The sequence below is a fragment of the Sinorhizobium chiapasense genome (assembly GCF_045277575.1).
Lineage (GTDB): Bacteria > Pseudomonadota > Alphaproteobacteria > Rhizobiales > Rhizobiaceae > Ensifer > Ensifer chiapasense_A.
The window spans coordinates 1258453-1487243 of sequence record NZ_CP144206.1; the positions used below are offsets into that span (position 1 = coordinate 1258453).

Here is a 228791-nt window from a genome sequence, read left to right on the forward strand (position 1 = left end):
CAAGCATCTCGCCCCGCCAGTCGTCGAGTTCGGCTATCCTGGCATCGATCCGTTCGGAGGAGGACGCTTCTCCGTCCGCGGTCTCAGTCTTTATCGCCCTCGTCGTCTTCTTCATCCCATCATCTCCTCTCCGCTGCCACACGTTGCACGCAGGGTTCGTTTGCGCAACACCAATGGCTTTCCGCTCACATGCGTTCGCCGGGCAATCGGCTCGCTTGTTTTACCCAATCGCTGAATTGAGCCTCGTCAATCTCGTCCTTCTCGTGGATATGGAAATAGCGCGCATTCGCGGTCTTGGATTCGACCGGCGGCGGCGGGCTCAGGGACGCGCCATTGTAAAACGCGACCTTGATGTATTTGGCAAAGCAGTGAATGCCGAGGAACCAACCGTTGCCCTCCATCCCATAGAGCGGCGAATTCCACTTCACCGCCTTTTGCGCTTCCGGGACGGCACGCATGATGAGTTGGTCTAGACGACGCCCGACCGCACTCTTCCAGCCCGGCATGGCGGCAATATAAGCTTGGACTGGTGCATCGCCGTAGCCCTTGGCGATCTGAGGATTACCGCCTGAAAGCAATTTCGGCTGGTCTGCGGCCGCCTGTCCCCTCTCCTCTTTTTCGCCTTTGCCTTTGGCTGACACGCTCGCCCGCGCAGCGTTTCCCTTTGCGGGCCGCTTCGATGTAGCCTCGGCGGGCCCGGACTTGGCTGTCTTGGTCATGGCTCCATCCTATCGAACAGGTCTTCGGGGTGGCAGGCGCGACACTACCACAGCTTGTCGTCCTCGCGATATCGCGACCCATCATCCGTGGAGCCGGCGCCTCGGCTCCGAGGTTTCGATTCGCCCCATTTCCGGTGGGTCCACCTCTGCGAACAGAGCCAGCCAGACTGAGTGCGACGCCATTTCCCTCGCCGGCGGGGCCAAGAGCCTAAGATTTCGTAAACGCCACACCTCGAAAAGCGCATTCAGGGCTTGATGTCAGCTAAATGTCAGCTTTCTATGGTGCCTTAGGGTCACTGGCACCCGTGGAGGCGGGTCGCCGGTTGCGCACTGGGAGGAAGTCACCAATCCGGTCAAGCGACAAGGGTCGAAAGAACCCGTCGCCGTCTCCCCGTTCGCACACAGCAACAACGTGCGCGGTGAAAACGCGCCTCACGGAGGACTGACCTTGAAACACTTTTTCCTCGCAACGATTCTCGCCGGCGCCATGTCGCTGCCGGCATTCGCCGCTGACTACACCATCATCGCACCGGCAAACCCGGGCGGTGGCTGGGACCAGACGGCACGCTCGCTTCAAACCGTCATGCAGCAGGAAGGCATCTCCAGCAATGTTCAGGTTCAGAACGTGCCGGGCGCTGGCGGCACCATCGGTCTCGCCCAGTTCGCAAGCCAGCAGAAGGGCAATCCTAACGCTCTGATCGTCGGCGGCTACGTCATGGTTGGCGCGATCCTGACCAACAAGTCTCCGGTTACCCTCAAGGACGTCACGCCGATCGCGCGCTTGACCGGCGAATACGAAGCGGTCGTCGTTCCGGCTGCTTCCGACATCAAGACGATGGCCGACCTCGTCGCAGCCCTGAAGAAGGACCCGGGCTCGGTGTCCTGGGCCGGCGGCTCGGCGGGCGGTACCGACCACATTGCCGTTGGCTTGATCGCCAAGGCAGCCGGCGTCGACCCGACCAAGATCAACTACATCGCCTACTCTGGCGGCGGTGAGGCCCTCGCAGCCATCCTCGGCAGCCAGGTAACGGCCGGCGTTTCCGGCTATGGCGAGTTCGAGTCACAGGTCAAGGCCGGCACGCTTCGCCTCCTCGCCGTAACGAGCGGCGAGCGCCTGCCGGGCGTTGACGCACCCACGCTGAAGGAATCCGGCCTCGACGTCGTCGTCGAGAACTGGCGCATGGTTGCCGCCGCTCCTGGCCTGTCTGACGAGCAGAAGGCTGCTGTAACGGCCGATATCGAGAAGCTCGCGAAGTCTGCCGGCTGGCAGGAAGTCCTGAAGACCAAGGGCTGGCAGGACAGCTACCTCGCCGGTGACGCCTTCAACGCCCAGCTCGACAAGGACGTTGCTGCCACCGAAGGTGTTCTCAAGGACATTGGACTGGTGAAATGACCAAGGGGCATCACCCTTCGACCGCAACGCGTCGCCCGGATCGGGCGGCGCTTTTCATCGCGGTGGTCCTCGCCGCTATCGCTGGACTCATTTTCTGGGATGTGTCGCGCCTCGCAGGCGCTGCCGGTTATTCCCAGGTCGGACCGACAACGGTCCCCTATGCGATCGCCTGCTGTCTTCTCGCTCTCGCGATCTGGACGGGCTTCGAAGCGTTTCGCGGCGACTTCCCGGAGCGCGAACACCAGGAGATTGCTCCCGTCATATGGATCGTTGGCGGCCTTGCCGCCCAGATGCTCTTGCTGAATGTCGCGGGCTTCTCGATCGCCACCGGCATTCTGTTCGCGCTGACCGCACGAGGCTTTGGCAAACGGAAGCTCTGGCTCTCCATCCCGGTCGGCATTGCAATCTGTTATGTCGTGTGGGTGATTTTCGCCAAGCTCCTGCAACTGTCGCTGCCCGCGGGGCCGCTTGAACGCCTGTTCTTCTAAGAGGGCCGACGACCATGGCTACTTTTGACTTCCTGCTGCAGGGATTGCTGGTTGCTGCGCAGCCAATGAACCTGCTCTATGCGCTGATCGGCGTGACACTCGGAACCGCCGTCGGCGTTCTGCCGGGCATCGGCCCGGCGCTGACCGTGGCTCTCCTGCTGCCCGTTACCTATCGGCTCGACCCTGGCGGTTCGCTGATCATGTTCGCCGGCATCTATTATGGCGGCATGTATGGCGGTTCGACCACATCGATCCTCTTGAACACGCCCGGCGAAAGCGCCTCGATCGTCACTGCGCTCGAGGGCAACAAGATGGCCCGAGCCGGACGCGGCGGCCCGGCGCTGGCGACAGCAGCGATCGGGTCCTTCGTCGCCGGCCTCATTGCCACGCTCGGCCTTGCCTTCATCGCGCCGTATATCGTCAAGCTGGCCCTGGTCTTTGGTCCGCGCGAGTATTTCGCGCTGATGGTGCTCGCCTTCGTCACCGTCTCATCGGCCTTCGGCGATTCTACCCTTCGCGGTCTGACGTCGCTGTTTGTTGGCCTGGCACTTTCTGTGGTCGGCATCGACCAGCTGACCGGCCAGACGCGCCTCTCCTTCGGCGTTCCGGAACTGCTTGACGGCATCGAAGTCACGACGCTCGCCGTTGCCATGTTCGCCATCGGCGAAACGCTCTTCATCGCTGCCCAAGGCGACAAGGGTCCCGACAAGGTCGAGGCCGTGCGCGGCTCGGTCTGGATGAATGCCACCGACTGGGCACGGTCCTGGAAGCCCTGGCTTCGTGGCACCTTTATCGGCTTCCCGATCGGCGCGATGCCAGCTGGCGGCGCCGAGATCGGCACCTTCCTCTCCTACGCTGCAGAAAAGCGCCTGACGAAGCATCCGGAAGAGTTCGGCAATGGCGCGATCGAGGGCGTTGCGGGTCCGGAAGCCGCCAATAATGCGTCCGCCGCCGGAACGCTCGTACCGCTGCTGACGCTCGGCCTACCGACGACTGCAACGGCGGCCATCATGCTCGCCGGCTTCCAGCAATACGGCCTGCAGCCAGGTCCGCTACTGTTTGCAACCAATCCGCAGCTCGTCTGGGGCCTGATCGCCAGCTTGCTCATCGCCAACTTCATGCTGCTGGTTCTGAACCTGCCGCTGATCGGTCTCTGGGTAAAGCTGCTGACGATCCCGAAGCCGTGGCTCTATGCCGGCATCCTGTTGTTTGCGACGCTAGGCACCATCGGCGCCAACCCGTCGGTCTATGAACTCGGCATGCTGCTCGCCTTCGGCCTGCTCGGCTACGCCATGCGCGTCTTCGGCTATCCGATCGCTCCCGTCGTCGTCGGCCTGATCCTTGGGCCGCTTGCCGAGCAGCAGCTTCGCCGGGCGCTCGCGATCAGCCAGGGTGACTTCAGCGTGCTGTTCACCTCACCGATCGCCGCTGTGCTCCTGGTCATCGCCGCTGCCGCGCTGATCGTACCGCTGATCCTCAGGGCACGTGGTCGTGGCGAGGTACTCTCGCAACTGGCAGCCAACGAGGACTGAGCCATCTCAAAGCAATTCCGGGTAGAGACTCCTCTCGGTATTGCTCCCAAACAGCGCCTCCTCCCAAGGCCTATCGGCAGGCCCGGTCGGTTTGACTACCGACCGGGCCTGCTTCCTTTGCATGGCTGGCGTGTTCGATTGTGCATTGCAAAAAGACCAGCCAGACCCCATCTTTTGCTCATCGGAAAGAAAACGAAAGCGAGCAAGAAGATGGCTACCACAACTTACCACAAGGGTTTCATCGGCCGTGCGTTCGCAGTTCTCGGCGCTGCCAGCGCTGTCGCCGCCGCTGTCGAAGGTCACCGCCGTCCGAAGGCAAGCGACCTGCGCATCCTCGGCATCGACCCGGTAAACTTCCCGGACACGCGCCGCGGCTAACCAATTCCAGTGCCTCGAGGGGCGCCTTATCCTCCCAAGGATCAAACGGCTCGGGATCAGGCGATCGCCGGGCCGTTGCTATATCGGAAAAGCGCGTCCCTATCTATCGAGCTTCGACGAACGCCTTCAACACGCTGGCGGCGGACGCAGGACATCACGACGTAGAGCTACGTCGCCTTATTTCTTCGCGCGATAGATCAATACCGGTATCGTCGAATGAGCCAGGACCTTGGCAGCTACGCTGCCGAGCATCAGGCTTCCAACGCCACCGCGACCATGCGAAGCCATGATGATGAGATCGGCATCTTTCTGTGTCGCCTGGTCGATGATTGCGCGGTAGACCTCGTGGCTGCTGACCTGCTCCGTCTGGCATGCCACGCCTTCCTCCTCTGCCTTGCGCGCCAGAGCCGCCAGCATTTCCGCGGCATGCTTGCTGGCCAGCGCCTCATATTCGTCGCGCGTGCCCGACAACTGCTCGGGATCGACCGAAAAGAGATGGTATGGTTCCGTAACGGCAAGGATGGTCACTTTTGCGCTGGCCTCCTTCGCAAAGGTTATGCCTGCATCGACCGCGATTGTTGCCAGGGGTGAACCGTCGGTGGGTATAAGAATGTTGCGAAACATGGAATCCTCCCTCTTCCGATTTCCGGAAAGAGCCTAGCACCGCCGGCGGCTAATTCCTTGATCCCGATCAACGTTCCGGACTTCAGCACCGAGACGCCGACTACACCCTGAGGGGTGCGTTGCCATCCACCGGATAAAGCAGCCCGCGATCGCAAGATCGCCAAGCCGGTTTGCATTTTGGCGAAGCCGCCTAGCGGCCTTTTCCGAAGAGGAAGAAATCCCGCAGTCGCCGGCGCAGGATATAAGACCAAGGCACGTCTGCCTCGATCGCCTCGTAGCCGGCCCGTGTCAGCGAGAATTCGACGCGGCCGTCGTCCACTGCTCTTCGCGTAATGTATTGCATGTTCAGGGCGCGAAAAACCGCCGGATGCAGTTCCGGTGGCCAGTAGATTTCGTCTGCCGGCACCCGATAGGCACCAGCGTTATAGAGCTCCTCAAGCACATTCCTTAAATCACTGGCCAGCATTGAATGTTTATCCGGCGCAGCACGCGGTTTGGCAATGCGGAACCGTTCTTGAACATCTGTCCGTCAGTGGGCTCTGAAATAGATCTCGGTCACGCGAAACTTCCCATCGATGCGCTTGCATTGTACGACGACGTCAATTGCAATTTTCAGGAGTTCGCGGATGTCAGTGCGCTCCAAGTGCTGACCGCCCTCCGATTCCTTTACGAGAAGCGTCAACTGTTCAAACGCCAGTTTCGCGGAGTCAGCGTGCACGGTCGTGATCGAACCGGGATGCCCAGAGTTTACGTTGCGGATGTAATAAAAAGCCGTCCCATCGCGCAGTTCCTGCAGAAGGATTCGATCGGGCCGCATGCGCAGACAGGATTCCAGGAGTTCCTTCGCACCGACTCGCGCAAGCCCTTGGCCTCCCTTGGAATAGAACAGCCGCACATGGTTCGGCTGATGTATCATGAGTTCCGGCGTGTCTTCGATCGAGATGACCCGCTCATCATCCGGAATATGGCGAATGAGTGCCTTGGAGAGCGTGGTCTTCCCCGACCCCGTCGCCCCTGAGATAACGATATTCTTTCGGCCTAGCACCGCCTCGCGGAGGAACTCGGCCCACGCGCCCCTTTGATGCAGATCGATCAGTTTCCGGTCCGTCGCACCGGCCACGTGACTGCGGGGCGTCATATCAGCGAACAGGCCAGCCTTATCCAGGTCATCGAGCGTGAATGTGACCAATGATGGCTTTCGGATGGTGATGCTGACCGTGTTCCGAGTGGTGGCAGGCGGGATGACGATCTGGATTCGCTCATCCCCCGGCAGTGTCGCCGACAGGATCGGCCGCGTTTCATCGATGGATTGATGGGAAAAACTGGCCACGGCCCGGGCAAGACGCATCAGCTTTTCGAAGGATAGCTCCGGCAGATCATGGGTCCGCCATCCATCGGAGCGTTCCGTCAGCACCTGCCCAGGCCTATTGACGATCACTTCGTAGAGCGAGGGGTCGTCAAGGTACGGCATGAACGGAGACAGCAGTTCACGAACGACCGCAGCGTCAGGCCCTTCCATCATCGCCCCTATTCTATTTCGTGACGAGCATCGACCGCGGGCTGAAATCCCCCAACACGGCCCGGTCCAGGACCTTGTTCCTCGGCTCGCTCACCCGCAATCGATAGACACCGGAAAAGTCGAGATCGCGCGCCACGAAGATCGAGACGAGTTCACCCTGATGTTTGTTGAGCGTTGGCGGAATGTTGATCGATTGCTCGACGGCGATTGCCGCTGCCTGCTGACCCGCGCTCGTCGTGTTCTGCGCGTCGACGTCGCTATCCTGAAGGCGGCTGCTGGCATAGCTTGTGGCGTCGCCTACAATCGAAAGGAGGAGCGCACTTCCGAACCGCTCCCACCAGTGAGTGTCGACGTAGCCATCCACGCCGGCCCGGCCGAGCGCATCCGTTGCCGGCGAGGCCAATGTGACGATGACGCCGTTCGGGGTTTTCGCACGATTCCAGAGCACGAAGAGGCGCTTCTGTCCTCGTTGAACGGCGCCCCGATATTCGCCGACGACTTGCGTGCCTTTCTCCATCAGCACGACACGGCCATTGTCCGAGAGGACATCCCGGTTGATCACACAGCTTGTGAAGCCGGGCTGATCAGATGCCATGGCAGTTTCCAGCACGCACGGGATTGACGATCCCATTGCAACTATGAAGTTCCGATTGCCGAGTGTGCCGGCGCGCGAGCCTTCAAGCCTGGTCGGCCGTAGCAACCCGTTGAACCGCTGTTCATCGGCATTGGCCGCATTCTGGTCGATCATGTTTCCATCGAGCGGCAGGAAATTGCTGTCCGTCGACATGGCGGGACCCGCGGTCTCACGGTGCGATGTCGTGTTCTTCTGTCCACCGCTGAAGGCCATGACCGGAGCCCGGCGCGCCGAGTCGAGCAGCGGATCTTCGTCCTCCACCACGTCAGGCGCGAGAGGGGTCGGCAGCTTCACTTCCGGCACGGCTTGGGCCGGCTCCACCTTTTCCGTGACCGGCTCGAAGTTTGCCGTTTGCCGGATGACAACCCGCTCGGACCTGTTTGTGTCCGTCGGAGTGTGCTCGCCGCTCATCGACCACAGGGCGAAGGCGATAAAGGTAACAACGGCCAGCGCAACCGCGCCGCGCCTCAAGACGGGATGGTTGTCGATCCTCCCGCCGGAAACCGTTTCGGCGCGTTCCCCCGGTATCCGGCTTTCATCTTCCTGAACCATGACAGCTTCCTATCGCGTCACGTCGGCGTCGGTTCGAACGATGCGCTCGACCGACGGCGAGGTCGTGTTGGTGTCCGGGTTGATACCTGCCCGATCGTAGGCCTCATTGAAGACACAGAGCACGTCCCGCCCCCTCCGCAGGATGAACTTCCGGCCAATCGCATGGACCAGGACAAGATTGCTATCTACGGATTTCGGCACCAGGCTTTCACTGCCGTCTGAGTTCTCGATGTAGATCGCGGGCATTTCCTGATTGCCGACGAAGGCAAACGTCGTGACCTTGCCATTGTCGTAGACCGAGTGCGGCTCCAGCGCCTGGGAACCTTGCGCCGAGTAGCGCCAATTTCGCGGACCATAGGCCTCATGAATGGCCAACACGTTGTCGGCCTCCTTGGCCTGCGCCGCGATCGCCTGCGCCGCCGCGGCCTGGCGCCGCCGTTCGACTTCGTCGCCGGGATAGCGGTACTTGACGTAGAAGTAGGTGTTCTGGCCGACCTCCACCGCGCCATCTCGCACTGTCAGTTCCATTTGGTAGCTTCGAGTCGAGCCGTCGCGCCGTGTGGTGACGACAGAGAGATTGGTGACTGGCTGATTTTCCCGCGGTTTGAGAAACAGGATGTTGCCGGCCGGCGCGACCTCCCAAGCAACGCTGTTGCCAAGCGCGACATGAGCGATCTCCTCGTCGGCCGCGAACTCGACCTGCACCGAGGACCGCAGAGAGCCGATAATCCGGGTGATGTTGTACGGCTGGTAGTCGACGAAACGGACACGGCTGTCCTGCGACGCGCCGCGCGGGATTTCGAGGGCGAGCGCCGTGGCGGCGGAGGTCGTAAGGAGGAGGGTGGCGATGAAGATAGTCCGCATCAGTTGATGGCCTCAGGATCGGCTCGGTATTCGCCGACGGCAAAACCGAGAGGATTCACCAGCCGATCCGTCGATGACATCGGCGCGTTTGCATAGGAGAAGGTGAGCGTCGCGACCCAATGGGTTGTCCGGACTTCTTCCCCGCGGGTGATCGCGCGCATGTAGCGGACAGATACGACATGCGGATTGATCAGCGAGATCGAGGCGATGCTGATGCGTGCGGTGGCGCCGCGCCCGTAGGTGTTCTGTGGCGACTCCGGATTGCTGCCGCGATAGAGCGCCGAGAACCGGGCCTGTTCCGGCTGTGTAGACAGCAAGGCGACTGTGCGGAAGTTCTCCTCCGCTTCACTCCAGACATAGCCTTCGCGGGCGCGGACGTATTTCGCGGCGAAGTATTTGGTCACGGCCTCGTCATAAGTGCCGGCGGTCGAAGTCAGCGCCGAGACGACATCGACGATGCCCGTCGAATTGTCGACCCGGACAACAAACGGTTCCACCGTCTTGAGTGGCGTCAAGCCGGCGACGGCAAATATGGAAGCGCCCGCAACGATGCCGGCCACGATCGCCACGGACCAGGCGATGCGTGCCGAGCGCTCGACCTGGATCATGCGATCCTGATCGAAGCGCCGCGCCTTGTCGAAGTAGGCCCTGAGTTCGTCCCTTGGAACCATGGCATCAGCCCTCGCAAGAAGGATAGGAGGCGTCGATGCCGAGATGGGCGAAGGCGGGAGGTTCCCTACCCTCTTCGACATAAGCTGTGGCGACTGACTGAGAGGTCGCCGATCCCGCATCGGACTGTTTCTGTTTGAGGCTGCTATTGTCCTCCCACTGCCACATCGAGCGATTGAGGGGGCGGCGCGAATAGCCATCGCATTTCGGGAGCGGATATGTCAGCGACGCACAGCCGCTTAAGGCGACCGCCATGCAGAGCAGCGGAAATGTTCTGGTCATTCCTGAAGAGCCTTTTTCTTGTTCGTGCGAAAAGCGTCACGATCCGGAGCCTTTCGAGCTGAAGGTTCGACCAATGGCGCGGACACCGCGTCCGGCCGCACGGCCGGTATGGGACGCCGCCCAGGCGAGCGTGCTTTCGTGGGCATCGCGTGCAGCGCCGTAGCCGTAGGTCAACGACGCGCCGCCGGCGGCAAGCGCTGAAGCGATGGTCGGCAGCTGATAGAAGACATAGAGAGCAGCGAGGCAGATGGCGCAGAGCGCGGTTGGACGCATCAGCACGTCGCTGTATCCTTCGATCGCCGTGAAGGTGGTGTCGATGCAAGTGATCAGCAGAGAACCGACGGCGACGACGAGGACCTGGAGGATCACGAAGTTCGCAAGCTGTCCGATCCAGGCCTCGGCGAAGCGTCGGGTCGCCTGGAACATGGCCAGCGCCACGAAGATCGGCCCGATTGCGAGCACGATGGCGAGCGCCAGCCGGGCATAGAGCGATACGATATAGCCAATCGCCGCGACGACGAAGCTCGCGCCAATGACCATCATGCCGCCGATGCCTGTCACGACATCGACCGGCCAAGAGGCGCGAGCCCAGATTTCCTTGGCACACGCGTGTCCCTTGTCGAGCAGGCTGTCGAAGGTTGATGCACTTGGTGCTGCGCCGGCGTTCAACGCCTGCGAAATCTCACGCGGCAATCCCTCGAAGAAGATGTCGGTGACGTAGGTCTGGTATTCGTCGGCGTCCCTCACCAGCATCACGATGATGGCGAGCTTGATCGCCCGAAATGCGAAGTCGAGGATCGGTTCCTGGACCGAGCCGCGGAGCACGAGATAGCCGTAAAGCACGACATAGAGCGTAATCGCTGCCGTCAGGGGGCCCGAAATCCACTCTGAGATGTTCGAGGTCCCGTCGGAGACGAAGGTCTCCAGCGGAGCCTTGAACTGCTCGTCGACGAAGGCAAAGACCTGATACATGCCTCAATCTCCAAGTACCTTTCACATCCGTTTAAGACGGGCCTTGAAGTCTGCGGCAGCGGCGTTTTGGCAGTTCGGGGTATTGCCTAATTCACCAGGGTTGTTGCGACACGTCGCGATGATTTCGGACAGCAGGCCCTCGTCGGCGATGAGTTCGTCGACAGTGTAGGTTCGCTCAGCTTGCTCGGAGCAGTTGACCAACAGAACAGCGAGAAGAACGACATGCCTCTTCATTGCAGTGCCGCCCCCATTGCGTCGAGGCGCCGGCGCCAGTCTTCCGCCTTGCGCTGCTCGTCAATCTGGGCCTGAGCCTGTTGGACCATTCGGAGGGCCTCCATGCGCAGTATATCGGTCTGGAGGAAAGCTGTTTCCGCCTGAAGTCTGGCCTGAAGGTCGGCAATGTCCTTGGCATCACTCGCCGTCGAAATCTTCTCGCGCAGTTGGTCAATGCCATCGACGCGCTTGGCCGCGGCATCGTAGATATGCTGCGCCAGGCTCATCTGCCCGGCATTCTTGTTCTGAATGCGCGAAAGCTCCTGCGCGTAGAAGTCATCTGCGCTGGTCCGATAGGTCGAATTCCCCTCAAGGAACTTTGAGGCCGTATCGCCGAATACGCCCGTGCCGCTTCCCTTAAACAGCCCCTCGATGACGTTAAAGTCCCCGGGCAGCGCCTTGCGGATGGCAGGATCGTTCAAGACGCCGGCAACATCCGCCATGTCGGTGATCTTGTTGAGCGAGCCGTAGAGCTGCTGCGCCTGCTCGATCTGCTGGTTGAGCGCGTCGAGCTGGGCTTTCAGCTGGGCGATACTCTCGAGGTGGTTGGCGATCGCAGTCCGGTCGATCACGGGGATTCCCTGCCCGGCCGCCGTGCCGGCGGAGAGAATGAGCGCGGCCGCTATTGCCGCGCCGTGATTTCGATAGGAAGCCATTAGCTCAAACTCCTTCTTTGCTGAAAAATCGGAAGCCAATCCGCGAGCCGGTCACCGACTTCTGTGCGGATGGCATCGGCGAGTTCGACATTCGCAGTGCGGCCGGAGAGGATGGCAAGTTCGTCGTCGAAACCGCCGAGGTCCAGTTCGGCGACGACGCTATTGTGCCCTTGCTTCAATATGAATCGGCGGCTCTCGACGGAGAGCTCGCGTGCAATGAGTTCATACTCCCGCTCGGTGAGCTTGAAGCCGTCGACATAATCGGCGTGGTTACCGCGGGAATTCGGTAGGAAGATCTGCGTCGGGCATTGTTCGATGATCGTATGAGCGATCGGCGATACGATCGCATCGCGCGGGCTCTGCGTAGCAAAGAGCATAAGGCCGTTCTGCTTGCGGATCGTCTTCAGCTTGTTCTGTGCGAGATCGCGAAACCCTTCGTCCTGGAGCGCCTTCCAGAACTCATCGATAACGATGATGATGCGCCTGCCATCGATCAGCTGCTCGACCCGGTGGAAGAGGTAGGCCATTAGGGGCGTGCGAATTTCTTCATTGTCGAGGAAATCGGTCATGTCATAGCCGACGAACTTGCCGCCGAAGCCGATGTCCTCAATGATGTTATCGAAGACCCAGCCGAGCGGACCTCCCCGTTCCCACCGCCGCAGCCTCGCGGCAATCCCTTCGGGATCGGCGTTGTTGAGGAAGGTCCTGAGCGCGCCGATCGTCCGGCGCTCCACCGGCAAGTCGGCAAGGCCGTCGATGGCGGAGGCGATGTCGCGGAGTTCAGTCACAGTCAGTTCCCGTGTTGCCGAGCCGACAAGCCTGCCGATCCAGCGCGTGAGAAACACCTTGTTGTCCGGCGTCAGTTCAAGTGCCTTCAGGGGCGCGCATCCGGTCGGGGCACCATTCTTGAGCGGCAGATAGGTGCCGCCGGCGGCGCGCACGTAGAGATCAGCTCCCCTGTCCTTGTCGAAAAACACCACATGCGGGTCATGTTTCTCGAGCTGCGACAGCATGAAGTTCAAAAGCACGGTCTTGCCGGCACCGGACGGTCCGCAGACGAAAGTGTTACCGAGATCGCCATAATGGAAATTGAAGTAGTACGGTGACCCCGACGCCGTCTTGAAAAGGGCGACGGCAGGTCCCCATTCGTTGCCGTCCTTCCGACCGATCGGGTAGGAGTGGAATGGCGCGAGCGCCGCGAAGTTGCGGGACGTGATCGCGCCGGACCGGGCGCGATAGCGGAAATTGCCCGGCAACTGCGCCCACCAGGCAGCCTCAAGGCCGAGATCCTCACGCGCAACGACCGCACCACCACTCGTCAGACCGGCGCGTGCCTTGGCGAGATTGTCGATCAGTTCCTTCACCGACCGAGCAAAGACGGCAAGCGTCAGATGGTGTTCGCCAAGTACGAACCGGTTGGACTCCAGATCGTCCAGCGCTTCATCGATCTCCTCGATCTGCGAGAATGCCTTGTCGCCGCTGCTGACCATCTGGTTCTGCTTGCGGCCCATGATGACGCGGGCGTCCGCCTTCGATACGAAGGAGAAGGATTGCGCCTGGATAACTTCGAAAGGACTGGTGAGCACACTGTCGAGCATGCCGGTCCGAGTTCGGGCCGGATATTCCTTGAAACTCAGCATGCCGGCAAAGCGACTTTCAGCCTCGTGGCGAATCTCGATCGTCTCGCGGCCGAATATGACCCGGTCGGAGTAGATCACGGAGGCGATGCGACCCTCCGTCAGCGGAACCGGTTCCCGCCGGCCGCCGACGAGCTGGTGCAGCACCTCGCTCGGCTCCGAGAAGATCAGGCCCCTGTGCTCGTAAAGCGACAGCACGCGGGGATCGAAACGTTTCAACGCCGCCGTAACGTCGACGACCTTGTCTCGAAGCTGCTTGAGAGCCTCCTCATCCAATTCGACGCCCGTCCGACGGGACTGCAACAGACGCGACAAGAACGTCGCTGCCTTGTCGGCCGGGTCGCGTGCCGGAGACCAGTGGATCGTTAGATAAAGATCATTGCGGAACAGATCTTCGCCCACCATGCGCTCGCGATATTTGTCGTTGAGCGCGGCTGAAAATGCGGTCGCGAAAGTGCCCACGGGATAATCGCCGTCCCGGCGGCGAATGAGATGGGTCCACAAGGCGAGCCGCTCGTCGGCGATGTTCCGATAGAGGGTATTGAGGTCGCGATGGAGAGCGTTCAGGTCGAGGGCGTCCGCGGTCTCGAAAGATACGCCCTCTAATGCGATCATCACCATCAGTGCCCGGGAATCGAGCGCGATTGTCGACTCGTCGACGTGGCGGACGTAGGGGATGAAGGTCTCAGGACCGAGTTCGCGAGATCTGAGTGTGGCGAGGTTAGGCAAATCCGAGATCCCTTTCGTCGTAATTGCGCGCGAGCTTTAGGGGGCTAAGCGTCGCTCCGCCCCAATAGCCGCTGTTGCGGGACCGGCCGCGTGTCTCCACCCAAACCAGCAAGATGCGAAACATGTTGTGGTCGTGTTTGACGAGTGCGCGGAACAGCAGATGGAAGACGACGCCGACGAGCGCATAGGCGACCGAGCCTGCGACGATGTAGAGGATAGTCGTCAGCATGATATTCATGCCCATGGCTTCCATCGTCACGCCAGCGATCATCGCCGGCCGGGTGCAGGCGATGAACAGCGTGTCTTCCTCAAGGATCGGCCGCGAACTCGCCATGGTGTCAGCTTCCGACGATGGTGTTCACAAGTTCGGTAGCGCCGAAGATGCCGCCAATGCCAATGATCCAGAACCCTGCGCGCCTCAGATCCATGTAGCCGAACATCCAGGCTATGCAGATCACGATGACCGCGATGACGGCCAGAAGCTTGGCGATGTTGCCGGTCAGCATATCGACGATGTTCTGCAGCACGGTCTCGATGCCGGCGGCTTGCGCGAAGGCAGGTTCGACCATGGATGCCAGGATGGCCGCTGCCATGACGGCGGATGCGGCGATCGGGCGGATACGGGCACTGAAAGTCATTCACTCTCCTCCATTTGACTGTTCTGAAACACGAGGACGGAGGACCTCCGTCTCGATCTGAAAACGTCCCAGGACGGCACCGACACCGTGTGATCGGCCAAGGCCTCGTCCTTGCGTGCATCGCCGATCGCCTCGACAAGAGGCGCTTCGTTGAGCTCCCTCTCCCGTCCATCATCTTCGATCATGAGAGTCGTGATGGTTCTGGCGAGCCGGCTTTTTTCCTGGCGGACCTGCTCGTCGTACCTGACCATCGCGCCGACAGAGGGATCGTTCCGTCCGTAGTGGGAGTGCAGCATCACCTGTTCGGCCCGGCTCGGGTCCGCGCCCGCTTTCACCGCCAGCCGGTAATATCCGTCGAGAATGGTCGCCGTGGCCCGAAGGTTGAGGCATGGGTCGAAGGCATCTGAAATCGAAAGGTTGAGCTTGCGGAGTTCTTCCAGGCCGATGCCGCCAAGACCGAGCTGGATGTCCTGCCGGCCGGCTGCCATTGATGTGGCGATTGCGATCGCCTCCACCTTGGTCGTGGACTGCTCCGAGAGTGTTGCGCCGCTGTTGACCCGGATGGCGAAGGGTTCGAACCGGCTTTCAAGGCTGACGATGGCGGCGAGCGTCTCGGCTGCAATTGTGGGTGCGCACGTTTGCGCCAAATCGAGGAACGCAACAGGCATGCTCAGTACCACACTCGTTGCTTGCCAACACCGTCGATGGTCACGTCGATGTAGTGCGGTTGCGGGCGGATGTTCGGTCGCGTCGTCACATAGCGCTGGCACTGCGTACGGCCGTCTCTCCGCCGCCACGCTGCCGACGAGGTCATCCGATCATCGTTGGAGTAGCATTCAGCGTTCGAGACAGTCTGTGGCGTGGTCGAGATACAACTCGCTTCGAGCCCGTGGTCTCCATACCGCGTTGCCAGGCGATAACCGTCATTGCAGTAATAGGGGTCGTATCGAGGGCGCGAGGTCTGGAACCCAACGCCGCTGCACGTGGGAAAGGAGTGCCCTTTTGCAAGCGCGCGCCAGAGCTTGTGGATTGGCGGCCGGCACTCTGCATATTGTGTCGGACCGCTCGGATTGGAAAGGCACAGGATAACCTGGCAACCCCATTCAGCCGCTCGCGCTTTACTGTCGAAAACAAGATAGGATGGCGCTAGACTGGCTGCAGCGACAAATGCCCGTGCAAGAGACTTGTTCATGACCACCACCTTCACTGACGCGATTGTGTGCAATCCTAACAGGCGCGCAATTTCGCGACGCGTTTTACAATCATATATCTGACAGTATAAAGAATGACAAGCGCACTTAATGCCCATTGGCAGAGCCAGTTGTTTTCGGCTTACGCTCTGCAAGAAGTTTTCGACAAACCGGTTGAGGGAGAGACGCCGCAATCGCGTTTGAAGCAGGTCGGGATGATGACGGTGCTCTATATGATGCATCAGAACCACGAGAAGCTAACGCTTTCGAATATAAGCCAAATTACCGGGCTGACGCGCAATGCTGTGGCGGAATCGATCGATCCTCTCATCGAGCGGGGCATATTGACCGAAACGATTGTGAAGAACTCGATGGGACGAGGAACTGCGAGGCAGTTTGAGTTCAGCCCGGACGTTTTCGATCGCCTAAGGTTGAGCCCGGAGCAGCGAAAACCTGGAACGTAGTAAGTTTTTTGCAACACTAACAACGGCACACGGCGGCGGCGTTGAGCTAGTCAGGGCTGGCCTTGGCTTCTGAACACTCGAAAGGCGTGGCAACTTCGAGCAGTTTCTTGGCCGCCAAGAAGGCGTTAGCTTGGGGGGCCAAGAACTTCAATTCTGTCATCCAGATCTGCTTTTCTACGGCCGACGGGCGAATGCCTGTATCGCATTATTTACTTACGAAGGCAGATTCCCAAAGAGGTTAGCCTTTCACCTGGCGGTACGCCGCAGCCCTTCCAGTAGCGGTCGCAGCTTGTGCTTGCGCCGGTGCTGCTCGATGAGCCCATCAAGGTGCGCAAGCCACTGGCCGGACCGTCCGCAAACCTTATGCGCGCGTGCGGCAATCGCGAGCCACAGCGCGGCCGTCTCATAGCGGCTTGATCTTCCTTCAGACATAACCGGTTCGGCCATGCGGCATGCAAGGACAATCACCCAATCGGGGTGATCCGCCAATGCCCGTTCAGCAAGCCGAGCCAGCGCAGGGTCACGTGCACTGAAGAAACGCGTTTCCTGCAGGTTGATGCAAGCAACGGCTTCGGCGACTAAGTCCTCATCGAGCAGGATTTCGATCCGCTCATAGGCGTAAGGTGCCGCCATCAGCGCCGCAAGCAGCAATTCGCGCAATTTCGGCCAATCCGAGGGAGCAACGAGTTTCTTGGCCACGCGGAAATCTTCAAGTGCGAGGCTTTCTTCGAAGGCTACTTGCGTTGCCTTGAACATCATATCCCGGTTGCCCGCCTCATGTGCCTTCTCGCGCAGCCAGCGGGCCAGCATTGCCCTGCCTGTTCTGTCACGCCAATTTTCTTCACCTTCGCCGCGCCCATCTCGCGACAGCCCCCAGGCGGCAATGTCGATCGCAGTCTCCAGTTGGCCGACAGCAGCGACGGCCTCGGCCAGCCGTAAGAGATCACCATGTGTGGTTAGGCGCACATGGGCGAGCGCGACCGCCTCATTGACACGGCCCGTCTGCGCCAGCTTCACAGCATGGTCGCAATGGAACCCCGCCGCACGGGAAAGGTTGAGAAAATGCTCACCACGCCCCATGGCTTCGAGCGCGGCAAGTCGGGCCCGCGTCAGATCGTCATCGAGCGGATCACTGCCTCCCGCAAGCGGCCAGCTCTGCCCAAGCCCTGCGAGCGTCGCCTGAAGGCCTGGCTCGTCCCAGCCCTGCATGCAAGCTGCAATGGCAGTAGCAAAGGCATCGTCGGCGCCGAATTCTGCAAGTTCGCCCTCCCAGTCGGCCAATTCATCGGCGAGGTCATCACGCGCCTCCTGTGAGACACCATCCATGAGGGCGGCTTGAGCGATCAATTGATCAAGCCGGGGAAAGAACTCGTGCAGGGTTTCATCCCAATCGGCGTTTTCCGGGCAATATGCGGCCAGCCCCGAGGCCACGGGCTTCAAGATCGTCAATGCATGGACGCCGCGCCCTGCGGCAAGAAAGAGCTCAGCCTCGTCAATCAGTTGTTCGAGCGCCGCTTCATCGATACCCGCGGCCCGCTCGCCCCAACTGTGCCGATGCCGCCCCGAACCGGCCGAAGAGAAAAGCGCTTCGGCGCGACGACGAAACGGCACCGGATCGAGCAGCGTGCTTGCCTCGTCAGCCACCGAAACCGCGAATCTGGCATCGAGCCAAAGGGCAAAGCCCTCGTCTCTCCCGGCGCGTTCGAGCACAAGCGCCTCAAGCCGTTCACGCGAAATCGCCCGTAGAAGTTCCGCGCGCTTGTTCTCCGCCTGTTTCATCTGTACTCCTCAAAACTTCGACTTCAGATGCTTGGCGGCGATCCGCTTGGCTTCAAATCAGCTTTAGCTTCGTCGCCAGAGCCGTCGCCTGCGGAAGCGAGTAGGCATTGAGCTTCCTGCGCGCATTATTCATGTGGAAGTTGACGTTCCAGTAGCTCATGTTCTCGATGGCGGCGATTTCTCTCATGGACTTGCCCTCGGAGGCCCACTTGAGCATAAGCGCCTGTCTAGCGGTCAGGCCGATGCTCGGTTTTGCTGTAGGTTCAATGTTCGCTTGCTCAATCCGCACATGAAGCTGGGCGACCGCCATGGCGGCCGCTACCGGATCGATATCCCCTTTCAGTGAGAGGGAAGGCTTGTGCGAGGCCATTGTCAGCATTGCCATACGTCTGAACGCAGTCACGACCGGAATGGTGATGCCCGACCGAATGCCGAAACCGGCAGCATCCAGATAAAACTGCCGAACGCGCCTCGATCTGACAGCCCTTGAGTTTTCGGAAGACCAGGTGAACGCCTTCATCGTGGCCCTGGCGATCTGGATTACGGGATCGATCTCGTTGAAGCTCTTGGAGAAGTACCAATCCTGCCATTCGGGATGATAATTCGAAACGGCGAATGTTCCGATTGGTTGAAGATTAAGGTAGGCGTAATACTCGAAGCCGAGTTCTTCGGCGAGCTCGGTGAGCGCTTCGTTGAACATCTCCTTGGTGCGCGCCACGGCGGAAACATCGGTTAGCTTCTGAAACCAGCTCTTCACCTTCTCCTCCTTTTTTTGCCCTCTCGTCTTACTGAAACAATACTCGGCCCAGCGACATTCTGGACCTTTTGGGAAGCAGTCGGCGAGTTTGTGCTTGCCACAACTCGCCTTGAAGGTTCAAGGACCGTCGTCGCCAAACTCTGGCGGCCTACGTTGCCACCTACCTATCTACTCGCCATGCGCCGGCAGACGGCGCTTGGTTTTGTTTCTTCCCGAATGGTCGCCCACAGCTTTAAGCGATCTTGATGCCGCTGCCAGCGTGCGGGCAATTTCCACGATCTCTTCACGGTTCGCGGTAGGGTCCTCTTTATTCCAGGCAAGCCCCATGCCGATCGTGAAATCCACCCCCTCCACTTCCCGAAGGTGGAACGACTGATGGGGCAAATCCCTGGTCCATTCCGGCACGAAACCTACACCCATCCCGGCCGCGACCAGCGAAACCAAGGAGAGCGTGTCGTCGCAACTACAGGCAACCTGATCGAGAAGGCCAAATTTTCTGAACTGCTCGAAGAAGTACTTTTCCGTGTAAGATAGATTCGAGCGGGAAAAAGAGATGATCCGCTCCTGTTTCAGATCGTTCATTGTGACGGTTTCCGCCGTCTCAAGCCGGCTGCCAAGTGGCACCGCCAGAAGATATCGTTCGTTGGCGATGCTCTGCCAACGGAGCGATCCGATGTTTTCGACCGGCCGGATAAAGCCAAGGTTGATACGGCCCTTCTCCAGGTCGCGGATGATTGCATCCGTGGAACCGCTGCTCACGTGAATCTGAATATCGGGAAATCGCTTGCCGAGCTTGTTTAGAAAAAGCGGCAAGACACCGAAGGTCGCGGGATATATGGTTCCGATGGTGATCCGATCGACATTCTTGCCCGCAACGGCCCGGACGACAGCGGAACTGTTTTCGATCTCCCGCAGAACACTGACGCACCGCTCGTAAAAAACTTCTCCGGCTTTGGTTAGTTGAACACGACGCGTAGAGCGGATGAGAAGCTGCACGCCGAGCTCTTTTTCCAACGTTTGTATCTGCACGCTAAGGGCGGGCTGCGCCATGGAGAGCGTGGCCGCGGCGCGACCGAAATGCAACTCCTCGGCCAGGGTTGCAAAACATCTCATTTGACGGAGTTCCATTCGCCTGTCCTCTGCATCCGCGCAAGCCATTCTACAAGGACACAGATCATCCATTAATCGCCAGATTAGATCAATCTGTTATTTTTTAATAACATGAAACCCATGAATTCCTGCAGTAGACGGCGAATCGTCTTTGTCCTATCGGTTGCACATGAAAACGAGCCTCGAACACCTTCCCGAGAAGAAGCAGCGCGAGCTTGCCCGCGTTGTGGAGATCATTCACGAGGAGTTTGCCGATGCGCTCGAGGGTGGCTCGGCCGACTTCAAGAAGCGCGGGCGGATCCTGAAGATCATCCTCTTCGGCTCCTACGCCCGCGGCACCTTTGTTGACGAACCGCACACGATGAAGGGCTATCGCTCCGATTACGATATCCTCGTCATCGTCAATTCGAAGAAGCTCGCAGAACCGCAATACTGGGACAAGGCGACCGACCGTCTGATGTGGGACAAGGGCGTCTCAACGCCGGTGGGGCTGATCGCCCACGGTGCCCGGGAGGTGAACAACTTCCTTGCGGACGGACAATATTTCTTCGTCGATATCCTGCGCGAAGGCATCGTGCTCTACGAGCTCGACGACCGGCCTCTGGCCGAGCCGAAACGACTCTCCCCAGCTGATGCGTTTCGATTTGCCAAGGAGTATTTCGATGACCGGATACCTCACGCGAGGGTCTTCTTAAAGACCGCAACGTTCTGCGTCAGGGAACATGACCTCAAAGAAGCGGCTTTTCTACTGCACCAAGCGATCGAACAATCGTACGCGGCGGTTCTCTTGGTCCTCACCAACTACAGCCCGCCGTCGCACAACCTCAAATTTCTCCGCGGTCTCGCCGAGGATCGTGATCAGCGACTGGTCGAGGCCTGGCCACGGGACCAGCATCGCTTTACCGCCTGGTACAACATTCTCAACGAAGCCTATGTGAAGGCACGCTATTCGAAGCACTTCGAGGTCACCGAAGAAGCGCTCGCCTGGCTTCTCGAGCGAACTGAACATCTCCACCGGCTCGTCGAGATGATCTGTCAGGAGCGGCTGGCGGAATTGGAATTGGGTTCAGCCTAGCTTCCACATGCCTGCATCTCGACTCAGCATGCGTTGGAATAAGTATAGGGCGCGATCAACTTCGGGATCGTGCCACTCGAAGGCGCCCTTGACCATGCCCGAGACGTCCCTGCCGTCGGCGCCCCATTGTGCAGTGTCTATGTTGCCGCTCTTCAGGGCTTCGTCAGCGACGACGAGGTCTGATAGACGTCCTGTTTGCAGGATGCATCAATTAGCGATACGCCTGGTGCAATGGTTCTCTCGCTTGATGCAGGCGATCTCCGCCGTCGAGCATTCGGCAACACCGTTGACGACCGCGCAATGCGAGCATTGATCGGTGAATTCCACACAATCCGGATTGGCCTTGATGAAGTCCTGCAGGCTGGAATTCTCGGTCTGTCGCGGCTCGGGAACGGCATTCGCAACGGGAGTATCCGCCGCGTGAGCGGCGGTCATCCCCGCGATGGCAAACGCCAGGCAAAGCGCTTCACGAATGCTGGACTGCCTCATCCCCTGTTCCTCCTACCGCAAATCCGAACGCGGCATGAAACGGCTCTCCTCCGCAACGGCACATTGTTAGAGCGTGCCGTCACAACAGCCGCCGTGCAAGCGATCGCCCGCCGCCCTCACCCCAGTTCGTTGCGGATCGCCCGCATGAACACCCTGGCGCCGATGCCGATCAGCTCATCAGGAAAGTCATAGTCCGGATTATGCAACCGCGCATGGTTCTCGCCGGCGCCGAGGAAGAACATCGCCGCTGGCGCCACGCGTCCGAAGAGGCCGAAATCCTCCGACCCCTTCATCGGCAGCACGCCCTCGCCCTTGTCGTGGCTGACGCCCTCCTCGTCCATGGCCCGCTCAAGCGCAGTGACCGCGACTTCCGCATTGCTGCACTGGTGGAACACGTCCTCGTAGCCGATCGTCACCTTCAGCCCGGCAGCCTCCGCCTCCCTGGCAACCAGCGCCTCGGCGCGCGCAACAAGGTCGGCCATGCGTTCGTCGGTCAGTGTCCTGAGCGTCGCCCAGATCTCGGCATAGCCGGGGCTGATGCCGAAGGCAGCCTCGCCGAGCCGCGCATGCGTCACCGTGACAAGCGTATAGGTCTCGTCGAGCGGCCCGTTGTTGCCGAGCGCCGTCAGACCGGAAAGCAGCGCGGCAACAGCAAAGGTCGGCGCAATGCCATCCTCCGGCGTCGAGGCATGCGCCGTCTTGCCGGAAAGCGAAATCCGCATGCCGCGCGAGGCGCAGTTGACCGGTCCGCCGCGTAGCGCCGCATGGCCAAAGCTTAATCCCGGGAAATTGTGCAGCGAGAAGACCAGGTCCGGCCTGATGTCAGCAAATTTCGGGTCGGCAAGCACGGCCGCAGCACCCGCGCCGTTCTCCTCCGCCGGCTGGAACATCAGGATCGCGCGGCCCCTCACCGGGCGCTCGCGTCCAAGCGCTTTGGCCAGCGCCATCAGGATCGTCATGTGCCCGTCATGGCCACAGAGATGCCCCTTGCCCTTGATCTCCGAGCGATGCGCGATCTCGGAGATCTCCTCGATCGGCAGCCCGTCAAGCTCGGCCCGCACCATCACCGTCGGCCCCGGCTCTTGGCCCTGATAGATCGCCGCCACCCCATGCCCGCCAAGGCCTGTCATTACCGCATCCGGCTTCGTCTCGGCCAGAGCCTTGAGGATCGTTTGTGCCGTCTCCCGCTCCTCGCCCGAGACTTCCGGCCGCCGGTGCAGCTCGCGCCGAAAGGCCGTCAATGCCTCAAGTTCACGGTCGATCAGAAACATTCACGCCCCCAGGTTCTTTATCCGGATAGAAGCTCCAGTTTCCGGCTCCACTGCTCACGCGTCTGGACAACGCATGCTCTTGGCCCCTTCAAAAGTCTCCCAGACACGACCTTAGACCATCTCCGCTATTGAAAGAGAAGAGCGAAAGACGCCCTTGGACACAGCGACAGCGGATCGACTTCAGCACCATCTTCGCACTTGCTTTGCCGACTGGAACTTGTTCGCCGCAGTTGCAGTCAGGAAACTGGTTGCTCGAAACCGCGCTCAAAGTCGGTCTTCAAGTGAAGCCTCTAACTTGTTGTGGCGTTGAATGGACCTGTTAGGCAGTTTCGAACGCGATATGTCTCCCGCCAAACTGCATAGAACTTGTCGCGGAAGTTGCGTCATATCCGGTTGAATGGCGTACCACACCCAATTGCTGCAACCTCCAACTTCCCCTACATTGACCAAGTGGTAAAAAAGACGCACGCAAAACGCGCAATCAATCAGAGGGGAACTTAATGCAAAGCGATTCCTTCAATTTTGCCATTTCCAGAAGAACCCTGATCAAGACTGCCGGCGCCTCCGCCGTGGTGGCGGCCACGGGTCTGCCGAGCCGTCTGCTCGCTGCGGATCCGATAAAGGTCGCGGCCATCTACACCGTTCCGGTCGAGCAGCAGTGGGTCAGCCGTATCCACAAGGCGGCGAATGCAGCCAAGGAGCGCGGCGACATCGAATATGTCTATTCGGAAAATACCGCGAACAACGATTACGAGCGCGTCATGCGTGAGTATTGCGAGGCAGGTCACAAGTTGATCCTGGGCGAGGTCTTCGGCGTTGAGGATGCTGCCCGCGCCGTAGCCAAAGACTATCCGGATGTCGCCTTCCTGATGGGTTCGAGCTTCAAGCCCGATGCCGCCGTACCGAACTTCTCGGTTTTCGACAACTATATCCAAGACGCATCCTATCTGTCCGGCCTTGTCGCTGGCGCAATGACGAAGTCCAAGAACATCGGCATGGTGGGAGGTTATCCGATCCCGGAGGTCAACCGGCTGATGAACGCATTCATGACCGGCGTGAAGGAAGTGGCCCCGGACACCAAATTCCAGGTCGCCTTCATCGGCTCATGGTTCGATCCGCCCAAGGCCAAGGAGACCGCATTCGCCCAGATCGATGGGGGTGCGGACCTGCTGTATGCCGAACGTTTCGGTGTGTCCGACGCCGCCAAGGAGAAGAAGGTCTTGGCCATCGGCAATGTCATCGATACCCAGGCGGACTATCCGGACACCGTTGTCGCCTCCGCACTGTGGCATTTCGAACCGACGCTCGAAAAGGCGATCAGCGAAGTGAAGGCCGGCACTTTCAAGGCCGACGACTACGGCATCTATTCCTTCATGAAGAACGGCGGCTGTTCGCTGGCGCCTCTCGGCACCTTCGACAGCAAGGTTGCGGACGCCATCAAAGCTAAGGTCGCGGAAAAGGAAAAAATGATCAAGGACGGTTCGTTTACCGTCGAGATCAACGACGCCGAGCCGAAGTCGACCTAGCCCTCCTTCCTCGCGTTCATGGGAGAAGTGGTCTGCAGTGCCGGGCGAGGAATTACACTTCGCCAACAGCGACCATTCTCTCCTTGGACGGGAAAGGAAGCCCCCACAACTCCTCTTCCGGTCGCCGACGTGTCTAGCAAACCCGCCCTTCGTCTTTCCCGCATTAGCAAGCGCTTCGGCCCGCTCAGGGCGAACGACGCCATTTCCTTCGACCTCAAGCAGGGCGAAGTCATCGCGCTTCTCGGGGAGAATGGTGCCGGCAAGACGACTCTGATGAACATTCTCTTCGGCCACTACGTCGCCGACGAAGGAACCGTCGAGGCCTTTGGCAAGCCGCTTCCACCAGGAGATCCGCGCGCTGCCATTGATGCCGGCATCGGCATGGTCCACCAGCACTTCACCCTTGCTGACAACATGACGGTGCAGGAAAACATCGCGCTTGGCACGCAGCGCCTTTGGCGCCTACGGCTCGACCGGGCCGCAGCGCGGCGGCGCATCGAGCAATTGTCCGCTGATTTCGGCCTCGCCGTCGATCCCGCGGCTACCATCTCCCGCCTTTCGGTCGGCGAGCGCCAGCGCGTCGAGATCCTAAAAGCCCTTTATCGCGAAGCCCGCATCCTGATCCTGGACGAGCCGACGGCCGTTTTAACCCCCGCCGAGACTGAGGCATTGTTCCGGACGCTTAAGCTGCTCGTCGCCAAAGGCCTGTCGATCATCTTTATCTCTCATAAATTACACGAAGTGATGGCTGTCAGCGATCGTGTGCTGGTTCTGCGTTCCGGCCAGCTCGTCGGTGAGCGCGAAACAGGTTCGACCGATCGCAAAGAACTGGCAGCTCTTATGGTTGGCCAGGAGGTCCAGCCAACGAAGGTCAGCCCGCAGAAACGGGGAGCACCGCTGCTGGCACTCGAGCATGTCTCCGCAACGCCGTACAACGGGGCGGGCCTCGACAAGGTGTCGCTTACGCTCACAGCCGGAGAAATCACCGGGCTTGCCGGCGTTGCAGGCAATGGCCAGGCTGTCCTTGCTGCCCTCATCGCCGGCATACGGCGTCCAACCAGCGGCAGCATTTCCATTGCGGGGCAGGAAGTCGTCGACTGGTCGCCGCGCGCCGCGCTCGCCCATGGCGTGGCCCGCATTCCGGAAGACCGCCACGCTGTCGGCAGCATCGGCGACATGAGTGTGACGGAGAATGTCATCGCCGAACGCTACCGAAGCCCTCGGTTCAGCCGCATGGGCTTCCTGAATTGGAAAGCCGCCGGGCGCTTCGCCGAGAAACTCATTGCCGACTACGACGTCAAATGCCCTTCGCCCGAAGCGCGCATACGCCTACTCTCAGGCGGCAACATGCAGAAGCTCATCCTCGGCCGGGCCCTTGATGCCGACCCGGCGGTCATCCTAGCAAGTCAGCCAACACGCGGCCTCGATGTCGGCGCCGTCGCCTATGTTCACCGCATGCTGCTCTCAGCGCGAGATCGGGGCGCCGCGATATTGCTCATTTCGGAAGATCTCGAGGAAGTCCTGGCATTGTCCGACCGCATCTTCGTTATGTTCAAGGGGCGCCTTTCCACGTCCTCTGCAAGGGGCGAACGCAGCATTCGGGAACTGGGGGAACTGATGGCAGGCCACAGCGGGGAGCGCGGCGATCATGCGGCTTGAACCGAAACCCGCGCCGTCCTTGGCGATCACCTTACTGTTTCCGCTGGCGGCCATAGGCACCACGCTGGTTCTGACGTCGATACCGGTTCTCGCCGCCGGCGCTTCCCCACTGTCCGTCTTCTATCTTGTGGCGAAGGGGGCCGCCGGCTCACAGTTCGCCTTCCTGGAGACCTTGACCCGGGCGACGCCACTGATCTTCACGGGTTTGGCGATCGCCGTCGCCTTTCGGGCAAAACTCTGGAACATCGGCGCAGAAGCCCAACTCTACATCGGTGGCGTCGTCACCGTGGCGCTGGGAACCGGCGCACTGCCCCTGCCTTCGGTCGTTCTCATCCCGGTAATCATGGTCGCCGTCATGGCCGCAGGCGCATTGCTTCTGCTCGGCCCAGCCGTGCTGAAGACGCGTTTCGGCGTCGACGAGGTGGTCACCACGTTGCTGCTCAACTTCATCGTCCTGCTGTTCGTATCCATGCTCCTCGAAGGTATGCTCAAGGATCCGATGGGGCTCGGCTGGCCGCAATCGCAGAAGGTTATTGCCGAAGCGCAACTGCCGCGCCTCATCCAGGGCAAGCGGCTGCACTATGGCTTCGTCATCGCCCTTGCTTCGGCCGTCCTCATCTGGGTCGTTATGAAAAAGACGGTTCTCGGCTACGAGATGCGCGCCGTCGGCCTCAATCCCGAGGGCGCTCGTTTTGTTGGGATTCTGGTCGACCGCACTCTGATGAAGACGGCGTTGCTTTCGGGGGGATTGGCCGCTCTCGCGGGTTTTTCCGAAGTCTCTGGGCTCAAAGGCAACCTGACGCTCGACCTGTCGCCGGGCTACGGCTACACCGGCATCGTCGTCGCTATGCTGGCCATGCTGAATCCGCTCGGCGTCATCGCCTCTGCCATTTTCGTCGCCGGCATCTTCGTCGGCGCCGATGCCATGAGCCGAGCGGCCAAGGTACCGAGTTACATAGCCGACGTCATGGTCGCCACCTCGCTACTGACGATGGTTGTCGCGATCCTTCTGACGCGATTCCGGATCAGGTGGAGGTGACATGGACGCGCTCGAAATCCTCTTCACCGCCTCTTTCTGGGTTGCCGCAATCCGCATAGCATCCCCGCTGATCTTCGCGACCATGGGCGAGTTGATCTGCGAGCGCGCCGGCATTCTTAACCTCGGTATCGAGGGGATCATGACGGCAGGCGCCTTCGCCGGCTGGTTTACCGTATATTCTGGCGGCGATCTTTGGGCCGGCTTGCTGGTCGCTGCCCTTTTCGGCGCCATGTTCGGCCTGCTGCATGCTACGCTCACGATACCACTCGGCCTGTCGCAACACGTCGTCGGCATCGGTGTTACGCTGCTTGCCACGAGTCTTACTTATTTCATCTATCGTCTTGCGCTGCCCGAGGTGACGTCGCCGCCCAAAATCGAGCCGTTCCAGCCCCTGCCGATCCCGGGCCTGTCCCGCATTCCGGTCGTTGGCGAGGCACTGTTTACTCAGACGCCACTGACCTATCTTGCATTCATATCGGTCGCCGCCGTTGCCTGGATCCTCTATCGCACGCCCATCGGTCTCGCCGTTCGTGCCGCAGGCGAAAATCCGTCAGCGGTCGAAGCGCAGGGCATTTCGGTCACTGGCATTCGCATGGGCGCTGTCGTCGTTGGTAGCGCGCTGATGGCGGTCGGCGGCGCCTTTCTCACCACCTCGGCTTTCAACTCGTTCTTCTTCCAGATGATTAATGGACGCGGTTGGATTTGTATCGCACTGGTCGTCTTCGGCTCCTGGCGGCCAGGTAAGGCGCTGATCGGCGCCATCCTCTTCGCAGCCTTCGATGCCTATCAGGTTCGTCTGCAGCAAATATCCGGCGGCATCGTGCCCTATCAGGTTTTCCTGATGATGCCCTATGCGCTGTCGGTCCTGGCGCTGATCCTGGTCGCACGTCGTGCTGCATATCCCAGAGCTTTGATGATCCCGTACCAGAAAGGCGAAAGATGAGCTTCGACCTGATCATAAAAGGGGGCACGCTGCCCGATGGAAACGTCGCCGACGTCGGCATCAAGGGCGATAGGATCGCCGCGATCGAGCCGCGCATCGATGCGGAGGCTGGTCGTGTCGTCGATGCCTCGGGCGACCTCGTCAGTCAGCCCTTTGTCGATCCGCATTTCCATATGGATGCAACGCTGTCCTACGGCCTGCCACGTATCAATGCCTCGGGTACGCTGCTCGAAGGCATCGCGCTGTGGGGCGAACTCAAGCCGCTCCTAACCCACGCGGCCGTCAAGCAGCGGGCGTTGGCTTATTGCGACTGGGCGGTCTCGATGGGCCTCCTCGCCATCCGCACGCATGTCGATACCTGCGACGACCGCCTTCTTGCGGTGGAAGCGCTGCTGGAGGTTAAGAAGGAGATCGCGCCCTATATCGACCTCCAGCTTGTCGCCTTCCCGCAGGACGGGTTCTATCGCTCGCCGAATGCGCGCGAAAACACCATCCGCGCCCTCGACATGGGCGTCGATATCGTTGGTGGTATTCCGCATTTCGAGCGGACCATGTCCGACGGCACGCGTTCCGTTACCGAACTATGCGAGATCGCGGTCAAGCGCGGCCTGATGGTCGACCTGCATTGTGACGAGACCGACGACCCGTTGTCGCGCCATATCGAGCAGCTTGCCTATGAGACCCAGAGGCTCGGCCTGCAAGGCCGGGTGGCTGCCTCGCACCTTACATCGATGCATTCGATGGACAACTACTACGTCTCGAAGCTGCTGCCGCTGATTGCGGAAGCCGACATCTCAGTGATCCCCAATCCACTCATAAACATCATGCTGCAGGGACGCCACGACACCTACCCTAAGCGCCGTGGCCTCACGCGAGTGCCGGAAATGCTAAAGGCCGGCATCCGCACCGGCTGGGGTCAGGATTGCGTGCTCGATCCCTGGTATTCCCTCGGTACAGCCGATATGCTCGACGTTGCCTTCATGGGCTTGCACGTCGCCCAGATGTCCTCGCCCACAGACATGCGCACCTGCTTCGACATGGTCACCAAAATCAATGCCGAGATTATGGGCCTCGATCATCTCGGTCTGGCTGTGGGCAAATCCGCAAGCCTCGTCGTGCTCGATGCGGGCAACCCCATCGAGGCGGTGCGCCTGCGCGCCGAACGGGTTTGTGTCGTCGCGAAGGGCAAGGTTGTGGCCGAACGCGAAAAGCGCGATACGGCCCTGTCCATCAAGGGTCGCCCCGCGACCATCAACCGCCGCCACATCGTGCCACGGCATTCGCCAGCTTAGCGAATGCAACACGATTGATATGGTTTCGGTATCAATACCGGGAAATCAACATTCGAGATCGCAAGACTGGTGGGCGCAATGTCACCGAACCGACAACACCAACAAAAGGGATTGTCATGAGGTACACTGCGCTGTGCGCACCCGCGATCGTAACAATGGTTTTCGCTGCGAACGGCCACGCCGAAACGCTCATCGTCAACAGCTATGGCGGGCCGTACGAAACCATTATTCGGGACGGATCATTGAGCCTTTCGAGGCCAGGTTCGGGATCAAGGTAATCTACTACGCCGTCGGTTCGGCCTCAGCGCAGTTCAGCGCACCGCACGCCATCGCTGTGGCCGTATCGGCGTTGAGCCGGGTCCCGACTGGTTCGTGGATGACTGGCTCAATGACGAGATCGCCGGGCGGTTTCAAGACATACTATCCATGCCCCACCTCTAAGAGCCTGACCGAAAAAGAGTTGAGTGAAATCAGTCATTTGTGATTCTGTTTGTTTCCTTAGGACGAACGGAGACCACAATGGGTTGGACTGATTTCACCCGTCGGCAATATGCCCGACGCGCGAGTCGTTATGCAAGTGATCTGACGGACCGGGAATGGGGATTGATCTCGCCTTACCTACCTGGGCCAAGGCGTTTGGGCAGGCCACGTCGTACCGATCTTCGCGAGGTCGTGAATGCGCTGCTTTATATTGCTTCGACGGGTTGTCAGTGGCGAATGCTGCCAAAAGACTTTCCGCCGTTTACGACAGTTCAGGCCTATTTCTACGAATGGCGGGCAACGGGTTTATGGGGCCGGATCAACCATCGTCTTGTGATGGAGACGCACGAGCTGGAGAGCTGGAAGGTCGGCAAGCCTCACCGTCTGCTGGCGTGATCGACAGCCACAGCGTGAAAACCACGGAAAGCGGAGGAATTGCGGGCTATGATGCGGGCAAGAAGATCAAGGGGCGCAAGCGCCACATCATTGTCGACACGCTGGGGCTGATGGTCGGCCTGATGGTGCATGGCGCGGACATTCCGGACCGAGATGGGGCATCCGGCCTCCTGAAGTCAATCCGGTACCGCTGGCCCTGGCTCCGACATGTCTTCGCCGATGGCGGCTATGCGGGCGACAAGCTGAAGGGGAGATTGGCGAAGTTCGGCAGTGGACGATGGAAATCGTCAGGCGTTCCGACAAGGCTGAGGGCTTCACCGTGCTGCCGCGTCGCTGGGTGGTGGAACGGACCTTCGCCTGGCTCGGTCGTTGCCGTAGACTGGCCAAGGATTGGGAGAAAACGATCGCCTCCGCCGAGGCATGGATCACAATCGCCCACATCCGCATCCTCACGCGCCGGCTCGCAAGATACAGATATTGCTGAGGTCCTTTTGAGTCAGCCTCTTATGGGCTAATTCATACCCATACCGTTCCCATGGTCGTCGTTGTAGGGCACTGCTATGGTCGAGGTATGGGAGTCGACAAATGAATGTCACCCATAATCCCACCAGGAAATATCAGTAATGAAGGTGACGCCATTTTGTCGGCCTCCGGCCGCTCTCTGTAAAAGCTTAGCTTGAAGCTACTCGTAAAATCGCGCAGCGTGAAACATCCTAGCGATATCTCTCCACCCAGGTGTCTCTGGCGGCTCTAGCCCTCGATTTAGGTAGTATCCGTCCATATCGCCGACCCATGCACCGAATGCCTCAAGGAAATCCTCAAGGGTACTATTTTCCCAGTGCGCATGTCCTTCACTGAGTTCTTTTCTCATCTCTTCTAGGAATTCACAAAACTGCCGGCGGTTAGTCACCATTTCGCAATCGATTGTAGGCACTACTTCTTCTCCCTCATTCTAACCGAACGGCCCTCGTTCCGTGTGGTGAATTTTCCATTGCTCTCGCGTTGGATTTCCTTCTGTGTTGCCATCCTGGCCTTCATGTCCATCCCCGCTCGCCGAAACGCCTCTACTCGTCGGTTGTCCAAACTGTAAAGAACACCATCTTTCTCCACTAGCCGAACCGCAGGAATGTCCTTGGGTTCGACCGCTCCGGATTTCAGCGATTGTACCAAATCATCAATGCTTCCGCCCTCTTTGAAAGTAGCTTTGATGCTGTCTTGCGAGAAGCGAACCGTGTGTGGATCTATATAAAATTCAGCCATCTTCGCTGCTTTCGCAGCTCTGCTTGATGCAGCGGCGGCTCCAAGGAGTTTCATGCCTGCTGCTGCGGCGTCGTCGTATGGAACTGGCGTGGTGAACGTTAGATTGTCCACAGGACCGGAGTACGGTGCATAAACCTCGCCAGCGGCTAGCATCGGGTCAGCCACGAGATTTGCACCTGAATTAGCCCCCGAAAGGTCCGGACATGCTCCCCCACTTAGCTAAGTGGGTAGGAGATGGGGTGGTTGCCGTCCTCCCCTAACAGCACGGGAACTATGCCAGGATGATGCGGCGTAGAGCACCAGCGGAGAGGATGGCAAATGAAAGACATGATGATCGGCGTGGACTTGGCAAAAAGTGTTTTCCAGCTTCACGGAGCGACAATGACAGGGCACGTGAAATTCCGCAAGAAACTGGCGCGAGGGCAATTCTACCGGTTCATGGCGACCCAAGCGCCTGCACTTGTCGTTATGGAAGCCTGCGGCAGCGCGCATTACTGGTCGCGAGAACTTGTCAAACTGGGCCATCAAGTAAAGTTGATCGCGCCGCAATATGTGCGGCCGTTCGTGAAGCGGCAGAAAAACGATGCTGCTGATGCCGAGGCTATCGTTATTGCAGCTCGTCAGCCCGAAATGCGTTTCGTCTCACCCAAAACCGCGGACCAGCAAGCTCAGGCGATCCTGTTTCGAGCACGCGAGCGTATTGTCCACCAACGAACGGAGCTGATGAATGCTCTGCGCGCTATTCTCTACGAGTATGGGCAGGCTGTTCCGCTCGGGATTGGCCGCGTCAAGCGCATCGCAGTGATAGTTGAGGACGTTGATATCGACCTGCCTGAGCTTGTGCGAGATGAATGCCGTGATCTGCTAGCACAGATCAACGAGAAGACCGCACGGATCGAGGAAAAGACGAAGCGGCTTATCGAGCTGTCACGGCAGAGCGATAATGCAAGGCGGCTTCAGACCATGCCGGGCGTTGGGCCGATGATTGCAATGGCTGTTGAGGCCTTCGCGCCAGCGATGGAAAACTTCCAATGTGGGCGTAACTTTGCCGCTTGGCTTGGCCTTGTTCCCCGGCAGTTCTCATCTGGTGGAAAGGAACGGCTCGGGCGAGCTTCAAAAGCCGGACAGGCTGACATACGCAGGCTGCTGATAATCGGGGCGATGACCCGTATCAGGTGGGCGAGCCTCAAGCCACCTGTGAAGGGCTCATGGTTAGCGCGGATGCTGACAAGAAAGCCGCGGATGCTGGTAGCGATTGCACTGGCAAACAAGATGGCCCGAAGAATATGGGCAATGTTGATGAAGCAGGAGGATTATCGAAACCAGGCATTGGTTGTGGCCTGACAAGAACCGGCTGCGAGTAGCAGAGCCGGCGATGAGGTGTGAGAAGTCGACGACCTGAATGGGCGCATGATCGAACCGATCGGGATTGGGAAAACCAGAACATTACTCAGGGTCTATAGCCCGTGTAGGAGATTTGGACCCGATCCGCAGATCACCATACCGGCCAGCGGTCTTTCGAAGTGCCGCAATAAAAGGCCTGACAGAAGACCGCACTCGATCACACGTCAGAAGGGTTGGAAACTTCTTGCGCAACGGACGGCAACCACAGAAGTAATGTTGGTAATATGACTAGTAGCAACTTTAAGATGGAAGTCCTTTCGGGTCCGGAACGGCGACGGCGCTGGAGCACGGCGGAGAAGCTGGCCATCATTCAAGAGACCTACGAGGCGGATGCGACGGTGAGCGTCGTTGCCCGGCGGCACGGCATTCAGCCGAACCAGTTGTTCGCATGGCGCAAGCTGGCGTCTCAAGGGGCGCTGACGGCGACGGCCGCCGAGGAGGAGGTCGTTCCGGCTTCCGAATACCGGGCGCTTCAGGCCCAGGTGAAGGAGTTGCAGCGCCTGTTGGGCAAGAAGACGATGGAAGGCGAAATCCTCAAGGAAGCCCTCGAAATCGCCACCGGCCCAAAAAACGTATGGCCCGCCCCGTTTGCAAGAGGATTTTACGGTGTTCTGATCAGTCTGCGTCAACGTATACGGTCTCATGAGCAAGCTCATGGCCAAGATGGACATCCGCGCGTCCAGAGCCCCATAAACAGATCGGCAGTAAATGCCATTTTTTTGGCCGGGCTTTCTAAACGCCGTTCGACTGTCAGGCCATCTTCACGATCCTTCCTGCAAATCTCGTTGGGCTACGCGTGTTGTCACACGGCCTCGATCTCCATAGGTACGACCGGATAGTTGCGGTCGAAGGTTGCTTCTTTCCGTAAGGCGACCCAAACGACCCGCGCCAGTTTGTTGGCTAATGCCACCACTACGGCGTTGCGATGGACCCCTCGGCTTATCATGGCCTTCAGCCATCCTCCGAGGGGCGTATTGCTCTGGGACAACGCTGGCAGGGCCGCACGGGCACCGTGGATGAGCAGAGTGCGCAAATACGTGTTACCACGCTTGGATATGCCAAGCAGTCGGGGCTTGCCGCCGGTGCTGTACTGTCTGGGTACCAGTCCGAGCCAGGCCCCGAGATCACGCGCTTTGGCGAAGCTGCTCGCATTGCCCACCGCAGCGACCAGGGCCGTCGCATTAAGAACCCCAACTCCGGGGATGGAAGTCAGCCTGCGCATGGCGGCATCACCGCGTGCCAATTGGATAAACTCGGTATTCAAGGCTCCGATCTTAGCGTCGAGTTCCTTCCATTCCGCACGCAGATCGCCAACCAACTGATGCACGCGCGCAGACAATATCTCTACGCCTTGGGCAAGCATGCCGTCCACGCCGAGCTCGAGTTTCCGCCGCCCAGCCGGAAAGATAACTCCGCGTTCCAGCAGTATGCCGCGGAGTTGATTGATAAGGTTCGTTCGTTCGCCTACCAGGCGAGAACGCACGCGATGCAGCGTCTGGATGTCCAGTTGCTCGTGGCTCTTAAGGTCGACGAAACGCATGGTCGGCCGCGATGCAGCTTCGGCAATACCCTCAGCATCCCGGTCGTCATTTTTCTGGGCTTTGATATAGGGGCGCACATATTCCGGCGACATCAGTCGAACCTCGTGGCCCTGTGCCGCAAACAGGCGCCCCAGATGATGGGCGCCACAGCACGCTTCCATCGCGATTACACACGTCGGAAGCTTCGCCGCGTAATCAATCAGCGTCTGCCGACGCATCGTCCGACGAGCGACTACAGCGCCGGTTGCGTCGACACCAACTACACTGCAAGAATTCTTGCCCAGATCAATTCCAAGGATCACGATAGACATCGGCTCGTTCCTTTCTTTTGATGCCAGCATCATACTCGATGCGGGAGAAGGGGCGGGCCATTCCATAAACAGATGTTGCGTTCGCTCTCTCTTCCGAAGGACTTTTTGAAATGAAGACCGTCTGCGAGACTTTGGGTGTCGCCCGGTCGAATATCGCTGCCCGTGCCACAGGTTCCCCTTCCAGAGCCAGAGGACGCCCGCCACTCCCGGATCGGGAGCTGGTGGAAGATATCAAGGCCGTCATCGCCGACATGCCCACCTACGGCTATCGCCGGGTCCATGCCATCCTACGCAGGAATGCCCGAAAACAGGGCAAGTCATGGCCCAATGCCAAGCGCGTCTACCGGGTCATGAAGCTGCATCATCTACTGCTCGTGCGACATACCGGAGCCGTCGATGATCGTCTTCATGACGGCCAGGTCGCCGTCGCCCGCTCGAACACCAGATGGTGCTCCGATGGCTTCGAGATCGGCTGCGACAACAAGGAGAAGGTCCGAGTGGCCTTCGCTCTCGATTGCTGCGACCGGGAAGCAATCGCCCATATCGCCACCACGGAAGGCATCAAGAGCCAGGATGTGCAGGACCTCGTGATCACGGCTGTCGAGAACCGCTTTGGCCGCATCAACATGTTGCCGCAGCCTATCGAATGGCTCACCGACAACGGCTCCTGCTTCATCGCCAAGGACACCAAATCCTTGCTCCGCGACATCGGCATGGAGCCGTGCTCGACGCCGGTGCGCAGCCCGCAGTCGAAGGAGCAGACATCACGATGCACCTTGTTGGATTTGTTGAGCGTCAATTAACCGGGGTTGGCGGCTACCATAGCGGCCGCCGACGCCTTTTGCGAGTCTGACGTTGCCCGGTGGCTCATACAGGTAGCGGTGGTTGGTAGCGTAGCGATGGCGCTTGAGAACACCATTGCGTCCGAGTTGGTGTACGGTTGTGGCGCTTACGCCAAATCGGCGAGCCACTTCTTCGCCAGTTAGCATGCCGCTCTCGCGCAACCGTTCGAACCGGGTCTTCAGCCCATAGGCACGACGAACGAGCATGACTTTCTTCAAGGTAAAAGCCTCACCGCGCCAGTTACGATGCCCGAGTGCGTTGAGACGACTGGCAATCTGCTGATCGTTGTCGGTCTCCAGCAGTTCGTTGATCAGTGCCACAACCGCTTCCGGGGTCTTGCGGATCACGGCCATGGGTTGGGGACGAGCGACTGCCAGGCTTTGCGTGCGACCTCCGCGCCAGCGTATGTGCATGTTGATCTTCTCGTCGACCAGCAGTGTCACGTCTTCGATGAGGAGACCAAGCATGCGTTTACGCTCGACCGGGCTCGTGCGCTCGTTGTTCCAGATGCGCGGAAAATCTGCGGCCAGCGCTCGGATCCGTTCCTGCATAGCGCCGCCCAGCAATGACTGGTCTGTCTCGTTCTGCCGCTCGTGTTCGCGCTGAAGCGTATCGAGGTCGCGAAGCTTGCCATTCCAGTCCGCTTCGAGTGCGTCGGCAACCAAGCGGTTGTCGGGATCGACCTTCAGATAGCGGCGGCGTGCGAGTTCAGCCTCATACCGGGCGCGCTGTAACTGCTTGTCGCGCAGCGAGGCAGCTTGTTCGACACGTTGTGAGATCTCCTCCTGCACCGCAAGCGCGACCTCTATCGCCGTCGGTGCCATTGCTTCGAGCAGCAACGCGCTGACCGCTTCATCGATCGCTGGTCCTCTTGCCCATTGGCAAGCCTTGCCCGCGTGGCGCACGACGGCCTCGTTGCAGATGTAATAGGGACGAAGATTGCCTTCGAACTGTTCGTAATGGACCCGCATGCGGGCGCCGCAGCGACCACACAAAACTCTTCCTTGCAATAAGCCGTTGCCCTGGCGAGGCATACGACCCCGCAGGCCAGGAGAAAAACCGACTGCATTTTGTTGGAGACTTGTTTGATTGCGTTCGAACTCGTCCCACGAGATGTAGCCTTCATGGGCCTGCGGGATGAGCACCTGCCAGTCGGACCTCGGCATCTTCTGCTGTGCGGACTTAAGCTTGGCATTGTAGACCGTGCGTGTGCGTCCGTATGCGAAAGCACCAGCGTATCGTGGATTGTGCAAAATCTGGATCACGCGAGAATGGTCGATCTGGCTCCACAGCACGTCGCCCTTGCCGATGCCGCGACGGATACGACGGGGAAACAGGATCTTCTCGCTGCGCAGGCGGCGCACGACCGCACAGGCTGAGCCCACCTCCCGGAAGGTATCGAACAGCATGCGCACCGTGTCCTGGATCTGTCGATCCGGATCAAGCACCACGCGCATATCGGGCGTGTAGACCAGTCCGATCGGCAACGGCAACTCGAGCTCGCCACGACGCGCCTTGTTGAGAATGCCGCCTTGCAGTCGAGACTTCAGGATGTGGAGTTCGGCCTCACTCATCGTGCCCTTCAGGCCGAGCAGCATACGATCGTTGAACGACGCGGCGTCGTAAACGCCATCTTCGTCCATGATGAGCGTGCGCGACATGGCGGCCAGTTCCAGAAGGCGATGCCAATCCGCATTGTTGCGAGCCAGGCGAGATACTTCCAACCCCAGCACGATGCCTGCGTGTCCCATTGCGACCTCGCTCACCAAGCGCTGAAATCCATCGCGGTCCTGCGACTGTGCGCCGGAAAGGCCGAGGTCGTTGTCGATGACGTGGACGCGCTCAATCGGCCAACCCAGAGCCACCGCGCGGTCCCGTAATGCATATTGTCGCTTCGTGCTCTCGGTGTTCTCGAACACCTGACGAAGGGAGGATTGGCGAACGTAGAGAAAGGCATCGCGCCGCAGGTGATCGGCGCTAATCTTCATGGCATTATCAGTAGACATGGCTTCCTCCTGTCTCTGCTGCCAGCACCATATTGGCGAGCATGTGCACGAGCTGGCGATCGTGCGCGACCAGCGAAGTTGTCTTGAGCCGAGGCGTCGACTGCTGTCGCGCTATCGCGGATTGATGGGGTGCGATCAGCACTGCCAGGCCGCGCCACAGTCCGTGAAAGACGATGGCGCCCATGCGCCTCGCGCAAGCCGTGCCGCAAATAACATCGGCGCGGAGCGCTTCGTAAACATCCTTGCCGCTCTCCGACATGGCGATTGCGTGCGTCGGCTCTTCATCGTTTTTTTTTACGCGCCACCGCGCGTTCGATGCTGCGCGGATGGACGCTGATGCCCAGTCTCGCATGCACCAGGTCCGCCAGAGAACGGGCCTGCAGTTGGCCGTTCGCATCGAGGTGCTCCTCGACGAGACGCATGACCTCGCCAGTAAGCTTGTGGGCTGACTTTGGCCCGCGGGTGCGCGGCAAGAGGCCGGACATGCCATCGCGCTCGAACGCGGCCTCCGCTTGATAGTAGGTCTGCCGAGACAGCCCGAAAAGCGCGGCCGCATCGGCTTTGTTGGTGCCGTCTTCGCGGGCGTGCCGAAGCATCTCATACTTCACTTGCACGAGATCGAGCGGATCAAAGAAACCTGCTTCCCGGAACCAGGGGGCGCGGACGCCCTCGGGCTTGGGGTTCAGAGCGCCCATCTGGCGCAGGCGATCGGGCTTGCTTTCTTTGGTCACGGGAGCCTCCTTGTGTAATCTAAATTATGCCGCATACAGATCACACGTCAATTAAATTCTATCTCTATTATCACTGATATCCCAGTCATCACAGGCGAAATGCCCTTGATTGATGGCCGTTCGCATCGCGCGCGCGGCATAATTAGCCTTACATTCGCGGCGTAATTTACTTGACGCCTCTTCACTCTTCCTGACGGCTCTTAATGCGATCAATCAATGACGCCAGCGCCGACAGATCGTCTGGGCGGGAGAAGGACCGACCCGCAGCAACCTGACTGAACAGGTCAGCCTCATTGACATCGGTCCACGAGGCCGGCAGCGAACGCAACCGTCCCTGAGCGTCGTAGAACATGACGCGGTCTTCGCCCCAGTTCTGTTTGCGTGTCGACAGCACGAAGCGCTGGCCGCGCCACGGATGGAACGGGTGCGTGACCTCGAACTCTATGCGCGCTTGAGTGTCAGTACGAACTGCAGTCCGGGACTTGAAAGAACGGGATGGCGGAGGCCTTTGTCAAAACATTCAAGCGCGATTACGTCTCGGTAAACCCAACTCCGGATGCCGAAACCGTCATCGCACAACTGCCCTTCTGGTTCGATCATTACAACGATCTTCACCCGCATAAGGCATTAGGATATCAATCACCCCGCGAGTTCATCAGCTCGCAATCTCAAACCTGAGCACGTCCGGTCTTTTGGGGGCAACTCCAGCACCCGAGACGAAGACGTTGGCAGCTTGGTTAATCATTCCCAGAACGGTGTTATCTAACAGCGCGTAGCCGCTTTGAAGGTCAAGTGGCTGAATGTGCTGATACGTTCCCGTGTAGACGAGCCCCGCATTATGTCCGTTCGGATCACTGCTATTAACGGGATCGTTTCCGGCATAGGCATATCGGTTGGTGTCGACGCCAGGCTTTGTCGGGTCCCAGTCGTCAGGTGATATGAACCGTCCGAACTTTGGATCGTAGTAGCGTGCGTTGAGGTACTGCAGCCCGGTCTCGGGATCGAAGCGCTCGCCGATGTAACCCTTCTGCGTGCGCATCGCCGTGTTGGTCGGCTCGCCGTAGGCGGCATAGCCGTTCTGCTCGACGAGATTGCCGCTGCCATCCGTCACCTGCCGGACCGATGCGAGGTGATCGCGGTGCAGGAAGGTGGCGGTGGTGACGCCGGTCTGCGCGACCGAACTGATCTTCAGATCCGGATGCGGATAGCGTGTGTAGGTGTCCTGCCCCGGTTTTCGGTCGATCTCGACATTGGCATCGGGATAGAGCGTCGTCGCAAAGGCATTGCTTTTCTTCACGCGAGAGCCGGACGGACCGTAGACGAGTGCCGTCGTCGCGCCGCCCTGTGTGACGCTCGACAGCCGGTTGGCGCCGTCCCAGGCGAGCGCGCGGCCGCCGTCGCTGACCATGTTGCCGTTGGCGTCATAGCCGATGGTGGCGCTGCCGATGGCGGTCGGCGCGTGCGGACGCACGCCATTGGCCGCCGGGTAGATATAGGTGCCGACACGGCTGCGGGAGGTGAGATTGCCGTTGTCCGCATAGGTGAAGGTCTCGCCCAGCGAGCCGCCGGGGTTCTCCGCCTTGATCAGCCGGCCGCGGGGGTCGTAGTCGTAGACCCAGTTGTCGTTCGCAGTCGCCCCGGTGATTGTCTTGATCTTGCCGGTGAGATCGCGGGTGTACTGATTGTCCATCAGCACGATCGCACCCTTGGTGGTCGTCACCCGATCGAGCCAGCGTCGCTGCGGCGAATAAGTGAAGGTGGTGACGACGCCGTTGACGTAGCTGATCGACTTCGTCTGGCCGTCCGCCTCATAGCTCGTCGCAGCGATGTAGCCCGGGATCGTCGCCAAAAGGTCGGCGTCGTTGTAGCCGAAAGGTTGGGCCGCATTGCCGACCTGTAAGGGGGCGGGCCAGTAATCGATCGCCGCCGTCTTGTCCTGGCGCCCACGGGTTTCGACCGTTACGTGGGTGACCCCATCGATCGTCGTCGTCGTCCGAAGGTCGGAGCCGGCCCCACTATAGGTACGGCTGAAGACGCTGGTCGCCGCGCCATTCTCGGCCTTGGTCATCAGGCCGATATTGTGCGAGGGCGAAGTGAGCGCCTCGTCATAGGTGTTACGGGCCACGACCGTCGGCGTTGGTTCGCCCGGCTGCTGCACCTGCTGCAGCGTCAGCCGGCCCATCTGGTCGTAGGCGAGTGTCGTTACCGCACCGCGGGCATCCGTCTGGCGGATCAGCCGGTCGGCGCCGTCATAGGCATAGGACCAGTTGCCGAGGTTCGGATCATTGGCCGTCAGGCGGTTGCCGAGAAGATCGTAGCTGTAGGAGATCCGAGCGCCGCCGACGTCGGTGACGTTCAACAGCCGGCCGACCGGATCGCAAGAGCGCGCCTGATCCAGAATCCAGGTCGTGCCGTTATAGGACCATTGACCGATCACATTGCCGTAGGTGCTGGTGTAGGTGACCGTGTGTCGCCCCGCCTCGTCCAGCGAGTATTGGTGATAGAGGCCGACGTTGTCGGTGCCCCAAGGCGTTGCGACATAGGCCTGATACTGGTTCGTCCGCGCACTGCCATCCGGATTGACCGTGCGGACCACCCTGTCCTGCCAGTCATAGGAATTGACCGTCCATTGCGGCGCTTCACCGTAAAAGCGTGGAAACGCTGTTTGGGCGACGTTGCCGCGACCGTCGTAAGCCGTCTCCGTCATTCTGACGAGGCCGGTGCCCGGCTCTCCGGGCGACGTCGCCAGCCAGGGGCGACCGAGGCCGTCGAAGTAGGTCCGCTTGACACTCTCCCGAACACCCGATGACAACGGCTCGTAGGTTGCGATCGCCTGTTGGGTCGGATTGCCCTCGTTCTCATAGCGGGTGTTGACGTAGCGGCCGGAACCCGAGTGCGAGTAAGCGTAGGGGCGGCAGAAGGGATCGTAGCCCCAGCCCTCGGCGATGCCGTTCGGATCCGTCTTCGACCACGGCAAGCCGCAGACGAGATCATAGCCGGTGCTCGTCACGAAGCGGGTGTCGGCGGCATTGCCGCCGGTGGCGAAGTAGCGCGGGCCGCGTTCCGTGATTGGGAACATTCCATAGGTTGGATCGTAGTCCCATTCGGTGCGCGAACCGGCGCCGTCCACCGCCCAGATCCGGTTGCCACGGCTGTCATAGCCGTAGGTGCGCGCGATCGAGCCCCAAATACCGTCTGCATCACCGCGCTTGGTGTAGAGCCAATGCCGCGTCAGGTTGCCCTTGGTCGGCGGTATCTGCGCGTTGTTGGAGCCGTCGTATTCGAAGTCTTCCGACTTGACCTGCTTATTGTAGTCGAAGCCGCTCATCACCGCCTTCCACCGCGGCAGCGAAACGATATAGGCAGCCGTATTCGGCGCATAATTGTTGACGGTCCAGACCTCGTCACCGCTGACGTCGGTGCGGCCGAAGTCCTTCAGCTCGGTGACGTTGCCGAAGCCGTCGATCACCCGCTCGGTGCGTAGCGTGACAGTCGCGGTCTCGTTCAAAGTCGTATCGGTGGCAACGTTCTTGACCCAATAGGGCCTGCTCGTCGCGTTGACCTCGTAGCTTTCGACAACCGTCTTCGAGGCGGTGTTTTCGCCATTGCGCGACAGCGTGCGTTCCGGCAGGCCGTAGCTCGCGAGATCCTGGCGGTAGATCGTCTCGACCACCGGCCGCTGCGCCTCGCCATTGGCGGCTGGCTTCGTCATGGTGATCGTGCGGAAACCGAGGAACTTACGCGCCTTGGGATCATAGAGACCGCCGGCATAGGCGTAGTCGGTCTGCGCGACGCCGCCGCGGCCATCGTTGAGCGTCAGCTTCGTAACCGGATGCAGGACCTGCGGCAGGAAGGTGTTGGCAAAGCGCGTCGACGGTGTGTACTCGACCGCAAGCGTCCCGCCCGTCTCCAGCGTCACATTCCGCAGGAAGTTCGGATGCCGTTGTCGGCATAGGCGAAGGTCTCGTCGAGTGCATTGTTGCCGCCGTTGTCGGTCTTCACCAGACGGCCGCGCAGGTCGTAATCGTAAACCCAGTTGTCATTCGCAGTCAGCCCGGAGATCGTCTTGATCTTGCCGGTAAGATCGCGGGTGTACTGGTTGTTGAGCAACACGGTCGTGCCCTTGACCGTCTTCAGCCCGGTGAGCCAGCGCCGTTGCGGAGAGTAGGTGAGGGTTACCCGAACGGGGCGGTCATCAGCGTGTTCACGGATGCCAGCGGCAATCTCGTCGAGCAGACAGCCTATGCCGCCTTCGGTGAGCGCACCAACGCGGCGATGCGGACGCAGAAGGGCTACATCGGCGAGCGCTTCGATCCGGAAACCGGGCTGCAATACCTCAATGCCCGATATTACGATCCACGATTCGGACGGTTCGTTCCGGCGGAGGGCGTGGTTGAAGCCAGCGAAACGTCTGTCAGCCAAGAGTGCGGCGGCGAGGTCTCCGGCGCTGCGGAGTCGGACCGATGAGAATTGGATCCTTCAATCAATTCTGGGGCTCATCGACTACCCAGCAAGGAGATCTCCTTATGACTGCGCTCCGCTGCTTGCTGGCGCGGCTGCTCACCGTTTTGCTCGTGGCGAGCTTAGCGCTGAGCCCGCTACCCGGCGTGGCCAATGCCCGCTTCATCTCACCGGATACGCTTGATCCGACCATCGAAGGGGTGGGTGCCAACCGCTATGCCTATTCTGGCAATGATCCGATCAACAATAGCGATCCTAATGGGCATCTGTTCGATAACATCCGCGACTACTTTTCTTCGCCAAAGGAACGCGACGGACGGAACGCACGTGAGGCTGCAGGCTGGCAACAGGCCCTGGATGATAATGAGAAAAGCTTTCGCGCCGGTCGCCTGGGCGAGGCGCAGTATGAAACTAACAAGGCCGAGTTCGAAAAGGAAAGAGATCGGTATCTCTCACGTGTTGGTCGCACCGATGGTCGCATAGTAGTCGATGGTGTGTTGGAAGCTATAGGGCTTGGGGGTTTCGGACTCGGAGCTAGTGCAGCGAAGACAGCTGTAAAAGCCGGCGAAAGCGCGGTTGCGAAGAGCGTAGGCGAGCTCTTGTCACCAAATGGCAATTTTGTTGGTACTGTTGCGAGAGGCGCGACTCCGAACATTCGGACGGTATCTGCAAGTGAATTCGCGGAGCTGCAGAAAGGGCTTTTGAATGGAGCCAAGCCATCGGGCACTTACGCGGGCGGACGAGGTACGTGGTACGAATTGCCAGATGGTGGTCGTGTAGGCGTACGAGTATCAGATAAATCAGGGGTTACCTTAGATATTGATGTTTCAGGCTTCCCCAAAGGGTTTAAGGTTCATCAACAATGACTAGTGAGCCAGTTAACAAGTATTTTGGCACGCCCCTCAGTGAGTGGATTGAGAGGGTCCCCAATGAACTCGACATGGATGCGGTGGGACTTTGGCAGGTCGTAGAAACCGGAAGAGATGGCTTTGAACTAAGTGGAGTCGACTTGCGGGATTTTGTGCTCAAGTGCGTTCAAGCATTGCTTAAGAGCGGAGCGGTTCCGGTTTTTGCGAGTACCTCATCTGAAAAATTCTGGGAGAAACAACTGGGCTACAGCGATGATGCCGATTGTGCTGCCCGTGAAATTGTCGACGAGTGGACCGAGAGCGGAACTGATCCTGACCAGGATGGGCTCTGGTTTGCCAAGATTTGAATTAACTCAAAATGACATCCAAACGTTCCCGTGGGTCGCGATTAGGCGGCTCGCGAATATCTCCATAGCTGGTGTGGTCATGACACGCCCCTACTCTCGTGACCGAAGGGGAACGAGGAGACAAGTTGAATGGTACTCTTCGAAGCTCGTCTGAATTAGCCCCCGAAAGGGTCGGACATGCTCCCCCACTTAGCATTACAGTTGCATTTTAGTTTTCAGATGCGCTCGTCGCGCGGCCGCCTGATGGGCGCGTCTCCAGCATGACCATGCGATGACGTAGGCGGGGGTTATGCGACGCTGGGCGAGTCTGATGGCGATGCGCCGGACTTCCTGGATAGACCAGCGGATCAAATCCTGATGGTCGGCATCCGCAGTCTTTTTGGGGGCGCCACGTCATTGGCGCGGTATCGGATCACCGCCATCATGGCGAAGGCGAGCATGACCAGGGAGACGTGGCGATGCCAGCCATGCCATGACCGGGTTTCGTTGTGATCGAGTCCGAGCTCGTTCTTGGCGGTCTCGAAGCTGTCTTCGATCGCCCAGCGATGGCCTTCAACGGAAACGAGCGTCTGGATGCCAGTCCCGGCCGGGCACCATGTGGTGAAGAAGGCGAGATCACCGTCGCTGATATTGCGACGGATTAGTAGGCCACGGGTCCAAAGCCCCGATTTCGTCTCGTTATATTCGTCGGCATCGAGATCGGCGAGTTCGCAGTAGGCCCAGTCATGAAGCCGCGCGCCTTTGGTGCCCTCACCGGCGGAAAGACGTTGCCATGCACTTGGATCGAGATCACGGGCGATCTCCTGCGCTGTGCCGGCGACCGGAGGCTTACCCGACCAGGAGCCGAAATGGTGGTCCGATTTAACCCCAAGAACGTAGCCTTTGCAGGCTCGGCGGAGAGTCCCTTCGACGTCCCCGACGCCATACACCGCATCTGCGGCCACCCATGAAAACGGCACATCGGCTGCCAGCGCACGCCGTATCATATCGACAGCCAGGCCTGGCTTGGTAGCGAAGGCTGTAGCCTGAGGAACATGGGCTGCTGCGAGTCTTGCCGGATCGCCGGTCCAGCTCTTGGGCAAGTACAGGGCTCGATCGATAAAGGCATGACCGCGAGCGGACACATAGGCGGCGAACACACCGATCTGGCAGTTCGTTATCTTGCCAGCCGAACCTGTATATTGACGGGCAACACCGCACGATGTCTTGCCCTGCTTGAGGAAGCCCGTCTCGTCGATGACCAGGACCGCGTCATCCGTGGCGAGGTTTTCTACGACATACTCTCGCACGATGTCGCGAAGTGCGTCCGCATCCCAGCGCCCGCGCCCCAGAATGGCTTGTTGCCGCCACGGGCCGGGATCACCGGCCGCCTCAGCACGCATCCAACCAGTCTTCCGCCGCTCGTCACCCAGCAAACCGTCCAGGAAAAGGTTCGCAGAGGCTGCAACGCGCTCCTGCGTAAACAGTCCGCGCATACGAGCCTTCACGTCACGCAGCGATGATGCCCAAAGCTCAAGCGTCGTCTCGATCGATGCACCTGCCATCCATGACCTCCGAATCATGGAGACCCATAGATTCAGACCATAGATAAATATGCAACTGTAATGCTAGCTGTGAGCCTGTGATGCCGCGTGGGGAGGAAGCCTGACTAGAGGGTATCTTGTTCGGGTCTCCACTGTTTTGCGATACGCTCGATAAGTAGCGTATCGTTCCAGACACCCCTAATATCCAACTTTCGTTGCTCCGGTGTTAGATGGCCAACCCGAGTCTCGTTCTCTCCGTCCCAAAGCCACCAGTTATCGACGTTGCCCGTCGCAGGGTTCACCATGCCTGCCCTGAAGATTGGGAATGCTGCAAGCTCATTTGGGACACGAACTTTCCCAGTCACGGCTACACGCCCTTGTTTCACTGCTGCGCTAAGAGGAAAGAAACAAGAAAATAGCGGCTCTTGGTGAACCAACGCAGAAACTTGCTCCGGCCGATTTTGATGGATTCCGGGAAACACGCGAAGGAGCGCCCCATACATTTTTGACGAATGGGTAAACAGCGCATAGGCCCACCCGGATGGTGCGCCGATTTCGATCAAGTCTCCGATTTTAGGTGTCATATCTAAAACCCTCCGTATCCGGCATTCCGCAACAATTCCGCGCCGCGTCGCAGCGCGTCATGATATATTGGGTTCGTCGGCGAAATGCTATTGATTTTGTTAAGCAAACTGCCTCCGTCTTTCATCTTTCCGAAATGCTCGATCAAGGTTTGCTCTACGGTAAGGCTGGTGAAATTGGTGGTTATTGGACGCGCACGGCGCCTCAAGGACCATTGCAATCTGTCGTCGATAGTGCGCTGGATCAGAACTGGAAGAATACAGCGACAAACGTTGCGAGAATCCCAGTGCCAAGCGGCACACGTTTATTTGAGGCCGTCGCTGCGCCTCAACGGGGTTTCGTTGGCGGCGGAAACCAGATTTACATTAGAAACGTGGACCCGTCATGGTTGATAAAGTAGACAAGTGCCCATGGGAAAGCATCCATGATTTTCGCAGCCGGGCGGAGTTTGACCGTTTTGAACGTTGGATGCAGGACGAGATTCGGAATATGCGCGCTCGGGAAGTGACCGTTGGGTCATCATACGCAGGCACGACGCTTTCTGAAAAATGGTTTGTCCATACAGGTTCCGGCGAGGTGTGGAGACTTGTCTGGCCAGACCGGCCCTTCCGGGGTGTATTTGAACGGGTGTAATACGCTTCGTCGCGGGACGGCAGCGCAAAAGATGGCCGAGAATGCCGGAGGCCACCGCGTTGGTGTAGGTGTTGGGGATCGGATAGCTGGCCGATCCCAGCTCTTTTCATTGTTAGTCCCTTTCTGTCCCGCTGAGTCATTTGGCCGCACAGCACATCATCACAGAAGCGACGCGGCGGCCACCGTTCCATAGGAGATCACGCGTCTAATCGCTTGCTATAGCGCGACGATCAGGATGAGACGGCGTGATTGTCGCCGCGCAGCTTGCTGCACGCCAGAGATATGGATGTCCGCAACCATCTAGTTTGGCTCATAGAAACCACTGACGCGCAAGAAGGGAGCGAGCAACTGTGTCTGCTTCTCCCCGATTTCGGCGGTAGTTCCGATACACGCCGCGCAAACGCTTTTGAGCGCATAGCGCCGATCGGCTGTAATGCAAAGGGCAACATGGTGAGCGACGGCGGCCGATCGCTCGCCCGGGACGGCGCCAACCGGTTGTCGAGCGTCACGCAGGGTGGAGCAACGACCACGTTCATCTACGGTCCATCAGGCTCTCGGGTGAAGAAAAGCAACGCCTTTGCCACGACCCTCTATCCTGACGCCAATGTCGAGATCGACCGCAAGCCGGGGCAGGACACATACACACGCTAACCGCATCCGGATCTGAAGATCAGTTCGGTCGCGCAGACCGGCGTCACCAGCGCCACCTTCCTGCACCGCGATCACCTCGCATCGGTCAGGCAGGTGACGGACGGCAGCGGCAATCTCGTCGAGCAGAACGGCTATGCCGCCTATGGAGAGCCGACCAACACGGCGATGCGCACGCAGAAGGGTTACATCGGCGAGCGCTTCGATCCCGAAACCGGGCTGCAGTACCTCAACGCACGATATTACGATCCAAAGTTCGGACGGTTCATTTCCCCTGACGACTGGGACCCGACCCAGCCAGGTGTTGGCACCAATCGATATGCCTACGCTGGAAACGATCCCGTTAATAACAGCGACCCGAACGGGCATGCCTTTAGAGACTGGTTCAGCAAGGCCGAGACGCGAGACAGAACTAACCGAGAGAATGCGGAACACGCGGAACGTATGGCCGCTGAAGCCCGAAAAGACGGCGATCCGAATAACACTGCTGCTGAGTGGGACAGGTTCGCAAGTAAGTCCAGAGACACAATCGGTCGGTCCACCCTATCGCTTATTGCAGACGATCTTTTGTCGGTATTTGACAGTGCCGGACCGGTCGGGGTTGCCGAGGGTTTAGCAAAGAACACAGTAGCTGTAGCAATTCGACCGGCGGCCTAGGTCGCAACCTCACAGGGACGAAATATCGTTTACCAATCGGTTTCCATTGAGGGGAGGGTCGTCTATGTGGGCATTACAAACAACCTCGATCGGTGTGCAGCTCAACATCTTGGTTCGAGGGGGATCGCGATTGATCGGATTCCAGGTTTGCAGAACCTTATAGGTGTCCTGTCCCGGTTTACGGTCTATCTCGACATTGGCGTCGGGATAGAGCGTCGTCGCAAAGGCATTGCTTTTCTTCACGCGAGAGCCGGACGGACCGTAGACGAATGTGGTCGTCGCACCGCCCTGCGTGATGCCCGACAGCCGGTTGGCGCCGTCCCAGGCGAGCGCGCGGCCGCCGTCGCTGACCATGTTGCCGTTGGCGTCATAGCCGATGGTGGCGCCGCCGATGCGGTCGGCGCGTGCGGACGCACGCCATTGGGTGCCGGATAGACATAGGTGCCGACACGGCTGCGGGAGGTGAGATTGCCGTTTCCGCATACCGAACTATGCGAGATCGCGGTCAAGCGCGGCCTGATGGTCGACCTGCATTGTGACGAGACGGACCACCCGTTGTCGCGCCATATCGAGCAGCTTGCCTATGAGACCCAGAGGCCCGGCCTGCAAGGCCGGGTGGCTGCCTCGCACCTTACCTCGATGCATTCGATGGACAACTATTACGTCTCGAAGTTGCTGCCGCTGATTGCGGAAGCCGATATCTCAGTGATCCCCAATCCACTCATAAACATCATGCTTCCGGGGCGCACCTTACCTCGATGCATTCGATGGACAACTATTACGTCTCGAAGTTGCTGCCGCTGATTGCGGAAGCCGATATCTCAGTGATCCCCAATCCACTCATAAACATCATGCTTCCGGGGCGCCACGACACCTACCCTAAGCGCCGTGGCCTGACGCGAGTGCCCGAGATGCTGAAGGCCGGCATCCGCACCGGCTGGGGTCAGGATTGCGTACTCGATCCCTGGTATTCCCTCGGTACAGCCGATATGCTCGACGTCGCCTTCATGGGATTGCACGTCGCCCAGATGTCCTCGCCCACAGACATGCGCACCTGCTTCGACATGGTCACCAAGATCAATGCCGAGATTATGGGCCTCGATCATCTCGGTCTGGCTGTGGGCAAATCCCCAAGCCTCGTCGTACTCGATGCGGGCAACCCCATCGAGGCGGTGCGCCTGCGCGCCGAGCGGATTTGTGTCGTCGCGAAGGGCAAGGTCGTGGCCGAACGCGAAAAGCGCGATACGGCCCTGTCCATCAAGGGCCGCCCCGCGACCATCAACCGCCGCCACATCCTGCCACGGCAATCGTGAGTTACGAATAAAATTCGTCAGGCGAGCAGCCAAAGTAGCTACGCCAAGATCTCTTCCGCATTGGCCCAAAGGCCTCCAAGGGATCGCTCAACGATGTCGGCGGAGAATTTTGACTTCTCCCAGAGCGGGAAATAAGCTAAGATTCAACCTGCTCGATATGAGTGGCACCGTGTGTTTCCGGACGACGCGATCTTCGCTGTGAGACCGTCCGGCCACATTTCCCCCGCCGGACTCTCAAAGGAGAGTCGCCATGTCGAAGCCATTGAAGAATGTACTGGAACCGTCAAACGAGGCGGCTGCGCAACATGACGTCGCGGTGGCGGCGGCTGTGGAACTTGCAATGGAGTTTTACGGCTGCGACGCGGTGACCGCCGCGGCCAAGCGCGCGTTCGAGGCCAGGGACCTCAATCGCGAAAGCCATTACCGGTTCTGGCTTCATATTTTCAAATCCCTGAAATCCAATCCAAACCTGATCAACGAAATCTGCCAGCCGGGGTGACGGAGCGGCTGCCTGTGGCAGCGCGCATAAACCCAACGCTCGGATTCATAGAGCTTGAGGCACTCAAGACCGAATCCGATGCAAGCCGTCCGCCAGCTCAGCGAATGCAACACGATTGATATGATTTCCGTATCAATGCCGGCAAATCAATATTGGAGATCGCAAGACTGGCGGGCGCAATGTCACCGAACCGACAACACCAACAAAGGGGATCGTCATGAGGTACACTGCGCTGTGCGCGCCCGCGATCGTATCAATGGGTTTGGCTGCGAACGGCCACGCCGAAACGCTCATCGTCAACAGCTATGGCGGGCCGTACGAAACCATCATTCGGGAGCGCATCATTGAGCCTTTCGAGGCCAGGTTCGGGATCAAGGTAATCTACGACGCCGTCGGTTCGGCCTCCCAGGATTACGCCAAGATCAAGGCCACCAACGGCCGCCCTGGCTTCGATGTCGTCGTAATGACCGCTTCCCAATCGCTCGAAGGGTGCAAGGAGGGCCTGCTTGAGGAATTCTCACCAGAGGAGGTTCCCAATCTTGAGCATCTGTCATCGGTGATTGCCGGCGTTGCTGGTCCCTGCGGCGCGGTTCACGAAGTGCAGTATCTCTCGCTTCTTTACCGGACGGACAAGCTGGCAGAGCGTCCGAATTCCTGGAACGCGCTCTTGGATGATGGCCTCAAGGGCAAGATCATCCTGCCGACATTCCAAAACGTGATGGCCGCCTACCTGATGGAGATCTTCTCGGTCGCCCATGGTGGAGATCTGCTCGAGAACGTCGATCCCGGCTTTGCCGCCATGGCCAAGCTCGCCGGGCAGTCGATCGGCTTTGAGCAATCATCCTCGGTCATGGAAACGTACCTCAAAGGGGGCGACGTCTGGGCGATGCCCTTCTGGAACGGGCGCGCGCAGCTGCTCGTCGATAGCGGCTTGCCGGTCGACTATGTTCTGCCGAAGGAAGGTTCGATCCCCTTGGTCGCAACCCTGAACGTGCCGAAGCACGCGGCGAACCGAGACGCCGCTCTCAAGTTCGTCAACTTCTTTCTCGATAAATCCAGCCAGGAGGCATGGGTCACCGGCTACAAGGTCGGCAGCGGTAGGATCGACATCGAGGTGCCCGCCGATATCCGTGCCAAGCAGATCACCACCGAGGCGGATCTGAAGGCCCTTCTATTGCCCGATCTCGCTGCGGTCGCGACACGGCTCTCCGCCTGGGGCGAACGATGGGAACGTGATGTCGTCGCGGCGGCCAAGTGAGGTAGATCATGGCCGTCATAATTTGCTCCACTCCGACAAAGCCGCTGCGCGCTGTGGTCCCTGTCAAGGGACTTCTGCCGCTCATAGCCCCATCGCTCGTCCTGGTGCTCTTCTTCGCGATACCGATGGGCATGATGATCGGGATCAGCTTTCAAAGTCAAACGGAGGGCAGCCCGACACTTGCGAGCTATAGCCGCTTCTTCAGCAACGACCTGGTCCTTGCTGGCCTGGCCCGCACCGTCGTGATGTCCGGCCTCGTTGCGCTCTGCGTGACCGTCCTAGCCTATCCCCTCGCCTACTATCTGGCACGCGCCACGTCGCGCTGGCGAACGGTCATCTTCGCGCTTGCCATTGCGCCCGAATTGGCGGGGGTCGTGCTTCGCACCTATGGCTGGCTCATCATTCTCGAAGATCGCGGCTTCATCAATTCCGCGCTGATATGGACCGGATTGATCACGGAACCCTTGCCCTTGTCGAAGAACCTTTTCGGCGTCGTGGTTGGGCTTACTCACGTCATCCTGCCGTTTGGCGTGCTGTCGCTTCTGACGAGCCTCCAGGGTATCAACCCCAATCTGGAAAAATCTGCGCAAATTCTTGGCGCGTCACGTCTTGCTGTTATCCGGCACATCATCCTGCCGCTCTCCGTGCCGGGAATCGTAAGCTCTTTCTTGATTGGCTTCACCATGGCCGCAAGCGCATATGCAACCCCGGCCCTCCTTGGCGGCGCCGGCTTCAAAGTCATGGCCACAATGGTTTACGAGCAGGTGCTGTTCTATCTCGACTGGCCCTTCGCGGCGGTGATGGCGAACGTTCTGCTCATCCTGATGCTGGCCGCCGGCTTCATCGGATCCAGGCTGGAGTCGCGCCTCCACCAAAAACTTCACCTTTAATGTCGGGAGGCTCCAATGAACCGACTGCTCACATATCTGTTCAGGACGGCGCTTGCCGCCATTCTTGCCTTCATCACCCTTCCGCTGGTGGTCGTCGTCGCGGCCTCTTTCAGTCCAACTTCGGCCGTGACGTTCCTGCCAAGCGAATGGACCTTGCAATGGTACGCTGCGCTCTGGGACAGCCGTTGGCTCGATCCGTTTCTACTCAGCGTCGAACTTGCCGTCATCGTGTCGCTCGCAAGCGGACTGCTCGGCGTCCTTGGAGCCTACAGCGTCGCCTACGCAAAATGTCCGGGGCACACCGCCATCATGGCGTTCCTCTTGTCACCCATGTCGGTCCCGCAAATCGTCAAGGGCGTGGCAGTCGTCCTGTTTCTGTCCTCGATTGGACTTTACGATCTGCTCGGAACGCCCGGCCTTGTCATGGCTCACATCATCCTGACGTTGCCCTACGTCGTGCGCATGGCGGCCACCGCGATGTTCGGTTTCGACAAGCGGCTTGACCGCGCGGCACGCATACTGGGCGCCAGTGTCACGCAGAGGATCCGATATGTGCTGTTGCCGCTGATCCGCTCTGGCCTCTTCTCGGGGATGACTTTCGCCTTCATCATTTCCTTCAACAACATCCCGCTCTCCGTCTTCCTGGTCAGACCCGGCCAGACGACACTTCCGATTACCGTCATCAACCATCTCGAATACAGCCTGGATCCGGTGCTTGCGGCAGTGAACGTGGCGTCACTCCTCTTCATCCTTGGCGCAATCATCCTTTTCGAAAAGATCGGCGGCTTCTCCGCCCAATTTCACGGGGGTAGCAAATGACCACCATCGATATTGAACTCCTTTCCGTCAGCAAGCAGTTTGGTGCAAACCGCATCGTCGACGATATCAGCCTTGCCATCCCGAAGGGAAAATTCGTCAGCATTCTTGGCCCGTCCGGATGTGGCAAGACAACGACCCTGAACATGATCGCCGGATTTGAAGCGCCCTCGAGCGGACAAATCCGAATTCGCGGTCGCGATCAGGAAGGCGTCCCGCCGGAAGCCCGGAAAATCGGGCTGGTCTTCCAGAACTACGCACTCTTCCCGCATATGACGGTCGCCCAGAATGTCGGCTTTGGCCTAAAGATGCAGGGCCGGCCCCGCGAGCAAATCGCCGACGGTGTCTCACGAGCCTTGAAAAGTGTCCATCTCGAGGGCTTTGAGGATCGGTATCCGAAGGAACTGTCGGGGGGCCAACAGCAACGGGTCGCGGTCGCTCGGGCGATTGCGCCCTCACCGTCGGTGTTGCTTCTCGATGAGCCACTCTCAAACCTTGACCTCAAGCTCCGGGAAGCGATGCGCGTCGAGCTGAAAGAGATCCAGGAAGATCTCGGCATGACCTTCATCTATGTCACACATGACCAGGAAGAGGCGATGGCCATGTCCGACCGGATCATCGTCATGCAGGGCGGAGTGGTCGCGCAGGAAGGAGCGCCCGCGGACATCTACGGCCGCCCTAGAACCTCCTTCGTGGCGGATTTCATCGGCAAGTCCAATATCCTCCCGGCATCCGCAGAGTCCGGGGCCGATCGGAACCTGAAGGTATCCCTCGGCGCGGGAAAGGCGGTGCTCACCGCCGCGCGGGGAGAGGACGTCGCTCCTGACAATGTGCGCTTCTGCTGCATAAGACCGGAGGCCGTCAGGCTCGCAGATGCGGCAGGGGCTCTCGACGAGCCGGCAAACCGCCTGACAGGTACCGTCCAGAAGGTCGTCAATCTGGGCGCCTATATCGAGGCCTGGATGCTCGTCGATGGCGGGATCACCTTGAAGTCCATGATCCGCTCGACCCGCCTCGAGAAGCTCTCGGCAGGCTGCCGCGTAGACCTCGCCATCGCCCATTCCGCTGTTCAACTGCTGGAGCAATAGCGACATTTATTATCATCCATTATCAATGCGAAAGAATTGATATTGGAATATCGATTTATCACTCCGCTAAGCTCGACGTGATCCCGAACCCGGGATCTTCCCACACGGAGGCGAAAGATACACATGAAAACAAGAGTTTCGGCAATCCAGAATGACAGCAACGTCTGCGCAGACATCGTCGGTTTCGATTTCTCCGGCTACGACGACGCGGACATTGCGGCGGTTCGATCCTACTGGCTGCAATATGGCGTCATCCGCTTTCGGGCGACCGATATCACAGATCAGCAGCAGGTCGACTTCTCCCGCCACTTCGGGGATTTCGTCATCCATCCCAAGCAATTGCAGGAAGGCGGACACCCGATCCATCGCGAAATCCTGGTGATCAGCAATGTGATGAAGGACGGCAAGCCGAGTGGCGCGCTCGGCAACAGCGAAGCGACGTGGCACACCGACACATGGTTCTACGAGCGCCCACCTGCCGGCGCCATCCTCAGGGCGATCGAGGTTCCCCCTTCCGGCGGCGACACGTATTTTCTGTCAACCTACCAGGCTTTCGAAACGCTCCCCGAGGAGCTGCGCAGGGCCGTTGAGGGGCGGCAGATCTTCTTCCAGAATGTCTACGACAAGACGGGCAAATTGCGCCTCGGGAAAAGCGAACCGACGAGCACGGATTTTCGCGAGTGGAGCGGCGTCGTCCATCCGTTGGTCAGAACTCATAGCGAGACCGGCCGCAAAGCACTTTATCTTGGTGGGACGTCGGAAGGGTCGTGGATCGTCGGCATGCCGCTCGATGAAAGCAATGACCTGATCTCAAGGCTTTGGGAGCACACCACCAACACGGCTGAAGTCTTCGTCCAGAAATGGAGCGTGGGCGACATCGTGATGTGGGACAACCGTTGCACGATGCACCGGCGCGATTCATTCGACCCGAATAACATCCGGATTATGCATCGGACGACGACATCCGGCGAGCGCCCGGTCTGATTTGTGAACCATAGGGCAGATCGGAGTTTCGTCGATGACCCAGCCATACAAGATTAAGAAACAACCTGAAGCGATACTAGACACACTGCGAACACTGCTGGAGGATGTCGAAACCGCAACCATCGGCCACTTCGAATATCTTGGATTTGTTGGGGCAGAAATTGCGCCGGTCTTTCCGGCCAAGGCCATTGGAACGGCAGTCACGGTCGCCGCGCCCGGCCGCGATGGAGCCGTCATCTACACGGCAATCGATCTGCTCCGCCCGGGAGATGTTCTCGTCATCTCCCGGGTCGATCGGGACGACGTTGCCTGCGTCGGCGGCGGTGTCGTTGCTGCTGCCCGAGCGCGTGGCGCGGTCGCCATTATCGTCGATGGTCCTTGCACCGACATCGAGGAGATCCGCACCAGCCGCTTCCCGGTCTGGTGTCGCGGAGTCTCGTCCAAGACGACCAGCCGCCGGCACCAGATCGGTGGCGCGATCAATGTCCCGATCGCCTGCGGCGGGGCTGCCGTGCTGCCCGGGCATGCGGTCCTGGCAGATACGGAGGGTGTCTTCGTTGCCGATCCCTCCGATATGCGCCGCATCGCCGACGTCGCCCTCGAGCGCCAACAGCGTTCCCTAAAGCTCCGGCCCTACCTTGAGGCCGGCCATTCCATCTTCGAATTGGATCGGATCGTATAATGAAGATTTCCCTCGTCCAGATGAACTCCCAGCCCGATCGCGACAGCAATTTGCGCGCGGCCGAGAGCCTGATGCTGCAGGCAATCGCACGCGATACACCCGATCTCATCGTTCTTCCGGAACATTTCGACTGGTCCGGCGGGGCGGCGGCAGAGAAACTGGCGGCGGCTGATTATATGCCGGGCGGCGACGCCTATCGCATGTTGCAGGCGGTCGCCGCCCGGCAAAAGGTGTGGATCCACGGCGGTAGCTTGCTCGAAAGGGTCGATGGAAGTTCGAAGATCTACAACACAACGGTCGTCTTCGACCCAGAGGGTAACGAGGTCGGCCGCTACCGCAAAGTTCACCTGTTCGACATCGAGGCGCCAGATGGCAAGATCTACCGAGAATCCGCCACCGTTGCGCCTGGAGAGAGCCTGTTCGTTTATGAAGCCGGCGGTTTCAGGATCGGCTGTGCCATCTGCTACGACCTTCGCTTCCCCCGACTCTTTGATGCGCTCGCAGACGCCGGCGTCGATGTGGTCATTCTACCTGCGGCCTTCACGTTACAGACGGGAAAGGACCACTGGGAAGTGCTCTGCCGTGCACGCGCGATCGAGCAACAGGTCTATTTCGTCGCCTGTGGTCAGTGGGGAGGCTACACTGCAGCGGACGGAGATCGCCGTTTCACCTACGGCAACTCTCTCGTCTGCGACCCCTGGGGACAGGTCATAGCCCGCGCCGTCGATCAGGTCGGCGTGGTTTCCGCACACCTCGATCTCGACCGCGTGGCGGCGGTTCGCAAGCTCATTCCCGCCGCGTCGCACAAGGTTTCGTTTGTCGATCAGGCACGCGTCTACCGAGGTAGCAGCTGCGGTGAGCGCTGCAACTCTTCCTGCAGCCCGCCTGTGCAGACCTTCGGGGCACCAATTTCTTCTAGTAGCACGTAGACAACGCCCCCCTGAAAATGGACCTCCAATCTCCATCCTCGGGTAATCGGACACCAGATATGACCGCTTTTATCACGCAAACGCTCGGCAGCTATATCGCCGAGGAGGCACTCGCCCGTGTTCCCGGCGACGTCATCGACAAGACCAAGCTCTGCCTCCTGGACTCGCTTGGCTGCCTGTTCGGAGGGCGTCAGCTGCCGATGGCTGGCATGCTGGAGGTACTGCGGGCGGACGGCGAGGTCGCCCCCTCCTCCGGCACACCTGTCAGCGGCTGTGCCGCACCGGCGGCTGCCGCCTTCGTCAAGGCAACTTTGATCAATGCGCTCGACTTCGACGACATCTACGAGAAGGGCCACCCTGGAGCCACGGTGATTGCAGCAGCCTTATCGGTCGCTGAGCACACGAAGTGTTCGGGCACAGAATTACTCGAGGCCGTGATCACCGGCTATGAGGTGGGTTGCCGCGTTGGCATCTCGCTGGCTCACGTCCAGCCAAGAAAGGCGATTCACGGCCATGGGACTTGGCAGATATTCGGTGCAGCAGCCGCAGCCGCGAAACTCATGCGTCTCGACGCCGGGCGAGCGGCGCATGCAATCGCGATCGCCGCTGCGAATGCGCCAGTCGCGTCCGTCATGAAGACCGTCTACGGAGACACGCCATCGATGGCGAAGAACAACTTCGGCATGGCCGCGCAAATGGGTGTCCTGGCCGCGCGCCTTGCCGCTGCCGACTACGAGGGGCCTTTGGATGTCTTCGAGGGGGAGACAGGTTTCTGGCGGATGGCGGGCGCCGACGAGTGCCGTTTCGATCGATTGACCAACGGCTTGGGTGGCGCCTACGAAATTCTCCGGGTTGGCTTCAAGCCCTTCAGTTGCTGTCGGCTCATCCAAAGCAGTGTCCAAGCCAGCCGCGACGTCGTCCGGATGGCCAGCATTGATCCCGCCGACGGCTTGCATGCCAAGCTGGTCGTGACCGCACCTCCGATCGTATGCGAACCGCCATTTAGCGAAGCGCGTCCGCGGCACATGTGGGCAGCGCAGTTCAGCGCACCGCACGCTATCGCTATGGCCGTGTTCGGCGTTGAGCCGGGTCCCGACTGGTTCGTGGATGACTGGCTCAATGACGAGATCGCCGGGCGGTTCCAAGACAGTATCGAGCTGAGGCCACATACTATCCACGCCTCACCTCAAAGCGTTCACGCTGCAAGCGCTTACTTGCAGTTGCGCGACGGGCAGAGCTTCGAAAGGCACGTAGACGTTGCGGAGGGAGAGGCAAGTAACCCCATGCGGAAATCAGCTCTCGAGGCCAAGTTCCTGCGGCTTGCAAGCCCTGTCGTGGGAGACAGCGGTGCTTTCGAGGCCATTGATAACGTGTACGCGCTGGATAAAGCGGGATCGCTCCGGCCGCTTCTCCGTTTATTGGTCAGCTGATACCGGCATATTCCGGCATGCTAAGCCTGCAACCGCAAATCAGCACTGTGGGGACGGAGTTCCCCACCGCCCTTCCCGCTGACTTGCATCACGACCTCAGCGAAGACGAGCGGGCAGCCAAATTCTCCAGTCATTCGCTGCGCGCCGCTTGGCCTCGTCGGCCGAAGTCGACAAGCGCCACGTGCAAAAGCAGCTTGGCCATGCGCGTGCGGAAATGAACCGCAGGTACCACCGCCGACGCGAGCGATTTAGGGTCAATCTGACGAAGGCCTCCGGGCTGTAGGAATCTTACCCCGCCAGCATGCGCGCGAGCATACTTCTGATGTGGTCCTGCGCGCCATAGAAAATTGCCGCGACAACGATTGCGCGGCTATGCTCCACCGGAAGAAACCAAATAGCCGGCTTGTCCCGCCGAAAAAACCGGATTCCGGGATGAATATCGGGGCGAAGCGTCCCGATATAGGGCGTCTCTACGAGACGATCGATTTCAACACGCAGTTTGCGAATCCGTTCAGCAGTACGCTCCACCGCCTCGTCGGGCGCATCCCCAAGTTCGACATAGGCGTCGAACAGATGATCGAAGATCAACTCGAAATCGCGTTCGGCATCCTCAGAATATTCAAGAGTCCACACGAACAACCCGTCGCTTCCGCTCAATCATTGCCGCGACGCGGCTTTCCATTTCCGTCGCAGAAATCATTGGTCCGTTCAATCGCCGCTGGACCAATTCGCGGAGCGCTGCCGTTTCAACGGCCTCAGTTTCGGTCTTTTGGCGAAGCAGTTCCAGGCCATGTTGAAGAACGGAACTCATGCTGGAATACCGACCGCTCTCCACCAGCGAACGCGCAAACGAATCCTGCTGCTCGGTCAGCGAGATCGACGATTTCACACTCATCGGCTTATCTCCTTTGAGCCTAAGTTGCTACTCAGTAGCATATTTGTCAATCTGATGAGATGCCAGGGCGGCAGTGCCAAGAACGTCGGCCCGGATCATTTTCAATGACCAGGAGTAGCGCACTTAGTCGAGCGATCGGCGATTGCCGCCGTCGCGGGTGGCGACCCCGCCGAGCTTGAACAAAGGCTTAAATTCCCTGGTCACTCGCGTACGCACGCATCTAGCGTCTTCGACGCAGATCGACGCTCGATATGTGCAAAGCAAATTGAGGCACGCTCCGGACGAAGTGATTTGCAAATGCTGCCGCGGCCGCTCCCCATCCCGCCAGGTGTCGCGGCTGCGCGCGCCCCTCCCCACTGGTCGCGGCGCGAAATCTCCAGGTCACAATCTACGGTTCGGCTCTGAGCGCCAGAAGTCGTTCATCAAAAGACGACAAAAATGTATCCGAACCTTTCCTTTAATCCCTCCGCTCCAGATGGGAAATTGCTCCCCGTCGCATGACGTCGACAATTCCACGGAGAATGGTGATGGAGAGCACACCCAGATACATTTCACTTGCGGAAATGAAGCGCCTCGGCGTCCGTCTCGAGGCATCCGCGCTCCACGATGCCGCCAGAGCAGCTTGGTCCGACATCCGCTTGGGCCAGGCCCATGGCCTGAAATCTGTTTTGTCCTTTCCCGAAGCCGCCTTGTGGAACCAACCCCAGTTTGAAGGTTACCGGGATACGTTGCAAGGCGAGCGATTGGGCTGGAAGCTCTCTGCGCTCTCGAGCGTTGGGACCAGATACGCCGCCGTCAAGGTGGTCGGTGCCAATGCGATAAACCGTCGACTGGGACAGCCGCGTTCGACGTCGACGATCCTGCTGCTCGACAACTTCACGCTGCGCCCGCTTTGCGTGATGGACGGAACCGATATCTCTGCCGCAAGAACGGCAACCTATGCCTCAATGGCGCTTGAACTTTTCTTTTCCAAATCAGAAGAACTCTCCGTTTTCCTTTTTGGAGCAGGCCCCATTGCCGAGCAGATCATCAGGGTGCTCGGTCATTTCGGAGCCGGCATCATCTCGAAGATTTTCGTGCGCAGCCGCTCAGGCACTTCCGCACGCCAACTCGTTAAAAGACACAGGCACTCACCTGGAATTCGGCTCGAAGCTGTCGCGGATAATCAGAGGCTGCGTGATTGCCGGTTCGTCATCACCGCTTCGAATGCCAGCGCACCGGTGTTTGAGAGCGCAGAAATCTGCCCAAATGCCGTTGTCTTGCATCTCGGTGGAGACGAGACGCCGTCCTGCCATGTCCAAAACGTTCTTCGGCGCGGATTGGCGCTCTGTGACGACGTTTCCATGGTGTCGCGGCGAAACTCCCAAAGCCTGGCGCTTTACTTCTCACGCAAGGGATCGACATTGGAGCAGCTCGGCCCAGTGCTCGGTGTCTTGAACTTAAAAGATTTCTGCGACGCGGGCGGCGGATCGGAATTCCCGATCCTCATTACGTGCGTTGGCCTGCCTATGCTGGACCTTTACGTCGCCGCCCATGTCTACGAAACCTGGTTCTCGCCAGATGGGGGCATGGCGTCATCCGTCCAGTCATCTGGCACGAACTGACGCCCGGCGTCCCAAGCTTTACGGAGGGGGCGGATGTATGCCACCGAAATCCTCGCAGAGTATCTGGCGAACTATCCTTCCGATGCTCTGCCGCCCGACCTGAGGCTCAGTGCCACCTGCTGTATTGTGGATGCAGTCACCGCCTACGTCGTCGGCTGCGACGTACCGAGTGCACGCGCAGTCCGCGCGGTCGCCCGACACGATTTTGGAACCGGCCGGGCTTCGGTCTGGTTTACGGGTGAATGTCTCGGGGTCACTGCTGCGGCAGCCTGTAACGCTGCGTCAGCCTCCGCACTCGATTTCGACGACGGCCATCGCGCCGCGCGCGGTCATCCCGGCGCGGCTGTGATACCCGTAGCACTCTCCGTGGCATCTGCGATTGGTTCATCCGCCGATGACCTCCTGACCGCAATCGCTCTCGGATACGAGATCGGAATTCGCATTGCCGTGGCGCAGAACCCGCAAGCAATAAAAAGCCGACAATCGGGACGTTGGACCGGCTATGCTGCTGCGGCCACGGCCGGCCGCCTCTACAGAACCGATCCCCCGGCACTCGCACACGCGCTCGCTGTGGCCGGAGTGCTCGCACCAAACCAGGAGGCGAACGGCAGCTCCGGCTATGCCAACCTCACCGGGAACGACGTCAAGGAGGGTATTCCCTGGAGTGTCGTGACGGGCCTGACCGCATTGCGCCTCGCGGAGCGGGGATTTACCGGGCCGCAGGATTTGCTCGATCATGCATCGCACTTCGACCGGCCGAGCATCATCGCTGACTTGGGTGATCCAGCTGAGATCTCGGGGGTCTATTTCAAACCCTATTCCTGCTGCCGCTACATCCATCCCGCTCTTGATGCCCTTGCGGCGCTCTCGGAAGTCGCGGACATCAGGACCGAACAAATCGCATCAATTGAAGTTCAGACCTTTCAATGGGCTCTCCGACTTTCAAACACCTTGTCTCCCAGTACATTGACGGAGATCCAATACAGCCTGCCCTATTGCATGGCGATTGCTGTTGTCGATGGACCTGCGGCGCTGGCGCCGGTCGGTAGTGCGCAGTTGGGCAGGCCGGACCTCCTCGAATTCGCCCGCAAGGTTCGTCTCTCGGTCAATCCTGAGATCGACGCCCGTTTTCCAACTGAGACCCTTTCACAGGTATGCCTGCAAATGACCGACGGCAGATTGATCACCTCCGAGGTGACCTCGCCCCGCGGCGACAAGGCGCGCCCCTTAGCCTGGGACGATCTCATAGATAAGTTCTCGGTAGCGACGCGGGGCAAGTTTTCTCCCAAGGCACAAAATACCGTCCTGCAGGCTTTTGAGGCACTGAAAAAAGGAGATGCTGTTCCCCTCCTCCAGCGCCTGAGGATGCGACTGATCGACTGAAACCTCGACCATTGTTGGCTGTGGCAGTCGTATCCGTCGACGATATCTCGTAATTACGGCCGCGGCTAAGCATTGTCGGCGTCGGCGCGATAGCCAAGCTCCGGCTGAAACGTCAAATAAGCCGGCCATTCCTGACAACTATACAGCCTGCGATCACGACATGCCTGACGCGGCTCAGATTAACGTGGTCGACAACGATCAGGTCTGCACGCTTGCCTTTTTCAATCAGCCCGCGGTCGCCGGCCATTTGCGTGAAGACGCGCGCGACATTCCCGGTCGCAAGGGCAACGGCCTCCGCCACAGACAATTGCTTCTTCCTGATCATACGCTGGATCGCTTCAAGAATTCCATCCCAATACCCGCCGGCAAAATCGGTCGAAATGGTGTCGACACAGCCCGCATCGATCAGCGCGTCGAGGTTGGAGGGATCGTTGCGCCAGCGTGTCCCGATACAATCCAATGTCGAAACATCGATGATAGCCCCTTTTCTTCTCAGATTCTGGGCAATCGAGACTGCCTCGTCCGGAAGAAAGCTCGGGTGATTGCTATGACCGGCGACGAGACGTGCCTTGGGGTATTTCTCGACCGCGGCCATCAGACGCTTTGCAGATGGTGCCGCGTTGTGGAAGATCGCGGGATATCCGACCCGCTCGGCTTCGCGGGCGATTTCATCGAATCCGGCCAGCGAGAGGGCAACCGAAGGCATCACCGATTGCGTAATGATGTCGCGAACGCGATCCGCTTCGGTGACCCCGGAAAGACCGCAATGCTCCAACTCGTCGGTCAGTTTCGAATTCGATAGGCCGTCTACCGGATCAAGATAGCGGCCAAGGACGGCGTTCTTCAAACGCCTCGCGGCAGCGGGCGTCATCTCGACCCCGAACTCCTGGAGGAACGCTTGCGGGATGAACCTGTATTCTTGCGCGCCACCACCCAATGTCTGCCCGCCACCTGCCTCGCCAAGCGCGACTGCGCCGGAGGCCAACAGGTCATCTATCGTCGCGCTCAGGTGCCGTGTTGAAAGTCCCTTGCCGTCGACCACAAGCGCCGCCTCGATGTTTTTCGGAGTGTGAGCCGTGGAAATGCGGATATCCATGGCATGAGGTTCTGCCTCGTCGACATCTATTTCGTCCGCCATGGCCAGGCCGCAGACGTTGAGAAGGGTCGTTGTTCCCTGAAGAAGATGCCGGTTTCGGAAATAGGCAACATCTTCGCCTTCAAATGGCTTCGAGCCACTCGGCATGGAAGGCCCCCGAATACATCCATGCGCATGGGCATTGATGAGACCTGGCATAACGATGCCGCCAGCTGCATCGATGATTTCTCGCGCCGCGATTTCAGCGCCTGCGGCAGCCTCAGCGACTTCGATACCGGCGATCCTTCCCTTCCGGACATACACGGCAGCCCGCTTGTGAAACGTCTTGCCGTCGCCGGTGATGAGACCTCCATTTCCAATTACCAGATCCATGACAGCTGCTCCTTTTCGACAACCGGAATGCTGTCCTAGTCACCGGTCGCTTCGCTCGGCCGATACTGCTTGTTCTGCGATTGCTGACTGGAACCATCGAGCATGTAGCCGGACGATCGAACCGTTCGGATGAGATCTGCGCCACCGGCCGCGCTAAGCGCCTTGCGCAGTCGACCGATATGGACATTGACCGTCTTGGCGTCGACGAAACGACGCTCGGGCCAACCAGCTTCGATGAGTTGTACGCGACTGCACGCCTGCTCGCGGTTCTCCATCAGGAACTGAAGCAACCGGAATTCGATCGGTCCTAAGTGGACGTTGATGCCGAAACACTTGACGCTGTGCCTGTTGGTATTCAGTTCGATTCCTGCATAGGCGAGGATATGACCGTCGCCCGCCATTGGACCCGACGCGTGCGGAAGGAGGATACGGTCGCGAAGGAAGCTGAGCAGCTTGGAGGGAGCGATCGGTCTTACGAAATTCTCGTCAATACCGGCCTTCAGCAGATCGATAAACCGACTTTCCGCACCAGGTCCAATCAATCCGACCGTCGTGATCCCGAATGTCCGCGGCTCCTGCTTTAGCTTTACACAGGCTGCGGGAGCCCAATCTTCTCCCGATCGACAATCAAGGAGGATGGCTCCGACATCGTACTCGCCTGCAAAATGGACGATCTCCTCGACCCCGGAACCAAGAATGACCTGATATCCCTCGGATTCCAGGATATGGACGAGTAGCAGATAGTAATCCGCATCGGTCGAACCGATCAGGATCTGCGGTCGCGCGGAATTCAAAGACGTCTCCTCTTTAGCGCAGCGTCAGTTGTTATCTGATCCCTCGTGAGGACCTCCATCGTTCTCTGCGGGCGGTGTAGCCGATTGCGTTCAATCGGCTGAAGACGCGGTTCCACGCCGTGCCGCCTCAAGCAGCGGAGTTGTGGTGCAGGCGTGTCCCTGGCGACAGGCAGCAGCGCGAATCCGATGAAGGCTCGCGGCGTCGGCAGGAAGAACTCCAGCTACGGCCATCGTGCTGCCAATGGGACACGGCCGACCAAGGCGTTGCATCGGCCAGCCGGCGCGTTTCAAAATGCGCTCGAAACGCAGGTCCGTTGCCGTGACGATCTCATAATAGCCGTTCGCCATCGACCACTCGATTATGCCGGCGAACATCTTAAGCGTCGTCCTGTGGAGACCTCCCCGCGTCCTGCCCTCGTCGAGCGCCGTGTCGACGCAAAAGCGCGAGCTTTCGACCATGCCTGCATGAGCGTCGAGCCGTCGCGATGAGAGGAGCTGCGGAAATGTATTGGCGAGCATCGTCGGTCCGGTAGCCGGGAGAAGCCTCGCGCAGCCCGCCACTGCACCTGTTGTAGAAACAGCCAGGATATAGGTCGGATTGTATTGATCGTAAGCATCGGCCTCACGATCGTCCCTTATGTCTACATCCCAGTCCAGCCTGTCGCCAAAGACTCGCGCACGCAGCCGATGCATCGAGTCGATCAAGTCAGCAAATTCTCCGCGCGCTGCGGCCGGCACAGCTAGTATCTCCATCTCCATTCTCCGAAGAAATCCTGCTTCAGACCACTGGACACGAGTTTCGGCGCTCAGGCGACTAATAGAATTAGCAGTCGAGCGCTCGACCAAAGCGTGCATGAATATCGCACGCATGAGCTGTTCGATGCCGAGCGAACTGTATCGCAAACACCGGAATAGATGCTGTGCCACGAATGTGCAGCGGCGGAGCCGCCGAGGGGGAAATAGAAGCACCAATGGCGCGGATTGGCAGCAAGGAGTTTCGATGTACAAGCATACCGCCGAGGCGTTCGTGCCGGTCCAACACGCACTACAGGTCACCAAAAAGGTCTGCGCCCGGTATAGCGACTATTGCCGCTCGATCGGCACTACGGGCGTCGATCGATTGCTCGACTTCGGTGACGCACGCGCTATCCTGAGGCCGACAGATCAAGGCCTGCATTTCCGGATCGACGCGCAGGACACCATCACCTTCTATGGTATCCGGACACTTCTGCTGGGAAGCCTGTGCGGCGTCGCGAAGTTTTCAGGTGAGCACGTTGAATGGCACCCGTCTGACGACGTGCCCTTTAGGTCAGTACTCAATCACCCTATTGATGCGTTTGATTTCCATGATTCTATCCCGGAATAATGGAGTTGACGCATGGGAAGCGAATTCTGGTTGAGCGATCAGCAGTGGTCGGTCATCGAACCGCTGCAGCCGAAGAACCAGCCCTGTGCCCACCGGGGTCGATGACCGTCGCGTCATCAGCGGCATGGTGCAAAGCTCCCCAACGGAAGCCCTACCGATTCAACCTGAAAATCCGCCGAGCTAATCTCGTAATCAGCATTCGGCTGCTAGCATGCGGTCTCGAATCCGGCGATAACGCTCGTGCCAGGATCCTCGAGCGGATTGACGGCGGCGAACGCTGCATTCTCGATGAGTTCGAGAACCGACAGCCATGAATTTCTATGCGCGCCGAACAACGCAAAAGGTTCGTTGCGATCGGGGCGCGGGGACCGAAGTCCCCACGCCCCCTCTGGGAGGTCGTCTGGTGCCGGCTCAGATATTGGCGAGCAGGTCGTTGATACGGCTTTCGGCACTGGTCAGGGCTTCGTCGACGGACTTGTCGCCGTTGACGGCAGCACCGACTTCTTCACCGATGATATCCTGGATCGCGAACTGCCGTTGGACGGCGCCCGGCAGCGAGCGGCCGGTCAGGGCGATTTCCGCGATGCTCTCACGGTGCGGCAGCGCCTTGAATTCCGGTTTGTCGAAGACGGCCTTGACCGCCGGCAGGTGGCCGGTGCGGGCCCATTCGTAGTCGTTGTCGGCCAGGAACTTGAAGAGCTTGCCGATGGCCTCCGTCTGTTCCGGCGTGCGATTCTTGTGCGGCAGAACCCAGCTGTGACCGTCCGCATAGGTGCTGTCCTGCCCCGGATAGAGCTGCGGGACCGGGTAGACGGTGTAGCCCTTGGCAAGCGCCGTTCCGTCCTCCTGCGACTGGGCGACGAAATCGCCGATCAGCCAGGTGCCGTTGACGGCAATGCCGCCATCGCCATGGGTGAAGGCAGTCACAGCCGCCGCATAGTCGAGACCGGTCGTGGTCAGGCCCTCGTCCTTGATCTTCTTCAGCAGCTCGACGACGTTCTTGGCTTCCGGTGTGTTGAGCTTGACCTTGGTCGGATCGGCGAAGAAGTCCGAATTCTGCTGCTGGAGCAACGTATAAAGGATGCGGGCGTAAGCGGCGGTCTCGTTGGCAAGGATCTGGACGAGATAGGGCTTTCCAGTCTTTTCCTTGAACTGCTTGCCCTGGGCGATCAGTTCATCAACCGACTTCGGCAAGATCGGCGTGCCGTCAGCGTTGACGAGGCCGGCTTCCTTCATCAGGTTCAGGTTGACGTGGAAGAGCATGGTCCAGTTGTCGAAGGGCAGGCCGAACATCTGGCCATCCTTGGTGACGCCGCCGCGGGCGGCATCGGTGAAGCTGTCGGGCGAGATGCCCTGAGCGGAGAGAACGTCATCAACCGGGTCGATCAGGCCGCGCGACTGGTAATCGGAGATCGCGGAATAGTGCATCGACACGACATCCGGTGCGGCACCCGAGGCGAGCTGGGCGTTGAGCTGATCGTAGCCCGGCCATTCGACGGTAGTTACATTGACGTCGATATCCGGATTGTCAGCCTCGAACTTGTTGACCAGCGAGGTGATGATGCCGCATTCACCGACCGCCTTGGAAACGTCGGTCACGGTCCCATAATCGGCATCGCAGGCGCCAAAAAAGCGCTGCAGTTCGATCTTGGTCTGGGCGTGAGCCGAGGTGCCGCAGGTCAGCGCAATCAGGGCTGCCGTGCTGAGTAGAAAACGTCTCATGGTATATCTCTCCCTTTGGAGGGGCGTCCTGCCCCTGGTTCCAACCTGCTGCGGCCAATCCCTCCCGGCCGCAGCAGCAGTCACTTCACAGCACCACCCGAAACCGCGGTGACGATATGGCGCTGGAAAATCAGATAGACGATCAGCACTGGCAGGCTGGCAAAGACCGCCTGGGCGCTAAGAAAACCGAGCCCTTCGCTCTGAGCGAAGTTGGTTTGGGACGACGCGATACCGATGGTGAGCGTGAACATCTCCTTCTTCGTGGCGGAGATGAGCGGCCACCAGTAATCGTTCCAGGCATGCAGGAAGGTGAAGATGCCAAGCGTTGCCTGGGCCGGCAGGGATAGGGGCAGGACCACTTTCCAGAAGATGCGCAACGGCGAAGCATTGTCGAGCAGAGCCGCCTCGTCGATCTCCTTGGGGATCGCCTTGAAGAACTGAGTCATCAGGAAGACCCCGAAGGCGGACGACAGACCCGGCAGGATCAGCCCGGTATAGGAGTTGTGCAGGCCGAACCAGCTGAACATCTGATGGCGTGCGATGATGACTGCCTGTTCCGGCACCGCAAGACCGAAGAGCACGATGACGAAAATCGTCCGGCGGAACGGAAACTCGAGGCGGGCGAATGCATAACCTGCCAGCGACGACAGCGTGAGAACGCCGATGGTCTGCCCGACCGCAACCACCAGGCTGTTGAAGAACCAGCCGAAGGCCTGCGATGAATAGAGGATGTCGAGGTAGTTGGCGAGCGTGTAGGGCAGCTCGAACACGGATTCCGTGCCGAGCATCAGTTCCTTGTTGTCCTTGATCGATAGGCCGACGATCCAGGCGACGGGCGCCATCATCACGATGGACAGAATGATGGCAACCGTTAGCAAGGTGCGATTGGCAGTCAAGCGTTCAGGACGGTAGGTCGGTTGATCAGCGCTCATTAGGAAGCCTCCGACCTACGGGTCGAGACCAGATACTGGGCCATGGCCGCGACAAGAATGATGAGGAACAAGAACTCGGACGCTGCAGCCGCCTTGCCGACATCCCAGCGCACGAAGCCGACCTCGTAGATGTACATGACCAGCGGACGTGACGTTCCGTTCGGGCCGCCATTGGTCATCAACTGCGCCTGGCCGAAAAGCTGAAACTGCATGACGATCTGGATGATCGTCACCAACATGATGGTGCGGGCGATTGAGGGCAGGGTCACACGAGTCAGCACGCGCCAGGGGCTGGCGTTGTCGAGGGCGGCGGCTTCGTAGAGATCGTTCGGGATCTGCTGCAGGGCTGCGAGGAACAGCATCATCGGTAGGCCGAGGCACCACCAGACGGTGGCGACGCCGACTGAAAACAGCGACCAACCGCTCGTCGACAGGAAGTTGAGAGGCTGGATGCCGAGCCCCTCCGAAATGACGGCCAGTAGGCCATCGCCGGGGATGAACACAAAACGCCAGATCAGCGTCACGATCGTTACCGAAAGCACCGAAGACGAAAAGAACAGGCCGCGCAGGAACGACGTTGTCCGCGTCGTCCTGTTGAGCGCAACCGCCAGAAATAGGCCGAGCGCCACCAGGGCCGGAACGCTCACGAGCACGAAGATGATGGAGTTGCGCAGCGCCTGCAGGAAGACCGGATCGGCAAGCACGCGCCCGTAGTTTCCGAGGCCGAGGAAGCGGCCGGGGCCAAAGAGATCGACCTTGTGCAGGCTCAACCACGCGCCCCAGAAGAGCGGGAAGACGAGAAGCACCAGAAAGACGAGGAGATACGGGAGAACGAAAAAGCCGTTGCTCCACTGGCTGCGGCGATAGCTATCGGCCATGTCAATTGCCCTCCGCATGGTGGGCGATACCATCGGCGTCGAAGAGATGCAGGGCCGAGGTATCGAGCGCGATCTGCAGGGTGTCGCCCATGCGCGCTTCGCTGCGGCCGTCGGTTTCGGCAACGAGTTTTGTGCCGTCCGAGAGGTGGCCGTAGATCAGGGTGCGATCGCCAAGCCGCTCGACCACTTCGGCCGTAAGTGGAATGCCAGCTTGGCCGGCCGGCAGCACGACGACGTCTTCGGCACGGATGCCGAGGCTTGCTCCGTCAGGCGAAAAGCGTGCGGGCAGACGCATAGCGGCGGCGATATCACCGAGACCGCTCGTGCCGATGGTAAGCGTATGACCATTTTCAACGGTACCGTTGACCGGCACGAAATTCATGGCTGGCGAGCCGACGAAGCCGGCGACAAAGCGGCTTGCCGGGCGCTGGTAGATTTCCATCGGTGTGCCGATCTGTTCGATCTTGCGGTTGTGCATGACGACGATGCGATCGGCGAGCGTCATTGCTTCCACCTGATCATGCGTCACGAAGATCATCGTGCTGCCGAGGCGGCCGTGAAGCTGGGCAAGTTCAAGCCGGGTGCGACCGCGAAGGGCCGCATCGAGGTTCGACAGCGGTTCATCGAAAAGGAAGGCCTTCGGCTCTTTGACGATGGCGCGACCGATCGCCACGCGCTGGCGCTGGCCGCCGGACAGTTTGGCCGGCTTGCGGTCGAGAAGGTGAGCGATTTCGAGCGTCGCAGCCGCCTGCTGGACGCGACGCTCGATTTCAGCCTTTGCCACACCGATGTTTTCAAGGCCGAAGGACATATTCTGGGCGACGGTCATGTGCGGATAAAGCGCGTAAGACTGGAACACCATAGCAACGCCGCGTTGTCCGGGCGGCAGAGTATCGATACGCTCTCCGCCGACGGCGATCGTGCCGTCCGTCACATCATCCAGACCGGCGATCATCCGCAGCAGCGTGGACTTGCCGCAGCCCGAGGGGCCGAGGAAAACGATGAACTCGCCAGCCTTGATGGATAACGAGATGTCGTCCAGCACAGTGAGCGCACCGTAACGCTTGGTGACCTTGGTGATTTCGATCGATGCCGACATGGTGCCTCCCTCCCCGTCGTTCCAGCCTTATGCGCCGAGCCGGATCATCCGGTAGCTCAGGGGCGCGATACTGGCCGTGAAGCGGCCATCGGCAACCGCTGTGCCAGCACCATCCTTCGGCGCAATCCTCTCAGAGCCAGGGTCGTTGACGGCGCGCAGGTCATGACCCTCCATCACCTTGTCGAGGATCACCTTGCGGGTGCCGAAGCCTTCGAGCGCCAGATCGAGATCGATCGCTTCCGTCTGGTGGCGGTTGACGATGAAGAAGGTCAGCGCGCCGTCGGCCTCGGTTTCGACGGCGGAAACGTCGAGATAGGGAACTTTTGCAGCAGAGTCGGTTGAATAGCTCGGGCAATCGAGTGACAGGTTCAGCGCCTTGCCGCGGCCGTATTTCGACGCGTAGGCATAGGGGAAGAACGTCGTCTGGCGCCAGGCCGGACCGCCCGGAACGGTCATGATCGGGGCGATGACATTGACGAGTTGCGCCAGGCAGCCAACCTTCACCACATCCGAACGGCGAATGAAGGTATTGAGGATGCAGCCGACCTGCAGCACGTCTTCGAAGTTATAGATATCTTCGAGCAGCGCCGGTGCATGCGGCCAGCCGTCATTGCCTTCCAGAACCTTCCGGTCGGCCTCGCGGGAATGGTACCAGACGTTCCACTCGTCGAAGCTGATATAGACATCCTTCTTCGAGCGCTTCTTGGCCTTGGTAAAGGCGATGACCCCGGCGATCGTGGTGATATAGTCATCGAGGCGAGCGTTCTGGGCGAGATAGTCCGCCGTGTTGCCGGCGTGATTGTCGAAATACATATGCAGGCTGATGTAGTCGATGGAATCGTAGGTGTAATCGAGCACTGTCGCTTCCCAGGCCGGATAGGTCGGCATTTTCGGCGAGGAAGAGCCGCAGACGACCAACTCGATCGACTTGTCGAATGCGCGCATGGCCTTGGCGGTTTCGAAGGCGATGCGACCGTATTCTTCCGCCGTCTTCTGGCCGATCTGCCAGGGGCCGTCCATCTCGTTACCGAGGCACCACAGCTTGACGTTCCAGGGCTCTTCGCGACCGTTCTTGCGGCGAAGGTCCGACCAGTAGCTGCCGCCCGGATGATTGACATATTCGAGGAAGGCGCGGGCGGAATCGAGACCGCGCGAGCCGAGATTGACGGCAAGCATCATCTCGGTGTTGGCGGCCTGCGCCCAGTCGGCGAATTCGTGGATGCCGACGTGGTTGCTTTCCGAGCTGTGCCAGGCGAGGTCGAGGCGCACCGGGCGCTCTTCACGCGGGCCGATGCCGTCCTCCCAGTTATAGGCTGATACAAAATTGCCACCGGGATAGCGCACGATCGGAACATCGGCTTCACGAACGAGATCGATGACGTCCTGGCGCATGCCGTTCTTGTCGGCGGTCGGATGATCCGGCTCGTAGATGCCCGAATACACGGCGCGGCCGAGATGCTCGACGAAGGAACCGTAAAGACGGGGATCGATAGTACCAATGACGTAACCGCTGTGGGCGGTACCGACTGCACGCATGCTTGCCTCCCTGTATATCTGAAATTCAGATATATATCAATTTATATGATAAATTGCACAGGGAGGTGTGAGCGTCAACCGTCTTTCGCCGGCAACAGCCCAATTGGATGAAATCAGATCTTCAGACGCAGCACGATGTCCTGATCGTAATTGCCAAAACCCCGGCCGAAGATATTGATTCCACCGGGATGTTCCGCGGTTTCCGGCACTTCGATCCGAAGCCGGATCGAGCGGTGTTCGAGCAGATTCAAATCCGAAAGACTGGTCTCGGAAACCCTGATGCCGTCAATAAAGGTACCGTTTTCCGTCACGCGGAAACACTTCAGCACGCCGTACTGGCTGCCGCGCAGCTTCCACCAGTCTGGCGTATATTTGCCGCGGCGGTCGCCGAAATCGCCCGGCGAAGTCCAGGCGCCGATGCTCTTGCCGTTGATTGAAAGCGTGATGTCGGACGGCCAGTTGTCCGAGGTGCCCGGCACCTCGGAAGACAGTTCCAGGATGACCTCCAGTTCCTTGACTTCCGCCCCCTTGATGCGGGCATTGTTGGGAAACTGGTAATCGACATAACCCCTTGTAAACCAAAGAAGACCGGCCTTCATCCGGTCTGGCGCCAGGAAGGTGTCGGGGCTGTCGAGATAGCCTATGATGCCGTCGCGCGAGCACATGCCGCAGGGGGCGAAGACCTCGTAGCCGCTGTAGAGGCCGACCGGCATCGCCACCTCGATCGCCTCCTGGGCGGTGCGGGCGTGGCTGGCAAAGGAGAGCACAATTTCTTCGTGCACCGCATGGCAGATCTTCTGGCTGCCCTTGCGCGCCTTGGAGACCTCCGTGCGGATCAGCCCCGCCTCTTCCAGAACATTGAGATGGGTCGAGGTTGTCGATTGCGGCAGGTCCAGCGCCTCTGCGATTTCATTGACATTCAGCGGCCCGCGGATATGCAGGAGTTCCAGCATAGATAGCCGCGCCGGCGCCGAAAGACATTTCAACACATCCTTGCCGTCTTCCGGGCCGATCATCAGAAATCGCGTGCTCATACATCCTCCAAGCATTGCGTCCGATATGTATCAGAGATTCTGATATCGTCAATCGCCGCTTTCCGAATTGCGGGAAAGAACCATGACAAGATCAGAGGAATCGGGCACGTCGGTTAAGGACGCGTCCTGCTGTGCTCAAACGACACTGCTTCGGAAATACAGCGCCTTATTCGAAGTCGGCGCGGGTTGCGGGGGCACGATGCCACGAAATGAAGGCGCGCCATAGTCGGTCCGTTGCACTAGGAGAGTTGAACCAAATATCGCTGGCCCCCTCTGCCGCAAGCTTTAAACCAAGCCACCGACGCCGTGCATGGCGGGCTCGGTCATTTTTTCAGCGTTGCCGTAACGCTGGCCAAGGCGATCTGATCCTGACGACCTCTCGATGGCGAGCTAGGTGCGGATGATCACGTCGTAAGCGGGTTCCTATTCAGCCTTGCCCTTCTCGTTGTGCTTTCTTCAATGCTCTCCGGCAATACCGCGGACGGGTTCGATGACGCGCCGCTGACGCTCCGAAACGGTCTCCTGGCTGCGTTGCAGTCGCACAGTCTGCTGCAAGACCTGCAGCCGATCTCGCATCGCCTCGAAGGCGCGGCGCTGCGCCGGCGACACACGGTTGATGACGTCCTCCTCCCCGCGCAGGACGGCGTTGCGACCGAAGCGCTCGTCGAGCGCCCGACTAACGGCGATGAATTCTTGGGCGACGCGCTGATCGAGCAGACCCACGGCGGCTTCGAGCTTGCCCTCCTTCTTCTTCTCCACCACCAACTGCCGCAGCGCATCCTCAGCCTTCTGCGATAGACCGGGAATGGCGACCGCCATACGCTGGCGCTCTCCGGCGATCACCTGGGTTTCGGCCTCAAACGCGGTGGCATACGACGCTCCGAGGGAACGGACACAGTTTGCTGCTTCTGGCACAGCCTGAAGCGCGGCCTTCCGCTCCCGGCCGACAGCAAGTAACTTGTCCATGATGCGGTCGGAGCCGCGCAGCGCGCCGTAGGCGGCCGGATCGTTGCTGACGGCAGCAGCAATCCGCTCACCGGCGACGCCCTTCGCGACAAGCTCCTCGATCTTGGCGACCGCGCCAGCCGGATCGCGCCAGACGCGCGTTGCCGCATCCACGAGGGCGGCGCGATGATGATTGTAATGGGGAACGACAATCGCCCTTTCCCGCGCTTCATCGGCGATCGGTGTCTTGAACTCCGTGACGGCGGCAAGCATGGGCAGCACGGACACTGCCTCCTTTCCGAACTCGATGCATGCGCCGGCAACGATTTTCGAGCGATCCTGCTTTTCTGCGAGATGCTGCTCGTCGCTGAAGCGCCTGATCACCTCGAACAGGCGCACTAGCTTTTCACGGTGGTCAGTGGCGAGATTTTCCGGCATGCGCTCGGCAACATTTCGCTCGGCGATAGGATCGGCCTTTGCGGTGAAGGCACTCCAGCCGAAGCGCGCGGTCAGCGCCTCGTTGACGGCCTTGATCTCTTGGACCAGCAAGCGGTCCTCTACGACATAGGAGAAGGCCGTCTTGTAGGCGTCGGCCCCGCCGCGCTCCCGGACCGCCTCGACTTCGACGAGACGCGCCATCGCCTGCTTCGAAAGCGCGGGGATGGACAATGACATATAGGCGCGTCGCTGCTGCTCGCGAATGGCGAAGCGCTCCGCCTGTCTGCGGAACTCGGTTGCATGCGCGCGCGCCAACGGCAGCAGCTCCAATAAGGTGGCCATGGCAGCGTTGCGCTCGTTCCGGGCGGCACGGCCATCGACTATGAGGCCAGAGCCGCGCAATCGGCCAAGGCGTTCGGGCGCAAGGCCAATATCTTCGGCAGTCTTGCGCGGCTCGACGCCTGCGCCCGACGCCAGAGCGTTGAGCGCCGACAGCGCGCCATCCGGGTCGCGATAGATTTTCTGCAGCAATGGCCGGAGTACTTGCTCCCGCTCCTTCCACGGTTCCGAGGAGAGCTGCGCGAGACGCGCATCCTCTTCAACGCTGCGGGGGAATTCGGTGGCGGGTGGGATCAAATAGCTTCCACCCAACGGGTTGCCGGCAGCGAAGGATACTCTGCGTTCCTCGCTGTACGAGACGCTCCGTTCCCGTTCGATCGCGAAATCAAGCGCAATGCTCGCCCGCTCCCAGAGCTTCGCCAGCTGCGACTGCATCTTCGCAAGCCACACCGACCGTCGCGCCGCCCCCTCCTCCAATTCCGCAATGACCCGGGCCAGCGTGTCGATGCCGCGCCGCCGGGCAAAATCACGGGCATGCTCCCGATAGCCTTCCTCGCTTTCGAAATCGAGCGTCGTCGTCTTGGCGCCAGATCGCCCAAGGCGCTCAACAAGCTGTTTGAACACATGCGGCCGATGGCTTTCCCGCTCGATCCTAGCCTTGCGCGCATCGGCAGGTTCGACTTGTGTTCCAGTCCAGACGTTGCGCTCGACTTGACGTACCTCGAGGCGCTTCTTGCCGGTCTTTTCATCGGTGACGCGTACCTTTACCGTGACCGTTTCGACGCCATCCTTGCGGAGCGTCACAGTATCGCCCGTCGAGATTCCACCCTCCTCAAGTGCTTTCGGCAGGCTCACGCCCCAAAGTCGATGAACGGTCCCGTCGTCCGTCCTCACATCGGCGTAGGGGCTTTCCTTGGCATCATCATCCTGCGGCCGGAACTTGGCCAACCCGGTGTCCACCAATTCACCGGTGACGCCGGCAGCATGGTCGACACGGGGCCTGCGCCCCCATTTCGGCTTCGGTTCAAAATTCTCGCGCGCAGCGTAGAGATCCGCGCGGTCACGATGCCTGGTCATCGCCACATAGGTCAGATGCTGATCCATCATTCCGGTGGCGAGCACGAAGGTCCGGTCGACGGTCGAGCCTTGAGATTTGTGGATGGTCGCGGCATAGCCGTGATCGACATTACTGTAGCTGTCCTCGCTGATCACGACGTCGCGGCCATTGTCGAGATGCACCGTCAGCAGCGCGTCTGCGCGTTTGTCGCCGGATGAAACGACCGTGCCAAGCATGCCGTTCTTCACATATTGGGGACCAAGGCGCTTCGCCCGCCGTTCAAGGAAGCGGGCGTTTTCGAGGAAGATGATCCGGTCGCCCGCGGCAAACTCACGAAGCCCACGTGCCGTCCGGAATTGGCGCGCACCTGTCAGCGCGCCCTCGTCGATCATGACCTTGCGCAGGGCCTCGTTCAGCTTCCGAACGTCATCGTTGGTGTGGGCAAGCACAAGCAGTTCGTCGCCGCGAAGACGTCCCGGATACTCGCCCACGGCAGATTTCTGAAGTAGGTCACGGCGGGCATCGGCCCAATCGGCAACGATGCGGTCAATGATCTCGGCCCGGGTCTCGGTCTCGACAATGCGGCCCCTCTGCGCATAGGCGTCGAGGCCCTCTTCGACCTTGCCGCGCGCGAAGAGACGGGATGCAGCGCGCGCCCAGGCATCCCGCTGCCGCCGCACGCCGGCAAGTTCCGCAAACCCGATCCGTTCGGTAATTGCCCGGAACGCCGCACCCGCCTGGATCGGCTGCAGTTGCATCGCGTCGCCGACCAGTACGGCTTTTGCGCCTGCGTCCTCCACGGCTTTGAGGACACGCGCCATCTGCTGCGAGGAGATCATGCCGGCCTCGTCGATCACCAGCACATCGCCGCGACCCAGCTGTTCACGCCCCCCGGCCCAGGTAAGCTCCCAGGAGGCCAGCGTGCGCGACCGGATGCCGGAACTGTCCTCCAAGCCTTCAGCGGCCTTGCCGGCAAGGGCCGCGCCGATCACCCGTCGGCCATCGCTTTCCCATGCGACGCGAGCCGCCGAAAGCAGCGTCGACTTCCCGGCGCCGGCAAGTCCGACGACGGCCGCGATGGCATTATCGCGCGTGACATGACGGACCGCATCGACCTGTTCCGCACCGAGCCTAAAGGACCTTTCCGGATCGGCCGTTTCGACGCTTCGCACGGCAGCGGCGGCCTTGGCACCGGAAACGCCGAAGCCCTTTCGCATTGACAGAACCTCGGCTGACTGCGCCATCTCATATTCGATGCGCAGGATCCGCCGCGTGGTGAACACCGCCGGCTCTGTCACCTTGCCCGTTTGGTTTCCGACCTGCTGCGCCTTCAGCAGCACCAGATCGTCCGAAGCCATCAGCCGCGCGCGAATATTGGCGAAGTCCACCGGATCATCGACATAGCGGTGCAGCGCCTTGGCGATATCGCGCTCGTCAAAGGTGGAACGTTCGTTGCCGAGTTGCTTGAGGAGAAGCTCCGGATCGGCAAGCAGCCGGTCGGCCATCTCCTGCCGCCGCGCCAGATCGGCCGGCGCGAAATACATCTCGGCACCCTTGCGCGCGAGCGCCGCCTTCTCCGGACCAAGGTGTTTCTGCGCGATGCCATCAAGGCCTTGCTCAGCATAGGAGCGGCCGTCGAGACGGATCTCATGGCCGGCCAGCGCCAGGTGGCGGTTGACTGTTTCCGCCCACGCGACCTTCCACGCCTTCATGGTTTCCTTGTCGCCGGCCCAGAGCTTGTAGACAATCTTGCCGTTCGGCCTGTTCGGTGTGACGACACGTAACGGCTCCCCGTCATCGCCGAGGACTGGCACCTTCTTCGGCCCAAACCTCTCCTCCGTAAGAGGCCTGAGCGTCGTCATCAGGTGGATATGCGGATTGCCGTCCTTGTCGTGATAGACCCAGTCAGCGACTATGCCCTTCGACGTGAAATTGTCCCGGACGAATTCGCGAACCAGGGCGATATTCTCCGCCCGCGTCAGCTCTTCCGGCAGCGCGATGATCAGCTCGCGGGCAAGCTGTGCGTCCACCCGCGTCTCGAAGGCGTCGAGGGCATTCCAGAGCGCCTCGCTTGCCTTGGCGACGGGTTGTCCGTCGATCGCCATCTTCAGCCAGGCGGGGATCTGGTCCGGCAGGGCCAGCTCCTCATGCACCAGTTCACGCGATCCGCCGCGATAGCTGAAGGATGTCCCAGCCTGTTCGTCCACCATCCGGGCGCGATGGCGGTAGGCAGCGGCCGAGACGATGCTGCGTCCCGCTCCCCTGCTGATCACCTGTGCTCTGACGAACATGATCGCCACTGATATCTCCAGGCCTCTCAAGCACGTCGCGCCAGCGACGTATATTGCGCCCTCAAACCGATCGGACCGCAGGACCGATGCCGCTTCTCCGGAAGACGGCCATTTGCCGGAATTCCGGCTGCGACGTTCTCGGGATAATGCAACGTAATCTATTTTACTATCATAAAACAGACAGTATAATCAGCGTCGCAGAGATTTGCTCCATCAAGGGAAGGACGCTGGAATGGCCGCAAAATCATCGATCTCCGACATCGACGCCCAGATCGAGAAGCTGCGCGAACGAAGACGCTCGATGATCGCAAAGTCCGCCGAGCGCTTTGCCCGCGCCGCCACGAAATCCGGGCTGGCGGAAATGGAAATCACCGACGAGGAGGTCGATCGCATCCTCGAAGAGATCGCCGTGCGATTTCAAAAAGGCGAGAAGAAGGGGGTGGCTCACGCATCTGCTTCGCCGCATCGACAGCCAAATGGCGGGACTGGAACGCCGGCGGAAATTTCTCATGACGGCTGATCGCAAGCGCGAGGCGCGCGAGAAATTTTTGCTCGGCGCCATCGTCGTTCGCGCCGGTCTCTCCAAGGCCGATCGGGCGTTTCTGCTCGGTGGTCTCCTCGAACTGGCTAGAGTTGCTCCGGGCTCATCAGAACATCGGCGCTTGCGCGATATCGGCGAGGAAGCCTTCAAGGTTCCCGCGCTTGATGGCGGATCACCTCGCCTCACGGAGACACCGGAATGGCATTGAAGGCAAAGCCGCATCCAAGCCAGTTGCTCGTTCTGGTGCCGATCACCGTCACCGCCTTTGCCGTCTACGTCGTCGGCTGGCGCTGGCCGGGCCTCGCCGCCGGCATGTCGGGCAAGGCGGCCTATTGGTTCCTGCGGGCCTCGCCCTTACCGGCGCTCTTGTTTGGGCCGCTGGCGGGGCTGTTAAGCGTGTGGGTGCTGCCATTGCACCGGCGAAGGCCGGTAGCCATGGCGAGTCTCGTCTGTTTTCTGGCCGTAGCCGGCTTCTACGCGCTGCGCGAATTCGGTCGACTCGCCCCGTCCGTGGAGAACGCCGCGGTGACATGGGACCGCGCGTTGTCCTATCTCGACATGGTCGCCGTCATCGGCGCGATCGCCGGTTTCATGGCGGTGGCGGTGGCCGCGCGCATCTCCACTGTCGTGCCTGAGCGGGTCAAACGCGCAAAACGCGGGACCTTCGGGGATGCGGACTGGCTGCCGATGGCGGCGGCGGGAAGGCTGTTTCCGCCGGATGGCGAAATCGTCGTCGGCGAGCGCTACCGGGTGGACAAGGACGTCGTCCATGAGCTGCCCTTCGATCCGAACGATCCGGCCACATGGGGGCAAGGCGGCAAGGCGCCGTTGCTGACCTACAGCCAAGATTTCGACTCCACCCATATGCTCTTCTTCGCCGGGTCGGGTGGATACAAGACCACAAGCAACGTGGTGCCGACGGCGTTGCGTTATACCGGGCCGCTGATCTGCCTTGATCCTTCCACCGAGATCGCGCCGATGGTGGTCGAGCACCGCACCCGCGTCCTCGGCCGCGAGGTGATTGTGCTCGACCCGACGAATCCGATCATGGGGTTCAACGTGCTCTACGGGATCGAGACGTCGGCTAGACAAGAGGAGGATATCGTTGGCATCACGCATATGCTGCTTTCGGAGAGCGTGCGCTTCGAGTCCTCGAGCGGGGCTTACTTCCAGAACCAGGCCCACAATCTCCTGACAGGCTTGCTCGCTCATGTCATGCTCTCTCCCGAATACGAGGGACGGCGAACCTTGCGCAGTCTCCGGCAGATCGTCTCAGAGCCGGAACCCTCGGTGCTAGCGATGCTGCGTGACATTCAGGAGCATTCCGCGTCCGCCTTCATCCGCGAGACGCTCGGCGTCTTCACCAACATGACCGAGCAGACGTTTTCGGGCGTCTATTCGACCGCGTCGAAAGACACACAATGGCTCTCGCTCGACAGCTACGCCGCGCTCGTCTGCGGCAATGCGTTCAAATCGATTGACATCGTCTCGGGCAAGAAGGACGTCTTCCTCAACATCCCGGCATCGATCCTGCGCTCCTATCCAGGCATCGGCCGGGTGGTCATCGGCTCGCTGATCAATGCCCTGATTCACGCCGATGGCGCATTTAAGCGCCGCGCGCTGTTCATGTTGGATGAGGTCGATCTCCTCGGCTACATGCGCGTCCTGGAGGAAGCACGCGACCGCGGCCGTAAGTACGGTATTAGCATGATGCTCATGTACCAGTCAGTGGGCCAGTTGGAGCGGCATTTCGGGAAGGACGGCGCGACGTCGTGGATCGACGGCTGCGCCTTCGCCTCCTATGCCGCCATCAAGGCGTTCGACACGGCGCGCAACGTCTCGGCGCAGTGCGGCGAGATGACAGTCGAGGTGAAGGCAAGCTCCCGCAGCATTGGCTGGGACACGAAGAACAGCGCATCGCGCAAATCGGAGAGCGTCAACTTTCAGCGCCGGCCACTGATCATGCCGCACGAAATCACCCAGTCGATGAGAAAGGACGAACAGATCATCATCGTTCAGGGGCATAGTCCGATCCGCTGCGGGCGCGCGATCTACTTCCGGCGGAAGGAGATGGATGCCGTGACCAAGGCGAACCGCTTCGTCAAACCGGTGCAGTGACGACCGAAGCTGCACGGTAATGAGACTTTCGCAAGCGGAAGGTCAGCGGAATCGGCTGACCTCCATGGCTGACTTGCGGCGACTGATGAATTCGCGCAGCAGCGGAAGGAAGAAGGCCTTGCGGAAGCGGCCAGTTGGCGGCTCGGGCTCAAGATAAATCATGGTACGCTTCTACGCGCTCGCGATCGAACCGACGCTGTTCGGTACGCCCCGCCTGACGCGGCGATGGGGCGCATTGGGACAGTCGGTCACGCCATGGTGCATCACTTCGACAAGGAAGAGGATGTTGTCCGCATGTTTCTGGATCTGCTGCGGCTGAAACGGGCTACAGGCGGAACGCAAATTTCCGGCGTGGCCCAATGGCGTAACGTCTGCTCAAGGCGATCTCCCTGATCCACGACTGTGATCATCGTGCGAAGCGAAGCTCCGCCAGGCCTGCCGGTCGATCCGGCCGCCCAGGCTTGACGACACGGCAAACGCCGCCCTCAGAAGGGTGGCGCGGCGTCGATGGTGCCTTCCTGTTCGGCGATCGCTGCCGCCAGTTCGGCCAGAGCCAGTTCCAGCTCCATTTCGATCTGGCGGCGTTCGGCGGGCTCCGCGTTCCTGAGCTCGGCACGCAGTTCTTCAATCTGCATTTCGAGTGCTATCGTCATCCTCGTCATCTCCTGATGATGTGAAAGATGACGCCCGGGGTCGTGAGGATCGGGCCGGGTCAAGGATCGCGTCAGCGACCGGCGGAGCCGGCGAGCGGAGGAACCGATTTTCTGATGGTGCCCCTTCGGGGCAGCGGCTGAAAATTGGAGGGGCCGCGATGTCCTTGAGGCGGCGCGATGCTCACGACAGATTTGCGTATCTGAGCAGACATGTTTTCGTCTCATTTGGCACGACAGGAGGAGCAAAGCGGGCTCGATGCCCGCTTTTGCTCCCGATGCTGCGCGAAGCGATCAGACCGCGAAACGGCGAGGGCGGCCCCGATCGCTCGGGGCCGCTCGCTTGGCTCGTCAGTTCGGATTGTTCCAGAGGATTACCTTCTTGCTCGGATCGCCGCCAGGAGCCGGTGCGAGGTTGCCGAAGATCACGCCGATCTCGGGGGCCTCCAGCTTCACTGAGAGGTATTCCTCGCCGGTCTGGCGGGCAATGCGGTTCCAGGCTGCGCCAATCTCGAAGCCGGTCTTGCGGTGGATGACGCGGTAGTCGGGGGCTTCTTCGCTCGACTTGCTTGCGTTCGGGACGATGGCGATCGGGGCGTTGACCCGGATGGTGGCGAAGACGCCTTCGAGGATGCCGTCGGTCTTCTGCGTCAGGGTTGCGATCGTGGTGGCCATGGTTCTGTCTCCTTCGTTGCTCGGGACCATTCCCGATGGCGCACGAAGAGACGGCCGACCTGCTGCGGTCAGCTCGGCCGAAAATTTTGCAAAATTCTATTTTCCGCCAGGACAAAAGAACCGAAATCGAATTTTGCAAAAATTTCGGACGAGTCTTACCCCTTTAGGGGTTGGCCGCGAATGCAGGCGGTCGTCTATACGAGCGACACAAAACGGGAATGGTTCGGGGCAACTGAAGGACGCGACAAACCATCATGGCTGTCCGGTTCGACGCCGCGGGATATCGGCCACGCACCCTTTGAACGTTTTGCCTCCAAGCCAGTCGATGCGTACTCGCCCGATCTCAACTACAGCAGGCGGATGAGCACATCCGCTGCCAATATCATCCCTTTGTTGATCCGAGAGGTCAGCCGCGGCGACGGTATGCCGCCTCCAGACACTGCGGCAATACTGGGTGAAGCTGATCGCGTGGCATCAGATGAGTGATCTTTCCCCACTCGTCCGTCCGCGCCCGGCTATCTGAGCCGTCGGTGTTCGCCAGGCACATCGCCATTGGCAAGCGCGCCATCCGAGCGATCGGTGCCGGCTTGGTCAGCGGAACCAAGCCCCTCGGAGATCACGAGGAACCGAGCAAGTCACGAACGGAATGCCATAGAGCGCGACATGCTGATCCTGGGAAACGAAATGCGCTCCCTCCGCCACGGCCCGCGCCATGAGAAGATGATCGAAGGAATCGCGGTGATGAAGTGCAAGGGCCGTAAGAGCGATAAGATGCGCATCTGTGATATCCAGCCGGTCGAACCCCTGACCCGGCGAGATCTCAAGAATCTCTTCTATATCGGCATCAAGTTTGCCGATCCGCAGCTTCACGGTGATTTCCCAAAGGGAGACGGCACGACGAGGACGTCGTTCTCAGGATCGCCGATAAGGCCTCGCGCATGATTCCCCAGCTTCTCGTCGTCGTTCCGCCACCACAACAAGGCATGCGTATCGAGCAGCAGCCTCACGTCGGAAGGGCGCGGTCTTCTCGCCTGCCCGTCGAGACGACCGCGGTGACCATGCCAGCCAACAGCACTGCGATATCTCGATGCGCTGGCCGGTGCGGAGATCGACCAAGGCGATCTTGCCACGGTCCCGTCTCGGCACAATCGCTGTCGCCTCGACGTATGCTCCGACCCGTCGTGTGGGGCCGGCGTTCGCTTACTCCGTCCGATTGACGCGTCGTCCCGATTTGCGCGACGCCTGGCCGAAGGCTGCGGCAATCCTCATCATGAAGGCTTTGCTGAACCGGCCAAGCGCTGGCTCGTCCGGCTCGATATACCAGGATCGTTCGGCGACATCGTAATTGTATTCGTCGACAAGGATCCAGCAGCGCTTGAGGTCGCTGAGGCCTGCCCGCCAGCACTCGATATCGGAAACTTCCAAGGCGATCCGATCCGCCTGCAGCGGGTCATCTGGTGATCGCGAGAAGCGCCAGATGCGTCAAGCCGTCATTCACGCCACGGACAGCGTCCACGACGCAGGTCGGCCGGGTCTTGCGGCCCTCGGCTTTCCGCACTCGTGTTGCCACGCCCATATGGGGATAGGCAATCACCTGGCCGGGCAGGAACTCATGACTCATCGTCATACCCCTCGCCGCGCCCGAGCCGGTCGATCTCCGCGGCGAAGAGCTCCTTATGTTCCTGCGGCATATCCGAAGCGCGATGGGCGCTGCGCGGATCGCCGCCGGTGCGCATCCGCTCGTAGTTTTCGTAGCTCATCAGCACGAAGCGGGGTTTCCGGTGCTTGGTGAGAACGACGGGTTCGCGGCTCGCGGCGTCGGTGACGTCGCCAACCTGCTTGTTGAGATCGCCCGTCGTGAACTGACGCATGGTCATACTCCTTTGTCTTTATCCATAACATCGATCCTTTCCAGATTTTGCAAGAAAACGGCGCTTAGCGCCATCTCCAACAGCCTGCGAGACAGGGGATGCTAGTGACATAGTTGCCCGGTCCGGCGAAGTCGCCGGCTGCACGGTTCGAACCTTGAAATTGCTCGCGACACATGACATATAATGAACGACAGATGACATGGGAGAAAGATCATGGCCATCGCAGCAAAAGCACCTTCTTCAGCAAGCGGTGGCGAACTGCAAAAGATTGAAGCGTTGCTCGGCGGATCGCGCGTTCTGGCGCGCCGCTTGACCAATGCGCTCGACGCGCATGAACTGCTTCTAAACGGCTTGCCCGCGTTGGCGCTCGATCATCTTGTCGGTAACCTCGTCGTCATCGGCAAGAACGAGTCTCTTGAAAAGGCGGTCGGTATGAGCCTGCGCACCTGGCAGCGTCGGAAGGAGACGCCTTCCAAGCCCCTCAGCCAGGAACAGAGCGGCCGTGCCTGGAAGTTCGCCGAGATCCTCGCAAAAGCAACGGATATCTTCGGATCGCAGGCGGAAGCAGAGCAATGGCTGGAGCGCCCAGCCGTCGGCCTCGATCAGCGCCGCCCGATCGATCTTCTCGGGACGCCCGCCGGTGTCGAGTTGGTAGAGGATCACCTCGACCGCCTCGAATATGGCATCTATGCATGACCCTTTTGCCGATCGCGCTCGGCGGAACGGAGTTGATTGCATGGCGGCTCGATCAGGCCGTCCATGCGCCAACCTGGGATAGCGGAGAAGGAGCCTATCGGGTTGGCGGCCGCTGGAACAGCAAGGGCGCGCGTGCCGTCTATTGCTCACTCGATCCGGCAACCGCAATCCTTGAGGTTGCGGTTCACAAGGGGTTTCGGGCGCTCGACACAGTGGCGCACATGATGACGGCGGCAATCATTGCCGATCCCGGCGACGTCCATCTCGTCGATCCAGCGAGCTTGCCAAACCCCAACTGGCTGCGCCCCGGGATTCCCGGTGCGGGCCAGCAAGCCTTCGGGGACAATCTGCTTCGCCGCCACCGTTTCGTCGCGATCCCGAGCGCGGTGTCGCCGCATAGCTGGAATCTGATTTTTCTCGCCGGCGGCGCGACCGGCGCCTATGCCCTGAAATTCCAGGAAGCGTTTGCCCTCGATACAAGGCTACATCCTCCCACGGCATGAACGAGCTGTGGTTGCGCGCAACCTGCGACGCGATCTCGCAAACATCCGGCTCTTCCCGTGCGAAGAAAACGGCGCTCACGCGCCATCTCCTGCAGCCCGCCAGACCGGGATGCCGAGTCGGCGGGCCTTGTCGGCGAGGTTACCAGTGATGCCGGAGCCGGGAAAGATGACGACGCCTGATGGCATGACCGAGAGCATGTCGTCGTTACGCCGGAAAGGTGCCGCCTTGGCGTGCTTCGTCCAGTTCGGCTTGAAGGCGATCTGCGTCACCTTGCGCGCCTCGGCCCAGCAGGCGGCGATACGTTCGGCTCCCTTCGGCGAACCGCCATGCAACAGCACCATGTCGGGATATTTGGCGAGAGCCTGATCGAGTTTCGCCCAGATCCGTTCGTGATCGTTGTAGTCGATGCCGCCGCCGAAGGCGATTTTCGTGCCGGCTGGGATCAGCACCTCGGTCTCGGCGCGGCGGCGGGCGGAAATAAAGTCGCGGCTGTCGATCATCGCCGCGGTCATGTTGGCATGGCTGACCTTGGAGCCGGTCCGCGGACGCCAGGCGGATCCGGTCTGGGCTTCGAAGAGATCGGCTGCATAGTCGCGCATGAACTCGAAGGCGTTGCGGCGCTCGAGAAGCGTGATGCCTTCTACGATAAGGCGCTCAAGCTCGACGCTTTTCACCTCTGAGCCGTCCTGCTCCCTCTGTCCGCTTCGTTGCGCATCCTCGTTGCGCTGGAGCTCGCGCTGGATGCGCTCGCCGGCGCGGTGGAAGAGGTTGACCGTCGACCAGAGCAGATCTTCGAGATCGGGCTCCAGCCGCGTGTCGCCGAGCATCTCGAACAGGGCATCGAAGACCGCGGTCAGCGCCGACTGAACGACCGGCTCCTCGGGCAGTGGGCGCGGGTCCGGTTCGTCCTGGAAGGGGCGATGCCCGTTGATCTGCATCTCGTAGATGAAGCGATCGGTTGGGGAAGAGGCGTGGCGGGGCTCGAAGGCGTCGTCGAGGGACAAGGTAAGGTTCATCATGGTCTCCGTCGGTTTGGGCCGCGCCTCTCGCGGCCTGACGGCGATCCCTTCCATGCGGCAGACGGGCCGGAACCGCGAGCGCAGCGAAGTGGCCCAGCGAAGCGCCGGGCGGCGGAAGACGGGTTTCTTGGCCCGCGAGGAGCGCCGGCTTCCGCATCGACCCGAAAAGTGGGAACCGCTTTTCGGAACAGCCGATGCGGCAGGCAAGTGCCGGCGCGGGGAAGAAACCCGACTGACCCGCTGAAGGCTCGACCGCCGCATGGTAAGGGTCGCCTCTCGGCAGGCCCGTGGGCGCGCGCCACACGATCGGCGACCGGTATGGACCGGTTTTCCCTGCCAAGCCGCGCCCTCTCCCGCCTTCCCATCCAGCCGCATCACGAGGGCAGAAAGGCTAGAGCGTCTTCCGGTGCGAGCTGGGCTCTCAGATGCACAGTGAGCCGGTCGGGTCCGAGCCGGCGCAGGTCCTCGTTGAAGTCGCCGAGTTCCGGGGCGAGCACAAGCGGCAGGACCCCGAGCGCCTGCGCGCGGCGGCTCAGTCCCTCGATAGCGTGTCGACCTGCGGCATCGGCGTCGGCACCGATGTAAAGGCGCAGGCATCCATCGGGCAAGCGGAAGGCGGCGAGGTGATTTGCGGTCAGCGCCGAGACCATCGGCATGCCCGGCATCACATGCGAGAGGGACAGAATGCTCTCGAGCCCCTCGCCGGCGACCATCACCGGAACGGGGCCATGGACCGGGAAACGGAAGCGCACTGCGTTGCCGAGCAGATTGCCAAGAGCGCGGCGGGGATTCTCGACCTTCGCCTTGCTGACGCCGTCCGGATCGAGCCCAGAGGACCCAAGGTAAGTGCGATGGACGCCAGTGATCGCGCCGGAGGGATCGGTCACGGCGGCGATCAGGGCCGGATAGCTCAACGTGCTGCCGGTGACGAGGTCCCGGTAGTAGCAGGACGGATGGAACCGCAGGGCCGGATGCACGGAGGCCCGCGGGATGGCGCGCTGACGCAGATACCGGTCGGCAAGCGTGCCGGCGAGCGGCTGCGTCATGCGGAACAGGCGTTTTGCTCGTTCGCCTGCCGGTCTATCGATCGGCGGATCGGTGCGGGCGTCGCCCCTGCGGGACGACGCCGGATGGGGAAGGCTTAGGAAACGCCGCGCCTCCTCTGCGACATCACGGAAGTCCACCAAGCCGCAGGTTTCTCGAACGAGGTCGAGCAGATCGCCATATTGACAGGTTGCTGCATCTGTCCACCGCCCAGCGCGCGGGCCGGAGAGATGGACATAGAGCGACTTGCCCCTGCTGTTGGCGACATCGCCGACGATCCAGTAGTTGCCGGCCCGATGGCCGGCGGAGAGGTAGTAACGGCAGACCGCCTCGGCGTCGCGCGCGAGACGATCGGCCAATTGAGAAGCGGACAGCATTGCGATCACCCCCGTGCAGTGACATCGACGATGGGATGCCGTTCGATGAGGCGAGAGAGGAACGGCACGCCTTCCTCGGATGCCGGAATGAGAAACCTGAGCTTCGGCCGGTCGGCACAGAGACGATCGTGAAGCGGAGGAACTCCTTGCCGTCCGGCGCCACCTGGTCGTTCGGACCTTCAACTCCGATGACGATCCCAGAGACCCGGACCGGACGAGCTTTTCTCCCTCGCTCGCTTTGGCGCCCCCCAATGCGGCCCTCCTTCACCCCCGGCGGCGCGTTCGACCGCAATGGATCACGCGGCATCGCGCGGCCGAATGGCTCTTGCGTCGCTTCCGAAAGCAGGATAATCGGCAATGTGTAATGTTATTACATACCAGTCATCAGACATGACCCATACCCGATAACCGAAAAGGCTCCAAAGAATGCAGAAGATCAAAAAACTCGGCTACGCTCTCAGTGTTTCGTCAGCACTTCTTTTCGCGGGACAGGCTCTTTCCGAGGGAATGCAGGGCGCCCAAACGTCATCCGGGCATGATCACGCCCATAGCTATTCCCATAGTGCCAAAGGGTCCGTGTACGAAGGGTATTTCGAGGATGATCAGGTAAAGCCGCGCGCGCTTTCGGATTGGGAAGGCGATTGGCAGTCCGTCTATCCCTATCTGGTCGATGGGACGCTGGACCCGGTCATGGCGGACAAGGCAAAACACGGCGGCAAGAGCGTCGCCGAATATCGCGCCTATTACGACGCTGGATATAAAACCGACGTCGATCGGATCGTCATCGAGGGCAGCAACGTCACGTTCTTCCGCGGAAAAGAGTCTATCAGCGGAAACTATGAAACGGACGGCCATGAAATCCTCACCTACAAGAAGGGCAATCGCGGTGTCCGCTACGTCTTCAAGAAGACCGGTGGTGATGGTACCGCTCCGCAGTTCATCCAGTTCAGTGACCACATCATCGCGCCGGAGAAGGCGGGCCATTACCACGTCTATTGGGGCAGTGACCGTGCCGCCCTGCTGAAGGAAGTCACCAACTGGCCGACCTACTATCCGTCACACCTGAACGGCAAACAGGTCGTCGACGAAATGCTAGCTCATTGACCCTGCCGAACGTCGGCTGACGGGCTGGAGTGCCCAGATGCCTGAGTTCCCCGGCGCCGGCGAGTGACTGATCCTGATCGGCCTCGCCACGCCGAAAGCGGAACACGGAAGTCGTCATCGACGATGCCGTCAACGCCGCCCATTGGTTCCAGCCGAGCTGCGTTCCCCCCGGCGCGCGCCGACGGCGGTCTCCGCGACCCGGCCCCGAGGGGCGCAAATCTGCAACGCTATGGGGTTTTTACTGTCTGTTTTTTGATAGTAAAATGGGCGCTACCCGTGTACCTTCGGCCGAAGCAAGGGGAGAACCAAAGTGCGAAACTTCACGATCGGCGATCAGACGCTGGACGAATCCTCGCAGGAGTTTCGGGCGCTGCTTCCGCATGCCTATGAGCAGAGGCTTCGGCCGATGTGCATGTGCAAGGAGCCCCCGGTTGCGATGTATATCGCGCGCCTGGAGGATCAGTATCTCATCAAGCGCATGCCGCTTTCGGGGCGCGACCACAATCCTGCGTGCGCCTCCTATGAGCCGCCCTACGAACTTTCCGGTCTCGGTCCCCTGATCGGCAATGCGATCCAGATCGATGCCAGCGGCAAGGCCGACCTGAAGCTGGATTTTTCCCTGACAAAACGCGGGCCACGATCGGCGCCAGGCGCACCGGCTGAAGCAGCGGAGCCAAGCGTCCGCAGCGAGCCCAAGAAGCTGTCGCTCAGGGCGATGCTGCATTATCTCTGGGAGGCGGGCGAACTGACGGAATGGCGCTCGACATGGGCGGGCCGGCGCGGCTGGGGCCGGGTGCGCACCAGCCTCATCAATGCCGCCTCGCAGATGACCGCAAGGGGCGGTCCGTTGAGCGACATGCTCTTCGTTCCTGAGGTTTTTCACGCCGAGGACAAGGACGGGATTGCTGCCCGGCGCGCCGCCGCGCTCAAGGGTGTGCAAGCGACAGGTTCGGGACCGCGCAAGCTGATGATGATCGTCGCCGAGGTGAAGGAGTTTTCCGCAGCCCGCGAGGGACACAAGATTGTCGTACGGCATCTGCCCTTCCCGCTGATGATCGAGGATGGCGCCTGGCGGCGTCTCGCAGCCCGCTATGAGACCGAACTGGAGTTGTGGCGCTCGAGCGAGGCATTCCATCTGATGGTCATCGCCACCTTCGGCATTTCGACCGCCGGCATCGCGTCGGTCGAAGAGGTCTCCCTGATGGTGGTCAACGAGCATTGGCTGCCATTCGAGGATATCCACGAGTTACGGCTTTTGGAAAAACTCAGCCACCTCAAGCGAAAGAGCGTCAAGGGCCTGCGTTTCAACCTACCCCGCGATGCGCCGATCGTGTCGGTGACATTGCCGGAACAGAAACCCGCGCCCGTTGCGATGTTCATCGTGCCGGCAAGCGCCGGGGATGAATACGAGCAGGCACTCACCGATATGATCGACGCGAGGCCGGAGATCGCACCTTGGGTCTGGAGGGTGGCCGAGGGCGAGATGCCGCGACTTCCTTGATACGGGAACACGGAGTTGCGGGGCGTTGACAGGGCGAGACGAATAAGAACACCTGCGCCATTATCTGCCTTTTTCAATCGGACCATCATGAAGCCTGAAAAGAAACCGTTCGTCGTCGAGATCAAAAATCGGCGCCGCCTTTCTCGAAAAGAACATTCGATTTGGGGAAAAATCGACCTGAAAGCTGCTGGCGATCAGGTCGGCGCCGAGGAGAGATCCGGCGAGCATGATGCGCCGATGCAAAATTCCGATGTTGCGGCCGAGAAAATCGCCGAGATCAACGTCTGATCGCGTCATAGACCAGCTTCGGAACCGCCCATCCGTTGACGTAGAAATATCGCTTCGCCTTGAGACGCGCGATATAGGCGTCCTGGGCCTTGTAGGAGGCGAGCCGGTTGAAGTGCGTCCGGGAATAATCGATCATTCCGTCCCCTTCGGTCAGCTCCAGCGGACCTGCCGCCGCCAGTTCCTCTATATGGGAGCGAAGCGATTTGACGAGGCCGTCAAATCGGTACTGCCTGTCCAGGGCGGCGTTCAGGCGGCCGCTCTGCATGGGAGAGAGTGCTTCGGTCTTGAACATGGGATTGCCTTTGCGTGAACGCGAAAACCCGGCGCGATGGCCGGGTTTTCATCGGAACGAAGGAGAGATTCCGCCGCGAAGACCGTAGTCAGGCCGCGCGTTCAAGCAGCTTTCGGGCCTTGCCTTCCAGTTCGAGCCGCGTGTCCTGATGGGCCTTTCCGCGGGCAAGCGCTGTGATGCCCTGGACAAAATCGAAGATGCTCTCCGGTGGCCTCCCTTCTTCGGAAAGCACCGTCTCGATGATCTTGCTGGTTTCGGCCTTGGAGAAGCCGCGCTTGCGCAGGAAATCCGAGCGATCCTCGTCATTTCGCGCAACGACCCGTGCACGTGCGGTGCGAATGCCGGCGATGAAGGGCGCGGGCGAGGAATTAGCGAAGTTCGTCAACGCCGGGGCGGCTTCATGGGCAAAACGTTGCGCCGCGAACTTCGAGTGCCGGATCGTGATTTCCTCGAAATTTTCGGTGCCCCACAAATTGCGATTGGCACAAACTGCCCGCAGATAGAACGACGCGATGCCGAGCGTCTTGGACCCGACCTCGGAGTTCCAGGCATAGAACCCGCGGAAGTAGAGATCCGGCTCCCCATTCGGCAGGCGACCAGCCTCGATCGGGTGGGTGTCGTCGACGAGGAACAGGAACACATCGCGGTCGCTGGCATAGAGCGTGGTCGTATCTTTCGTGATATCGACGAACGGATTGTGGGTCATGGTCGACCAGTCGAGCACGCCCGGCACCTTCCAGATCGTATCGCCGGTTCCGTTGCCGGCGATGCTCATCACGGCGGCAACCAGATCCTTATCCCAGATGCGCCCATATTCGGGGCCGGTCACCGCCCGGAGCTCGAGGCGGCCGTCATCCATCTCCAGTGTTTTGACCAGTTCGGCGTTGTGGTTCAGGAGCCCGTGCTGAAGATTGATCGCCGCCAGAGGTGCCGGCAGTTGCCGCATATAGCTCGCAGGCGCACCGACCAGGCTGCAAAGCTGACCGTAGCTCCAATGCGTCGGCGCAATCGGCTCACGCCCGCCGGGAACAATCAAGGCGAGACGCTCGGCATTGCCACGGGTGGCTTCCACGCGGATCTCCGCGCTTTCGACGGTTCGAACACGGGCGCGATCGGTTCTGGCGCTGACCGCGCGGTGGAGATCGGTGAGTGATAGGTAGCGCTCATCGTCGGGGCGCGAGAACCATTCGGACGAGACGCGGCCAATGCGTTCGCCGCGGGAAATATCGACCTTGAAGCCGGACGAGACCGGCCGCGGGCTGGAAATGATGGTGTTCATGCTAAAATCTCCTGAAACGAAGAGGCCCGGCTGCTCGCTCGCGCGACAACCGGGCTGGTGGGCTGGAAGATGGATCGCCGCCGAAGCGCCTGTGCGACGCGGCAAGCAGGCGGGCGCTCAGGCACGCCACCCGAGAGCGGCGCTTATTGGACCTCAATCGATCGCCTGGAATATTTCGGCAGCTTCCGGATGGTCGGCCGAATAGGCGTAGAGACGGCCGTAGCCTTCAGAGAGATGTTCGGATTGATACTGGAAGGAGAGATAGGAGAAGGCGAACAGCGTGGCGATGATGCCGGCGGCCTCGGCGGACACCTCCCCCTGAAATCCGGTGATCTCGCCGGTGATCCGAAACCGCGATTTGGATTGCGGAGCGAGGAACAGCGGCTTGCCCTCGTGTTCGTAGAAATCCCAGAAGCCGCCGCCATAGTCGAGCGGGCTCAGCCGCTCCATGAGGCTATAGACCGTGTTCTCGGCGACTATCAGGAGTGAACGCCCGAACAGGGTCGGCAGGAATTCCTGGCGACGCTCTTCGGGGACGATGGTGGCGCTTTGGGGTGCAATCGCGGATGTCGACATCGATTTATTCTCCAGAGAGGCGACAGGATTCAGACCGGGCAACCCTCTCTCCATCGCCCGGCTTCGCCCCTCCTCCGGCCCCTCTCTTCCTCCACCCGCGGACAGCCGCCCCGCCCCGGCAAGACATGCTTTGTCTCCAACGTTCAGAAATCAGAAAGGCCCGACACAGTGCCAGGCCTCCGATTGAGCAATGAGTTTGGTAGCGATTATTCCGCGGCGCCGAGATGCGCACCGTCGCCCTCCGCACGATCGACGGATGCCTTTTCGGCATCCGCACCTTCCGTCAGGAAGGCCGGCAGTTCGACGCCAGCACTTTCCATGGCATCGTCATCGATAATCCCGTCCGCATCCGCTACAGGGGCAGAAGCGACCCCGGCCGGGGTCTCGTCGACCGGGAGCCGCAGCACTTCAGGGAGCCATCCACTGCCTTCCAGCAGCCGGGCGGCCTCACGCGCCATGTCGGGCTTCTTGAGGTGATCGATGAGCTGCGCCGACTGTTGGCCTTTCGCCTCGCGGACAGCTTGCAGGATATGGGCCTTTGTGACGCGCCCGAAGTAGTTGTCTACCGTCGGCGTCCAGCCTGCCTCGACCATGCTGAAGCCGATCGAATGGGCAAGCTGCTTGGCATGGGCGACTTCCCTCGAGCGCCGGTTCCAGGCCTGGACCGTGGCGTTCAGCGACAGCGAGACGCAATGGGCAAAGAGCGCCATGCGGCTGGCCTCGTCGAGTGCGATCAGATAGTCCCATACCTCGTCGGCATTGCCGGGAAGATCATAGCCCCAGGACTCCTGCCGCTCACCGATCTCCCTCGCCCAGATCGTATCGCCGAGCCCCTGCGTCTGGCTGAACGCGGTCTGCTGCGCGGTGATCTCCAGGCATGAGTCCGACCCGTATCTGTAGAAAGTTTTCAGGACGAACACGTGCAGGGTCGCGATAAATGCCATCACCGGATCATTGGCAAGCGCATTCCTGAGCGCGACAGTGCGGGTGGCCGTCAGATCCTCGATGAGGCGGTCGGAGAGCGGACGAATTTTTCCGTCATCTTCCTCCGTTTCCTCGATACCGACAGGCTTGCCGTTGATCGAAACTTCGCCGGTTGCATGACCGGCGAAGACATCATCACCGCTTTCACCGTCGTCGTCGTGATCGCCGGCCTCACCGCCATCGGTCTCGACCACCGGTTCATCTTCGGGCCGGACGAACCCGCGTTCGATCTTCAGCTCACCATTAACGCCAAGCGAGATGAAGGCGCCACCGCGGGCGACGTCTTCCGGATCGAAGACGTAAGGCCGATCGTTCAGGGCATCCAACGCGTTGCCGAGTTCCTCAAGCCGGGCTTCAGTTTCCTCGGAATAATCTTCCGCCGCCGCATATTCGGCATCGAGCTTGTCATATTCCGCCTTCAAGGCATCATGGCGCACAAGCTCCTCCTCGGTGTACTCGACCCGTTCACCGTAGAAGCGGCGAAGGCCGGAGGTGTGGCCATAAGGAAAGTCAAGGGCGGCATCGACCCATTTCCAGCCCTCTTCGGTCTTCAGTGCTTCGGCGTCGGCAGTCAGCTTTTCGAGCACGAGCTGTTCGAGCAGCGCCGGGTCCTGCAGCCATCCGCCATTGTCCTCATCGAACAGGTCGCGCATCACGACGCCGCCGGCGGCCTCATAGGCGCTGATGCCGACATACACGGCGCGTCGATCGGATGCCCGGACCGCGGTTTCCGTCAGCATCCGGCGTATATAATAGGCGTCCTGATTATGGGATCGTGAGATCGTGTCCCAAACTTGCTCCTGCCGGACGTGGTCATTGGTGATCGAAAATGCCATGACCTGGCCGAGCTTCATCTCGTCATTGGCATAGAATTCGAGCAGGCGCGGCGAGACGGAGGCCAACCGCAGGCGCTGCTTCACCGTCGCAACCGAGATGTGAAAACGGGCAGCGATCTCTTCTTCGTCGAGCCCCTGCTCGCGCAGCGCCATCATACCGCGAAACTCATCCAGAGGATGGAGATCGAGGCGCTTGACGTTCTCGGCAAGCGAATCCTCGACTTCCAGGGTTTCGCCCTTGCTGACGATGCAGGGTATTCCGGCGGTCTCGGACAGCTTCTTCTGGTTGACCAGCAGTTCCAGCGCACGGTAGCGACGGCCGCCCGCCGGAATACGGTAGATGCCGGTCTCTTTGCCGTCGGTGTCAACTTCGGCACGGACGTTGAGGCTTGTCAGCAGTCCGCGATGGGCAATGTCTTCGGCAAGCTCCTCGATCGATACGCCCGCCTTGGTCTTGCGCACGTTCTGCTGGCTGAGAACGAGCTTGTTGAAGGGAATGTCACGCCCGGCGTTGAGCGTGATTTTCTGGATGGCCTGTGCCATATCGTTTCTCCGTAGCGGGCTGGCCGGAGCCTCTCTCCAACAACCGCAACCCGCCGCGAACGCCCCCTTCCCCTCTCCCTCCTTCTGCGTCCGCAGCCTTCACCGTTCCGGCTGGCTTGCAAACCTCAGGTGAGGATCTTCCACTCGGCCACCGCCATTCCCATGCCACTCGCGGGCGTCGGTCCCAGGAGTCAACGCAGGCAACGGGCCGTAGTAACGCGGGCGGACGAACTAATTTCAGGACAAATTCAACAGGATGTCATAGTTCCGGGTCGGAGCTGTACGCACTGCTTTGGGCGTCCCCCTGCTACCGGCTGGCGCCGCCGGAGGGCATCGAACTCCTTGACCTATGCGGCCGGCAGGGCCTGTGGCGCATGCAACAGTCGGAGCGAAAGGCTTTGGGGCCGTCGTGCGAGGTTTTGAACTTCCCGATCACCAGAGGTCAATGAGCATCGGACGGCGGGGCGCACCGCCCAAAATCGCGGCCGCAACCGAGCAGCCGTGGCTCGGCAGCAAGTTGGTTGTGGTGGGCACGAATGCGATGCCTGCCTACAGCATCGAGGCAGGTGGTGAGATCAATGACGCTCCGGCCGAAACTGACGATTTCGACATGACGTGGTCAGCCCTCGTCAAAGATGAGGCAGACTTGGGCGTTATGGCAATGTTGAAAGCGGTGGACAGCACCTACACCGTGAATACAGAACGTACTTTTCAGGTTCGGAATGCAAAAGCTTTTGAATTTGAGCTTCTGGTGGCCCCATCGAGGGTCGGTAACATGGTCCACAGTGACAAGCCCAGCCCGTTGCCGCTAGAGGAGCAGGAGTGGCTGCTGTTAGGAACGCATCTGAGCCATGTTGTCGTTGCCCGGGATGGAACTCCTGCTCGTTTGGTAGTGCCAGACCCTCGGTACTTTGGCTTACAAAAGCTCTGGATGTCGGAGCAAGAGAAACGCGACCCACGGAAAAGGCCGAAGGACCGCAGGCAAGGCATGGCTGTGTTATCGGCAACGAAGGCGACAATGCCGCATATTCCAATGGATGAAGAATTCGAGAAGGCGATTCCAGTAGAACTCCAACCTTTCTATGAGGCGTGGAAGGTGAACTATATTGAGTCACCAACACCTCGCTGGCGGTAGCAGCGCGCGCTACTGGGAAAAGCACCGGCGGACGTGTCCGCCGGGTCCGTTTTCACCTCGTGAGACGTTATCAGGCGCGCAGTCCCTGCTGAGAATCCGCCGTTTCCGCCTGTTCCATTTCGCGTTCGCGCCTGTTGTAGCGGATTGACGACCAGAGCGAGATGCCGATGAGGGCAGCCCCACCGAGGCCGGTGATCACTTCCGGAATGTGGATCAGGGTCTGGAAGTACATGACGACTGAGAGGATCAGGATCGCGTAGAATGCGCCGTGTTCCAGGTAGCGGTATTCGCTGAGCGTACCCTTCTCTACCAGCATGATCGTCATGGAACGAACATACATGGCGCCGATACCGAGGCCAATCGCGATGACGAAGAGGTTCTGCGTCAGCGCGAAGGCACCGATGACGCCGTCGAACGAGAAGCTGGCATCAAGCACTTCGAGGTAGAGGAAGGCACCGAAGCCGCCCTTTGCCGCCGCACTCATGGTTTCCTGCGAGGCGTCGAGCAGGCCGCCGACCACCTCCACCACGAGGAACGTCAACAGACCGTAGATCGCCGAATAGACGAAGGTGTGAACCTCCGCCGGATCGAGCAGGGTCGAGAAGCCGAGGATGAGTGCCAGAACGAACGCGATCTCGATGCCCTTGATGGTCGCAAACCGCGCCATCTTGCTCTCGACCCATTTGATCCAATGCACGTCCTTCTCATGGTCGAAGAAGTAGGTCAGGCCGACCATCATCAGGAAGGTGCCGCCGAAGGCGGCGATCGGCAGATGCGCGTCGTTCATGATGCGCGCATATTCCTCGGGCTTGCTTGCGGCGAGAACGATCGCTTCGATCGGGCCGATTTTCGCCGCGATGACGACGATCAAGAGCGGGAAGACGATGCGCATGCCGAAAACCGCGATGATGATACCCCAGGTCAGGAAGCGATGCTGCCACTCGGGCGTCATGTCCTTGAGCTTGTTGGCATTGACGATCGCGTTGTCGAAGGACAACGAGATCTCCAGCACCGCAAGCACGGTGCAGATGAAGAAGACCGAGACCATCCCACCGACGGTTCCGGTCGACTGCCAGCCGAGCCAGGCGCCGAGCACAAGCCCGACCGCCGTGACGATGAAGGCCCATTTGAAATAGCCGAGCGCGCTCGCGTGCGATTGAGGCTGTGTCATCGACGAGCCTCCTTCGCGCGAACAACGCCGGATTCAGTGAAGAAATGCGGTTTCAAAACGGAAATACGCACAGCCGAAGGGGCACATGCGTGAGGCATGAGATCAGTTTTCATTGGAGCTAATCCGCCGGCTAATTTGCTGGCGGTACCGACATCACGAGAGCGCCGTAAAAACTCTCGCCAGAGGGGCCCGGCACCAGTGTTCCTCCCGCGTCTGATGTCTTAAGGGCGGGAGCGATTTCCTAAATAGCAACGTCCGGAGGAACGTCAAGGGGCGCTCTTGCTTTGTCTGGCGATCACCAAACGGTTTGCTGGGATTGGCTTTCTGCCCGGCTCCTCGCAGACGTGGACGCAAGCACCAACATCGCACCAGTTCCCAACGTCAGCTTCGCAGCTTTGGAATTGGCAAGTGAATTCGACAAAATCGAATCTGATGCCCAACGCAACGCGGTCAAGAAGCTCGTCGAACCGTTGGCGCGCCGCGCCTCGACACGTCCCGCAGATGACTTGGGTTTCGACCGCGGACGCCCCCTCGCATAATAGAACAGATCGGCCGGGAGCCGCTACCACCCGACGCGCTGCGCAGCCGGCGACGGCCGGCGCGCCGGTACGTCCGCGTAAGCCGGGAGGCCAGGACCTTGATCTACGCCGTCAAGAATAGGCACCCGAACGCTTTCAAGAAGGACAATGCCCGTGCCGCATTTCTCACCGTGTTTCGGCAAAGACGACACGCAAGACGCTCCACGATCTTGCGAGCGTCAAGGACGATCGACTGACCAATCGGCTCGTCTCGACGAGCTGGCCCAGGCTTAGTCAGCTGCAGGCCAGTTGTTAGATGGTTCTTCGACGAACTGCTCGCTGACGTCATCGGCGGGATCGGGATCTCTGTCGTAAGCGAGGCGCAAGTGTCCTAAGTCTTCGAGAATGGCGGCGCAGACATCCCTACGCTGCGCTCCGCGGTTGACGGCCGCGTCGATCAGACTCTCGAGACCAAGACGCAGGTCACCCCGCCAGTCATGTTTCGGCATTGCTGCTCCTCCGTCTCATGGTTGAAGGGAAAGCTCGATCCAAATGGGCGCGCGATCAGTGGTATGATCCCAGCCGTGCACCTGCTTGTCGACCCCTGCACCCGAAAGCCTTCGGGGAGCGTCCGGGCTGAGGCCTTTTCGATCCACGGTAGTGAGCAGTTTGCAAACATTACGCCGGCAGATCGACAAAGCCTTTTTCGTACGCGGACGCGCCAACGCTCGCAGCGACCTTTTGTGCTGCATGCGCAAGTTGCGTTGCGCACGCGAACAACCGCACCAGACTGAAGCCGTACCCCTCCTCGATCGCGCCGGTGTCTGAGGGGGTGAGTATCAGCTCTCGTGTTGGGATAGGGCGGTATCTTCGTTGGGCACCCGAACACCCACACCCATTCATTCGCAAAACTTATCGTTCCATATGCGAACGGCAATGGATCGACGGATCGGAATGTGTCATGGCCTGCACAACTTGCTGAAGGCCGTAATATGACTGTGATCACCGCCCCCGTAACCGTCCCGAATGCCGCCCGGACCGGCGTCCTCATCATGCTGCTCGGCATGCTGATGTTCTCGCTGAACGACGTTATAGGGAAATGGCTGGTTGCGACCTATTCCGTCAGCCAGTTGATGGTGATCCGCAGCATTGCGGCCCTTTTGTTCCTATCGCCCTTCATTCTCCGGCGCGGATTGCGCTCGATGTTCCAGATCGAGCGGCCGGGACTGCAGGCGCTTCGCTCGCTGCTCTTTGCGATCGATGCCTCCGCTTTCTATTTCGCGGTCGCCTATATGCCGCTTGCCGACACCATGACCTACTGGCTGGCGGCGCCGATCTATGTCGCTGCTGCCTCGCCGTTCCTGCTCGGCGAGAAGGTCGGCTGGCGGCGCTGGACGGCGATCCTCATCGGCTTTGCCGGTGTCTTGATCGCGCTCGAACCTTCCAAGGAAAGCCTTGGGCTGCCGGCACTGATCGCGCTTGCAGGCAGCACCGCCTTCGCCTTTGCGCTGATGCTTGGCCGCACACTGCGCTCGACACCGGATACCACCCTCGTCTTCTGGCAGATCGTCGGCGCTTTGATCTTCTCGCTCGTCGGGGTCGCAGCCAATCCTTCCGGCTGGGCGCCGGTTGGAGGCGAGGCGCTGCTACAACTCGGCATGCTCGGTATCGTCGCAATGCTTGCGCATATGCTGGTCAACCGCTCGCTCAAGCTTGCCGATGCTGCGACGGTCGTGCCCTTGCAATACACGCTGCTTTTCTGGGCCGTGGTCTTCGGCTGGTTCTTCTTCGGCGACACACCTCGTGCGACGGTGATCATCGGGGCGGCATTGATCGTCGCCTCGGGCCTTTTCATCTTCTTCCGCGAGCAACAATTGAAGAAGCGGCAGGCGAAGGCCTGATCGAAGCTCCCGCCCAAGCCGGTTTCACCGAGCGTGTTACTGCTATCCCGCTCGCATTCAACGCCAAAGGAAACAATGATGGCCAAGGTGATCCATTCGATGATCCGCGTTCTCGACGAAAAGAAGTCGACCGATTTCTATCGCCTGGCCTTCGGGCTTGAGGTCGCCGAAAGATTGGACTTCGAAACCTTTACCCTCATCTATCTCAGCAATGAGGAGAGCGAATTCGAGCTCGAGCTGACGGTCAACAAGGATCGAACCGAGCCCTATGTACTCGGCGACGGCTATGGCCATCTTGCATTCTCGGTCGCCGATCTCGATGCCGAGCATCAGCGCGCCACCGATGCGGGCCTCAACCCTGGCAAGATCGTCGCCTTCAACCGTGATGGTACCCTGCTTGCCCGCTTCTTCTTCCTGGTCGATCCCGATGGCTACAAGATCGAGGTGCTTCAGCGCCACGGTCGCTACAAGTGACGCCATGCTGTAGGTGACAATCAACCAAAACAATAACGGTTATCGCGCCTATCTATTTCGCTTATAGACCTCAGCGGCATAGTCTTCCCGGGAAAGCATCAAGAATGATGCGAACAAGGGGAACGCGAATGAAGAAGCAGATTGCAGCAGCCGTACTCGCCATCATGGCGGCAACAGCCTCGTCAGCTCAGGCGGCGGAGAAGATCAAGATCGGTACCGAAGGCGCCTATCCTCCCTTCAACTTCATCGATCCCGCCGGCAAGATCAGCGGCTTCGATGTGGATATCGGGCTTGCGCTGTGCGAGCGCATGAAGGTCGAGTGCGAAGTGGTGGCCCAGGATTGGGACGGCATCATTCCCGGTCTGCTCGCCAAGAAGTACGACCTGATCATCGCCTCGATGTTCATCACCGAGGAACGCAAGAAGCAGGTTGCCTTCACCAATCCCTATTATCTTGCCGCGATGACGCATGCCGCGCCAAAGGGCTCGGGCATCACGGAGTTCACCAACGAAGCGCTCAAGGGCAAGGTGATCGGCGCGCAGTCCGGCACCACCCAGGCCGAATACATCACCGCGACCTATCCCGATGCCGAGATCAAGCTCTATCCGACCCAGGACGAAGCCAATCTCGACATGGTCAATGGCCGTCTCGATCTCCAGGTCGGCGACATGCTGCCGCTCCTCGATTGGGTCACGAAGAACGATGATGGCAAGGGCTGCTGCGAACTCATCGGCGAGCCGATCACCGACAAGAAGTTCGTCGGCGACGGCGTCGGCATTGCCGTCCGCCAGGAAGACAACGATCTGCGCGAGAAGATCAACAAGGCACTCGACGAGATTCGCGCTGACGGCACCTACAAGAAGATCAACGACAAGTACTTCAGCATCGACGTCTACACGATGAAGTGACGCGCGGTGGAGTCGGCTCACGGCCGGCCGGACGGAAGCCGACCGCGCCCCAAGGGCGCGGTCGCTCATCTCCCCCATTGCGCCTGGCGGTGCGTAACCGCTCAGCGATCGCCTGGAACTCGGGATCACCGACGAGCGATTGCCCGGCCCATTGGCCCTCGAGCCATTCGGCTTCGCCTTTCAACCACCCTCGACAAGCAAGCGGAGAGTGCCCGTGCCTTCGCCGTCAAGCGTCCAGGCATCGATCAAGCGTCGGTCGGTCGGCATAAGACCTCAACGTCGCAAAGCTGCCGGCGGCCTGTGGGCGAGAACCAGCCGGACAACAGGAGTCTTCGCCATCCGCGCGATGCCCGGCTCCACCAGACAATCAACCCGGACGTTGACATCGTGCCAGCGGGCGCCGGCACAAGGGCACGCGAGGGTATCCTTGGCGGATGCCGCGGCAGGCGCTAAAGCTCGTCTGTCGAGATTTGATCGACCTGAAAGCGGCCACTGAATCGGAGACTGACATGTTCGACCTCAGCGGAAAGACGGCACTGGTGACAGGCGGTGGTCGCGGCCTCGGCCTCGAAATGGCAAAGGCTCTCGCCACGGCGGGCGCGGCGGTGACAATCAACGGTCGCAACCGCGAGGCACTTGAAGCGGCACGCCGCCGGCTTGCCGACGATGGCATAGCGCTCGATGTCGCCCCAGGCGATGTGGCGACGGACGCCGCACAGATAGTCGACGCGGCGCTGGCGGGAACGGGACAGCTCGACATCCTGATCCATGCGGTCGGCGAGCGCGACCGGCGTGGTACGGACGCCATGGACCCCGTTTCCTTTGCTGCGCTGATCAACGCCGACCTGACGGCTGCCTATGGAATGGCGAAGGCAGCGCTTCCTTATCTTCGCCGCTCCGTTGCGGGGCGACTGATTTTCGTCACCTCCATCGCCGCCTTCGTTGCGCGACCCGGCGACCCGGCCTACACCGCTGCAAAGGGCGGCCTTGATGCCCTCACCCGCTCGCTCGCGGTCGAGCTCGGCTCCGACACGCTGACAGTCAATGCGATCGCCCCCGGCTGGTTCGCGACGGAGACCAATGCGGCGCTTGCCGCCGATCCGGCACTCCAGGCGTTCGTCGATGTCCGCATTCCCCTGAAGCGCTGGGGACGACCGGAAGAGATCGCGCCCGCAGCCGTGTTCCTGGCATCGCCCGCTGCAAGCTTCGTCAATGGCATTACTTTGACCGTCGACGGCGGCATGACCGTGCAGATGTAGTAACCGCCCCCTCCGCTTGGTTCACGGCCGGCCGCCTTCGCTACTTCATGTCTCCTTAAATCGACGTCGATCTAAGGAGACATGCAGCAACTCAAAGACCTACAGCGACCTTTGCGCGTCCGATAAGACGCGCGGCGCTGTAGGCAAACCTTCGGCAAGAAGCGTCGCGAGACTGGAGGCCGCCTTGTCCGCCTTCGGCTTGAGCCGCAGACTGAACTCAGCATTCGGCAGCGCCGGCAATGACAGAGCCTGGGGTGCTGCGGCGATGCCCTCGCCCATAATTCGCGCGGTCCGCGCGGTGATCGCGATCCCGCTCCGAACTGCAGCGCGCAACCCGGAAAGGCTCGGGCTGGTCGCCGCGATACGATAGCTGTAGCCCGCATTATCGAGCGCATCTGTGGCCGCTGACCGGAAGCCGCAGGGTGGATCCAGCACCGCAATCGGCAACTCACCAGCGGCGGGAACCGGCTCACCCGATGCCGACAGCCACAGCATCGGCTCGCTCAACAAGGCGACCTCGTCCGGCTGCAGGCCCTCGCGCATGACGATCAGAACGTCGATCACTCCTTGATCATAGGCCGCCGTCAGCTCCCGTGAGCGTCCGACCCTGAGATCAAGCCGGACGCGCGGATGCGTTCGGGCAAAGAGGCGCAGGAGATCAGGCAGATTGCTGTCGGCAAAGTCCTGGGTGCAGCCGAGCGCCAGGCGGCCATCGGCCTTGGCGCCTTTGAAGCTGAGCCAGGCATCACGGTGGACTTCGAGAATCCGCCGCGCGTGAACCAGCAGTTCCTCTCCGGCGGGCGTCAGGACACGTCCCCTTCCCGATGGAGCGAGAAGCGGCTCTCCCACCATTGTCTCCAACCGCTGCATCTGAGCGGTGACAGCGGAAGCGGTGCGGCCGACCGCGGCGGCCGCATGCGCGAGCGAGCCGCCTTCGGCGAAGGCGAGGAACGTTCGGAGCAGGTCAGGATCGAAGGCTTGCATCACTTTAATATAATCGAATCATAAGTACAAAACAATTCGATTTTTTCTCACCAAATGAACCGGCAGATTGAAGACAACAAGGGATCACAATCAACAAAAGGAGCTTTCAATGCCTATCATCAACATCACGGTCAGCGGCAAGGCCGACGCGGCTCTCTCTTCGCGGATTGCTGCCGTAGTCAGCGAGCTGACGGCCACGCACCTGCGCAAGGACCCGACGATCACCGCAATCGCCATCGCCTATATCGATCCCGCCCATTGGTTCGCCGGCGGCAGTTCGCTGGCGGAGCAGGATCTGAACAGCTTCTGGCTGGATATCAAGGTCGTCGACGGCACCAACACGAAGCCGGAAATGGCGGCCTATCTGGAAGCGGTCTACGGCCGCTTCGAACAACTGCTCGGCAATCTGCATTCAGAAAGCTACATTCTCGTGCACGAGGTTCCGGCCGCCGCCTACGGCTATGGCGGCAAGACGCAGGAGTTTCGATACATCAGCGGGAAGCTGAAGATCACCGCATAGCCGCGGACACGCTCCCATCTGGGCGTCCCTTCGCGCAAGCCCGGTTTGCTCGGAGGGACGGCCAGATGCACTGCGCGGCCAGGTTCGCGCCGGGGAGCAGCCCGCCGGAGGGAACAATCGCTTGGCAAGGCCGTTCGACGCAGAACTGACATCAGCAGCGGAAGGCCGATCATGGTGGATCCGGTCCGGCAGACGGGGTTAGCGAGCGACAGTGGAAAGCAGGCGCGACGTTCAACAAGGGCTTCGCGCGAACGGCATGGCGACAGTTTCTCGCGCAAGCTCTGCGCCGGCCTGATCTCCGGTGCTGCCGATGACGATCCAAGCGGGATCGCCACCTACAGCCAGATCGGCGCGCAATTCGGCTTCTCGCTCGGCTGGACCGTGCTGTTCTGTTATCCGTTCATGGTTGGGGTGCAGGGTTTGAGCGCCAGGATTGGTGCCGTCACCGGTCAAGGTCTTGCGCGCAACCTGCGTCGGCACTACCCCGCGTCATTGGCGCGCGTGGCCACATTAATGTTGTTGATCGCGAACGTCATCAATATCGGCGCCGATCTCGCAGCGATGGGCGCGGCCCTGCGGCTGCTCGTCGGTGGGCCACAGCTCGTCTATGCCGCGCTGTTTGGCATCGTCTGCGTGTTGCTCGAGATTTTCGTCCGGTACCGACGTTATGCGATGTTTTTAAAGTGGTTGACGCTTTCGCTCTTTGCCTATGTCGCGGTCGTCTTCGTCGTCGATGTTCCCTGGATGGATGCGGCGCGTGGCGTTTTCATTCCCTCGTTTACCTTTGGCGGCGAACAGGCGATGGCGCTTGTCGCCGTGCTGGGAACGACGATCAGTCCCTATCTGCTTTTCTGGCAGGCGGGCCAGGAAGTCGAGGAACTCGGACGACGGCATCACCCAAGATTGGGTGCCAACCCGCAAGCTGCCGAGCCGGAACTCGTGCGCATAGAGATCGACACCGTCGTCGGCATGACGTTGTCGGGCCTCGTCGCCCTTTCGATCATGATCGCGACCGCCACAACGCTTCACGCCAACGGCACCACACACATCGAAACGTCGGCGCAAGCGGCTGAGGCTCTGCGACCGATCGCCGGCAACGTCGCCTTCGCACTCTTTGCCGCCGGCATTATTGGAACGGGCATGTTGGCGGTTCCGGTTCTGGCGGGTTCGGCCGCCTATGCCGTTGCGGAATTGTTTCAATGGGCGGAAGGGCTGGATCACGCGCCTCGGAGGGCGAAAGCTTTCTATGGCACGATCGCTCTGGCAACACTCGCTAGCGTTGCCGTTTTTCTTGTCGGGGTAGATCCGTTCCTGCTGCTCTATTGGAGCGCGGTCATCAACGGTGTGCTCGCAGGGCTCCTCATCGCCATCATGACGATGATGGCCGCCAATCGCCGCATCATGGGCCAGCTCAAGGCGCCGCGGTGGATGTTGGCACTCGGTGGTGCGACCGCCATAGTGATGGTCTCCGCGACGGCCGCAATGTTGTTGCTCTAGGAACATTCCGCTTTCGCGTCGAACCACCGGAAGCGGAAAGTGCCTTGGAACCAAGGGACGCCCTATCCGGAACTGCCACCATGTCGGCCCGCGCCTCCAAGAAGAGGCGACCGTTCCTTTATTTCGTTTCCGCAGCGCGGATTTCTGCGCGGCTCACGATGTCCATCAGTTCTTCGCTGAGGGCGTTCTGATAGGCAAAGTCCGGGCCTGGAACGATACCCGGATCCTCCTCGTGATCCTGGACGACGAGATCGTCGCGCAGATGGTCCATGAGCCTTTCCCAGCACGCGTCATCGCCTGCAGCAACCGCCAGGAGCGCGGTCAGGATTTTTCGGTGAGCCATAAGCTTTAGTTCGACCTTCTCCATTTTGCACCTCATCTTGGCCGACAAAGCTCGGCTCTAAAGGCATCTCCAACAGGAGTGAAAAGGCATCTCCAACAGGAGTGAAGCGGCGTTGGTTCCATCGTGCCACCCGGAGCGCCGGGGCTCGGAACTTAAATGCGGACCGCGCATTGTTAAAAGAGCAACTCAGCTACCCCGAAAGGCAGTTTTCCCATGCCTTCCATCCCTGAGAAGGAAGACCAAATTCAGCCGCTGGAGACCCAGGTCGTTGACCTCATTCCGGCATTGCGGGCGTTTGCACGCACCTTCGTCACCTCCAACTTCGAGGCGGACGATCTCCTGCAGGAAACCCTTTTCCGCGCATTGCGCGGCATCGATGGCTTCGAACCCGGTACAAATCTGAAGTCGTGGCTCTTCACCATCATGCACAATGCCTTCCGCACGCAGTACAAATTGCGGCGGCGTGAAGCGCCCGGCGTCGTCAATTGCGCCGAACTGCCGATACCAATGGCCCCGCCACAGGAATGGTGTGTGCTGAACAGCGAATTGCGCACCGCGCTGGAAACGCTGGCCCCCGTCCATCGGGAGGTCCTTGTCCTCGTCGCCGGTTATGGCCTGAGTTATAAAGAGGCGGCCGAGATCTGCGATTGTGCCGTTGGAACCATCAAGAGCAGATTGAGCCGAGCGCGCGATGAGCTCGCCTATCGCATGAGCGGCGTACCGGTTGAATGAAGCGGCGCCTTGCGCTCACTGGATAAAAATCAGGTAGAGCGCGCCGACGAGGGCCAAGCCGAGCAGAACGACGAAAGATCGGCTCGCGACGCGATCGGTATTCTCCCTGCGAAGCGCTCGGCGGGCAGCATCGACGCGGTCAAGCCGCGTCCCGCTCGTTAGGTATGAATTCACGCCTTCAGCTGTTTCGTCCCGGTCTGCGAGCGTGTCCTGGCGGACGATCTCCTCAAGCAGGTGCAGTCGGCGTCCGTATTCGGCGCCGTTTTTCCCCTGGCGTTCGAGCTGGGCAAGATTGTCGTCGAGATCCGCCCGCTTCACCTCCAGGCTAAGCGGGTTGGCGGCGGCGCGGATCGTCAACGCATCCTTCGTTTCACCTGGCCGCCGGGTCAGAGATTCCACGGCAGCAACGACCTCCGGAGAGAAGCCTGCATCGAGCAGCCTTTCGGCCGTCCATCCCGGCGACTTTTCAAGCACATCATGGAGGAAAGCAACTGTCTTGGCCTTATCGCCCTGAACGGCATCGGCAACGCGTTGACAGTGCCGTATGTAGGGTTCGCCCGCCTTGTCGCGCTGGCCGGCGTGGGCGTGAACGGCGACTTCTCGAGCCCAGGCATGCTCTTCAGGTGCGGACAGCAGGACTGGGGAGCGCCACAGGGAACGTCGATCGCGGGTGTCAGCCATTGCTACGGCCTTTGGTTGTGAGCGCCGCCCGGAGCGGTCACGCCTTTGAGGCCGACGCCCGCCAAACCAGGATCTCGACGCGCCGCATCTGCCAGCGAAACGATGCCGACAAGGCGCTTGTTGCGATCAACGACGGGCAAGCGGCGTACCTGCTCATCGCCCATGTTGCGGGCAACACCGGACACGTCTTCGTCGTCAAAGCAGTATTTGACATCGGCGGTCATGACGTCGCCGACACGGGTCTTGTCGTCACGACCGTCGGCGACGCAACGTACGACGATATCACGGTCGGTAATCATGCCGACCAGGCGATCATTATCGCCGACCGGCAGAAAGCCGATATCGTTCTCGGCCATTTCCCGCGCAACCGTTGAGATCGTATCGTCCGGGCTGGCGACGCGAACGTCTCTTGTCATGATGTCGGAAATTCGCATGGCTGTTGTCCTTTCCCGTTCAGGATTCATCGGCTCCGCGGCCGGCCTTTCCGTGCGGAGCCGTCGACGGCGCAACCACGGTTCCGGTATCGTCGTCGGCGTCTTCCGTGGAATGGAGGCGTTCACGTTCTGCCAGTTCGCGGCTGGCCTGTTCCCAATGGCGCTGGTCGGCACCTTCGGGCCGTCCCTCGCTCTCCCAGATCGCATATGCGCGCTGGCGAATGAGTTCCTCCCTATCGTCCATGACACTGACCCTCGTTTTAGTGTTGCGCCTTGCAAACTCTGAATTCGTGGATTTGTTCCGGTGCGATTGGGGGCGCACAACCACTCCTGCCAGGGCCCTGACAAGACAGGACACGCCGTACACAACAATCCTCGAAACTGCTCGGAACTATGCGGGTAAACGCCGGTTCTTCATGGATAGCGAGGAAAGAGGAATGAGCCCGACCCCACGTAGACCCGGCGAGCAACAGCCACCACCACCGGGGCCGAACCGGACACCGCGGCCAATCGAGGAACCAGAACCCGAAGATCTGCCGGATGAGAAGCGGACGCCAAACCCGGACGAAGTCCGTGAACCACCGATGCACGCCGAACTTCGCCTATCGTCGATGTAGCCGCGAATTACTGCTGTCAGTTTGGCCCGTACGGGCTTTCGCCATGAATGATCATCATCAACTCGTGCAGCCATGCATCGAGCGGCTGTGTTCTCTGCCTCGTGGCGGCCAGGGCAATCGCGCGTTCGAGCGTGCGCTCGACGAGGAAGTCTGCAGCCTTGACGCTCGACATCAACACCCTGGCCCTGAGGCGTAGGCCGGGAATGAGATCCGTAACGGGTTGATCAGGCAGGCTTCCGTAGATCGGGGCAAGCGTTGATAAATTCTGGAGATACTGCTCGAAAACGGCGCTCACCAGGTCTGACGAGCCAGTGCATTTGCTAAGGCGCGCGGCCGAGCTGAACCTTTCCGGAACGTTCAAATCGTCGTAACCGCTAAAGAAGATCAATGGCACCGATCGGCGCGCGAGCTCGTCCGCCACGGGAAAAACCAACTCCCCATTGAGGTTGATGTCGAGGACAGCAACCTGAATATCGTCAGCTTTCGAAAGGCGCTTCAAGGTTTCTTGCACCGTTGGGGTGGGGCCAATGATGGTCGCGCCGGCTCGTTCGAGCCATAGGGCGATGTCATTCGCGACATAGAACTCATCCTCCGCCACCAGCACCCGCAAATGCTGCAGGTCCGGCATCATTTTCCGTCCTCGATCCTTCTGCCCGTCTCAGTTCTTCTGGCGCTGCGCGCGGTCGTTCGCCGCTGCTGTCGCTCGCCGGGAATCGAGCGCCTTTTGCAGCCTGTTGGCGAGTATCAACAGCCGATCAGGGACGTCATCCACCGGCCCCGCGTTCGGCTCGACCGCACGGGGAACCGAATTGTCGATCAGCAAGGTCACGTTTTCATCACCTGTCTTCTTGGCCGAAGCCATCGTTCTACCCTAACCATCTTTACAGCGCTCTTTCGGGCACGCTCGCCGCCAATGGCAACGAGCCCCAAGGATACGCCCTGTGGGAGGAGAAGCCAAGTTTTCCGGCTCGGTGGCGGCAGTCGCATTGCTTTGGAACGAACGACAGTGCTGTCGGTTTGGTCTCCATGATGTTTCCGGATCGGATCAGCAACGCTCCCATCTCTGGTCGAGCGAGATCAGCCGCTATCTCTGCGAGAACCGCACTACTGGCCCTCCTCACCATTATACTGACTGCCGAACCGACATTCCCCCAGATCGCCGATAAAGGTCCATCCGCCGATTGCCAAACCGGTCCCGCAACGCCTGAGAACGAGCAGTACGAGGATTGGACGCAGAAGCTCGAGAGATGCGCCGGTGTTCTTCTGCCACCCAAGACAGGTGACCGCGAACTGGTGGAACCGGCTCCGTCCACCGGGAAAACACGCATTATCAAACCCCACGAACTGCCGCCCGATGAAGGCGCCGATGAAGGCATTGAGCAATGAGCCGCCGAAACTCCGCGGCGCCGCGCGTCCTTGAAGACGCCAGAAGGTCGCCGTAGCACTTTGAATTGCTACTGTTTTTACCCGTTCGACTGGCTAAGATTGAAGGAAATATGCAGTGGGCTTTGCCTTCCGACGCAGCGGTCGAGTGGCTGATCCAGAGCTCTATCGACTGACGTTGGAAGACGCGTGCTCTGCCGACGTTTTTGCGCTGAAGACTTGGCGCCGGCCCTCAGTGATCTCCAATTCCCGGATGGCCGATCTCGCCGCATCGAGTTGCGCTTCGGCCTGAATCAGCCTCTTGCGCAGGGTGAGCACCGCAGCCGAAACCACGAGAATATCGGCGATCACAACGATGACCGCGCCGGCAAGACCTTCGACGCCAAACAGGATCAAGATGACAGCGCCGACAAATATCGCAACGGCGCCGCATCGCAGGTTGCGGCCGCCTCTCAGGAAAAGCACGGCGGGAAAGGTCGCCAACAGGACTGTTGCGATCCCGGATTTGTCCGCAATGCTCTGCGAAGCGAATTCGATGAGTGTATCCATAGCGACCCACGGCTCGCTGAGACGGTTCAAGTTGAGCGTCTGATCAACCGGGCGTTCCATCCGAACGCACCGGTGTTCCGGTGAGGGCATTCATGAAAGTGTCGTCGAAAATGGCTAGGGTGCCAACTCGGCGGCCTTTTCGGCGGCCTCGGTCTGCTCCGGCTCGACGATTACCATCTTGAGACGCAGTTCGTCAGCAGTCTCATTCGCGTATTTCCCCGTTGACCCTACCACAATAGTGGTACGCGCCATTCGCCTTTCGGCGATGCAATTGGCCAAAGGTACTCGCCACCTCATCCCTTGCTTCAGCTTACTACGCACTACTGCTGATGGCACTGATATCGGCGAACCTGATATATTTTTCGGTGGCCGGCAGTTTGATCGGTCGACGGCGGAGCAGGATGACTTGGGCGTACGGCGAACCGGTGTGCGAATGCCGGGACTGCTGCGCGTGAATGCGACTAACCATCAGCTCCTCAAACGTTTGTTTACTGCAGGCCCCTCCGCTGGTGCAGCGCCGGCGGAACATAATCATTGTGGATATTTGAAGGGATTTGACAATGCAGAGCTCGACCGACCGCGTGATTGTGACACCGGAACCGGCGCTGCTCGACGTGAGGGAGATTATCGATTTTCTTCTCCGGCGTTGGAAGTTCATATCGTGCACCGCCGTCCTAACGCTCGGAGCTTTCGTTGGAATCTCACTCGTCGTCACTCCGTCCTATACTGCCATCTCCAGGATACTGCTCGACGCTCCCAAGGATTATATCCTCTCTCAGGACGCCGGGCCTGAACTGCGCGACAACTCCACATTCATCGAAAGCGAAATCGCCGTCCTGACGTCCGCCTCGCTGCTGCAGAAGGTTGTCGAAAGCGAAGGATTGGCGTCAGATCCTGCGCTTGAGGCCGGGGCCTTGACGTGGCTTGAGGGCGCGCTCGAAGTCTCGCGCGTCGGACTGGCCGATGTCATCGAGCTCAATGTAACCTCACATGACCCCGAAGAGGCGGCGCGCCTCGCCAATGCGCTTGCCCAGGTTTACGTGCAAGACCGCATCGAGTCCCGTTACGAGGGCGCCAAGAAGGCTTCTACCTGGTTGAGCGAACGCGCCGGAATTCTGCGCGAAGAACTGAGCCGTTCGGAAAACGCCGTCCAAAAATTCCGCGCCGAGCATAATCTTCTGGCGACGCAGTCCGGGAGCCTGACCGGGCAGCAATTGTCCGAGTTGAACATAGCCCTCATCAACGCCCGTGCGGAACTGGCAACGAAACGCTCGAAGTTCGAGCAGGCGGAGAAAGTCCTGCGTTCGGGCGGCGATGCCCAGACCCTGCCTGACGTGCTGCAGTCCGACGTCGTCAGCGCGCTTCGCACCCAGGCTGGTGTCGTGACGCGCAAGGAAGCAGATCTGCGGCTACGTTACGGCGAGCAGCATCCTGAGGTGATGACGGTTCAGGCGGAGCGCCGCGATATCGAGCAGCAGATCGCCGCCGAGATACAGCGGCTCGTCGGCAACCTCAGAAACGAGGTGGAAGCCGCTGAAGCGCGCGAAGCTGCGCTGTCTCGGGCGCTGGCGTCGGTATCCGGCCAGTCGGCGGTCGAGGATCAGGTCGGCGTACAGTTGCGCGATCTGGAGCGGATTGCGGCTGCGAACAAGGAACTGTTCCAGACATTCCTGTCGCGCGCCAAGATCGCCGAGGAGAAATCGACACTGCTGAGCAGCGGTGTGCGCGTCATTACACGCGCCGGCGTCCCGCTCGCGCCAAGCTTCCCGAATAGACCGCTTTTTGCGGCCGTGGGCCTGGTGGTCGGTGCTGCCTTGGGCGGAGCCGGCGCGCTTGTCCGCGAGCTGTTTTCATCCGGCTTCATGGCAAGGCGCCAGGTCGAAGAAGCACTGGCCGTTCCAGTTCTCGCCTCCTTGCCGCGGATGACGGAATGGTCGCGGACAAAATCGCGTGTGCAGCCGGTGGCATACCTGGAGCACCGTCCCTTGTCGCGCTACAGCGAGGCCGTCAGAAGATTGCGCCTGGGCCTCGGCGACATACCTGACACGGATCATTCGCCATCGATCACCCTCGTTACCTCGGCGATGCCGGGCGAAGGCAAGACGACCCTTGCACTCAGCCTTGCTTGCTCTGCCGCCGCAGACGGGGAGCGCGCGCTGGTAATAGATGCCGACCTCAGGGTTTCGGCCACCACCGCCTTCTTTGGCATGACGGAGAATGTCGGCCTGGTCGACCTTCTGACACTTCCGATCGATCCGGCCAAGGCAATCCACCTGGACGAGCGCTCGGGCATTCACGTTCTGCCGGCCGGCGCCAAAACCTTGAACCCTCCCGCACTCCTTGCCTCGGCACGGATGCGCTCGCTCATCAACGAGTTCCGGGCAACCTATGACACCGTGATCATCGATGCGCCGCCGGTCGGCCCAGTGGCAGATGCCTCCATTCTTGCCGGACACGCCGACAAGGTCGTGTTCGTCGTGAAGTGGCGAGACACGTCCCGCGAAGCGGTGGCTGAGGGCATTCGATACCTCGGCGATAGATCCAAGATCGCCGGGATTGCCCTGACGATGGTCGATGGGCCGAAGTTGCCCAAATATGGCCGCTACGCGTCTCTCGACGGTAATGGATATGACGGCCGCTACCTGAATTGATGAGAAAATTCCCTCGGCCCTCGAGGAGAAGGAGCGTTCTACCTTTAAGAACATAGTTAATAAATTGCAAATATATAACAACTGTCAGCAATTCAAAGTAATAAACAGAAATATACTGAATAAAAATCGAACAATTAAAAAATAAAGATGGAGGTGGAGAGATGCTGAGTGACAACTCACACGATGTTTCACGTTCGATGCCGCTGGACGATGCGCGCAATGCTCAGCCTGAACGCTGGTACGTGGTGCAGACACATCAACACTGTGAGACCCTGGCTGAAAAGCATCTGACTTCACAAAACTTGCGGACCTACCTGCCGAAACGGTGCCGAACCGTTCGCCATGCGCGCAGCATAAAGACTGTGTGCGGTGCCTATTTCGATGGCTACCTCTTCGTCTCATTGGATATTCAACGGCAGAGATGGTCGCCGATCAATTCGACCGTCGGCGTGCGCAAGCTCGTGATGAGCGACCGCAAGCCGATACCGGTCCCTTACGGTATCGTCGAAGCCTTGATCATGGCGACCGACGAGGCGGGCTTTCTGCACCCCAAGGATATGTTCCAGGCGGGAAAAACAATCAAAGTAGAGAGCGGCCCATTTGCAGATCAACTCGGCGTCCTTGACTACGTCGGGCGCTCAGGAGCCGTCCGAGTCTTGATGGATATTATGAATAGGGCCGTTCCAATTTATATAGACAGAGACAAGTGCTTGGTGATAAATTAACGTCTGCTTAATTAGTGCTTTTGTTGAGTTTGTTGCTTTAGTCCTAGGTTTTTTGCGCGAATGATGAGTCAGATCGACTCACCCTCGCTGCGGCAGCCTGCGAAGAATCGGCCAAGCCTGCGCTGCGTCGAAAGATTGGCGACGGCACATCACTGGATTTCACAGATGACGCTCCCGACAGTCGATTGTGAAGAGCTCCCTCTCCCATGGGCCAGGAGGACGGGCCTGTCTCATCATAGCCTCTTGGAGAGAGCCACGGAGCAGAAGAGCGGCCGTGAACTCTACTGGCAGCTCCCATGAAGTCGCGGCCCATGTCTACCTGGCAAGAAAGCGTCGTGACCAAGGAGTCGTCGACTTCGCAGGCGAGCGGTCTCGATCAGGCAGCGACGTTACGGAGCGGCTCAACCAGATGCCTCCCCTCACCTCCAGTTCCACCGTTGGCGATCGCGGGCGAGCTGTTTGCGGCGCTGGATGCGGCCGACATCCACTATGGCATCGTCCAGGATCCGGGAAGCCTGCCACATGCCCTTGCCGGTCGTGACGACATCGACATGCTGGTCGATAAGCAGGACTACGCAGCCTTTTGCGAGATCATGGCTCGGCTCCACGGCCTTCGCAGCGTCAGCCTCTCCTGCTACGACAATGTGTGCGACGGCCGCGAAGATTGGTTCGTTCCTGATTTTTCACGTAGCGCCTATCTGCACATCGATCTTCATGTCGGCATCCGCGTCGGCTGGGAGTTCCGCAAGCGTTATCTGGCGTTCGACTATGCGGCGATCGCGCAGTGGGAGCGCCTGTCGGTCGACGGAGTAACCATCCCGGTCGCCTCTCTCGAGGACGAAATTCGGTTGACGATTGGTCGTTTCGCCTTTCGTCTTTGGGGATGGCCGTGGACACGATGGGTGGTCTTGCCTGGGGACTGGGGGGACCACCTTGCGCAACTGCCCTTTCGATCCGGCGAAGCGGGTGAACGTGTCATCGAATGCGCCAGTGGCGGCAGCGGCACGATAAGTTGCAGGATCCGGCCGAAGGAGGGCGGCATCGAGGTCTATCGCGCTGATCTCGCGCGGCTCAGGCACGCGATCCGTCACCGGTGCGGGTACTCCCGCAACAGCGGTCTGACGGATGCGACGGTCCACTTCATCCGCAAGACCTCCTATCTTTCGTTGAGGATCCTGGGGCGACTGTGGCCAGGCAGCGTTCCGGCAAAGAGGCGTGCCTCTACAGGCGGGCTCGTGGTCGCGCTCGTTGCGCCGGATGGCCTTGGCAAGAGCACGCAGACCGATCTGCTGACACGCATCTTCGCCTGGAAGCTCGGTTGCGCCCAGGTTTATGTCGGCACTGGAGAAGGCAATGGATGGTGGTTCCGCAAGGGATTGCAAAATCTGCTTTCCCCCCGCAGGCACCAACTCAAGGCGGTGATCCAGCGTGACCGCAAGGAACCGCGCGGCGGGGCGATGGGCAAGGTTCTCGCAGCCGGGCTGGCTTTATGGGCCGTGCTGATTGCGATCGAGAGATACGGGGTCGTCAAGCGTGCGCATCGATGGGCGACACGCGGCCTGATCGTCGTTTGCGATCGGTGGCCACAGACGCTTCGCAAGGGGTACCTGGACGGACCGATGATCCAATCCGAACTGCCTGCCGTTCCCGGTCTCGCGGCGCTTGCCCGCTTCGAAGAGCGGCTTTATCACAAGATGAGCGAATGCAGGCCAGACCTTATCCTTCACCTCGTATCGGATTTCTCCGTCTCGCAGAGCAGAAAGCCGGGAGAGATCAGCAAGGAAGGATTTGAGGCGCGGATGTCGTTGATGAGCGAGCTTCGAGCACTCGACAAAGACATCAGGGCCGTCGACGCAAGCGGCGATACCGAGACCGTCACCCGGGTTCTTTTCAAGCAAATCTGGCTTTCCCTGTAAGAGGCGACGCCTATCCCCAATATCCCAGCAGGTCACACGCGCCACGTTCCGGCGCGGCCCTCTGCCTGTTCCCTTGAATCGTCGCCGACACGGAATGCGCGCCCCGAAACGCCGTCGTTTCGCAGCCAAGCCCCTCGACGAACTACCATCAGTCGTCAGCCTCGCGGAGATACACGCAGATGAAGATCGTTCATGTGTTGACTCGCCTGCATCGCGCGGGTTCGGAGGAAAATACGCTGGCCTGTTGCAACGCGCAGGTGAAGCACGGCCATGAGGTCCTGTTGGTTCACGGCAACGAATATGATGCCAGCCTGCAGGCCTCCGTCGCCAAGACCATGCGGGTTGTCGGCCTTGACGTGCTTGTCCATCCGATATCCCCCATCAACGATTTCGCGGCCCTGCGACAACTCAGCCGCCTTCTCCTCGAATGGCGCCCCGACATCGTTCACACCCATCAAAGCAAGGCTGGCATCATCGGCAGGCTGGCGGCCAAGCAGGCCAATGTGCCGGGCATCATCCACGGCGTGCACATTCTACCTTTCGTGCACGTCGGCAATGCTCAGAAACTGACATTCCTTGCAGCCGAACGACTGACCGCACGGTTCACACGTGCCTTCATCGACGTCAGCCAATCGATGCGCGATATCTGCGTTTCCCATCATATCGGCAGCCCCGCACAGCACTATGTGGTCCATTCGGGTTTCGACCTCACGCGCTTTTCCCACGCCGATTGGCCGAACGAGGCGCCGCGGCTTCTCGGCATTGCGCCTGGCGAGCCCAAGCCGCCGGTCGTGTTGATGCTGGCGGCGCTCGAACCCAGGAAGCGCCATATCGAACTCATCGAAGCCTTTCCCGAGGTCATCGAGCGCGTTCCGGACGCGCGGTTGATCCTCGCCGGCGAAGGACCGGCACGGCGGGATATCGAAGCCGCCATTGCGCGTTCACCGGTGGGCGGCAGTATCCACCTGATCGGATATCATTCCGAGCCGGAACAGCTGATCAGCCTGGCCGATGTCTGCGTGCTGACGTCGATGCGAGAAGGACTGCCGCGCGTGGTCATGCAATACCTGGCCGGCGGCAGGCCGTGTGTCGTGTCGGAGCTGCCCGGGCTGGAGGAAGTCGTCAGGCATGGCGTCAACGGCATCGTCACCCCCGCCGGTGACGTGAACGCGGCGGCGACGGCCATTGCCGATCTCCTCGAAAACAAGACGCTTCGCGCCCATTTGGCCGAAGGTGCAAGACGCACCGACCTCACATCCTGGGGACTAGATGCGATGTGCGACAGCGTCGAGACGGTCTACCAGTCCGTGCTCGGGGCGCTGCCCCGGAACGACCTTTCAGGTGCACGGGCTTATCAGTCGCAACTGCAATAGCGATCGCAGCGCCTGCAGATTTCCACACGTCGATCAAGGCCAGGCTCCCCGCTGCCAAGGCAGGCGTGTCTGTCCTTCTCTTTCAAAGGCAATAGGTCCGTCCCGTTTCTCCTGGGAGATATATCGTGACTCAAATACCGGCCGAATCCTCACGTCCCTGGCACAAGGCGATTCCGCTCCCGATCGAGCAGATCAAGAATCGATTTGTGCTGCGCTGCCTGTTCTGCTCGCTGGCGATGCTCGGTGACCTATGCGTGATCCTTGCAGCAGCCGTCACGACCAACCTGGTCAGCCTGCACATGACCGGCCATGCGCACGGACCAAAGCTCGCCTATGTCGTCTTGCCCACCTACCTGGTCGCCGCCTGGAACCTGGGCGCTTACCATTTGCCGACGCTCCGTTCGCGCTTGGCGTCTGTCAGAAGTTGCCTCGCCTCCCTGGCGACCGCGGCCAGCTTCTCGCTCTTCGCCGCGCTCGCATTCAGCGTCATCGGCAGTTTCTCATCGCGACAAACGGCCTTCTTCCTTGGGCTCACCGCCGTCGGCCTGACCGTCTTCCATTGGAGCGTAGCGGCGGGATTGCGTCGCCGGGAGGATCAAACGGAAACGAAGGTCATTCTGTTGGGCGACGACAGCGTCCGTTCAAATCGCCAGCGCAAGGTCGCAACGACCATCAATGTGAGAGCACGCGACTGGCGTCCGGTAGAGATGGATCCGAACTTCCTCAATGATCTGTCGTTGGCCGTAGCGGACGCGGATCGGATCGTGTTGTCGTTCAGAGCCTTCAAGGAACAACAGAAATGGGCAAAGCTACTCGGCGAACTCGGGTTCGAGACCGAGTTGCTCGAACCGGGCCTTGCTGGCCTGAAACCGTTGGCGCTCCGCTATCTCGATTCCACGCCAACGCTCGTTGTCTCGACGGGACCACTGACATTACACAAGCGCGCGCTCAAACGCGGCTTCGACCTGATGCTCGTGCTGCTCGCAGCGCCGATAATCGTGCCTCTGATCGCCGTGCTCGCGGTTCTCGTACGCGCGGATTCGCCCGGGCCGGCGTTCTTTGTGCAGAAACGGATCGGCACCAACAACAGATATTTCAACTGCATCAAGTTCAGGACCATGCGCGTCGACCTGACCGATGCGGCCGGCAACCACCTTACCGAGCGCAACGACCCTCGGATAACACGGCTCGGGCACTTCCTGCGCCATACCAGTCTCGATGAACTGCCCCAACTTTGGAACGTCTTCATGGGGCAAATGAGCCTCGTCGGTCCTCGGCCACACGCGCTGGGCGCATCGGCGGAAGGTGCGCTTTATTGGGAAGTGGTGCCGGATTATTGGCATCGCCATTCGATGAAGCCTGGCCTGACGGGCCTTGCCCAAATCCGCGGTTATCGAGGTCCGACCGAGAAGAAATGCGACATCGAAAGCCGCGTCGCCGCCGACATTGAATACATCCATACGTGGTCGCTCTGGCTGGATGTGAAGATCCTTTTCAGGACCTTGCGGGTCCTTGTGCACAGCAATGCATTCTGAAGTGTCTTGAGTATCGTCACGTCTTAAGCGTTGACGAAGGAGAAGGCGATGAAACCGTATGTCGATAGCTATGCCTCCACACGGTTCGCAAGCGAATGCCGAGGCCCTGGAGGCTTTCACGGCCCTATGCGCATGGTCGATTGCGGCCGACTGCTGCTGCGAATTCTCGCGGTGCTGGCTGCCTTGCTGACCGCCAATCTCGCCCGTGCCGAGGGGTATGTGCTCGACACCGGCGATGTCGTGCGCGTCCTGGTCTTCGGTGAGGCGGCCTATCCTTTGGAGGTCGCGGTCGACGACCGCGGCTCGATCGCGCTTCCGCTTCTCGGTGACGTTCGCGCCCGTGGCCTGACGACAGCCGCCCTCTCACAGAACATCCGGAAAGCTTACCAGCAACGGAAATTGATCCTCGACCCCTATGTCAAAGTCGAGATCGGACAATACCGTCCGTTCTTCATTTCCGGCGCCGTCGCGCACCCCGGCTCCTATCCGTTCCAGCCGGGGATAACCATCCGGCACGCATTGGCGCTTGCCGGGGGCTTCCGTCCAACGACAGCCGGAGAAACCGTGCCGGCATTGCAGATCGCGGACCTGCGTAGCGAGCGGGCAAATTTGATGATCGAAGAATATCGACTGAAGGTTCGCCTTGCCCGGCTCAACGCCGAGAGCAAACTGGTCGACAGTTTTGCTATCCCGACTGATCCGCCGGCCGAACTTGGCCAGGGCCTGATTGACGAGATCATTGGAACAGAAAAGGCGCAGTTGAAGGCTCGGCTGGCCGCATTCCGGGACGACGTATCTTACCTTGAAGCCTCGCTGGCGCGCCTGAAGAAGGAAGCCGAGACGCTGGCCGGCGCCAAGGACGAACGACAGCAGACGTTGAAAAGCCAGCTCGAAGAGTTGGAAGCTGTCCGGACCCTGCGCCAGAAAGGTTTGATTACCAATACGAACGTGATGGCGCTGGAGCGTGCCCAGAACAACTATCGCCTCGACCTCGCCCAGTTCGAAATGCAGCAGACGCGGCTGCAGCAGGATCTGCTCAACATGGAGAGCGAGCTGCGCAAGAAGCATCAGGACCACGAATTCCAGTTGATTTCGGACACGCAGGAAACACAGGTTCAACTGGCGAAGCTTGCAAGCCAGCTCAGATACCTGTCGGACAAACTGCTTTTCGTCTTCGAATATGGCGAGCATCGGACAATCGAAGAGCTGCAAGGATCGGTAAGGATCCTGATTTTCCGGCGCGGCCAGAAGACGGGCCAGGAAGTCGCCGCCGACGAGGACACCGACGTCAATGCAGGCGACGTCATCGAAGTCTCGGTCGTGGCGAGCAAGGGTTTCTATTCGTCGGGAGATTCGCGTCCGGACCCGGCGGCGGACATGGAAAAGAAAGCGTTCTGACGGGAAGGCGAGCCGCCATCGACCATGTCGCGGGACGATTCCTGCGCCTTGCGACGCGATCGCAGCACCAGCAAGCCGGTCACGGACCCCAACTGAACCGTGATCACGGCGAGCAGGCTCAATAAGATCACGGCGAATACACCATCGATGCCCCGCTGAAGCAGCAGATAAACGGGCGTGATCAACAATACGACAATGGACGACAGGAAAATCCAGACGACCCGCCCGAAGCATCCTCCGAGAAAACCGATCGTCAGAAGGGTCGCGAACTCAAACACCTGATACCCCTCTCATGCTGCGCTGTTCGTCAGAGCGACAGTTGGAGTCACGTGTAAATATCGCAGTAACCATCGGCGAAAACAATGACAGTCGTGCAACAGTCTTACAAGTTTTGGATGGCCCGGCGTTGCTTTGCGGCCACTTCGACGACCAGGATGCACTGAGTATGGTATTCAGCGACCACAGTATTACCGGCATTCTGACCTTCCTTGCCGGTGCAGCCTTCGTGCTTGCGGCAAGTCATAGGCGCGCCGCGCCGCGCCACAAGGCTGCACCGATGAAACATGGGCAGCTCTTGCGCGGGCCGCGGCACAGGTCAAGCCGTCGCCACAGTGCGGTCACGTCATGGCAGGTGGCCGGCGCAATCCTCTTCATGCTTCCCCTTCTCCGATTTGCATTCGAGTTCCTGCCCGCCAATAGCGCGTGGAAGTCCGCGCGATCCGCGTTCGCTGTCGCCCCATGGCCGGCCTGGATGGAGAGCCTCACCGCAAGCGCCGCCTCTGTGAGGGACCAACTGACGAAACTGACGGGCGTCGCTTTGGACGGGCCGCTATTTTGGCTGGCCGTCGCGGTACTAGGCCTCATGCTGATGGTCGTTCCGCGGCGGCGCAGGCGAAGACGGGTTTCAGCCAACACGCCTGCAGCCACCTTTTCGGCCACGCAAAGGCGCGCGCCGGGCACGGAACTTGCGGGTGCCTTGCGTTCCTGCCGCGGCGCACTCGCGGGTGTCGCGATCTTCAGCGGCGTCAGCAACATCCTCATGCTGAACGGCGCGATCTTCATGCTGCAAGTCTACGACCGCGTCCTGCCGAGCCGGAGCGTGCCGACGCTGATCGGCCTGTCGATGCTGGCTGCCGCCCTTTTCCTCGGGCAGGCGGTCATAGATCTGCTGCGCGGCCGCATCATGACGCGGATCGGCGCCGAACTGGACGAATGCGTTTCGGGGCGGGTGTTCTCCGCCATCGCGCGCCTACCGCTCCTCGTCGGGCACCAGGGCGAAGGACTGCAGCCTCAGCGCGACCTCGACAGCATTCGCACCTTCCTCGCCAGCCCGGGTCCCAACGCGCTTTTCGAACTGCCGTGGCTACCTTTCTACATCGCGATCATCTGGAGTTTCCACCCGATCCTCGGGCTGACGGCGATCGGCGGCGCGATCGTATTGGTGGCATTGACGATCACGACCGAGATGCTGACACGCAAGCCGGCGAGCGCGGCGACATCTTCGGGAATCCGGCGCAACAACCTGGCGGAAGCAAGCCGCCGCAATGCGGAGGTTCTGGCCGCCATGGGCATGCGTCGGCGCCTGCATGAGCAATGGCAGGAGACAAGCCGCGAACACATCGCCCAGCAGCAGCGCGTCAGTGATGTCGTTGGGGGCCTCGGCAGCCTTTCCAGGGCGTTGCGACTGATGCTTCAATCCGCGATGCTGGGCGTTGGTGCCTGGCTGGTGATCCATGGTGAGGCAACGGCCGGTGTCATTATCGCCGGCTCGATCCTCGCTGGACGGGCCCTTGCGCCCGTCGATCTCGCAATCGCTCATTGGCGCAATTTCATCTCTGCGCGCCAAAGCTGGCGCAGGCTGAGCCAATTGCTTTCACGGCTGCCGGACGAAGTGGGGCCGATGGCCCTCCCGGCGCCACGCTCCAGCCTCACCGTCGATCGCGTCGCCGTCAGCGCGCCTGGCACGCAACGGCTGATCGTGCAGGGCATCGAGTTCAACCTCAGCGCAGGCGTCGGGCTCGGCGTGATCGGCGCCAGCGGTTCCGGCAAATCAACCTTCGTGCGCGCCCTCGTCGGCGCCTGGCGACCGACGATCGGCCGCATAAAGCTGGATGGGGCGGCACTCGATCAATGGCCGCAGGACCACCTTGGGCGTTACATCGGCTATCTGCCGCAGGACGTGGAGCTCTTCTCGGGAACGGTCGCGACCAACATTGCGCGCTTTGAGCCGGCGGCAGATGCCGAGGCCGTTGTTGCCGCGGCACGGGCGGCGGGTGTTCATGACCTGATCGTCAGTCTGCCCAATGGATACGAGACCCAGATTGGCGAAGGCGGAACCGCACTTTCGGCCGGACAGCGTCAGCGCATAGCGCTCGCCCGCGCCCTCTATCGCGACCCATTTCTGATCGTGCTCGACGAGCCGAACTCCAACCTCGACGCGGATGGCGAGAGTGCGCTTGGCGAAGCGATCAAAAGGATCAAAGCTCGCGGCGGAATCGTCGTCATCGTCACGCATCGACCGAACATTCTCGCCGCGGTCGACCTGGTGATGGAAATGAAGGAAGGACAGATGCAGACGTTGGGCCCGCGAGAACGGGTGCTTTCGAAGCTCTCCCCGCCGCAGCCGGCCAACACTGATTTCCTCAGACCCGTCGCCATCCACCCCAAACTGCCGAATTGAAGGCGGTCAAAACAATGGTCGCCAGTCCAATGAACGCACCGCACTCCCACCGACGCTCTATTCGCCGCAACCTCCTGGGTGGCGTCACGGTCATCGCCCTGCTTTTCGGCGTGGTCGGGGGCTTCGCTGCAACGATGGAGATCTCCGGCGCTATCATCGCCCACGGCGTGGTGGTCGTCGCCTCCAATGGCAAGAAAGTTCAGCACCCGACGGGCGGCATTGTCAGCAAGATCCTTGTGCGCGACGGTACGCATGTCGAAGCTGGCGATCTTCTCGTGCAGCTCAGCGATGTCGTGCCGCGCGCCAATCTGGCCTTCGTGACCAAGAGCCTGGACGAGCTCTATGCCCGAAAATCGCGCCTCGAGGCAGAACGCGACGGCGACGAGCAATTGACGATCGCCCCGACGCTGGTCGCGCGGATGAGTGAGCCGGAAGTTGCGGCGCTGGTCACGAGCGAGCGGCGACTGTTCGAAATTCGTCGCATCGAGCGCTCCGGCAACAAAGCACGGCTTCGCGAGCGCATCGAGCAGCTCCAAAAGCAGATCGAGGGCTACCTGGCGCAAGGAAAGGCCAAGAGCAAGGAGATCGAACTGATCGGGGAAGAACTCAAGGGGATTCGCGATCTTGTCGAGAGGAAGCTCACGCCACTGTCGAAGCTGACGGCCTATGAGCGCGACGCGACCCGGATCGAGGGCGAGCGGGCGCAACTGATCGCCAGCACAGCGCAGGCGCGGGGCGCGATCGCAGAGGTGCAACTTCAGATCCTGCAGCTGGACAAGGAGTTTTCGAGTTCAACCGGCAGCGAGCTTCGCGACGTCGACGCCAAGATTGCCGAGTTCGAGGAGCGCCAGGTGACGGCCGCGGATCAACTGTTGCGCATCGATATCCGTGCGCCCGTCAGCGGCTCCGTCTATCAGTCGACGGTGCATACCATCGGCGGCGTGATTGGTGCCGGCGAGCCGATCATGATGATCGTACCGGATCACGATGCCTTGGCGATCGAGGCAAAGGTTGCTCCTCAGGACATCGACCAGGTCCTTATCGGCCAAGGCGCCCAGCTGCGGTTCACCGCCTTCAATCAGCGCATCACGCCGGAATTCCAAGGTGTCGTCTCAATGGTCGCGGCCGACGTGACGCACGATCAGCGTACGAATGAAAGCTACTACGTCGCGCGGATCACGCCGAAGCTCGATGGGTCGGAACGTTCCTTGACCCTCCTTCCCGGCATGCCCGCCGAAGTGTTCATCACGATCGGAGACCGGACGATGATCTCCTATCTGATGAAGCCCTTGTCAGACCAGATGATGCGGGCATTCCGGGACCAATAGGCGCAACGCAGGCGGCACCGACGCTGCCGCTGAATCCGGTGTCTCCAGCGAAGGAGGATTGCTGTGATCGCGAACAAGCTCAGACCTCCGATATTCCTGATCGGCAACTATCGCTCAGGAACGACAATCACGCAGAAATTGATCGGCCTGCATCCGGACGTGGTGACCTGGTATGAGCCGCGCACGCTCTGGCTCTACGCGGACCCCGGGAGGCAACACGATGTGTTCACCGAGCGTGATGCCACGGAAAAGGTCATCCGCTACATTCGCGGACGCTTTCTCGAATTTCAGGTGAAGAACGGCGGCCGTCAGATCATGGAGAACACTCCGTCGAACGTCCTGCGCGCATCCTATGTGCACGAGATTTTCCCGGAGGCGACCTTCCTCTTCATCACCCGAAATCCGTTCTCCTACATCAGCTCGATGGAACTGAAATGGCAGAGAACGAAGACGCTGAAGGGCATGAAGAGAACGCTTTCGACGACGCCACTGACGCAGCTCCACTACTATGCCGCCGTGCTCATCCGCCAAATGTTCGTCAAGAAAATACTGCGGAAGAAATACGCGCCGATCTACGGCCCGAAGTACGAGGGGATCGATCAGGATCTGAAGGAACATGACAAGCTGACAGTGATTGCGCGCCAATGGGCGCGTGGCAATCGCCGGGCCAGGGAGGATCTTGCCAAGCTTGGAGACGGCCGGGTGCTGACATGTCGATACGAAGACCTGATGCAGGATACCGAGACGACCCTGCGCCGCATCTACCACCACTGCGGGCTCGCCTGCAGCGATGATATCCTTCGTGCCGCCAAGGAAATGGTCGACCCCACCCGCCAGGAGAAGTGGCTTCGCTTCGATCGCGAGCAACTGCGGGCAATCCTTCCGGAGATCGAGGAAGAAATGCGCGTGTATGGCTACGAAGTTCCGCCTCCCCTTCAATGAGAGAGTGCCGCAAGAGCAGAGTGTAGGTTCATTCGCCCGAGGAGAGCAAGGCGTGGGTAACATTCGACAGGGGCTGGCAAAGCGTAGTGTCGTGGGCATGTTCTGGACGGGCCTGTCCATGGGGGCGCTCGCCGTGGCGGAGGCCGTCGCGCTGCTCGTGCTTGCCCGGCTTCTTTCTCCCAATGAATTTGGGCTTTATGCCGCGGCCCTCGTCATCATCAAGCTGGCAACCATCTTCGAAAACCTCGGCGTCGCCCCGGCAATCGTGCAACGGCCCGAACTCGATGATCGTCACCTGCGGGTCGGCTTCACCTTGTCGCTGATCCTCAGTCTCGTGATCGCCGGGCTGGTCTGGTTGACGGCACCCGCGATCGCACATGCCATGCGACTTGCCGACCTGGCACCCATCGTGCGCGCTACCAGCGTGGTCTTCATTTGCCAGGGCGTCGCGCTGGTGGCGCAGGCCGTCGCCCAGCGAGCGCTGCGGTTCGAATGGCTGGCCGCCGTCGACGCGATAAGCTTTGCGGTCGGCTTCGTGATCGCAGCACCGATCCTTGCCTTGGCTGGTTTCGGAATTTGGGCGCTCGTCGGTGCGCTGATGACCCAAAATTTTCTGCGCACGATCGTGTTGCTTGTCGGCCAGCCACATCCGAAACGTCCCCTGCTGGAGCGGCGTGCAATCAGCGAATTGCTGTATTTCGGTGGCGGGTTCACCATTGCCAGAGTGTGCAACTATCTCGCAGCCCAGGTCGACAAGCTCATCGTAGGCCGCTGGCTTGGAGCGGAAGCGCTCGGTATCTATTCGCTCTCCTCGCAGCTCATGACCACGCCAGCGGTCATAATCGGCCAGATTCTCGACCGTGTCCTGTTTCCAACGATGGCCCTCGTACAACAGGAGCCCGCCCGGCTCGCCCGCGCCTATCGTAGCGCGGTTGCCGCCTGCGCTCTCGTGGTGCTGCCGGCAAGTCTCATCGTCGCGATCGCGGCGCCCGAACTCGTCGTGGTGCTCCTCGGCCAAGGATGGGACGCGGTCGTCGCTCCGCTCCAGATCCTGGCCGTCGGCATGTTGTTTCGCACGAGCTACAAGCTCAGCGACTCCATTTCGCGGGCGACCGGTGTCGTCTACGCAAGGGCGTGGCGGCAGGCGATCTTCGTGATCGCCGTGGCGGCAGGCGCTTTTCTTGGACGCTACTGGGGCGTGACCGGTGTGGCGGTCGGCGTTGTCGCGGCCGTCATGACCAATTTCATGCTGATGGCGCATCTCAGCCTGCGCGTCACCGGGATCAGCTGGTCCGAGTTCATCGGCGCACATGTGCCGGCATTTGCGCTCGCGGGCGTGGTTGGCGCCAGTGCCTGGATCGCGGCGGATCAATTGCGCCAGGTTGACGTGATGCCGCTCGTCCTCCTCTTCAATGTCGCTATTGCCGCCGGTGTAACGGGCCTGGTGTCGTGCTGGCTGCTGCCGTCGCTGTTCCTTGGTCGGGACGGGCAGTCGATGCTTCGCCTGGTCGCCGGATTGGCGCCCGCTTGGCTGCGACGCAGTCGACCGAGCTAGGCAGACAACCCTCCTACCGTTCGGTGGCATAGTCCGGACGGCGAAACACAAGCGTTCCAAATTCCGTCCCGCGATCCGATCGAGTGACGCCGTTCCTGCCCAACGGTCGCCATCCTTCGGCCGCGGGTTTCGGCATGACCCAGGGGTGTCCGTCCTGACGGGCACCGATCGCGGACCTGCAAAGGCCGGCTGAGGAGGCGGCCTCAGTAAAGGAGATACGACATGACCAGTTTGGCTCGGTTTCCTAGCATCAAAGAACTCTTGGCAGATATTGACCTCGACTACGGCCTTAAGGGCGGATTGGGCGATGACGGCTCGCTGGCACTAACCGGTATGTCCGCTGCAAATGCGGTACTGGCGTCTTTTGCCCAGAACATGCTGCGCGCGACGGTCTCCTTCGAGGGCAGCGACTGGGACGTCTCACCAATGGGCCTCGATCCGTGGCGGGAGCCGGAGCAACGCGATGATGGCGTCAGCGGCACCACGGCACCGGCCGAAACAGGTTTGGCGAAAGAGAGTGCAGCAAGCCCATCACCCGCCATGACGACCAGCGACGGGGAAACGGCCACAACGATGGAGGTGCAGAGCCTTGCCGCTTCGACGAGCAGCACACCGACTGCGCTCGAAATCCGCGTTTCCGGTGTCGCCGATGACGCCGAGGAAAAGGCGTCGGGGACGATCTCGGGCAACATCAACGATCTCGAACTCGGCTTCGACGGCACCACCCGTCAGACGGTTGGGCTCCGCTTCACCGGCATCGACATCCCCAAAGGCGCCATCATCACCAATGCCTATATCCAATTCACCACCGACGAAGTGACCACGGGGGCGGTTTCACTGCTGATCCGCGGCCAGGACTCGGACGACGCGGCAGCTTTCACAACCGCGAAGTTCGATGTCTCATCCCGCCCGATTACGGATGCGTCGGTCGGCTGGACACCGGCGGACTGGACAATACGCGGCGAGGCCGGAGCCGGCCAACGCACGCCGGACCTCAAGGCGATCATCCAGGAAATCATCGATCGCGACGGCTGGGCGGCGCTGAACGACATTGCCTTCCTGATCACCGGCACCGGCACGCGCACCGCCAAGTCCTTCGACGGTAACGCCGCCGCGGCACCGCTTCTGCACCTCGAATACTACGTGCCGCCAGCAAGCGCCCCGGTCGTCTTCAACACTCCGGCAGATACCAACGCCGCCGCCAACCAGATCGCGGAGCTGGCTGCTGTTGGAGCGGCCATCGGCATCACCGCTTCGGCCAGCGATCCCGATGCCACCGACACGGTGAGCTACAGTATAGACGATGCGCGTTTCGCCATCGACGCCAATGGCATCATCACCCGCTCGGGCACCGGCACGCTTGACTTCGAGACGCAGGCCCAGATCACCCTGACGGTGACGGCGACCTCGTCCGACCGAAGCACGGCCACTCAGACCTTTACCGTCAACGTTCTCAACAGTCCGGAACCGGTCGCCTTCAACACCCCGGCCGATGCCAATACGGCCCAGAACCAGATTGCCCAGGACGCTGGCGCCGGCACCAAGGTTGGCATCACGGCCTCTGCAAACGATCCTGATGCCGGCTCGACCGTCACCTATAGCCTGAACGATTCACGTTTCGCCATCGATGCGGGCGGCGTCATCACCCGCTCGGGGACCGGCGCGCTCAATGCGCAATCCCAGCCTTCGATCACCCTGACGGTCACGGCCAGGTCGTCAGACGGGAGCACAGCCCAGCATGACTATACCGTCAACGTCACGACGGGGACCCCGAGCCCGCCCACTTCGGCAACCTTGGTGCACACCGTACTGACCTCTCAGTGGTCGCCGGCGAGCCCGGACCCTTCCGGTATCACCTACATCTCTCATCTCGGCACCCTGATGATTTCCGACGGTGAAGTCGATGAGATGTCGATATTCAAGGGAAAGAACCTCTTCGAGATGAGCCTGAACGGTACTCTGGTCAGATCGCTCACCACCACCAGTTTCTCGGACGAGCCAAGTGGTGTTGCTTATAATCCGACCAACCGGCACCTCTATTTCTCCGATGATACCGGAACGAAGAGTGTCTACGAACTCAACCCGGGTTCGGACGGACTTTACAACACGGCCGATGACATCGTGACCTCGTTCAAGACGTCTGCATTCGGGAGTTCCGACCCCGAGGGCATAGCCTACGACACGAAGCGCGGCGTCCTGTATCTCGCGGACGGCAACACGAGGATCTACACGATCGCCCCGGGCGCGAACGGCAAGTTCGACGGAGTGGCCTCCACGGGCGGCGATGACGTGGTGAAGAGTTTTTCGATCGGGACGCTGTCCAACGGAGATCCTTGCGTCGAGTATGACCCCGTTCACGACCTGCTCTATGTCGTCAAGTCGCGCACCCAGGTCGTGATGATGTCAACGACGGGGCAGCAGCTGGGCACGCTCGACATATCGGCGGCCAATGCCCGCAAGGTGGCCGGCCTGGCGCTGGCGCCAAGCAGCGACGATGCGAACCAGATGAGCCTCTACATCGTGGACAGAGGTGTCGACAACGACTCCAACCCGAACGAGAACGACGGCAAGCTGTACGAGTTCCGGCTCGACCACTGGCTGCTCGCCTGATCGGGAGCAACGTGCATGATCGGCCACTTTGCCAAAACCTAAATCGTGTCGCGCAAAAGTGCGCAGCGTTGTTTGATAAATACATAATAAATATCAATTACTTAAAGCGCACGAAGCGAATCTGAGAGATCGCGGCGCGCTTCAATGATTTCGTCGCGCGGCGCTGACCGCGTGACGAGCGCAGGGGTGGCCGCGTCCTGGTTGGCCCCGATTATCCGCAACCACGGAAAGGAGGTTGGACATGTCTAAGTTGTCCCGCGTTCCATCTGGCCTAGACGACCCAAAACTCCTCACGGTCGAGTTCGGGCTGAGTTTTGGCGCCCATGCCAGTTACGTATTCGAGGATGATGCCGGAGGTTGGATCTGGACCGCTCACCCTCAAGGGCTGGTACAGCGATCGGTGGCTGACCTGAGCGCGAGCTGGGAGGAGCCCACGGTCGCCACTCATGGGCACCGCTCCTCCGTGGATGCCAGCACAGAGTACCAAGGCCTGCTCTTGGATACGGCGGATACCCCCGTGGCCTCCAGCCTCGACGGGAGGTCGCTTGCAAACGATACGCACGAGAGCACGCTGCGCACCTACGAAGTAACAGCCTTGGAGTCAACATTAAGCAAGGCTGACTCCGGCGCGACGACGTTGAGCAGTACCGCCCTCAGCGCGCTTACCGCCGACCCGACTTTCGAGACAAGGATCGCCACCGCCGCTGATGACATCGAGGAAAAGAGCTCCGGCACGATATCCACAAACATCAACGATCTGGATATGGGCTATGATGGGAACACCCGCCAGACCGTCGGACTTCGTTTCACCGGGATCGACGTTCCCCAGGGTGCGGTCATTACCAACGCCTATATCCAGTTCACCTCCGACGAGGTCGGCACCGGCGCGGCGTCATTTGTGATCCGTGGTGAGGATGCAGACGATTCGGCCGCCTTTACGGCCATCAAGTTCAACGTCTCCTCGCGCCCGACCACGGACGCATCCGTTGACTGGACGCCAGCAAGCTGGACGGTGCGCGGTGAAGCCGGCATTGCCGAGCGAACGCCGGATCTCAAGGCGATCGTCCAGGAGATCATCGACCGCGGCGGCTGGGCGGCGCTCAACGACATGGCATTCACGCTCATTGGCACCGGCACGCGCGTGGCGAAGTCTTATGAAGGCAGCGCCGCTGGCGCCCCGCTCCTGCACATCGAATACTACGTTCCAGCGGCAGGTAGTCCGGTTGCCTTCAACACGCCGGCCGATATCGATACGGCCAGCAACCAGATTGCCGAACTCGCATCAGCAGGCACCAAGATCGGTATCACCGCTTCCGCCAGCGACCCCGACCCTGGCTCGACAGTCGTCTACAGTCTTGACGATCAACGCTTCGCCATCGACAGCAACGGCGTCATCACCCGGTCTGGCACCGGCACGCTCGACTTCGAGACCCAGGCATCGATCACGCTGACGGTCACGGCGACCTCGTCCGACCAAAGCACCGCGACCCAAACCTTCACCATCGGCGTTCTCAACAGCCAGGAGCCGGCTTCCTTCAACACACCGGCCGACACCGACACGGCCAACAACCAGATCGCCGAAGGCGCTGCCGCTGGCACCGTGGTCGGCATCACCGCTTCGGCCAGCGATCCCGACGCCGGCGACACGATCAGCTACAGCCTCGATGATTCACGTTTCGCCATCGACGCCAATGGCGTCATCACCCGCTCGGGCACCGGCACGCTCGACTTCGAGACCCAGGCTTCGATCACGTTGACAGTCACGGCAACCTCGTCCGATCAAAGCACCGCGACCCAGACCTTCACGCTTGGCATCCTCAATAGCGCCGAACCGGTCGCCTTCAACACACCGGCCGACACCGACACGGCCAGCAACCAGATCGCCGAAGGCGCTGCCACTGGCACCGTGGTCGGCATCACCGCTTCGGCCAGCGATCCCGACGCCGGCGACACGATCAGCTACAGCCTCGATGATTCACGTTTCGCCATCGACGCCAATGGCGTCATTACCCGCTCGGGCACCGGCACGCTCGACTTCGAGACCCAGGCTTCGATCACGTTGACAGTCACGGCAACCTCGTCCGATCAAAGCACCGCGACCCGGACCTTCACGCTTGGCATCCTCAATAGCGCCGAACCGGTCGCCTTCAACACGCCGGCCGACGCCGACACGGCCGCCAACCAGATCGCCGAACGCGCAGCCGCTGGCGCCGTGGTCGGCATCACCGCCTCGGCCAGCGATCCCGACGCCGGCGACACGATCAGCTACAGCCTTGATGATTCACGTTTCGCCATCGACGCCAACGGCGTCATCACCCGCTCGGGCACCGGCACGCTCGACTTCGAGACCCAGGCGTCGATCACGCTGACGGTGACGGCGACATCGTCCGACCAAAGCACCGCGACCCAGACCTTTACCATCGGCGTTCTCAACAGCCAGGAGCCGGTTGCCTTCAACACGCCGGCCGATGCCGACACGACCACCAACCAGATTGCCCAGAATGCTGTCGCCGGCGCCAAGGTCGGCATCACGGCTTCGGCCAGCGACCCGGACGCCGGTGATACGGTCACCTACAGCCTCAACGATTCACGCTTCGCCATCGACGCCAATGGCGTCATCACCCGTTCTGGCACCGGGACACTTAATGCCCAGTCCCAACCGTCGATCAACCTGATAGTCACGGCGACGTCGTCCGACGGCGGCACTGCTTCCGAAACCTTCAATTTGAACGTCACCAGCGGCGCGAACGGCCCGCCGACATCAGCGACCTTGGTCCATACCGTCCTCACCTCGCAGTGGTCGCCCGCGAGCCCCGATCCCTCGGGGATCACCTATATTTCGCATCTCGGCACGCTGTTCGTTTCCGACGGTGAGGTCGACGAGATGTCGATATTCCAGGGCAAGAATCTCTTTGAGACAAGCCTGAACGGCACGCTGGTAAGGTCGCTTACAACCATCAGTTTTTCCGATGAACCGAGCGGTGTCGCCTATAACCCCACAAACCACCATCTCTATTTTACCGACGACACCGGCACGAAGAGCGTCTACGAACTCAATCCCGGAACGGACGGACTTTACAACACGTCCGACGACATCGTGACCTCATTCAAGACCTCGGCGTTCGGCAGCACAGATCCGGAAGGGTTGTCCTATGACCCAAACCGCGGAGTTCTGTACCTCGCGAATGGCGTCAATAACACCATCTATACGATCAATCCGGGTGCGAATGGCAAGTTCGACGGCGTGCCATCCGTGGGTGGTGATGACGTGGTGACGAGTTTTGCTATCGGCACGGTGTCAAACGGGGATCCCTGTGTCGAATACGACCCAGTTCACGATCTGCTCTACATCGTTAAGTCGCGTACCGAGGTGGCGATGACGACACCGACAGGCGAATTCCTGGGAACCCTGGATATATCCGCGGCCCATGCACGCAAGGTGGCGGGAATGGCGCTTGCGCCGAGCAGCGACGACCCGAACCAGATGAGCCTCTACATCGTCGATCGCGGCGTCGACAACGACGCGAACCCGAACGAGAACGACGGCAAGATGTATGAGTTCCGGCTGGACCATTGGCTGCTCTCCTAAGGAGACTCGGGGCACATTGCCCGACCAGCAGCGCCGATCGATCAACCGGATCGACAAGCCAGGGGTAATCGCAGCTTTCCTTCGGACGGTCCCGGGAAATGACCGGCTCCTGCGGCCATTGCCGCGGGGGCTCGCGACAGGGACTCGCGCGTGGCACGTTCGAGCATGCAGCACAAACGGCATGTGTGAAATCAAATAGTTATGGCGCGTTGCGCGGGGCGTTTAAGCGCAACGCGCAATCGTGCCGGCTGTGGCGTGTGCGGCACAACGCAAGATTCAACCTGGAAGCTGCGGAAGGGAGATTTGGACATGTCTAAGCTGTCCCGCATTCCGTTTAACATAGACGACACGTTGAGTTTTGACATCAAGGGCGGTTACTCGCTCGATGACGGTTTCATCGGGCCGGCGGGAGCCGCCAATCCGAACCTGGCGGGGTCCGTCAATCTGTACGGGATACCGCCGAGTGCGGGGACGCTCGAGCTGAGTGGAGACTGGGCCGGCTCCGCCGATCACAGCCGCCGCTCCGCCGTCGAGGCCGGCAAGGATGGTGACGACCGGGCATCAGATGCCGCACCGGGCGAGATCGATGGCTCGGCTTTCACGCCCGCGATCACCATCGCCAAGGCGGCGGAGAGTGGGTTCGGTACCCCCGGTTTCGCAGAGGCCGCACCCAGATTTGGCGCCCACGCCGACAGCACCTTGTTCGATACACCTCCAGATAGCACTCGCGGCTTCTGGCGTTCCGGTACTGCCCAAACCGTTGGCGCCGAGGGGCAACCGACCGAGACCGCTGAGGCGGATGGTCAAGCCGCGACCGCGCCCAGCACCACCGCCAGCCTGCTTGCAGCCAGCGATCCGATCTTCGAAACAAGGGTCGCGTCGAGCCTCGATGACGTCGAGGAACGCCCCACGGGCTCGATGTACATCACCAGCAGCGATCTTGAGCTGACGATCGATGGCACTTTGAACCAAACGGTCGGAATGCGCTTCAATGGCATCGACATCCCCCATGGTGCCGTCATCACCAACGCCTATATCCAGTTCACGGTCGACGAGGTGACCACCGGGGCCGTTTCGCTGCTGATCCGCGGCGAGGACGTGGACGACGCCGCTGCCTTCACAGGCACGGCCTTCAACGCATCTTCGCGCACCAGGACGGACGCGTCGGTGAGCTGGGCACCGCCAGACTGGACGACACGCGGCGAGGCCGGCCTTGCCGAACGCACGCCGGACCTCAAGGCGATCATCCAGGAGATCGTCGACCGCACCGGCTGGGCGGCGCTCAACGATATGGTGCTCCTGATCACCGGCACCGGTACACGCACGGCGAAATCCTTCGATGGCAATGCGGCGGCCGCGCCCCTCCTGCACATTGAGTACTATGTGCCGCCGGCGAGCGATCCGGTCCACTTCAACACCCCAGCCGATGCCGATCCTGCCACCAACCAGATCGCCGAACTCGCGGCAGCCGGCACGGCGATCGGTATCACCGCTTCGGCCAGCGATCCCGATGCCGGCTCGACCGTGACCTACAGCATCGATGACGCGCGCTTCGCCATCGCCGCCGACGGCGTCATCACCCGTTCCGCGACTGGCACGCTCGACTTCGAGACCCAAAGCTCGATCACCCTGATGGTGACGGCGACTTCGTCCGACCGAAGCACCGCGACCCAGACCTTCACGCTCGGCATACTCAACAGTCCGGAGCCGGTCGCCTTCAACACCCCGGCTGACAGCGACACCGCCACCGATCGCATCGCCCAGAGCGCTGCCGCCGGCACCAGGGTCGGCATCACCGCCTCGGCCAAGGATCCCGATGCCGGTTCGACCGTCACCTACAGCCTCAACGATCCACGCTTCGCCATCGATGCCAATGGCGTCATCACCCGTTCGAGCACCGGGACACTCAATGCCCAATCCGAGCCGTCGATCACGCTCCATGTGACGGCCACTTCGTCGGACAACAGCACCGCCACGCACGACTACACGGTCGCGGTCGCTTCACAGGCAGGACCGCAGGTTTTATATCGCTTCGCAGTCTTCGGCGATTACGGCGATACCAGCCTTAACGGCGAAAAGGCGGTGTCGGCGCTTATTCATAGCTGGAACGTCGATTTCATTCTCACCATAGGCGACAACGTCTACGCACCACAGACGTTGGACAATGCTGTCGGCCAGCAATACCACGACTACGTTGGCAACTATCAAGGCGCCTATGGCGCCGGCAGCGCCATCAACCGCTTCTTTCCGACACTCGGCAACCACGAGTACAACGAGAACAACGTCACCAATTACCTGAATTACTTCACGCTGCCCGACAACGAGCGGTATTACGACTTCCAGGTTGGGCCGGTGCACTTCCTCGCGCTCAACAGCAACAAGCAGGAGGTCGATGGCCGCAGTGCCACGTCAATCCAGGGGCAATGGGCGCATTCCATCCTCGATGCATCGGATGCAAGCTTCAACGTCGCCTACTTTCACCACACACCCTATAACCCGAGCGGCGGCACCACCACCATGCGATGGCCCTTCGAGCCTTGGGGCGTGGACGCGGTGTTTGCCGGACATCAACACAACTATTACCGCGAAAATCGCGACGACAACGGCGATGGGGTACAGCTTCCCTATACCACCACCGGCCTCGGCGGTTCTGGCCGCGACGTCCCGAACGTCGGCACCAATCTCGTTACCATCACCGATCAGGGCATGCTGATCGAATTCTACAAGGTCAGCAGCTTCAACGGGACCACCGCCACGAGCGTCCTCACGGACTCCTATTTTGTCCCGACCCCGGTGGGTCGCACCCCGACGATCGTCAACGGCGGTTACGTGCTGGACGGCACGACGGGCGCCGACTATCTCTGGGGGCTTGGAAGCAATGCGACGCTGACGGGCGGCCGCGGCAACGATACGCTGGTCGGCGGCAAGAACAACAACCTGTTCGTGTTCCACACCGGCGACGGAAACGACACGATCCTGAATTTCCGGGCCGGCGCCAGCACCGGCGACGTCCTCGACCTGCGTGACTACGGTATCGACAGTGCCAGCAAATTCCAGCAGGTGGCGTCGAACCAGGGCGCGAATGTCGTGGCCAACCTCAGCGGCACCGACCACCTGACCTTGTTCAGCGTGCATGCCGAGCAACTCCACGACGACAACTTCGTTCGGACAGGACTCCTTGTCTGAGTGAACTGACTGAGTCTGCCGTCTTCGGCCGACGAAATGAGCCCTCGTCCAGCGGGGCATTTCATCGCCTGTATCCCGTTACCGACCGGCTCCCGAAAATCCCCCTCCCCGACGGACATAGAAGCACCGGCCCGCACCGGTGGGTTCCGGCTGTCCGCAAGCCGTGCAAAGGAGATTGGACATGACCAAGCTGTCCCGCATCCCGTCCGGCCTGGACGACTCCAAACTGCTCGCGATCGAGTTCGCACCGGGTTTCCACGTCGACGGCAATTACACCTTTGACGACCTCGCCGCTGTTCCAATCGGCTCCGTTCACCCGAAAGCCGCGCAACCGCGATCGGCAATCGACCTGGATGGGATCTGGAGGGCTTCCGCCTCTCTCGATCGCAGCGACCACTCGCCCGTCGCTGTGACCAACGAGGAGGAAGGATCTGTCGCCGGCACGATTAGCACCGCGCCGTCCTCAGGCCCCCAGGGACTCGACAACAATACGCTAGGAAGCGGGGGCCGACTGTTCCATGCGGCCACCCTGGAGGCGCCCGCCGAGACCGACGCAACCGCGCCAAACAGCGCCACGATCGCCGCGCTTGCAATCGATCCAGTCTTCGAGACAAGGGTGGCCTCGAGCGCAGACGACGCAGAGGAACGGTCGAGCGGCTCGACGTCCCTGACCAGCAGCGACCTCGAGTTGACCGTTGATGATGGCGTTGGCCAGACCGTTGGGATCCGCTTTACCGGAATCGACGTTCCCAAGGGCGCCATCATCTCCAATGCCTATATCCAATTCACCGTCGACGAGGTGAGCGCGGGTACGATTTCGCTGCTCATTCGCGGCCAGGATGTGGACGATGCCGCGGCTTTCGCCGCCACGACGTTCAACGTCACCTCGCGCCCGACAACCGACGCATCCGTTGCCTGGACGCCTCCTGACTGGGCGACGCGCGGTGAGGCAGGCGCGGGGCAGCGCACACCCGATCTCAGCGCAATCATCCAGGAGATCGTCAGCCGCGACGGTTGGGCGGCACTCAACGACATGGTGTTCCTGATCACTGGTAGCGGCACGCGCACGGCGAGAGCCTATGATGGCAGCCCGACGGCCGCGCCGCTCCTGCACATCGAATACACCGTACCAGCGTCCGGCGACCCGGTCGTCTTCAGTACGCCGGCAGACGCCGATCCCATTGCCAATCAGATCGCCGAGCTTGCGGCCGCCGGCACCGCCATCGGCATTACGGCGTCGGCGACCGACCCCACTCCCGGCGACACCGTCGCCTACAGCATCGACGACCCGCGCTTTGCCATCGACGCAAACGGCGTCATCACCCGATCGGGCGTCGGCACACTGGATTTTGAGACCGAGACCTCAATTACACTGACGGTGACGGCCACGTCCTCTGATTTCAGCAAGGCAAACCAAACCTTCACGGTCAGCGTTCTCAACAGCCAGGAACCGGTCGCCTTCGGCAGCCCGGCAGATAGCGACCCGACCGCCGACAGGATCACCCAAAATGCTGCTGCCGGCACCAGAGTCGGAATCACCGCTTCGGCCCGCGATCCCGATGCCGGCTCGACCGTGACCTACGGCCTCAGCGATCCGCGTTTCGCCATCGACGGCAATGGCGTCATCACGCGCTCCGCGACCGGGACGCTCAATGCTCAGACCGAGCCGACGATTACGCTGCATGTAACGGCGACTTCGTCCGATGGCAGCACCGCCGCCCACGATTACACCATCATCAACAGTCCGCCTGCCACTGACAGCGTGATCTTCGAGAAGAGGATCATCGCCAGCCTCGACGATGTCGAAGAAGCGGCCTCGGGCTCGGTCTCTGCCACTAGCGGCGACCTGGAACTGACCGTCGACGGCGCCAAGGTCCAGACCGTCGGGATGCGGTTCACCGGAATTGACATTCCCAAGGGCGCGATCATCACCAATGCCTATATCCAGTTTACCGTGGACCAGGTGAGCACGGGGGCTGCATCGCTGATGATCCGCGGCCAGGACGTGGACGATGCCGCTGCCTTCACGACCGCTCAATTCAATGTTTCTTCTCGCGCGACAACGGACGCATCGGTCGCCTGGACGCCTGCGGACTGGACGACGCGCGGAGCGGCAGACCTGGCACAGCGGACGCCGGACCTCAAGGCGATCATCCAGGAGATCGTCGACCGCGGCGGCTGGGCGACGCTCAATGACATGGTGTTCCTTGTCACCGGCACCGGCACGCGCACTGCAAGGGCCTTTGACAGCAACGCCGCGGCAGCTCCGCTGCTACACATCGAATATTACGTGCCGCCGACGAGCGCCCCTGTCGTCTTCAACACGCCGCCCGATGCCGATCCCACTATCAACCAGATCGCGGAGTTGGCTGCAGCCGGCACGGCCATCGGCATCACCGCCTCGGCAGGCGATCCGGACGCCGGTTCCACCGTTACCTACAGCGTCGACGACGCGCGCTTCTCCATTGGTTCGAACGGCGTCATCACCCGCACCGGCATCGGCACACTGGACTTCGAAAACCAGAGTTCGATCTCGCTGACCGTGACGGCAACTTCATCCGACCGAAGCACCGCCAGCCATACCTTCACCCTCGGCATTCTCGACAGCCCCGAGGCGATCGCCTTCAACGATCCGGCCGACACCGACACCGCCAACAACCGCATCGTCCAAAGCGCAGCGGCAGGAACCCGGGTCGGCATCACCGCCGCGGCGAGAGACCCCGATGCCGGCTCGACGATCACCTACAGTCTCAACGATAATCGCTTCGCGATCGATGCCAACGGGGTCATCACCCGTTCCGCCACCGGCACGCTCAATGCCCAAACCGAACCGTCAATCGCCCTTCACGTGACCGCAACATCGTCCGATGGCAGCACAGCCACCCACGACTACACGGTCAACGTTGCGGCCCAAGCGGGACCGCAGACCCTTTACCGCTTCGCGGTCTTCGGCGATTTCGGTGACACGAGTCTCAACGGCGAAAAGGCGGTCGCGGCGCTCGTCCACAACTGGAACGTCGATTTCATCCTCACTGTCGGCGACAACGTCTACGCGCCGCAGACATTGGACGCAGCCGTCGGCCAACAGTACCACGACTATGTCGGCAACTACCAAGGCTCCTACGGCGCCGGCAGCGCCATCAATCGCTTCTTCCCCGTGCTCGGCAACCACGAGTACAACGAGAACAATGTCACCAATTATTTGAACTACTTCACGCTGCCCGACAACGAGCGGTATTACGACTTTCAGATCGGGCCGGTGCATTTCTTCGCGCTCAACAGCAACAAGCAGGAAACGGACGGCCGCAGCGCGACGTCGGTCCAGGGCCAATGGATGCACTCCACGCTCGACGCGTCAAACGCGAGCTTCAACGTCGCCTATTTCCATCACACGGCCTACAATCCGGGGGGCAGCACCAGCACCATGCGGTGGCCTTTCGAGCCGTGGGGTGTAAATGCGGTCTTTGCCGGCCACGAGCACAACTACTACCGCGAAAACCGCGACGACAACGGCGACGGCCTGCAGCTTCCCTATACCACCACCGGGCTTGGCGGTGCGGGCCGCGATGTCCCGAATGTCGGTGCCAGCCTGGTGACCATCACCGATCAGGGCATGCTGATCGAATTCTACAACGTTACCAGTTTCAACGGGACCACCGCGACGAACGTCCTCACCGACTCCTATTTCATCGCGACGCCTACCGGCCGTGTCCCGACAATCGTCAACGGCGGCCATGTGCTGAACGGTACGACGGGCGCCGACTACCTCTGGGGGCTCGGTAGCAATGCGACGCTGACGGGCGGACGCGGCAACGATACGCTGGTCGGCGGCAAGAACAGCAATCTCTTCGTGTTCCAGGCCGGTGATGGCAACGATGCAATCCTGAACTTCAGGGCTGGTGCTGCCACCGGCGACGTCCTCGACCTGCGTGCATTCGGCATCGACAGCGCCAGTGAATTTCGGCTGGTGGCGTCGAACCAGGGCGCAAACGTCGTCGCCAATCTCAGCGGCACCGACCACCTGACATTACTCGGCGTGCATGCCGAGCAACTCCACGACGACAACTTCGTTCGGGCGGGCCTGCTTGTCTAAATGAAGTGACCTACAGCGCCGCGCGTCTTTTAAGACGCGCAAAAGTCGCTGTATCACTTTGATCTGCTGCATCTTTCGTCCTTAAATCGAAGTCGATTTAAAGAGACATGCAGTCTACCGCTTTCAGCGCAGCTAAGCCAACGCGTACAGGCGCCGAAACGACAAGGCCGGAGCCCTGGAACCACAGGGCTCCGGCTTTGTCGTTCTACGGCACCGCTGTGTCTCAGAGGCACGAGGTCACTGCAGCACTTTGAATTGCATCATGATCTGTCATCTATCCGGATGCGATCAAAGCAAACACGCAGTCGTGCCCTGGAACGCAAAAAGCCGGCATTTCTGCCGGCTTTGCTGAGACGAACGGCCTGCGTCTTAACGCTGGCGCCTTCCCTCATAGGGGATCATTTCTTGTGGCTCCAAAAATCAAGGTCCAGCTTGACAAGCTTTTTCAGTTGGCCAGGCGGCCCATAATGATCGTGGTTCTTGTCTCCCCATCCATATCCTGGCCGCGGGTATTTAGGGTGCGATCCGCTGGATTTCGCAATGGCGCGCGAACTCAGGCTAGTGCCAAGCAATAAGGTTATGGCGGGAGGAGTTACAGCTGCAAATTTTCCGGCCTTCATGAGAAAATTTCGGCGCGCTTCCGCTTCCGTATTAAGTCTTTCTGGCGAATTGTCTACGCCTTTTTGGGTATCTATAGACATGACACTTCCCTCTATGCGCGGACTGATATTATTCGGACACACTATCACTTTACACGTTAAGGTTCAATTGGTGATACGTGCATATAAATACTTTAAATTTTCGAGCGAAGATCTTTATTCAAGAGGACGGCCGTGATCCGGCGGGCCAGATGGACCGGATTCCGTCGAGCGAGGTCGTGGACGCGTGAAAACCGCCTTGCGCCCCACAAGAGGTTGCCAGCCAGGCGCAAGGGTGCCCCCAGGACCGGATGACATGAAGCAAAGACGCGCCTCCAATGCTGGAATCGGATCGTCACCCGCTTCCCGCATCCGGGCGGAATGCTCGTCCCGAAAAGGCGATGCAGGGTCAGCAACTGCGTTTCGACAGCATTGCGCGCGCTTCTGCCCGCGAGCGATGCTCGAAGTGCGGCCCAGTCGATAGCTTCGCTTTCGGCCAGCTGTGCCAGGTCGTACATATGCCTGAGGTCAATCCTTCCCCGCCAATAGTCGCCTTCCTTGAGAAGGTCATGCACGATCCAGTGCAGGGCACGCGACTGTGCAGAAGGGATTTTCACGGAGAGGCCCTCCTGCTGGACGAGCTTCGGGCGCCCAAGGCCATCCGTACGATACGCCCGCAACTCCAGCACGCCCACGTCTCGGTCGCGCGCCATGCCACGGCCATCGGACACGCCAACATAACCAAGCTCTTCCAGACAGGCTTGAGCCAATGGCTCGTCGCGCGCCGCAACAGCCAGGTCGATGTCGCTGGTTATCCGATCCGGAACGGCTTGCGAGAGAAATAGCGGAACCGCACCCTTCAACAGAACCGGAGCGACGCCAATGGCGTTCAGAGCGGTGACGGCTTCGTCCAACTGCAGCCGCAGTCGGACATTGCGTTCTCGATTGCAATCGCGAATGAACTGAAGATAGTCGCGCACGTCGCTGGGCACGTCCCCGATGCGGCCCGCCTGCTCGAGTGACGCGAACAGGGCCGGCGTCAGCAAGGTCTGGTTCGCCAGCGCAATTAACCCCGGCCAGTCCGGCTGATCGACAACACGACCGCAAAGGCCCGCAATCAACGCGTCGAGTGGGTTTGCGGCGGGCTTCATGAGCATGCCCGCCCGATCAGCTTGACCGCCTCATCGAGCCCGGAATAGGTCAGGCGATAGGCCTTCACGGATCCTATGACGCCAGCCAACACGTCGAAACCGGTATCGCCCAACTCGCCGCCCGGCGCAAACGCACCACCAAGCAGGCCACGCAGGACATCCACCGGGTCGATCTTGTCCAACCCCGGCCGCGCGGCGCGATCACGGTGGAGGAGAACGACCGCGCCCACCGGCCACGACTGCGCTGTTAGGGAGGCAACGGCCTTCGGCACGAGGTAGCGCACGCGCCGGTTGTCCGGACGTCGGAAGATCGGCGCCACATCGAGGTCCGGGAAGCGGTCCGTCAGCAATGGCCATGCACCCGACTTGACGGCGGGTGCGAACGGGAGCCCGATACAGCGCCCATCAGCACTCAGGAGGGTCACGTCGTCCGACGCGAAACCGAATCCGGCATGGGCCAACGCCATCGTCAGTGTCGTCTTGCCCGCCCCCGGCTCGCCGCAGAGCAGGACAAGCCGCTCGTTCTTGAGGAGTGCTGCCGCGTGAAGGGCCAGTTCGTACCGACCGGCACCGAGGACATCGCTCAGCATTTCGCCCTTCAATAGTGTCGCCATTTGGTCCGGAGCCGAGGCCAGGAGCCATTCGCCATTGCGAAACAAGTGGAGCCGGTCACCGTGCTCGGCCAGGTGGAACACGGTGTCGGGGGCGGCGTCCCCAACCTCGAGATGCCTGAATATGGCCATCGTCGGTAAGGCGTGGGCAATCGGATAGAGGATGCGCATACGGCGCCCGGCAACGCTCAGCATCTGGCTGACATGCTCTTGCGCGGAAATATCGAGCGGCGAGATGCGGGGCCGGATCAAGCCCAGGCGCTGCCAATCCTCGATCGCCGCTTCGACCTGCCCATGCGCATCCCGGGCATCGACGCCGGCGCGCTCCACGCCCTCCGTCGGCTTTCCCTGTTCCAGCAAGCGCCAGATATAGGCGGCAGTGTCATTCAGGGTGAAGATCGCGTGCTGCGATGCACTGAACAGAACATTCTGCCCCCTGATCCGGACGAGCCGTGCCTGGGTGACGAAACGCGGCGCCACACTGTCACCTCGCATTCCCAAATCAGCTCCCATAGCCGTTCATCCCTCCCCATCCCGCGGCGCAGGCGACTTTCAAATTCTCACTCGGCCGGTGATCCGGCCAATCCGGCAAAGACCTTCGGATTGCGGACGAGCCGCCAGCGCAACCACAGCCCGGTGGCAAACGAGGTCAGGATCGAGGCAAGCACCAGGGCTGTGAACATGCGGCCGTCAATGATGCCTGCCGCATAGGCTACGCTGGCGAGCACGATGCCCGGCCCGCCACGCGTGTTCATGGAGACGCCGTAATCCAGTGCCCTCGCCCAGTCGCAGTCGGCGGCTCTTGCGGCAAGAGTGCAGCTCACGAGCTTGATGGTCGTGCTCATACCGATGAACAGAACGGTCAGCCCGGCATCGAACTCATGTGCGAGATTGAGCCGCTGCCCGACGAGCGCAAAGTAGATCGGGACAAAGAACCAGATCGCGATGTCGGCGATGTGCTGTTTGACGGGAGCGAGGTGCCGCGAGGGAAACCGCGCCATGACCAGGCCCGCAACAAGCGCTGCAAAAACGATGTTCACGTTCAAAAGGCTCGCGCCGGCGACGAAGATCAGACACAGCAGCATTGTATAGCCGGTAAAAGGCGCTTCGCTGAATTTGCCGATCATCCATCTGCGAAGCGCCCTTACGACGGCCGGTGCAAAAAACAGAGAGGCAAGCACGAAACCGAGCGTTATGGCGACCACGCGCCCGATGCCGGCCGCGCTTGCCGCCTCGCCATGCTGGACCGCAGTGGCGACGGCGAGGATCGTCCAGAGGATGAGATCCTGGATCGTGGCGGCCCCGATGACGTTGCGCGCGAAGGGTGTTCCCATCAGGCCCAGATCGAGAAATATCCGCGAGATGACCGGGATCGACGTCACGGCGGCAGCTATTCCCATAACCAGCTTGAACGCGAAGGGATCACCAAGCTGGGTGTCTGCGAATAGCGAGGCGCTCGCATAACCGAGCACGAACGGGATCATCAGCGCGCCGACCACCAGTGCGACCACGATGCGGCCTGCGGCGCCACCGCCTTCTGCCTGAACCTTGAAGCCCGCCGTGAACATCAGGAGGACGAGGCCGAACCAATAAAAGGCCGTCAGCAGCGCGGACTGCGCCGGAAAGGCCGCGAACAGCCATTCATGCGCTTCGGGCGAAATCGTACCAAGCACCGATGGTCCAAGGACGATACCGCCGGCTATCTCGCCGATGACCCGGGGCATCTTCAGGCGCTCAAACAGGTGACCGCCGCCCAGCGCTCCGATAAGCAGCAGCACCAGTGACAGGAAGAAACGCGCGGTTTCGGAATCGCTCATGACGCAGCCTCAAATGCCGGCGCCCGGTGAACCATGCGGCTGCGGAAATCACGCACGGCCGTCAATCCGGGTGTAGGTGGCGACGACGCGGGCTGCCAGCTCATCGAGCGAATAGAGTTCCGTATCGAGGACGAAGTCGGGGTTTTCCGGCGGCCTGTAGGTCGTATTATAGCCGATCAGAGTATCGATCTCGCCGCGCATGGCCTTGCCGTAGAGCCCCTTCGGGTCCCTCTCGGCGCAGCCCTGGATCGAACAGGCGACGTAGCCGGTCGTCAGGTTTCTGACATTCTTGCGAACATATTCGCGCGCGTCTTCACCGGCCGTCAGGGCCGCGACGACCACATTGAGGCCGGCCTCTGCCGCTTTGTTCGCCAGATGCGCGAGAATAGAAACGACTTGCAGTCGGCTCTCTGCACCGAAGCCAAGCTTTGCGCCGAAGAAGTCGCGAACCTCATCGCCATCGAAGAGAATGGCGGGAATCCCGGCCATCCGCAGATCGGCGACGACACGTGTCGCGAGCGTCGTCTTGCCCGCCGACGTCGGTCCGAGCAGCCACAGTACCGTTCCAGCCTGTAGCGAAGCGCGCTGATGCCGCGTTTCGGGCTGTAGATGCGTCCTTCCCTGCACGATCTATCCTCCCCTGTCCTGTAGCTATTCCTGGAACAGCGCTCGTTTCATCATCAATTCCGCCCGAACGACGTCCTGTACCTCGGAGCGCATCATCCAGTTCGGCAACGCTTCGCCGGCCTTCAGGGCGCGCCGGATTTCCGTGCCGCTGATCGGCTTGGCTGTTCCACAGGCGCTCAAGTCGACATAGCGCTCGGACTGGGTGTCATAGCCGACGGCGTCGAAGAAGATCGGTTCGATACCGATATCTCCGAGCTCCTCGAAGAGTTCGCGACCGGCATTTGCCCCGTAGAAGTCGCCGACGCCCGAGTGATCGCGCCCGACAATGATGTGACTGCAGCCCATGTTCTTACGGCAGAGCGCGGTAAAGACAGCCTCGCGGGGACCGGCAAATCGCGGATAGGTGATGAAGCTTGCCAGCACCACCTTGCCCGGCGGGTAGATGCCGTAGTCGAGCATCGCCTGATAGCCGTCGAGGATCACGTGCGGCAGAAAGTCTCCGCGCTTGGTATGGCCGACGATCGGGTTGACCAACAGGCCATCGGCATAGGTCCGTTCCAGGGCCTCGAGCTGAATCATCTCGTGACCGCGATGGACGAGATTGCGGCTATGGAATGCAACCACCCGGGTCCAGCCCTTGTGAGCAAAAACCGTCCGCAATTGCGAAGGGGTCAGATCATAGCGTCGCCAGGGCAAGTGCAGCGGCTGCACGAGCGTGACATGGCCAGCGAGGAAATGACCGCCGCGCGTCAGCACGCGCGCGACGCCGGGGTGCTCGCGTGACTCAGTGCCGAACCATTTGCGTGCCAGAAGCTCCGGCGGGAATTCGTAGGTTTCGGACACATCGAGCACGGAATGCGGCGACCCGTCTTGCGTGGTCAAGAGGACGCGGTCGCCCTTGGCGTAGCGGATCGCCGATTCCTTCGGCACGGCGAGCAGTATCGGCATCGTCCAGATCGGCCCGCCGGGCAGACGCTTTTCCTCCAGCACGCTCTCCAGGCAGGCCCGGTCCATGAAACCGCGCAGCGGCGAGAAGGTACCGCGGCAAATCTGCTCGACGTCGGTCAATTCCTCGTCAGCGACCCTGATCGTCGGCAAATGCTTGATGTCGGGGATCTCAACCGGGCCAGGCGCCTGACAGACCAGGCGCCCGCCATGCGGCTCGACGCCCGGCATCAGTGCCGAGGGGCGAACGCGGATGGGGCGCCCGCCATTGTTTGTGTTCCGCAAGAATTGCTGGGCGACCTTTGTCACCATCCGCGCGCAATTGACCGGATATTGACCGATCGCGGTTTCCGCCGCCAGAACGAGGCCATCTGCGCCATCCGCCAGGGTGTTGTAGATGTCGTTAACTTCGGCGCGAGTGGGCGTCGGTGCGCTGGTCATCGATTCGAGCAGGTTCGTCGCGACATAGGCCTTGGCGCCATGCGCCTTTGCCTGGCTGATGATCATCTTCTGTATTGCGGGGATTTGCTCGATCGGAACTTCGCGGGAGAGATCGCCGCGGTCGATGAGGATCGCCTGAGATTTTTCGGCGATCGCCGCCAGATGACGCAGTCCGCTGAGGCACTCTATCTTGGAAATGATGGTCGCGTCGCTGCCGGCATGCGAGCGGATCACGTCCACGTCGGAGGCGCGATGGGCGAAGGAAAGCGCAAAGTTGCGAATTCCCATTCGCCGGCCGATGGCGATCGCGGCGACATCCTTCGCGGTGAGCGGCGGCATTTCGATCGTTCGCTGAACCGTCACCGCCTTGTTCTGCCCGATCTCCCCACCGTTCAGAACTCGAAGCACGACCTCGCCGTCGCGCTTCTCGACAACTTGGGACAGAACCGCGTTGAAGTCGATGCTGACGAAATCGCCGACTTCGAGCTTGTTGACGATATAGGGCGGGTAGAGGCTGATGGCGGACTGGTTTCCCGTGACCGGTCGGGCATGCGCGGTCAGGAACCGATTTTCTCGTACCGTCACCTTGCCGTCGGCAAATGACCCGGTACGAACCTGGGCACCTTCCGTATCCAGGCAAAGTGGCACAGACGTGCGCTGCTTGATGTAACCGATGATCCGCTCGATATCCTCGACCTTCGTGTGGGAAAGATTGAGGCGCAGCAGCGACGTGCCTGTTCTTTCCAACCAATGGATCACCCTGTCATTGAGTGATGCGGGACCCAGGGTGCAAAGGAGCTCGACTTGTCTGGCTTTCATGGCTTTTACCTTCGGTCGGATTCAAATGGGTTGAAGGTCATGCGCACGCTCGTCTCGCGTCTGACCGGGCGCGTCTCAAACAGTCGGCTGCGATCGCGTCACAATTCGTCATCGGAAAAGCGGGCAATGTCCGGGTGGGCACTGATCCACTGCCGGCGGGCCTTGTTCCAATAGTCGCGGGCGTCATTGCCGCTCAGCAGATCAAAGCCATCGGGCGGAAGCGGCAATTCCGGCGGGATCGGATCATCCGGGAGCCACAAAAGCGTGTTGCCGTGGCTTTCAAACACTCTTTGCCAGGTTCGTTCCAATCGCCGAAATCCCCGCATCTTCGGGGAGGAAAACGCGAAAACCGAATTGGTAATTTTCAGCTTCGGAGAGACTTCGGACGCTTTGACTGGGGCTTGATGGGTTACGTCGCCTTTGGCCAGGTAGGCCTGCATCCGGATCAGCGACCGATCGATCGTCACCACTTCTTCGTGCCCGTCGCGATCATTCGATGCCGGGTCGAGACTGACGCCTGAAAAACAGCCGTCAAACAGGCAATCCTCGATGACGCCCCCGAGAAGGTAATCGTCTTCCACGGCATCGTCCCGAATTTCGCTCAGCCAGCAGCTTTTGAGATAAAAGCCGCTCGCCTGGTCGGTGAAGCGGATGCCATCCCAGCAGCGGCGCGCTCGCACGCCTTCGATCGTCGGTCGTGTCGTTCCATCTCTGATGAGCAAACCGGCACTGTTGCAATAGGTGTGCGCCCAGTCCGACTGAAGCGGCACTTCGCCATTGATGCGACCGCCGACGAAATGAACGCCGGGGCAATTGCGAAGGACGATCGGATAGGGATTGACCGGCTGCATGCCGATGTCGCAGCCGAGGATCGCATTCGGAGCCGCGTTCCGGCTGTTGGCAACAGTGAAGAGGGCCCGTCTGGCATCGATGGTGGTTTCGGGCGGAAGGTCGCGAATGGTCTTCTGCGCATAGCCGTATTCGCCACTCAGCACGATGCGTGTGCCGTCCCCGTCGTCTTCATCGACCGAAGTCGGCCGGTCATTCGTGACGCCCGAACCGGTCAACAACGCGAGGGCGGGACCGGCGCCAGCGAGGCGCATGAATGACCGTCGATCGAGTTTCACGTTCAGTGGCTCCCCGGTTCGATGGATCGTTGTCTGCGCTCATAGGTCAGAAGCACGGCCTGCAGCGTCTTTTCCGCTACCTCCTCGGGCGATGCCGAGGCGCTCATATCCACGACCGCAAGCATGGGCATGCTGTGCGCTGCGTTCTGTCGTCTCCAAAGGTCGGCAGCGATCGTGCAATAGGCGCGCTCGGCCTTGGTCCAGAGCGCCCCCTCGCCGGTCGCAGCTTGGCGCTGAAGACGAGAAGCGCGATCATCCCTGCTTCGAATTCGATTTCGCGCAAGATCGATGCCGCCGCGCAACTCGACGAAGACGATGTCGTCGAGCCCGATCGCGGCCATGATATCCAGCCAGTGCTCGGAGGTACCTCTATGACAGCTCTTCAGCAGAACGGACCAGAACCCCTGCAGCAGCCCCTGATCCAAGACCGTGACCTTGTCACCCTTTGATCGCTCGTCGGCCATATAGGCGGCGACCGACCAGAGACACCAGGTCCAACGCAGGAGGTCGCCGGGCGCCTCCTGTCCGTCCTCGGCAACGAATTTTGCAATGCGCGATGCTATCGAGCGAAAGTCGCTGTGGCGCAGTCTTGGCAGGACGAGGTTCAGGCGATTGAGTTGCCGCGCGACGAGCGCCTTGTCTTCCCATGTCGTCCTTTTTTCGTCGACGACGGAGCCGGTGCTTCGCAGCCGTTCTGCCAACAGGCGGGAAGCCGTGGTCTTGCCGATGCCTGGAAGACCGAAGAATTCAATGAACCGAATGCCTGCCGGCAACGCGTAGCCGCCGACGCCTCGCGGTTCGCCGCCAGCCATCGCGCCCAGCCCCCTCGGCACCGTCGGATCCCGATCCACGCCGGCCACCCTCATATCTCCAAAGTCCGCGCCGCGGCCGGCATCGGCCGGTCGTAAGTTACCCGGCTCTGGTCTGGCCCTGCTGGCGCCGGTGATCGCTGCATGCTGCGATAGGCGATCAGCAGCGCGAGCGGGATCCAGAAGAATGGCGCCGTCGACGGGCCGAAAGAATCGCTCATCTGGTTTGCCACCAGATAGTTCCAGACACAGACCGCCGATCCGAGCAGCATGACATTGGTGACGGTCGCATGCCTGCTCTCGCCTTGCCCCATCAGGGTGGGGACCACGGCACTGACGAGAAATATGACGACGAGCAGCACCATGATGGTGATCAGTCCAACGCCCGGCACGCCGAGGGTGCGAAAATATTCGATGAACAGGTTGTGGCTATGGGGAGCGATATCGCCGATCGGTTGGCCCGCGCCTACGCCCGTGAACGGATGCGCGAGACCCAGGTTGACCGAGATGGTCCAAAGCCGTTCGCGCGACACCATGGAGTGAGCCTCGCCGCCGGACACCTGGGTCATCAACAACCGATATGCCCGCGGATTGAGGGATTGCAGGATGACCAGCGCCATCTGGAGTGCCACTGGCGCCGCAATCACGCCGGCGACGACCGTCAGGGGGCGCTGCCTTCTCACCGCGAGATAGATTGCATACAAGGCGAAGAAGAGCCCGAGCCCGATGATACCGACGACGAAATTGGTTTTGGAGCCTGATTTCACCAAACCAAGAAGTACGGCGACCATACAACCGGCAAGCAGCAATCGGTGTTTGCGGGTCGTGACCAAGCGGGCGGCGACAAGGGGCAGGCCGGCCGAAAGCGCGATGCCCAACTGGTTTGAATGCTTGAAGTAGCCTTCCGCCCTGTCGGCGAACCTGCCTCCACCGAGACCGACGACGACGAGGCACGCCGTTGCAACGCTCATGACGATCATCGCTGTCACCAGCCGGTCGATCAAAACCTGACCATTCGGCCTGGTGGACAGCGCGGCAACCGCCGGGATCGTGGCAAAACCGAAGATCTGCGCGAAGATCGCTCGCATCGCCCGCATCGGATTGTCGGCGTGGAGCATGGACAACAGCGACAGAGCGATGATCAGGGCGGCGGTGGTGAGCAATGCCGTCGCCAAGGTCGCCTCGGTGCGGTGAATGCGTTTTCCCAGTTCGCCATACGAGGCCACGCCGACGACGGCGCAAAACAGCGCCAACAGGAAGGAAAGCGAACCATCCGTCCCGGCAATCCGTGTGGCGCCCGGGAACCAGATCGACGCAATCAGCAGAAGGAGAGAGATTTGAAGCAATGATCGCTCGGGCGACGAAGGCGCATGGCTCGATCAAGCAAGATACTTGCGAGTTGGCATTGCGTTGCGGGAAAGGATCTTCAGGAGTGCCGGACTTTCGCAGCGACCGACGGCCCACGTTGAGATGTGAGCGAGAATGTCTTGAGAAAGGTTGATAGGAAATTTTTAGTATGCTGCCGCACTGCAGGTGAGTATTCCCTGCATTTCCAGTGCGTTTTCTTGTGTTCGGCGCCGATCGGTTACCAACGTAACCTCACGCGCACTCAGCTGAACAAGCTGAGCTCTTACAATAGACGGAAGCCTTTACTTATGCAAGCGATGTGCCTCTCGAACCGGTCCGAGTGAGCCAAGCAACGAGGCCATGGGCCTTCGCTCTTGGTCCCGTACCAAGCGCGGCGTCCAGCAACACGTTCCATCAGCGATACCGCTGGCCGATGCCGTCGACTGGCGGATCCGCTGGGAACAGATCGTTTATCTTGTAGGCGACCTCGGTCCTGTTGGTCGCCTTTATCTTCTTCATGATATTGCGGATATGAACCTTGACGGTGCTTTCGCGCAGATTGAGCTCATAGGCGATGATCTTGTTAGCCTTTCCACGTCTGAGGGCTTCGACCACTTCCGCCTGGCGCGCTGTGAACATGCCTGCCAGCGGACGCGCGACCGTGTTCCCCGTTTCCAGCAACTGGCGCATGGCGAACACACTGCTGGCAGGAACGAATGTGCCACCGGCCAAAGCAAGGTAGACGGCCTCGATGCAGACATCGATGCTGACGGAGGACGGAATATAGCCCTTCGCCCCGCATTCAAGCGCCTTCATGATCTGGCTAAGTTCGTCTGTGTCTGCCAGGACGATAACGGGCGCCGGCTCAAAATCCGACGACAATCTGCGAATTTCTTCGGCGACGGCCGGCTCAGAAATTCTTCTCCCGCCGATGTTCAGCAGGATCGCGGACAGTTGAGGCCATTGGCTGTGCCGCTGTCTCCATTCCTCGATTGATCCAAAGGCCAGCACCCGTAACTCCGCCTTGTGGGCGACGATGCTCTGCGCCAAGCATTGCCGGTCAAGCGCGCGACCGTCGATGATAACCAGCAGGCGCTCCCGTTGGGGTGCTGCCTCCGGGCCCACTTCGACGGTTTCGAAATGTTTACCGGACAAGTGGAAGGTATCGTTAGCTAATTGCTTTCCATTCGACTTTTTTAAGATCATAATTACATTTCCCCCAGACCCGAAAATATTCAGACCACGAGTCGCAATGAAACCACCAGGGCTGCGCTACCAGGTCATAAAAATACTTCGGTTTATACTTGGAGATCGTTCCGACGCATTAACTTGACGGAGACTCTCCGCTAAAAAATTTTGCGAAACACACTTACTCTACAACAACCAATATATTAGACACTACTACAAAAGGCGTCTTCAGAATACGATCAAATTGGTGTGTTGCGGATGAAAAAAGAAGTATGCCTGTCCGTGTATGCTACGTTGAAATAGGTATCGAACATCACACCTAAGTATTATGTGGCCACAGATGTCGAACTGAGTTCATGACACGGTAGCCTCGCCATGGGCGCCTACTGTTCTGGAGGGATGCTCTGGGGTTGCGAGCACCGCGAACTCAGTGCCTCGTATTGCTTTTCGGAGCGAACTTGGCGTGCGCCATGGCGGGTTCCAATGGTGTGCGCATGGCGGCGACATAGTCGTCGGTCAACTCCAGCAAGGCCATGGCGATTTCGTCCCAGGACCACCCGGCATGTTCGGCGAATTCCGTCAGGAGCCGAAATTGATCACTCATTGCCAACTGACATTCGAAGTCACGTCCGGCATTGGCGTCGACGTTCGTTTCGATCGTTTTCACCATTGGTTCCTCCTGTTCGGTAAATAAACTCGGAGGACGACGACGGGTTCCGGGCGAAGTTGAAGGCATCGGTCGCAATCCGGCCAACAGGACCCGTGGCTGAAGTTCGAAAAGCGAGACGTTTCCAGCAGATAGGTTGCGGATGCGCAGCCGCTGACAAACATCACTTCGACACCCGTGCGGCGCGACGGGCGCACGGGTGAAGGCGGTCCGTCACCTTGCTCGCTCGGCCTACCGCTATCGGCTGCATTTCGGAACCATTCTCGCAATCGTCGGTTAGTCCACACCAGTTAGGAGGCTTGATCATGAAGAAAATAATCCTGGCAAGTTTGTTCGCGGGCCTGTCCTTCGGTGGTGTCGCCGTCGCGCAGACCGCAACCGTCGTCGTGCCCGGGGAAGTCAAAACCTATGTTCTTGAGCAGAGCAGCCCTTCGGTCGTCTATCAAGGCGACCTGGTCGTCGGCACCCGCATTCCCGATACCATCGAGATCCAGACGATCCCAAATCAGCCTGCCTACGGCTACGTGGTGCTCAATGACCGTAGAGTGCTGATCAATCCGCAGACCCGCGAAGTCATCGAAGTCTGGTGATTCAAGGAGCGAATAGCGGAAGGACTGAAAGATGCTTGGAACCGTACTGCTGATCATCCTGATTCTGCTGCTGGTCGGCGCTTTTCCCGCGTGGCCCTATTCTGCGAGTTGGGGCTACGGCCCGTCCGGCCTGCTGGGCGTTCTGGTCGTCGTACTGGTGGTGCTCCTGTTGATGGGGCGGGTCTGATTGGGCACAGGCCAGAGCGTGCCACCGGCTGAGCACGACCTTGTCTATGTTTCCGACAAGGAACCGGGCTACAGCCGGTCGCGCGTCGGGAACGGCTTTTGTTATCGACGCCCGAACGGCGAACCCTTAAAGGACCCCGGTATCATTGAGCGCATTGAAGCGCTTGGATTGCCGCCAGCCTACGAACATGTGTGGATTTGTTTGAACAAGAACGGCCACCTTCAGGCGACCGGTTACGATGCGCGCGGCCGGAAACAATATCGCTACCACGATGCCTGGCAGGAATTGCGAAGCCGCGCCAAATACGACCAGCTTCCTGCCTTTGCCAAAGCACTGCCGCGAATGCGCCGAACGATCCGCAAGCATATGAGCGGGCCGATCGACGATCCGATCACAATTCTTGCCACGCTGGCTGCGCTGCTCGATCAGGCACCGCTTCGCATCGGGAGTGCCAACTATGTCGAGCAGAACGGCAGCTACGGCGCCACCACGCTTCTCAAGCGGCATCTCAAGATCCGCGACGATTGCATCGAACTGAACTTCAGGGGCAAGGGCGGGCAGCGTATCCGCAGACGCCTGCGCAATCCCAGACTGCAACGGATTCTGGAGGAAATTGCTGAACTTCCGGGGCGACAACTCTTTGTTTACGTGGGGTCTAACGGCAAGGCACAGCCGATCGAATCCGGCCGTTTCAATCGCTATCTCGCCGATATCGCCGGCACCCAAATCTCCGCCAAGACGTTCAGAACCTGGGCGGGAAGCGTTGCTGCCTTTGCGGTCGTACGACAGGCCCTCGACGAAGGCAAGCGCCCGACAATCAAACAAATGTGCGAGGCGGCAGCGAAGGTCCTCCACAACACACCCGCCGTTTGCCGCAAGAGCTATGTCCATCCCGCCGTCCTCGCTCTTTCACATCCTGGCGAAACAATCCCGAAAGGCAGCGCCAACCCGAAGTCGCTTAAGGGTCTTCGGGCGGACGAAGCCCAGTTCGTCCGATTTCTAACACGGCGCAACTCGACGAAGAGCAGATAGGTCCATGGACGGCTTCAAGACGCCACCTTAACGCGTCGCGTGCCGGGGCGACGCAATGGCGGGCTTGCGCACACATCGGGAACCTTTCCTGTCGGCGTTTGGTTCAACAGGGGCACGCGAAACATTTCCCGCATGATCGATGCCCAACAGGAGGAGGACGGAACCATGTACGACAACCAGATGTCCGAGATGAGCGAATGTATCGACGATTGCCTCGTTTGCCATCGTGAATGCTTGGACACCGCCATGCAACGGTGCGTCGAGCTCGGGGGAAAACATGTGGAACCGCGGCATCTTCGGCTCATTCTCTCCTGTTCCGAGCTATGCCAGGCGTCCGCGCGGTTGATGATGATCGGCACCGAACACCACCGGCAAGTCTGCCGGATTTGCGCGGACCTCTGCCAGGAGTGTGCGGATGATTGTATGCATCTCGGCAACATGGAAAGTTGCGTCGAAGCGTGTCGGCGCTGCGCCGAAAGCTGCCGCAGAATGGCAGCATGAGGTCTGACACACCCGGGTCGGCGCGGCATGGCAAAATCCTTTCGCTGGAACAAAATCGCGGGGCGCAAGTTGGATGGGGCTTCTCCAGGAGAAACCCCATGCACACCAACGGGCAAGATCGAACCGCCGTCATTCGCCCCCAGGAGATGGCGATGCTGCAAGACGTGCTCAATCAACTGTTGAGAGAGAAGAACATTTCGCCCGCGGACACGCGCGCGCAAACCCTTGCGACGCGCGTGATCGAACTGTTTCGGTCAGGCGTCCGCGATCCGGAGGCTCTCAAGCTCATGGCCGGATAACAACGAAGCTCAATCGCAGCGCTCCGGCTGCACGCTGTCCCCTGCGAAATCAAAGGCCGGGAACCAATTGCGCGCAGGCCGGTTCGGCTGCCGGAGGAGTGCACGGTGATGCACAAGGAAACGCGTTCGCTCGATGCTGGACAGCACAATCGGTCATATCTCGATGCAGATGCGGATGCACATCCGCTCGAAGACCAATTGGCAATGTTGCGGCAAATGACGAAAGAGCTCGAACACGAGATCGACGACATTCTTGCAGAGGCGAGCGAAGTCGTTGGGGCAGCTCCTGGCATGAACCGCTCCAAGGTGATCAAAGCGCTCGTTGCCGACAATCGGAAGAAGCTTCTCCGCCTGCAATCGTACCTGGTGAGGCTGGAGGAACGTGTGAGCCGCGAGGCAATCGATTCCGATTGATCGTTGCTCGCGACAGCCCTTGTTGCCGAAGGCACTCGCCTCTCTTCCACGGAGGTAGAAATGCCCAGGTTGTTGCGTTTTCTCTTTTGGCATCTGTCGTCCGGCTTCCTGCTGGGCGCCATCACCGCTCTGGTGATCGTGGCCCAAAACCCGGAGGCGCTTGGCCACAGCGGCTCAATCGAACCCGTCGCCCTCTTCATGCAGATCTTCGCCTTCGGCGCCTCGTTCGCCATGGGCAGTCTCGGCACGGCTTTGATGGGAAAGATCGACTGACCGACACAACGGCCGCCTCTCGCTACCGGCAGTCGTTGGGCCAATCCGCTCGACTGTAGCCGCCCCGCCACGCCTGGCCTGGAGCCGCAGGAGACCAAACGACCGGAACCAAAGAAACGACCGTCGGTTGGGCCAAGGGAATTTGCGGAGTTTCTGGGTGAGCCAGTGCCGCCGGCAGCGATAGGGAGGTTTCGAATGCAAACGGTGACAGGGTTGTTCGACGATTACGCTGACGCACGCGCAGCGGTCACTGAGATGGAGCAGGCGGGCGTTCCCTCCGAGAACATAAGCATCATCGCCAATAATGTGGGCGGCTGGCATGCGGGCGAAAGCCACGCTGTCGAGGGTGCCGGAACTGGGGCAGCCGTCGGCGCGGTGACCGGAGGCACTCTCGGCCTGTTGGCGGGCCTTGGCCTGATGGCCATTCCAGGGATCGGTCCCGTCGTTGCCGCCGGTTGGCTGGCAGCGACACTTGCCGGGGCCGCCGCCGGCGCCGTTTCCATCGGCACGGTGGGCGGCATCATCGGCGGACTGATTGATGCCGGCGTTTATGAAGAGGACGCACATTTCTACGCGGAAGGGATACGCCGTGGCGGCACACTGGTCATTGCCCGTCTTCTCGACGAACCGATGGCCTACCGCGTTCAGGCAATCCTCGGCCGAGCGAGCGTGGACCCCGCAGAGCGCCGCGCCAACTACGAGCAGACGGGCTGGGAACGTTTCGATGACGCTGGCAGACCCTGGACGGACGGGGAGATAGACGCCGAGCGGCATCGGCTGCGACCGCGCCCCTAATGAATCCCGGCAAGCACCGACTGATTGCGCCCCGGGGAACACGCCGACTTTCGTCAAGACACGTCTCGACCGTTCGGGCGGAACGACCGCCCCATGTCTGTCCGGCGTCGAAACCTCAGTATTGTCGCGCTCCAAGGCTCCCGGGAGGGAACAAAATGGACGTTGGAACGCTTGGGCGCTGACGCAGCGCCACGGGTCGGCGTGGGTTGCGAACCGCAAACACCGACGTCGCACGACACCAGGAGATCGAGATGGCACAGCACCAGCCCGCTTCCCATAGGAGCAAACCGTCTGCACCTGTCAAACGAGGGCGCGCCAAGATCATCAATCCGTCGGAGGCCGTCTATTACGGGCATTACGATCTCGCGGAATTCATTGCGAAATACGGTTTGACGCCTCTGGTCGCACGCGAGATTTTCGGCCGTGTGGGGCCGGCGCGCAGTGATCTCGACAAATTCATGAACGAACGCCGCCAGCACCTCGCAGAGTGACTGCGCGAGCCACAGAGCCGCTATGCCCCATCGGTCGGGCGCGGCTCGATGGCGGTCTGATATGGCTCCAGGAATCGATCCGCCGGTCCTGCCAATCGCCACCGGAGCATTCCGTCGCCGGAGACGACGTCGACGGTCGCGCTCAGCGCTTGCGCAACGCTGCGCCTCAGCACAACTGCGCCGAACCCGGTTTGCGGAAAGCTCGGGCCTTTGTTTCCTGGTGCGACCCGCTCTTCCCATGTGATCGAGAAACCTCGGATCGGCCCCCGTTCGGCAAGCGTCCATTGCACGGAAATCGCTCCGGTTCGATCTTTCAGGACGCCGTTGCGCAGCGAATTCAGCGCCAACTCGTGGATCGCCATGCCGAGGTTCTCGATCGCGATCGGCACCAATGCGAGGGAGGGCCCAGCGATCTCACACGTATCACCCGGATGAAAGGGCGCCATTTGCGTCTCGACGAGATCACCGAGATCGGCCCCCTTCCAGTCGGCGGACGCGATCAAATCGTGGGAGGCTGCCAGTGCCCAGATACGCTCCTCGATCTGCTTTTGGAACGTGGCTGCATTGGACGCCTCACTGCGGCTCTGCCGGATCATCGCAAGGATGATCGCGTACTGGTTGCGAACCCGGTGGTTGACTTCACGCAGGAGAAGGCGAATGCGCCGTTCCTTCTCTTTGGTCGATGTAATGTCGCGAGCGGCCACCGACGCACCGACGATCTTGCCCACGCCGTTTCGAATGGGCGAGACTGTCAGCGACACGGAAATATAACTTCCGTCCTTGCGCTGCCGTACCGTCTCGAACGGGTCGATCCGCTCTCCTCGCCCCACGCGATCGAGCAGCCGCCACTCCTCGTCGTGCAGATGCGGCGGGATAATGGTCAGGATCGATTGCGCCATCATCTCCTCTGCCATGTACCCGAACAGGCGCTCCGCGGCACCGTTCCAAGTGCGCACAGTGCCGTCCAAATCTTTGCTGATAATTGCATCGAAGGACGATTCCACGATCGCAGCCAACCTGGCCCGAAGGACATCATCGGCGACTGCGTCCTCATCGAACGGGCGTGACGGCATCGGATTGCTCGCTTCCGACCGGGCATTCATTGCGGATTCGTGTTGCCCGGCCCAGCTAGTACGTCCCAGCACTCAAAATGTTCCGCAGCGGAAGCTCAAGATCGCTTTCAGGAAGGGACCTGAGCATCAGCGCGAGCTGCGATCTTCTATCGGTTTGCGCGTTTCGGCTGCCTTCTTCGGAGAGACCGAGCGATCCGCCTTGGAACGTCGGACTGAGGCGTCTACGCCGATTTGTCCGCCCTTCTGCAATGACGCTTCGCGTTCCGGTTCATTACCATGGCCAGTCTTGCGTTGATGGTCCTGGGTGTTTGTCCGTTTGTCTCCGCGGGGCACGACCGTTCTCCTCTGGTTGATGCCGTTAAACCACCGTCGCGACCAAATGTTCCGCATGAGCATCCGCGGCAACCGCGACGGAAAGATCACGGAACCTCTTCAGCCCGCAAGTGTTCGATTAAGGACCCAAACATGATGCGCAGAATGCGGAGAGACCATCTCATGTCCCGGAAGATAAAGGTCGAGAAAGCTCAAAAAATGAACCTGATGCTGAGCCAGGCCGTCACTGCGATGCGCGTGAATGAGAGGCTGATGTGTCGGTTGTTGCGATGGGCGGCCTCTCACAGTCAGGATCCGCACCGGTTCATCGAGAAGACGGTGGAAGAGGCGAGAAACGACCTGCGGCAGGCCGTTGACGACGGCAGTACCACCTCCGCGATCGCTGCGGGTGAGGCGCTCGAATATCTCGACGATCTCGCAGTCGAGATCAAAACGAAAGGCCGCAGAAAGCGCCAGCGTCAGATCAACGCCCGCCCGACGGCCGACGCGAGCTGAGCGTACGATTTTGAGGCTTACCACCCGAAGTTTTGAAACCCCCGACAATTCTGGCCGCAACCGCGGCCAAAGAGACGGGCCGACTGGTAACCAGCCGGCCCGAGCGACCTGTCAGGCAATGATCACGACAACCTGCAGCGAAGACGGGTCAACGATGACGATCCGACCATCGGCAAGGACGAAGTAGAGGTAGCCCTCGTACGCGGGGACGATCTGAACGATACGGCGCGGCAGCGGTTGCAGCTTGACCTTGACGGTCCGAGGCACAACGACGCCGACCGACACGTCGAAATCGACGTCAATGGGCCTGACGTTTTCTTCCTTGATGACCTGCGTGATTTCGGTCTTCTGTTCGACCGTCACATTGGTCGTGGACGCGTTGGACTTGCCCTGACCAGACTGAGTGGCTTCACCCTGTTTTGTGGGCTGCTCGTCGCCGCTCTGTCCGCTTCCCGATTTCTGAGTTTGGCTTGCATCGTTCTGCTGCGTCGTGCCGCCTTGCTCCTGAGTTTGGCCCTCGGCTGCAGCACCGGTCTTCTTTCGGTCGGTCTTCTGTTGTTCAGTGCTTTGACCTTGCTGGGTCTCGCCTTGGGTGTCGGGCTGTTTCTGCCCCGTTCCCATCTGCTCGCCATCCGAATTCTGTTGATCAGGTGACTGCGTCTGAGGCTGTGTGGAACCTTGAGTGTCGGGCTGTTGGTTCTGTTCCGTACCACCCTTCGGGCATTCGGTCCCTACAGGACACTCGGTCGATTGACCCTGGGCGGGTTGCTCGGCTTGTCCTTGAGCGGGCTGTTCTGTTTGGGCGAAGGCTGGAATGCCCACGGTACCAAGGCTCAGGGCCAAGGCACTTTTGATAAGGATATTGGTCATTAGAACTCTCCAACTTGTTTATCCGCACTGCAGCCCAAACCATTCTGCTTTTCTAATGTTCCTGAGACGTCGGGGCTCTTCGCCAGTTTGCCGAGAACCAATACATTCATCGCGAGTTGCAAAAGCGCCTGCAGATCGACGAGGACCCTGAATGGACAGGAACCGTATCGAAGGAAATTGGAAGCCGATCAAAGACAAGATCCGGAGCCGTTTTCGCGGGCCAATTGCCGCGATCTGAGCCCAGGGCGGCGCGAGAAGGGATCGATCGCTTTTTTCTACATTGCGGTACATTTCCGAACGGGCGCCGACATATCCGGGATACCTCACGGGACCAGATTGCGATCATCGCCTCACGAACCCGGAAGGAACGATCGCATGCGCCGCCGAAATCTCCCAACCATTGCTCTTGCGTTTGCAACGAGCGTTGTCGCCTTCGCTGCCCAGGCCGCGGACATCAAGAACATCGTCATCGTGCACGGCGCCTTTGCCGACGGTTCGGGCTGGCGGCAGGCCAGCGATATCCTGGCGCGGCGCGGCTTCAACGTAACGGTGGTGCAGGAACCGCTAACCTCGCTTGCGGCCGACATCGAGGCGACGAACCGTGTTCTGGACCTGCAGGACGGGCCGACCTTGCTCGTCGGACACAGCTATGGCGGCATGGTGATCAGCGAAGCCGGCCATCACCAGAAGGTCGAAGGATTGGTCTACGTCGCAGCCTTTCAACCTGACAAGGGCGAGGACTTGGCAACGCTTGCCGGCTCGAAGCCGCCGGCGGCAATGAGCATCAAGGAAACCGCGGACGGCAAATACGTCTATCTCGACCCGACGGCGTTTGCCGCTGATTTCGCCGCCGACCTTCCCAAAGCGGAGGCCGCCTTTGCGGCAAAATCGCAAGTCTTTGCCGCAAAGGAAGTTTTCACGGCCAAGGCGGGCGACCCCGCCTGGAGGACGAAGAAAAGCTGGGCGATCGTGGCGACCGAAGATCGCGCCATCAATCCGGACCTTGAGAGAAGCATGGCCAAGCGAGCTGGTAGCAAGGTAAGCGAAATCAAGGCGAGCCACGCTGTCTTTGCCTCGCAACCGGAAAAGGTTGCCGAGATTATCGAGACCGCAGCCAAGGATGCCGGCAAATAGCCCGAACACGCCGAGCATCCGCGTCCTGAGTGCGGCGCCCTTGCGCACTCAGGACGGTGGACTGGCCTTCCATTCTCAACCGTCGGCTTGACAGTCTGCTCAAAGAGCGGAAAACTTCACGCATGGGGGTGCGATCACCCCATGAGGCGCCAGCTGAAGAATCGCGTCCATTCAACCGCTCATCCGGAGGACGCGTCATGTCGTCATTTCTCGAAATATCCTCGGAAAAACTCTCCCGCCTCATCGGCACGCCGAACTGCCCGGCACTGATCGATGTCAGGATCGACGAAGACTTCGATGCCGATCCACGCCTCATCCCAGGTTCCCACCGGCGTGACTATCGCCGGGTGCAGGACTGGATGAAGGATGTCGACAGAACAGCGGCAATCATCATCTGCCAGCAGGGCAAGAAGCTGAGCCATGGCGTTGCAGCCTGGCTTCGAAATGCCGGCATTGCTGCCGACGTGCTCGAAGGCGGTTTCGAGGCCTGGGCGGAGGGCGGCCATCCGGCCGTGCCCGCGTCTGCTATCCCCGAACGGGACACCAATGGGCGGACCATCTGGGTTACCCGGGCACGACCGAAGATCGACCGTATCGCCTGTCCCTGGCTGATCCGCCGCTTCGTCGACCCGAAGGCGGTGTTCCTGTATGTCGCCCCGTCCGAGGTCGAGTTGGTCGGCGAGCGCTTCGGCGCCACGCCCTTCGACATCGATGCACCGATCCGCTGGAGCCATCGCGGCGAGCTCTGCACCTTCGATGTCATGGTCGAGCAATTCGGCCTGGCAACCGCCCCGCTGCTGCAGCTCGCTACCATCGTGCGCGGGGCCGACACCGCCCGTCTTGGGCTTGCACCCGAGGCGCCGGGTCTGCTGGCCGCCTCTCTCGGTCTTTCGCGCATGTATGCTGACGACCTGGAGCAACTGGAAGCAGGGATGCTGCTCTACGACGCCTTCTATCGCTGGTGCCGGGACGCGACCAACGAAACGCACAACTGGCCCTCGCCGAAGAAGGATCTCTGAGATGACCGATATCGCTGACAAGGCCGCGCCCGACGTGGCGCGGCAAGGGCAGAGCCACGGCATTTCGTTTAGCGAAGCGGTGCGGGTATGGGCGCGCATCGCGGCGCTGAGCTTCGGGGGCCCGGCCGGACAGATCGCGGTGATGCACCGCATCCTCGTTGATGAGAAGCGCTGGATCGGCGAGCATCGCTTCCTGCATGCGCTGAACTACTGCATGCTGCTGCCTGGACCCGAGGCGCAGCAGCTTGCCGTCTATATCGGCTGGCTCCTCCACCGCACCGCCGGTGGCCTCATTGCCGGCCTTCTCTTCGTGCTTCCTGGTTTCCTGGCGATCCTGGGCTTGAGCTACATCTACGCCGCCTTCGGTAATGTCACCGTCGTCGAAGGGCTGTTCTTCGGCCTCAAGGCCGCCGTGCTCGCGGTGGTTTTCCAGGCCGTCTTCCGCATTGGCGGCCGGGCCCTCAAGAACCGGATGATGGTCGGCATCGCGGCAGTCGCTTTCATCGCCATTTTCTTTTTTCGCGTTCCCTTCCCCCTGATCATCCTTGCAGCCGGTGTGCTTGGCTATGTCGGGGCGCGCGTCGGCTCGCCGCTTTTTCGCATCGGCGGCGGACACAAGGGTGGCACGGGCACATTTCTGAGAGACGAGGACTCCGCGCTCGGCGAGGAAATCCCCGTTCACGCACGCCCCAATCTTGCATGGTCGCTTCGGATCTCCGGCGTCCTGCTTGCGTTGTGGCTCTTGCCGTTGGCGCTCATCGTCATCGTCCTCGGCCGGGAGAGCGTCTTCAGCCAGATCGGCCTGTTCTTCAGCCAGATGGCGGTCGTCACCTTTGGCGGCGCCTATGCCGTGCTCGCCTATGTCGCCCAGGAAGCGGTCCAGCACTACGGCTGGCTAAGGCCCAGCGAGATGCTCGACGGTCTCGGCATGGCCGAGACGACGCCTGGGCCGCTGATCATGGTGGTGCAGTTCGTGGGCTTCATGGGCGCTTACCGTGATCCGGGTGGGCTCCATCCGATGGCGGCGGCGACACTGGGCGCGATGCTGACCACCTGGGTGACCTTCGTGCCCTGCTTCCTCTGGATCTTCCTCGGGGCGCCCTTCATCGAGCGGCTGCGGAACAACATCGCGCTCACAGGCGCCATGTCGGCGATCACCGCCGCCGTCGTCGGCGTGATCCTCAACCTTGCCGTCTGGTTCGGCCTGCACACGTTGTTTGCGGAGCTCGTGAGCTGGCAATTCGGGCTGTTCGCGCTCGACATACCGGTGCTACGGTCGCTGGTCATGCCATCGCTCCTGCTGACGGTTGCTGCCGGCACGGCGATCTTCCGCTTCAACGCCTCGGTCATCACGACGCTGCTTGCCTGCGCGCTTGCCGGCATGGGCTGGACGCTGGCAACCGCATGATTGCGGAGGCGACACCTCGTCTTGGTCTCGTCGCTTTGTGCAGAGGATTTGGCGGGTTATGACTTTGGTGGGTCGTCGGGTTTGATGAGCCATTCGACGCTTCGCGCGACGCCCAGCCGCCTTCCGTGTCGATCTCGACCGACCCGAACCAACGGGGCTCGCACGCGCCCCCTGCCCCCGAGCGTCCATGGCGTCAGCCATCAGCAACAGCACGGGATCGCGCAACGCCGCTTCGTCCTCTCACCCTCGATCGGTAGAAAATTGCGCTTTCATCCGTTAGAGGGTGGGTGTATATAGCTAGACAGACTAGCTAGTTTGGAGCGCAATCATGGAATGGCAGTTGCAGGACGCCAAGAACCACTTTTCGAAAGTGGTGCAGAAGGCCCGACACGAGGGGCCGCAGATCGTCACGCTGCGTGGCGAGCGGGCGGCGGTGGTCCTGTCCGCCCATGACTATGACGCCCTGCGCGCCGGCCGACCGACGCTGGTCGACGATCTACTTGGCGGTCCCCCTTGGAATGATGAGCTTGCCGATGCGGTCGAGGCGCGCGCCAAGACACCAAGCCGCGACGTGGCCTTCTGATGTATCTGGTTGATACCAACATCGTTTCGGAGGCGCGGCGCGGCACGCCGCAGGCGATTGCCTGGTTGCGCTCGGTCGATCCGCTCAGTATCCATCTGAGCGCGCTGACCCTCGGCGAAATCATGCGCGGTATTGCGCTGAAGCAGAAGTCGGATCCGAAGGCCGCTGCTCACCTCACCGAATGGCTGCGCAAGCTGCGCCACGACCACGGCGACCGCATCCTCCCGGTGACCGACCAGATCGCCGTCGAATGGGGCCGCATCGCCGCCATCCGGCCGCGTGGCGATATTGACGGGCTCCTCGCCGCGACCGCGATCGTCCACGACCTGATCCTCGTAACGCGCAACGTCAAGGATTTTGAAGACACGGACGCATCTGTGATCAATCCCTGGGAGACATCTGCGTGAGCGGCCCACCCACGAGCTTGGAACTGACAGAAGTCGATCTCTCCGACCAGCTGGTGTAACGGTCGACATAAACCCCTGGTGGCACTGTACAGGAAGCGATGCCGCCCTGCCGGCGCACCTCGAGCGCCTCGCCGATGCCGATGCGCAGTATGCTCAAGAGTTCGTGGCGTTCGGTTGGTCGAGATCGACACGAAGGCGCTCCGGTGTCGAACGAAGCAATGGCTCGTCGAACCCGACTGTGCACCAAAGCTACAACCCGTCAATCCTCTGCGCAGAGCTACTCGCCGTCGTAGACCGACTGCGGCAGGTGAAAACCTTCCGGCAATTGCGATCCGTAGAAACGCTCCTCCGGTGGAGGTGGTGGAGGTTCGCGATGTTTCACCGCACAGGCGGCGAGCACGGCCTTGAGCTGTACCGGCCGATAGTGCTCGACAAGATCTGGAGGTGGATCTTGCTCGTCCGTCTGTCGCGACATCGGGAGCCTCCTGGAAACAGCTCGTTACGCACCGACAGTGCCAGCCAATCGATCTCGCTGCAACTCTCCACCGACGCACGACGATTGGACCATTGACCTCTGCCGCTCCGGCTTTCCTTTATGCCCCCGTGCGATGCCCCGGCGATCAATGCAACGGCGCGTCAGCCACGGTTGCCGACCACCTCAGCCCGCGTGCAGCCGGCAGGAGAGGAACGCACATTCATGAGGATATCGAACATGCTGAACCCCCTGGCGAACTTGGCCTGAAACATCCGTTGATCGTCGCACCGATGGCCGGCGCTCCCTCGTGGCCGAGGCAAAGGCCTGACACCGCCGACCAGACGTTCCTGCTACCCGCCGCTCGAAAGCAAGCGGCGGGTTTCGCTTGCGAAATTGTGTCGAAATGTATCCGGAGGTGCTTGCATTACATTCTCATGCAAGTCTGGATGTTGCGAACATACCGAGGACATATCCGAGGCGCCAATCAGGCTGAGCAGGCTGGATGATGCCGCAAGGATGCGACGACCAAACCGGATATGAGGAGCTTGCTCGATGGAGCATATCGACCATGTACTGATTGTCGATGACGACCGCGAAATCCGGGAGCTCGTGTCTGGTTATCTCAAGAAGAACGGGCTGCGCGCAACGGCCGTCGCCGACGGGCGGCAGATGCGCAGCTTCCTCGAAGGAGATACCGTGGATCTCATCGTGCTCGACGTGATGATGCCGGGCGACGACGGGCTCGTGCTTAGCCGCGAACTGCGCGCCGGCAAGCACAAGGCAATCCCGATCATCATGCTGACGGCCCGCAGCGACGAGATGGACCGTATCCTCGGCCTCGAGATGGGCGCGGACGACTATCTCTCCAAGCCGTTCTCGGCGCGCGAACTGCTCGCCCGCATCAAGGCGGTACTGCGGCGCGCGCGCATGCTGCCGCAGAACCTGCAGATTTCCGAGGCCGGACAGTTGCTGCGATTCGGCCAGTGGAAACTGGATACGACCGCCCGGCACCTGATCGATGCGGACGGCACGGCGATTGCACTCAGCGGGGCCGAATATCGGTTGCTGAAGGTGTTCATCGACCACCCCCAGCGCGTGCTCAACCGCGACCAGTTGCTCAACCTGACCCAGGGTCGGGAGGCCGAGCTCTTCGACCGCTCGATCGATCTGCTCGTCAGCCGGGTTCGCCAGCGGCTGGGCGACGATGCGCGTGAACCAATCTACATCAAGACGGTGCGCAGCGAAGGTTATGTCTTCTCGGTGCCGATCGAAATCGTGGAGGCGCGTGAATGACGACGCGTGCCGAACCAAGAGGTTTTCGACTGTGGCCGCGCACGCTCAGGGCGCGGCTCTTCGTTATCCTTCTGGCCGGCCTCACCATCGCGCATGTCATGTCGTTCACCGTCCTGTTCCTCGAGCGTTATATGGCCGCCAGGTCGGTCATGTTCGATACGCTCGAAAACGACATTGCGACGTCGATCGCCATCCTCGATCGCCTGCCCGCGCCCGAGCGAGCCTCGTGGCTTACGCGCCTGGACCGCGACAATTACGGCTTCGTTCTCGGACCCGGCACTCCCGGCAATCCGTCGCTCGATCCGGCCGCCATGGAGATCGCGTCAAAGATCGAGCGGGCGACGGGCCTCCGATTACCGGTCAAGGTGGAAACGATCCCGGGCGACCGCCGCCATCTGCAGGCGCATCTGACGCTGAGCGACGGCTCGCCGCTGACGATTGACGTCTTTCCCAAGGGGGTTATGCCCTTGGCCGATTGGCTGCCCTTCGTGCTCGTAGCCCAGCTCGTGCTCCTGCTCCTGTGCGCCTGGTTCGCCATGCGTCAGGCGGTGCGCCCGCTCGTCAATCTTGCCGCGGCTGCCGATACGCTCGATCCGAACCGGAACACGCCGCGCCTCAGCGAGACCGGACCTACGGAGGTTGCCTATGCGGCGACCGCGTTCAACGCCATGCGCGACCGCATCGCCCAGTATCTCGAAGAGCGGGTCCAGATCCTCGCCGCCATTTCCCACGATCTGCAGACGCCGATCACCCGCATGAAGCTGCGCGCCGAGATGGCGGATGATTTCGCCGACCGGGAGAAGCTGATCCAGGATCTGGGCCAGATCGAAAGCCTGGTCAAGGAAGGCGTCGCCTATGCGCGCAGCGCCCATGGCAACGTCGAAAAGGCGACACGCATCGATCTTGCCTCCTTCGTCGAAAGCCTCGTCTACGACTACCAGGACACCGGCAAGGCAGTTACCGCCAGCACTGTCGATAGCGGCGCGATCATCACCCGGCCGCAGGCTCTCAGACGTATCCTCACCAACCTGATCGATAATGCGCTCAAGTTCGCCGGCAGCGCCGAGATCGAGGTCAGCCGGCTTGCTGACAATACGGTGCTAATCAAGGTGCTCGACCGCGGGCAGGGCATTCCCGATGATCAACTGGATGCCGTACTCAAACCCTTCGTCCGGCTCGAGGATTCCCGCAACCGCGATACCGGCGGTACCGGCCTCGGTCTTGCCATCGCCCAACAGCTCGCGGCCTCGATCAACGCCACGCTGACCCTCAAGAACCGCGACGGCGGTGGATTGGTCGCAGAGCTTGCGCATGGTGCGGACATGCGCACATTGCCCACCGACGGCGCCTGATCTCTTTCTTCGAAGGTTTGGCAGGGCCGGCCGCGGAAGCGGCCGCCCCCCGTTGTCTGCCTAGATGAGGGCATTGCGTTGGTTTCCCGCTTGTATGGGGCAATGCCCTCTTCTATGCAAACTCAAAGGTCCGGGGCGGACCGCGGGTTCGAGAGCATGGCCGCGCTCTTTCGTCGCGGGCTTTCCTCCAAAGGTGTTCCGCCACTGTTCGCCTACGCGAAGATCGTCGATCTGTCGAGGCAGTCGATCACAATCGCCTTAGTCGTGGTTGCCGCAGCCCACGGTGATAACCGGGCTCTTGAAGATCGTATTTCGCAAAATTACATCGTTTTGCGCGCGTTCACAGCGCGCGAGAACACCGTCGATCAAGCTTCGTTCGTGGAGGTTGTCATGGAAAATGGACTGATGGAAAGCAAGAAAGCACAGGATTGGCTCAATCTGGTTCTCGCGGTCGCCCTGTTCGTCTCACCTTGGGTGCTCGGCTTCGCCGGTGAAACCGTACCGGCGTGGAACGCATGGATTGTCGGAATCTTGCTCGCCGCTCTGGCTGTTGCCGCGCTGTCGGCCTTTGCTGAGTGGGAAGAGTGGTCGAGCCTGGTGCTCGGGGTTTGGCTGATGGTTTCGCCCTGGCTGCTTCAATTCGCGGCGAACATGAACGCGATGTGGACCCACGTGGTCCTTGGAGCGTTCGTCGCCGCCGTGTCGGCCTGGGCCCTTTGGGACAATCGGCAGAACCCGCATGCTCATGCATGATAGAGAATTGGAGTATGGCCCGCCGCCTCAGCGGCGGGCTCAGACTGCTGACAAACCCGTCGCTATTTTCGGCGGGTTTTTGTTTTCGGGTTTGCGCTGTCGAGTGGATTGCGGCGGCTTGTATGTCTTGTCGCGGCGCGCATGACGGTTGCTCAGGCGGGTCTTGGGTTCGGGGCCTTGGTCAGGACCATGGCGATCTTCTTGATGTTCTGCGCTGCGGCTGCCAGCACTGGCATGCGACGCGGGTTTGATGCACGGAAGCGGGCATAGCGATGATCGTGAAGTTGCTTGGCGTCGGCAAACGAGCGCTCGATCGTCTCCTTGCGGCGTTTGTAGATCGCCTTGCCCCAGGACGTCAGGCGGTTGGCATCGGTGCGCTCGCGGGCATCGGCCCAGACATGACGGGTGACGGTGCGGGTCGCAGCGGCGTTTGATGTGCAGGCAGCCAACAACGGGCAGTCGCGGCAGATCGCCGGGTCGGAGCGATAGTGGCGATAGCCGGTGCGATCAGAATCGTTAAGTTAACGGAACTTGGAATTCGATGTGCAATTAAAGGTCACGACGAACCGTGATCGGCTTTATCGCCGCCATCGCTTTCCCGCCGAAATCATCGCCCACGCGGGTGGCTTTATTCCCGTTTCCCTCTCAGCCTTGCGGATGGTCGAGGACATGCTGGCTGCCCGCGAGATCATTGTCTCGCATCAGACGGTCCGATTGTGGGCGGAGAAGTTCGGCCGTAAATACGGTGGCGCCTCGGAAAATTTCAATTTTTCCCCCGGGAAATTCCACTCCCCTTGAAATTCTAAGACACTGAATTAAATCGATAATAGTCGATTGCCCAAGGGGGATCGACATAAGGTCAAGGAGACGCCGGTCGCTCTTGGCATCGCCTTGTATCCATGTTGCTTATAAGGAGGATATGGCTATGAGGACAAACCTCGATTTCTCACCCTTGTTCCGGTCGAGCATCGGCTTCGACCGAATGTTGAACGCGCTCGAGGCTGCGAGCCGCGCCGAGACGAGCGACAGTTGGCCGCCTTACGATATCGTCAAAACTGGCGAGAATGATTACCGCATTATCATGGCAGTTGCGGGCTTCTCACAGGACGAACTGGCGATGACGCAAGAGCAGAACATGCTCATCGTCTCGGGACAGAAGGCGAGCGGCGATGACCTCCAATTTCTGCACCGCGGCATCGGCATCGGCTCATTCCAGCGTCGCTTCGAATTAGCCGACCATGTCAGGGTCGTGAGTGCGGGTCTCGTCAACGGTCTGCTGACCATCGATCTCAAGCGCGAAATCCCTGAAGAGATGAAGCCGCGCCAGATCGAGATCCGAACCGGCCAGATAATGCCGAAGGCCGAGACCAAGCAGATCGAGGGCAAGCAGGAGGCGGCTTAAGCCTTCCCCTGCAGACCACAAACAAGGCGCCGGGCATGGTCCGGCGCCGGCAGGAAAGCTTTGCCAACCGACCCAACAGAAAGGAGGAAGAAACATGAGTGTTCGTGATCTGATTCCCTGGGGCCGCAGCAACAGCAACCAGGTCCCGACTGTGTTCCGCGATGGCGAACGTGATCCGTTCCTGTCGCTGCATCGCGAGGTGAACCGGCTGTTCGACGACGTCTTCCGCGGCTTCGGCTCGAACCTGCCTTCCTTCAATGGCGCTTCCGCCTTCAGCGGCGGTTGGCCGAGCGTCGAGATTTCCGACGGCGAGAAGGAGATTAAGCTGACGGCCGACGTGCCTGGTCTCGAGGAGAAGGACATCGAGGTTCTGCTCGACGACGGCGTGCTGACGCTGAAGGGCGAGAAGCGCTCCGAAACGGAGGACAAGGACAGGCAGTTCTCCGAGCGCTTCTATGGCCGCTTCGAGCGCCGCATCCCGCTCGGATACGAGGTCAAGGAAGACAAGGCCGATGCGCGCTTCAAGAATGGCGTGCTGACAGTGACCTTGCCCAAGAGTGAGAAGGCGCAGTCGCAGGTCAAACGCATCACCATCAAGAGCTGACGCATGCAGGCGCCGGCGGCAGGCCATCTGGCGGCCGCCGGCAGCATCCTTCGCCAGAGAAGAGGGAGCGATGAACGATGGAGACGACGAAAGCGGTCAACGAATTATCCAGAATGCCAATCCGGCAGGGTTGGCCGTCGAACGACAACCGGCACAAGCCCCTGTCGATGGGATGCTCGGTTTTCCCGGAGGACGCGGTCGCGCGCATTTATAGGCCGTCGCGCGTGGTGACGACTTCGGGTAAGGCGCGTACGAAGGCTTGGCGTCTTGTCTTTGAGCGGCGCACCGCGCCCTTCATCGAGCCGTTGATGGGCTACACCGGCAGCCGAGACACACTGACCCAGGTTGAGCTCAGCTTCCCGACGTTAAAATCGGCCATACGTTACGTCGAGCGGCAGGGTCTGAGCTATGTCGTACAGCCACCGAGCGGACAGTCCGGCAATGGCCGCAGCCGGCGCGTCGATGATAAGCCTGCACGGGGCCGAGGGTCGACGCACGCGTTCTCCGACGCAATACTCGACCGGCTCGGGCTTGCCGCCCTTCAGGAGAGCTACGGGCGCGCCCTCGACGGCGCTGCGAACCGCAACGACCCGTCCGGTCCGGAAAGCTTGACGTCGCCCATGGGCGTGGTCCGCGATCCGACTCCGACGCTGGAGGCCAAGCGCTCGATCCTGATGGACTGGGCCTGGACCGAATACCTGATCGATCAGGCGACCAATGAGGGCATGCCTGAGAACAACCGCCCGTCGCGCCTCGACGAGGTCGAGCAGGCGCTGCTCGCGCTCGAACGCGAGGTCGCGGCCGACCGGGATGATTCAGGCGCGCGAAAGGCAGCATGAGGTGCAGCGATGGACCCGCATGTCGTCTTCGATTGCCAGAAGGTTATGCCGAACAGGTTTGCGCTGACACTTGCCGCCGCCGCACGCAGCCGGGCGCTCGCCCGCGGCGCGGAGCCGAGGCTCGACGCGGCCAACCGCAGCGTGAGCGAGCTAGCGCTGCACGAGATCGCGGCAGGCGTGTTCCGCGAGCGCGAACTCGCACCGTTTCTGCCCGGAACGGGTGGAAGGCGTTCTTTGCCACCTCCCGATCCGGGTTCCAAGCTTCGCGATGGCGGTTCGGCGAGGGCCGCCGCCGCACCCGCCTCCCATGCGCTGGAGACGGTTCATTGATGACGCAACCACACCGACAAGGAGGAATGAACGATGCTGAAGTCTCTGTCTTCCGATAACCGGACGGCGTTCGATGTCGTCAACATCATTGCCGGCCTCGGTCTTCTGCTATCGCCTTGGTATCTCAGCTATGCGGCAGAGACCTATGCCGCATGGAATGCCTGGCTCGCCGGCGCTGCCGTGACGCTGATCGCGGTTACTGCGCTCTTCGCGTTCCACCAGATCGAGGAATGGGCCAACATCGTGCTCGGCCTTTGGGCCATGATCTCGCCCTGGGCGCTGGGCTTCTCGGCCGTGGGGGCCGCGATGTGGGCGCATGGAATCGCCGGCCTCGTCGTCGCGGTCCTGGCCGCAGTCAGCCTGTGGCTTGGCAGCGACCGGCCGTATTCGAGGGCATGACGTCATGAATGGCCCGGCGTCGCGCCGGGCCATTTTTCGGACTCTCCGTCTGACCTCAGGCGGAAAGGAGGACATCAACCGACTGGTCAAAACGGAGATTGCTCATGTTCAGGAATGTCATAGCCCTGCGTCCGGCCATCATCACGTTCTGCGCGGTCCTCGTTTTCGCGGAATTGCCATCATCTGCCGTCGGGCAGGCTGTGCCGGGCGTTGCGGGAGAGTTGCCCACCCTTGCCCCCGTGCTCGAACGGGTAACGCCCGCCGTCGTCAACATCTCGGTCGTCTCGGAGAATCCATATTTCCGACGCTTCTTCGATCTTCCCGAAGCGCCGCGGCAGCGCATGAGCTCCGGTTCCGGCGTGATCCTCGACGCGGCCAAAGGCCATGTGCTCACCAATCATCACGTTGTGGCCAACGCCCGCGAGATCACGGTCACGCTGAAGGACGGGCGCCGCCTACGAGCAGAGCTCGTCGGCTCGGACCGGGCGACGGACATCGCCCTCCTCGAGGTCGAGAGCAGCAACCTCATCGCGCTGGAGATCGGCGATTCCGACCGTCTCGAGGTTGGCGGCTATGTGGTCGCCATCGGCAATCCATTCGGCCTCGGCCACACGGTCACCTCCGGCATCGTCAGCGCACTCTGCCGCAGCGGCATCGGTACCGAAGGTTACGAAGACTTCATCCAGACCGACGCCTCGATCAATCCGGGCAACTCCGGCGGCCCCTTGGTGACGCTGGACGGCAGGCTGGTCGGCATCAACACGGCGATCCTTACGCCTGCAGGCGGCAACATCGGCATCGGCTTCGCGGTGCCCAGCAACTTGGCCGTCACCGTCATGAACCAGTTGATCGAGCATGGCGAGGTGCGGCGCGGCAGGCTGGGCATCGGCATCCAGGACCTCACACCCGATCTTGCGGAGGCGCTCCAACTCGGCGAGCTGCGTGGGGCTGTGGCGCCGGCCGAGCAGGCCGGCTTGGAGGTGGGAGACGTGGTCACCGCGATCGACGGGCATCCCGTCCAGGGCGCGACGGACCTCAGGAACCGCATCGGCCTCACCCCTGTCGGCAGCTCGATCGGGTTGACGATCAAGCGCGGGGACAGAGAGCAGGTCGTCGGCGTCACGATCGCCGCGGAGAGCGGCGTGTCGGCCGATCTGTCCGGCACGCCGCTCGATGGCGCGCGGATGCGCGATGCATCACGCAAAGAGGCGCAGCAAGTTGGCGCCGGGGGCATTGTGATCGAAAGCGTCACGCCGGGCAGTCCGGCGGCGCGGGCCGGCCTTCGACAAGGCGACATGATCGTGGCTGTCAACCGGTCCCCGGTCCATTCTACGGCGGATTTGCGCGGCGCGATCGCCGGCGCGCGCGCAATACTCGCGCTGGAACTGATCCGCGACAGCGCCGGCCTTCTGCTGGTCGTAAGGTAAAAGGGGCGGCCAACATGGAAATGGACAAGAAAACGCAGTTCAACATCTGGTACTGGATCGCCGCCTTCTTCGTCCTGATGGCGTTCCAATATCTGTTCACGACCGCCACCCAGGTGGCGCAGATTCCGTATAGTCAGTTCGAGACCTATCTCCATCAGGGCAGGATCGCGGACGTGGCGGTATCGGACCGCTTCATCCAGGGAAGATTCAAGGAGCCCGTCGACGGTCGGCCGATGTTCATCACCACCCGCGTCGAGCCCGACCTCGTCCGGCAGTTGCAGGAATATGGTGTTGTCGTCACAGGGCAGATCGAGAGCACATTCCTGCGCGACCTGCTGTCCTGGGTCGTCCCCGCTCTGCTTATCGTTGGGATCTGGATGTTCGCGCTGAGGCGCATAGGCGGCGGCATCGGCGGCGGGCTGATGCAGATCGGCAAGTCGAAGGCGAGGATCTACGTCCAGTCCGACACCGGCGTCACCTTCAAGGACGTGGCCGGCGTAGACGAGGCCAAGGATGAGCTGAAGGAGATCGTCGACTTCCTCAAGGACCCGCAGAACTATGGCCGCCTCGGCGGCAGGATGCCGAAAGGCATCCTGCTCGTCGGCCCGCCGGGCACCGGCAAGACCCTGCTTGCCCGAGCCGTCGCCGGCGAGGCGGGCGTGCCCTTCTTCTCCATATCAGGCTCGGAGTTCGTTGAGATGTTCGTCGGCGTGGGCGCCGCCCGCGTGCGCGACCTGTTCGAGCAGGCGCGCGCCAAAGCGCCGGCCATCATCTTCATCGACGAGCTTGACGCACTCGGCCGCGCCCGCGGCATCGGCCCGATGGCCGGCGGCCACGACGAGAAGGAACAGACGCTCAACCAGCTTCTGGTCGAGCTCGACGGCTTCGATCCCTCGGCCGGCCTCGTGCTGCTCGCGGCCACCAACCGGCCGGAGATCCTGGACCCCGCGCTGCTGCGCGCCGGCCGCTTCGACCGCCAGGTCCTGGTTGACCGACCGGACAAGCAGGGCCGCGTGCAGATCCTGAACGTGCACCTGAAGAAGGCGAAGCTAGCGGCGGAGGTCGAACCCGAGAAGATCGCGGCCCTCACCCCCGGCTTCACCGGCGCCGACCTCGCCAATCTCGTCAACGAGGCGACGCTGCTCGCCACCCGCCGCAAGGTAGATGCCGTGACGATGGAAGATTTCAACAACGCGGTGGAGCGCATCGTGGCCGGGCTCGAGAAGCGCAACCGGCTGCTCAACCCGAAGGAACGCGAGATCGTCGCCTATCATGAGATGGGGCACGCGCTGGTGGCGATGGCGCTGCCGGGCGTCGATCCGGTCCACAAGGTTTCGATCATCCCGCGCGGCATCGGCGCGCTGGGCTACACCATTCAGCGGCCGACCGAAGACCGTTTCCTGATGACGCTAGAGGAACTGGAGCACAAGATGGCGGTGCTTCTCGGCGGGCGCGCGGCTGAAAAGATCGTCTTCGGCCATCTCTCCACAGGCGCCGCGGACGATCTCGCCAAGGTGACCGACATCGCGCGCGCCATCGTCACGCGCTACGGCATGTCGGACCGGCTCGGCCATGTCGCGCTGGAGAAGGACCGGCGTTCCTTCCTTGCCACCGACCAGCCTTACTATGGCCAGCAGGAACGCAGCTATTCCGACGAGACGGCCGCGGCCGTGGACGAGGAGGTGCGCAGGATCGTCGACGAGACCTTCGACCGGACCGTCGGCCTGCTCGCGGAACGTCGGGACCTTCTGGAGCGGACCGCCCGCCGCCTGCTGGAGAAGGAGACGCTGGACGAGCGAGAAATACGAGAGCTTGTCGGCGAGCGGGAGGAGTCAGTTACAGGTGCTGCTGTCTGATCAAGCTCGGCCTGCCGGGTGGTGTCGCCACCGGCCGAAGGCGTCAAAAATGTGCTGAAGTTGCTCGAAATCCGGTGGAAACTAATAATCCTGTTCCACCATCGAAGCGCGATTCTTGAGACGGTTGGCTCGCTTATGCCGTAGAGCCGCGCCATCTCGGCGCCAGATTTGCGACCGGAGACTACGGACTTAGCGATCTCACGGCGTTGTTTATCGCCAAGCTTGCGCCGTCGCCCGCCAACGCGACGAGCGATTTTCGTCCACAGTTTCATCGCCGCGGCACGCAGTTCGCGGTGATGGCTGGAGGGGATGTCGTGGCGCGGGATGTGGAACAGATTGGCGATCGGATCATGGATGGAGACGAAGCGTTGTAGATGCCGCTTCGACTTGAAGCGTTTCATGATCCGCTCTCGCCGCCGGACTGGTTGATGGGAATTCTCCGCCCGATTGTTCAGGCCTTTATGGGAGCGGTGCTCTACGCCCGGCGTAATCTCCCGCTTTGCAGCATCGTATGACCGAGGCTTGTCAGTGATCATCACCCGCGCCGCGGCGCCCGGCCGTGGGTCTTGTCGTTTTGCACTTAATCAGGTTCTTCCTCAATTTGTGTGGTTCACTCACCGTTAGACATGATGCCGCTATGGGCGGGGATGCAAACGAAAACGAAATGGTCGGGATCGTAAAGGTAACGGAACTTGGAATTCGATGTGCAATTACAGGTCATGACGAACCGTGATCCGCTTTATCGCCGCCATCGCTTTCCCGCCGAAATCATCGCCCACGCGGTGTGGCTTTATTCCCGTTTCCCTCTCAGCCTGCGGATGGTCGAGGACATGCTGGCTGCCCGCGAGATCATTGTCTCGCATCAGACGGTCCGATTGTGGGCGGAGAAGTTCGGCCGTACCGTCGCCAACGAGATCCGCCGGCGTTCAACAGGCAAGCTTGGCGACAACTGGCACCTCGATGAGGCCGTCATTTCGATCCGGGGCAAGAAGCATTGGCTGTGGGGCCAAGCGCCTGCTGCGCAAGCTCTTGAAGGGCCGCTTTGGCATTGCGGCGGCTTTGCACGAGAACGTCCAGGACGTTCGCCATGACACATAATTCGATCAAGCCGCTAACACGCGCCACGCAAAGGGGCGCATCGTTTGGCGGCGATCGCCGGCCGTGAAATGCTCCAAGGCCCGAGGCTGCCTGTGCTTACTCGAGAATCTTGGGGACCAGGAAGAAGTTGCGCTCACTGAGAGGTGCATTCGCCACGATCTCTTCAGCAAGATTGCCTTCGGTCACGACGTCCTGGCGCATTTTCATGGTTGTTGGCACAACCGAGGTCATCGGAGGGATGCCTTCGACATCAACCTCCAAAAGTTGCTCGATGAAGGTCAGAATTTCGTTCAGCTCGCCACACATTTTTTCAGCCTCGTCTTCGCTGAGTGCGAGACGGGCAAGGCGGGCAATACGTCTAATGGTCGCGATATCTAACGACATAGGCCGCGTCCGATTTGATGGCTTCCGTCGCTTGCGCAAGATTTTGCCGATCTGAGCCTTCTGCCGCTAACACTGGCTGCCTAACAGAAATCTGGCAAGTCAATCTCGACGGCCCGCTGCATTCCGTGCGCTATACGCATCAGCGCCTGATCCGGCCGAACGAATGGCGCCGTATTGAAGGTGATTTCAAGCTGCACTGAGATTTGCGAAAATTCTCCAAGGCGGCACTTGAAGCCGGATTTCACAAATACCAGACGTGCTCCACGACCTTCCGGTCCGCGCGGCCGGATTGTCTGTCTCGCGCAAGGGATTCCGTCAACCACGTCATCGGGTTTTGCCACGCGAATAGCCAGCCGGGCACGTCAGCACCCGGCTGGCTTGCGGCGGTCGGGTATTATTTGGTGCTGTCGATGGTGATGCGCTTGACGTTGGCTCGCGCCTTTTCGGTCTTGGGCAGGGTCACGGCGAGCAGACCATTCTTGAAGCTTGCGGCGACCTTGCCCTCGTCGACCTGGCCGCCGAGGGACAGCCGTCGCTCGAAGCGCCCGTAATAACGCTCGCTGAACCGGCGATCCTTGTCCTCGGTTTCCGATTTGCTTTCGCCGCGAAGCGTCAGCATGCCGTCCTCCCACAGGACCTCGATCTCGTCTGGATCGACGCCCGGAACCTCCGCTAGCACACGGATCTCGTTGTCATTCTCCTCGATCTCCACGTGCGGCCACGAACCACGGAAGGGCGACGCACCAGCGAACGAGGATGGCGGGGCGAAGCCGTGGAAGACTTCGTCGAACAGGCGGTTGACATTGCGGTGCAGCGACAGGAACGGATCCATGTCATCACCGCGATAGCTGCTCGGGAGCTGGCTGCTGCCACGGCTCCACGGGATCAGGTCACGTACACTCATGGCTCATCCTTTCGTCGTTTCTTTCCTTCCTCCTTGGCGAAGCTGCTTTCCTTCACCTGTTGGCAACGGCCAGGATCAAGCAGCATGTTCTCAATCAGGCCGCCTTGTCGCCTTCGATCTGCTTCGAAGCTGGCTTCGTCATCTCGGTTTCGATGGCGATCCGACGCGGCTTCATCTCCTCAGGTATTTCCTTCCTGAGGGTGATAACGAGAATCCCGTTTTCGAGCTTTGCGCCCTCGACGATGACATGATCGGCGAGTTCAAATCGGCGCGCAAACGGCCTCACAGCGAGGCCTGATGCAGGTACTGGACTTCCTCATCCTCCGACTTCGCGCCGTTGACCACGAGCATGTTCGCCTCGTGGGTGATCGTCAGTTCATCCTCGGCAAAACCAGCCACCGCGAGGACGATGCGGTATGCATCTTCGCCGAGTTTGACGATGTTGTAAGGCGGCCAGTTGTCAGCGTTGAGGCTGGCGTTTTCGAGCAGGTCGAACATGCGGTCGAAGCCGATGCTTGACCTGTAGAAGGGGGTAAAGTCGAGATTTGTTCTCATAGCTACATCCTCCGTAGAGCAACATAGATACGAGGGAACGCCAAGAAGCTTGGCGTTCCCTGACCATGCCGACCCCACATGGGCGTCGACAAAAATGTTTTGGGGATGCCATTTTACGGCGTCAAGGGGGAGCTAAGCCAAGTCGAGCGGGATCGCCGTAAAATGGCGTTGTGAATTCATAGCGTTAGCACTCGATAGGGGCGAGTGCTAAAAAATTTCTGATCCCCTCTTGAAACTCGAAAAGACAAAAACCAGATCGATTTGCGCGCAAGGCCGAAAGGCTCGGCGCGCCCCGCGTCGGTTCGCTCCGAATGCGGCGCGGAGGACCTCTTGAAAGATCTGTTTGTCCATGAGGACGCGATATGACGTTCCGTCCCTTGCATGACCGTATCCTGGTTCGCCGCCTCGAGGCCGAGGAAAAAACGGCTGGCGGCATCATCATTCCAGACACGGCGAAGGAAAAACCACAGGAGGGCGAGGTCGTCGCCGCCGGGCTTGGTGCGCGCGACGACAGCGGGCAGTTGCGACCGCTCGATGTCAAAGTGGGGGATCGCATTCTCTTCGGCAAATGGTCGGGCACCGAGATCAAGCTCAATGGCGAGGATCTCCTGATCATGAAGGAATCCGACGTAATGGGCGTGATCGAGGTCGGCACCGCAGCGAGAAACGCAGCCTAGGGCCGATCCGGGCCTATGCCAGACAAAGAGTGCTGCCTCAGGAAGGAGTAGAAAAATGGCTGCCAAGGAAGTGAGATTCCATTCCGACGCCCGTGAGAAGATGCTGCGCGGCGTCGACATCCTCGCCAATGCCGTCAAGGTCACGCTCGGCCCTAAGGGGCGCAACGTCGTCATCGACAAGTCGTACGGCGCGCCCCGGATCACCAAGGATGGCGTAACCGTTGCCAAAGAAATTGAGCTTGAGGACAAGTTCGAGAACATGGGCGCCCAGATGGTGCGCGAAGTGGCGTCGAAAACCAGCGACGTCGCCGGTGACGGCACCACCACCGCGACGGTCCTCGCGCAGGCGGGGCTCGCAAACTGAAACTGGCGTTCGCCGACAAATGAGAGGAACGGACAATATCGTCCATTCCAACCACGGTAGGCCCGATAGCCAGTCGGCGGCGTCGAAAGGAGGAACCTAAAGTTTCGGGGCCAAAAAAAATGACCATGCGTTCGTCGAGCTATCTTGCTGCGCTTTCGGCAGTCTTTCTCGTTCTGGCACCGGCGCCCGCCTGGGCGACCGCGCCGTCTCCTGTCATGAGTGCGAGCGTCGGGCGCGCGCTTCCCGATGTTTTGCAGGAGGTGACGCCGGCAGTCGTCAACATCGCGGTCACCTCCAGCACGTCGGCTGAGACCAATCCGCTTTACAATGATCCCTTCTTCCGCCGCTATTTCAATCTGCCCGAGGCGCAGCCGAGATTGAGTGCCGGATCGGGCGTCATCGTCGACGCCGAAAAGGGGTTCATCCTTACCAACCATCACGTTGTCGCCGACGCCAGTGAGATCACGGTAACGCTGAAGGATCGCCGCCGCTTCACCGCTGAGCTGGTCGGCAGCGATCAGGCGACCGACATTGCGTTGCTCAGGATCAAGGGCGATCGGCTTACGGCGCTCCCCTTCGGGGATTCCGATACGCTACGCGTCGGCGAAACTGTCGTAGCGATCGGCAATCCATTTGGTCTCGGCCAAACCGTTACCTCTGGCATCGTGAGTGCGCTTGGCCGCAGTGGTATCAATATCGAGGGTTACGAAGACTTCATCCAGACCGATGCCTCGATCAATCCGGGCAATTCCGGTGGCGCATTGGTGACGCCCGAAGGGCGTTTGGTTGGCATCAACACCGCCATCATCGCGCCGGCCGGCGGCAATGTCGGCATTGGTTTCGCTGTCCCGATCGCGATGGCGTCAGCCGTGATGAAGCAACTCAGTGAGCATGGCGAGGTGCGTCGGGGTCGTATCGGCGTCGTCATCCAGGATCTGACGCCCGATCTCGCGGACGCGCTCAAACTCACCGAGAACTTCGGCGCCGTTGTCAGCAGCGTCGAAGACGGCTCGCCCGCTGCCCAAGCCGGGCTACTGGCTGGCGACGTGATCGTCAGTGTTGACGACCACCCGATCTCAGGCTCAGTCGACCTGCGAAACCGGGTCGGCCTCGCGCCCGTCGGATCGGAGGTGGCCATCGAGTATCTCCGCGATGGCGCGCGTAAGTCTGCCACTGTGCGTATCGAGCCGGAAAAGGAAGCAAAAACGGCAGCGCTGCCCGATCGCCTGGAGGGCGCGCAATTCCAGGATACTGCGGGAAACGTGCTTGTTTCCAGCGTCGACGAAGGCAGCGCCGCGGCCCGCGCCGGCTTGCGAGCTGGCGACGTGATCGTCGCGGTCAACCGACACCCGGTCACAACCACGCTCGAACTGACCACGGCATTGCGCGGGACCGCCGGCACGATCGCGCTTGATCTGTTTCGTGGTGGGGCAAAGCTCCTCCTGGTTATCCGCTAGGAGGCGCACTCATCCGAGTTGGGCAACGTGTTCATCGATTGGGAGAAGGAGATGAAAAAATCTGTTCGATGGATAATCGCCGCAGGAGCGGCCACTGCAGCGGCGTTGATGCCGGTTTCGGCCGTCGCGCAGGAACAGCCGACAAATGTTCAGGAGTTGACCGGTTTCTGGCTGACGACACCGCATCCTGAACTGGCGATCCGACCCGGCGAGACCGAGTCGATCCCGCTGACTTTGCGTAACGACAATCTGCCGCCTCAGCGTGCTTCGCTGGAGGTCTCGGGGGTTCCGGACGGCTGGAAATGGTCGATCAAGGGCGGCAACCGCGAGGTAGGGGCCGTCATTGTGTCGCCCAATGCCACGGAAGAGGTCAAGCTCGAGCTGACGCCACCGGAGGGTGCGGCCGGCACGAGCGTGCCGATCGAGGTCAAGGCCCGCTACGGCAATGAAACGGCCGATCTGCCGATTACGGTGAAGCTGTCGGATGTGTCCGGGGGCGGCTTGGAGCTGAAGCCGGAATTGCCGGCGCTGCGTGGTACCGCCCGCTCGACCTTCAGCTTCAAGGTTGAAGTGACCAACAACGGCGCCGAAGAAAGCTTGTTCAACTTAGCCGCCACTGCACCTGAAGGTTTCCAGACGCGCTTCAAACGCGGATATGGCTCGGAAGAAATTACCGGCTTGCCGATCGAAGCCGGTGCCACTCAAAACATCACGCTGGAAGTCACGCCGGCGCGATCTGCGCCAGCTGGCAACTATCCGATTGCCATGGAAGTTGCGGGTGGTGGCACCAACGCCGCGACAGAACTCAGCATCGAGGTGACGGGCCAGCCGGAGGTGGCATTGAGCGGTCCCCAGGAACGGCTTTCGGGCGAAGCGGTTGCCGGCAAGGAATCGAGTTTCCCCTTTACGCTTGCCAACACCGGGAGCGCGCCAGCGACGGATGTCGAACTTTCGGCTTCGCCGCCCACTGGCTGGAAGGTGGAATTCGAGCCGAAGACCCTTGGCACGCTTGCGCCAAACGCCACAAGCGAAGTCAACGTGAAAATCACCCCTTCCGAGCGTGCTATCGCCGGCGACTACATGATCACTGTTCGCGCCAGCGGTGGAAGCGTGTCGGAATCCGCGCAATTCCGCGTGACGGTCAACACATCGACAATGTGGGGTGTTGCCGGGCTCGGCGTCATTGCCGCGGCCGCACTCGTCCTCGGCATGGCTGTGATGAGGTATGGGCGGCGATGAACACCACAGTCATAAATGCAACTGGACTGGTCAAACGCTACGGCACGGCAACCGCGGTAGCAGGAATAGATCTGTCGGTTGAAGCCGGCGAAGTTGTCGGCCTGCTCGGACCGAACGGCGCTGGCAAGACGACCACGATCCTGATGCTGCTCGGCCTGACCGAACCCAGCGAAGGCAGCGTACGCATCCTCGGCAAGGACCCTCTGCGCCAGCCGCTTGAGGTCAAGCGCGAGGTGGGTTACCTGCCGGACGCCGTCGGCTTTTACGATGCCATGTCGGGCCGCGAGAACCTCGCCTACACCGCCCGTCTCGCCGGCATGTCAAAGGACCTTGCCCGTGAGCGGATCGCCGCGGCACTCGACAAGGTGCGTCTGATCGACGTCGCCGATCGGCAGGTCGGTACCTATTCCCGTGGCATGCGGCAGCGCCTTGGCATTGCCGAACTCCTCATGCGCAAATGCAGCGTTGCCATTCTCGACGAGCCGACTTCGGGTCTCGATCCCCAGTCGACCCAGGAATTGCTCGATTTGATCCAGGCGTTAAGCCGCGATGGCATGACCATCTTGTTGTCGTCGCACATGCTTAATGTAGTTCAATCGATCTGCCATCGCATCGCACTGTTCAATAAAGGCAAGATCGGTTTTTTGGGCACGATAGAGGAACTGGCAGCGCAAATTGGGGGCGGTGCCTTTGTCGTCGACGTTGAGGCCGATGGCATCGATCTCGCCCAGGCGACCGGTGTGGCGCAAGGGATAAAATCTATCGTACCGGGACGCCAAGGACACTGGCTGGTCGAGGCTGAGCGCGACGTTCGACCGGAACTCGCTCGCTTTGTCGTTGAAGGGGGCGGTGCGTTGAAGAACCTCGACTTGCGTCGAGCAAGCCTTGACCAGGCTTACAATCGCTATTTCAAGGAGGTTGGCCATGATGCGTGAAGGCTCCCCCTTCAAGGGAACCGCGACCATCGCCCTCAAGGAAGCGGCCGATCACATGACCAGTGCGCGGATGCACCTGATCATGTTGCTTGTCCTGCTCACCGCCATCGGCGCTGTCTATGGAGCGATCGGTCGCATCAGCCAGACCACGGCTGAGGATCCCTACCTGTTCCTCAAGTTATTGACCGTCGCGCAGGAGCCCCTGCCGTCGTTCGCTGCGTTCCTCGGCTTTCTGCTGCCCCTCGTGGCAATCGCGCTTGGCTTCGATGCCATCAACGGCGAGCACTCGCGCCGGACCATGAGTCGGCTCCTCTCGCAGCCGATCTATCGGGACGCTGTGCTCTTTGGAAAGTTCCTGGGCGGACTGCTTGTCATTGCAATCGCGCTGCTGACGCTATGGCTTCTCATGGTTGGCCTCGGCATCCTTTTCCTTGGCCTTCCGCCGTTGGCTGGAGACCTGGTTCGCGGCATCGCATATCTGGGGGTGACACTGGCTTACGCCGGCGTCTGGTTGGCACTTGCGATCGCGTTCTCAACAATCATCCGATCGCCCGCCACCTCCGCGCTGGCGGCCCTGTCGGTCTGGTTGGTGCTGACAGTGTTCTGGGGAATGATCGCGCCGTTGATCGCCAATGCTGTTGCGCCGATCGATCCGCTCGATCCGATGAGTGTCATCACGCAGTTCGAGGCGCAGCAAGCTGTTGCAAGGCTGTCGCCGCAGATGCTTTACGGTGAAGTGTCCGCGATGCTGCTCGACCCTGCCGCCCGCTCCGTCGGTCCGCTGTTCTTCGATCAGGTTCAGGGTGCAATCGTCGGCGCGCCGCTCCCCACAATGCAAAGCCTTCTGGTCGTATGGCCACAGACCTCGGGGCTGGTCGCGGCAATGATCCTGCTCTTTACCGTCGCCTATGTCGTCTTCCAACGCCAGGAGGTCAGGGCATGACGTCGGCGCGGCTCAAGTATTTCCTCAGTATCCTCAGATGGCGTGATATCGATCCCGCCGATGCGTCGGGCTACTGCATCGCGGAAGTTAGAGCGTGGCTAAACGAGCTTCCGCCGCTAGGAGACCGGTAATTTTTCTGGGTGCGCACGAATTGTTGGTGCCGGCTGGTCCATCTCGGTTGCCTCAATGAAGGAGGCGACGATGGCAGTGGAATGGACGATCACGATCGAGGGCAAGAATGAGTTCGGTGATATTTGCCGAAAGGAGGTTCGCATCGCCAAGAGCTGGGAGCGCTTGTTTGATGGTGACCGCGGCCTGTCGATCGAGGACGGCAAGTTAAATGCAAAACGAGAGTCGACCTCAGCTCGACTTTGTACAAAATCGGTGGTGACTTCGGGGGGCATCTGAGCAGCCCGGGGTGAATCAATTCGCCGCAGGGTTCCGGCCTTGCGCCATTCGTTTGATCGGATTCGAACGGATGGATGAGCGAACAACATGATCGTAGCCGTGAGCCGGGAGACGCGGTCCCCCACATCCTTCGCAAATGGCTGTCGCCGTTTCGTTTCTGGTTTACCGCGCCAAGCTGGGAGCATCTGCTGGTCCTGGTGATGGGTGCGCTCCTTTCGCCTGGCAAGCGAACGGTGACGGCCTGCCTGCGCATCACCGGGCGCGCGGAGGTAAGTAATTTTGCCGCCTATCATCAACTCCTCAACCGAGCCCGCTGGAACCCCCGCACGTTGGCGGCCCGTCTGCTGTCCGTCATTGTTGACCGGCTCGTGCCCGAGGGCCCCGTCGTGATTGGCATGGACGATACAATCGAACGGCGTTGGGGCCAGCGCATCGCCGCGCGTGGAATTTATCGTGACCCGGTGCGCTCCAGCCATGGCCACTTTGTCAAGGCCAGCGGCTTGAGATGGTTGAGCTTCATGGTTCTTTCCCCTGTCCCATGGGCAAAATGTATTAAAGCCCTGCCGGTGCTGACGATCCTGTGTCCCTCTGAGCGCCATGATCAGAAGAAGGGCCGAAAGCACAAGCTGCTGACTGATTGGGCAAGGCAAGGCGTCTTGCAGCTTTGCCGCTGGCTGCCGGGCCGCGAAATCATCTTTGTCGGCGATAGCAGTTTTGCCGTTCATACACTGGCTGCGGCTCTTCCCGACACGGCCACTCTCATCACGCGGTTGCGTCTGGATGCCAGTCTCTTTGCTCCACCAGATCAACGGCACGAACATACGCTCGGGCGACCGGCGCAAAAAGGCAGGCCATTGCCGAAACTGAAAACGCTCCTCAAAGACGCAAAGACCGAGTGGCAGCGCATCGTCGCATCGTCCTGGTACGGCAAGCAAACCGACAAAACCCTTGATATCACATCAGGGACCGGCCTCTGGTATCGGCGTGGAACGCCCCCAAGACCAATTCGCTGGGTTCTCGTTCGTGATCCGTCAGGCCGTCGTGAACCCCAGGCGTTCATGAGCACCAACGTCAACCTTGAGCCCGCTCAGATCATTGCCTACTTCGTTCGGCGCTGGCAGATCGAGGTCACCTTCGCCGAAACGCGAGCGCATCTTGGCGTGGAAACCCAACGGCAGTGGAACGACAAAGCCATCATGCGCACGACCCCGTCGCTGCTGGCGCTCTACAGTCTCGTCACACTCTGGGCATGCGATCTGCTCGGTCATGGCGTCCTTCCCTATGCCGCCGCCTGGTACAAGAAAACAGAGTTCACCTTCTCCGATGCCATCGGCGCGGTTCGCATGATCCTGTGGGATCAGGATATTTATCGACAGTACCCGCCAGACCCGGACATTCCTGAAACTCAACCAAGCCGCCTCAAGCGGATGACACAAGCCCTTTGCTTCGCTGCATAATGTACAAAGTCGAGCTCAGAAATCGCGCAGAAACTGGGCATCAGGTACCAGCACGCTTATAACGTGCTGAAGGGCAGCTCCAATGCGGTCGTCAGTGTCGGTGAGAAAGCGGTTGTCCCTGCTCGAGTAGAAAAGCCACCATTGCCAGTTTGGGTGCTTTCCGATGGCGGGTTTTCCCGTATCGGTCGTAGGACGCTTTCCTCGGCGGAGGGGCTTGTTGTCGATCAGCCATTGCCGAAAGACGTGGTGCCGGCGCTGCTGGCGAAGACGAGCGCGTGGCAGGATTGTTGCGATGGTCAACGCCCCCCTGGAACAGGCGATCAAACGGCTGGCGAAGGAGATGAAACAGGCGGCTTGATCAGTGCACAGCCATGCTCACCAGCGGGTAGGGATGCACGGCCTTGAACTGCGCGATCATTGCCGTTGCCTGCTGCAGTACACGCTCGGCATTCTGGAGATCATCACGGGCAAGCTCATCGGCATTGATACGGATCGCTTCGGCCATGTTGGTCGACATTGCCGCAAAGTGCCTATGGCCTTCAATGAAGGCATCGCGGGCGGCATTTGCGAGGGCGCGGGCGATGTCGACAAAAACTTCCTCGCGCTCCTCGACGTCGAGATCTTTGATTGTATTGATTTTCTCTTCCATGTTGGCCTCACTCTGAACAGACGTGGGAGAATGACCAAGCTCATCAAGCCTCGGTCATCGAAGACCTAGGAAGAGAAAATTTCGATTTCAAGACTTCAGTGAAGCATGAGCTCGCCTTCGACCCGGCGCCATTCGTTCGGCCCGATCAGGCGCTGATGGGCATAGCGGACGGAATGCAGCGGCCCGTCGAGGCTGGCCTGCCAGAAATTCAGGAACTTGCGCATCTCGGGAAAATCAGGAGCCAGGTCGTAGTCCTGCCAGACGTAGGTCTGCAGCAGGGATTCGAAATCAGGAATGCGGTAGAGGATGTGCGCAGTAGTAAGGCCGTAGCCATTGAGCTGACGCTCCAGGTCCGATGAAAATCGCATGCTTCATCTCCGTTTCATGACGCTATGAAGGTGGCGCAATATTTTGGGGCCATCAATGGTTTTTTGAACGCAAGAACCTGTTTGTTGTTCCTTTCCAGCATGTTAGCAGCCCTTTCATGCGAGTGCTAATTTTTCGTTTCGCCCTCTTGAAATCGAAAAATCCCAAAACCAGATTTTTTCGCGCAGAACGCTCGAAGAGAGGTTTTTGCACCCGCCCGGACTGGTCATCCTGTCCGGCAAGGGGGAACAACGTCATCATTGTCTGTCCATCGGAGGAAAACATGTCGTTCCGACCGCTTCATGATCGCATTCTCGTCCGCCGGGTCGAATCCGAAGAAAAGACCAAGGGCGGTATCATCATTCCCGACACCGCCAAGGAAAAGCCGCAGGAAGGCGAGGTCATCGCCGTCGGCCCGGGTGCGCGCAACGAGGCCGGCCAAGTCCATCCGCTCGACGTTAAGACCGGCGACCGCATCCTGTTCAGCAAATGGTCCGGCACCGAGATCAAGATCAACGGCGAAGACCTGCTGATCATGAAGGAAAGCGATGTCATGGGCATCATCGAAGCCCAGGCCGAGCAGAAGAAAGCCGCCTGAGCCATCCACACCACGTCCATCAGTCAGATAGCTGCCTATTGAGGAGTTAAGAAAATGGCTGCGAAAGAAGTCAAGTTTCACACCGATGCCCGTGAACGCATGCTGCGTGGGGTCGATGTGTTGGCCAATGCGGTAAAGGTCACGCTTGGTCCGAAGGGCCGCAACGTCGTGATCGACAAGTCCTTCGGCGCGCCGCGCATCACCAAGGACGGTGTTTCGGTCGCCAAGGAAATCGAGCTGGAAGACAAGTTCGAGAACATGGGTGCCCAGATGCTGCGTGAAGTGGCATCGAAGACCAATGATCTGGCCGGCGACGGTACGACCACCGCGACCGTGCTTGCCCAGGCAATCGTCAAGGAAGGCGCCAAGGCCGTTGCTTCCGGCATGAACCCGATGGATCTGAAACGCGGCATCGACTTCGCCGTCGACGCTGTCGTCAAGGAGCTGAAGAACAACGCCCGCAAGATCACCAGCAATTCGGAAATCGCCCAGGTGGGCACCATCTCTGCCAATGGCGATTCCGAGATCGGCCGTTATCTCGCGGAGGCGATGGAGAAGGTCGGCAACGAAGGGGTCATCACCGTCGAGGAAGCCAAGACCGCCGAGACCGAACTCGAAGTCGTCGAAGGCATGCAGTTCGACCGTGGCTATCTCAGCCCCTACTTCGTCACCAACCAGGACAAGATGCGGGTCGAACTGGAAGATCCCTATATCCTGATCCATGAAAAGAAGCTCTCCAACCTGCAGGCGATGCTTCCGGTTCTCGAAGCCGTGGTGCAGTCCGGCAAGCCGCTCCTGGTCATCGCCGAAGACGTCGAAGGCGAAGCGCTTGCGACGCTCGTCGTCAACAAGCTGCGTGGCGGTCTGAAGATCGCCGCCGTCAAGGCTCCGGGCTTCGGCGACCGCCGCAAAGCCATGCTGGAAGACATCGCCATCTTGACGGGCGGCACTGTCATCTCCGAAGACCTCGGCATCAAGCTCGAGAACGTCACCCTCGGCATGCTCGGCCGGGCAAAGAAGGTGGCGATCGAGAAGGAGAACACGACCATCATCGATGGCGTCGGCTCGAAATCGGAAATCGACGGCCGCGTTGCGCAGATCCGCGCCCAGATCGAAGAAACGACCTCCGACTACGACCGCGAGAAGCTGCAGGAGCGTCTCGCCAAGCTCGCCGGCGGCGTTGCCGTCATTCGCGTGGGCGGCTCGACCGAAGTCGAAGTGAAGGAGAAGAAGGACCGCGTCGATGATGCGCTGCATGCCACTCGCGCAGCCGTCGAGGAGGGCATCCTGCCGGGCGGCGGCATCGCGCTGCTGCGGGCCGTGAAGGCGCTCGATAATCTCGCTGCCGCCAACCAGGACCAGAAGGTCGGTATCGAGATCGTCCGCCGGGCAATCGAAGCTCCCGTGCGCCAGATCGCCGAAAACGCCGGCGCTGAAGGTTCTGTGATAGTCGGCAAGCTGCGTGAGAAGACAGAGTTCTCCTATGGCTGGAACGCCCAGACGGGCGAATATGGCGATCTCTACGCCCAGGGCGTCATCGATCCGGCCAAGGTCGTCCGTACCGCGCTCCAGGATGCGGCCTCTGTCGCTGGCCTTCTGGTGACGACGGAAGCCATGATTGCCGAGAAGCCCAAGAAGGACGCGGCCCCGGCCATGCCCGCCGGCGCCGGCATGGACTTCTAAGGCGATCGCTGGTGGCCCGCCGCACCTTCGAGAGGCGGGCCACCTCACATCCTCCTACCAAGTTCCATCGGTCAAGATCAATGGAGCCAAGCCATGAGAAAGGAAAGCGTCAGCAATTCGATACCGGAAGAAGCAACGGCGGCGACCAGCGCCGCAGGTGCGGAATATAGCGCTGCATGAAGATTTGGCTTTTCTCCCGATTGGTCGGCGCCGGCAGAGCAACCACGCGGAACACGCGCGGGCTGACGCGCTCGGTTATTCGTTTGATAACTCCTCCTTTTCCCGCGGCGTCCCGTCCCTCGAAAATGATGACAATGCGTGCCTGCGACTTCTTCACCCAGGCCTGCAGATGCGCGATCTCCACCTGTAGACGACGTAGCTCCTTACCATAGTCCGCAGTCCTCCGCGTTGATCTCGACAGGCGCCGCATGCATTCCAGCATGGCCGCGTCCGGAAGGTCGTCGACCAGTTTGGGGCCGCCGGCCACAAGTACGAGATCGTGCTCTCCGGCGGCTTCTTCGTATGTGCGGTGCGCCGCCATCCTCATCCCGTTATACGCCGCTAATACGCCTTCCGGGCCGACGACCTCGACCTGATACCGGTCAGCCTCCGGCAGGAATGTGTTCGCCTCCTCGAACACGTCCATGGGACCGGAAACGTCGATGGCCTGAATGCCCGGAAAGACGATGACTGTTACTGAACGCACCGGAGGCACCGGCCGCAGTTTCTCTTCGTGATCATTCGAGCAGGTTCTGCGCTTGCTCGAACATGTGGATGACTTTTCCGCTTCATAGATGACGATTTGCTGAACTCACGAAAATCGTCTTACTGTCTCCAAAAGGCGCTCGCACGTTCGCACCACATTTTTGACAGGAGCGGTCGCGACGCCGAGCAGCAGTCCTGCCTCTGCCGTTCTAGCCGATGAATACCATGGTGATATCGGCGCCGGGAACAGGCCGAAGCTGAACGCCCCGCTGATTATGGACTACAACGATCGCCAGGCAATCGAGAGCCTGTTTGGAAAGCTTGCGGAGGTCGAACGCCAAGCCGCCCCGATTGACCATGAGGCCGACGCCTTCATCAGGGAACGCATCGCCGCGCAATCGTCTGCTCCATATTTTATGGCGCAGACAATCGTCGTTCAGGAACAGGCCCTAAACGCCGCCCAGCAACGCATCGAAGAACTCGAATATCAACTCTCACGCCGCCCGGCCGGAGGCGGCTTCTTATCTGGACTGTTCGGTAGTGCTGCGAACACCCGCCTTGGCGCCTCCCGACCCTCGAACGCTCCTAACTCCGGACCCTGGAGCCGACAGACGGGGAGCGTTGGTCAGGTACCGCGCGGCAATAGCTTCCTCGCCGGTGCTGCGCAGACAGCAATGGGCGTCGCTGGCGGCGTGTTGCTGGGCAATGCGATAGCCGGAATGCTGGGCGGTTCAGAGGCCAATGCCGCCGAAACAGAAAAGCCGCAGGACCAGCCGGAGGATGCCGGCGATGACGGCGACTTCGGCGATGTTGAGCTTTAAGTGCTGCTATCCGGGGCGCTCTCGCGCTCCGGGGTAGCGCATTTTCTTTGCACAGAGGAGTAGCGCAAGATCTCCTGGACCGTGAATCGCCTTATCTGCTCCCGCGCAGCGGCTCACGCGTAGAGCTCGCTGTCGCGTTGAGTCGCGATTGGGGGGCAAACGGAACCGCTCCCCCGATCCGCTCCCATCGACTGCCGTTCGATTGTGACTGGCCATTCCATAACAACTCGATTCGTCGCGTCCAGCCCCCAAACCTTGCGCGCCTATGAAGGTTAGGGTTAGGGGAAATCTGATCACTGGCGCAGGAAGCGCGGTTCGAAGCGATCGCGCTTCACATCCGCGGCCGGGTGAAATCGCCGGACTTCGCATCCATCACCCAGAGCTCGCCGGTCGAGATGTCGAACCAGGCGCCGTGCAGTTTCAGTTTTCCGTTCGCCTCGAGGATCTGCACACAGGGGAACGTCCGGAGATTGGCGATCGAATTGCGGATCGACACGCGCTCGAGCGCGCGCTGCCGCTCCGCCTGGGTCATGAGCTCATTGCTCTGGATCTGCTCGGCGGCGGGCTTCAACAGGTTCATCCAGCGGCCGATGAAATCACCGGGGGAGAGAGGTTCGGCGTCCGGATCGAGCGCCGCCTTGATGCCGCCGCAGCGTCCGTGGCCCATCACGACGATGTCGCTGACGCGCAACGACTGGACCGCGAATTCGAGAGCGGCCGAGGTCGAGTGATAGTGCCCATCCGGCTCACAGGGCGGCATCAGGTTGGCGACGTTGCGCACGACGAAGAGTTCGCCCGGGCCGGCGTCGAAGATCGTTTCGGGAGCGGCGCGCGAGTCACAACAGGCAATAACCATCGTCTTCGGCTTCTGTCCGCTTTCGGCAAGCGTCTTGTATCGTTGCTGCTGCTCGCTGAAACGACCTCTCATGAAGTTGCGGTAGCCGGTCAGAAGATGTTCCGGAAAGCCCTGCATATCCATCGGTAACCCCGCGTCATCCACTCGTTCGCCGCTCAATCGCTCCTATTGCATGTCTGGTAAAAGACGCATGGCGCTGCAGGAAGCACGAACCGCTGAAGTGTTACAGCGACCTGGGCGCGCCTGAAAGAGCGAAGTGCTTAGCCATTTCTTTATCGGCCCTATTTCTTGCCCGCCTTGCTCGGATGGATGAGGCGGCGCATCTGCACCATCGCCATCCGCGTCGCGAGACTCGATGGGTCGTTGGTTCAAGAAGTTACGCGGCAACGCCGATCAGGGATACACCCCGGCTCAGCTAGGGGCTAAATCAAGTCGCTAGGAGGATCAATCGCACCCCACATGCCAGTACGAGCAATGGGCCCCATAGAGCAGTAACAAGCCTCACCCCACCAACCAGCGAGCGCCGATGGCTAACACCACGTCCTATGGGTCATTCCAGCGCCCCGGCTTCGGACGTCCCCGCTGATCTGTCATTTAGCAACTGTGAAATTGCAAGGATCAGTTGCGGCATGGCGAAGGGTTTTTCGAGCATGATGCTCTTGGGGACGCCTTTCGATGCCCAATCGGGAGCGCTGTCGCCGCTGATGTAGACCACCGGCATCTCCGGGTCGAGCTCCCTCGCAACGCGTGCGACATCCCAGCCGCTCGGGTACGCAGCTAAGCGAACGTCCGTTATTGCGCCGGCAATGGGTGAGTCTGCGGCTTTCAAGCGATCTATGGCCTTCGTGCCGCATGTTACCGCCACGACGTTGAAGCCAGCCTCTGTCAGGCCGTCTTCAAAATCCATCAGCAGGAACGCCTCGTCCTCCACCAGCAATATGGTTACCGGTTCCACGTCTGCACGTCCCCGCTGATCTGATTGCAGTCAACGCGGAGGTAGTCACAGGGTTCCCGTACATCTTAATCGGCTTTTGGTTTCCCTCTCAGGCCCGACTGGAAGCGGCCTCGTGATGGCGTCGTGGACGTTCAGCAGTTAGGGGCCATGTTGCGTACTTCCCTAGCCGTGTAGCCTCGGGATGCGAAACGACGACTAAGTACCGCTGTTAGACGACTTTATCGGTCAGCTTCGGTGTGCTGGTCTGGCTCGGTCCTACTCCTCGCCGAAGTTTCGCTTTCCTCCGCCTTCGCCGCTGCGATACGCATCCCGCTCAGAATGTGCTCGGAGATGCCGCGGGCGATCTCCCGTTCGACCATGATGATCAGGCTGGCGCCGCACTTCTTGAGGTAATCCACCTCCGCATCGGAGTGGGCGCGGGCGATGATCTCCAAGGCGGGATTTGCGGCATGTGCCTGTTCGATGAGGTTGCCGCTCTCGAACGGATTCGGAATAGCGCTGATCAACCATCGCGCTGCGGCAACATTGGCCGCCTCAAGCAGCCCCGGCTGGGCGGCGTTGCCGGCGATCACCTCGATCTTCCGCGCGCGCAATTGATCGACCGTCACCTGCCGTTCCTCGATGACGAGATAGGGCACCCCCGCACCTGTCAATGTCTCGGCCACCAGACTTCCGACCCGTCCATGGCCAACCAGCACGGCGTGCCCTGTAAGTTTGGTAACCGGAGGTTCGGCGTGGCCGGGTGCATCCGTTCGCTGTGCGGTTCCGGCTGGCTCTGTCGCCTCGAGCCGAGGGGTCAGCCGATCGCGGACCACGAACAGCAGCGGATTCACAAGGATGGAGAGGAACGCACCGGCAAGGATGAGGTCACGGCCAGCTTCGGACAGAAGCCTGAGGTCGACTCCAAGGCCCGCCAAAATGAAAGAAAACTCACCGATTTGCGAGAGGCTCACACCCAGCGTGAAGGCCACTTGACCGGAATGGCGGAAGGTGAGCGCCACGGCTGCTACGGCCGCGGCGTTGCCAATGACGACAATGAGCAGAACCGCGCCCACGAGCACCGGCTCTCGCCAAAGGATCGTGGGATCGAACAACATTCCCACGGAAACAAAGAACAAGACGGCGAATGCGTCGCGGAGCGGCAGTGTCTCCTGTGCCGCCCTTTGGCTTAGCTGCGATTCCGCCAGTATCATTCCTGCGAAGAACGCCCCAAGCGCGAAGGAGACGTCAAAAAGGGTGGCAGCGCCGAAGGCGACGCCAAGCGCTACAGCCAGGACGGCCAGCCGGAAGAGTTCACGCGATCCGGTATGGGCCACGTAGTGAAGCACCCACGGAACCACGCGCCGGCCGACGATCAACATGACGGCGAAAAAGGCCGCGAACTTGCCGAGTGTTAGCGCGAGGGCAGCTGGAATAGTATGGGGTACGAGAAAGGCGACCGCGTCATTGTCGTTGGTGATTGTTCCGGGCGTTCCGCTGAGTACGGCGGCAAACGCCGGTAACAGAATGAGCGCGAGGATCACTGCAAGATCCTGCACGATAAGCCACCCGATGGCGATGGGGGCATGTGCCGTTGCGAGCAGGCGCTTTTCTTGAAGCGTTCGAAGGACCACAACCGTGCTCGCGACCGACAGCGCGAGCCCGAAAACAACTCCCGACTCCACAGGCCAGCCAATGATCTTAGCCAACACGAGCCCAAGCGCCGTGACGATCGCCATCTGACAGATCGCGCCGACAAGAGCGATTGTTCTGACTGGCAGGAGGTCGGCGAATGAAAACTGTAGACCGATGCCGAACAGCAGCAGAATCACGCCCAGCTCCGCGAGCTGGCGTGTCAAAGCCTGGTCCGCGACGAAGCCCGGTGTGACTGGACCAATCAGAACCCCGGCGACAAGATAGCCAACCAGCGGCGACAAGCGAAGCCTGTCTGCCGCCGTGCCAAGTACGAAAGCGAGCCCAATTCCGGCAACGATGGTGGCAATCAGCGGTGTCTCAGGCATTTGTCACTCGATTGCTTGGAGGCGGCACACCAGGATGATCTCTTTGCGCTGGGACGAACTCCGCCCCGTGGTGATTCATTCGCAAGGCATTCGCACGGCCCAAGAGGCGCCCGAGACCCGTTCCCTTCACAACGCAGAGGAATATCCCACCTTTGAGGAGACGAGCGCTTCGCCTACCGGAAATTTTCGGACTGCTGAGCCGGAGCCCCTTGGTGGGCCTGCCGACGCTAGCTGCAAACAAAGGGCTTGAAACCGGTCGCAAGACGAACTGACACCTAGGCAGGACGGCCGATACCTAGTCTACGCATTTCGCGATAAACCGTCGAACGGCCGAGACCCAATTGCCTCGCAGCCTCGGTCGGCGAAACGTTGCCCTCGATCAGCTTCATGGCCGCTTCCACTTTCTTCAGGTCAAGCGGCTGGCGCCCCGGTCGCTTTCCTTTCGCCCTAGCGGCGGCGATGCCATCCTTCGTCCGTTCTGAGATCAGCCGCCGCTCGAAATGCGCGATGGCGCCGAATACATGGAACACGAGTTCGCCAGCGGCCGAAGACGTGTCGATCTTCTCTTCGAGGCTGAGCAGGTCGATCTGACGCTCTCGGAGCAACTTCACAGTCTGAAGCAGTTCAGCGAGAGACCGGCCTAGGCGATCGAGACGGACGACCGCGAGCGTGTCGCCCGGACGCGCATAAGCCAGGAGGTCGCCCAAACCTGGACGGTCCATACTCTTGCCGGATTTGACGTCGGTGAAGATCTTGATGGCACCGAAGCCGCAGGGTTTGGCCAGCGACATCCTGGTCGCCGGTCGAGACGCGCGCATAGCCGAGAATTGCTCCCATGTTCCTGTCTCCGAAACGGCCGTTCTGTGGACAACCACGCTTGAGTGCATTGAACGGCTTCGATTCCGTCCACAGAATATGTCTCTTTATTCCAGTCTGTCCATGAACTTGTGAAGCCTTTTATGGACGCCGGGAGGACCGCCAATGCGCAAGCACGCACTGCTGAGCGAAGCCGAGCGGGAACAGCTGCTGGGGATCCCGATCGACCGTGATGACCTGGCCCGGCTCTACACGCTTGAACCGAACGACATCGACCAGGTCCGGCTGCGGCGGGAAGACCGCAATCGCCTCGGCGTGGCCCTTCAGCTTGCGTTGTTTCGCCACCCCGGCATGACCCTCGCTCAGATTCTTCAGAGCTCCGCTGGGCTTCCCGAGGGACTGGTATCCTTCGTCGCCGAGCAGCTCGGAATACCGGCGATTGCCCACGCAGATTATGCGGGTCGGGAACAGACGATGACGGATCACGCCCGTGAGCTCGCGGCAGCGTATGGGCTTCGCGGGGCGGCCAGAACGGATATCCCCTTCATGATCGAGGCGGCCGCCAAGGCTGCCTGGGGAACGGACAAGGGTATCGTGATCGCCGCCGGCATCATTGACGCGCTGCGTCAGGCCAGAATTCTCCTCCCTGCCGTTTCGACCATCGAGCGCGCCGGCATTGCCGGCCGGGCGCGCGCCAGGAAACAGGCGGCTCATGCGCTCCTGTCCGGTCTTCGGCGGGAGCAACTGGACGCTCTCGATGCCCTTCTGATCCCCGATGCGAGCAAGGGTGCCATGCCGCTCACGTGGCTCAAGGCAATCCCGGCGACTGCGAAGCCCGATCACGTCCGCGAAATCCTCGAGCGCCTGCAAATGGTGAGGGAAATCGAGATTCCGGCGAAACTGCCAGCCGCTGTGCATCCCGACCGATATCGACAGTTCGTGCGCGAGGGGCGTGCGTCTCCAGCCTATCTGCTCGAACGCTACACGACATCACGCCGGCGCGCGACACTGGTCGCTTGCCTGATCGATCTGGAAGAGCGTCTGGCGGACGCCGCCATCGGCTTGGCCGACAAGCTGATCGGTAGTGCCTTTAGTCGCGCCCAGAACAAACAAGACCGGCGCTACGCTGCCACCGCCAAGGATGTTGGCCGACTGATGCGTTTGTTTCACGGGACGATCGAGGCACTTTCCACCGCTCTCAACAACGACACCGACCCGATCGGGGCGATCGACGAGACCGTCGGCTGGGCAAACTTGCTCAAGGCAAGACCCGAAGTCGCAGTACTCGCCCAAACGGCGGACGTGGATCCCCTCATGGTAGCGGTGGACCGGTATGCGACACTGAGAAAGTTCGCCCCGGCGCTGATCGAAGCGCTCGACTTCAAGGCCGGACGAGGAAGCGACCGGACGATCGCCGGTATTCATCTGCTTCGCGATCTCAACAGATCGGGCAAACGAGATGTGCCGCCCGATGCGCCCATGCCTTTCAAGAAGGAGTGGCGCAAACTAGTGATCGGGCCGGATGGCAGGATCAATCGCCGGCTCTACGAGACCGCGATGCTGGCTCACCTGCGCAACAAGCTGCGTTCCGGCGACGTCTGGGTTGAGCGATCTTCCGCCTATCGGCGTTTCGACAGCTACCTCCTCCCGGAGCGAGCCGCCGCGCCGGTCGTCGCCGAACTCGGGCTGCCAACGGCCGCCGACGAATGGCTGCAACAGCGTGGCCGCGAGCTCGACTGGCGACTGAAGAAGTTTGCGCAGCGGCTCAAACGGGACCAGCTCGAAGGCGTGCGCTTTGTCGAGGATCGGCTGCAGATCTCGCCGGTCAAGACCGCGGTCCCCGCCGAAGCGGAAACGCTCGCCGATCGGCTCGATGCGATGATGCCGCGTATTCGCATCACTGAACTCCTGCACGAAGTCGCTCGCGAAACCGGCTTCATGGCGGCCTTCACAAACCTGCGCACCGGCGGAGGCTGCCCCAACGAGAGCGCTCTTCTCGCCGCCATTCTGGCCGATGCCACCAATCTTGGGCTCTCCCGGATGGCAGCCGCCAGCCAAGGCGTGACCCGCGACCAGCTCATCTGGACGCAGGATGCCTATGTCCGCGAGGATACCTATCGGGCAGCGCTCGCCACCATCATCAACGCTCAACATAGCCTGCCGATCGCACGAATCTGGGGCGATGGCGCGACGTCAAGCTCGGACGGGCAGTTCTTCCGCGGCGGAAAGCGCGGCGCCTCAGGCGGCGACATCAACGCCCGCTACGGCGTTGACCCCGGTTTCAGCTTCTACACCCACGTCTCCGACCAGCACGGCCCTTATCACGTCAAGGTGATTTCGGCGGCGACGCACGAGGCGCCTTATGTCCTCGACGGCCTGCTTCACCACGGGAGCAATCTCTCAATCATGGAGCATTACACCGACACTGGCGGCGCCACCGATCACGTGTTTGCGCTCTGCGCCATGCTCGGCTTCCGCTTTTGCCCGCGACTGCGCGACTTTCCGGACCGGCGGCTGATCCCGATCGACCACCCTGCGAGCTACCCGACGATCGCGCCGCTTCTCGGAAAACGCATCCGCGCCGACATCATCCGCGAGCATTGGGATGACGTCATGCGGCTCGTCGCCTCGCTCAAGGTCGGCCATGTCGCGCCCTCGGTGATGTTGCGGAAGCTCGCCGCCTATGAGCGCCAGAACCAGGTGGATATCGCCCTCCAGGAAATCGGCAAGATCGAGCGGACCCTGTTCATGCTCGACTGGCTGGAGAATCTGGCACTGCGCCGCCGATGCCACGCCGGCCTCAACAAAGGTGAGCAGCGCCATGCCCTGGCGCAGGCCATCTATACGTTCCGACAGGGGCGCGTCATCGATCGCAGCCATGAGGCCCAGCAATACCGGGCGTCGGGCTTGAACCTCGTCACCGCGGCGATCGTCTATTGGAACTCGATCTATATGGCCGACGCCGTGACGCACCTGCGGGCACAAGGCGAAATCATCCAGACGATCTCTTGACCCATACCTCACCGGTTGGATGGGAGCACATCGCCTTCTCCGGCGATTTCCTTTGGGATCGTGCCGCGAAGACAACCGACCGGAAACCGCTCAACCTGGCTGGAAAACAGCAAGCGGCATGACAGCGGTCTGGCTTCGTTCTACCTTGGCGTTGTTGGCCCTTATCAACCAAAGACAGCGACTGCTGATTTGACGATGATCCCACCAGCCGGACTTCTGCGCAGTTGACGGCCGGTCGCGGCGCGAAAGATTTGCAGCAATTGCAGCGCCGGCGGCACTCGCGACCACATGGTTTTCATGCGTTCCCGGCCATTTCGGGTTTTCCGAACAGCCTGGCCCGTCACAATGCGCTGTGACCAGCGGAAACCGATCTCGTGGAAATACAGGTCGGCATGCTGCGGGCTGATATGATGAAAGACGCCGGCAATGGTGCGGCGGACACGGGAATTGAAACCTTCGACCGAATTGACATGGACGGCGTCACGAACGTATTCGCGGCTGGAATGCTTCACGGTGTCATGCCTGGCATAGTTCTCGCCAAGAGCCATGAACGCTGTCGCCTCATCGCTCATCAAATAGGCATCGGGGTCGATCTGCGCTTCGGCGGCGCGCGCCGCTGCCCGGAGCGAAAGACCCGTCACCACCGCAGCACGCGCGTCACCGGCCGGAGTGCCGGGTGTGACGTCATCTGGCCGTTGAACGATCACCATGACCGGCGTCTTCTGGGTATTCGGCAGACCTTTTCGGCCTCGTCCAGGCGGTGGATCGTCCGGATTTATTCTTGCTCGCCCACCGAGATAAAAATGGTCGATCTCCACCGTGCCATCGAGCATGTGCTCGCGCGCCACCATGAGACGCAGCGCGTGTCCCATCCGCCAGGCCGTCGGTTGGCTTACCCCCAGAGCCTCGGCCAGGCGCACCGAGGATAAACCTTTATCCGACTGCAGCATCAGCCACATGCCCTTCAGCCAGACACTCAGAGGAAGCTTTGTGGAATGCAGCGGCGTGTGTGTCGTCACCGTAAACTGAAACCGACACTCGCCGCTGGAACATTGATAGAGACCCGGACGCGCACGCCGCTTGCCCATATCGCGCCCGGCGATCGCGATCGAGCGTTTGTAACCACAGGCAGGGCAAACTCTCCCAGCCGGCCACACCATGCTTTCCAGCAATCGCCGACACTGCTCCTCATCGCGAAAGGCCACGACCATATCTTCCGCGGTCCGAATGTTGGCAAGCGCTGCAAGCATCTCCGACATTCTCATCTCCTTCGGATCATGCCCGAAGAATCGCATCGCAGCCCTTGAGCATCAAGCTTCTTGCTGTCTTTGGTTGATAAAGGCCGCGTTGTTTAGGGAAAGCAACGCTACGCCCTCTAGATATCCCAATCGGAGTTCAGCGAGTACGCCCCGATGGAGTCGATCTTCATCTCGGAGCCGTCGGCAAAGTCGTCATTGGGCGTGTCCGCCATGCCACCGACCGCGAGATTGACGACCATATACATTGGCTCGTGCATATCTGCGGGCGTGTCGGCGCGGGCGATCTCGGTATCGTCGAAGTACCAGACGATCTCGTCTTTCGTCCAAAGCACGCCGTAGTCGTGAAACCCATCGGTATCGGCAACCTGCACTCCGTCTCGGGTCATGGTGTGTTCGCCGCTTTCATTGGAATGGGCGGTGGTGATCACGGTATTCGTGTCCTGCCCGCGCATTTCGACGACGTCGAGTTCCGGCGGCCAGGAGCCGTCGGCGGGCAGCAGCCAGAAAGCGGGCCAGGCTCCCTGATCGTCCGGCATGTCGGCCCGCATCTCGAAGTAGCCGTAGGTCTGTGCGAAGGACGAGTACGTCGTCAGCATACCGGACGTATAGTCATAGCCACCGATCTCGGCCTGGATCGCCTCCGAGGCACGCTCAGCGGTGATCGTCAACACACTGTCCTCGACCGAAAACGGGTTTGCGGAAGCGGTCGGTTCGTAGCTCGGATTGACGTACCACTGCAGTTCGCCGTTTTCGGCGAGCGTTGCTCCCTCTTCCGGCGCCCACCAGTATTTCGCGTCCCAGACACCGCCGGTGTCGTTGCGGAGTTGAAGCGTGTCGAAGTCGTCCGAGAAAGTCTGCGTCAGGGACGACCGATCCAGGCTCAACTGGAACTGGCTCTCGTGCAGCTGATCGGCTGTCGCATCGGAAAAGACCAGGCTTTCGCCATCGGTCAGATGAAGGCGAAGATCGTCCCCCTCCTGGGCAGAATTGGCCAGGACCTGGTCGAACGAGGTAATTCCATAGCCGTCGAGGCGGACAGTGTCGTTGGAGCTGAAATCGGCAATGAGGTCGCTGCCATTGCCATGCCCGAACACGAAGGTATCGGCGCCACCGGCACCGAACAGCACGTCGTTGCCGGCGCCTCCGTCGATGGTCTGGCTGCCCGAACCACCCCTGATGATGTTGTCGGCACTATTGCCGAACGCGTGCCGGCCGTCGCCGGTGACGGTCAGGTTCTCGAAATTCTCCGGCAGGGTATAGCTCATCCACGTATTGATCGAGTCTACGCCTTCGCCGGGGTCTTCTTCGGCCCGGTTCGTCGATGAATAGAGGTAGTAGATGTCGTCGCCCGTGCCGCCGACCATCGTTACGTCGACGGAACCGTCGCCCCAGATGGAATCATTGCCCGGCGTGCCATAGAGGATCGGTCCGGATCCGGTTGCGGAAAACCATGCCGTCGAACTTCCGCTGTAATAGACCGGCTGTCCTAGGGCGTTCATGGCAGTTCTGCTCATCGAGAAGTCTCCTGCTTCATTGCGTGCCCCTTCCCGACGAACACCCCTAGCATCTCTGACTGTGGCCTGTCGCCCACACCTCCAACTCTTTTGCCGCAACGCACCCCTCAACCTGCGACGCAGCAGCTGGCGCCGACCGACTGGATACGGCGCGGCGCCAAAGCGCTACCCCGTGTGGCCCGGTTCCCAGCCCACGCGATCTTCTGAACCTGATGACTGGTCGAGGTTGGTTTGTTCTCGGCTCGAAAGCCGCCGGAATAGCTGGGCTGGTCGAGGACCGCTGCCGAGGCACCCCGGCCTCGTGCCCTGCCGCATATGAGGGCATAGCGCTGGTTTCCTGCCAAACAACTGCACCGAAGACGCGCACGTCCTCGGAGAGCCCGAAGAGGATTTCCTTATGCCAGATGGCGGGCGCTCGTAAGCACCGACGACGACCCCGATAACGGTGGCGCCTTCCATTACAGCCTTGTAGAAATCACCCTGTTTGAAGGCGGCCGAACCTGGTGTCGCCTGGTAGCGACAAGCTCGCGCCGCAGAGTGTCGGGCCGGCGCGCCGAGATTGTGCAGTCCGATGCCGAGCGCGATATATGTCGCGAGCGCAACCAGTCGGCCACCCCTGAGGTTGGGAGATCGACCTGATCGACAGGCAGATGCTTGATGCTTGCGACCGCATCCGCGCACTCGCCGAGCCATGACGACACGTATTTTGCCGGCCTTAGGAAGCACACTCGGAGGATTGCCTATACACCGGGGCTGCTCGCAGGCCTCAATCTCAGCGCCGCCCTCGCCGGCCGCCCCTCGCTGGAGGCGATCAGGCCGCGCCGCGTTCCTCGTTCGGCCGAACGTTCTGGTTCAGCCGGAAGAGGTTCTGCGGGTCGTAGCGCCGCTTGACCTCCACAAGTCGGCGGTAGTTGCCGCCATAGGCCGCCTCGACCCGGTCGACCTCGTCTTCCGGCATGAAATTGACGTAGGCTGTGCCAGCGGCATGGGGCTTGGCGGCCTCGAAGAGATGCCGCGCCCAATCGATGCAGGCCCGGTCCATCGCCGGATCGCGCCAGCGGGCGTGCACATTCATGACGAAATGCGAGCCGCGCTGCGGGAAGGCAGTCTCCTCGACCGCGATGCGACCGGCGGCCCCGCCGACATGGCCGATGAATATCTCGCATTCCGGCCCCGGCAGTTGCCGGATGGCATCGAGCAGTATGCCGATGGTCTGATCGGAAAGCTCCATGAAATCATGGCTCTTCCAGTAGTTCCGCGCGCCGGGCGCCAGCAATGGATCGAAGGCCTGCTGCCAACCGACGAAGGGATGCGGCGCGACGACGTCGGCGATCGGACTGCCGATCGCGCGAAGGCCGGCCGTCGCCTTCTCACCCGCTTCGAGATCGCCGCAATAGCACATCGCGAGCACGAGCACCTCCTTGCCGTGCCACTCGGCAGGAAGGAACGGCAGTGGTGGAGCCTGCCGCATCACCACCCAGCAAGTGAGTTCGTCCGGCGCGTTTTCAAGCGCCTGCCGGTACTGCTGGAGGACGCTTTGCGCGTCGGCGAAGGGATGGACGACGAGCCCGGAGAGGACCTCCGGCCCGACATCGTGCAGTTCGAATTCGAACGCCGTGACGACGCCGAAATTCCCGCCGCCGCCTCTTAAGCCCCAGAAGAGGTCGCGGTGCTCCGTCGGGCTGGCGCGCACCAGTTCGCCGTTCGCCGTGACCACATCGGCCGAAAGCAGGTTATCGATCGTTAAACCGAACTTGCGCGTGATCCATCCAAAGCCACCGCCGAGCGTCAGGCCGGCAATGCCGGTCGTGGAATTTATGCCGGTCGGCAGGGCGAGGCGGAATGCCTGCGTCTCCTTGTCGACATCGGCAAGCGTCGCTCCCGGCTCGACCCAGGCCCTCTTCGTAGTCGCATCGACACGTACCGATTTCATAGGCGTCAGGTCGATCATCAGGCCGCCGTCGCAGACCCCGTTCCCGGCAATGTTGTGACCACCGCCACGCACGGCGACGAGCAGGTGGTTTTCAGCCGCGAAGCGAACCGCATGGGCGACATCGGCAGCCCCGGCGCACTGCACGATCAGTCCGGGCCTGCGGTCGATCATGGCGTTCCAGATCGTCCGCGACTCATCATAGGTGGCGTCGGTCGCGTTTAGGACTCGACCGCGCAACCGTCCCGCCAGCACCTCGATCGCCGCGGCGCTGATCATTGTTACTCCCGCTTGCAGATTGGTGAGGCTCATATCGTCCATGATTCGCTCCTCCAACAGGAAGCATTGCCCCAGCGGCCAGCATTCTGCGCCTTTGCCGCGCACCCGGCAAGCGCGCCGGCGACCGCCATCCATAGCCCTTTGGGGTGCTGTCGGCCCAAATCGTCGATGCCGTGTTCCCCCCATCACGACCTTCCGGAGTTGAGGAAGCATTGTCGAATGCAGAGGCGTGTGCGTTGTCGCTGTGAACCGGAACCGGCAATCTCCGGTTGAGCATTGATCCAGCCAAGACCGGGCGCGTCGCTTGCGCGATCGAACGTTTGTAGCCGCAGGCCCGGCAGACCCGACCATCGGGCGACACCATGCTTTCCAGCAATCTGCGGCAATGTACCTCGTCGCGGAAGCCCGCAACCATCTCCTCTCTCAACGACAATGCTGTCTTTGGTTGATAAGCCGCGTTGTTCGGCAGGCGCTATGCCCTCCTATGGAGAATGACGCACAATCTCGTCCGTTGCATCCTGAGAGATGTGCATTGTCGATACGCCGAGAGTGTGTCAGCTTCCCGTGTAGGAGGATGGTCGATGATAACGCCGCTATCGCATATACGTGAGATAGAGCGTGTAGCTTCGGGAGCCGCGAGCCCGCGCGATGCGCCCGTCGTCCAATCCTGGCTTCGCTGCCTCAACGATTACAAGCTGGATCCGACAATCGCGCAGGAAGCCTATATTGTTCCGGGATCGAAGCTGCGCGAGCATCGCGAGCAGGCAGAAGAGCTGATCCGCATCGGTCGCTCCGGCCTTGAAGGGCTGTTCAATCAAGTCGCCGAACAGAACTATGTCCTGTTGCTGTCCGATGCGCGCGGCGTCACGGTCGATTTCATGGGGGATCCGACCTTCGACAACCAGTTGCGCAAGGCGGGTCTCTATCTCGGTTCGGAATGGTCGGAGAGCCGCGCGGGCACCTGTGCCGTCGGGGCCTGCATCGTCTCCGGCGAACCGGTCATCATTCATCAGGACGATCATTTCGACGCCAGCCATATCGGATTGACCTGTACGGCAGCACCCGTCTTCGACACGCTTGGCGACCTCACCGCCGTGCTCGATATCTCCCAGCTCCGATCGCCTTCCGCCAAGGCGAGCCAGCAACTGGCGTTGCATCTGGTGTCCGCCACCGCCCGGCGGATCGAGCTCGCCAATCTCATGACCCGTACCCGCAATGACTGGGTCCTGCGGCTCGCTCGCTCCCCGGAATTCCTCGATGTCGACCCGGACGCCGCCATCGCACTGGATGGCAGCGGCCGCATCACCGGAATGACCCATGGCGGTTTTGGCGCACTCGCCCGCTCGATGAACATACGAAGCCTCAGAACGCGCGACTTCCTTGGCCTGCCCATCTCCGAGGTTTTCGATATCGACGTGGACGACCTGCCCAACTTCATGCGCGGCCGGCCGAACGGCGAGCGCCTGCTCCGGGCCAAGAGCGGCCTGGTCCTCTTCGCCAGCGCAATCGCGCCCGTCGTCAATGTTCGAGCGCCTGCCGTTCCGGAACCGCGGCTGCCCCGGGCTTTGCACGACCTCAGCCACGGCGACGCGGCAATGGAACGGGTGCAGGCACGCGCGGCGAAGCTTGCCACTCGCCATATCCCGATCCTCATTCAGGGAGAAACGGGCAGCGGCAAGGAATATCTTGCGCGTGCGATCCACGACAGTTGCGGCGACAACGGCAATTTCGTCGCCGTCAATTGCGCGGCGATCCCGGAGCACCTCATCGAATCCGAACTTTTTGGCTATGCGCCCGGCGCGTTCACCGGCGCCAGCCAGAGGGGTAAGCGCGGCCTGATCGAGGACGCCGATGGCGGCACCCTGTTTCTCGACGAGATCGGCGACATGCCGCTTTCGCTGCAAAGCCGGCTATTGCGCGTGCTTTCGGAAAACGAGATCCAGCCGGTCGGCGCACTGAAGGCCCGCCCGATCCGCCTGCGCGTCGTCTCCGCCTCCCACCGCGACCTCGCAGAACTGGTGAAGGAAGGTCGGTTCCGGCAGGATCTCTATTATCGCCTGAACGCCGCGACGCTCTCGCTTCCCGCCTTGCGGGAGCGCCAGGATCTCGGCTGGCTGATCGACCAGTTGCTCTCTCGCATCGAGAAGGAGAACAACGAGTCCTACCGGATCGACAAGGCCGCGCGGGCGGCATTGCTGGCGCATGAATGGCCGGGAAATCTGCGCGAGCTTTCCAACGTCCTGCGGGTGGCCGCGGCACTTTCCGAACGCGGCCTCATAGATGCCGAGTGCCTGCCGGAACAGCTCTTCTCCGCCTCCGTCCCTTCGCTACCTCGCGAAGACGACGCATTGCGTCAGGCGCTCAAAGACTGCGGCGACAACGTCTCGGCACTTGCAAGGAAACTCGGGGTCAACCGCTCAACGATCCACCGCCGTCTGAAGCGGCTCAACTGACGCAACGTCTGCAACACCTGTTGCAGAGCAACTGTTGCATTCCCTGAATGCCTTCGACGAAGAGCTTTTTAAGCCATTGATATCACGCCGCAAATAGGCGTCCCGTCGATTTGGCATGCCGTTTGCTGCGCCTCCTGTGCAAGAACAACAGGAGGAAACAAAATGAAAGCTCTGCGCTTTCACGCCGCCAGGGATTTACGCATCGATGAAGTCGAGGCCCCACCGGAGCCTGGGCCAGGTGAGGTGCTGGTGGAAAATCGGTTCTGCGGCATCTGCGGGACCGATCTGCATGAATATGCCTATGGTCCGATCTTCATCCCGAAGGAACCGCATCCCTTCACCGGCGCCCATGGGCCGCAGATTCTCGGTCATGAATTCGGCGGCGTGGTGAAGGCGGTCGGCGAAGGGGTCAGCCATGTGAAGCCGGGCGACCGGGTCTCGATCCAGCCTTTGATCATGCCGCGCCGTGGCGACTACTATGCCGATCGCGGCCTGTTTCACCTGAGCGCCGACCTCGCTCTTGCAGGGCTCTCCTGGCATTCCGGCGGGATGGCGCAAGCCGCCCTTCTCAACGACTACAACGTGCAGCCCATACCCGATGCCCTGTCAGACGAGGAGGCTGCGCTGATCGAACCGACCGCAGTCGCCGTTTATGCCTGCGACCGCGGTGGCGTCACTGCGGGCAACAGCGTGCTGGTCACCGGCGCGGGACCGATCGGCATTCTCGTCGCCATGGCCGCGCGAGCCGCCGGCGCATCGAAGATCTTCCTCTCCGACCTCAACGACACCCGGCTGGCGCTGGCAAAGGAGGCGCTTGGCGAAGTCCGCACGATCAACCCCAAAATGGAAAAGGTCAGCGACGTCGTGCAAGCCGAGACCGAGGGCGGCGTCGGTTGCGACGTCGCAATCGAATGCGTCGGGAACGAACATGCACTCAAGAACTGCGCAAGCGCCGTGCGCAAGCAGGGTGTCGTGGTACAGACCGGTCTTCATCCCGGCGAAAACCCGCTGAACTGGTTCGACGTGACCTTCAAGGACATCGATATCCGCGGTTCCTGGGCCTACCCGACCCATTACTGGCCGCGGGTCGCACGCCTGATCGCCAGCGGCCAGATTCCGGCCCGTCGTATCGTCACCAAATATGTCTCGCTCGCCGAGGCCGTTTCGGCCGGGTTCGACCAGTTGCTCGACCCCGCCGGCACCCATCTGAAAATTCTGATCGACCTCAAGCGCTAGGCCGATCCGCGTTGCGGGACGGTTGAGGAGCCGCCCCGTTTTCCATCGAAGAGCAGGAGGAGAAACAATGCTCGACAAGACCCCCACCACCCGCGTCCAGGCACTGCTTGATGCCTTTGGCGCCGCACTCGAAGCCGGCCGCATCGACGATGCGACCAGCCTCTTTGCCGAGGAATGCTACTGGCGCGATCTCGTCGCCTTCACCTGGAACATCAAGACCGTCGAGGGGCGCGATCAGGTACGCGACATGCTTCTTGCGCAGCTTGCCTCCGCAAAGCCCTCCAACTGGCGCGTCGCCGCCGGCGAGGAAGCGACAGAGGCGGATGGCGTACTCGAAAGCTGGATCTCGTTCGAGACGGCGACCGGGCGCGGCTATGGCCTCGTGCGCATCAAGAACGGCCTCATCTGGACGCTACTGACGGCACTGGCAGAACTCAAAGGTCACGAGGAGAAATCCGGCTTCACCCGCCCGCTCGGTGCCAAGCACGGCCAGAATGTCGGCGCGAAGACCTGGAAGGAGGAGCGCGAGCACGAGGAGCGCACGCTCGGTTATGAGACGCAGCCCTATGTCGTGATCATCGGCGGCGGACAGGGCGGCATTGCGCTGGGTGCCAGGCTTCGCCAACTGGGCGTGCCCACCATCATCCTCGAGAAAAACGATCGGCCGGGCGACAGCTGGCGCAAGCGCTACAAGTCGCTCTGCCTGCACGACCCGGTCTGGTACGATCACCTGCCCTACATCGATTTCCCGAAGAACTGGCCGGTCTTCGCGCCGAAGGACAAGATCGGCGACTGGCTGGAATTCTATACCAAGGTAATGGAGCTGAACTACTGGACGCGCTCCACCGCCAAGTCGGCGAAATGGGACGAAGCCACGAAGGAATGGACGATCGTGGTCGACCGCGACGGCGAGGAAGTGTTGCTGCGCCCGAAGCAGCTCGTCTTCGCAACCGGTATGTCCGGCAAGGCAAACATTCCGGACTTCAAGGGCCGCGAGCGCTTCAAGGGCGAGCAGCATCATTCCTCGCAGCATCCGGGGCCGGATGGCTACAAGGGCAAGAAGGTCGTCGTCATCGGCTCGAACAATTCGGCCCATGACATCTGCGCGGCCCTTTACGAAGCGGGCGTCGAAGTCACGATGATCCAGCGCTCGACGACCCATATCGTCAAGTCCGACACGCTGATGGACATCGGCCTCGGCGCGCTCTACTCCGAACAGGCGCTGGCAAATGGCGTGACGACGGCCAAGGCGGATCTCATCTTCGCCTCGCTCCCCTACCGGATCATGCACGAGTTCCAGATCCCGCTTTACGACAAGATGCGCGAGCGCGATGCCGACTTCTATGCGGCGCTGGAGAAAGCCGGCTTCCAGCTCGATTGGGGCGCTGACGGCTCGGGTCTTTTCATGAAGTATCTGCGCCGCGGATCCGGGTACTATATCGATATCGGCGCTTCGCAGCTGATCATCGACGGCAAGGTGAAACTTGCCGCGGGACAGGTGGAAGAGATCACCGAAACCTCCGTAAAACTGTCTGACGGCAAGGAACTCCCGGCCGACGTCATCGTCTATGCGACGGGCTACGGCTCGATGAACGGCTGGGTCGCCGATCTCATAGACCAGGAAACCGCCGACAAGGTCGGCAAGGTCTGGGGGCTCGGCTCCGATACGCCGAAGGATCCCGGCCCCTGGGAGGGCGAGCAACGCAACATGTGGAAGCCGACGCAACAGGAGGCGCTGTGGTTCCACGGCGGCAACCTGCACCAGTCGCGCCACTACTCGCAGTATCTCTCGCTGCAACTGAAGGCGCGCTTGGAAGGTATTCACACACCGGTCTACGGCCTGCAAAGCGTTCATCACAAACGCTGATTGAAGCCAGACGACGAGAGGGCGGTTTGACCGCCCTCTCGTCGTGCCCGGCCGGGTCCATTGAAAAGAGGCTGGCAAATAACGACTCAGGTCCAGCTCGGTAGGGGCGGCGCCGTCAGAGGTTCGCCGGGGACGGATCGCATTCGACAATGCCAAGCTCTTGAAGGAAGTCGAACCGCGGGCCGCAAAGCATGCATTGATGCTGTGTCTACTCGTCGCCGAACTCGAAGGGCCAAATCTGGGCGCCATGCAAAATACGAAGAATGCGATTCGATCCACCATCAGCATGTAGGCTGCGATGTATGGTGTGCGTGGGATTACCAACTCCCGCGTTCCCTCTATTCGACCAGGTCGACCGCTTTCGGGAAAATCGAGGAGACGGCGAACGGCTCGCGCAATCTCCTCGTCGACGTGAACCGCCGCCTTCGGGTTCTCATTTTCAATGTAAGTGAAGATGGCATCGCGATCGTCAAGCGCATACTGCGCCCAGACAATCCTCATCGGCCGCCCGCTCCGGATTTACGCGCAGCCGCCATCCGACGCTCGCGGAATCGAGCCTCCGCGTCGCCATCCTCGAGATCGGGTCGCGTGTCTTCAAGAGCCTGCAACACCTTCGCGCGGAACCAGGCATCATGAGCGTCAGTGCCACCAACCAGTTCCAGTGGAAGCGAGCCTTCGTTTGCCGTTCGAGTTAAAAGGATTCGAACAGCATCCGAAACCGTCAGTCCCATATTCTGTAGGACAGCGGTAGCGCGGTCCCGAATATCGGGATCAATCCGAGTCTGAACAATTGCATTTGAGACCATCGCAAATCTCCTTCACTGGGTTTCAGTGCAATGCAATTGCATGACAAACTCCAGTCCAGCCATACACGCCGAGCATTCCGGTCGATATATCATGCACTTCGGTCAACTTTTCCAAGCGTTCTTTTTCTACGTGCGGTCCCTCCTTGTGCCGCGGGCGCTTTGTAATTGGCGGTATTGGTAACCGTGTTTTTTTTGCAGCCCCACGGCCCTGAAGCGCACTCGAACTGGGGCCTCATCCATACCGGTGGCCGTTCGCATCGAACATGTGGAGAGCATCGGCGCTCGCCCCGACTCTCAACGCGTCGCCGATCGCGTTGCGGGCACGCCCGGAAACGCGAAAGATCAGTTCACTGCCGTTTTCGAGCCTGCCGTGCAGCAGGCTTTCGGCTCCGACCAGTTCGATCCCGTCGACGCGAACCGTCGCCTCGAAGGCCGGAGCCGGACCATTGGCAAGTGTCGGGGAAAGGTCCTCTGGACGGACGCCCAGCGTAAAGTCACCATTCGGACGCGCCACGTCAGGGGCGAGCGACCAGCCCGCCGACGCGTCCCTGCCGTGCAGCAGGTTCATGGAAGGCGAGCCGATGAAGGTGGCGACAAAGGTGGTCGCGGGCTTCTCGTAGAGCTCCAGCGGCGTGCCGACCTGTTCGATCCGGCCGGCGCTGACGACAACGAGCCGATCGGCGAGCGTCATCGCTTCCATCTGATCGTGTGTGACATAGACGCTCGTCGTCCCGAGGGAGCGCTGCAGCCGCTTGATCTCTATACGCATCTGCCCGCGCAGCTTCGCGTCGAGGTTTGACAGCGGCTCGTCAAAGAGAAAGGCCGCGGGTTGGCGAACGATGGCCCGTCCCATGGCAACCCGCTGGCGCTGGCCGCCCGAGAGCTGCCGCGGCTTCCGGTCGAGATAGGGTTCGATCTCCAGTGTCTTCGCCGCGGCGGCGATGCGCCGATCGATCTCGGCACTCGGTGTTTTCCGGTTCTTGAGACCATAGGCGAGGTTCTGTCGCACGGTCATATGCGGATAGAGCGCGTAATTCTGGAACACCATGGCGATGTCGCGTTCCGCCGGCTCGACATCGTTGACCTGGCGCCCGCCGATGAGGATATCGCCGCCCGTAATGCCTTCGAGGCCTGCGATCATGCGCAAAAGCGTGGACTTGCCACATCCCGACGGGCCGACCAGAACGACGAACTCGCCGTCGTCGATGTCGAGCGAAACGCCCTTGATCGCCTCCACCGTGCCGTAGGACTTGCGGACGTCTTTGAGGGTAATCTCAGCCATTACTTTTCTGTCTCCACAAGGCCTTTGACGAACCAGCGCTGCATCAGCACGACGACGAGAATGGGGGGAATGATCGCAAGGATTGCGGTCACCATGACATAATTCCAGGGGGTCGAAGCGTCGGTGAAATCGATCATCCGCCTGAGCCCGATGATGATCGTGTTCATTTTCGCATCGTTGGTCACGAGCAGCGGCCAGAGATATTGGGTCCAGCCATAGATGAAGAGAATGACGAAGAGCGCAGCAATGTTCGTTGCCGAGAGCGGCAGCAGGATGTCCCGCATGAAGCGGAACGGACCGGCATTGTCGATGCGTGCGGCCTCGACCAGTTCGCCCGGTATCGTCAGGAAGAACTGGCGAAAGAGGAAAGTCGCCGTGGCCGAAGCCATCAGAGGCAGCGTCAAACCCGCATAGGTGTCGATCAGGCCGAGGTCGACGATCACCTTATAGGTCGGCAGGATACGCACCTCGACCGGAAGCATCAGGGTGATGAAGATCATCCAGAAGAACAGCATTTTCAGCGGGAAACGAAAGAAGACGATCGCGAAGGCCGACAGGAAGGAAATCACGATCTTGCCGACGGCAATCGCGATCGCCACGACCGTCGAATTGAACAGCAGCCGCTCGAGGCTGACGCCGACGACGCGCTCGACGCCGCCGCCGACCGCCTCCCTGTAGTTCGAGACGAGATGATCGCCGACCGCAAGCGACATGGGTGGCCGCACGATCTCGATCGAAGTGTGCGTGGAAGCGACGAAGGTGTAGTAGATCGGCAGCGCGACGATGATGATCCCGAGCACGAGCACCAAGTGGCTGATCAGGGTGGAAATCGGACGATTCTCGATCATCGGCGTCTCACGAATAATGGACCCGCTTCTCGACGAAGCGGAACTGGAAGGCCGTCAGCGCGACGACGATGATCATCAAGATCACCGACTGGGCCGCCGAACTGCCGAGGTCGAGATTGACGAAACCGTCGTTGTAGACCTTGTAGACGAGCGTCTCGGTCGCCTTTGCCGGACCGCCGCCTGTTACCGCGTGGATGATGCCGAAGGTATCGAAGAAGGCGTAGACGGTGTTGACGACGAGAAGGAAGAAGGTCGTCGGCGCGAGAAGCGGAAAGACGATGGTCCAGAACCGCTTGGTGCCGCGCGCGCCGTCGATTGCCGCTGCCTCGATCAGCGATTTCGGGATCGCCTGCAGACCAGCGACGAAGAAGAGAAAATTGTAGCTGATCTGTTTCCACGCTGCCGCGACGATGACCAGCCACATCGCCTGGTTACCGTTGAGCAACGGATCCCAGACGAAGCCGTTCCGCCGCAAGATATAGGCGAAGGTTCCCATCGCCGGATTGAACATGAAAAGCCACAACATGCCGGCAACCGCCGGGGCGACCGCATAGGGCCAGATCAGGAGCGTGCGGTAGACGTTGCGCCCGCGCACCACACGGTCGGCCGAGGTCGACAGCAAAAGCGCGAGAGCCATCGACAACAGCGCAGTTGCGAGACTGAACACGACCGTCACCTGCAGCGAATGCAGGTAGTCCGGATTGGCGAGAATGGCCCGGAAATTGGCAAGGCCGACAAAACCGGACTTCAGGCCGAACGGATGCTCGCGCAACACCGACAGGTAGAGCGCCTGGCTTGCGGGCCAGAAGAAAAAGACGACCGTCAGGACGATCTGCGGCGCGAGCAGAAGATAGGGCAGCACCTTGTTGGGAAACACGACGGACTGCATGAAACGACCCCTCCATGAATAACCAGTCCGCACCGCCTACAGCGTCGCGCGTCTTATCAGACGCGCAAAGGCCGCTGTAGCACTTTGAAGTGCTGCATGTTTTTATCCTTTAATCGGCGACGATTAAAGGAAACATGCAGTGGCGGTGCGGACGTTCGCTGAGAGGATCAGTTGCCGATCGCGGCAGTGATCGCCGCGTTTGCCTTCGCTACACCTTCGCTGAGAGCCGTCTTTGCATCCTTCTGTCCAGCAAGCATCGCCTCGAATTCTTCGTTGAGAATGTCGCGAACCTGCGGAAGGTTGACGAGGCGAACGCCCTTCGAATTTTCGGTCGGCGCCTTGCCCATCATTTGCTTGATCGGCGTTTCGCGACCCGGATTCTTTTCATAGAAGCCGGACTTCTTGGTTTCCTCATAGGCTGCGAGCGTCACGGGCAGATAACCAGAGACCTGGTGGAGTTGGGCCTGGGTTTCCGTTTTCGAGAGGAAATGGAAGAACTCGGCCACGCCCTTGTATTCGGCATCACTCTTGCCGGCGAAGACCCAGAGGCTTGCGCCACCGGGAATGGTGTTTTGCGGGCCATGGCCTTCATAATAGGGAAGCTGGCCGACGCCATAATTGACGCCCGACTTCACGATGTCGCCCAGACCGCCGGAAGATTCGGTGAGGATGGCGCATTCGCCTGACATGAAGAGCTGCTTTGCTTCCGAGGTGCGGCCGCCGTAGCGGAAGGTACCGTCCTTGGCGAGGTCGGCAATCGACTGGAAATGCTCGACGAACAGCGGGGCGTCGATCTTCAGTTCCACTTCGAGGCCGGCAAGCCCGTTTTCGTTCGTGCCATAGGGTACATTGTTCCAGGCAGAGAAGTTCTCTGTCTGGATCCAGGTCAACCAGGTCGAGGTGAAGCCGCAATTTGCCGCCCCGCTCGCCTTGATTTTCTTCGCCGCCTCGAAGACCTCAGGCCATGTGGCCGGCGGCTTTGCCGTATCGATGCCGGCCTTCGCGAAAGCGTCCTTGTTGTAATAGAGAACCGGGGAAGACGAGTTGAATGGGAAGGACAGCATGGTACCGTCCGGTTTGGAATAATAAGCAACGATCCCCGGCAGGTACTGATCCTTGTCGAACTCGTAGCCGCCCTTCTTAAGAACGTCCGCCACCGGGACCACCGCGCCCTCGGCACCCAGCATCACGCCGCTGCCTGCGTCGAAGACTTGCAGGATGGCGGGAGCCTGCTTGGAACGGAAGGCGGCGATACCGGCATTCAGCGTCTCGGCATAGGTCCCCTTGAAGACCGGAACAACCTTGTATTCCGACTGGCTTTCGTTGAACTCCTTGGCAAGCCGTTCAACCGTTTCGTTGTTGGCGCCGGTCATTGCATGCCACCAGGCAAGTTCCGTCGCCGCGAAGGCGCTCGAGGTGGCAAAGATCGAAAGCGCAGATGTGGCCGCAAGGGTCCATTTCAAAGCTCTCATGGCGGTTCCTCCCATTGGTAAGACGATAAGTCCCGATGCTCAGACACGTCGACTCTCCTCAATCGGACGCGCCCGACTTTCGCAGCGAAAGTGCGCCGATTAAAAACGAACGATAACGAACCCGCAAGAGAAAACTGGAACGGAAAATTCGCAGATTTTTCATAGTGGAATATTCGTTCTGCTTCATATGCGAATGGCGGATGAAGCGGCCAAACGGACAGAACGAGATGGAGCCAGGCAAGCTGCGGCGGTGACATGGAAATTCTCGAGCGGCCGGCGATCGCCGGCCGCGAAAAGATGGCGCCTGTTTCAGACGAGCTTGATGAGAACGACGCCCGCAAGCAGCAGCAGCACCCCGGCAAGGCGCAGGCCCGACACCGGCCTTTGCGACAGGCGGAACAAGCCGTAACGATCGACGAACACGCTTGCCACCTGCTGCCCCGCGACCGTGAAACCAACGGCGGCAGCGGCGCCGATCACCGGGATCGCCGTAAAGACCGTGGTGACATAGGTCGCTCCGGCGAGACCGCCGAGCCAACCCCACCAGGGCATAGCCTGCACGCCGACAATGTTGGGACGGGGTATCTTCTGTCCGGCGAGCGCCAAGAGCAGCACCGTTGCCATGGCGAGCGTAGCGACGAAGAACGAGATCGCGCCCGCCGCAAACGGCGCACCGCCAAGATCATGGCGCAGCAGCGCATTGACGGCCCCCTGGACCGGGAGCACCGCACCGGCCACGAGTGCCAGGGCGATCCATCCAAGCTTGTCGGCCTCGATCTTGTCCTTTCCGCCTTGGCCGAACACAATCATGCCGACGCCGATCAGCACGACGAGCGTACCGATCGCGGCTCCGACCCGAAGCCCGGTTTGCACGACACCCAGCAGGCCGAAGCTGTCGAGCGCGAGAGAGGCGAGCATCTGCCCGGCGATAAAGAGCCCGACGGAAACGACTGCGCCGAGGCGGGGGAAGAGAACAATCGTCGAGACGACGTAGACGGCCGAGGCAGTGCCTCCGACGAGATGCCACCACTTAGCCTGCGGAACGGTCGCAAGCACGGCCAGTGTCCCGGTGAACAGGGCGACCAGAACCAGCAGGCCGGTGCCGATCGCGAGTTGGAGCGTGGTCGCCACGAACGGCGATCCGACCGCTTTCGAAAGTTGCGCGTTCGCGCCGGCCTGAACGGCGAGCAGACCGCCCGCGACGAGAGCCAATGGGACAAACAGGGTCTCCATGACGGGACCTCCTTGATGAGAATGACGTTGGACGGATGGGAGAAAAGGGATCAGGCGGTGATGCGCTCGCGAAACGGCAGCCGCGGCACGACAAATCTGGTGTCTCCATCGACCGGCCCATCCGATCATGGCTACTTAGTTAGACCGTGCTTTCTCGCAGCGCGATCTGTTGCTTTGCCGAGTTCTTCTGCATATTTGCACATCCGCAGCCACGACGACCGCGCAGGCCGACGCAACACCGGTGGCGTAATCAGGCGAGGTCGACTTGGCGGATCCGATCAATAGTGGCGCGCTGCAACTTCGCTCGCTCGATCACCAACCGTAGCTTTGGGCAATCATGCACAGCCATCACCGTATCGACTGGGAAGATCTCCGTTTTGTCTTGGCGGTCGCGGAGGCAAACTCCCTCGCCGCTGCCGCCCGCGTGCTCGGCGTCAATCACACCACCGTGCTGAGACGCGTTGGATCGTTCGAGCAGAAACTGGGAGTTCGGCTTTTTGATCGCCTCCCTTCCGGCTACACGCTGACAGCCGGGGGCGAGGAACTGCTCGCGGTGGCACGCCAGATGGCCGAGACCGTTACGGAACTCGAACGCCGACTGACGGGGCAGGACCTGCGTCTGGAAGGTAGCCTGCGCATCACCACCACCGACACGCTCATGGCTTCGATTCTGCCGTCGATATTGGCAGCCTTCCAGCAGCGCCATCCCGGCGTCCTCCTCGAGGTGAGCACGTCGAACGCTCTCGCAAATCTCTCCCATCGCGACGCGGACGTCGCCATTCGACCAGCGGTCGATTCACCCGATGCCCTGGTTGGCCGCCGAATAGCGAGCGTTGCCTTCGCCGTCTATGCGTCGCCCGCCTACCTGCGGGAACGCGGCCTCGCTTCGATCGAGAAGATCAACTACGCAAACGAACGCTGGATTGGGCTCGGCGATGCGCTTGCCTCTACAAGCGTCGCACGGTGGATGCGGGCGACGCTGTCCTCTCCAGCGGTGCTGCTTTGTGACTCACTCGTTACGGCGCGTGAAGCTGCCGCAGCCGGCATCGGCCTTACCGCCCTGCCGTGCTATCTCGGCGATACGACAGCCGGTCTGGTGCGCGTCGGCCCGCCTGTCGTTGAAATGACGAGGGAACTTTGGCTTCTCACCCACGAGGATCTCCGCCGCACGGCCCGCGTCAGCGCCTTTAGCGAGTTTGCGGGCCAGGCACTTGCTAAACAACGCCCGCTGCTCGAAGGGCATCTTCCCTTGGAACGCTCCCGCTAGGGAATTTACCCCTAGGCGGCGGGATCTGTCCTCTGGTTCAGTTGGTCGAGCGCTTCGGCGTGGAGCGTCTCGTTTGCTGCCATCAGGACCGTCTCGTACCGGCTCGCGTCGGTCAGCGTCCGGCCCTCCCAGTCCGTAACGATACCACCCGCCCCTTCGATGATGGGTATCTGCGGAAGGATGTCGTAGTCAAACACGTTGCTCTCGACCAGAAGGTCGATGCTACCAAGCGCCAGCAGGCCGGCGGCGTAGCAATCATGAGACATTCGCGTGAAGCGCGCCCCCGTGGCCAGCCGCGAGAAGCGCTCTCTGGCATCGAGATCGAACTGCTCCAACGCCGACGTATATACGATTGCCTCCTTGAGGCGGGCCGTATCGCTCGTTCGGACTGGCACACCGTTGAAGAGCGTCGGGCTTGTGCGTTGGCCGACCCAGCGCTCGTTCGTGATCGGCTGATCGATAATGCCGAGGACCGGCGCGTCCTGATGCAACAGAGCGATCTGGATGCCGAACGCAAGGGAGCCGGACGCAAAGGATTTCGTGCCGTCAAGCGGATCGAGCACCCAAACCCATTCCGCCTCCGCATTTGAAGTGCCAAACTCCTCGCCGCGAACACCGTGGCCGGGAAAGCACTTCTCGATCATCCGTCGCATCGTCATCTCGGCAAGGCGATCGGCGACGGTAACGGGGCTGCTGTCCGCCTTGGCGGCGATCTCGAGCCGCTGGCGAAAATAGGGACGGATAACGGTAGCGGCGGCATCGGCCATTTCGTGGGCGAATGCCAGAAACGCCGGCGGACAGACATTTTCGGCCGTCATTCTTGGACCTTCTCGGCTTGGGTTGTAATTCTCTGCAACAGGCTTCTGACCGTATCGACCTGCCGGCGGGCGGCGACGGCCTCCTGGCGCAACCGAGCCTGCTGATTGCCCGTTCCGATCGCGGTGAAGCTTGGCGAGCGGGCGGGAATGAACGGGTCTCGGGCCTCGGAGGCAAACCGGAGTGCCGGTGCGAAATAGCCCTCCTCCTCTTCCAGCCCGAAGGCCAGAACCTGAGGCTTGTCGCGGCCAAGCAGCAGGAGTTCCACCAACATCGCAAGCATCGGCAAGTCGCCGTCTCCAGACAGGCAGGCGAGATGGGCCCAACCGCCACGATCGGGTCTCACGAGGCAGTCCTTGACATGCACCTCGGTGATGTATGGCGACTGGGCGATCAGGGCCGACATCGGCATTTCAAATGCATTGATCATGTTGCCGAAATCGAACAGAAGGCTGAGGCGCGGATTGGCGACCGCCTCGATAATCCGGATCAACTCCGCCGATTTGAGATCCTCATGCTGTTCAAGCGTGAAGCGGAGCCTGCCGTCTGGATCGAGTATCTTAAGCCGGCGGAGATCTGCGATCGTCCATTCGACGATCTCAGAGACGCGCCCCTCGTAGCGCGGATAGCAGCGAAGCGAAGTGGCGCCTGTGGCAAGCGCAATGCGCACCGCATCCGAGAGCCCGGGCAGCTCCGTCGTGCTGGTTTCGACATGCAGTTCCAGGCCGAGCCCGCCAATCGCTGCCCCAAAGGCACGCAGCTCTTCGTCCGGCATTCTCGCGAGACTGGCCTGCTCGCCGTCCTCGACATGAATCTTGAGGCCCGAGAGGCCCTGAGCTTTGGCGAATTCAGCCAGATGCAAGGGCTTCATGCCGCCAAAGCGGAAGTTCAGATGAAAGGCATAGGCATGAGCAAAAAGCGGCGCGCATCGCGCCCGTGCAGCCAGCTGCGCGCGGCTCTCAGCGGACAAGCCTTCTATCCTCTGTCGCCAATTCGGACGAGGCGTCATTTCCCACGGCATATCGGTCACCATCCCCGGTTCCTTCCCGCGCTGCGTCAGGCGGCAAGAACGAGCAGGTCGCGATCAGAAATGCTGACCTCGACCGGGGTGCCGACCGAAGGCGGCGGTCTATCGGGTTGATTGAACGTGTCGAGCGAGACGAACTGACCGGCAACCGCGACCCGGATGCGGATGACCGACCCTAGGAAATGCACCTCCGCGATATGGCCGGGGAGAACGACGCTGCCTTCGCCTTTTCGCCCCAGCGCCACGGTTTCCGGCCGAAGCGCCAGGCTCACCCGGTCTCCAGCCCGGCCAGGCAGCTTACGGTTCAGCGCCACCGGCAGATCCCCCAACCCTACCCGCCCTGCGGCTGCGTCGAGGAGGCTGGCGTCCAGGAGATTGAGCGTACCGACGAACTGCGCCACGAAACGCGTCGCCGGACGATTGTAGATTTCAAACGGTGTGCCGACCTGATCGGCAATGCCCTGATGCATGACCACGACCCGGTCCGACATCGACAACGCCTCTTCCTGATCATGCGTCACGAAGATGGTGGTGATGCCGAGCTCGCGCTGGATGCGGCGGATCTCCTCCCGCAGGCTCGTGCGTATCTTCGCATCAAGCGCCGACAGCGGCTCATCCAGCAGCAGAACCTGCGGTCGGATTGCCAGTGCGCGCGCCAAGGCGACCCGCTGCTGCTGGCCGCCGGAAAGCTGGAACGGGTAGCGTTCGCCAAGATTCGGCAGGCCGACCATCTCCAACATTTCGCCGACACGTGTGCGAATGTCCGCCTTTCCTTCACCCTTTATTCGCAGCCCGAACCCGACGTTCTGCTCGACTGTCAGGTTGGGAAAGAGCGCATAGGCCTGGAAGACCATCCCGATGTTGCGACGGTTGGCAGCAAGCCCGCTGACATCGCGCCCGTCGATGCAGATCGCGCCTGATGTTGGCGTCTCGAAACCGGCGACCATACGCAGGACCGTGGTCTTGCCGCAGCCGGAGGGCCCGAGGAAGGAGATGAATTCGCCCTTCTCGATGTTGAGATTGAAATCCTTGACGACGCGATGCGCGCCAAAGGACTTTTCCAGTCGAAGGATATCGAGAAAGGCCATGGTCAGCGCCTCACGGTGGAGAATTTGGAAAAGCGGGTGAAAAGCTGGATCAGCCCCATACAGGCCCAGGTAATGGCAAAGGCCACCGCCGCGAGCGCGGATGGTTCATAGGCTCGGTTGCCGCCCATCCAGACCATGTAGGGACCGAAGGAGCCGACGTTGAGCAGGGCGGCAAAGACATATTCGCCGATGACGATCGCGAAGGTCAGGAACGCCCCCGACAGTATTGAGACGAAGACGTTCGGCAGGATGACGACGGTGAGAATGCGCGCCCAGCCGGCCCCAAGGCTCTGTGCTGCCTCCGTCAGGCTGCCGATATCGATGGTGCGAAGGCCCGTATCCACCGAACGATACATGTAGGGGAGCGACAGCGTCGCATAACCGAACAGAAGCAGGAGATTGGTACCCCACCAGCTTCCCGTCAACGGCAGGACCGAGGACGTGTTGTAGATGCGGATATAGCCGAAGACGATGACGATCGGCGGAATGACCAGCGGCAGCAGCGTGAGGAACTCGACGATCGGCCGCAGGCCCGGAAAACGCAACCGCACGAAATAGGCGGTGGGGACCACGATCAGGATACCGAGCACGATCGTCAGCAGCGCCAGCACGACCGAATAGCCGAAGGTCTGCTGGAATTGCGGATCGGCCAGCACGACACGGTAGGCTTCGAAGCTGTACCCATCGCGCTGCATGCGCATCGAGAAATCGACCATGCCGACGAGCGGCAGCAGGAAGTAAAGCCCGCCGAGGACGACGGCGAGCCAGGACCAGAGGCGTCTCTCCGTCATTTGACCCACCTTTCCGCGCGCATGCGCAAGAGGATGTAGATTGCATTGGCAATCGCGGTCAGCAGGATCATGGCGAAGGCAATGGCGTAGCCCAGATGCGGGTCATTGAGCACGTCGCCGCGAACCTGCGCGAACAGCACGATGGGGGCGATCGAGAGCGACGAGCCCGTAAGGGCGATGGCGGTGGCAACCGCTCCAAAGGCATTGGCGAAGAGCAGCGCCAGCGTGCCGAGCAGCGAAGGCCAGAGCACCGGCAATGCGACCATGCGCCAATATTGCAAGCCGCTGGCGCCAAGGCTTTCGGCCGCCTCGCGCCATTCGCGCCGCAACCCTTCCAGGGCGGGGGTGATGATCAGCACCATCAACGGGATCTGGAAATAGAGATAGGTAAGCGCCAGGCCCAGAAACGAGACGATGTTGAAGCCGGCCCCGTAGAGATTGATGCCAAACCAATGGCGCAGCAGCATCGTCACGAAGCCGAGGCGGCCGAGCGTTGCGATGAAGGCGAAGGCGAGCGGCACGCCGGCAAAGTTCGAGGCGACGCCCGAAAAGGTGAGAATGGCACCGCGCAGCGGGCGCGGGAGACCACCGAGCGTGATGGCGGCAGCGATCAGGAAGCCGAAAAGACATCCGAGCGCCGCCGTCAGCAGGCTGAGTTCGATCGATATCCAGAAGGCCGACCGTATGGAGGGTGACAGAAGTTTGCCAAGGTTCTCCAGCGTCACCTGTCCCTCAGCGTTGCGGAACGCGCCGAGCACGATGTTGAGTGTCGGCAGGATGAGGAAGAGCGTGGCGAAGAGGAAGAAGGGAGCAACCCCGAGCCAGCTGAAAACCTGCCGCGGCCGGAACGCCGTCGGCAGGGATGCGACGCTTGTCGTCATCGGATTTGTCCCTGGAATAAATTGCGCCAAAGCGGGCGAGAGGCTTCGTGCGAGCCTCTCGCCGGCCGAAAGACTTATTTCACGTTGGCGCCGACCACCTTGTCCCAACCCTCGACCACGGCGGTCTTGTTGGCGGCAAGTTCGTCGACCGTCGGGAAGATCGCCTTTTCATAGGCTTCGGCCGGCGGCAGCTTGTCGAGCAGATCCTGCGGGAACTTGCCGGCCTTCAGCATGGCGTTGAAGCGCGCCGGGTGGCAGTAGCCCTTCAGCCAGCCGGTCTGGCCCTCGTCGGAATAGAGATATTCCATCCAGAGCTTGGCGGCGTTCGGATGCGGCGCATAAGCCGAGATCGCCTGTACATAGACGCCGGCGACGACACCGCTTGCCGGTACGACCACGTCCATCGGCGGATTGCCTTTCAGCGCGTCCCGCCAGGCCAAGAGATTGTAGTCCCAGGCAGCGACGATCGGCGTCTGCCCCTGTGCGATCGTACCGGCCTTGCCGAGCACCGGCACGAAGTTGCCGGACTTGTTCAGTTCCGCAAAGAGTTCCAGGCCCTTGCCGCCGGATTCCGTTCCAGGCTTGGCACCGCGCGAAATACCGGCCGACATCAATGCGAGGATTGCCTGCGCCGAGGACCGCGGGTCGCCGGTCAGCGCCACCGCCCCGGAATATTCCGACTTCGACAGATCCGACCAGTCGGTCGGTGCGGTCTCAAGCAGGTCCTTGTTCACGCCGAAGGCCATGACGCCGTAATAATCGCCGTACCAATAACCCTTGTCATCCTTGATATTGCCGGGGATTTCGTCCCAGGTCGCCACCTTGTATGGCTGAAGCAGGCCCTCTTGCGCGGCAGCCGGCGCGAAGGCCAGGCCGAGATCGACGACATCGGGGGCCTGCGACCCCGTATTTCCCTTGTTCGCCCGGATTGCTTCCAGCTCATCGGCCGTACCGGCGTCAGGGTTCAGTTCGTTGACCTCGATGCCCGGATACTTGGCCTTGAACCCCTCTATGACCTCGCCATAGTTGCACCAGTCGTGCGGCAGAGCGATGACCGTCAGCATGCCTTCCTTCGTGGCGGCCGTGACCAGCTCTTTGGCGGCTTCAGCGCGCGCGAGACCCGGCAGCGCCGCTGCCAAGGCAAGCGTGGAGACGAAGGCGCGGCTCATTGCGCGCGATACAAGCTTCTTCATGAATTCCTCCTGTTGACCGTCAGCGACGGATCGTGGGCGATGGCTGTTTTTTTCCTTGCATCCGGTCGTCGGCACCGCCGCCTGGCCCGGTTCCCCCGCACCTTGTCTGCGTCCTGCGGGGGCTGCATCGGTGCGTTTTTGTGTAGGGACAGGATGTAACAATTGGACGACGAAGGAACGTCCATTATGATGCATTTGACTGTACCAATTTTGAAAGACGCATCGATGGTCAAACAACTTGAAGGCCCTATCCTGCCTTTCCTTCGCCTCGACGCCACGATCGCGCTGCCGAAATTCCGCCAGGTGCAGGACCAATTGCGCGCGGCGATCCTCAAGGGGCACTTGCGCGCCGGAACAAGGCTGCCCGCAAGCCGCATCCTTGCCGAGGAGTTGGGCCTGTCGCGCCAGACCTTGGTGCGGGTGCTCGAGAACCTGAAGGCGGAGGGCTACCTGGAGGCACGACAGGGAGCCGGCACTTTCGTGTCGGCCGCCCTGCCCCGCCCATCCGCCAACCGCCGCTTCACCCCAATTCGGCGAGATGCCGCGGAGAGCGCACCGCCGCGCCTGTCGCGTATCGGCGACCTCTCACGCCTGATGTCGGCCGATATCGGCCAGATGGAAGACAGGCCTTTCCTCCCGAATCGTCCGGCGCTCGACCGGTTTCCTTTCGCCGTCTGGCGCAAATGCTGGAATTCGGTGACGCGCGGCGGCAAGGCCGTGGCCTTGGGCTACGGCGACGTTGCGGGCGAACTGGTTCTGCGGCAGAGGATTGCCGAATATCTGGCCCTGCATCGGCGCGACCCCTGCGATCCCGAGCAGATCGTCATCACGCCCGGCGGGCATGCAGCCTTCACGCTCGCAGCCCTGGCGCTTGCCGATCCTGGCGATGGCATCTGGTTCGAGGATCCGGGGCCCGTGACGACCAGCAACCTTTTCCGCACGCTCGGGCTGCGGCTGTGTCCGGCCGATGTCGATGCAGACGGCATGGCTGTCGAAAGCGTCATGGCGCGCTATCCCGATGCGCGGCTCGCCTTCGTGATGCCGTCGCGCCAGCACCCGCTCGGCATTACCCTGTCGCTGCCCCGCCGGCTTGCCCTGCTCGAATGGGCACGGGCAAACGATGCCTGGATCATCGAGGACGATTACGACAGTGAATTCCGTTATGACGGTGCGCCGCTGCCCTCCATGCGCTCGATCGGCGGCTCCGACCGGGTGATCTACGCGGGCAGTTTCAGCAAGGCGCTCTACCCGGGAATCCGCGTCGGCTATCTCGTCTTGCCGCCGCAGCTCGTCGGGGCCTTTCGCACGCTTTCGGGGTTGATCCATCGCAGCGTGCCAGTGGAAACCCAGCTCGCCCTTGCCGAGTTCATCGGCGGCGGTCATTTTGCCAGCCATCTGCGCCGCATGCGCGGCCTTTACGCCGAGCGCCGCGAGGCCTTCATCCAGGCCGGACGAGAGACCCTCGCCGGACTCGCCCGCATCGACTGCTCCGAAAGCGGGCTCAACGCGCTCGCCTGGCTGGAGGGAGGCCGGGAGGACCAGGCCCCGCACCGCGCGGCGCTCGATGCGGGGCTGCAATGTTATCCGCTGTCCGACTATACGATCGCGTCACCCCAGCCCGGGGCGCTCATTCTCGGTTATGCCGGCGTTCCGGCGGATCGGATGAGACCTCTTCTTCTTCGGCTGGCCGAGGCGATCGCCCGAAAGGAAGGCCACATCGGGAAGGTCTCTTGAAAATAAGATCGAGCGTTCGCATTTGAGGTGACGTCGCAGTGTCAATAACTGCGCAAGAATTGTTATTGTGGCATGCTGTAATGCAATCGGAGGTGTCACATAAACGTTTCCATTGGTGACCGCTGGGAAGCCTTTGTATCCAACATCGTGAAGGACGGCCGTTACGGTTCCGCCAGCGAAGTCGTGCGGGAACGACTGCGCCTGGTCGAGGAACGCGAACAGAAGCTGAGGGCTCTGACCAGCCTGCTCAACAAATCGATTGCCGACGGCGGTGAAGCGTCGGATGCAGATATTAACGCGGCGCTGGAGGCGAAGGCCGCCCAACTAACCAGGGAAGGCTTCTAAGCGTGCCGCAGCTTCGTATGCTGCCTTCGGCACTCACTGACCTCGTCAATATTCTCGAATACATCACCTAGCTTGGTCGTCGGCCGTCGCTTTGTCGGGGAACTCCGGCAAAAATGCCGGACACTGGCCGACCTCCCCGGCACCCTCGGCCGAGCACGGCCGGAATTGCGTCCCGATATCCGCAGCTCGGCGTTCAAGGGATACGTCATCTTCTTCCGCTATGTCGACGAACGTTTTGAGGTAGTCAACATCATCGAGGGACACCGCGACATCGACGAGCTGTTTTCTCCGGTCGACACGGACGAGTAACTCCCAGGCCCAGCTAACCCAACCGCCTATTCTACGCGCGTTCGGCGGGGTGGCGGCCCTCGGCAACCAGCCGCCGGCGCGTTGCCGCTCGCCCCACGACAATCTGCTCAATGAGCCGCACGGCTGAAGCGCTACGGTGGGATGTATTGGGCGTTCGGCTCGGACGGGAAGACGGAACTGTCTATGACCGGCAAACCTTCGATGCCGCGCACGGCTGTGAGTCCGATTGAAAATTGGCCATCAATGCATTCTATGCAATCAATGACTAATGGAGGCGTTCAACATGGCCAGCATTACCATTCACAACATCGACGATCGGATGAAACAGAGGTTGCGCGTCCGCGCGGCGACCCACGGCCGTTCGATGGAAGACGAGGTACGCGACATCTTGAAAATGGTGTTGGCGCAGCAGGAGGCAACAGCGGGAAACCTCGCTGGCGCTATCCGCGCCCGTTTGCAGCCGCTTGGCGGCGTCGAACTGGAACTTCCCGCGCGCGAACCGATCCGTGACGTTCCGCATTTCTCCGCCCTATGATCGTTTTCGACACAAACATCATACCGAACTGCTATTGCCGGCTCCGGAGCCCGCGGTTGTCGACTGGCCTGCGGAACAGCCTTCGGCCGCGGTCTTCACGACCACGATCACCGAAGCCGATCCTATATGGTCTACGCCTGCTTCCCGATGGGCGCCGCCGGCGTGACCTTGAAGCGGCAATCTTGCCGATCTTTGCGCAAGATCTCGCCGGTCGTGTCCTGCCGTTCGATCGGGAGGCCGCCGACGTTTACGGTTTAATTGCAACTGAGCGGCGCAAGGCCGGTCGCCCGATTAGTCAGTTCGACGCGCAGATCGCCTCGATCGCCCTCTCCCGCGGCGCCGCGCTGGCAACCCGGAATGTTTCGGATTTCGAGGGTGTCGGTTTGGTGATCGTCAACCCGTGGACGGTAGATGTGGACGGTAGATAAGGTGGTCGAACGCCCTCATTCTCGGCTATGCCGGCGTTCCGGCGGATCGGATGAGACCTCTTCTTCTTCGGCTGGCCGAGGCGATCGCCCGAAAGGAAGGCCACATCGGGAGACCAGGCGGTTGAGGAGCTTCTCGACCGTCAAAGCCCAATCGTTCGGCTCTTGCCTATCGCCGCGAGCTCGCCGGGCCACCATGTAACCGATACCCCGCAACATGCCGCTCCGCCTTCTCTGACGTCATTGTCGGACGGCGCGCAGCGGCTTGCCACTACGCTGCGTCACGCCGACACCCGGTGCAACACCGACTTCGGCATTGGAGGCCGCGAGCAGCGGTTTGCCGCGCACCATGTCGGAGGCCCGCTCCGCCAGCATGATCGTCGGCGCGTTGAGATTGGCGTTCGGCTCGGACGGGAAGACGGAACTGTCGATGACCCGCAAACCTTCGATGCCGCGCACCTTAAGCTCGCTATCGACGACCGCCATTCCATCCTCGCCCATCCGGCAGGAGCCGCAGGGGTGATAGGTGCTCTCCATGGTCTCACGCACCCAGGCGTCGATCTCGTCATTCGTGCGAACATTCGCCCCTGGGGCTATCTCCTCGCCCCGGAAACGGTCGAAGGCCGGCTGGGCGATGATCTCGCGCGTCAGCCGCAGGCAGCGGCGGAACCCTTCGCGATCCTCTTCGCGGTCGAGATAGTTGAAGAGGATGTCCGGCTGCTCATGGGCCTCGGGAGAGCGTAGCCGCACATAGCCCCGACTCTTCGGCTTGTTCGGCCCGGTCAGCACCATGAAGCCATGGCCGTCGAGCGGCTTCTTGCCGTCGTAGCGCATCGCCGCCGGCAGGAAGTGGAACTGAACATCAGGCCACTGAAGCGAGGCGTCGGAACGGATGAAGCCGCCACTTTCGAAGTGGTTCGAGACCGAGAGCCCCTTCTTGAACAACAGCCATTCGGCGCCGATCAGGGCCTTGCTCAGAAGTCCCATCTTGCCATTGAGCGTGATCGGCTCCTTGCAGGCATATTGGATATAGACCTCGGAATGATCCTGCAGGTTCTCCCCGACACCCGGCAGATCGTGCAACACCGCGACGCCCGCCTGTTGCAGAACCGGCGCCGGGCCGATGCCGGAGCGCTGCAACAGGTGGGGCGATCCGATCGGGCCCGACGAGATAAGCACTTCGCGGTTCGCCCGTGCAGCAACATGTTCGCCAGCAAGTTCGTACTCGACGCCGACGGCGCGCTTGCCTTCGAGCAACACCCTTCGTGTCATGGCATGCGTGACCACGGTGAGGTTCGGCCGGTCCATCGCCGGCTTCAGATAGGCATTGGCCGTCGACCAGCGCACGCCGTTCTTCACGGTCATGTGCATCGGTCCGAAGCCTTCCTGCATGTATCCGTTCGGATCGTCGGTGGCGATGTAGCCCGCCTCGCGACCGGCATCGACGAAGGCGCGGTAGAGCGGGTTTTTCATCTTGTTGCCGGCATTGGTCGCAAGCGGCCCGGAGGCGCCGCGATAGCTGTCGCCGCCGTCCTGCCAGCTTTCGGCCCGCTGAAAATAGGGCAGGCAATTGGCGTAGCGCCAGCCGCGCGCCCCCAGTTCCTCCCACTCGTCGAAGTCCCGAGCATGGCCACGCATGTAGACGAGCCCGTTGATCGACGACGAGCCGCCGATCACCTTGCCGCGCGGGCAATGCACCCGGCGGCCGTCGAGACCGGGTTCCGGCAGGGTCATGTATTTCCAGTTGTACTTCGTTCCGTTCATCGGAATGGATAGCGCCGTGGGCATCTGGATGAAGATCGACTTGTCGCTGCCGCCGAATTCCAGCACGAGTACCCTGGTGGACGGATCCTCCGACAGGCGGTTGGCAAGCACGCAGCCGGCCGACCCTGCGCCGATGATGATGTAATCGTATGTGTCGCTCATGGCGGTGATCTCCGGTGTCACGGGTATTGGCCCCAGCCGCGGCCGCGGGCGAAGAGCCGGGTCAGCACGTAGTGCACGGCACCTGCGGCAAGGCAGGACGGCACGGAGGCGGTCAGGTATTTGAAGGCCGGCAGGCTCGCGAGCGTCTGCGGGTTGAAGACGGCGACATAGACGATGAAGCCGACCGCAAGAGCGAAGAGCCCGATGGGGTTGAAGCCCGCGCAGAAGCGGTAAGGTCCGTTTTCCTGCGGCCCGTGCAGGCTGCGCATGTCGAGCTTCTGGCCACGCAGGAAGAAGTAGTCGGCGATGCCGATGCCGGCGAGTGCGGAGTTAAGCGCCGAGGTCCATACCAGGAAGATGAAGAAGCCGTCGTACATCTGCGGGTAGAAGATCACGAGCCCGAACGGGATGAGGCAGAAGAGGAACAGGATCGTGCCCCAGGAAATCGCGCGCACCGACGCCGTGCCGACCTGCCTGAGGCCGACAATGGACGTGTAAAGGATGTTCGCCATCGAGGTCATGTTGGCGAAAGCGACAAAGAGCAGCGCCACAATGCCGATCATTGGGCCGGCGATCTTCGTCATCCAGATGGTCGGATCGCTTTCACCGAGTGCAACCGCCGCAAGCAGACCGACGATTTCGCCAAGCGCGGCCGCACCGAAGATGCCGAGAATGTTTGGCCAGAAGGCGGTGCGCTCGTTCTTCGTCAGCCGCGCCAGATTGCCGATATAGGGCCACCAGGAGAAGCCGGCGGCGAGATTGACCTCGACTGCGACGACGAAGTTCAGCGTCTTGTCCTCGAAGGGCGGCGCGAGCGCGGGAAGTGCCAGAAGCTCGCCGATCGAATGGTGACTGAGGATGAGGTAGAGCATCGCCACCATCAACAGCACCAGCGCCGGCGAAACGACCATGTTGAAGAACTTGATCGAGGTCGGCCCCTTGGCGACGATGAACCAGGTGAGAAGGATGGCGCCAATGGCGGCGACGATCATCTTGGCGCCGGTCGGATTGGCGGCTTCTCCGGAGCTCAGCGCCATAAGGCCGTCGATCGAGCGGCCGAACATCATCGCGAGGACCGCGAGCCAGCCCATGGTGAGCACAACCACAGCAAGCACATAGACGACGCGGCTGCCGTTGTAGCCGAACTGACTGCGCAGCGCGACGAATTGCTCGACACCGTAGCGGCCCGACATGGGCGTCGTGGCGAGCGCCGTCAGAACGACGCCGACGATGTTGCCGATGACGATGGCGGCGATGCCTTCCTTCGGCCCGACGAAAAGACCGACGGAGCCGCCGATCAGGAAGGCCCAGGTGGCGATCGCCAACGCGGAGTTGGCATAGGTGAATTCCCAAAAGCCCCAGAGCCTTTCGGATGGCAGCAGCGGCGCGTCGCCGCGCTCGGCGGCGGCGCGGTTGCGCGCCGCCTCTGCCTGTTCGGTTTCGACGGATGCCAGCCGGCCCAGTGCAACGTGATCGGTCATCTCACGCCCCCCAGAACCAGAAGCCGACGACCAGCAGCAGCGTCAGCACGGTCATGCCGGTGTAGTCGAGCTTGGTCATCCTGCCCTCGAAGCGGTCTCCAGCCTCGATGTCCTCATAGATGCGGGCGCGCCGAGACAGTTCGCTCTGCCAGGCGATATCGTTGTGTTCCATTGTCGTTCCCCTTTTCGCGTCGCGCCTTTTGGCGTCTTTCCCGCGAAGACAGTCGCGGCTCCATCAGCCGCCGATCTTCGGGAGCGGGCGAACCCGCTTCCGGCTACCGAACCCGCACGGGCTCGGAATAGAAGGGCAGCCGGTCGATCCTCGGCGACCAGCTGCCGTTTTCGACAACGCGCCGCACATGGGCGGCAATCTCCTCCATCGGCGCGAACCAGACGTCGCCGCGTGTGAGAACCTGTTCGAGAAAGCGGTGCACCACCTCCCAGCGGGCCAGACGGCCGGTGGCAAACGGATGGACGACCGGCACCCAGAGCGCGCCATGGCGATAGGCGGCCTCGAACTCCTGCGCAAAGGCGGCAAAGCCCTGTTCCGGCGCCCGGATCGGCATCATGTAGTCGAGGTCCATCGACTGGACGTATTGCGGCCAATCGTCGAGACCCCAATGCGAAGGAAGTTCAACGAGGCGCCCGACATAGCACTCGAGGAGGTAGGGAATATCGTCACCCATCAGTGAGGCGTCATACTCAAAGCCACGCGACACCAGGAGATCGGCGGAGCGATGGGAGAAATTGTAGAGCGGTGCCCGCCAGCCACGCGGCCGCTTGCCGCTCGCTTTCAAGATCACTTCGATGCCACGATCCAGCCAGTAAGCCTCTTCGTCATCGGAAAGCTCGCGCGGGTGTTCGTGCAGGAAGCCGTGGTGAGCAAGCTCGTGACCGCCTTCGAGGATGTCCTCGATCGCCTGTGGATACTGCTCGATGCACCAGGCCGGCACGAAGAACGTCTGTTTGATGCCAAGTTGCCGGTAGCTCTCGACGATGCGCGGGATCGCCACCTTCGGCCCATATTGCAGCATCGAGATCGCCGAGACGCGGCTGTGGCCATCCTCGGGATGGGCGATATGGATGAGGCTGTCGGCATCCA

General features: G+C 60.8%; 213 protein-coding genes and 24 pseudogenes (2 of these 237 only partly in view). 121 read left to right on the forward strand and 116 right to left on the reverse strand.

The annotated features are described in order from the left end of the window. Together QM996_RS24470 and QM996_RS24475 are read right to left on the reverse strand one after the other, a co-directional pair. Window positions 1–115: the 5' end (the start) of a DUF1801 domain-containing protein gene (locus QM996_RS24470; RefSeq protein ID WP_334198606.1), read on the reverse strand. Its footprint begins 332 nt before the window's first position; only the first 115 of its 447 coding nucleotides appear in the window; it begins with the start codon at window positions 113–115; the stop codon falls past the left edge of the window. A gap of 70 nt (window positions 116–185) precedes the next feature. Beyond that, on the reverse strand, window positions 186–719 hold the full coding sequence (locus QM996_RS24475; RefSeq protein ID WP_334198607.1) for a DUF1801 domain-containing protein: 534 nt from the start codon (window positions 717–719) through the stop codon (window positions 186–188). Window positions 720–1167: 448 nt separating this feature from the next. On the opposite strand from QM996_RS24475, the gene QM996_RS24480 reads away from it, so the two are divergent. From QM996_RS24480 to QM996_RS24495, 4 genes are all read left to right on the forward strand, one after another. Further along, the gene (locus QM996_RS24480; protein WP_334198608.1) at window positions 1168–2112 is read left to right on the forward strand and encodes a Bug family tripartite tricarboxylate transporter substrate binding protein; all 945 of its coding nucleotides are present in this window, start codon (window positions 1168–1170) and stop codon (window positions 2110–2112) included. Continuing rightward, entirely contained in the window at window positions 2109–2600 is a 492-nt protein-coding gene (locus QM996_RS24485; protein ID WP_334198609.1) for a tripartite tricarboxylate transporter TctB family protein, read from the forward strand. The genes QM996_RS24480 and QM996_RS24485 overlap by 4 nt, the downstream gene beginning before the upstream one ends. 14 nt (window positions 2601–2614) lie before the next feature. Beyond that, window positions 2615–4132: a tripartite tricarboxylate transporter permease gene (locus QM996_RS24490; protein WP_334198610.1), complete on the forward strand. Its 1518-nt coding sequence runs from the start codon at window positions 2615–2617 to the stop codon at window positions 4130–4132. Between the two features lie 210 nt (window positions 4133–4342). Next, window positions 4343–4510: a hypothetical protein gene (locus tag QM996_RS24495; RefSeq protein ID WP_334198611.1), complete on the forward strand. Its 168-nt coding sequence runs from the start codon at window positions 4343–4345 to the stop codon at window positions 4508–4510. 177 nt (window positions 4511–4687) lie between these two features. On the opposite strand, the gene QM996_RS24500 is transcribed toward QM996_RS24495, so the two are convergent. From QM996_RS24500 to QM996_RS24570, 15 genes are all read right to left on the reverse strand, one after another. Then, a complete protein-coding gene (locus tag QM996_RS24500; RefSeq protein WP_334198612.1) occupies window positions 4688–5134 on the reverse strand; it encodes a universal stress protein in 447 nt (148 codons plus the stop codon). A gap of 190 nt (window positions 5135–5324) precedes the next feature. Continuing rightward, window positions 5325–5600: a hypothetical protein gene (locus QM996_RS24505; protein ID WP_334198613.1), complete on the reverse strand. Its 276-nt coding sequence runs from the start codon at window positions 5598–5600 to the stop codon at window positions 5325–5327. 63 nt (window positions 5601–5663) lie between these two features. Continuing rightward, entirely contained in the window at window positions 5664–6656 is a 993-nt protein-coding gene (gene virB11 / locus QM996_RS24510; protein WP_334198614.1) for a P-type DNA transfer ATPase VirB11, read from the reverse strand. Between the two features lie 10 nt (window positions 6657–6666). After that, window positions 6667–7839, reverse strand: a complete 1173-nt coding sequence (virB10, locus tag QM996_RS24515; protein WP_334198615.1) for a type IV secretion system protein VirB10 — start codon at window positions 7837–7839, stop codon at window positions 6667–6669. A gap of 9 nt (window positions 7840–7848) precedes the next feature. Next, the gene (gene virB9, locus QM996_RS24520) at window positions 7849–8703 is read right to left on the reverse strand and encodes a P-type conjugative transfer protein VirB9 (protein WP_334198616.1); all 855 of its coding nucleotides are present in this window, start codon (window positions 8701–8703) and stop codon (window positions 7849–7851) included. Further along, window positions 8703–9374, reverse strand: a complete 672-nt coding sequence (locus QM996_RS24525) for a VirB8 family type IV secretion system protein (RefSeq protein WP_334198617.1) — start codon at window positions 9372–9374, stop codon at window positions 8703–8705. The genes virB9 and QM996_RS24525 overlap by 1 nt, the downstream gene beginning before the upstream one ends. Before the next feature lie 4 nt (window positions 9375–9378). Further along, the gene (locus tag QM996_RS24530) at window positions 9379–9654 is read right to left on the reverse strand and encodes a hypothetical protein (protein WP_334198618.1); all 276 of its coding nucleotides are present in this window, start codon (window positions 9652–9654) and stop codon (window positions 9379–9381) included. A 36-nt stretch (window positions 9655–9690) separates the two neighbouring features. Next, entirely contained in the window at window positions 9691–10626 is a 936-nt protein-coding gene (locus QM996_RS24535) for a TrbL/VirB6 family protein (protein ID WP_334198619.1), read from the reverse strand. Between the two features lie 21 nt (window positions 10627–10647). Beyond that, window positions 10648–10860 (reverse strand): EexN family lipoprotein, encoded by a 213-nt coding sequence (locus QM996_RS24540; protein WP_334198620.1) that lies wholly within the window; start codon window positions 10858–10860, stop codon window positions 10648–10650. Further along, complete coding sequence (gene virB5 / locus QM996_RS24545; protein ID WP_334198621.1) at window positions 10857–11555, reverse strand: P-type DNA transfer protein VirB5; 699 nt, start codon at window positions 11553–11555, stop codon at window positions 10857–10859. Before virB5 ends, QM996_RS24540 begins: the two co-directional genes overlap by 4 nt. Further along, window positions 11555–13921: a VirB4 family type IV secretion/conjugal transfer ATPase gene (locus QM996_RS24550; protein WP_334198622.1), complete on the reverse strand. Its 2367-nt coding sequence runs from the start codon at window positions 13919–13921 to the stop codon at window positions 11555–11557. Before QM996_RS24550 ends, virB5 begins: the two co-directional genes overlap by 1 nt. Then, window positions 13914–14255, reverse strand: coding sequence for a VirB3 family type IV secretion system protein (locus tag QM996_RS24555; protein WP_334198623.1), 342 nt, complete (start codon window positions 14253–14255; stop codon window positions 13914–13916). The genes QM996_RS24550 and QM996_RS24555 overlap by 8 nt, the downstream gene beginning before the upstream one ends. 4 nt (window positions 14256–14259) lie before the next feature. Beyond that, on the reverse strand, window positions 14260–14559 hold the full coding sequence (locus QM996_RS24560; RefSeq protein WP_334198624.1) for a TrbC/VirB2 family protein: 300 nt from the start codon (window positions 14557–14559) through the stop codon (window positions 14260–14262). Then, the gene (locus QM996_RS24565) at window positions 14556–15227 is read right to left on the reverse strand and encodes a lytic transglycosylase domain-containing protein (RefSeq protein WP_334198625.1); all 672 of its coding nucleotides are present in this window, start codon (window positions 15225–15227) and stop codon (window positions 14556–14558) included. The genes QM996_RS24560 and QM996_RS24565 overlap by 4 nt, the downstream gene beginning before the upstream one ends. Window positions 15228–15229: 2 nt before the next feature. Then, entirely contained in the window at window positions 15230–15751 is a 522-nt protein-coding gene (locus QM996_RS24570) for a hypothetical protein (RefSeq protein ID WP_334198626.1), read from the reverse strand. A gap of 93 nt (window positions 15752–15844) precedes the next feature. Here QM996_RS24570 and QM996_RS24575 point away from each other — a divergent pair, with 93 nt between their 5' ends. Next, window positions 15845–16213 carry a helix-turn-helix domain-containing protein gene (locus tag QM996_RS24575; protein ID WP_334198627.1) on the forward strand — a complete coding sequence of 123 codons (369 nt, stop codon included), beginning with the start codon at window positions 15845–15847 and terminating at the stop codon, window positions 16211–16213. Between the two features lie 246 nt (window positions 16214–16459). Here QM996_RS24575 and QM996_RS24580 read toward each other — a convergent pair whose 3' ends face one another. The 3 genes from QM996_RS24580 to QM996_RS24590 form a co-directional block, all read right to left on the reverse strand. Beyond that, a complete protein-coding gene (locus QM996_RS24580; protein WP_500270498.1) occupies window positions 16460–17923 on the reverse strand; it encodes a hypothetical protein in 1464 nt (487 codons plus the stop codon). 121 nt (window positions 17924–18044) lie between these two features. Further along, on the reverse strand, window positions 18045–18749 hold the full coding sequence (gene traR / locus QM996_RS24585) for an autoinducer-binding transcriptional regulator TraR (RefSeq protein WP_334198629.1): 705 nt from the start codon (window positions 18747–18749) through the stop codon (window positions 18045–18047). A 168-nt stretch (window positions 18750–18917) separates the two neighbouring features. Beyond that, window positions 18918–19877 carry a LysR family transcriptional regulator gene (locus QM996_RS24590; protein ID WP_334198630.1) on the reverse strand — a complete coding sequence of 320 codons (960 nt, stop codon included), beginning with the start codon at window positions 19875–19877 and terminating at the stop codon, window positions 18918–18920. A 151-nt stretch (window positions 19878–20028) separates the two neighbouring features. Here QM996_RS24590 and QM996_RS24595 point away from each other — a divergent pair, with 151 nt between their 5' ends. Then, a complete protein-coding gene (locus tag QM996_RS24595) occupies window positions 20029–20934 on the forward strand; it encodes a nucleotidyltransferase and HEPN domain-containing protein (protein WP_334198631.1) in 906 nt (301 codons plus the stop codon). Between the two features lie 207 nt (window positions 20935–21141). Here QM996_RS24595 and QM996_RS24600 read toward each other — a convergent pair whose 3' ends face one another. Continuing rightward, a complete protein-coding gene (locus QM996_RS24600) occupies window positions 21142–21423 on the reverse strand; it encodes a hypothetical protein (protein WP_334198632.1) in 282 nt (93 codons plus the stop codon). A 116-nt stretch (window positions 21424–21539) separates the two neighbouring features. Then, window positions 21540–22694, reverse strand: coding sequence for an amidohydrolase (locus QM996_RS24605; protein ID WP_334198633.1), 1155 nt, complete (start codon window positions 22692–22694; stop codon window positions 21540–21542). 500 nt (window positions 22695–23194) lie between these two features. On the opposite strand from QM996_RS24605, the gene QM996_RS24610 reads away from it, so the two are divergent. The 6 genes and pseudogenes from QM996_RS24610 (at window position 23195) to QM996_RS24635 (ending at window position 30513) form a co-directional block, all read left to right on the forward strand. Further along, entirely contained in the window at window positions 23195–24220 is a 1026-nt protein-coding gene (locus QM996_RS24610) for a BMP family protein (RefSeq protein WP_334198634.1), read from the forward strand. A gap of 129 nt (window positions 24221–24349) precedes the next feature. Further along, entirely contained in the window at window positions 24350–25879 is a 1530-nt protein-coding gene (locus QM996_RS24615; protein ID WP_334198635.1) for an ABC transporter ATP-binding protein, read from the forward strand. Further along, complete coding sequence (locus QM996_RS24620; RefSeq protein WP_334198636.1) at window positions 25869–26918, forward strand: ABC transporter permease; 1050 nt, start codon at window positions 25869–25871, stop codon at window positions 26916–26918. Before QM996_RS24615 ends, QM996_RS24620 begins: the two co-directional genes overlap by 11 nt. A 1-nt stretch (window position 26919) precedes the next feature. Continuing rightward, window positions 26920–27861, forward strand: a complete 942-nt coding sequence (locus QM996_RS24625) for an ABC transporter permease (protein ID WP_334198637.1) — start codon at window positions 26920–26922, stop codon at window positions 27859–27861. Beyond that, window positions 27858–29153 (forward strand): amidohydrolase family protein, encoded by a 1296-nt coding sequence (locus QM996_RS24630; RefSeq protein WP_334198638.1) that lies wholly within the window; start codon window positions 27858–27860, stop codon window positions 29151–29153. The genes QM996_RS24625 and QM996_RS24630 overlap by 4 nt, the downstream gene beginning before the upstream one ends. A 519-nt stretch (window positions 29154–29672) precedes the next feature. Further along, window positions 29673–30513: pseudogene (locus QM996_RS24635) on the forward strand (IS5 family transposase). A 198-nt stretch (window positions 30514–30711) separates the two neighbouring features. Here QM996_RS24635 and QM996_RS24640 read toward each other — a convergent pair. Then, on the reverse strand, window positions 30712–30942 hold the full coding sequence (locus QM996_RS24640) for a DUF7660 family protein (protein ID WP_500270505.1): 231 nt from the start codon (window positions 30940–30942) through the stop codon (window positions 30712–30714). Window positions 30943–30962: 20 nt separating this feature from the next. Next, the gene (locus tag QM996_RS24645) at window positions 30963–31454 is read right to left on the reverse strand and encodes a hypothetical protein (protein WP_334198639.1); all 492 of its coding nucleotides are present in this window, start codon (window positions 31452–31454) and stop codon (window positions 30963–30965) included. A 153-nt stretch (window positions 31455–31607) separates the two neighbouring features. On the opposite strand from QM996_RS24645, the gene QM996_RS24650 reads away from it, so the two are divergent. Both QM996_RS24650 and QM996_RS24655 read left to right on the forward strand, forming a co-directional pair. Beyond that, window positions 31608–32633 carry an IS110 family RNA-guided transposase gene (locus QM996_RS24650; protein WP_334198640.1) on the forward strand — a complete coding sequence of 342 codons (1026 nt, stop codon included), beginning with the start codon at window positions 31608–31610 and terminating at the stop codon, window positions 32631–32633. 284 nt (window positions 32634–32917) lie between these two features. Then, window positions 32918–33262: pseudogene (locus QM996_RS24655) on the forward strand (transposase); the annotation flags it as partial. A gap of 233 nt (window positions 33263–33495) precedes the next feature. Here QM996_RS24655 and QM996_RS24660 read toward each other — a convergent pair. Beyond that, entirely contained in the window at window positions 33496–34545 is a 1050-nt protein-coding gene (locus QM996_RS24660) for an IS110 family RNA-guided transposase (RefSeq protein ID WP_334198641.1), read from the reverse strand. 68 nt (window positions 34546–34613) lie between these two features. Here QM996_RS24660 and QM996_RS24665 point away from each other — a divergent pair. Then, window positions 34614–35345: pseudogene (locus QM996_RS24665) on the forward strand (DDE-type integrase/transposase/recombinase); the annotation flags it as partial. On the opposite strand, the gene QM996_RS24670 reads toward QM996_RS24665, so the two are convergent. The 4 genes from QM996_RS24670 to QM996_RS24685 all read right to left on the reverse strand — a co-directional run bounded on the left by QM996_RS24670 (window position 35310) and on the right by QM996_RS24685 (window position 38519). Then, a complete protein-coding gene (locus tag QM996_RS24670) occupies window positions 35310–37394 on the reverse strand; it encodes a recombinase family protein (protein WP_334198642.1) in 2085 nt (694 codons plus the stop codon). The pseudogene QM996_RS24665 and the gene QM996_RS24670 sit on opposite strands and share 36 nt — an antisense overlap. Further along, window positions 37384–37653 (reverse strand): hypothetical protein, encoded by a 270-nt coding sequence (locus tag QM996_RS24675; RefSeq protein ID WP_101792481.1) that lies wholly within the window; start codon window positions 37651–37653, stop codon window positions 37384–37386. Before QM996_RS24675 ends, QM996_RS24670 begins: the two co-directional genes overlap by 11 nt. A 22-nt stretch (window positions 37654–37675) precedes the next feature. Further along, the gene (locus QM996_RS24680; protein WP_018210163.1) at window positions 37676–38125 is read right to left on the reverse strand and encodes a helix-turn-helix domain-containing protein; all 450 of its coding nucleotides are present in this window, start codon (window positions 38123–38125) and stop codon (window positions 37676–37678) included. 181 nt (window positions 38126–38306) lie between these two features. Next, window positions 38307–38519, reverse strand: coding sequence for a DUF5372 family protein (locus tag QM996_RS24685; protein WP_013845646.1), 213 nt, complete (start codon window positions 38517–38519; stop codon window positions 38307–38309). 95 nt (window positions 38520–38614) lie between these two features. On the opposite strand from QM996_RS24685, the pseudogene QM996_RS24690 reads away from it, so the two are divergent. Beyond that, window positions 38615–38803, forward strand: a pseudogene (locus tag QM996_RS24690) (integrase core domain-containing protein); the annotation flags it as partial. On the opposite strand, the gene QM996_RS24695 reads toward QM996_RS24690, so the two are convergent. Both QM996_RS24695 and QM996_RS24700 read right to left on the reverse strand, forming a co-directional pair. Then, complete coding sequence (locus QM996_RS24695) at window positions 38781–42044, reverse strand: RHS repeat-associated core domain-containing protein (RefSeq protein WP_334198643.1); 3264 nt, start codon at window positions 42042–42044, stop codon at window positions 38781–38783. The pseudogene QM996_RS24690 and the gene QM996_RS24695 sit on opposite strands and share 23 nt — an antisense overlap. Next, the gene (locus QM996_RS24700) at window positions 42041–42238 is read right to left on the reverse strand and encodes a hypothetical protein (protein ID WP_500270499.1); all 198 of its coding nucleotides are present in this window, start codon (window positions 42236–42238) and stop codon (window positions 42041–42043) included. The genes QM996_RS24695 and QM996_RS24700 overlap by 4 nt, the downstream gene beginning before the upstream one ends. Window positions 42239–42325: 87 nt before the next feature. Between QM996_RS24700 and QM996_RS24705 the strand changes: the two genes are divergently transcribed. The 3 genes from QM996_RS24705 to QM996_RS24715 are packed head-to-tail and all read left to right on the forward strand — an operon-like array spanning window position 42326 to window position 43802. Continuing rightward, the gene (locus QM996_RS24705) at window positions 42326–42592 is read left to right on the forward strand and encodes an RHS repeat-associated core domain-containing protein (RefSeq protein ID WP_500270500.1); all 267 of its coding nucleotides are present in this window, start codon (window positions 42326–42328) and stop codon (window positions 42590–42592) included. Between the two features lie 59 nt (window positions 42593–42651). After that, window positions 42652–43452 (forward strand): RHS repeat-associated core domain-containing protein, encoded by an 801-nt coding sequence (locus tag QM996_RS24710; RefSeq protein WP_334198645.1) that lies wholly within the window; start codon window positions 42652–42654, stop codon window positions 43450–43452. After that, window positions 43449–43802, forward strand: coding sequence for a hypothetical protein (locus tag QM996_RS24715; RefSeq protein WP_500270501.1), 354 nt, complete (start codon window positions 43449–43451; stop codon window positions 43800–43802). Before QM996_RS24710 ends, QM996_RS24715 begins: the two co-directional genes overlap by 4 nt. A 347-nt stretch (window positions 43803–44149) precedes the next feature. Here QM996_RS24715 and QM996_RS24720 read toward each other — a convergent pair whose 3' ends face one another. Both QM996_RS24720 and QM996_RS24725 read right to left on the reverse strand, forming a co-directional pair. Beyond that, window positions 44150–45364, reverse strand: a complete 1215-nt coding sequence (locus QM996_RS24720) for an IS701 family transposase (RefSeq protein WP_334141648.1) — start codon at window positions 45362–45364, stop codon at window positions 44150–44152. An 86-nt stretch (window positions 45365–45450) separates the two neighbouring features. Next, a complete protein-coding gene (locus tag QM996_RS24725; protein ID WP_334198647.1) occupies window positions 45451–45909 on the reverse strand; it encodes a hypothetical protein in 459 nt (152 codons plus the stop codon). 880 nt (window positions 45910–46789) lie between these two features. Between QM996_RS24725 and QM996_RS24730 the strand changes: the two genes are divergently transcribed. Further along, window positions 46790–47191 carry a hypothetical protein gene (locus tag QM996_RS24730; RefSeq protein ID WP_334198648.1) on the forward strand — a complete coding sequence of 134 codons (402 nt, stop codon included), beginning with the start codon at window positions 46790–46792 and terminating at the stop codon, window positions 47189–47191. A gap of 93 nt (window positions 47192–47284) precedes the next feature. Next, window positions 47285–47845, forward strand: coding sequence for an RHS repeat-associated core domain-containing protein (locus QM996_RS24735; RefSeq protein WP_334198649.1), 561 nt, complete (start codon window positions 47285–47287; stop codon window positions 47843–47845). A gap of 9 nt (window positions 47846–47854) precedes the next feature. Here the strand turns inward: QM996_RS24735 and QM996_RS24740 are convergent, their stop codons facing one another. Further along, the gene (locus QM996_RS24740; protein WP_334198650.1) at window positions 47855–48328 is read right to left on the reverse strand and encodes a hypothetical protein; all 474 of its coding nucleotides are present in this window, start codon (window positions 48326–48328) and stop codon (window positions 47855–47857) included. On the opposite strand from QM996_RS24740, the pseudogene QM996_RS24745 reads away from it, so the two are divergent. The 12 genes and pseudogenes from QM996_RS24745 to QM996_RS24800 all read left to right on the forward strand — a co-directional run. Beyond that, window positions 48329–48466, forward strand: a pseudogene (locus QM996_RS24745) (cytosine deaminase); the annotation flags it as partial. 119 nt (window positions 48467–48585) lie between these two features. After that, window positions 48586–49158 (forward strand): annotated as a pseudogene (locus QM996_RS24750) (amidohydrolase family protein); the annotation flags it as partial. A gap of 250 nt (window positions 49159–49408) precedes the next feature. Further along, a complete protein-coding gene (locus tag QM996_RS24755; protein WP_334198651.1) occupies window positions 49409–49657 on the forward strand; it encodes a Y4oE-related protein in 249 nt (82 codons plus the stop codon). 217 nt (window positions 49658–49874) lie between these two features. Beyond that, window positions 49875–50915 (forward strand): ABC transporter substrate-binding protein, encoded by a 1041-nt coding sequence (locus QM996_RS24760; RefSeq protein ID WP_500270502.1) that lies wholly within the window; start codon window positions 49875–49877, stop codon window positions 50913–50915. Window positions 50916–51040: 125 nt separating this feature from the next. Further along, window positions 51041–51805, forward strand: coding sequence for an ABC transporter permease (locus QM996_RS24765; protein WP_246304699.1), 765 nt, complete (start codon window positions 51041–51043; stop codon window positions 51803–51805). Window positions 51806–51820: 15 nt separating this feature from the next. Then, on the forward strand, window positions 51821–52624 hold the full coding sequence (locus tag QM996_RS24770) for an ABC transporter permease (RefSeq protein ID WP_247960070.1): 804 nt from the start codon (window positions 51821–51823) through the stop codon (window positions 52622–52624). Then, the gene (locus QM996_RS24775) at window positions 52621–53709 is read left to right on the forward strand and encodes an ABC transporter ATP-binding protein (protein WP_334198652.1); all 1089 of its coding nucleotides are present in this window, start codon (window positions 52621–52623) and stop codon (window positions 53707–53709) included. Before QM996_RS24770 ends, QM996_RS24775 begins: the two co-directional genes overlap by 4 nt. Before the next feature lie 123 nt (window positions 53710–53832). After that, window positions 53833–54693, forward strand: a complete 861-nt coding sequence (locus QM996_RS24780) for a TauD/TfdA dioxygenase family protein (RefSeq protein WP_500270503.1) — start codon at window positions 53833–53835, stop codon at window positions 54691–54693. 34 nt (window positions 54694–54727) lie between these two features. Next, entirely contained in the window at window positions 54728–55375 is a 648-nt protein-coding gene (locus tag QM996_RS24785; RefSeq protein ID WP_334198653.1) for an RraA family protein, read from the forward strand. Beyond that, complete coding sequence (locus QM996_RS24790) at window positions 55375–56304, forward strand: carbon-nitrogen hydrolase family protein (RefSeq protein ID WP_334198654.1); 930 nt, start codon at window positions 55375–55377, stop codon at window positions 56302–56304. Before QM996_RS24785 ends, QM996_RS24790 begins: the two co-directional genes overlap by 1 nt. 59 nt (window positions 56305–56363) lie before the next feature. Then, window positions 56364–57734 carry an MmgE/PrpD family protein gene (locus QM996_RS24795; RefSeq protein WP_334198655.1) on the forward strand — a complete coding sequence of 457 codons (1371 nt, stop codon included), beginning with the start codon at window positions 56364–56366 and terminating at the stop codon, window positions 57732–57734. 86 nt (window positions 57735–57820) lie between these two features. After that, window positions 57821–58017 (forward strand): annotated as a pseudogene (locus QM996_RS24800) (integrase); the annotation flags it as partial. Between the two features lie 5 nt (window positions 58018–58022). On the opposite strand, the gene QM996_RS24805 reads toward QM996_RS24800, so the two are convergent. Together QM996_RS24805 and QM996_RS24810 are read right to left on the reverse strand one after the other, a co-directional pair. Next, on the reverse strand, window positions 58023–58373 hold the full coding sequence (locus QM996_RS24805; protein ID WP_334198656.1) for a type II toxin-antitoxin system RelE/ParE family toxin: 351 nt from the start codon (window positions 58371–58373) through the stop codon (window positions 58023–58025). After that, entirely contained in the window at window positions 58354–58629 is a 276-nt protein-coding gene (locus QM996_RS24810) for a type II toxin-antitoxin system ParD family antitoxin (protein ID WP_247960063.1), read from the reverse strand. Before QM996_RS24810 ends, QM996_RS24805 begins: the two co-directional genes overlap by 20 nt. A gap of 527 nt (window positions 58630–59156) precedes the next feature. On the opposite strand from QM996_RS24810, the gene QM996_RS24815 reads away from it, so the two are divergent. Next, complete coding sequence (locus QM996_RS24815; RefSeq protein ID WP_334198657.1) at window positions 59157–60233, forward strand: ornithine cyclodeaminase; 1077 nt, start codon at window positions 59157–59159, stop codon at window positions 60231–60233. A 33-nt stretch (window positions 60234–60266) separates the two neighbouring features. Beyond that, on the forward strand, window positions 60267–61616 hold the full coding sequence (locus QM996_RS24820; protein WP_334198658.1) for an MmgE/PrpD family protein: 1350 nt from the start codon (window positions 60267–60269) through the stop codon (window positions 61614–61616). A gap of 112 nt (window positions 61617–61728) precedes the next feature. Here QM996_RS24820 and QM996_RS24825 read toward each other — a convergent pair whose 3' ends face one another. The 3 genes from QM996_RS24825 to traI all read right to left on the reverse strand — a co-directional run bounded on the left by QM996_RS24825 (window position 61729) and on the right by traI (window position 64631). After that, window positions 61729–63084, reverse strand: coding sequence for an amidohydrolase family protein (locus tag QM996_RS24825; RefSeq protein WP_500270504.1), 1356 nt, complete (start codon window positions 63082–63084; stop codon window positions 61729–61731). 35 nt (window positions 63085–63119) lie between these two features. Beyond that, window positions 63120–63878 carry a winged helix-turn-helix transcriptional regulator gene (locus QM996_RS24830; RefSeq protein WP_334196607.1) on the reverse strand — a complete coding sequence of 253 codons (759 nt, stop codon included), beginning with the start codon at window positions 63876–63878 and terminating at the stop codon, window positions 63120–63122. A 90-nt stretch (window positions 63879–63968) separates the two neighbouring features. Continuing rightward, window positions 63969–64631 carry an acyl-homoserine-lactone synthase gene (traI, locus tag QM996_RS24835; protein ID WP_334198664.1) on the reverse strand — a complete coding sequence of 221 codons (663 nt, stop codon included), beginning with the start codon at window positions 64629–64631 and terminating at the stop codon, window positions 63969–63971. Between the two features lie 247 nt (window positions 64632–64878). Between traI and rctB the strand changes: the two genes are divergently transcribed. Both rctB and QM996_RS24845 read left to right on the forward strand, forming a co-directional pair. Then, on the forward strand, window positions 64879–65244 hold the full coding sequence (gene rctB / locus QM996_RS24840) for an SMa0974 family conjugal transfer regulator (RefSeq protein ID WP_334196608.1): 366 nt from the start codon (window positions 64879–64881) through the stop codon (window positions 65242–65244). A 12-nt stretch (window positions 65245–65256) separates the two neighbouring features. Beyond that, window positions 65257–65374, forward strand: a pseudogene (locus QM996_RS24845) (IS5/IS1182 family transposase); the annotation flags it as partial. 281 nt (window positions 65375–65655) lie between these two features. Here QM996_RS24845 and QM996_RS24850 read toward each other — a convergent pair. The 7 genes from QM996_RS24850 to traA all read right to left on the reverse strand — a co-directional run bounded on the left by QM996_RS24850 (window position 65656) and on the right by traA (window position 77524). Continuing rightward, entirely contained in the window at window positions 65656–66966 is a 1311-nt protein-coding gene (locus QM996_RS24850) for an extracellular solute-binding protein (protein ID WP_334196609.1), read from the reverse strand. An 80-nt stretch (window positions 66967–67046) separates the two neighbouring features. Next, window positions 67047–67898 carry a carbohydrate ABC transporter permease gene (locus QM996_RS24855; RefSeq protein ID WP_334196610.1) on the reverse strand — a complete coding sequence of 284 codons (852 nt, stop codon included), beginning with the start codon at window positions 67896–67898 and terminating at the stop codon, window positions 67047–67049. Further along, entirely contained in the window at window positions 67898–68776 is an 879-nt protein-coding gene (locus QM996_RS24860) for a carbohydrate ABC transporter permease (RefSeq protein ID WP_334196611.1), read from the reverse strand. The genes QM996_RS24855 and QM996_RS24860 overlap by 1 nt, the downstream gene beginning before the upstream one ends. 1 nt (window position 68777) lies before the next feature. Further along, window positions 68778–69875 carry an ABC transporter ATP-binding protein gene (locus QM996_RS24865; protein ID WP_334196612.1) on the reverse strand — a complete coding sequence of 366 codons (1098 nt, stop codon included), beginning with the start codon at window positions 69873–69875 and terminating at the stop codon, window positions 68778–68780. A 27-nt stretch (window positions 69876–69902) separates the two neighbouring features. After that, a complete protein-coding gene (arfA, locus tag QM996_RS24870) occupies window positions 69903–71411 on the reverse strand; it encodes an arabinosylfuranosidase ArfA (RefSeq protein WP_334196613.1) in 1509 nt (502 codons plus the stop codon). Between the two features lie 113 nt (window positions 71412–71524). Next, window positions 71525–72445, reverse strand: coding sequence for an ArsR/SmtB family transcription factor (locus QM996_RS24875; protein ID WP_334196614.1), 921 nt, complete (start codon window positions 72443–72445; stop codon window positions 71525–71527). Window positions 72446–72901: 456 nt separating this feature from the next. Further along, complete coding sequence (traA, locus tag QM996_RS24880; protein ID WP_334196615.1) at window positions 72902–77524, reverse strand: Ti-type conjugative transfer relaxase TraA; 4623 nt, start codon at window positions 77522–77524, stop codon at window positions 72902–72904. 223 nt (window positions 77525–77747) lie between these two features. Between traA and QM996_RS24885 the strand changes: the two genes are divergently transcribed. The 4 genes and pseudogenes from QM996_RS24885 to QM996_RS24900 all read left to right on the forward strand — a co-directional run bounded on the left by QM996_RS24885 (window position 77748) and on the right by QM996_RS24900 (window position 80567). Next, window positions 77748–78035: a TraC family protein gene (locus QM996_RS24885; protein WP_334196616.1), complete on the forward strand. Its 288-nt coding sequence runs from the start codon at window positions 77748–77750 to the stop codon at window positions 78033–78035. Further along, complete coding sequence (locus QM996_RS24890; protein WP_334196617.1) at window positions 78025–78264, forward strand: conjugal transfer protein TraD; 240 nt, start codon at window positions 78025–78027, stop codon at window positions 78262–78264. The genes QM996_RS24885 and QM996_RS24890 overlap by 11 nt, the downstream gene beginning before the upstream one ends. After that, window positions 78255–80174: a Ti-type conjugative transfer system protein TraG gene (gene traG / locus QM996_RS24895; RefSeq protein ID WP_334196618.1), complete on the forward strand. Its 1920-nt coding sequence runs from the start codon at window positions 78255–78257 to the stop codon at window positions 80172–80174. Before QM996_RS24890 ends, traG begins: the two co-directional genes overlap by 10 nt. 160 nt (window positions 80175–80334) lie before the next feature. Then, window positions 80335–80567: pseudogene (locus QM996_RS24900) on the forward strand (WGR domain-containing protein). A gap of 92 nt (window positions 80568–80659) precedes the next feature. Here the strand turns inward: QM996_RS24900 and QM996_RS24905 are convergent. Together QM996_RS24905 and QM996_RS24910 are read right to left on the reverse strand one after the other, a co-directional pair. After that, window positions 80660–80827, reverse strand: a complete 168-nt coding sequence (locus tag QM996_RS24905) for a hypothetical protein (RefSeq protein ID WP_334198786.1) — start codon at window positions 80825–80827, stop codon at window positions 80660–80662. A gap of 348 nt (window positions 80828–81175) precedes the next feature. Continuing rightward, a complete protein-coding gene (locus QM996_RS24910) occupies window positions 81176–81499 on the reverse strand; it encodes a DUF736 domain-containing protein (RefSeq protein WP_334196619.1) in 324 nt (107 codons plus the stop codon). Between the two features lie 180 nt (window positions 81500–81679). On the opposite strand from QM996_RS24910, the gene QM996_RS24915 reads away from it, so the two are divergent. Continuing rightward, a complete protein-coding gene (locus QM996_RS24915) occupies window positions 81680–81985 on the forward strand; it encodes a hypothetical protein (protein WP_334196620.1) in 306 nt (101 codons plus the stop codon). 105 nt (window positions 81986–82090) lie between these two features. On the opposite strand, the pseudogene QM996_RS24920 reads toward QM996_RS24915, so the two are convergent. From QM996_RS24920 to QM996_RS24935, 4 genes and pseudogenes are all read right to left on the reverse strand, one after another. Further along, a pseudogene (locus QM996_RS24920) lies at window positions 82091–82506 on the reverse strand (type II toxin-antitoxin system VapC family toxin). Window positions 82507–82699: 193 nt separating this feature from the next. Continuing rightward, on the reverse strand, window positions 82700–82924 hold the full coding sequence (locus QM996_RS24925) for a hypothetical protein (protein ID WP_500270380.1): 225 nt from the start codon (window positions 82922–82924) through the stop codon (window positions 82700–82702). Between the two features lie 25 nt (window positions 82925–82949). Further along, the gene (locus QM996_RS24930; RefSeq protein ID WP_500270381.1) at window positions 82950–83126 is read right to left on the reverse strand and encodes a hypothetical protein; all 177 of its coding nucleotides are present in this window, start codon (window positions 83124–83126) and stop codon (window positions 82950–82952) included. Beyond that, window positions 83110–83370: a type II toxin-antitoxin system prevent-host-death family antitoxin gene (locus QM996_RS24935; RefSeq protein ID WP_334196621.1), complete on the reverse strand. Its 261-nt coding sequence runs from the start codon at window positions 83368–83370 to the stop codon at window positions 83110–83112. Before QM996_RS24935 ends, QM996_RS24930 begins: the two co-directional genes overlap by 17 nt. A gap of 213 nt (window positions 83371–83583) precedes the next feature. Here QM996_RS24935 and parS point away from each other — a divergent pair, with 213 nt between their 5' ends. Together parS and QM996_RS24945 are read left to right on the forward strand one after the other, a co-directional pair. Further along, window positions 83584–84066: a type II RES/Xre toxin-antitoxin system antitoxin gene (parS, locus tag QM996_RS24940; RefSeq protein WP_334196622.1), complete on the forward strand. Its 483-nt coding sequence runs from the start codon at window positions 83584–83586 to the stop codon at window positions 84064–84066. Beyond that, window positions 84063–84569 (forward strand): RES family NAD+ phosphorylase, encoded by a 507-nt coding sequence (locus QM996_RS24945; RefSeq protein ID WP_334196623.1) that lies wholly within the window; start codon window positions 84063–84065, stop codon window positions 84567–84569. The genes parS and QM996_RS24945 overlap by 4 nt, the downstream gene beginning before the upstream one ends. A gap of 75 nt (window positions 84570–84644) precedes the next feature. On the opposite strand, the gene QM996_RS24950 is transcribed toward QM996_RS24945, so the two are convergent. Together QM996_RS24950 and QM996_RS24955 are read right to left on the reverse strand one after the other, a co-directional pair. Continuing rightward, entirely contained in the window at window positions 84645–85586 is a 942-nt protein-coding gene (locus tag QM996_RS24950) for a DUF2493 domain-containing protein (RefSeq protein WP_334196624.1), read from the reverse strand. A gap of 377 nt (window positions 85587–85963) precedes the next feature. After that, a complete protein-coding gene (locus tag QM996_RS24955) occupies window positions 85964–87010 on the reverse strand; it encodes a DUF7146 domain-containing protein (RefSeq protein WP_334196625.1) in 1047 nt (348 codons plus the stop codon). A 426-nt stretch (window positions 87011–87436) separates the two neighbouring features. On the opposite strand from QM996_RS24955, the gene QM996_RS24960 reads away from it, so the two are divergent. The 3 genes from QM996_RS24960 (at window position 87437) to QM996_RS24970 (ending at window position 89903) form a co-directional block, all read left to right on the forward strand. Continuing rightward, complete coding sequence (locus QM996_RS24960) at window positions 87437–88114, forward strand: ZinT family metal-binding protein (protein WP_334196626.1); 678 nt, start codon at window positions 87437–87439, stop codon at window positions 88112–88114. A 310-nt stretch (window positions 88115–88424) separates the two neighbouring features. Then, window positions 88425–89615, forward strand: coding sequence for a DUF1173 domain-containing protein (locus QM996_RS24965; protein WP_334196627.1), 1191 nt, complete (start codon window positions 88425–88427; stop codon window positions 89613–89615). A gap of 87 nt (window positions 89616–89702) precedes the next feature. Next, entirely contained in the window at window positions 89703–89903 is a 201-nt protein-coding gene (locus QM996_RS24970; protein ID WP_334196628.1) for a hypothetical protein, read from the forward strand. On the opposite strand, the gene QM996_RS24975 is transcribed toward QM996_RS24970, so the two are convergent. From QM996_RS24975 to QM996_RS24990, 4 genes are all read right to left on the reverse strand, one after another. After that, complete coding sequence (locus QM996_RS24975; RefSeq protein WP_334196629.1) at window positions 89893–90195, reverse strand: hypothetical protein; 303 nt, start codon at window positions 90193–90195, stop codon at window positions 89893–89895. The genes QM996_RS24970 and QM996_RS24975 overlap by 11 nt on opposite strands. A gap of 88 nt (window positions 90196–90283) precedes the next feature. Then, window positions 90284–91474 (reverse strand): DUF932 domain-containing protein, encoded by a 1191-nt coding sequence (locus tag QM996_RS24980; protein ID WP_334196630.1) that lies wholly within the window; start codon window positions 91472–91474, stop codon window positions 90284–90286. 153 nt (window positions 91475–91627) lie between these two features. Then, the gene (locus tag QM996_RS24985; RefSeq protein WP_334196631.1) at window positions 91628–92050 is read right to left on the reverse strand and encodes an antirestriction protein; all 423 of its coding nucleotides are present in this window, start codon (window positions 92048–92050) and stop codon (window positions 91628–91630) included. Window positions 92051–92256: 206 nt separating this feature from the next. After that, complete coding sequence (locus QM996_RS24990; RefSeq protein ID WP_334196632.1) at window positions 92257–94413, reverse strand: ParB/RepB/Spo0J family partition protein; 2157 nt, start codon at window positions 94411–94413, stop codon at window positions 92257–92259. 409 nt (window positions 94414–94822) lie between these two features. On the opposite strand from QM996_RS24990, the gene QM996_RS24995 reads away from it, so the two are divergent. After that, window positions 94823–95548 (forward strand): GSU2403 family nucleotidyltransferase fold protein, encoded by a 726-nt coding sequence (locus tag QM996_RS24995; RefSeq protein WP_334196633.1) that lies wholly within the window; start codon window positions 94823–94825, stop codon window positions 95546–95548. 70 nt (window positions 95549–95618) lie between these two features. On the opposite strand, the gene QM996_RS25000 is transcribed toward QM996_RS24995, so the two are convergent. Beyond that, the gene (locus QM996_RS25000) at window positions 95619–96719 is read right to left on the reverse strand and encodes a DUF475 domain-containing protein (RefSeq protein ID WP_334196634.1); all 1101 of its coding nucleotides are present in this window, start codon (window positions 96717–96719) and stop codon (window positions 95619–95621) included. A gap of 808 nt (window positions 96720–97527) precedes the next feature. After that, on the reverse strand, window positions 97528–97746 hold the full coding sequence (locus QM996_RS25005; protein ID WP_334196635.1) for a hypothetical protein: 219 nt from the start codon (window positions 97744–97746) through the stop codon (window positions 97528–97530). A 483-nt stretch (window positions 97747–98229) separates the two neighbouring features. Between QM996_RS25005 and QM996_RS25010 the strand changes: the two genes are divergently transcribed. The 4 genes from QM996_RS25010 (at window position 98230) to QM996_RS25025 (ending at window position 101779) form a co-directional block, all read left to right on the forward strand. After that, the gene (locus tag QM996_RS25010) at window positions 98230–99138 is read left to right on the forward strand and encodes a DMT family transporter (RefSeq protein WP_334196636.1); all 909 of its coding nucleotides are present in this window, start codon (window positions 98230–98232) and stop codon (window positions 99136–99138) included. Window positions 99139–99216: 78 nt separating this feature from the next. Then, window positions 99217–99612 (forward strand): VOC family protein, encoded by a 396-nt coding sequence (locus tag QM996_RS25015; protein WP_334196637.1) that lies wholly within the window; start codon window positions 99217–99219, stop codon window positions 99610–99612. Window positions 99613–99740: 128 nt separating this feature from the next. After that, complete coding sequence (locus QM996_RS25020) at window positions 99741–100520, forward strand: ABC transporter substrate-binding protein (protein ID WP_334196638.1); 780 nt, start codon at window positions 99741–99743, stop codon at window positions 100518–100520. 509 nt (window positions 100521–101029) lie between these two features. Next, complete coding sequence (locus QM996_RS25025) at window positions 101030–101779, forward strand: SDR family oxidoreductase (protein WP_334196639.1); 750 nt, start codon at window positions 101030–101032, stop codon at window positions 101777–101779. A 99-nt stretch (window positions 101780–101878) separates the two neighbouring features. Here QM996_RS25025 and QM996_RS25030 read toward each other — a convergent pair whose 3' ends face one another. Next, window positions 101879–102763 (reverse strand): LysR substrate-binding domain-containing protein, encoded by an 885-nt coding sequence (locus QM996_RS25030; RefSeq protein ID WP_334198665.1) that lies wholly within the window; start codon window positions 102761–102763, stop codon window positions 101879–101881. Between the two features lie 109 nt (window positions 102764–102872). Between QM996_RS25030 and QM996_RS25035 the strand changes: the two genes are divergently transcribed. Beyond that, window positions 102873–103283 carry a tautomerase family protein gene (locus QM996_RS25035; RefSeq protein ID WP_334196640.1) on the forward strand — a complete coding sequence of 137 codons (411 nt, stop codon included), beginning with the start codon at window positions 102873–102875 and terminating at the stop codon, window positions 103281–103283. A 171-nt stretch (window positions 103284–103454) separates the two neighbouring features. After that, on the forward strand, window positions 103455–104780 hold the full coding sequence (locus QM996_RS25040; RefSeq protein WP_334196641.1) for an NRAMP family divalent metal transporter: 1326 nt from the start codon (window positions 103455–103457) through the stop codon (window positions 104778–104780). 118 nt (window positions 104781–104898) lie between these two features. Here QM996_RS25040 and QM996_RS25045 read toward each other — a convergent pair whose 3' ends face one another. Next, window positions 104899–105051 (reverse strand): hypothetical protein, encoded by a 153-nt coding sequence (locus tag QM996_RS25045; RefSeq protein ID WP_500270382.1) that lies wholly within the window; start codon window positions 105049–105051, stop codon window positions 104899–104901. A gap of 285 nt (window positions 105052–105336) precedes the next feature. On the opposite strand from QM996_RS25045, the gene QM996_RS25050 reads away from it, so the two are divergent. Beyond that, the gene (locus QM996_RS25050; RefSeq protein ID WP_334196643.1) at window positions 105337–105855 is read left to right on the forward strand and encodes a sigma-70 family RNA polymerase sigma factor; all 519 of its coding nucleotides are present in this window, start codon (window positions 105337–105339) and stop codon (window positions 105853–105855) included. Between the two features lie 15 nt (window positions 105856–105870). Here the strand turns inward: QM996_RS25050 and QM996_RS25055 are convergent, their stop codons facing one another. From QM996_RS25055 to QM996_RS25075, 5 genes are all read right to left on the reverse strand, one after another. Beyond that, window positions 105871–106536, reverse strand: a complete 666-nt coding sequence (locus tag QM996_RS25055; RefSeq protein ID WP_334196644.1) for an HD domain-containing protein — start codon at window positions 106534–106536, stop codon at window positions 105871–105873. A gap of 2 nt (window positions 106537–106538) precedes the next feature. Beyond that, complete coding sequence (locus QM996_RS25060; RefSeq protein ID WP_334196645.1) at window positions 106539–106970, reverse strand: CBS domain-containing protein; 432 nt, start codon at window positions 106968–106970, stop codon at window positions 106539–106541. Between the two features lie 19 nt (window positions 106971–106989). Next, on the reverse strand, window positions 106990–107214 hold the full coding sequence (locus QM996_RS25065; RefSeq protein WP_500270383.1) for a DUF2934 domain-containing protein: 225 nt from the start codon (window positions 107212–107214) through the stop codon (window positions 106990–106992). 389 nt (window positions 107215–107603) lie between these two features. Beyond that, on the reverse strand, window positions 107604–108218 hold the full coding sequence (locus tag QM996_RS25070) for a response regulator (protein WP_500270384.1): 615 nt from the start codon (window positions 108216–108218) through the stop codon (window positions 107604–107606). Window positions 108219–108245: 27 nt separating this feature from the next. Continuing rightward, window positions 108246–108449 (reverse strand): hypothetical protein, encoded by a 204-nt coding sequence (locus tag QM996_RS25075; protein WP_334196648.1) that lies wholly within the window; start codon window positions 108447–108449, stop codon window positions 108246–108248. A 164-nt stretch (window positions 108450–108613) separates the two neighbouring features. Between QM996_RS25075 and QM996_RS25080 the strand changes: the two genes are divergently transcribed. From QM996_RS25080 to QM996_RS25115, 8 genes are all read left to right on the forward strand, one after another. Next, complete coding sequence (locus tag QM996_RS25080; RefSeq protein ID WP_334196649.1) at window positions 108614–108973, forward strand: hypothetical protein; 360 nt, start codon at window positions 108614–108616, stop codon at window positions 108971–108973. Window positions 108974–109189: 216 nt separating this feature from the next. After that, window positions 109190–109603 carry a hypothetical protein gene (locus QM996_RS25085; protein WP_334196650.1) on the forward strand — a complete coding sequence of 138 codons (414 nt, stop codon included), beginning with the start codon at window positions 109190–109192 and terminating at the stop codon, window positions 109601–109603. Between the two features lie 476 nt (window positions 109604–110079). Next, window positions 110080–112170, forward strand: coding sequence for a GumC family protein (locus tag QM996_RS25090; RefSeq protein WP_334196651.1), 2091 nt, complete (start codon window positions 110080–110082; stop codon window positions 112168–112170). A 161-nt stretch (window positions 112171–112331) separates the two neighbouring features. Then, window positions 112332–112895, forward strand: a complete 564-nt coding sequence (gene nusG / locus QM996_RS25095) for a transcription termination/antitermination protein NusG (protein ID WP_334196652.1) — start codon at window positions 112332–112334, stop codon at window positions 112893–112895. 311 nt (window positions 112896–113206) lie between these two features. Then, window positions 113207–114811 (forward strand): hypothetical protein, encoded by a 1605-nt coding sequence (locus QM996_RS25100; RefSeq protein WP_334196653.1) that lies wholly within the window; start codon window positions 113207–113209, stop codon window positions 114809–114811. Between the two features lie 179 nt (window positions 114812–114990). After that, window positions 114991–116184, forward strand: a complete 1194-nt coding sequence (locus QM996_RS25105) for a glycosyltransferase family 4 protein (protein WP_334196654.1) — start codon at window positions 114991–114993, stop codon at window positions 116182–116184. A 125-nt stretch (window positions 116185–116309) separates the two neighbouring features. After that, window positions 116310–117719 (forward strand): exopolysaccharide biosynthesis polyprenyl glycosylphosphotransferase, encoded by a 1410-nt coding sequence (locus tag QM996_RS25110; protein WP_334196655.1) that lies wholly within the window; start codon window positions 116310–116312, stop codon window positions 117717–117719. Window positions 117720–117767: 48 nt separating this feature from the next. Beyond that, window positions 117768–119117 (forward strand): polysaccharide biosynthesis/export family protein, encoded by a 1350-nt coding sequence (locus QM996_RS25115; protein WP_334196656.1) that lies wholly within the window; start codon window positions 117768–117770, stop codon window positions 119115–119117. Here QM996_RS25115 and QM996_RS25120 read toward each other — a convergent pair. Beyond that, window positions 119057–119395, reverse strand: a complete 339-nt coding sequence (locus QM996_RS25120) for a hypothetical protein (RefSeq protein WP_334196657.1) — start codon at window positions 119393–119395, stop codon at window positions 119057–119059. The two genes, QM996_RS25115 and QM996_RS25120, sit on opposite strands and share 61 nt — an antisense overlap. 590 nt (window positions 119396–119985) lie before the next feature. On the opposite strand from QM996_RS25120, the gene QM996_RS25125 reads away from it, so the two are divergent. The 8 genes from QM996_RS25125 to QM996_RS25160 all read left to right on the forward strand — a co-directional run bounded on the left by QM996_RS25125 (window position 119986) and on the right by QM996_RS25160 (window position 139100). Further along, window positions 119986–121797, forward strand: a complete 1812-nt coding sequence (locus QM996_RS25125; RefSeq protein WP_500270506.1) for a type I secretion system permease/ATPase — start codon at window positions 119986–119988, stop codon at window positions 121795–121797. 14 nt (window positions 121798–121811) lie between these two features. After that, window positions 121812–123125, forward strand: coding sequence for an HlyD family secretion protein (locus QM996_RS25130; RefSeq protein WP_500270385.1), 1314 nt, complete (start codon window positions 121812–121814; stop codon window positions 123123–123125). A gap of 63 nt (window positions 123126–123188) precedes the next feature. Beyond that, complete coding sequence (locus QM996_RS25135) at window positions 123189–124067, forward strand: sulfotransferase family protein (protein ID WP_334196660.1); 879 nt, start codon at window positions 123189–123191, stop codon at window positions 124065–124067. A gap of 52 nt (window positions 124068–124119) precedes the next feature. Further along, entirely contained in the window at window positions 124120–125622 is a 1503-nt protein-coding gene (locus QM996_RS25140) for a lipopolysaccharide biosynthesis protein (protein WP_334196661.1), read from the forward strand. Between the two features lie 222 nt (window positions 125623–125844). Then, window positions 125845–128232, forward strand: a complete 2388-nt coding sequence (locus QM996_RS25145) for an RTX toxin (protein WP_334196662.1) — start codon at window positions 125845–125847, stop codon at window positions 128230–128232. 637 nt (window positions 128233–128869) lie between these two features. After that, a complete protein-coding gene (locus QM996_RS25150; RefSeq protein WP_500270386.1) occupies window positions 128870–131821 on the forward strand; it encodes an RTX toxin in 2952 nt (983 codons plus the stop codon). Window positions 131822–132130: 309 nt separating this feature from the next. Continuing rightward, entirely contained in the window at window positions 132131–135007 is a 2877-nt protein-coding gene (locus QM996_RS25155; protein WP_334196664.1) for a metallophosphoesterase, read from the forward strand. Between the two features lie 181 nt (window positions 135008–135188). Further along, complete coding sequence (locus tag QM996_RS25160; protein WP_334196665.1) at window positions 135189–139100, forward strand: metallophosphoesterase; 3912 nt, start codon at window positions 135189–135191, stop codon at window positions 139098–139100. Between the two features lie 398 nt (window positions 139101–139498). Here QM996_RS25160 and QM996_RS25165 read toward each other — a convergent pair whose 3' ends face one another. The 11 genes from QM996_RS25165 to QM996_RS25215 all read right to left on the reverse strand — a co-directional run bounded on the left by QM996_RS25165 (window position 139499) and on the right by QM996_RS25215 (window position 151290). After that, on the reverse strand, window positions 139499–139801 hold the full coding sequence (locus tag QM996_RS25165) for a hypothetical protein (RefSeq protein ID WP_334196666.1): 303 nt from the start codon (window positions 139799–139801) through the stop codon (window positions 139499–139501). A gap of 92 nt (window positions 139802–139893) precedes the next feature. Then, on the reverse strand, window positions 139894–140889 hold the full coding sequence (locus QM996_RS25170) for a nucleotidyltransferase family protein (protein ID WP_334196667.1): 996 nt from the start codon (window positions 140887–140889) through the stop codon (window positions 139894–139896). Next, window positions 140886–142013: a PqqD family protein gene (locus QM996_RS25175; RefSeq protein WP_500270387.1), complete on the reverse strand. Its 1128-nt coding sequence runs from the start codon at window positions 142011–142013 to the stop codon at window positions 140886–140888. Before QM996_RS25175 ends, QM996_RS25170 begins: the two co-directional genes overlap by 4 nt. A gap of 47 nt (window positions 142014–142060) precedes the next feature. Next, the gene (locus QM996_RS25180; protein WP_334196669.1) at window positions 142061–143317 is read right to left on the reverse strand and encodes a cation:proton antiporter; all 1257 of its coding nucleotides are present in this window, start codon (window positions 143315–143317) and stop codon (window positions 142061–142063) included. A 48-nt stretch (window positions 143318–143365) separates the two neighbouring features. After that, window positions 143366–143944 carry an adenylyl-sulfate kinase gene (locus QM996_RS25185; protein ID WP_334196670.1) on the reverse strand — a complete coding sequence of 193 codons (579 nt, stop codon included), beginning with the start codon at window positions 143942–143944 and terminating at the stop codon, window positions 143366–143368. 24 nt (window positions 143945–143968) lie between these two features. Then, window positions 143969–146149 carry a pyruvate kinase gene (locus tag QM996_RS25190; RefSeq protein ID WP_334196671.1) on the reverse strand — a complete coding sequence of 727 codons (2181 nt, stop codon included), beginning with the start codon at window positions 146147–146149 and terminating at the stop codon, window positions 143969–143971. Between the two features lie 98 nt (window positions 146150–146247). Next, the gene (locus tag QM996_RS25195) at window positions 146248–147276 is read right to left on the reverse strand and encodes a hypothetical protein (RefSeq protein ID WP_334196672.1); all 1029 of its coding nucleotides are present in this window, start codon (window positions 147274–147276) and stop codon (window positions 146248–146250) included. Window positions 147277–147278: 2 nt separating this feature from the next. Then, window positions 147279–148136 carry a nucleoside/nucleotide kinase family protein gene (locus tag QM996_RS25200; protein WP_334196673.1) on the reverse strand — a complete coding sequence of 286 codons (858 nt, stop codon included), beginning with the start codon at window positions 148134–148136 and terminating at the stop codon, window positions 147279–147281. A gap of 2 nt (window positions 148137–148138) precedes the next feature. Further along, a complete protein-coding gene (locus tag QM996_RS25205) occupies window positions 148139–149431 on the reverse strand; it encodes an O-antigen ligase family protein (RefSeq protein WP_334196674.1) in 1293 nt (430 codons plus the stop codon). 415 nt (window positions 149432–149846) lie between these two features. After that, window positions 149847–150638 carry a LuxR C-terminal-related transcriptional regulator gene (locus tag QM996_RS25210; protein WP_334196675.1) on the reverse strand — a complete coding sequence of 264 codons (792 nt, stop codon included), beginning with the start codon at window positions 150636–150638 and terminating at the stop codon, window positions 149847–149849. Between the two features lie 409 nt (window positions 150639–151047). Next, window positions 151048–151290: a hypothetical protein gene (locus QM996_RS25215; protein ID WP_334196676.1), complete on the reverse strand. Its 243-nt coding sequence runs from the start codon at window positions 151288–151290 to the stop codon at window positions 151048–151050. A 302-nt stretch (window positions 151291–151592) separates the two neighbouring features. Between QM996_RS25215 and QM996_RS25220 the strand changes: the two genes are divergently transcribed. The 9 genes from QM996_RS25220 to QM996_RS25260 all read left to right on the forward strand — a co-directional run bounded on the left by QM996_RS25220 (window position 151593) and on the right by QM996_RS25260 (window position 155869). Then, the gene (locus QM996_RS25220) at window positions 151593–151877 is read left to right on the forward strand and encodes a DUF1236 domain-containing protein (RefSeq protein ID WP_334196677.1); all 285 of its coding nucleotides are present in this window, start codon (window positions 151593–151595) and stop codon (window positions 151875–151877) included. Window positions 151878–151908: 31 nt separating this feature from the next. Further along, complete coding sequence (locus QM996_RS25225; RefSeq protein ID WP_334196678.1) at window positions 151909–152064, forward strand: DUF3309 family protein; 156 nt, start codon at window positions 151909–151911, stop codon at window positions 152062–152064. Continuing rightward, entirely contained in the window at window positions 152065–153096 is a 1032-nt protein-coding gene (locus tag QM996_RS25230; RefSeq protein WP_334196679.1) for a DNA topoisomerase IB, read from the forward strand. Between the two features lie 189 nt (window positions 153097–153285). Beyond that, window positions 153286–153597: a four-helix bundle copper-binding protein gene (locus QM996_RS25235; RefSeq protein WP_500270507.1), complete on the forward strand. Its 312-nt coding sequence runs from the start codon at window positions 153286–153288 to the stop codon at window positions 153595–153597. A gap of 98 nt (window positions 153598–153695) precedes the next feature. Continuing rightward, entirely contained in the window at window positions 153696–153896 is a 201-nt protein-coding gene (locus QM996_RS25240; protein WP_334196681.1) for a hypothetical protein, read from the forward strand. Window positions 153897–154004: 108 nt separating this feature from the next. Continuing rightward, complete coding sequence (locus tag QM996_RS25245; RefSeq protein ID WP_334196682.1) at window positions 154005–154310, forward strand: hypothetical protein; 306 nt, start codon at window positions 154005–154007, stop codon at window positions 154308–154310. A 60-nt stretch (window positions 154311–154370) separates the two neighbouring features. Beyond that, a complete protein-coding gene (locus tag QM996_RS25250; RefSeq protein ID WP_334196683.1) occupies window positions 154371–154583 on the forward strand; it encodes a hypothetical protein in 213 nt (70 codons plus the stop codon). Between the two features lie 195 nt (window positions 154584–154778). Further along, entirely contained in the window at window positions 154779–155378 is a 600-nt protein-coding gene (locus tag QM996_RS25255; RefSeq protein WP_334196684.1) for a general stress protein, read from the forward strand. A 251-nt stretch (window positions 155379–155629) separates the two neighbouring features. Continuing rightward, window positions 155630–155869 (forward strand): hypothetical protein, encoded by a 240-nt coding sequence (locus QM996_RS25260; RefSeq protein ID WP_334196685.1) that lies wholly within the window; start codon window positions 155630–155632, stop codon window positions 155867–155869. Window positions 155870–155889: 20 nt separating this feature from the next. On the opposite strand, the gene QM996_RS25265 is transcribed toward QM996_RS25260, so the two are convergent. After that, window positions 155890–156972, reverse strand: coding sequence for a sensor histidine kinase (locus QM996_RS25265; protein ID WP_334196686.1), 1083 nt, complete (start codon window positions 156970–156972; stop codon window positions 155890–155892). A 501-nt stretch (window positions 156973–157473) separates the two neighbouring features. Between QM996_RS25265 and QM996_RS25270 the strand changes: the two genes are divergently transcribed. Beyond that, complete coding sequence (locus QM996_RS25270; RefSeq protein WP_500270388.1) at window positions 157474–157770, forward strand: hypothetical protein; 297 nt, start codon at window positions 157474–157476, stop codon at window positions 157768–157770. Between the two features lie 111 nt (window positions 157771–157881). Here the strand turns inward: QM996_RS25270 and QM996_RS25275 are convergent, their stop codons facing one another. Then, entirely contained in the window at window positions 157882–158640 is a 759-nt protein-coding gene (locus QM996_RS25275; RefSeq protein ID WP_334196688.1) for a DUF1236 domain-containing protein, read from the reverse strand. Between the two features lie 375 nt (window positions 158641–159015). On the opposite strand from QM996_RS25275, the gene QM996_RS25280 reads away from it, so the two are divergent. The 5 genes from QM996_RS25280 (at window position 159016) to QM996_RS25300 (ending at window position 163191) form a co-directional block, all read left to right on the forward strand. Further along, window positions 159016–159774, forward strand: coding sequence for an alpha/beta fold hydrolase (locus QM996_RS25280; RefSeq protein ID WP_334196689.1), 759 nt, complete (start codon window positions 159016–159018; stop codon window positions 159772–159774). A gap of 197 nt (window positions 159775–159971) precedes the next feature. Beyond that, window positions 159972–160793, forward strand: a complete 822-nt coding sequence (locus QM996_RS25285; RefSeq protein ID WP_334196690.1) for a chromate resistance protein ChrB domain-containing protein — start codon at window positions 159972–159974, stop codon at window positions 160791–160793. Next, a complete protein-coding gene (gene chrA / locus QM996_RS25290) occupies window positions 160786–162201 on the forward strand; it encodes a chromate efflux transporter (protein ID WP_500270508.1) in 1416 nt (471 codons plus the stop codon). The genes QM996_RS25285 and chrA overlap by 8 nt, the downstream gene beginning before the upstream one ends. A gap of 328 nt (window positions 162202–162529) precedes the next feature. Then, window positions 162530–162784: a type II toxin-antitoxin system Phd/YefM family antitoxin gene (locus QM996_RS25295; protein ID WP_173520014.1), complete on the forward strand. Its 255-nt coding sequence runs from the start codon at window positions 162530–162532 to the stop codon at window positions 162782–162784. After that, the gene (locus tag QM996_RS25300; protein ID WP_334196692.1) at window positions 162784–163191 is read left to right on the forward strand and encodes a type II toxin-antitoxin system VapC family toxin; all 408 of its coding nucleotides are present in this window, start codon (window positions 162784–162786) and stop codon (window positions 163189–163191) included. The genes QM996_RS25295 and QM996_RS25300 overlap by 1 nt, the downstream gene beginning before the upstream one ends. Window positions 163192–163468: 277 nt before the next feature. Here QM996_RS25300 and QM996_RS25305 read toward each other — a convergent pair whose 3' ends face one another. Further along, entirely contained in the window at window positions 163469–163666 is a 198-nt protein-coding gene (locus tag QM996_RS25305) for a hypothetical protein (protein ID WP_334196693.1), read from the reverse strand. Window positions 163667–164218: 552 nt separating this feature from the next. Here QM996_RS25305 and QM996_RS25310 point away from each other — a divergent pair. The 3 genes from QM996_RS25310 (at window position 164219) to QM996_RS25320 (ending at window position 167064) form a co-directional block, all read left to right on the forward strand. Then, the gene (locus tag QM996_RS25310; protein WP_334196694.1) at window positions 164219–164959 is read left to right on the forward strand and encodes a response regulator; all 741 of its coding nucleotides are present in this window, start codon (window positions 164219–164221) and stop codon (window positions 164957–164959) included. Next, complete coding sequence (locus QM996_RS25315; RefSeq protein ID WP_334196695.1) at window positions 164956–166311, forward strand: sensor histidine kinase; 1356 nt, start codon at window positions 164956–164958, stop codon at window positions 166309–166311. Before QM996_RS25310 ends, QM996_RS25315 begins: the two co-directional genes overlap by 4 nt. A 390-nt stretch (window positions 166312–166701) precedes the next feature. After that, window positions 166702–167064: an SPW repeat protein gene (locus QM996_RS25320; protein ID WP_334198666.1), complete on the forward strand. Its 363-nt coding sequence runs from the start codon at window positions 166702–166704 to the stop codon at window positions 167062–167064. Window positions 167065–167216: 152 nt separating this feature from the next. Here the strand turns inward: QM996_RS25320 and QM996_RS25325 are convergent. Beyond that, window positions 167217–167576 (reverse strand): annotated as a pseudogene (locus QM996_RS25325) (transposase); the annotation flags it as partial. A 31-nt stretch (window positions 167577–167607) separates the two neighbouring features. Between QM996_RS25325 and QM996_RS25330 the strand changes: the two are divergent. The 9 genes and pseudogenes from QM996_RS25330 to QM996_RS25370 all read left to right on the forward strand — a co-directional run. Continuing rightward, window positions 167608–167808 (forward strand): annotated as a pseudogene (locus tag QM996_RS25330) (IS6 family transposase); the annotation flags it as partial. Window positions 167809–167989: 181 nt separating this feature from the next. Further along, complete coding sequence (locus QM996_RS25335) at window positions 167990–168466, forward strand: Hsp20 family protein (RefSeq protein ID WP_334196696.1); 477 nt, start codon at window positions 167990–167992, stop codon at window positions 168464–168466. A 94-nt stretch (window positions 168467–168560) separates the two neighbouring features. Further along, the gene (locus QM996_RS25340; RefSeq protein ID WP_334196697.1) at window positions 168561–169070 is read left to right on the forward strand and encodes an Hsp20/alpha crystallin family protein; all 510 of its coding nucleotides are present in this window, start codon (window positions 168561–168563) and stop codon (window positions 169068–169070) included. Window positions 169071–169147: 77 nt separating this feature from the next. Next, window positions 169148–169909: an ETC complex I subunit gene (locus QM996_RS25345; RefSeq protein ID WP_334196698.1), complete on the forward strand. Its 762-nt coding sequence runs from the start codon at window positions 169148–169150 to the stop codon at window positions 169907–169909. Between the two features lie 9 nt (window positions 169910–169918). Further along, entirely contained in the window at window positions 169919–170239 is a 321-nt protein-coding gene (locus QM996_RS25350) for a DNA-directed RNA polymerase subunit omega (protein ID WP_334196699.1), read from the forward strand. 33 nt (window positions 170240–170272) lie between these two features. Beyond that, complete coding sequence (locus tag QM996_RS25355) at window positions 170273–170638, forward strand: SPW repeat protein (protein ID WP_334196700.1); 366 nt, start codon at window positions 170273–170275, stop codon at window positions 170636–170638. Window positions 170639–170742: 104 nt separating this feature from the next. Further along, window positions 170743–172065: a Do family serine endopeptidase gene (locus tag QM996_RS25360; protein WP_334196701.1), complete on the forward strand. Its 1323-nt coding sequence runs from the start codon at window positions 170743–170745 to the stop codon at window positions 172063–172065. Between the two features lie 20 nt (window positions 172066–172085). Beyond that, entirely contained in the window at window positions 172086–173921 is a 1836-nt protein-coding gene (gene ftsH / locus QM996_RS25365) for an ATP-dependent zinc metalloprotease FtsH (RefSeq protein ID WP_500270509.1), read from the forward strand. Between the two features lie 206 nt (window positions 173922–174127). Then, complete coding sequence (locus tag QM996_RS25370; RefSeq protein WP_334196703.1) at window positions 174128–174295, forward strand: hypothetical protein; 168 nt, start codon at window positions 174128–174130, stop codon at window positions 174293–174295. Here the strand turns inward: QM996_RS25370 and QM996_RS25375 are convergent. After that, window positions 174238–174475, reverse strand: a pseudogene (locus tag QM996_RS25375) (DDE-type integrase/transposase/recombinase); the annotation flags it as partial. The gene QM996_RS25370 and the pseudogene QM996_RS25375 overlap by 58 nt on opposite strands. A 165-nt stretch (window positions 174476–174640) precedes the next feature. On the opposite strand from QM996_RS25375, the pseudogene QM996_RS25380 reads away from it, so the two are divergent. Next, window positions 174641–174925, forward strand: a pseudogene (locus QM996_RS25380) (transposase family protein); the annotation flags it as partial. A gap of 190 nt (window positions 174926–175115) precedes the next feature. On the opposite strand, the gene gatC reads toward QM996_RS25380, so the two are convergent. Continuing rightward, on the reverse strand, window positions 175116–175403 hold the full coding sequence (gene gatC, locus QM996_RS25385; protein ID WP_334196704.1) for an Asp-tRNA(Asn)/Glu-tRNA(Gln) amidotransferase subunit GatC: 288 nt from the start codon (window positions 175401–175403) through the stop codon (window positions 175116–175118). Window positions 175404–175489: 86 nt separating this feature from the next. On the opposite strand from gatC, the pseudogene QM996_RS25390 reads away from it, so the two are divergent. Then, window positions 175490–175603: pseudogene (locus QM996_RS25390) on the forward strand (protein usg); the annotation flags it as partial. Between the two features lie 194 nt (window positions 175604–175797). On the opposite strand, the gene QM996_RS25395 reads toward QM996_RS25390, so the two are convergent. Together QM996_RS25395 and QM996_RS25400 are read right to left on the reverse strand one after the other, a co-directional pair. Next, a complete protein-coding gene (locus QM996_RS25395) occupies window positions 175798–176307 on the reverse strand; it encodes an Hsp20/alpha crystallin family protein (protein WP_334196705.1) in 510 nt (169 codons plus the stop codon). A gap of 94 nt (window positions 176308–176401) precedes the next feature. Beyond that, window positions 176402–176862 (reverse strand): annotated as a pseudogene (locus tag QM996_RS25400) (Hsp20 family protein). A 362-nt stretch (window positions 176863–177224) separates the two neighbouring features. On the opposite strand from QM996_RS25400, the gene QM996_RS25405 reads away from it, so the two are divergent. The 8 genes and pseudogenes from QM996_RS25405 to QM996_RS25440 all read left to right on the forward strand — a co-directional run bounded on the left by QM996_RS25405 (window position 177225) and on the right by QM996_RS25440 (window position 184342). Continuing rightward, window positions 177225–177539, forward strand: coding sequence for a co-chaperone GroES (locus QM996_RS25405; protein ID WP_334196706.1), 315 nt, complete (start codon window positions 177225–177227; stop codon window positions 177537–177539). A 55-nt stretch (window positions 177540–177594) separates the two neighbouring features. Beyond that, a pseudogene (locus tag QM996_RS25410) lies at window positions 177595–177888 on the forward strand (TCP-1/cpn60 chaperonin family protein); the annotation flags it as partial. 134 nt (window positions 177889–178022) lie between these two features. Further along, window positions 178023–179360 carry a Do family serine endopeptidase gene (locus QM996_RS25415; RefSeq protein ID WP_334196707.1) on the forward strand — a complete coding sequence of 446 codons (1338 nt, stop codon included), beginning with the start codon at window positions 178023–178025 and terminating at the stop codon, window positions 179358–179360. A 51-nt stretch (window positions 179361–179411) separates the two neighbouring features. Next, a complete protein-coding gene (locus tag QM996_RS25420; RefSeq protein WP_334196708.1) occupies window positions 179412–180599 on the forward strand; it encodes a COG1470 family protein in 1188 nt (395 codons plus the stop codon). Beyond that, entirely contained in the window at window positions 180596–181534 is a 939-nt protein-coding gene (locus QM996_RS25425) for an ABC transporter ATP-binding protein (RefSeq protein ID WP_334196709.1), read from the forward strand. Before QM996_RS25420 ends, QM996_RS25425 begins: the two co-directional genes overlap by 4 nt. Continuing rightward, on the forward strand, window positions 181524–182477 hold the full coding sequence (locus tag QM996_RS25430; protein ID WP_334196710.1) for an ABC transporter permease: 954 nt from the start codon (window positions 181524–181526) through the stop codon (window positions 182475–182477). Before QM996_RS25425 ends, QM996_RS25430 begins: the two co-directional genes overlap by 11 nt. 201 nt (window positions 182478–182678) lie before the next feature. Further along, window positions 182679–182885, forward strand: a complete 207-nt coding sequence (locus QM996_RS25435; protein ID WP_334196711.1) for a hypothetical protein — start codon at window positions 182679–182681, stop codon at window positions 182883–182885. Window positions 182886–182959: 74 nt separating this feature from the next. Further along, on the forward strand, window positions 182960–184342 hold the full coding sequence (locus QM996_RS25440; protein WP_334196712.1) for an IS701 family transposase: 1383 nt from the start codon (window positions 182960–182962) through the stop codon (window positions 184340–184342). A gap of 358 nt (window positions 184343–184700) precedes the next feature. Here the strand turns inward: QM996_RS25440 and QM996_RS25445 are convergent, their stop codons facing one another. Continuing rightward, the gene (locus QM996_RS25445) at window positions 184701–184991 is read right to left on the reverse strand and encodes a hypothetical protein (protein WP_334196713.1); all 291 of its coding nucleotides are present in this window, start codon (window positions 184989–184991) and stop codon (window positions 184701–184703) included. A gap of 95 nt (window positions 184992–185086) precedes the next feature. After that, window positions 185087–185359 (reverse strand): usg protein, encoded by a 273-nt coding sequence (locus QM996_RS25450; RefSeq protein ID WP_334196714.1) that lies wholly within the window; start codon window positions 185357–185359, stop codon window positions 185087–185089. Window positions 185360–185640: 281 nt separating this feature from the next. Between QM996_RS25450 and groES the strand changes: the two genes are divergently transcribed. Both groES and groL read left to right on the forward strand, forming a co-directional pair. After that, complete coding sequence (gene groES / locus QM996_RS25455) at window positions 185641–185955, forward strand: co-chaperone GroES (protein ID WP_334196715.1); 315 nt, start codon at window positions 185641–185643, stop codon at window positions 185953–185955. Window positions 185956–186009: 54 nt separating this feature from the next. Next, window positions 186010–187638, forward strand: a complete 1629-nt coding sequence (gene groL, locus QM996_RS25460; RefSeq protein ID WP_334196716.1) for a chaperonin GroEL — start codon at window positions 186010–186012, stop codon at window positions 187636–187638. Between the two features lie 154 nt (window positions 187639–187792). Here the strand turns inward: groL and QM996_RS25465 are convergent. Both QM996_RS25465 and QM996_RS25470 read right to left on the reverse strand, forming a co-directional pair. Beyond that, window positions 187793–188032: pseudogene (locus tag QM996_RS25465) on the reverse strand (polyphosphate kinase 2); the annotation flags it as partial. Window positions 188033–188098: 66 nt separating this feature from the next. Next, a pseudogene (locus QM996_RS25470) lies at window positions 188099–188284 on the reverse strand (AraC family transcriptional regulator); the annotation flags it as partial. Between the two features lie 334 nt (window positions 188285–188618). Between QM996_RS25470 and QM996_RS25475 the strand changes: the two are divergent. Next, window positions 188619–189164 (forward strand): DUF2076 domain-containing protein, encoded by a 546-nt coding sequence (locus QM996_RS25475; protein ID WP_500270389.1) that lies wholly within the window; start codon window positions 188619–188621, stop codon window positions 189162–189164. Between the two features lie 331 nt (window positions 189165–189495). Here the strand turns inward: QM996_RS25475 and QM996_RS25480 are convergent, their stop codons facing one another. The 4 genes and pseudogenes from QM996_RS25480 to QM996_RS25495 all read right to left on the reverse strand — a co-directional run bounded on the left by QM996_RS25480 (window position 189496) and on the right by QM996_RS25495 (window position 193812). Continuing rightward, window positions 189496–190137, reverse strand: a complete 642-nt coding sequence (locus QM996_RS25480; RefSeq protein ID WP_334198668.1) for a carbonic anhydrase — start codon at window positions 190135–190137, stop codon at window positions 189496–189498. A 433-nt stretch (window positions 190138–190570) separates the two neighbouring features. Then, window positions 190571–190975, reverse strand: a complete 405-nt coding sequence (locus QM996_RS25485) for a response regulator (protein ID WP_334196717.1) — start codon at window positions 190973–190975, stop codon at window positions 190571–190573. 218 nt (window positions 190976–191193) lie between these two features. After that, window positions 191194–192975 carry a cation:proton antiporter domain-containing protein gene (locus tag QM996_RS25490; RefSeq protein WP_334196718.1) on the reverse strand — a complete coding sequence of 594 codons (1782 nt, stop codon included), beginning with the start codon at window positions 192973–192975 and terminating at the stop codon, window positions 191194–191196. 275 nt (window positions 192976–193250) lie between these two features. Then, window positions 193251–193812: pseudogene (locus tag QM996_RS25495) on the reverse strand (recombinase family protein). Window positions 193813–193956: 144 nt separating this feature from the next. On the opposite strand from QM996_RS25495, the pseudogene QM996_RS25500 reads away from it, so the two are divergent. Then, window positions 193957–196925, forward strand: a pseudogene (locus QM996_RS25500) (Tn3 family transposase). A 42-nt stretch (window positions 196926–196967) separates the two neighbouring features. On the opposite strand, the gene QM996_RS25505 reads toward QM996_RS25500, so the two are convergent. From QM996_RS25505 to QM996_RS25520, 4 genes and pseudogenes are all read right to left on the reverse strand, one after another. Then, window positions 196968–198062, reverse strand: coding sequence for an IS1595 family transposase (locus QM996_RS25505; protein WP_334196719.1), 1095 nt, complete (start codon window positions 198060–198062; stop codon window positions 196968–196970). Window positions 198063–198178: 116 nt separating this feature from the next. Then, window positions 198179–199576, reverse strand: a complete 1398-nt coding sequence (eglC, locus tag QM996_RS25510; protein ID WP_334196720.1) for an endo-1,3-1,4-beta-glycanase EglC — start codon at window positions 199574–199576, stop codon at window positions 198179–198181. 811 nt (window positions 199577–200387) lie between these two features. Continuing rightward, window positions 200388–201827 carry an FAD-binding oxidoreductase gene (locus tag QM996_RS25515; RefSeq protein ID WP_334198669.1) on the reverse strand — a complete coding sequence of 480 codons (1440 nt, stop codon included), beginning with the start codon at window positions 201825–201827 and terminating at the stop codon, window positions 200388–200390. A gap of 162 nt (window positions 201828–201989) precedes the next feature. Next, window positions 201990–202200: pseudogene (locus QM996_RS25520) on the reverse strand (IS1595 family transposase); the annotation flags it as partial. A 166-nt stretch (window positions 202201–202366) separates the two neighbouring features. Between QM996_RS25520 and QM996_RS25525 the strand changes: the two are divergent. From QM996_RS25525 to QM996_RS25535, 3 genes are all read left to right on the forward strand, one after another. Next, window positions 202367–204238: a sigma-54-dependent Fis family transcriptional regulator gene (locus tag QM996_RS25525; RefSeq protein ID WP_334196721.1), complete on the forward strand. Its 1872-nt coding sequence runs from the start codon at window positions 202367–202369 to the stop codon at window positions 204236–204238. Between the two features lie 162 nt (window positions 204239–204400). Further along, the gene (locus tag QM996_RS25530) at window positions 204401–205474 is read left to right on the forward strand and encodes a 2,3-butanediol dehydrogenase (protein ID WP_334196722.1); all 1074 of its coding nucleotides are present in this window, start codon (window positions 204401–204403) and stop codon (window positions 205472–205474) included. Between the two features lie 67 nt (window positions 205475–205541). After that, entirely contained in the window at window positions 205542–207341 is a 1800-nt protein-coding gene (locus tag QM996_RS25535) for an NAD(P)-binding domain-containing protein (RefSeq protein ID WP_334196723.1), read from the forward strand. 208 nt (window positions 207342–207549) lie between these two features. Here QM996_RS25535 and QM996_RS25540 read toward each other — a convergent pair. The 7 genes and pseudogenes from QM996_RS25540 to QM996_RS25570 form a co-directional block, all read right to left on the reverse strand. Next, window positions 207550–207842 (reverse strand): annotated as a pseudogene (locus QM996_RS25540) (type II toxin-antitoxin system RelE/ParE family toxin). Further along, window positions 207839–208147: a type II toxin-antitoxin system RelB/DinJ family antitoxin gene (locus tag QM996_RS25545; protein ID WP_173520026.1), complete on the reverse strand. Its 309-nt coding sequence runs from the start codon at window positions 208145–208147 to the stop codon at window positions 207839–207841. Before QM996_RS25545 ends, QM996_RS25540 begins: the two are co-directional and overlap by 4 nt. A 232-nt stretch (window positions 208148–208379) precedes the next feature. Then, window positions 208380–209429 carry a sn-glycerol-3-phosphate import ATP-binding protein UgpC gene (locus tag QM996_RS25550; RefSeq protein WP_334196724.1) on the reverse strand — a complete coding sequence of 350 codons (1050 nt, stop codon included), beginning with the start codon at window positions 209427–209429 and terminating at the stop codon, window positions 208380–208382. Next, window positions 209429–210277, reverse strand: coding sequence for a sn-glycerol-3-phosphate ABC transporter permease UgpE (gene ugpE, locus QM996_RS25555; protein WP_173520028.1), 849 nt, complete (start codon window positions 210275–210277; stop codon window positions 209429–209431). Before ugpE ends, QM996_RS25550 begins: the two co-directional genes overlap by 1 nt. Window positions 210278–210284: 7 nt before the next feature. Further along, window positions 210285–211166, reverse strand: a complete 882-nt coding sequence (gene ugpA, locus QM996_RS25560) for a sn-glycerol-3-phosphate ABC transporter permease UgpA (RefSeq protein ID WP_334196725.1) — start codon at window positions 211164–211166, stop codon at window positions 210285–210287. A gap of 167 nt (window positions 211167–211333) precedes the next feature. Beyond that, window positions 211334–212638: a sn-glycerol-3-phosphate ABC transporter substrate-binding protein UgpB gene (gene ugpB / locus QM996_RS25565; protein ID WP_334196726.1), complete on the reverse strand. Its 1305-nt coding sequence runs from the start codon at window positions 212636–212638 to the stop codon at window positions 211334–211336. Window positions 212639–212947: 309 nt separating this feature from the next. Next, window positions 212948–213871: a DMT family transporter gene (locus tag QM996_RS25570; RefSeq protein WP_334196727.1), complete on the reverse strand. Its 924-nt coding sequence runs from the start codon at window positions 213869–213871 to the stop codon at window positions 212948–212950. A gap of 337 nt (window positions 213872–214208) precedes the next feature. Between QM996_RS25570 and QM996_RS25575 the strand changes: the two genes are divergently transcribed. Continuing rightward, window positions 214209–215138 carry a LysR family transcriptional regulator gene (locus QM996_RS25575; RefSeq protein ID WP_334196728.1) on the forward strand — a complete coding sequence of 310 codons (930 nt, stop codon included), beginning with the start codon at window positions 214209–214211 and terminating at the stop codon, window positions 215136–215138. Between the two features lie 11 nt (window positions 215139–215149). On the opposite strand, the gene QM996_RS25580 is transcribed toward QM996_RS25575, so the two are convergent. The 6 genes from QM996_RS25580 to QM996_RS25605 form a co-directional block, all read right to left on the reverse strand. Further along, on the reverse strand, window positions 215150–215956 hold the full coding sequence (locus QM996_RS25580) for an inositol monophosphatase family protein (RefSeq protein WP_334196729.1): 807 nt from the start codon (window positions 215954–215956) through the stop codon (window positions 215150–215152). Next, window positions 215953–216924: a sugar phosphate isomerase/epimerase family protein gene (locus QM996_RS25585; RefSeq protein WP_334196730.1), complete on the reverse strand. Its 972-nt coding sequence runs from the start codon at window positions 216922–216924 to the stop codon at window positions 215953–215955. The genes QM996_RS25580 and QM996_RS25585 overlap by 4 nt, the downstream gene beginning before the upstream one ends. An 86-nt stretch (window positions 216925–217010) precedes the next feature. Beyond that, window positions 217011–218069: an ABC transporter ATP-binding protein gene (locus tag QM996_RS25590; RefSeq protein WP_173520034.1), complete on the reverse strand. Its 1059-nt coding sequence runs from the start codon at window positions 218067–218069 to the stop codon at window positions 217011–217013. 2 nt (window positions 218070–218071) lie between these two features. After that, a complete protein-coding gene (locus QM996_RS25595; protein WP_334196731.1) occupies window positions 218072–218860 on the reverse strand; it encodes an ABC transporter permease in 789 nt (262 codons plus the stop codon). Next, on the reverse strand, window positions 218857–219741 hold the full coding sequence (locus QM996_RS25600; RefSeq protein ID WP_173520036.1) for an ABC transporter permease: 885 nt from the start codon (window positions 219739–219741) through the stop codon (window positions 218857–218859). The genes QM996_RS25595 and QM996_RS25600 overlap by 4 nt, the downstream gene beginning before the upstream one ends. 74 nt (window positions 219742–219815) lie before the next feature. Further along, complete coding sequence (locus tag QM996_RS25605; RefSeq protein ID WP_247960086.1) at window positions 219816–220910, reverse strand: ABC transporter substrate-binding protein; 1095 nt, start codon at window positions 220908–220910, stop codon at window positions 219816–219818. Window positions 220911–221159: 249 nt separating this feature from the next. Between QM996_RS25605 and pdxR the strand changes: the two genes are divergently transcribed. The 5 genes and pseudogenes from pdxR (at window position 221160) to QM996_RS25630 (ending at window position 224285) form a co-directional block, all read left to right on the forward strand. Next, entirely contained in the window at window positions 221160–222668 is a 1509-nt protein-coding gene (gene pdxR / locus QM996_RS25610; RefSeq protein ID WP_334196732.1) for a MocR-like pyridoxine biosynthesis transcription factor PdxR, read from the forward strand. Between the two features lie 99 nt (window positions 222669–222767). Then, complete coding sequence (locus QM996_RS25615) at window positions 222768–223013, forward strand: type II toxin-antitoxin system ParD family antitoxin (RefSeq protein WP_334198670.1); 246 nt, start codon at window positions 222768–222770, stop codon at window positions 223011–223013. A 72-nt stretch (window positions 223014–223085) separates the two neighbouring features. Further along, the gene (locus QM996_RS25620) at window positions 223086–223322 is read left to right on the forward strand and encodes a type II toxin-antitoxin system RelE/ParE family toxin (protein WP_334196733.1); all 237 of its coding nucleotides are present in this window, start codon (window positions 223086–223088) and stop codon (window positions 223320–223322) included. A 283-nt stretch (window positions 223323–223605) separates the two neighbouring features. Beyond that, complete coding sequence (locus tag QM996_RS25625; RefSeq protein ID WP_334196734.1) at window positions 223606–223857, forward strand: FitA-like ribbon-helix-helix domain-containing protein; 252 nt, start codon at window positions 223606–223608, stop codon at window positions 223855–223857. Next, window positions 223854–224285: pseudogene (locus QM996_RS25630) on the forward strand (type II toxin-antitoxin system VapC family toxin). The gene QM996_RS25625 and the pseudogene QM996_RS25630 overlap by 4 nt, the downstream one beginning before the upstream one ends. Before the next feature lie 237 nt (window positions 224286–224522). On the opposite strand, the gene betA reads toward QM996_RS25630, so the two are convergent. The 4 genes from betA to QM996_RS25650 all read right to left on the reverse strand — a co-directional run. Continuing rightward, entirely contained in the window at window positions 224523–226208 is a 1686-nt protein-coding gene (gene betA / locus QM996_RS25635; RefSeq protein WP_334196735.1) for a choline dehydrogenase, read from the reverse strand. A 17-nt stretch (window positions 226209–226225) separates the two neighbouring features. Next, on the reverse strand, window positions 226226–227689 hold the full coding sequence (locus tag QM996_RS25640; RefSeq protein ID WP_334196736.1) for a purine-cytosine permease family protein: 1464 nt from the start codon (window positions 227687–227689) through the stop codon (window positions 226226–226228). Between the two features lies 1 nt (window position 227690). Continuing rightward, window positions 227691–227861, reverse strand: coding sequence for a hypothetical protein (locus QM996_RS25645; RefSeq protein ID WP_247959965.1), 171 nt, complete (start codon window positions 227859–227861; stop codon window positions 227691–227693). 103 nt (window positions 227862–227964) lie between these two features. Continuing rightward, window positions 227965–228791: the 3' portion of a polysaccharide deacetylase family protein gene (locus QM996_RS25650; protein WP_334196737.1), read on the reverse strand. The gene runs 64 nt beyond the window's last position; the window shows 827 of its 891 coding nt (coding positions 65–891); its start codon lies off the right edge, out of view; it ends in the stop codon at window positions 227965–227967.

What these genes read in the sequence shown, in the direction of transcription:
- QM996_RS24475 (WP_334198607.1), bottom strand. Translation starts at nt 719, where the DNA reads ATGACCAAGACAGCCAAGTCCGGGCCCGCCGAGGCTACATCGAAGCGG.
- QM996_RS24485 (WP_334198609.1), top strand. Translation starts at nt 2,109, where the DNA reads ATGACCAAGGGGCATCACCCTTCGACCGCAACGCGTCGCCCGGATCGG.
- QM996_RS24490 (WP_334198610.1), top strand. Translation starts at nt 2,615, where the DNA reads ATGGCTACTTTTGACTTCCTGCTGCAGGGATTGCTGGTTGCTGCGCAG.
- QM996_RS24495 (WP_334198611.1), top strand. Translation starts at nt 4,343, where the DNA reads ATGGCTACCACAACTTACCACAAGGGTTTCATCGGCCGTGCGTTCGCA.
- QM996_RS24500 (WP_334198612.1), bottom strand. Translation starts at nt 5,134, where the DNA reads ATGTTTCGCAACATTCTTATACCCACCGACGGTTCACCCCTGGCAACA.
- QM996_RS24505 (WP_334198613.1), bottom strand. Translation starts at nt 5,600, where the DNA reads ATGCTGGCCAGTGATTTAAGGAATGTGCTTGAGGAGCTCTATAACGCT.
- virB11 (WP_334198614.1), bottom strand. Translation starts at nt 6,656, where the DNA reads ATGATGGAAGGGCCTGACGCTGCGGTCGTTCGTGAACTGCTGTCTCCG.
- virB10 (WP_334198615.1), bottom strand. Translation starts at nt 7,839, where the DNA reads ATGGTTCAGGAAGATGAAAGCCGGATACCGGGGGAACGCGCCGAAACG.
- virB9 (WP_334198616.1), bottom strand. Translation starts at nt 8,703, where the DNA reads ATGCGGACTATCTTCATCGCCACCCTCCTCCTTACGACCTCCGCCGCC.
- QM996_RS24525 (WP_334198617.1), bottom strand. Translation starts at nt 9,374, where the DNA reads ATGGTTCCAAGGGACGAACTCAGGGCCTACTTCGACAAGGCGCGGCGC.
- QM996_RS24530 (WP_334198618.1), bottom strand. Translation starts at nt 9,654, where the DNA reads ATGACCAGAACATTTCCGCTGCTCTGCATGGCGGTCGCCTTAAGCGGC.
- QM996_RS24535 (WP_334198619.1), bottom strand. Translation starts at nt 10,626, where the DNA reads ATGTATCAGGTCTTTGCCTTCGTCGACGAGCAGTTCAAGGCTCCGCTG.
- QM996_RS24540 (WP_334198620.1), bottom strand. Translation starts at nt 10,860, where the DNA reads ATGAAGAGGCATGTCGTTCTTCTCGCTGTTCTGTTGGTCAACTGCTCC.
- virB5 (WP_334198621.1), bottom strand. Translation starts at nt 11,555, where the DNA reads ATGGCTTCCTATCGAAATCACGGCGCGGCAATAGCGGCCGCGCTCATT.
- QM996_RS24555 (WP_334198623.1), bottom strand. Translation starts at nt 14,255, where the DNA reads ATGGCGAGTTCGCGGCCGATCCTTGAGGAAGACACGCTGTTCATCGCC.
- QM996_RS24560 (WP_334198624.1), bottom strand. Translation starts at nt 14,559, where the DNA reads ATGACTTTCAGTGCCCGTATCCGCCCGATCGCCGCATCCGCCGTCATG.
- QM996_RS24565 (WP_334198625.1), bottom strand. Translation starts at nt 15,227, where the DNA reads ATGCCTGTTGCGTTCCTCGATTTGGCGCAAACGTGCGCACCCACAATT.
- QM996_RS24570 (WP_334198626.1), bottom strand. Translation starts at nt 15,751, where the DNA reads ATGAACAAGTCTCTTGCACGGGCATTTGTCGCTGCAGCCAGTCTAGCG.
- QM996_RS24575 (WP_334198627.1), top strand. Translation starts at nt 15,845, where the DNA reads ATGACAAGCGCACTTAATGCCCATTGGCAGAGCCAGTTGTTTTCGGCT.
- QM996_RS24590 (WP_334198630.1), bottom strand. Translation starts at nt 19,877, where the DNA reads ATGGAACTCCGTCAAATGAGATGTTTTGCAACCCTGGCCGAGGAGTTG.
- QM996_RS24595 (WP_334198631.1), top strand. Translation starts at nt 20,029, where the DNA reads ATGAAAACGAGCCTCGAACACCTTCCCGAGAAGAAGCAGCGCGAGCTT.
- QM996_RS24600 (WP_334198632.1), bottom strand. Translation starts at nt 21,423, where the DNA reads ATGAGGCAGTCCAGCATTCGTGAAGCGCTTTGCCTGGCGTTTGCCATC.
- QM996_RS24605 (WP_334198633.1), bottom strand. Translation starts at nt 22,694, where the DNA reads ATGTTTCTGATCGACCGTGAACTTGAGGCATTGACGGCCTTTCGGCGC.
- QM996_RS24610 (WP_334198634.1), top strand. Translation starts at nt 23,195, where the DNA reads ATGCAAAGCGATTCCTTCAATTTTGCCATTTCCAGAAGAACCCTGATC.
- QM996_RS24620 (WP_334198636.1), top strand. Translation starts at nt 25,869, where the DNA reads ATGCGGCTTGAACCGAAACCCGCGCCGTCCTTGGCGATCACCTTACTG.
- QM996_RS24625 (WP_334198637.1), top strand. Translation starts at nt 26,920, where the DNA reads ATGGACGCGCTCGAAATCCTCTTCACCGCCTCTTTCTGGGTTGCCGCA.
- QM996_RS24630 (WP_334198638.1), top strand. Translation starts at nt 27,858, where the DNA reads ATGAGCTTCGACCTGATCATAAAAGGGGGCACGCTGCCCGATGGAAAC.
- QM996_RS24640 (WP_500270505.1), bottom strand. Translation starts at nt 30,942, where the DNA reads ATGGTGACTAACCGCCGGCAGTTTTGTGAATTCCTAGAAGAGATGAGA.
- QM996_RS24650 (WP_334198640.1), top strand. Translation starts at nt 31,608, where the DNA reads ATGAAAGACATGATGATCGGCGTGGACTTGGCAAAAAGTGTTTTCCAG.
- QM996_RS24660 (WP_334198641.1), bottom strand. Translation starts at nt 34,545, where the DNA reads ATGTCTATCGTGATCCTTGGAATTGATCTGGGCAAGAATTCTTGCAGT.
- QM996_RS24670 (WP_334198642.1), bottom strand. Translation starts at nt 37,394, where the DNA reads ATGTCTACTGATAATGCCATGAAGATTAGCGCCGATCACCTGCGGCGC.
- QM996_RS24675 (WP_101792481.1), bottom strand. Translation starts at nt 37,653, where the DNA reads ATGTCGGAGAGCGGCAAGGATGTTTACGAAGCGCTCCGCGCCGATGTT.
- QM996_RS24710 (WP_334198645.1), top strand. Translation starts at nt 42,652, where the DNA reads ATGACTGCGCTCCGCTGCTTGCTGGCGCGGCTGCTCACCGTTTTGCTC.
- QM996_RS24715 (WP_500270501.1), top strand. Translation starts at nt 43,449, where the DNA reads ATGACTAGTGAGCCAGTTAACAAGTATTTTGGCACGCCCCTCAGTGAG.
- QM996_RS24720 (WP_334141648.1), bottom strand. Translation starts at nt 45,364, where the DNA reads ATGATTCGGAGGTCATGGATGGCAGGTGCATCGATCGAGACGACGCTT.
- QM996_RS24725 (WP_334198647.1), bottom strand. Translation starts at nt 45,909, where the DNA reads ATGACACCTAAAATCGGAGACTTGATCGAAATCGGCGCACCATCCGGG.
- QM996_RS24740 (WP_334198650.1), bottom strand. Translation starts at nt 48,328, where the DNA reads ATGCGGAAACGGCAATCTCACCTCCCGCAGCCGTGTCGGCACCTATGT.
- QM996_RS24755 (WP_334198651.1), top strand. Translation starts at nt 49,409, where the DNA reads ATGTCGAAGCCATTGAAGAATGTACTGGAACCGTCAAACGAGGCGGCT.
- QM996_RS24760 (WP_500270502.1), top strand. Translation starts at nt 49,875, where the DNA reads ATGAGGTACACTGCGCTGTGCGCGCCCGCGATCGTATCAATGGGTTTG.
- QM996_RS24765 (WP_246304699.1), top strand. Translation starts at nt 51,041, where the DNA reads ATGGGCATGATGATCGGGATCAGCTTTCAAAGTCAAACGGAGGGCAGC.
- QM996_RS24770 (WP_247960070.1), top strand. Translation starts at nt 51,821, where the DNA reads ATGAACCGACTGCTCACATATCTGTTCAGGACGGCGCTTGCCGCCATT.
- QM996_RS24775 (WP_334198652.1), top strand. Translation starts at nt 52,621, where the DNA reads ATGACCACCATCGATATTGAACTCCTTTCCGTCAGCAAGCAGTTTGGT.
- QM996_RS24780 (WP_500270503.1), top strand. Translation starts at nt 53,833, where the DNA reads ATGAAAACAAGAGTTTCGGCAATCCAGAATGACAGCAACGTCTGCGCA.
- QM996_RS24785 (WP_334198653.1), top strand. Translation starts at nt 54,728, where the DNA reads ATGACCCAGCCATACAAGATTAAGAAACAACCTGAAGCGATACTAGAC.
- QM996_RS24790 (WP_334198654.1), top strand. Translation starts at nt 55,375, where the DNA reads ATGAAGATTTCCCTCGTCCAGATGAACTCCCAGCCCGATCGCGACAGC.
- QM996_RS24795 (WP_334198655.1), top strand. Translation starts at nt 56,364, where the DNA reads ATGACCGCTTTTATCACGCAAACGCTCGGCAGCTATATCGCCGAGGAG.
- QM996_RS24810 (WP_247960063.1), bottom strand. Translation starts at nt 58,629, where the DNA reads ATGAGTGTGAAATCGTCGATCTCGCTGACCGAGCAGCAGGATTCGTTT.
- QM996_RS24815 (WP_334198657.1), top strand. Translation starts at nt 59,157, where the DNA reads ATGGAGAGCACACCCAGATACATTTCACTTGCGGAAATGAAGCGCCTC.
- QM996_RS24820 (WP_334198658.1), top strand. Translation starts at nt 60,267, where the DNA reads ATGTATGCCACCGAAATCCTCGCAGAGTATCTGGCGAACTATCCTTCC.
- QM996_RS24825 (WP_500270504.1), bottom strand. Translation starts at nt 63,084, where the DNA reads ATGGATCTGGTAATTGGAAATGGAGGTCTCATCACCGGCGACGGCAAG.
- traI (WP_334198664.1), bottom strand. Translation starts at nt 64,631, where the DNA reads ATGGAGATACTAGCTGTGCCGGCCGCAGCGCGCGGAGAATTTGCTGAC.
- rctB (WP_334196608.1), top strand. Translation starts at nt 64,879, where the DNA reads ATGTACAAGCATACCGCCGAGGCGTTCGTGCCGGTCCAACACGCACTA.
- QM996_RS24850 (WP_334196609.1), bottom strand. Translation starts at nt 66,966, where the DNA reads ATGAGACGTTTTCTACTCAGCACGGCAGCCCTGATTGCGCTGACCTGC.
- QM996_RS24855 (WP_334196610.1), bottom strand. Translation starts at nt 67,898, where the DNA reads ATGAGCGCTGATCAACCGACCTACCGTCCTGAACGCTTGACTGCCAAT.
- QM996_RS24860 (WP_334196611.1), bottom strand. Translation starts at nt 68,776, where the DNA reads ATGGCCGATAGCTATCGCCGCAGCCAGTGGAGCAACGGCTTTTTCGTT.
- QM996_RS24865 (WP_334196612.1), bottom strand. Translation starts at nt 69,875, where the DNA reads ATGTCGGCATCGATCGAAATCACCAAGGTCACCAAGCGTTACGGTGCG.
- arfA (WP_334196613.1), bottom strand. Translation starts at nt 71,411, where the DNA reads ATGCGTGCAGTCGGTACCGCCCACAGCGGTTACGTCATTGGTACTATC.
- QM996_RS24875 (WP_334196614.1), bottom strand. Translation starts at nt 72,445, where the DNA reads ATGAGCACGCGATTTCTGATGATCGGCCCGGAAGACGGCAAGGATGTG.
- QM996_RS24885 (WP_334196616.1), top strand. Translation starts at nt 77,748, where the DNA reads ATGGCCGCAAAATCATCGATCTCCGACATCGACGCCCAGATCGAGAAG.
- QM996_RS24890 (WP_334196617.1), top strand. Translation starts at nt 78,025, where the DNA reads ATGACGGCTGATCGCAAGCGCGAGGCGCGCGAGAAATTTTTGCTCGGC.
- traG (WP_334196618.1), top strand. Translation starts at nt 78,255, where the DNA reads ATGGCATTGAAGGCAAAGCCGCATCCAAGCCAGTTGCTCGTTCTGGTG.
- QM996_RS24905 (WP_334198786.1), bottom strand. Translation starts at nt 80,827, where the DNA reads ATGACGATAGCACTCGAAATGCAGATTGAAGAACTGCGTGCCGAGCTC.
- QM996_RS24910 (WP_334196619.1), bottom strand. Translation starts at nt 81,499, where the DNA reads ATGGCCACCACGATCGCAACCCTGACGCAGAAGACCGACGGCATCCTC.
- QM996_RS24915 (WP_334196620.1), top strand. Translation starts at nt 81,680, where the DNA reads ATGCAGGCGGTCGTCTATACGAGCGACACAAAACGGGAATGGTTCGGG.
- QM996_RS24930 (WP_500270381.1), bottom strand. Translation starts at nt 83,126, where the DNA reads ATGACGATGAGTCATGAGTTCCTGCCCGGCCAGGTGATTGCCTATCCC.
- QM996_RS24935 (WP_334196621.1), bottom strand. Translation starts at nt 83,370, where the DNA reads ATGCGTCAGTTCACGACGGGCGATCTCAACAAGCAGGTTGGCGACGTC.
- parS (WP_334196622.1), top strand. Translation starts at nt 83,584, where the DNA reads ATGGCCATCGCAGCAAAAGCACCTTCTTCAGCAAGCGGTGGCGAACTG.
- QM996_RS24945 (WP_334196623.1), top strand. Translation starts at nt 84,063, where the DNA reads ATGACCCTTTTGCCGATCGCGCTCGGCGGAACGGAGTTGATTGCATGG.
- QM996_RS24950 (WP_334196624.1), bottom strand. Translation starts at nt 85,586, where the DNA reads ATGAACCTTACCTTGTCCCTCGACGACGCCTTCGAGCCCCGCCACGCC.
- QM996_RS24955 (WP_334196625.1), bottom strand. Translation starts at nt 87,010, where the DNA reads ATGCTGTCCGCTTCTCAATTGGCCGATCGTCTCGCGCGCGACGCCGAG.
- QM996_RS24960 (WP_334196626.1), top strand. Translation starts at nt 87,437, where the DNA reads ATGCAGAAGATCAAAAAACTCGGCTACGCTCTCAGTGTTTCGTCAGCA.
- QM996_RS24970 (WP_334196628.1), top strand. Translation starts at nt 89,703, where the DNA reads ATGAAGCCTGAAAAGAAACCGTTCGTCGTCGAGATCAAAAATCGGCGC.
- QM996_RS24975 (WP_334196629.1), bottom strand. Translation starts at nt 90,195, where the DNA reads ATGTTCAAGACCGAAGCACTCTCTCCCATGCAGAGCGGCCGCCTGAAC.
- QM996_RS24980 (WP_334196630.1), bottom strand. Translation starts at nt 91,474, where the DNA reads ATGAACACCATCATTTCCAGCCCGCGGCCGGTCTCGTCCGGCTTCAAG.
- QM996_RS24985 (WP_334196631.1), bottom strand. Translation starts at nt 92,050, where the DNA reads ATGTCGACATCCGCGATTGCACCCCAAAGCGCCACCATCGTCCCCGAA.
- QM996_RS24990 (WP_334196632.1), bottom strand. Translation starts at nt 94,413, where the DNA reads ATGGCACAGGCCATCCAGAAAATCACGCTCAACGCCGGGCGTGACATT.
- QM996_RS25000 (WP_334196634.1), bottom strand. Translation starts at nt 96,719, where the DNA reads ATGACACAGCCTCAATCGCACGCGAGCGCGCTCGGCTATTTCAAATGG.
- QM996_RS25005 (WP_334196635.1), bottom strand. Translation starts at nt 97,746, where the DNA reads ATGCCGAAACATGACTGGCGGGGTGACCTGCGTCTTGGTCTCGAGAGT.
- QM996_RS25010 (WP_334196636.1), top strand. Translation starts at nt 98,230, where the DNA reads ATGACTGTGATCACCGCCCCCGTAACCGTCCCGAATGCCGCCCGGACC.
- QM996_RS25015 (WP_334196637.1), top strand. Translation starts at nt 99,217, where the DNA reads ATGGCCAAGGTGATCCATTCGATGATCCGCGTTCTCGACGAAAAGAAG.
- QM996_RS25020 (WP_334196638.1), top strand. Translation starts at nt 99,741, where the DNA reads ATGAAGAAGCAGATTGCAGCAGCCGTACTCGCCATCATGGCGGCAACA.
- QM996_RS25025 (WP_334196639.1), top strand. Translation starts at nt 101,030, where the DNA reads ATGTTCGACCTCAGCGGAAAGACGGCACTGGTGACAGGCGGTGGTCGC.
- QM996_RS25030 (WP_334198665.1), bottom strand. Translation starts at nt 102,763, where the DNA reads ATGCAAGCCTTCGATCCTGACCTGCTCCGAACGTTCCTCGCCTTCGCC.
- QM996_RS25035 (WP_334196640.1), top strand. Translation starts at nt 102,873, where the DNA reads ATGCCTATCATCAACATCACGGTCAGCGGCAAGGCCGACGCGGCTCTC.
- QM996_RS25040 (WP_334196641.1), top strand. Translation starts at nt 103,455, where the DNA reads ATGGTGGATCCGGTCCGGCAGACGGGGTTAGCGAGCGACAGTGGAAAG.
- QM996_RS25045 (WP_500270382.1), bottom strand. Translation starts at nt 105,051, where the DNA reads ATGGACCATCTGCGCGACGATCTCGTCGTCCAGGATCACGAGGAGGAT.
- QM996_RS25050 (WP_334196643.1), top strand. Translation starts at nt 105,337, where the DNA reads ATGCCTTCCATCCCTGAGAAGGAAGACCAAATTCAGCCGCTGGAGACC.
- QM996_RS25055 (WP_334196644.1), bottom strand. Translation starts at nt 106,536, where the DNA reads ATGGCTGACACCCGCGATCGACGTTCCCTGTGGCGCTCCCCAGTCCTG.
- QM996_RS25060 (WP_334196645.1), bottom strand. Translation starts at nt 106,970, where the DNA reads ATGCGAATTTCCGACATCATGACAAGAGACGTTCGCGTCGCCAGCCCG.
- QM996_RS25065 (WP_500270383.1), bottom strand. Translation starts at nt 107,214, where the DNA reads ATGGACGATAGGGAGGAACTCATTCGCCAGCGCGCATATGCGATCTGG.
- QM996_RS25070 (WP_500270384.1), bottom strand. Translation starts at nt 108,218, where the DNA reads ATGATGCCGGACCTGCAGCATTTGCGGGTGCTGGTGGCGGAGGATGAG.
- QM996_RS25075 (WP_334196648.1), bottom strand. Translation starts at nt 108,449, where the DNA reads ATGGCTTCGGCCAAGAAGACAGGTGATGAAAACGTGACCTTGCTGATC.
- QM996_RS25080 (WP_334196649.1), top strand. Translation starts at nt 108,614, where the DNA reads ATGATGTTTCCGGATCGGATCAGCAACGCTCCCATCTCTGGTCGAGCG.
- QM996_RS25090 (WP_334196651.1), top strand. Translation starts at nt 110,080, where the DNA reads ATGCAGAGCTCGACCGACCGCGTGATTGTGACACCGGAACCGGCGCTG.
- nusG (WP_334196652.1), top strand. Translation starts at nt 112,332, where the DNA reads ATGCTGAGTGACAACTCACACGATGTTTCACGTTCGATGCCGCTGGAC.
- QM996_RS25100 (WP_334196653.1), top strand. Translation starts at nt 113,207, where the DNA reads ATGTCTACCTGGCAAGAAAGCGTCGTGACCAAGGAGTCGTCGACTTCG.
- QM996_RS25105 (WP_334196654.1), top strand. Translation starts at nt 114,991, where the DNA reads ATGAAGATCGTTCATGTGTTGACTCGCCTGCATCGCGCGGGTTCGGAG.
- QM996_RS25115 (WP_334196656.1), top strand. Translation starts at nt 117,768, where the DNA reads ATGAAACCGTATGTCGATAGCTATGCCTCCACACGGTTCGCAAGCGAA.
- QM996_RS25125 (WP_500270506.1), top strand. Translation starts at nt 119,986, where the DNA reads ATGGTCGTTCCGCGGCGGCGCAGGCGAAGACGGGTTTCAGCCAACACG.
- QM996_RS25130 (WP_500270385.1), top strand. Translation starts at nt 121,812, where the DNA reads ATGGTCGCCAGTCCAATGAACGCACCGCACTCCCACCGACGCTCTATT.
- QM996_RS25145 (WP_334196662.1), top strand. Translation starts at nt 125,845, where the DNA reads ATGACCAGTTTGGCTCGGTTTCCTAGCATCAAAGAACTCTTGGCAGAT.
- QM996_RS25155 (WP_334196664.1), top strand. Translation starts at nt 132,131, where the DNA reads ATGTCTAAGCTGTCCCGCATTCCGTTTAACATAGACGACACGTTGAGT.
- QM996_RS25160 (WP_334196665.1), top strand. Translation starts at nt 135,189, where the DNA reads ATGACCAAGCTGTCCCGCATCCCGTCCGGCCTGGACGACTCCAAACTG.
- QM996_RS25165 (WP_334196666.1), bottom strand. Translation starts at nt 139,801, where the DNA reads ATGTCTATAGATACCCAAAAAGGCGTAGACAATTCGCCAGAAAGACTT.
- QM996_RS25170 (WP_334196667.1), bottom strand. Translation starts at nt 140,889, where the DNA reads ATGAAGCCCGCCGCAAACCCACTCGACGCGTTGATTGCGGGCCTTTGC.
- QM996_RS25175 (WP_500270387.1), bottom strand. Translation starts at nt 142,013, where the DNA reads ATGGGAGCTGATTTGGGAATGCGAGGTGACAGTGTGGCGCCGCGTTTC.
- QM996_RS25180 (WP_334196669.1), bottom strand. Translation starts at nt 143,317, where the DNA reads ATGAGCGATTCCGAAACCGCGCGTTTCTTCCTGTCACTGGTGCTGCTG.
- QM996_RS25190 (WP_334196671.1), bottom strand. Translation starts at nt 146,149, where the DNA reads ATGAAAGCCAGACAAGTCGAGCTCCTTTGCACCCTGGGTCCCGCATCA.
- QM996_RS25210 (WP_334196675.1), bottom strand. Translation starts at nt 150,638, where the DNA reads ATGATCTTAAAAAAGTCGAATGGAAAGCAATTAGCTAACGATACCTTC.
- QM996_RS25215 (WP_334196676.1), bottom strand. Translation starts at nt 151,290, where the DNA reads ATGGTGAAAACGATCGAAACGAACGTCGACGCCAATGCCGGACGTGAC.
- QM996_RS25220 (WP_334196677.1), top strand. Translation starts at nt 151,593, where the DNA reads ATGAAGAAAATAATCCTGGCAAGTTTGTTCGCGGGCCTGTCCTTCGGT.
- QM996_RS25225 (WP_334196678.1), top strand. Translation starts at nt 151,909, where the DNA reads ATGCTTGGAACCGTACTGCTGATCATCCTGATTCTGCTGCTGGTCGGC.
- QM996_RS25235 (WP_500270507.1), top strand. Translation starts at nt 153,286, where the DNA reads ATGAGCGAATGTATCGACGATTGCCTCGTTTGCCATCGTGAATGCTTG.
- QM996_RS25240 (WP_334196681.1), top strand. Translation starts at nt 153,696, where the DNA reads ATGCACACCAACGGGCAAGATCGAACCGCCGTCATTCGCCCCCAGGAG.
- QM996_RS25245 (WP_334196682.1), top strand. Translation starts at nt 154,005, where the DNA reads ATGCACAAGGAAACGCGTTCGCTCGATGCTGGACAGCACAATCGGTCA.
- QM996_RS25250 (WP_334196683.1), top strand. Translation starts at nt 154,371, where the DNA reads ATGCCCAGGTTGTTGCGTTTTCTCTTTTGGCATCTGTCGTCCGGCTTC.
- QM996_RS25255 (WP_334196684.1), top strand. Translation starts at nt 154,779, where the DNA reads ATGCAAACGGTGACAGGGTTGTTCGACGATTACGCTGACGCACGCGCA.
- QM996_RS25260 (WP_334196685.1), top strand. Translation starts at nt 155,630, where the DNA reads ATGGCACAGCACCAGCCCGCTTCCCATAGGAGCAAACCGTCTGCACCT.
- QM996_RS25265 (WP_334196686.1), bottom strand. Translation starts at nt 156,972, where the DNA reads ATGAATGCCCGGTCGGAAGCGAGCAATCCGATGCCGTCACGCCCGTTC.
- QM996_RS25270 (WP_500270388.1), top strand. Translation starts at nt 157,474, where the DNA reads ATGAACCTGATGCTGAGCCAGGCCGTCACTGCGATGCGCGTGAATGAG.
- QM996_RS25275 (WP_334196688.1), bottom strand. Translation starts at nt 158,640, where the DNA reads ATGACCAATATCCTTATCAAAAGTGCCTTGGCCCTGAGCCTTGGTACC.
- QM996_RS25280 (WP_334196689.1), top strand. Translation starts at nt 159,016, where the DNA reads ATGCGCCGCCGAAATCTCCCAACCATTGCTCTTGCGTTTGCAACGAGC.
- QM996_RS25285 (WP_334196690.1), top strand. Translation starts at nt 159,972, where the DNA reads ATGTCGTCATTTCTCGAAATATCCTCGGAAAAACTCTCCCGCCTCATC.
- QM996_RS25295 (WP_173520014.1), top strand. Translation starts at nt 162,530, where the DNA reads ATGGAATGGCAGTTGCAGGACGCCAAGAACCACTTTTCGAAAGTGGTG.
- QM996_RS25300 (WP_334196692.1), top strand. Translation starts at nt 162,784, where the DNA reads ATGTATCTGGTTGATACCAACATCGTTTCGGAGGCGCGGCGCGGCACG.
- QM996_RS25305 (WP_334196693.1), bottom strand. Translation starts at nt 163,666, where the DNA reads ATGTCGCGACAGACGGACGAGCAAGATCCACCTCCAGATCTTGTCGAG.
- QM996_RS25310 (WP_334196694.1), top strand. Translation starts at nt 164,219, where the DNA reads ATGGAGCATATCGACCATGTACTGATTGTCGATGACGACCGCGAAATC.
- QM996_RS25315 (WP_334196695.1), top strand. Translation starts at nt 164,956, where the DNA reads ATGACGACGCGTGCCGAACCAAGAGGTTTTCGACTGTGGCCGCGCACG.
- QM996_RS25320 (WP_334198666.1), top strand. Translation starts at nt 166,702, where the DNA reads ATGGAAAATGGACTGATGGAAAGCAAGAAAGCACAGGATTGGCTCAAT.
- QM996_RS25335 (WP_334196696.1), top strand. Translation starts at nt 167,990, where the DNA reads ATGAGGACAAACCTCGATTTCTCACCCTTGTTCCGGTCGAGCATCGGC.
- QM996_RS25340 (WP_334196697.1), top strand. Translation starts at nt 168,561, where the DNA reads ATGAGTGTTCGTGATCTGATTCCCTGGGGCCGCAGCAACAGCAACCAG.
- QM996_RS25345 (WP_334196698.1), top strand. Translation starts at nt 169,148, where the DNA reads ATGGAGACGACGAAAGCGGTCAACGAATTATCCAGAATGCCAATCCGG.
- QM996_RS25350 (WP_334196699.1), top strand. Translation starts at nt 169,919, where the DNA reads ATGGACCCGCATGTCGTCTTCGATTGCCAGAAGGTTATGCCGAACAGG.
- QM996_RS25355 (WP_334196700.1), top strand. Translation starts at nt 170,273, where the DNA reads ATGCTGAAGTCTCTGTCTTCCGATAACCGGACGGCGTTCGATGTCGTC.
- QM996_RS25360 (WP_334196701.1), top strand. Translation starts at nt 170,743, where the DNA reads ATGTTCAGGAATGTCATAGCCCTGCGTCCGGCCATCATCACGTTCTGC.
- ftsH (WP_500270509.1), top strand. Translation starts at nt 172,086, where the DNA reads ATGGACAAGAAAACGCAGTTCAACATCTGGTACTGGATCGCCGCCTTC.
- gatC (WP_334196704.1), bottom strand. Translation starts at nt 175,403, where the DNA reads ATGTCGTTAGATATCGCGACCATTAGACGTATTGCCCGCCTTGCCCGT.
- QM996_RS25395 (WP_334196705.1), bottom strand. Translation starts at nt 176,307, where the DNA reads ATGAGTGTACGTGACCTGATCCCGTGGAGCCGTGGCAGCAGCCAGCTC.
- QM996_RS25405 (WP_334196706.1), top strand. Translation starts at nt 177,225, where the DNA reads ATGACGTTCCGTCCCTTGCATGACCGTATCCTGGTTCGCCGCCTCGAG.
- QM996_RS25415 (WP_334196707.1), top strand. Translation starts at nt 178,023, where the DNA reads ATGACCATGCGTTCGTCGAGCTATCTTGCTGCGCTTTCGGCAGTCTTT.
- QM996_RS25420 (WP_334196708.1), top strand. Translation starts at nt 179,412, where the DNA reads ATGAAAAAATCTGTTCGATGGATAATCGCCGCAGGAGCGGCCACTGCA.
- QM996_RS25425 (WP_334196709.1), top strand. Translation starts at nt 180,596, where the DNA reads ATGAACACCACAGTCATAAATGCAACTGGACTGGTCAAACGCTACGGC.
- QM996_RS25430 (WP_334196710.1), top strand. Translation starts at nt 181,524, where the DNA reads ATGATGCGTGAAGGCTCCCCCTTCAAGGGAACCGCGACCATCGCCCTC.
- QM996_RS25435 (WP_334196711.1), top strand. Translation starts at nt 182,679, where the DNA reads ATGGCAGTGGAATGGACGATCACGATCGAGGGCAAGAATGAGTTCGGT.
- QM996_RS25440 (WP_334196712.1), top strand. Translation starts at nt 182,960, where the DNA reads ATGAGCGAACAACATGATCGTAGCCGTGAGCCGGGAGACGCGGTCCCC.
- QM996_RS25445 (WP_334196713.1), bottom strand. Translation starts at nt 184,991, where the DNA reads ATGGAAGAGAAAATCAATACAATCAAAGATCTCGACGTCGAGGAGCGC.
- QM996_RS25450 (WP_334196714.1), bottom strand. Translation starts at nt 185,359, where the DNA reads ATGCGATTTTCATCGGACCTGGAGCGTCAGCTCAATGGCTACGGCCTT.
- groES (WP_334196715.1), top strand. Translation starts at nt 185,641, where the DNA reads ATGTCGTTCCGACCGCTTCATGATCGCATTCTCGTCCGCCGGGTCGAA.
- groL (WP_334196716.1), top strand. Translation starts at nt 186,010, where the DNA reads ATGGCTGCGAAAGAAGTCAAGTTTCACACCGATGCCCGTGAACGCATG.
- QM996_RS25475 (WP_500270389.1), top strand. Translation starts at nt 188,619, where the DNA reads ATGGACTACAACGATCGCCAGGCAATCGAGAGCCTGTTTGGAAAGCTT.
- QM996_RS25480 (WP_334198668.1), bottom strand. Translation starts at nt 190,137, where the DNA reads ATGCAGGGCTTTCCGGAACATCTTCTGACCGGCTACCGCAACTTCATG.
- QM996_RS25490 (WP_334196718.1), bottom strand. Translation starts at nt 192,975, where the DNA reads ATGCCTGAGACACCGCTGATTGCCACCATCGTTGCCGGAATTGGGCTC.
- QM996_RS25505 (WP_334196719.1), bottom strand. Translation starts at nt 198,062, where the DNA reads ATGTCGGAGATGCTTGCAGCGCTTGCCAACATTCGGACCGCGGAAGAT.
- eglC (WP_334196720.1), bottom strand. Translation starts at nt 199,576, where the DNA reads ATGAGCAGAACTGCCATGAACGCCCTAGGACAGCCGGTCTATTACAGC.
- QM996_RS25515 (WP_334198669.1), bottom strand. Translation starts at nt 201,827, where the DNA reads ATGGACGATATGAGCCTCACCAATCTGCAAGCGGGAGTAACAATGATC.
- QM996_RS25525 (WP_334196721.1), top strand. Translation starts at nt 202,367, where the DNA reads ATGATAACGCCGCTATCGCATATACGTGAGATAGAGCGTGTAGCTTCG.
- QM996_RS25530 (WP_334196722.1), top strand. Translation starts at nt 204,401, where the DNA reads ATGAAAGCTCTGCGCTTTCACGCCGCCAGGGATTTACGCATCGATGAA.
- QM996_RS25535 (WP_334196723.1), top strand. Translation starts at nt 205,542, where the DNA reads ATGCTCGACAAGACCCCCACCACCCGCGTCCAGGCACTGCTTGATGCC.
- QM996_RS25545 (WP_173520026.1), bottom strand. Translation starts at nt 208,147, where the DNA reads ATGGTCTCAAATGCAATTGTTCAGACTCGGATTGATCCCGATATTCGG.
- QM996_RS25550 (WP_334196724.1), bottom strand. Translation starts at nt 209,429, where the DNA reads ATGGCTGAGATTACCCTCAAAGACGTCCGCAAGTCCTACGGCACGGTG.
- ugpE (WP_173520028.1), bottom strand. Translation starts at nt 210,277, where the DNA reads ATGATCGAGAATCGTCCGATTTCCACCCTGATCAGCCACTTGGTGCTC.
- ugpA (WP_334196725.1), bottom strand. Translation starts at nt 211,166, where the DNA reads ATGCAGTCCGTCGTGTTTCCCAACAAGGTGCTGCCCTATCTTCTGCTC.
- ugpB (WP_334196726.1), bottom strand. Translation starts at nt 212,638, where the DNA reads ATGAGAGCTTTGAAATGGACCCTTGCGGCCACATCTGCGCTTTCGATC.
- QM996_RS25570 (WP_334196727.1), bottom strand. Translation starts at nt 213,871, where the DNA reads ATGGAGACCCTGTTTGTCCCATTGGCTCTCGTCGCGGGCGGTCTGCTC.
- QM996_RS25575 (WP_334196728.1), top strand. Translation starts at nt 214,209, where the DNA reads ATGCACAGCCATCACCGTATCGACTGGGAAGATCTCCGTTTTGTCTTG.
- QM996_RS25580 (WP_334196729.1), bottom strand. Translation starts at nt 215,956, where the DNA reads ATGACGGCCGAAAATGTCTGTCCGCCGGCGTTTCTGGCATTCGCCCAC.
- QM996_RS25590 (WP_173520034.1), bottom strand. Translation starts at nt 218,069, where the DNA reads ATGGCCTTTCTCGATATCCTTCGACTGGAAAAGTCCTTTGGCGCGCAT.
- QM996_RS25595 (WP_334196731.1), bottom strand. Translation starts at nt 218,860, where the DNA reads ATGACGGAGAGACGCCTCTGGTCCTGGCTCGCCGTCGTCCTCGGCGGG.
- QM996_RS25600 (WP_173520036.1), bottom strand. Translation starts at nt 219,741, where the DNA reads ATGACGACAAGCGTCGCATCCCTGCCGACGGCGTTCCGGCCGCGGCAG.
- QM996_RS25605 (WP_247960086.1), bottom strand. Translation starts at nt 220,910, where the DNA reads ATGAGCCGCGCCTTCGTCTCCACGCTTGCCTTGGCAGCGGCGCTGCCG.
- pdxR (WP_334196732.1), top strand. Translation starts at nt 221,160, where the DNA reads ATGGTCAAACAACTTGAAGGCCCTATCCTGCCTTTCCTTCGCCTCGAC.
- QM996_RS25625 (WP_334196734.1), top strand. Translation starts at nt 223,606, where the DNA reads ATGGCCAGCATTACCATTCACAACATCGACGATCGGATGAAACAGAGG.
- betA (WP_334196735.1), bottom strand. Translation starts at nt 226,208, where the DNA reads ATGAGCGACACATACGATTACATCATCATCGGCGCAGGGTCGGCCGGC.
- QM996_RS25640 (WP_334196736.1), bottom strand. Translation starts at nt 227,689, where the DNA reads ATGACCGATCACGTTGCACTGGGCCGGCTGGCATCCGTCGAAACCGAA.
- QM996_RS25645 (WP_247959965.1), bottom strand. Translation starts at nt 227,861, where the DNA reads ATGGAACACAACGATATCGCCTGGCAGAGCGAACTGTCTCGGCGCGCC.